This is a genomic window from Corynebacterium auris, assembly GCF_030408575.1.
GTDB lineage: Bacteria > Actinomycetota > Actinomycetes > Mycobacteriales > Mycobacteriaceae > Corynebacterium > Corynebacterium auris.
Genome location: NZ_CP047047.1, coordinates 1,416,079 through 1,645,470, shown reverse-complemented (window position 1 = coordinate 1,645,470; position 229,392 = coordinate 1,416,079). Strand labels below are relative to the sequence as shown.

Sequence of the window (229,392 nt, the reverse complement as noted above, 5' to 3'; positions counted from 1 at the left end):
ATCCGCGTCGCGTCTGCGTGCGCTACCGTCGCGCTCGCATCGCTGTGCGCACCCCTGGCCGCTGGGCTCCCCTCGGGCGGCGCGAGTACCAACACCCCGGGCACATACTCCGAGGTCAACCCTTTCACCGTTGAGGACTGCGGCACCGTCAGCTTCGTCGTCGGTGGCTTTCCGGCGGGCGAAGTTGTCAGTGTCAAGATCGATGACGGGCTCGGCCAAGGTTACGACGACTCCGTGCAGGGCTCGGGTGTTGTCGCCCGCGCCAAAGCGAACTCGACAGGGGAGGCATCGGGAAGCGTCAACCTACCGTGCGGGTTGTCCGCCGGCGGTCACACGTTCCGCTTCCTCGCATCGACGACGGCACCCAGCGGGGATGGAACAATTGGATACTCCAACAAGAGCCCCGAGTTCGTCGTCACCTCTGCGTCTGGCACCACGGCGGACGCGGCGTCGAATACGGCGTCGGGGACGGACACCACATCTACAACCGGGACGACAACGGGCGGTACGACGTCGGGGGCCTCCGGCAGCGGCGCCTCGGGAACCACCAGCGATGAGGAAGGAGTCGTTGTCGTCGCAAGCGGGGGAGCGAGCACCGGTTCCGCGTCAGGATCAGGCTCGACGGCCTCAGGGTCGACGGGTTCAACCGGTTCGACGGCTTCGGGGTCGCGCGCTAGTGGGGCGCCGTCAAGCGGTGGCTCCTCCTCGACGAGCGGGAGCAACAAGCTGGCCGCGGCGGGAAACTCCACGTCGAACAATGCGGCGAGCTTGTCCGATCCCTTCTTCGACCCCGACGAGTACGACGCAGCCTCGGGGCTGGTCGCGGGTCAGGTGCCCTGGCTGGGCATCGCGTTTGCTGCGTCCATCCTCATCGTGGGCCTCTCGGCGGTCGGCGGGTACATCTACATCAACCGCCGCGAGCAGGACGCGCGCCGAGGTGTCGTTTTCCGTGACCCACGAGGCGCTCAGGCCGGTGACCCGTTCGACTTCGGCGATGAAACCACCCAGTTCGCAGCGGTGGGTGCGCATCACCGCGACTTGTCGTAGATGCATACTCGTTCTCGCGCGGCGGGCTTGCTCGCCTGTGTCGTTACTCTTGCTGCCTTGATGTGCGTGTCTCTTATGGTGGGCTCGAACATGATGAGCTTTACCGATACGTGGCGCTACATCATCCGCCCCGATGGCTCCGCCGGTGCCACGGTGATCCAAGGACACCGCATCCCGCGCACCGTCCTCGCTGTTGTGATCGGGTCTGCCCTGGGAGTTGCAGGTGCGCTCATGCAGGCGCTGACGCGCAACCCCTTGGCAGACCCGGGCATCCTCGGCGTCAACGCTGGCTCCTCCCTCGCTGTCGTGGTGGCGGTCGCGGTCGCGGGTGTGGCGTCGATTTGGTTCTACGTCTGGTTCGCGTTCCTCGGGGCAGCCGCAGCATCCGTGGCCGTCTACGTGCTGGGCGGTTTAGCCAGGCGCTCCTCAACGCCCGCGCGTCTTGCCCTCGCCGGGGTGGCCGTGTCGATGGCGGTGACCTCGTTCGTCGAATTCGTCTCCTTGTCCAACCAGAACGTCTTCAACGAATTCCGCTTCTGGGCTGCCGGCAGCCTGGAAAACCGTGGCTACCCCGTCATCGGCGCGGTCGTAGGCTTTATTGCGGTTGGCCTTATTCTTGCGGTCGCATCCGGGCCCGCTCTCAATGCACTTGCGCTTGGCGACGACCACGGTGCCGCCCTCGGCGTCAACATCCGGCGCACCCGCTCCACCGTCATGCTGGCGGTCACCCTGCTGGCAGGCGCGGCCACCGCTGCCGCCGGTCCGATCATGTTCGTGGGCCTGGGCGTGCCATACCTCGCGAGGTGGGTGTGCGGTCCCGATCAGCGCTGGGTGATTCCGTTTTCTGCGCTGGCAGCGCCTGCAATCCTGCTCACGGCTGACATCCTCGCTCGCGTTGTGGTCTACCCGCAGGAGATTCAAACTGGCATTGTTACCGCGCTGGTCGGCGCGCCCCTTTTCGTGGCCATCGTCCGCCGGGGCCAGGTGGAGGCATTGTGACGACCTATATCACCGTGTGCGTGGGCGCCGCGTGCCTCCGCGTCCCCCGTCGCGCACTTGCTGTCAACGTAATCATCGGTCTCGCCTGCGCAGCTGTGGCCATCGTCGCCCTCATGATTGGCGATTACCCATTAAGCGTCGCAGACACGCTGCGCGCGATTGTCGGCACGGGAGATAACGCGCTAGCCAGCTACTTCGTGCGGGAGCTGCGCGCCCCCCGCGTCATCGCGGCACTCCTCGTGGGCGCAGCCCTGGGAATCTCGGGAGCTATCTTCCAAAACGTTACCCGCAACCCCCTGGGCAGCCCCGACATCACAGGGTTTACAACGGGTGCGGCAACGGGCGCCGTCATTGCCATCATGCTTTTCGACGCCACCCCCGTCCTCATCTCCTTCGGCGCCATCGCTGGGGGGTGCGTCACGGGTGCGCTCGTCTTTGCCTTGGCCCGTAGCAGCACGACAAGTACTGGATTGGGTGGCATCACCTTCGTCCTCATTGGTGTTGGTGTGTCGTTCGCGCTGCGTGCCGTTAACCACTTGCTTGTTGTGCGTGCGTCACTCGACAAAGCGCAGCAAAGTGCGATCTGGTTGGCCGGGTCGTTCAACGCCGTCACCTGGCCCCCTGTCGTCGTCCTCGTCATCGCGCTGGCTGTGCTCGTGCCATTGTCGCTTGTTCTCGCGCGTCCTCTGACCGTCATGCTCGCCGGTGACGAGGTGGCCTGCGGCCTGGGCGTGGACGTCCCAAAGCGGCGGCGTGAGCTCATTGCGGTTGGGGTGGCGCTTTCTGCTGTAGCTGTCGCGGCGGCGGGCCCGATTTCTTTCGTGGCGTTAGCTGCACCGCAGCTTGCCCGCCTTATCGCGCGCGCCCCGGGGGTTGGGTTTGGCGGCTCTGCGCTTGTCGGCGCTCTGCTGGTCGCCTCGTCCGATGTGATTGCGCAACGCGCGTTCGCCCCAGTTCAACTGCCGGTGGGAGTGGTCACCGGGGTACTTGGTGGCGTCTATCTGATCTGGCTTCTTGCCCACGAATGGAGAAAAAGCTCATGACGCTAACTACGACTGTGTCCACATCACTGCGCGCCGAGAACCTCACGGTGGCATACCGCGACCGCGTTGTTATTGAGGACCTCTCCGTCGCGATTCCCGACGGCGAATTCACCGCGATTGTTGGGCCCAACGCCTGCGGAAAGTCGACGCTGCTCAAAGCGCTCGCGCGGATGGTGCCGGCCCGTGCCGGAACCGTCTACCTGGGCGACCGGCCGGTCGGGGAGTACAAACCGAAAGAGGTAGCGCGGCAGCTCGGCCTGCTGCCGCAGGCGCCCACTGTGCCCGACGGCATCGTCGTTGCCGACCTTGTAGCCCGGGGGCGCTACCCGTACCAGGGGTTATTGCGACAGTGGTCGCGTGAGGACGAGGAAGCCGTCAGCACCGCGATGCGCCAAGCCGGGGTTGGCGGTCTGGCGGGCCGTCCTGTCGCTGAGTTATCCGGTGGACAGCGCCAACGGGTATGGCTCGCGCTTGTGCTTGCCCAAAGCACACCCATTGTGCTTCTCGACGAGCCAACGACATACCTCGACATCACGCATCAGGTGGAGGTACTTAACCTGGCTCGCGATATGCAGCGCGCGGGACGCACGGTCGTCGCCGTGCTGCACGAGCTGACCTTGGCGTTTCGTTACGCCACACATCTGATTGTGATGCGCAACGGCGCGATCGCGGCTCAGGGGCCGGTGAAACAGGTGGTCACCGAAGAGCTCATTAGCAGTGTCTACGGCTTGGAATGCTCCGTCCTTGCAGACCCGGAGACTGGCCGTCCCATTGTTCTTCCCCGCGACAGTGGGTGAGCCCAACACGATTCACATTTCCTCACTTTTACAGAAAGGACAACCAAGCATGGTTCAACAGCTGGAGACAACATGCGCCCTCGTCACCGGTGCTGCCGGTGGCATCGGGGCGGCGATCGCCGACGCCCTCGAGGCCTCGGGACACTTCGACGAGGTGGTGCGCAGTGACCTGACCGGGGCTCATGGTTGTGACGTGGCGCGGGAGGAGGACATCGACAAGCTTGTGTCCTCCATTGCGCAGCGTGGGCGTCTCACAGCGTGCGTGCACGCGGCGGGGGTGCTGCTGACCAAGCCGCTGCTTGAGACGACCGCCGCTGACCTGGGCCGGGTGATGGAGGTTAACACCACGGGTGCGTTTAATGTGGTGCGCCGGGCCGCGGCGTTGATGGTTGAGCAGTCGACGCCGGGCGCGATCGTGACCGTGGCGTCGAACGCGGCGGGCGTGCCGCGCGTCAACTTCGGTGGGTACGGCGCCTCCAAGGCGGCGGCGTCGTACATTGCCCGCACCCTGGGCCTCGAGGTGGCGCGGCACGGCATTCGGGTCAACGTGCTCTGCCCCGGCTCGACGATGACGCAGATGCAGCGGGACTTTTGGGGGGATGACCCGGAGGCGGGGGAGCGGGACGTCGTGAAAGGAAACCTCGAGACTGCTCGCCTGGGCATTCCCCTCGGCAGGATCGCCGACCCTGCCGACGTGGCCCGCACCGCGCTGTACCTGGCCACCCCGGCGTCGGCGCACGTGACCATGCAGGAGATTTACGTGGATGGTGGGGCGACGCTGCATGCGTAATAGCGATTTCTACTACGACTCGCCGGCCGTGCAGGTCAGCGCCCCCGCCTCGTCGCTGCGCCCGGCAACAACGTGGGTGCCGGGGCGCACCGTCGTCGGCGCGTTGGCTTTTGAGAAGGGCTCGCCTGACCAGTTGTATGTGTGCCGCGAGGGGGTCTGCGTCGCAGAGAAAACCGGCCAGGCGGCGGGGGATTGCGACGCGGCCCGCACCCGCCGCCGGGAGACGAGCGGGGCAAACATCGAGCCGGAGACCTTCGACCGCGATGGTTTTGAGGGGGCGGTTGCCGACGCGATCCGCCGCATCGGGGCGGACGTCGCTTTGCGGAAAGTGGTGCTCGCGCGAGCCGTGAGCACCACCGTCGAGCGTGACCTCGACTGGGACCAGCTCATCGACGAGCTGCGGGGAACGAACCCCGCCGCCCACGTGTTCTCGGTACCGACGGGGCCCGAAAGCGCGATCGTCGGGGCCAGCCCCGAACAGCTTATGCGCAAACGCGGTGTGCACCTCACCAGCCATCCGCTGGCGGGATCCATCGGGCGCAGCCCAGACCCGGCGACAGACCGCGAGCTGGGGGAGGGACTTCTCGCTTCCGCGAAGGACCTGCGCGAGCATCGCTATGTCACCGAGATGATCGCCGACACGCTGGCGCCGTACTGCGTCGACGTGAAGGTGCCGGAGCCCACACTGACCGCCACGGATTCGATGTGGCACCTCGGCACGCACATCAGTGCGACGCTGCGGGATAAATGTATGGACGTGCTCACCATCGCCCGCCTGCTGCATCCCACCCCCGCGGTGGCGGGGACACCTACGCAAAAGGCCGTGGACGCCATCGCGGACATTGAGCCGACACCGCGTGGACTGTACGCGGGCAGCGTCGGTTACTGCGACGCGGCCGGCGACGGCGAGTGGGCCGTCACGCTGCGCTGCGCGCTCTACGAGGCGCGCCACGTCACCGCCTGGGCTGGGGCCGGGATCATCGCCGGCTCCGACCCCAGCGCCGAGTACGTGGAGACGCACAACAAACTATCCACCATCATCCGCGCCGTGCAGCGCGCTGCTGTCTAAAACGCTTTCTAAAAACCGGAAAGGAATCATGGCTACTTCTCTGCCCACGGCAATCGCTTACCCCCTTGACCGCGACATTCCGGCGTCGCACGTCGATTGGCCGCTTGACCCGCAGCGATGCGCGCTGCTTGTCCACGACATGCAGCGGCACTTCATCGCCCCCTACTCGGCCAACGAGGAACCCATGGGTGCGGTTATCCCCGCGATCGCGTTGCTTCTCGACGAGGCCCGCTCCCGCGACGTTCCGGTTTTCTACACCGCCCAGCCCTCGGACCAGCCTGCGGAGAAGCGCGCCCTTGTGAGCGACTTTTGGGGCCCCGGCATGACGGGAAAACCCGAGGCTGCACGCATTATCGACGAGCTCACCCCCGCTGCTGGCGACACGGTGCTGACCAAGTGGCGCTACTCGGCCTTTGCAAAGACTAATCTGCGCGAACGCCTCCGCGCCCTGAGCCGCGACCAGCTGCTGATCACGGGCGTGTACGCCGACATCGGCATCAAAACCACGGCCGTCGTCGCGTTTATGGAGGACATCCAGCCCTTCTTGGTCCACGACGCGGTGGCTGACTTCACCGCTGCCGACCACCAGGCAGCGTCACGCTGGGTGGCCCAGCGGGCAGGGCGCGTCATCAGCACGGACGACGCGTTGCGCTCCCTGCGCTCCGCCTAGTCCAAAAGCTCCGCCACCAACTGGAACGTCTCGGAGGCGACCATTCCCGGGTGGGTGGTCTCCACCTCCACCAGCTCCAGCCCGCCCACAAACGGCTCCCACGACTGGGCCGGCATGTGCTCCGGGTTGCGCGTGGCACGCAGGTGCACGGCAGGCACCGACGTCTGGCTCGTCTCGTGGGAACGCATGAGCGCGGCGTTGCGCTCCATCTCAGTGAAAACGGTGCTGCGGGTCGCCTCGTCTAGCCGCGAGAGCGGCGAGCGGGACTCGGCGATCGCCCGATACACATCCTCGGCGTCCTCGCCATCCGTGTCGACCCCGGCCATTGCCGCGAGCCCGCGCACTAGCTCCGCATGGGTCGGGGCAGGCCGCGAGGCCCACAGCGGGGCGGGGTACGAATCCATCAGCACGAGTCGGCGCACGCGCTCCGGCGCCGCGGCGGCCATGTCCTGCGCAATTACGCCGCCTACGGACCAGCCCACGGCGTCGAACTCGTCCCAGGGCAGCAGGGAGAGGGCGTCGCGAGCAACATCGCTTATCGACGCCCCCGCAACGCCCCCGGTCAGCGCCGGCGCCTGCACCGCAAACAACCCGCGACCGGGCGCGAGGAACTGCGCGAGGCCCGCGTAGCACCAGCCCAACCCGCCGGCGGGGTAGAGGGCGACCACGGGCGGAACCGAGTCGTCCCGGTGCGGTTTGAGCTCCAGCAACCGGTCGTACGCGCTGGCGGGAGAGTCCTCCTCGGCCCCGGCCAGCGCCCGCAGCGTTCCCGCCGCAAAGACGTCGGCGACGGAGACGGTGCGGCCTGTGTCCGACAACCGCGCTGTAAGCTGCACTGCGGTCAGCGACGTCCCGCCCAGTTCGAAGAAGCTGCGGTCCAGATCCAGTGCCGGGTCAACCCCGAGCACCGCTGCTACAGCCTCGGCGATAGCGCGCTCGGCCGCCGTGGCCGGAAGCGCGGCACCAGCGGGAGCAGTGGGTTCCGGCAGCGCGGCGCGGTCGATTTTTCCGTTGCGCGACACCGGTAGCTGGTCCATAAGCAGGACAAAGGCGGGCACCATGTAGGCCGGAAGGGCGCTGCGTAGCTCACGGGTGATCGTCTCGGCAGTGACCCCGGATGAGCCCGTGGCTGCGTAGAGAACCAGCTGCATGTCACCGGCGACGCGGCGCGCCACCGCGATGGCGTCGTCAACGCCCGCGATGCGGCGGGCGGCTACCTCGATGTCTCCGGGCTCAATGCGCTGCCCGTGCAGCTTGATCTGGAAGTCCGTGCGCCCGTCGTAGTAGATCTGCCCGTCGTCACCGACGCGGGCGAGGTCGCCCGTCGAATAGAGGCGCCCGCAGACGGGGTGGATGCGGAAGCGCTCCTGGGTGAGGTCGTCGCGGCCCGCGTAACCGGTGGCTAGCTGGACGCCACCCAGGTGCAGCTCGCCCGTAATACCAGGGGGCACGACGCGTCCCGCGGGGTCGAGAACCCACGCGGTCGTGTTCCACACGGGCCGGCCGATCGGGATCGAGTCCTCGTGGCCGGTGACCACGTACTCGGTGACGTCGATCGCTGCCTCCGCGGGCCCGTACAGGTTGACCACGCGGGCGCGAAGAAGTTCCTGCGCTGCGTGAGCGGTGTCTCCGCCCAGTGCTTCCCCGGAGGTAAAGACCGTGTGCACACGCAAAGCGGAGCTGGGAAGGTTCAGACGGTGGTACGCCAAGAAACTGGCCAGGGCGGAGGGGACAAAGTGGCAGACTTCGACACCGAGTTCGCTGAGCTCGGTGAAGAGTTCCTGCGGGTCGAGGTGTGAGGTCGGCCCGCACACCGCACCGGTCACGCCGTGTGTGAAGGGCAGCAGCATCTCCCAGACAGAGACGTCGAACGTAGAGGGTGTCTTGTGCGCAACGACCGTGCCCGCGCCCAGATGGTAGTTCTTTGCCATCCATTCCAGGCGGTTGAGGAGCGCGCGGTGGGGCACGACAACAGCCTTCGGCGCACCCGTGGAACCAGAGGTGAACAGCACATAGGCTGCGCTGTGCGGCTGCGGCTCGCGAGCCTCACCGGAGCCGTCGCCCTCGCGCGAGACTCGCAGCTGGAAATCGCCGCTTGACTCGACCGCGAACGACGCCCCGCTTGTCCGCAGCATCTCTGCGGCCCGGGCAGTGGGGAGGTCGGGCGCGATCGGGCACCACGTCGCACCGAGTGAGGCGATTGCTGCGACGGCGAGAAGGAGGTCTGGGCTGCGGTCGATGCGCACGGCGACAACGGAACCGGCGCGCACTCCGGCGTCGGCAAGCGTCGCGGCAGCCGCGTCGACGTTATCCCACATCTCGCCCCTCGTCAGCGCGCCCCCGCGCCACATCAGGCCAGGGGAGACAGAGTTCTTTTCGACGCCCCGACGCTGCCGCAGCAGACCCGTCAGCGTGTTCGGTTGCGCGTGCAACGGGTGATCGGTCCTGTTCATGTCGATGACCGGCGCAAGCTCCGCGGTAGCGAAGAATTGGAGTGCAGCGCACGGCAACTCTGCCCCCGACCGCGAGCGGGCGAGGCCAGTGAGCCCGCGTGCCAGGCGCTGCGCGTGGGTAGCGAGCAGTCCCGCCCGCGCCGGGTCGTCGTGCGACATCATGATCACGTCGAGGCCACCCTGTGCACCTGTTTGGACAATGATTTCCACGTCTTCGATTGGCCCGACGGATATCGTCGTAAGCGTTGCGGTCGCGGTACCGAAATCGAAACGCGCGGTAAAAGGCCGCACGTTGAGGCTTGGCCCGGTCAGGGCCACGCCGGGCGATACACCGTGGTCGCGGCGGATTCGTTCCGTCGGGTAGCGGCCGTGCTGGCGGCGCTCGGCGCTGACCTCCGCGAACGCGCGGGCGGCCTCACCGACCGTCTCGCCGCGGCGAATCTCCATCGGGACGGGAGGTGCGGTTACCACCGGGTCGAGCGGGGTGAGCGGGCTGCCCATGCGGCGGTTCATCTGCGGCACGGCCAACACCACGCGTGCGCTGCCGGTGGCGGTCGAGACGTAGTGGGCAGCAATGGCGCCCAGCACGTCCGCTTCGCCCACGCCGACCGCGCGCGCGATGCCCCGCAGAGCGCGGCGCTCGTCGCTCCCAATACTGGCCACGGTGCGCAGCACGCGCGCGTTGGGGCCGGTGACGCGCCCGGGGTTGAGGCGCGCGACGTCGGTGTCGATCTCCACCTGCGACCAGAACTCCTGGTCGTCCTTCTGCACCGCACTGGAACCGGACGCGAGGGCGTCCTCTTGCGAGGTGAACGGCCCGTCCGTGAGGCCGCCCAGCCGGTAGGACTCCGCCACCCAGCGCACGAAGAGGTGCAGCGCAAAGCCGTCGCCAACAATGTGGTGGAACCGGGCCAGCCACACCCACCCCTGGTCCGGCACGTACGCAATGATGTGGCCGGAGGTTTCACGGGGCGTCAGCCGGGTGGCGTCGACAAGCGCGGGCACGTTGATGCGCTCGCGCGCCCACTGCTCCACTCCACCTGCGGGCGCCGCGGTGAGCCGTTCGACGGTGATGTCGGGGCGCTCGGCAGTTTTCTTCGCGACGATCCCCCCGCCCGCCGGCACGAACTCATGCGTGCACGGGACGAGCCGCTCGGTGGCGTCGGCGATGATCCGCCGCAGCTTGTCCGGGTCGATTTCGCCGTCAAAGGCGAGCAGTTCCGCGCACTGCAGCGTGGCCGAGCCCGGTTCGAGGACCTGCGCGAAGTAGAAGGCCGACTGGGCCTCAGTTGCTGGTGTTGCTGTGGTCACCGTGTGGTCCAATCATGGTTGTCAGCTGGGCAAGAAGATCTCCGCGCCACCACGCGTAGTCGTGGCCGCCGTCTTCGATGGTGAGCCGCGTCCTCCACCCGCGGGCGCGCAGGTAGAGCTCCAGCCCCGCGACGTGCGCGACGGTTGCGTTCTCCTGCGCTCCGACGCTCAACGCGATGCGGGTGCGCGGATCGGACGGAAGGGAATCGGCGAGTCGGGGCAGGTAGTCGCGCGTCGTGGAGCCGAGCAGAGCGGGCGAGGGGCGCTGCCCGGGCTGCCACCACATGGAGGGCGATTGCGCGATGACGCCATCGAACGCGCCGGGGTGGCGCAGCGCGGCCGCGATCGCCGTGACCCCGCCCATGCTTTGACCGGCGAAAATCGTGGGCCCAGTGGCACCCGTTTCGCGCCGGGCCCATGGCACGACGCCCTCAACGAGCTCGCTAATGAACGCCGGGTTTTCCCCCAGCGAGGCGAGGCGATCATTCTTATCGACGTTGCCCACGCCCACCACAGCCACCTCCCCGAGGGGGCCGCCCGCGCGCTCGAGGGCGCGGGGGACAAAGACGTCGCCGAGCCACCGCTCCGCGTCCGTGAGCAGCAGCAACGACCGCGCCGGGCGGGGAGGGACGTACAGGTGCACCGGTTTGCCACCGAGGTTGTCCCAGGCGCGTTTGCTGACGCTTCCGGAAAGCTCGGCGTCCGCAGCCTCCCATTCGGGCTGGGCCGGGGCATACGGGCCGGCCAGGATCGAGGTGTGCGCCGTACCGCTGGGGTTGAAGGGGTCAGCCTTCGTCGGCGGGGCGCCGAAGCCCGGGGGCGGAGTGTGGGTGGGAGCGGGGCCGGTGAATGTCGAAAAGCCGTAGCTTGCGCGCAGCGTGGGCGAAATGTTGAGCGTTAGCACCCACACGTCGGTGCCGGGGACGCGGTGCATGACCCCGCGGGGGAAGTTTGCCTTGTCCGTCAGCCGGTTAATGCGCAGGTGAACGCCCACACCGGCGGGCGCGCCGGGGACTCGGTAGATAAAGGTGACGTCGTTGGTCGCCGTGTTCCAGGCGGGCAGGTCCCCGGGGGCAAGTTCGTCGTAAAGCTGGGTGATCTCTTCGGGGCTCGCGCTCGTGAGGCGCTCGGGATTAATCACTGGCGAGGCGCTCGATCCACTGGTCGGCGGTGGGCAAGGTGACGAGGTCGAAGTAGTCCACGTCCTCGCCAGCGCTGCGCCACTTCTCGGCCAGGTTGACGATCCCGAGGGAGTCGAGGCCCTGGTCCTCCAGTGGGGCAGCAGGGTCAACGGCGTTGTCGTCGACGCCGAGGGCGCGCGCGATGTCGGTCAGGATGGCGGAACGGGTTAACGCCATGGGGAATGGTCCTTTCTAGCTGTGGAGTGCAGAGTGCTTGGTCAGTGCCGAGCGCAGTTCGCGGCGGCTGATCTTGCCCACGCCGGTGACGGGGAAAGCGTCGGTGACGATGGTTTCGTCGGGGATCTTGTAGGCGGCCACCCCGCGCTTCTTCAGGTGGATACGCACGTCCGCGTGGGTCAGCTCGCGTGCGGAGATGATGTAGGCGCAGGTCCGCTCGCCGAGGCGCTCGTCGGCGACAGCGACGACGGCGGCATCCATGATGTCCGGGTGCGTCACGAGGTGGTTTTCGACCTCCTCGGCCGAGACCTTCTCACCAGCGCGATTGATCTGATCCTTGGCGCGTCCCTCGACGACGAGGTGTCCCGACGGCAGTTGGCGCACGATGTCACCGGTTTTGTAGAAGCCGTCCTCGGTAAAGCTGGAGGCGTCCACGTTGTTGAGGTACCCGCGGATGGTGTATGGCCCGCGCGTGAACAGGTGCCCGGGGGCGCCGGCGGGGACGGGGCGGTTGGCGTCGTCAAGAATTGCGATCTCATCGGCCGGGCTGATGGGGCGGCCCTGCGTGGTGGCCACGATGTCGGCAGGGTCGTCGTCGCGCGTGTAATTGACCAGGCCCTCGGCCATCCCGAACACTTGCTGTAGGCGGCACCCGAAGACCTCGGGCACACGCCGCGCAGCGGCCTCCGGCAGCTTCGAGCCGCCCGCTTGGATGACTTTCAGACTCGACAGGTCGGCACCGATCGCATCTGCGTGCGCCAGCCACGTCATGAGCAGCGGCGGCACGACGGAGGTCATCGTCGCTTTTTCCTTGGCGACGAGCCCCAGCGCCGTCGAGGGGTCCGGCGTGCGCGAAAGGACGACGCTGCCGCCGGCCATCAACACGCCGAGGACGCCGGGGGAGCTCATGGTGAAGTTGTGGGACACGGGGAGGACCACGAGCATTCGGGTTGTCGTGTCTAGGTTGCAGATCTCCGCGCTGGCCCGCACGGAGTAGAGGTAGTCCGCGTGGGTGCGGGGGATGAGTTTGGGTACGCCCGTGGTGCCCCCGGACACCTGCAGGAACGCGACCGACGTCTCCGGGCGGGTGGGGTGCGGGACTGCAATGTCTGGCGCATCGTCCCAGCTGAATGGGGTGAACTCCGCGGGGTCCTCACCTGCGATGAAGACCTTGAGGTCAGGGTGAGCGACGCGCAGCTCGCGGGCAAGACCGCGGTGGTCGAATCCCATCCACGGACCCGTTGTGATGAAGGCCGACGCATCAGCGGACTGCGCGAAATGCGCGAGCTCCGCGTGGCGGTGGGCGGGAAGCGCGAACACCGGCAGAGCGCCGAGTTCGAAGATGGCAAAGACTGCGACGAGGTAATCGAGGATGTTGGGCAGCTGGATAATCACCCGGTCGCCTTCGCGCACGCCTGCGGCGAATAGGCGCGCGGCCGCGCGGGACGCCCGCTCGTGGAGCTCGCGGTACGTCCACGACTCGTAGCTGCCCGCGGCGGTAAAACCGGTCACGGCGGGAAGGGATGCGAACGAGCGCGCGGCGCGCGGCAGGAAGTCGGCGAACGCGTCGCGTGTCCAGTACCCCGCGCCGCGGTATCGCTGCTCGGCGTCAGCGGGGTAGGAGCGGTGGCCCGGATCGAAGACGTCTGGAGTAGTAAAGGAGGGCTCAAACACGCGAGTAAGCGTACACTAACAAAGGGTACGCTTACTTAGGGTCCCCCAACGTGGAGTGGGGGACGTGCTAGCTAAGGCGCTCGACCTGCGCGTACAGGTGAAGCTTTTCCGGCTTCGAGGCGCTGCGCAGCTCGATGCTAGTTGCGCCAGCCGGAGCTCCCTCGCTATCGCCCAGCGCCCACGCGGATACGCGCGCCGGAACGACGACCGGCTGATGGAACTCCACCGTGTACCGCAGCGGCCCACCCAGAGTGCCCTCCAGCAGGGAAAGCACGGAGGCGGCGGAGAACATCCCGTGCGCAATGACGCCCGGGAAGCCAAACGCCTTCGCGCCGAGCGTCGAGGTGTGAATCGGGTTGGCGTCGCCGGACGCCTTGACGTAGGCGCGGACATTGTCGCGGGTCCATGTCCACTGTGCGTTGGCCGCCACTTCAGGAACCTCTGGCCGGTCGAACGAACGGGCGTCGTCAAGACCGCGTGTGGTCACGCTGACTGGGGCGGACTTGGCAAACTTCGCGCCCTTGGACAGCATGGTCGCGCGCTGGGTCCACACCGGCTCGCTGTCGGATTCGCCCTCGACAAAGACGTCGGTGACGATGTCGACGAGCAGGCCCTTCCGGTGCGGGCGCAGGTTATCGGCGTGGATGCGGAACGTGAAGGTCTCGTCGACCCGTAGCGCGCGCTCCTGCTCGATGACGTTGGCCACGTGGACCGCACCCGTCGGGGCGAAGGGGAAGTCCGCGCGGCTCATCAGTTCCATCGTGACGGGGAAACCGATGACAAAGGGGTAGGTCGGCGGGAGCTCGTTGCCCAGGCGCAGGCCCGTTGCGCGCGTGTAGGAGGCGAGGTCGGCGGCACTGACGGTGACTCCGCGCACCTCGAGGCGCGAGGCCGGGTCCTTCTCCGCGACGTGCGTCGTGCCCACGACGGGGAGCATGCCCGCGATGATCTTGCGGGTCACCGAGCGCAGGTCGGGGATCGCGCCCAGGGTTTCGTACTTGAGGCTGTTTACGGTGCTCACGGCCCTACGCCCCCAGGATGCTCTGGCCGCACACGCGCAGCGTGTTGCCATTGACGGCGGTGGAGGCGCCGGCGGCGAAGAAGGCCACGGCCTCAGCGACGTCGATGGGGCGCCCGCCCTGCTGCATCGAGTTGATCCGGCGGCCGATCTCGCGGGGGCCGGTGGGCATTGCGGCGGTCATGTCGGTCTCGATGAAGCCGGGGGCGACGGCGTTGAGGTTGCCGCCGAGCTCAGCGACGGAGCCGGAGAGTGCGTCGACGAAGCCGATGATGCCGGCCTTCGTCGTGGCGTAGTTGGTTTGGCCGCGGTTGCCGGCGATGCCGGAGGTGGACGAAACACCGATGATGGCGGGCGTCTCGCCGAGCGCGCCGAGCTCGATGAGCTTTTCGGTAATCCGAACCGGGGCGACGAGGTTGATGGACTGCACCATGTTCCAGCGGGATTCGTCCATGTTGGCCAGAAGCTTGTCGCGGGTCACGCCGGCGTTGTGGACCGCCACGTCCACCTTTTGCTTGTAGCGCTCCTCGGCGTGGCGGGCGATCTGCTCGGCGGCGGTGGGGTCGGTGACGTCGAGCGGTAGGGCGGTGCCCTTCACCTTGTTCGCGGTCGCGGCCAGGCCCTCGCCGGCCTGCGGGATGTCGATGCAGATGACCTTGGCGCCGTCGCGGGCCAGAACCTCGGCGATGACGGCGCCGATGCCGCGAGCGGCGCCGGTGACCACTGCGAGGCGCCCGGCCAAAGGCTTCTCCCAGTCAGCGGGCGCCTCGGCCGCAGCCGCGGTGACGCGGATGACCTGGCCGTCGACGTAGGCAGACTTGCCGGACAGGCAGAAGCGCAGCGTGGACTCGACTCCCTGGAAGTTCTCGGAGCTAACGGCGGGGTCGACGTAGACGAGCTGCACGGTGGCGGCCTTGCGCATCTCCTTAGCCAGGGAACGGGTGAAACCCTCTAGCGCGCGGGCGGCGATGCGGGCGTCGGCGTCGTCGAGGAGCTCGGGCGTGGTGCCCACAACAACTAGGCGGGCGTTGTCCGCCACCTTGCGCAGCTGCGGGTGGAAGAACTCGTGGAGCTGGTTGAGCTGCTCGGGGGCCGTGATCCCGGTGGCGTCGAAGACGATGCCGGCGCGGGGGGTGTCGGCTTCAGCCTTGAGCAGCTTGTAGGGCCCCTCCAGGGCGGCGGTCAGCGCCTCGCTCAGGCGGCCTTTTCCGCCGACGACGACCGGGCCGTGCAGGAGGGGTTCGCCCTGCTTGTAGCGGCGCAGCGGGAAGCCCTGCGGCACACCGGCCTTAGCCGCAAGGGGGGAGTTGATGAGCTTTTCCAGGAGGCCCTGTTTGGACACGTGTTTCTCCTTAGCGTGGGGTTGTGAGACAGGTCTTGGACAACGTCTTAACGGACGAGACAAATCCCGTAGAATAGTGTTAACACTACGAATTTGTTTCGTTCGTGATGTAGCTTACGGTACAACGATAACTGTAATGTACGGTACACCGAGTATCCATCACTTCCGGTTATCCTCGGGTCCCCGCAGACCACCCATGACCTGCCCCAACAAGTAAGGAACGCGCACGTGAACCAGCCCCGCAAGGTCGCCGTCCTCGGCGGTAACCGCATCCCCTTCGCCCGCTCCAACAAAGAGTACGCAGACGCCTCCAACCAGGACATGCTCACCGCGGCCCTCGATGGCCTCGTCGCCCGCTACGGCCTGCAGGACGAGCGCCTCGGCTCCGTCGTGGGCGGCGCAGTGCTCAAGCACTCCCGCGACTTCAACCTCGTCCGCGAGTCCGTGCTCGGCTCCGCCCTCGCGCCCACGACGCCCGCGTTCGACCTGCAGCACGCCTGCGGCACGAGCCTGACCTCCGCGATCCAGGTCGCGGACGCAATCGCGCTGGGCCGTATCGAATCCGGCATCGGCTGCGGCTCCGACACCACATCCGACGCCCCTCTGGCGGTCAACGACGATCTGCGCAAGACCCTGATCAAGGCGTCCCAGGCGAAAAAGCCCCTCGACCAGGTGAAGCTGCTCGGCTCGGTGCGCCCCAGCCAGCTCGCCCCCGCCCAGCCGCGCAACGGCGAGCCCCGTACCGGGCTGTCCATGGGTGAGCACGCGGCGATCACCGCCCGCGAGTTCGAGATCTCCCGCGAGGCCCAGGACGAGCTCGCCGCGGCCTCCCACCAGAACCTGGCTAAGGCGTATGAGGAAGGCTTCTTCACCGACCTGATCACCCCGTACCTCGGCGTGCAGCGCGACACCAACCTGCGCCCCGACTCCACCGTCGAGAAGCTGGCGAAGCTCAAGCCCGTCTTCGGCAAGAAAGACGCCATCCAGCACGGCGGCACCGCGACCATGACCGCCGGTAACTCCACCCCGCTGACCGACGGCGCCGCCGCCGTCCTCCTCGGCTCCGAGGACTACGCGCAGGAGCGAGGCCTGGAGCCGCAGGCCTGGATCGTTGACTCTGAAATCGCCGCCGTCGACTTCGTCAACGGCCCCGACGGCCTTCTCATGGCGCCGACCTACGCCGTGCCGCGCCTGCTCGAGCGCAACGGCCTGACCCTGCAGGACTTCGACTTCTACGAGATCCACGAGGCCTTCGCCTCCCAGGTCCTGGCCACCCTCGCCGCGTGGGAGGACGGCGCCTACTGCCGCGACCGCCTCGGCCTGGATAAGCCGCTGGGCCCCATCGACCGCTCCAAGCTCAACGTCAAGGGCTCCTCCCTTGCAGCCGGGCACCCATTCGCCGCGACGGGCGCGCGCATCCTCGCCAGCGCCGCGAAGAACCTCGTGGACAACGGAGGAGGGCGCACCCTCATCTCCGTCTGCGCCGCAGGCGGCCAGGGCGTTGTGGCCATCATCGAGCGCTAAGCCTGTAACACACGCGTCAACCCCCGAAAGGAGACACTATGTCTACCCCCACCAAGGACACCACCGACACCACTTCCGCGGCCGTTACCACCGATGTCACGGACCACGTCGATGGCACTAAGGTCGACCAGAAGAAGGCCCAGGCGAAGCCGGAGAAGAACCAGCCGGCTGCCCTGCCGTCCATCCCGGACCACTCCGCCGTGGCGGACCTCGCGGATATTCTCGACGGCAACTACAAGGCGCGCAAGGAATCCGTCCGCCCGCTGCTGAACAACCCGGACCTGCTGCCCAAGATCGACGGCACGCTGGAGGAAATCCGCGAGAACAACCTGAAAAACGTCCAGGCCATCGCCGCCTCGGGCAACATTCAGGGGTCCTTCTCGCCGCTCAACGGCGGCGACGGCGAGGTCGCGGCGGGTGTGTCCTCCCTCGAGTTGATCGCGCAGATCAACGCCTCCGCCTGCATCAAGTCCGGCGTCCAGTTCGGCCTCTGGGGTGGCGCCGTCGACGCGCTCGGCACCGAGCGCCACATCAAGTTCGCGCAGGGGGCCATGGACCTGTCGATGCTGGGCTGCTTCGCCATGACCGAAATCGGCCACGGCTCCAACGTGCAGCAGATCGAGACCACTGCCACGTACGATCCTGAGACCCAGGAATTCGTGGTTAACTCGCCGACCCCGGGTTCCAAGAAGGCCTACATCGGCAACGCGGCGCGCGACGGCCGCTGGGCCGCTGTCTTCGCCCAGCTCTACACCCCGGACTCCGAGGAATCGAAGGGCGTGCACTGCATCATCGTGCGCATCCGGGAGGACGACGGATCCCCCGTCGAGGGCGTCACGTGCACCGACCACGGCCACAAGGGCGGATTGCTCGGCGTGGACAACGGCATGATCACCTTCGACAACGTCCGCGTCCCGCGCGAGAACCTGCTCAACCGCTTCGCCGACGTTACCGAAGACGGGACCTACACATCCCCGATCAAGTCCAAGAACCGCCGCTTCTTCACCATGCTGGGCACCCTCGTTCGCGGCCGCCTCGGCGTGGGCGCCTCGGCCGCCGGCGCCACCCGCGCCGGGCTGGCTATCGCCGTCAAATACGCCAACGTCCGCCGCCAGTTCGAGGCGGGCGACGAGGGCCAGGAATCCCGCCTGATCGATTACCGCGTGCACCGCCGCCGCCTGCTCATTCCGCTGGCGAAGTCCTACGCGCTGGCCGTGTTCCAGAACAAGCTGCTCGACCGCTACCAGGAGCAGACCAACGCGCAGATCAACGGCGATTGGAACCCCGCGCAGCCGAGCGACGAGCAGGACCGCGCCGACCGCGAGATGGAGTCGCTCGCCGCGATCTTCAAGGCGACGGCCTCCACGCACGCCAACGCCACCCTCCAGGAGTGCCGCGAGACCTGCGGCGGCGCCGGCTTCATGTCGGAGAACCTGCTGACGACGTTCCGTGCCGACGTGGACATCTTCACCACCTTCGAGGGCGACGACATCATCCTGCGCCAGTTCGTGGGCAAGAACCTGCTCACGGCCTACGGCAAGGAAGTCTCCGAGATGTCCCCCTTCGGCATGGCCCGCTTCGTGGCCGCGAACGTCGGCGACATCCTCACCCGCCGTTCCGGCATCGCCGCCAGCGTCCAGTCCCTCCAGGACCGAGTGACCGGCACGGATTCGCTTTTCGACGCCGAAACCCAGCTGCGAGTGGTCCAAACGCGCGAGGAGCAGGTGCTCAACTCCCTGGTCCGCCGCGTCCAGGTGGCCCGCAAGATGGAGCGTGCCGAGGCCGCGAAGGTCATCGACCGCGCCCAGGACCACCTGCTGGCGGCCGCGGTGGCCTACGGTGACCGCATGATGGTGCAGGCCATGATCGAGACGGAGCAGGAGCTGCCCGAAGGCTCCCCGGCACGCGCCGTTTTCGAGCAGGTCCGCCACCTGTTCGTGCTGGACACCATTACCACCTACGCCGACTGGTACCAGGAGCACAACGTTCTGCCGTCCGGCCGCCTCAAGGCGGCGAAGGCCGCGATCAACGACCTGGTGGATTCGCTCGGGCCCTGGTCCGAGGTGCTCGTTGACGCCTTCAAGATCCCGGAGGTCGTCCTCGACCGGCCGATGATGGTCAATGGCGGCACCGACCTGAGCTAGCCGCCCAGCACACACAGAAGCGCCCCGCCGCCGGTAACCGGCAGCGGGGCGCTTCGTTAAGCGGTGGGGGAGAAAACTAGCGCGTCACCACGGGGGTGTCCTGGGAGGGACCATACTTGTTCAGCAGGGTCGAGGCCTCCTGGGCGGTATCGCCCTGAGAGGTCTCCGCCAGGTGCAGCAGGTTCTCCGGCAGCTCGAGGCCGCGGTGCCTCATCGCCTCCACGTAGAGCTTGCCCGCGCGGTAGGAAGAGCGCACGAGCGGGCCCGACATGACCGCGCCGAAGCCCATCTCGTAGGCCGCGTCGCGGTACTCGATGAACTCCTCCGGCTTCACCCAGCGCTCGATCGGGTGGAACTGCGGGCCGGGGCGCAGGTACTGGGTGATGGTGATGATGTCGGTGCCGGCGTCGACGAGGTCCTGGAGCGCCTCGAGGACCTCCTCGCGGGTCTCACCCATACCGAGGATGAGGTTCGACTTGGTGATCAGCCCGAAGTCCCGCGCCTGGCGGATGACGTCCAGCGAGCGGTCGTAGCGGAACGCGGGCCGGATACGGCGGAAAATACGCGGCACCGTCTCGACGTTGTGGGCAAAAACCTCCGGGCGGGCCTCGAAGACCTCCTGGAGCAGGTCCGGCTTACCCGAGAAGTCCGGGGTGAGGTTCTCTACCCCCGTGTGCGGGTTCAGCTCGTGGATCTTGCGCACGACCTCGGCGTAGAGCCAGGCGCCCTCGTCCTCCAGGTCGTCGCGGGTGACGCCCGTGATGGTGGAGTAATTGAGGTTCATCTCGCGCACGGACTCGGCCACGCGCTGCGGCTCGCCGCGGTCGAGCGGCTCCGGCTTGGCGGAGTTGATCTGGCAGAAATCGCAGCGCCGAGAGCAGTTCGCGCCACCGATGAGGAAGGTTGCCTCGCGGGATTCCCAACACTCGTGGATATTGGGGCACCCCGCCTCTTGGCACACGGTGTGAAGGGAGGCTCCCTTCACACGCTTCTTCATGTCCTCGAACTCGGGACCGGTTTTTACCGCGTTGCGGATCCAGCGCGGCTTCTGCTCGATGGGGGTCTGGGCGTTACGCATCTCCACTCGGAGGAGCTTGCGGCCTTCTGGTGCAACAGTCACACTTCCACCGTAGCTGGCGTGTCAAGCAGAGTCGAGCACGCCGGGAAATCCCCCGACATCCCCTCATCCTCTAGACATCACTGCGCCGCAGGCCCTTGGAAGGATCGGGCGCAGACGCAAAGGTGTGGTCGGCAACGGCCAGCTCGCCGGCGAGGGCGCTGTCGAGGTGTTCGATAAGCGGCTTCTTGAGCTCGGAGGTGGGCACGTCGCGGCCGAGCTCCAGGCTCATCGTGGTCACGTCCGCGTCGTCGATCCCGCAGGCGATGATGTGGCCGTAGGCCTCCAAGGTGTTGTTGCAGTTCAGGGCCAGCCCGTGCATGGTGACTCCACGGGTGATGCGGATGCCCAGTGCAGCAATCTTGCGGTCGCGCGACGGGGCGGCCGGGTCGCTAGCCGGGGCAGTGGAGGGGACCCACACGCCCGAGCGGCCGTCGATACGCCCCGCGGCGGTCACTCCCGCCCCGCGCACGGTGGCGATGATGGCCTCCTCGAGGCGGCGGACGTAGTCGACCACGTCCACCGGCTCGGCGAGCCTGATGATGGGGTAGACCACGAGCTGCCCCTCGCCGTGCCACGTGATCCGCCCGCCGCGGTCGACCTGGACCACGGGGGAGCCGTCGTCAGGCATGTCCGAGGGCTGGGTACGCTTGCCGGCGGTGTAGGTGTAGGGGTGCTCGAGGACAAGGACGGTGTCACCGATCTCGTCGCGGCCGCGTTTGGCAGCCAGGTCGGCCTGCACCTGCCACGCCTCTTCATAGTCCACGAGCCCCACATCGCGCACGTCGAGCGGCGCTTGTGAGGCTCGGATGGAAAGGTCGGCGGGGAAGAACGGATCGCGTGGGGCAGTCATACCCCACACTTTAGTCCGTTCTTAGAGGCCGTTCTGCTCGGCGTACTCGGCCGCGGTCAGCAGCGGGCCAACCTCGCTGACCTCGACCTCGAAGAGCCAGCCTTCGCCGTAGGGATCGTTGTTGATGACCTCGAAGTTGCCGTCGATCGCTTCGTTGACGGCGGTCACGGTGCCGGATACCGGCGCGTAGAGGTCGGAGACCGACTTGGTGGACTCGATCTCACCGCAGGTCTCGCCCACGGTGATCTCGTCGCCGACCTGCGGCAGGTCGGCGAAGACGACCTCACCGAGGCGCTCGGCGGCGACGTCGGTGATGCCGATGCGGACGGTCGAGCCCACTGCGGCGTCGGCGGTGGAGTTGATCCACTCGTGGTCCTCGGTGTAGGAGAAGTCCTCGTTCAGTGCCATGGCTTAGGCATCCTTTCGTGTGTAGAAGGGGGTCTCACTGATAGTAAACGGATAGCGGCGTCCGCGGATGTCAATTTCGACGTCAGTTCCCACCTCGGCGCGATCCGGCGCCAGGTGGGCCAGTGCGATGGGGTATCCGAGGGTGGGCGAAGGCTGGCCGGAGGTGACCACGCCGATCTTCTCCTCGCCGAGGTAGACCTCGGCGCCCTCGCGCGCAGCGCGGCGCTCGGAGGAGGTCAGGCCAGCGATGACCACGGAGGCCTCGCGCCCGGTGAGGGCGTCCTTGCCCACGAAGTCGGCCTCCTTCTTGGCGAAGGCGCGCCCCATCCCAGCCTCCACCGGCGTGATGTCGGTGGTCAGCTCCTGGCCGTAGAGCGGCATGGCTGCCTCGAGGCGTAGAGAGTCGCGGGAGGCGAGACCACAGGGCGTGCCGGCGCCCACGACGGCGTCCCACACCGTCGGGGTGTCGGCGAAGCTGGCGTAGAGCTCGAAGCCGTCCTCACCGGTGTAGCCGGTGCGGGCGACGATGACGTCGACGCCGTTGAGCTTCATCTCAGCCGCCGAGTAGTAGGACAGGTCGGCGGGGGAGGCGTCGAGAAGCGGCTCGATGACCTCGAGTGCCCGCGGGCCCTGGACTGCGACCATGCCGATCTCGACGCTGCGGTTGCGCAGCTCGACATCGAAGTTCTCCGCGCGCGCCTGGAAGGCGAGCCACACGGTTTCGGTGTTGGCGGCATTGGGGACGACCAGGAAGCGGTTGTCCTCCAGGCGGTAGGAGATCAGGTCGTCGAGGATGCCGCCTTCCTCGTTGACGATCATGGAGTACTTCGCCTTGCCGACCTTCAGCTTCGAGATCGAGGAGATCAGCGTGTAGTCGAGGAACGCGCCGGCGTCCGGGCCGGTGACCTCGATCTCGCCCATGTGGGACAGATCGAAGATGCCGACGTCGTTGCGCACCGCGCGGTGCTCCTCGAGCTCGGAGCCGTACTTCAGAGGCATGGTCCAGCCACCGAAATCGGTGAAGGAGGCGCCGAGCTTCTCGTGTGCTGCGTGCAGGGGTGTTTCTGGCATGTGGGTTCCTTTACTTCTTGTTTTCTTCGCTGACGGTGACGTCGACTTCCTCGACGGGCTCCGGCTCGATGTCGAAGGCCTCCGGCGGAGGGCAGGAGCAGACCAGGTTGCGGTCGCCGTAAGCCTCGTCGATGCGGCGCACCGGCGGGAAGTACTTGCGGTGGATCAGCCCCTCGACCGGGTAGGCGGCCTGCTCGCGGCTGAACTCGTACGGCCACTCCGAGCGGGAGACGCTCAGCGCGGTGTACGGCGCGTTGTGCACGACGGACTTTTCGTACTCGATCTTTCCGTCGATGATCTCCTGCGCCTCGGCATGGATGGCGCGCATCGCCTCGACGAAGCGCTTGAGTTCCGCCAAGTCCTCGGACTCGGTCGGCTCGACCATGAGGGTGCCGGCCACGGGGAAGGCGAGGGTCGGCGCGTGGAAGCCGTAGTCGACGAGCCGCTTCGCGACGTCCGTCGCCGTCACCCCGGACTCCTTGGCGATGCCGTTGAGGTCGAGAATGCACTCGTGACCAACGAGGCCGTTGTCCCCGGTGTAGAGGACCGGGAAGGAGTCACGCAGCTCGTGGGCGAGGTAGTTCGCGCTGAGCACGGCGTGTTCGGTGGCGCTCTTTTGGCCCTCCGCACCGCTCATCGCGAGGTAGGACCAGGAGATCGGCAGTACACCGGCGGAGCCGTAGGTTGTCGAGGAAATGGGAACGCCCTCGCCCGTCGGGATCTCCGCCCCGGCCTCCTCGCGAGAGACCTGCGGGTCCGCGGGCAGGAAGGGCACGAGGTGCTCGGCGACGCCGATCGGGCCGACGCCCGGGCCACCGCCGCCGTGGGGGATGGTGAACGTCTTGTGCAGGTTCAGGTGGCTGACGTCGCCACCGAAATCACCCGGGCGGGCGATGCCGGCCAGCGCGTTCATGTTTGCGCCGTCGATGTAGACCTGCCCGCCGGCGGCGTGCACCTTGTCCGCAACCGTCTGCACGGTGTCCTCGTACACGCCGTGCGTGGAGGGGTAGGTGAGCATGATCGCCGCGACGTGGTCGCCGTGCTTCTCCAGCTTCGCGTCGAGGTCCTCGATGTCGATGGAGCCGTCGGGCGCGGTCTTGACCACGGCGACGCGGAGGTTGGCCAGCGTCGCGGACGCCGCGTTGGTGCCGTGCGCGGAGGCGGGGATGAGGCAGATGTCGCGCTCGTTGTCGCCGTTGGCGACGTGGTAGCGGCGGATCGCCAGCAGCCCGGCGAGCTCGCCCGTGGCGCCGGAGTTGGGCTGGACGGACACGGCGGCGTAGCCGGTGAGCTCGACGAGCCAGTCGGTGAGCTCGCCGATGAGCTCGAGCCAGCCCTCCGCGTACTCGTCCGGGGTGAACGGGTGCACGTTGGCAAAGCCCGGCCACGTGATGGCCTCGAGGCCCGCGGTGGGGTTGAGCTTCATCGTGCACGACCCCAGCGGGATCATGGTGCGGTCCAGCGCGAGGTCCTTGTCGCCCAGCTCGCGGATGTAGCGCATCATTTGGGTTTCGGAGTGGATGGTGTTGAACACCTCGTGGGTGAGGAACTCCGTCTCGCGGACGAGCGCCTCGGGCAGTCGTGCGGAGGCCTCGGAGGAGACCTCGCCGCCGAAGGCGCGGGCGAGCACCTCGAGGTCCTCGTCCGAGGTGTCCTCGCCGAAGCTCACCACGACCTTGTCGGAGCCGATGGAGCGCACGAGGTATCCCTGCTCAGCGAGGGAGTTCTTGATCTCGGTGGCGCGGTCCGGGACCTCGACGGTGACTGTGTCGAAGAACTTGTCGTGGACGACGGTGCCCTCGGAGACCGCGTCCGCGAAGCGGCTCGCGCGGTCGTGGACGGCGCGGGCGATCTCCTTCAGCCCTTCGGGGCCGTGGTAGACGGCGTACATAGAGGCGGTGACCGCGAGAAGCGCCTGGGCGGTGCAGATGTTGGAGGTCGCGCGCTCGCGGCGGATGTGCTGCTCGCGAGTCTGCAGCGCCAGCCTGTAGGCGGGGTAGCCCTCTGCATCGACGGAGACGCCGACGAGGCGGCCCGGCAGCTGGCGCTTGAGCTTGTCGGCCACCGCCATGTAGGCGGCGTGCGGGCCGCCGTAGAACAGCGGTACGCCGAAGCGCTGGGTGGTGCCCACCGCGATGTCGGCGCCGAGGGCGCCGGGCGCCTCGAGGAGAGTCAGCGCGAGGATGTCGGAGTCGACGGCGACCAGGCCGCCGCGCTCGTGGATGGCCTCGATGACGGGGCGCGGGTCAGTGATGTCGCCCTCGGTGCCCGGGTACGCCAGCACGGCGCCGACGAGGTCCTCGCCGACGACGCCGTCGGCGAGGTTGACCACCTCGACCTCGAGGTCGATGGCGCGGGCGCGCTCCGCCGCGACGGCAATGACCTGGGGGTGGAGTCGGGCGTCGAGAAGCACGCGGCGGCCCTTGCGCACGGCGCGCGACATGAGGCCGACGGCCTCGGCGGTGGCGGAGGCTTCGTCGAGAAGCGAGGCGTTGGCCACGTCAAGCCCCGTCAGGTCCTGGACCATGGTCTGGAAGTTGAGCAGCGCCTCGAGGCGGCCCTGGGAGATCTCGGGCTGGTACGGGGTGTACGCGGTGTACCAGCCGGCGTCCTCGACGACACCGCGGCGGATGACGGGCGGGGTGAGTGTGGAGGAGAAGCCCTGGCCGTAGAAGGCCTTGAGGACGGTGTTCTTGCCCGCCAGCTCACGCAGACGGTTCTGTGCCTCGGCCTCGCTGAGCGGGGCCGGCAGCGAGATCGGCTTCGTGGCCTTGATCCCGGGAGGCATTGCAGCATCGACCAGCGCCTCCAGACTGTCGTATCCCAGAGTCGAGAGCATCTCCTGTTGCTCGTCGGCGTCGGGGCCGATGTGTCGGGAAATGTAATCCAAGACGTACTCCTTGCGTCGCGGGGGTGGATTCACATTCCAGTGTATCGGCCCGCCGGACATCGCGGCGCAAAAAAGGTGACCCGGCAGCGTTTGCTGCCGGGTCACCTCATGAGGCGGGGAAATCGCCTACAGGTCGAGGTCCGATTCGAAGTCGCCTGCCTCGATGCGGTCCTTGATGGTGGACACGAAGCGTCCTGCGTCCGCGCCGTCGACCAGCTGGTGGTCGTAGGTGAACGGCAGGTAGCACATCTGGCGGATCGCGATGGAGTCGATGCCGTCCTCGGTGACGATGACGGGGCGCTTCTCAATCGCGGCCGTGCCAAGGATACCGGCCTGCGGCGGGGTGAGGATCGGGGTGTCCAGCAGAGCGCCCTCGGAGCCGATGTTGGTGACCGTGAAGGTTGCGCCGGCGATGTCGTCCGGGCGCAGCTTCTTGTTGCGTGCGCGGTCGGCCAGGTCCGCGATGGCCTTGGCGATCTCGGCCAGGTTGAGCTCCTGCGCCTTCTTGATCACCGGGACGAGCAGGCCCTGCGGCGTGTCCACGGCAATTCCGATGTTCACGTCGGAGTGGTACGTGATCTCCTTTTCCTCCGCGTTGAAGGAGGCGTTGACGTTCGGGTGGGAAACGAGCGCCTCGGCCGCCGCCTTGACGAAGAAGGCCAGGTAGGTGATGTTGACCTGGTGCTTCTCCTGGAAGCGCGGCTTGACCTTCTTGCGCAGCTCGGCGACCCGGGTGACGTCGACTTCCTGGACGTGCGTCAGCTGCGCGGTGGTGCGCAGCGAGTCGACCATCGTGGAGGCCGTGATCTCGCGGATGCGGGTCACCTTCTTGGTGGTGCCGATCAGATCTTCCTTCGAGGGGTCGACCGACTTGGTGGACCAGTTGGCGCGCGGGCCCTTCTCCTCCGGCTGGGAGGAGGACGCCTCCTGCGTGGAGCCCGACTCAGAGGATCCGCCCTCGGCCGCGGCGAGCACGTCCTGCTTGCGAATGCGACCGCCCACGCCGGTGCCCTCAATCGCGTTGAGGTCCACCCCGTGCTTCTCCGCCAGCTTGCGCACGAGCGGGGTCACATAGGGGACCTTCTCGTCGCTGCCGGACTTCTTTTCGTCCTGCTTGTCCTCCGCGTCCTTCTTCTCCGCAGGCTCCTTCTTCTCAGGTTCCTTGGCCGCGTCCTTGTCGGCCTCGGACTTCTCGGCCTCAGACTCCTCCGGCTCGTCCTGCTTGGGGCTGTCCGATTCCTCGGCCTCCTCGGCATCTCCAACACGGGCGATGACGGCGCCGACCTCGACGGTGTCGTCCTCTTCCGCGAGGATTTCAAGGACCGTACCGGCGACCGGGGAGGGGATCTCGGTGTCGACCTTGTCGGTGGAGACCTCGAGCAGGGGCTCGTCGACCTCGACGAGGTCGCCGACGGACTTCAGCCAGGTAGTGATGGTGCCCTCGGTGACGGACTCGCCGAGCTCGGGCATCTCGACGTCGGTGGAGGCGCCGGCGGACTTCTTCTTCGGCTCCGGCCTGGCTTCCTTGGTCTCCTCGGACTTGTCCTCCGACTCCTTATTTTCCGACTCCTTGTTTTCCGAATCATTGTCGGCGGTCTCCTCGGCCGCCGGCTCCTCGGACGCGTCCGACTCCTCCGCAGCGTCGGCATCTCCAACGCGGGCGATGACGGCGCCGACCTCGACGGTGTCGTCCTCTTCCGCGAGGATTTCAACGAGTGTGCCGGCAACGGGGGAGGGGATCTCGGTGTCGACCTTGTCGGTGGAGACCTCGAGCAGGGGCTCGTCGACCTCGACGGTGTCGCCGACGGACTTCAGCCAGGTGGTGATGGTGCCTTCAGTAACGGATTCGCCGAGCTCGGGCATCTCGACGTCGGTGGCGGAGCCGCTCGATTTCTTCTTCGGCTCGCTCTCGGACTCGTCATCCTTGTCCTCGGCTGCGGATTCTTCGTCGTCCCCGGCAGTATCCTCTGCGGAATCTGCGTCAGAATCGTCGCCGGACGCCTCGGCCTCTTCGCCCTCCTCACCGATGATCGCGATGACCTCGCCGACGTCGACCGTGTCGTCTTCCTCGGCCTTAATCTCCAGGAGAACGCCGGAAACCGGGGAGGGGATCTCGGTGTCGACCTTGTCGGTGGAGACCTCGAGCAGTGGCTCGTCGGCCTCAACGGTATCGCCGACGGACTTCAGCCACGTGGTAATGGTGCCTTCTGTGACCGATTCGCCCAGCTCGGGCATCTCTACGGAGTGAGCCATGTCTTTCTTGTCTCCTCGGTTTGTTTTCACGGGTTCATTTCCAAGCGGAAGCTACAAGGCCTTAGAGTACCCGCTAACCCCGGGTCGTGTTGAGGGCGGGGCGCAGACACCTCGCGGGAAGCGAACCCGCAGGAAGTCAACCGGGTTGTCGGGGCTCCGGGGAAGCGCGTTCCGTATGATGAGCGAGGTGTTCAACCTTTTCGGCAACCGCAAGAACTCCTCCTCGCTGAAACCTCCGCGCGCCCCCGGGGACACGATCCGCAGCGACGATGCCGCTTACCTGAAGCAGTGGGTCGAGGGAAGGGTGTTCGTCGAGGGCTTTGTCGAGCCCGAAACGGTGGTCAACGAGATGTCGGTAGTCCTCGTCGATGAAAACGGCGAGTTCACGAGGCGCCGCATCGGCGGGCCCAAGGGAATCGACGCCGTGGCCAAGCTGCTGGGCATTTCGCTTTACGACGTCGAGGAGACCGGTTACCCCGAGAGAATGCGCAAGCGGATGGAGCGAGACCGTATCCTCCGCAGGCGGGCCGAGCAGAAGAAGCGCCGCGCCCGTTTCGAGCGCGGCGAGAACCCCTACGGCTGACTCAGCGGATTAAGCTAGCGCGACAGCTCCGTCAGCGTCTCCACGATGGTGCGCACCGGGGCGCCGGTAGCCCGCTTCGGGGTGTAACCCCACGCGGAGCCGGAGTTCCAGGCGGGGCCGGCGACGTCGATGTGGGCCCACTGCGTTCCCTCCGCGACGAAGCGGGACAGGTAGAGGCCTGCGAAGAGCATGCCGCCATCCCGGGAGTCGCTGATGTTGCGGATGTCCGCGACGGGCGATTTCAGCTGTTCTTCGTGCTCCTCCAGCAGTGGCATCGCCCATCCTGCTTCGCCGACGCCGCGGCCGATTTCGGCGACGCGGTCACGGAAGCCCTCCGACCCCATGACGCCGGCGGTGCGCGCGCCGAGGGCGACCATTTGGGCACCGGTCAGTGTGGCGGTGTCGATGAGGTAATCGGGGGCGTCCTCGCTGGCGCGGGCGATGGCGTCGGCAAGCACGAGGCGCCCTTCCGCGTCGGTGTTGAGAACCTCCGAGGTAATGCCACCGTAGTGGGTGATGACGTCGCCCGGACGTGTGGCGGTGCCAGACGGCATGTTCTCGGCGAGCGGAAGCCAGGCGTCGATACGCAGCGGAACCTCGAGGCGCGCGGCGGCGCTGATCGCGCCCACGATGGCCGCCGAGCCGCCCATATCAGAGATCATGTCCCACATCTTCGCGGCCGGCTTCAACGAGATTCCGCCGGTGTCGAAGGTGATGCCCTTGCCCACCAAGGCCACGGAGGTCTCCGCCTGCGCCGGGTGCCACGACAGGTGCACGAGGCGCGGTGGGCGCGCAGAGCCCGTGCCCACCGCGAGGAGGCCGCCGAAGCCCTTCTCGGCGAGGTGCCCCTCGTCGAAGACCTCGACGTCGAGCCCGCTCTGGTTCGCAACCTCAGAAATGATTCCGGCGTAGCTCTCCGGGTACAGCACGTTCGACGGGGTGTTGACCAGGTCGCGGGTCAGCAGCGTGGACTCGGCGACCACGACGGCCCGGTCGAACTCCGCGCGCGAGGATTCCTCGCCCACGACGTCGATGTGGGGCGGCTGCGCCTCCGCCTCGGTACGCGTCTTCTGCCCGGTGAAGGTGTAACCGCCCAAAAGCAGGCCCTCCACGATGGGGCGGAGGCCGAACTCTGTGGTGATGGTGGCGCGCTCGACGCCCTTGAGGCCGCGGGCAAGCGAACCCGCCGCGCGACGGACAATGTCCGCCTCGATGTCCTCCGAGTCGCCGAGACCGAAGGCGATGGCGAGGCGCCCCTCGTGGGCGACGCGCGTGACCTCGCCGAGTGCGCCAGTTGCGCCGACTGTTTCGAAAGCCTCCAGCAGCCCGGTGGATCCGAGCGCGGTGACGGGAAGCTCTAGGCCGTCATCGCCCTTGGACACCGGGATCAGCACGGCCCCGGGGTCGGAGGCCGCGGCGGTGACGAACTGGAGGTCGACCGTCTCACCGCGGGCGGGCAAAGACAGGTCGAAGGGGGTGGCACTCACGGATGAACTCACGCCTTTCCTTGTTAGGGGACACATAGTTCCTCCCACGCTACCCTGCGCCGCCGCACGCGGGCACGTTCAAGTTTGGGACCCTTATCCCACGATCCGGGCGAGGAGTATTGTTACCGCCATGACCTCGCCACAGTTTTCTTTGACCCGAACCTCCACCCCGCGCACTCCCGAGCAGCGCGAGGAGATCCTAGCCAACCCGGCCTTCGGCCAGGAGTTCACCGACCACATGGTCTCGATCGACTGGGATGCAGAAAATGGGTGGCACAACGCGCAGGTGAGGCCCTACCAGCCCATTACGCTCGACCCCGCCACCAACGTCTTGCACTACGGGCAGGCCATCTTCGAGGGGCTGAAGGCATACCGCCACGCCGACGGTTCCATTTCGACCTTCCGCCCCGAAAGCAACGCGCGGCGCATGCGCGACTCCGCGCAGCGCCTGGCCATGCCCGAGCTGCCGGAGGAACTCTTCGTCGAGTCGCTGCGCCAGCTGGTGGACGTGGAGCGCGACTGGGTCCCCGCCGCCGGGGGAGAGGCCTCGCTGTACCTGCGGCCCTTCATGATCGGCACGGAAAAGACCCTCGGCGTCAAGCCGTCTAGCACGTACACCTACTACGTCATCGCGTCCCCCGCCGGGGCCTACTTCTCGGGCGGGGTCAGCCCGGTCAGTGTGTGGATCTCCGAGGACTATGTCCGCGCCGCACCTGGCGGCACCGGTGCCGCGAAGTTCGCCGGCAACTACGCAGCTTCCCTTCTTGCTCAGGCGCAGGCGCAGGAGAAGGGCTGCGACCAAGTGGTCTGGCTCGACGCCATCGAGCGCACGTACATCGAGGAGATGGGCGGGATGAACCTCATGTTCATCCAGGGCAGCGGCTCGGACGCCACCGTGATCACCCCTTCGCTCTCCGGCTCCCTGCTGCCGGGGATCACCCGCGACTCGCTTCTGCAGGTCGCACGCGACTTGGGCTACGAAGCTCACGAGCGCCCCATCACCGTCAGCGAGTGGCGCGAGGGCGTCGCCTCCGGCGAGATCACGGAAACGCTTGCCTGCGGGACGGCGGCCGTGGTGACGCCCGTCGGCCGCGTGCTGAGCAGGGACGGGGAGTTCACCGTGAACAACAACGAGCCCGGTGAGGTGACCATGCAGCTTCGCGAGCGCCTGCGCGCGATCCAGCAGGGCGAGGCCGAGGACACCCACGGGTGGAACACAACGCTCGTGGAGGCCTAAGGCCCGGCCAACCCCTTAGGCGCCCAGCGTGGCGACCTCTTCGCCGACCATCTCGGCGGCGGCGTTGACGACGGGCAGTGCGAGAAGCGCCCCGGCCGCCTGCCCGGTGGCCACGTCGAGGGAGAGGATTGGGTTGAGCCCGAGGGCCTTATGGCAGGCGCGGTGGCTCGGTTCGCCGCTGAGCTGCGCCGCTACCAGCCACTCCCGGGTGCCGGGGGCGAGGCGCTCGGCGACGTAGGCCGCCATGGTGACGTAGGGGCCGTCGAGAAGCAGCGGGGTGCGGCGCACCGCCGACTGGGCGATGAGCCCCACCAAGCCCACGAAGTCGGGGGAGGAGATCGCCGTGAGCACGCCCGCGACGTCGTGGCGGAACCGGCGGACGCGGAACATGGCGTCGCGCACCGCGGCGGTTTTGACCTTCCACACTTCGTCGTTGATGCCGCTGCCGCGGCCGACGGCGAGCACCGGCTCCGTTCGGGTGAACACACCGTACAGGGCCGCCGAGACCGTTGTGCTGCCCACGCCGATCTCGCCGGGGAGGATGAGGTCAGCGCCGGAATCGACGGCGTTGTCGGCGAGATCCCGGCCGCGCGCCAGCGCGGCGGCGAAGGCCTCCGGCGTCATGGCGTCTTCGACGTCGATGGATCCGCACGGGCGGGCGAGCCAGTCGTCGACAAGCGTGATGGAGCAGTTCGCGGCGCGCGCCGCGACGTTCGCGGGGCCTGCCCCGGAAGAAATTTCCTCAGCCTGGGCGGCGACTGATTCCGGCGAGTGTGCGGAGACCCCGCGGGCGGCGATGCCGTGATTGGCCGCCACGATGAGGGCGTGGGGGCGGCGGAAGGGGGACGGCGCGTCGGAGCCTTGGCAGGCGGCGACCCACGCGCCGAGCTCTCCGAGCCGACCGAGCGCCCTGCCGCGCACCGTGGTACGCAGCAGGGCGGTGACGCGCGCCGAAACGGCGCCGTTGGGGGAATCAACGGGGGAGAAGAACTCGGTCACCGATTGGCCCTTTCCACGTGACGGTAATAGTTCGGTGCTGCCTGGGGCGCCGCCTTAGATGGCGTCCCCGATGGCAACGCGCGGCTTGGGGGAGCGCCAGTTGCGCGGCTGGGTAGCCCGGGAAAAGGCGTAGAGCCCCAAGCCGAAGCCGGTCTCCGTCGTATTGGGGAAGCGCTCACGCGCCGCCCGGTTCGCCCGCACGCCGATAGTGATGCCTTCGGCGAAGATGGCGATGATGAAGAACATGGTCACCAAAGAAAGTACGGCGGAGGCGCGGGGGAAGACGGTGGACAGAAGCAGGATGAGCAGCATGACCAGGGTGGCTGGCATGACGTAGTTGTTGGCAAAGCGGCGGGCGTCCACCCAGTCGCGCGTAAAGCGGCGGACCTCGCCCTTATCGCGCTCCAAAAGGTAGCGCTCGTCTCCGGCGTCGATACGCGATTGCACCTGCCTGTTGGCCGCTCGAGCCTCCTCGCGGCGCTTGCGCTTGTAGGCCTTCCACTCCTCCTTGGGCAGGCTCTGTTTCAGTTCCTTCTCGCGCTGGCGCCGCTGGGCGGGGGTGAGCGCGTCGGGGTCGCGGCGCACACCGCGCTTGATCTCTTGCTCCTGCCGCGTGGGGGTGGGGCGGCCCTTCGGTGGGGTGTAGCCCTTCGGAAGCACCGGGGCGGGTTCCTCAACCGGTTGCTCGACGGGCGCCGCCTCGGCAGGGCCTGTGGACGCATCAGTTTTCTTCCACGGAAGTTTCACGCCCCCAAGGCTACAAGCTGCCCCGTGCGCGGCGGGAATACGGGTGCGGGCGGGAACGTTGCACCCTACAGCGCGGCGGGCCGTCGACCTCCTCCCGCGGGAGGAGTAGTCTTTACGTATACGGAAAAGCACACGGCCATATCGCCGCTGATACGTTGGCCCTGGTTCCCAGCGGCCCCATTCGTAGGCAAGGAGTTTTTATGACTGCACCGACTTCCGCAACTGGCGTGACGCTCACTGACGCCGCCGCCGCAAAGGCGAAGGCCCTGCTGGACCAGGAGGGCGCGACCGATCTCTCGCTGCGTATCGCAGTGCAGCCCGGTGGCTGCGCCGGTCTGCGCTACCAGCTCTACTTCGACGACCGCGAGCTCGACGGAGACAAGGTCGACGAGTTCGGCGGGGTGCGCCTTGTTGTGGACAAGATGAGCGTGCCCTACCTCATGGGCGCGACGATCGACTTCGCGGACACAATCCAGCAGCAGGGCTTCACCATCGACAACCCGAACGCGGGTGGCTCCTGCGCCTGCGGCGACTCGTTCAACTAAGGTCCGCTGCCGCGTCCTGACGAGAACACCCCCGCCGCGCCACGGAGGCGCAGCGGGGGTGTCGCATGTGTGGGTGCCCCGGCTAGAGCTTGACCGGGTAGTCCCGGCGCTCGATGCGGGGGTCGATGCGCTCTTCCACGAAGATGCCGTGCCACACCATAAACGCGAGCACCGTCCACAGACGCCGTGAGTGATCGCTGGAGCCCTCGCGGTGCTCCTGGAGCATCTTCAGCACCTCTTTCTTGTTGAAGATGTCGCCCGTCTCGGACTCGTTGATCGTGTCCCGGGCCCACCCGTGGAGCTCGTCGCCGGCGAGCCAGTGGCGCATCGGGACGGGGAAGCCGAGCTTCTTCCGGTTCAACACGTGGGCTGGGACGATCTTCTCCATGGCCTTGCGCAGGGCGTACTTGGTGGTGCCGTGGGCGATCTTGAGCTCCGTCGGGATGGTCTGCGCGACCTCGAAGACCTCCTTGTCCAGGAAAGGCACGCGCAGCTCGAGGGAGTTCGCCATGTTCATCTTGTCCGCCTTGACCAGGATGTCGCCGCGCATCCAGGTGAACAGGTCCAGGTTCTGCATTCGGGCCACCGGGTCCATGTGGGTCGAGGCGGCGTAGATCGGCGCGGTGACCTCGCGGTGGTCCCATTCTCGCTTCGCCCACGGCAGGACGCGCTGGAGCTGCTCGAAGTTGAACGAGCGGGCGTTGCCGTAGTAGCGCTCCTCCATCGGGGTGGTGCCGCGCCCGAGCAGGCTCTTGCCCTTCATTCCCTCGGGCAGGACGCGGCTGAGCCTGTTGAGCCCCTTGGCCAGCGGGGCGGGCAGTTTCTCGAAGGGAGCGAGCGAGAGCGGCTCCTTATAAATGGTGTAGCCGCCGAACAGCTCGTCGGCCCCCTCGCCGGAGAGCACGACCTTGACGTGCTTGCGCGCTTCCTGGGCGACGAAGTACAGCGGCACGAGCGAGGGGTCGGCTACGGGGTCGTCGAGGTACCACATGATCTTCGGGATTGCCTCGGCGTACTCCTCCGGGGAGACGATCTTCACGATGTGCTCGACCCCGATCGCCTCCGCCGACTCGGCGGCCACGTCGACCTCCGAATACCCCTCCCGCTCGAAGCCGGTGGTGAAGGTCAAGAGATTGGGGTTGTGGCGCTTGGCGAGCGCAGCGATGGCCGTGGAATCAATCCCGCCCGAAAGGAAGGAGCCCACGGTGACGTCCGCGCGCATGTGCTTTTCGACGGAATCCTCGAGCGCCCCGGCAATCTTCGCGTAGAGCTCCTCCTCCCGGTCCGCGGGGACCGCGGCGGTGCGGAAGTGCGGGGTGAAGTAGCGCTCGGAGGTGACCTCCCCGCCGGGGGAGAGCGTGACCGTGGAGCCGGACTCGACGCGGCGGATCTCAGCGTGCAGGCTCTCCGGCTCGGGGACGTACTGCAGGTCGACGTAGTGCTCGATCGCGCGGTGGTCAAGGTCCAGCCCGAGACCGATGTGGGGCGCCATCTCCAGGATGGACTTCTTCTCGGAGGCAAACACGGTGCCTGCCGTCGTGGTGGCGTAGTAGAGGGGTTTGATGCCGAAGGGGTCGCGCGCGGCAAACATGGTCCGCGTCTCGGTGTCCCAGATGACGAAGCCGAACATGCCGCGCAGGTGGTTGACCACGTCGGCGCCCCAGTGGTGGTAGCCGACGAGGATCGGTTCGCCGTCCCCGCTGGTGGTGAAGGTGTAGCCGGCGCCGGCAAGCTCTTCGCGTAGCTCGACGTAGTTGTAAATCTCTCCGTTGAAGGTCAGCGCGTAGCGCTGCGGGTTATCCTCCGGACCCCAGCGCAGGGGTTGGTGGGAGTGCTCGATGTCGATGATCGCCAGCCGGTTAAACCCAAAGACGGCGTCGTTGTCGTTCCAGGTTCCGGCGGCATCTGGGCCGCGGTGGTACATGCAGGGCAGCGCCTTTTCGACGGCAGCGACGTAGTCGGAGCCGTCACCGGACGCGGCGAGCATCGCGAGAAGACCGCACATTGTTGAAAAACCTCTCCTCTTATAAAGGGCGCGGGTGATTCCTTAAACAATAGGGTTCTCAACACGCTGCCCGCGAACCGGACACCGGCGTTTCCTTTCCACCTTTAGCCGGTCCCCGAAAGGGGGCCAACTTTAGAATGACCAGAGGGTAGCCGCTATGTGATGTGCCTTACGTTGCGCTTGCGGCACCGGCATAAACCGCAGGGAAGTCCCCGCTGAACGCCCCGGGGGCGTCGATACGCCCCCGCGCGTTTCTCGCGCGTCAATGGAGGCGGAGAGGAATTCCGACGTGGCGGGTTGAATGAACTATTCTGACGGAGGAGGAATGTTCCTGCCACGAGTATGGGCATTCGATGGTTTTTAGGTGTGGACAGGAAGGCAGACACACGTGGACAAGGTGAACAACCGCAGCTTTGCCAAAAAGGCCGGCGCCGCGGGCGCACTGTTGCTCGGGGGCCTTACCCTCTCGGGCTGTGAGGTCGCCCCGCCGGACGCCCTGGCGCGCGTGCTGGACATGGGCTGGCCTAACCCGGTGACCCCGGAAGGTACCCAGGTGTACAACTTCTGGGTGTGGGTCTGGCTGGTTGCCTGGATCGTCGGCATCATCATGTGGGTGCTGTTCCTGGTTGCCATCTTCAAGTGGAACGCCAAGGCGCAGGCGAAGAAGACCAACGACGAATTCCCGAAGCAGCTGCAGTACAACGTGCCGCTCGAGTTGGTGCTCACCATCATCCCGATCGTTATCGTCTTCGTCCTCTTTTTCTTCACTGTGCAGGCGCAGACCGCGGTCACAGCCCGCGACAAGGACCCGGAGGTGACTGTCGATGTCACCGCCTTCCAGTGGAACTGGAAGTTCGGCTACGCCGAGGTGGGCCCCAACCTGGCGCCGAATGGCCAGCCCTACGTTGGTACCGACTCCGAGCGCCAGGCTCTGGCGGAGGAGACCAAGTACGACCCGGAGGGCGTGAAGAACGCGAACCCGATCCACGGAGCCTCTGCCGGTGACCTCTCCTACCTGAACTTCAACGAGATCGAGACCCTCGGCTCGACCGACGAGATCCCGGTACTGGTCCTGCCGACCGATACGCCGATCGAGTTCCGACTTGCCTCGAGCGACGTCAGCCACGCCTTCTGGGTGCCGGAGTTCCTGTTCAAGCGCGACGCCTACGCCCACCCGGAAAACAACCAGCAGGAGCGCGCCTTCCAGATCGAGAAGATCGACAGGGAGGGAGCTTTCGTCGGGCGCTGCGCCGAGATGTGCGGCACCTACCACGCGATGATGAACTTCGAGGTCCGGGCGGTCTCCCAGGACGACTTCCGCGACTACATCGAGTTCCGCATCAACAACCCGGAGGCCACTAACGCCGAGGCCCTGCAGTCCATCGGCCAGGAGCCGTACGCGACCTCTACCCGCCCGTTCAACTCCGACCGCACGGGTACCCGCGACGGCGAGAACTACACCGACCCGAACGCCAACGTCTAAGAAAGAGAGAACTGGACAATGGGAACTGGATCTAAAGTCTTCTACGCCATTGGCACCTTCCTCCTCTTGATTGGTGTCTTCTACATCATGTCGACGGCGTGGATCGGCGACGACGCTTACCTCTTCGGCGTCGAGTGGGTCGGCGGTGTCGCGCTCATTCTCGCCACGGCTCTGTCCTTCATGATGGCCGTTTACCTCGACTTCACCGAGCGTCGCATGGACATCGTGCCTGAGGACTGGGAGGAGGCGGAGATCGAGGACGGCGCTGGCGTCCTCGGCTTCTTCTCCCCGCACTCCATCTGGCCCTTCGCCATGTCCGGTGCCGTGTTCTTCCTCGGCCTTGGGCTCGCGTTCTGGCAGCTGTGGCTCGCTGCGATCGGCGCCGTCCTGCTGATCTGGACCGGCACGCAGTTGAACATGCAGTACAGCATCCCGCGCGAGAAGCACTAAGCCCCACGCGCCTTACCCCGCCACCAGCGCCCGGTGGCGGGTTTTTTGCTGCGCCTTAGCGGCGGTGCACCGCCGGTGCTGGGGGGGGAGCCGGCGCTGTGTCCCAGGCGCGGCGTGCCGTGTTCCGGAAGGGCCGCGCCGAAGAAGGGGGTCAACCGAAAGTTGGCAACCAGGGGGAACGGGGCGCATTTATCTGTGACTCTCCTCACAGGAAAACCGTCGGCGTAAAGCAACCTGTGCGCGCTGCGCGGCCAGGGATCGCGGCCGTGAGTAAGCGCCCCGAAAAAGGTTTGCGCGGAGACTGTTGTGACCTGCGGTGATGGACGTCGTAAAGCGCGTGAAAAAAGTTCCCGGCGTTTTGGAAAAATTTTTGTGCGCTATCTGCTAGGGCCAAAAGGGCAGGTTGTTGGCGTGAAGTCAGCGTGGTGACGGGGGTGTTTGAGATGACTTCCAGGTAAAAAAAGGCGATACTGACATGCGTGACGACCGCAATTTCTAACCAAGGTATGGCGACGCCGCAAGGGCGTGTCCCGATGCTGAACCGGCCGAACATGGTCAGCGTGGGCACCATTGCGTTCCTCGCCCAAGAGTTGATGTTCTTCGCCGGGCTGTTCGCGATGTACTTCACGTCGCGCGCCAACGGCATGACCGCTGGGGACTGGGAGCACCAGACCGAGCACCTCAACGTGCTGTTCGGCCTGGTCATCACCATCGTCCTGATTAGCTCCTCCGTGACCTCGCAGTTCGGGGTCTTCGCGGCGGAGCGTGGTGACGTGTTCGGTCTTCGCAAGTGGTTCGGGGTCACCATCGCGCTTGGCGTCGTGTTCCTCGGCCTCGTGGCGTTCGAGTGGGCCGAGATGGTGCTCAATGGCGTGACCCCGCAGGCCAGTGTGTACGGCTCGATGTTCTACATCATCACGGGCTTCCACATGGCGCACGTGACAGCCGGCATCATCGCCTTCTGCGTGATTCTCCTCCGCATCTCCAAGGCGAAGTTCACCCCGGCGCAGGCGACCGCGGCGATGGCCACCTCCTACTACTGGCACTTCGTCGACGTCATTTGGATCGGCGTGTTTGTCACGCTCTACCTCGTCCAGTAACGAGCGAGGTCGCTGGGGCTCATTGAGCCACCGATAGTCGTCGTTTCGCATATTCCTCACGAGTCGCTAAAGGGAAGAAGATGGAAAACACCCCAAAGAAGACGCGGAGCCGCCGCAAAATCCGGCGCACCGTCGCCGGCGCCGCCGCGCTGACGTTCGGCCTGACCGGCGCCGGTTTCCTAGCCACGGCGCTTGCCCCCAACGCGCAGGTGGCTACGGCCCAGCGTGACGAGCAAGCGCTCATCCAGGAGGGCAAGGACCTCTACGAGAGCGCCTGCATTACCTGCCACGGCGCGAACCTGCAGGGCGTGCAGGATCGCGGGCCCTCGCTCATCGGTACCGGTGAAGGTGCGGTCTACTTCCAGGTCAACTCCGGTCGCATGCCGATGATGTCCAACGACGCCCAGGCCGAGCGCAAGCGCCCGCGTTACACGGAGGCCCAGGCGCTCGCCATGGCCGCCTACGTTGCCGCCAACGGTGGCGGCCCGGAGATCGTCTACGACCCGGACGGGTCCGTCGCGATGGAGTCGCTGCGCGGGAAGAACTACGACGGCCAGATCCAGGAGGCTGACGTCGCCCGCGGCGGCGAGCTCTTCCGCCTCAACTGCGCTTCCTGCCACAACTTCACCGGCCGCGGCGGCGCGCTGTCCTCCGGCAAGTACGCGCCGACCTTGGACCCGGCGAACGAGCAGGAGATCTACCAGGCGATGCTGACCGGCCCGCAGAACATGCCCAAGTTCTCGGACCGCCAGCTCACCGCGGATGAGAAGAAGGACATTATCGCCTTCATCAAGTCGTCGAAGGAGACCCCGAGCCCGGCGGGCTACGCGCTCGGCGGCCTCGGACCGGTCTCCGAGGGTATCGCCATGTGGGTCATCGGCATCACCCTTGTCGCCGCCGCTGCTATCTGGATTGGATCGCGCTCATGAGCAACGAAGAGAAGAAGAACTACACCGACGCTGAGTTGGACAAGATGAACAACGCCGAGCTCGCGGCGCTTGGCACGGAGCTCGACGACGTCACCGTCGCGTTCCGCAAGGAGCGCTACCCGGTCGAGGGCGACCCGCGGGAGAAGGCGGCGGCGCGCGGCATCGGTATCTGGCTGACGATCTCGGTGATTTCCGGGATCGCGTTCCTCGCCGTGTACCTGTTCTGGCCGTGGGAGCCGCGCTTCCACGGCGACGAGGGGCTGGCGATCTACAACGCGTACACCCCGCTGCTCGGCCTGACCTCCATGCTGGGGCTCGGTTCGCTGGGTATCGCGACTGTGCAGTACGTGAAGAAGTTCATCCCCGAAGAGATCTCGGTGCAGCGCCGTCACGACGGCCGCTCCAGCGAGCTCGATCGACGCACGACGACGGCATTGCTTAACGACGCCTGGCAGACGTCGACCCTCGGCCGCCGCACCGCGCTGAAGGGGCTGCTGGGCACCTCGGCGATCCTGAGCGGCCTGATGATCGCCGCGCCGCTCGGCGGCCTGATCAAGGACCCGTGGCGCCCGCGCCACGAGCTCGGCTACGAGGGCGACGGCACCCTGTGGACCCACGGCTGGACGCTGGCGGACCAGGGCCAGAAGATCTACCTTGGCCGCGACACCGGCGCGATCGCTGAGCTGCACGAAGGCGCCGGCGGGTCGCACTACACGACGGCGGGCGTGTCCCGCCTGGTGCGCATGCGCCCCGAGGACCTCGCCGCGGCGTCGATGGAGACGGTCTTCCCGCTCTACCCGGAGGACGTCAACGACGGAGTCGAGTACGACGCGGAGCGCGACGTGTACGAAAACCACATGCACTCCATCCACGGCCCTCGCAACGCCGTCATGCTCATCCGCCTCCGCTCGGATGATGCGGCGAAGGTCATCGAGCGCGAAGGCCAGGAGTCCTTCCACTACGGCGACTACTACGCCTACTCCAAGATCTGCACGCACATCGGTTGCCCCACCTCGCTCTATGAGGCGCAGACCAACCGCATCCTGTGCCCGTGCCACCAGTCGCAGTTCGACGCGCTGCACTACGGAAAGCCGGTCTTCGGGCCCGCCGCCCGCGCGCTGCCGCAGCTGCCTGTGACGATTGACGAAGACGGATACCTCGTTGCCAACGGAAACTTCATTGAGCCCGTCGGCCCGGCATTCTGGGAGCGTAAGTCCTAATGAGCACTAAACTTGCACAAGCCGCGGACAACGTTGATTCGCGCTACACGATCTCCGGGGCCCTGCGGCCCCAGTTGAACAAGGTCTTCCCGACCCACTGGTCCTTCATGCTCGGCGAGGTGGCGCTTTACAGCTTCATCGTGCTGCTGCTGACGGGCATCTACCTCGCGCTGTTCTTTGACCCCTCCATCACCAAGGTCATCTACGACGGTGACTACCTCCCGCTCAACGGTGTGGAGATGTCGCGAGCGTACGCGACCACCCTGGACATCTCCTTCGGCGTGCGCGGCGGGCTTTTCGTTCGCCAGATGCACCACTGGGCCGCACTGATGTTCATGATGGCGATGTTCGCCCACATGATGCGCATCTTCTTCACCGGCGCCTTCCGCCGCCCGCGCGAGGCGAACTGGGTCATCGGCGTCACCCTCATCCTGCTCGGCATGGCCGAGGGCTTCCTCGGCTACTCCCTGCCCGACGATCTGCTCTCCGGCGTGGGCCTGCGCATCATGTCCGCCATCATCGTCGGTATCCCGATCGTTGGCACCTGGATGCACTGGGCGATCTTCGGCGGTGACTTCCCGTCCGACCTGATGCTGGACCGCTTCTACATCCTGCACGTGCTGGTCCTGCCGGGCATCATCCTTGCCCTGGTCGCGGCCCACCTGCTGTTGGTGTGGTTCCAGAAGCACACGCAGTTCCCGGGGCCGGGCCGTACCGAGAACAACGTCGTGGGCGTGCGCATTTTGCCGGTGTTCGCCGTCAAGGCCATCGCCTACATGTTCATCGTCTTCGCTGTTCTCGCGGGCATGGCGGGCCTGACCACCATCAACAGCATCTGGACGATCGGGCCGTACAACCCCTCACAGGTGTCTGCTGGTTCGCAGCCGGACGTGTACATGTTGTGGACGGACGGCGCTGCGCGTGTCATGCCCGCGTGGGAGCTGTATCTGGGCAACTACACCATCCCGGGCGCCTTCTGGGTCGCCCTGATGTGTGGCATCATGGTCGTCCTCCTGTTCGCCTACCCCTTCATCGAGCAGAAGGTCACCGGCGACAAAGCCCACCACAACCTGCTTCAGCGACCCCGCGACGTGCCGACGCGCACGGGCCTCGGCGTGATGGGCATCGTCTTCTTCCTGCTGCTGACCATCTCCGGCGGTAACGACCACGTGGCCCACTTCTTCGAGATCTCGCTGAACGCCATGACGTGGTTCGGCCGAATCGGCCTGATCGTGCTGCCCCCGCTGGCCTACTTCATCACCTACCGCATCTGCGTGGGCCTGCAGCGCTCCGACCGTGAGGTGCTGGAGCACGGCATCGAGACTGGTGTGATCAAGAAGCTGCCGAACGGCGCCTTCGTCGAGATTCACCAGCCGCTCGGCCCGGTGGACGAGGAAGGCCACCCCGTGCCGCTGGAGTACGCCGGCGCGCGTGTGCCGAAGCAGCTCAACGAGCTCGGCTACTCCGACGCCGAGACCCTCGGGACCTTCAGCTCCCGCGAGCTGGATGTCACGGAGCGCGTCCGCGACGCGGAGGGTCGCCGGCACCACGAGGAGACCGAAACCGTACGCGCTCTGGAGGAGACCAAGGGTTCCTCCGACCGCAACGCCACCTAAGGCGAGCGCCTTAAGAAAGTGCCCTTCCCCGGTGCCGGGGAGGGGTTTTTTCGTGATCTTTTCGTGATGTGAGGTAAATCACTATACGGCCTGTAGTGGGCGGGCGGCCCGGCACGACCCAACTGTGAGGTGCCCGTGCGAGCGTGCGTATGGCGTGTTCAGGGCGCCTTTTTGGCGTCGGTAAGCGAGCTGGACTCGCGGCGGGAACCGGGCAACTTTCTACGGCGAAATGGCCCTGCGGCAAAATAACGGTGCGATAACGGGTGTCGCGTTGGACAAGAGCCGTATCCGTTTCGTAATCTTACCGAGACATTGCGACGACATAGTCGGACGCGATTCGCACAAGGACATATAGCCGAATCCCGCTCGAAGGGCGGGAGCCGGGGAACCACGACGGCCACGAGGCCACTCCCTGGGGTGAATGGGGCGCAAGGGCGGCGGTAGATCGCCGCGGAGTGCACCAGGGCCGACTCTCAGGCCCAACCCGACAGCTAACCCGGTAGGCGACTGAGATGATATGGAGAAAGTCAGTGGCTAAACACCGCCGCCAGAACAAGACCGTGACCCGCAACCTCGCTACCGCGACCGCCGTCGCCGCGGGTGCGGCCCTGCTGAGCCCTGCCGCGAACGCCGCCGAGGTGCGGATCCCGAACACGAACTACTCGGTCGAGGTCCAGGGGATCGAGAACGTCCCCCACATCGAGAAGATCCCCGGCGTGACCCAGTGGATCCCCTCCCTGGCCGAGCAGGGCACGGCGAACTACAACGCTCCGGCTTCGGCGAACCCCGCGTCCGCTCCCGCCCCGGCGGCGAGCGCAAAAACCCCGGGCGAGCGCATCGTTGAGATTGCGCGCACCAAGATCGGCGCTCCCTACGTCTACGGTGCCTCCGGCCCCGACGCCTTCGACTGCTCCGGCTTCACCTCCTGGGTCTACGCTCAGGCGGGCAAGGCGATCCCCCGCACCTCCCAGGCTCAGGCCTCCGCGGGCACCCCGGTCCCGCTGGACCAGCTGCAGCCGGGTGACATCGTCGCGTACTACGGCGGCGCCTCCCACGTTGCCATCTACGCGGGCAACGGCAAGATCATCGACGCGCTCAACAGCGGCACCCCGGTCGGGGAGCGTCCGCTGCACATGATGCCGGTTCACTCGGCTGTGCGCTTCTAGGCGCTTCTAGGCGCTTCTAGCTCGAGGCGCTCCACCCGCCCCCGGATGTCCGGCTGGGCGGGTTTCGCCATTTTTGGCTGGTCAAAGCGGTTTTTTATGGTCACTTGATTCCCGCCGAGAATGGACTATATTGAGATAACGGTTTTGTAAAGATGGTGCCGTATCAACGCGACGAACCGCGACGGCCCAGGATGTGAAAGAGGACTCAGTGGGCAAGCATTCCCTCCGACCCCGCCACAGCGCCGCACGCGCCACGGTGTCCGCCTTCGCTCTCGGGGCCACCGTCGTCAGCTCCGTGGCCGTGTCAGCCCGGGCCGACGACGTGGACGCTCTGATCGACGAGGTGGAAACCCTCTCGCAGGAGGCCACCGGAAAGAGCGAAGAACTCAAGAGCATTGAGGACGAGATCGCGAGCGCGGAGGGCCGCCTCGGCGAGCTGCGCGACCGGGTGGAGCGGACCCGGACCGAGGCGGAGGAAGCGATCGCCGCCCGCGAGTCCAAGCGGGAGGCCTTTGACACCATCGCAGCGTCTGCGAACCGGACCAGCACGGCGGACACCATCATCACCAGCCTGGGGGCGGACAACCCCCAGGCGTTCATCGACCGCGCGGCATACCTCGGTGCGGTTTCCCGCAACGCGGACCGCACCCTCGACGCCCTGCGGCAGGCGAACGACGAGGCCGCCGAGCGCGCCACGGCGGCGAACATCGCTGTGGCCGAGGCCGAGTTCCAGCGCAACCAGCTTGACTCCAAGCGCGCGAAGCTGGAGCGCGAGCGCGACGAGCTCGACGAGAAGGTGAGCCAGGTCGAAGAGCGGATCAACGCCCTGAACCCGGAGCAGCGCGCCCGCTGGGAAAACAAGAACAACCCGATCGAGGTGCCTGATCTTCTGCCGGGCGCCGGCGAGGGCGTCGTCGGTGCCGCCCTGGCACAGGTGGGCAAGCCCTACGGCTGGGGGGCCGCCGGCCCCTCCGCCTTCGACTGCTCCGGCCTGATGGTGTGGGCCTACAGCCAGAACGGCAAGTCGATTCCGCGGACCTCGCAGGCGCAGCTCGCCGGCGGCACCCCGGTACCGGTGTCCCAGCTGCAGCCGGGGGACATCATCGGCTACTACCCGGGTGTGACGCACGTGGGCATGTACATCGGCAACGGCCAGGTCGTGCACGCCTCCGACTACGGCATCCCCGTCCAGGTCGTGCCGCTGAACTCCATGCCAGTCCAGGGCGCCGTGCGCTACTGATGCGCACGCTGCTGGTTACCAACGACTTCCCGCCCACTGTGGGCGGGATTCAGTCGTATTTGAGGGATTACGCCGCCGCACTGGTCGAGCGGGCCGGACAGGACGGGCTCGTCGTCTTTGCCTCCACGCAGGACGCGGAGGCGGCCCGCCTGTGGGACGCGGCCTGCGGCTACGAGGTGATCCGCTGGCCGCGATCGGTGATGCTCCCCACCCCGGCCGTGCGCCGCGAGATGCAGCGCATCATCCGCGAGCGCGACATCGACACCGTCTGGTTCGGCGCGGCCGCCCCGCTGGCGCTGCTGGGTGCGGCCGCCCGCGAGGCCGGGGCGAGCCGGGTGGTGGCCACGACGCACGGCCATGAGGTCGGCTGGTCCATGCTGCCCGGAGCCCGCCAGGCGCTGCGCCGCATCGGCGATCGCGCGGACGTGGTCACCTACATTTCGCGCTACACGCTCTCGCGCTTCGGTCGCGCGCTCGGGCCGCACCCGCGCTTTGTCGCCGTGCCCTCCGCACTCGATACGGATTTCTTCCGCCCGATACCGCCCGACCGCATCGCGGCGGCCCGAGCTGAGCTCGGGGTGGGCCGGGCGCCGCTCGTCGTGTGCGCCTCCCGCCTCGTCGCTCGCAAGGGGCAGGACCAGCTCATCAGGGCGTTGCCACGCATTCGCTCGCTTGTCGACGGCACACACCTCGCCATTGTCGGGTCCGGCCCGTATGGACGGCGCCTGCACCGCCTCGCGGAGCAGCTCGCCCCGGAGCACCGAGCTGCCGTCACCTTCACCGGCGCTGTGGACAGCGAGCGGCTGCGCGACGTCATTGCGGCCGCGGATGTCTTCGCCATGCCCGCGCGCACCCGGGGCTGGGGCCTCGACACAGAGGGGCTGGGGATCGTGTACCTCGAGGCCCAGGCGTGCGGCGTGCCGGTCGTGGCCGGTGATTCCGGCGGAGCGCCGGAGGCCGTGGGGCCCGACAGCGGGGTCGTGGTTAACGGCCGCGACACCGCCGCACTGGCCGACGCGGTGGCCTCGCTTCTGGGCTACGAGGCCAGGCGCGTGAAGATGGGTGAGGCGGGCCCGGGCTTCGTCGAAAAGCACTTTGGGCGCGGCGAGCTCGGAGACCGCTTGTTCCGGGTTATCAACGGGGAGGAATGAACCGAGGGCTAAACTCGGTGCCTATGTCACGAAACCCCGACCACCCGCGCAACGCGGGGGCGCTGACTGTCGGCTTCGACATCGGAGGGACGAACGTCAGGGCCGGAGCGGTCGACGCGGCGGGTCGCATCGTGGCGCGGCGCGAGGCCCGCACCGCGCACACGGAGGCGGAGCTGGTGCGGACGATCGCCTGCATCGTCGAGGAGCTGCAGGCGGACTACGAGATCGGCGCCGTGGGCGCAGCTGTCGCCGCCTTCCTCGACCCGGAGTGCGAGATCGTGCGCTTCGCCCCCCACCTTCCGTGGCGGGATAACCGCCCCGTGCGTGCGGAGCTCGAGGACGCGATGGGGCTTCCCGTGCGCCTCGAACACGATGCGAACTCCGCGGCGTGGGGCGAGTACCGCTTCGGCGCCGCGCGCGAGGCGCGGACCTGGGTGTTTTTCGCCGTGGGCACGGGCATCGGCGCCACGCTCATGCACGGCGGCGAGATCTACCGCGGCTCCTTCGGCACTGCGCCGGAATTCGGTCACCTCACGGTCGTCCCGGGCGGGAGGGTGTGCTCCTGCGGGAAACAGGGGTGCCTCGAGCGTTACGCCTCGGGCACCGCCCTGGTGGACACGGCGCTGGAGGTTGCGGGCCAGGGCGGCTTCAAGGGCAGCGCTTTGTACCGCAAAGTCGTGGATAAGCGCGCCGACGGCCGCGACGTGATGAGGGCGGCGCGGGCGGGAGACGCGCTTGGGGTGGCCGCTGTCGCCGACTTTTCCCGCTGGCTCGGGAAGGGGCTGTCGATCGTAGCGGACGTGCTCGATCCCGAGCTGATCGTCTTGGGCGGAGGGGTCAGCCGGGACGCCGACCTCTTCCTCGACGACGCGCGCGAGGAGTTTGCCCACGGTATCGTCGGGGCGGGTTATCGCCCCGCGGCGCGCGTTGTGTGCGCGGAGCTCGGCGCCGACGCGGGTATGATCGGGGTCGCTGATTTGGCCCGGGAAAGGGGACTGCAGGGATGACGAACAAGTGGTACGTGTTTTTCAAAGCGACACTTGGCCCGCCGCTTTATCTGTGGAACCGCCCGACAATTCAGGGCAACGAGAACATCCCCCGGACCGGGCCCGCGATTATTGTGTCGAACCACCAGGCTGTTATGGATTCCTTCTACCTGCCCCTCATGGTGTGGCGGCAGCTGACCTTCCCGGCGAAGAAGGAGTACTTCACCTCTCCCGGCGTGGGCGGGGCCATCCAGCGGTTTTTCTTTTCCTCTGTGGGACAGATCCCCATCGACCGCTCCGATTCGGGCGCGGGCGAGGCGCTTGTCACCGCGGCCAAGCGCGTGCTTAGCGAGGGCAAGCTTTTCGGCATCTACCCGGAGGGCACGCGCTCGCCCGACGGGCGCGTCTACAAGGGCAAGACGGGCATGGCGCGCATCGCCATGGAAACCGGCGCACCAGTGGTGCCCGCAGCGATGATCGGGACGCGCAACGCCAACCCGATCGGTACGGTGATTCCCCGGCCGCGCAGGGTCCGCATGAAGATCGGGCAGGCGATTGACCCCCACGCGTGGGCTCGGGAGAACGGTTTTGATCCTGCCTCGCGCGAGGTGATGCGCCCCTTCACCGATTTCGTGATGCAGCAGTTGGCGGATCTGTCCGGCTACGAGTACGTGGATGTCTACGCTGCGGACGTGAAGAAGTCCCTCGAGGAGGGACGGGGCTACCCCGCGGGTGCAGAGCCGAAGCAGCGCTGAATTAGGGCTGAATTAGGATCGGGTTCATGGATCGGGATCTCGTTACGCGTATTGTCTTGGCCGCCGCGTTTATCGTGGCATTCCTCGTCGCTTCTCAGACAGGCTTCTACGTCAACGTGGTGGGGCCAGTGGCGGTGCTCGGCATCGCAGCCGTCATGTTCTGGCCGCGCCACGATGACGAGGACGACGATGCCGACGAGGCGGCCCAAACCGGGGTCCAAACAGGGGGCCAAACAGAGGTCGACGAGCCGGCGCGGAGCAGCTAGGGTGCGCTACTTCTACGACACCGAGTTCATCGAGGACGGGCACACCATAGAGCTCGTCTCTATCGGCATCGTCGCCGAAGATGGGCGCGAATACTACGCGGTGTCGACGGACTTCGACGCCACCCGGGCGAACCAGTGGGTGCGCAAGAACGTCCTGGATAAGCTGCCGAACCCGCACAGCATGGCGTGGAAACCAGCGCGCGCCATCCGCGACGAGGTGCTGGAGTTTCTCACCTCCTCCGGCTCCGCGCCGGAGCTGTGGGCGTGGGTGGGGGCCTACGACCACGTGGTCCTCGCCCAGCTCTGGGGGGACATGGCGGGGCTGCCGCGGCAGCTGCCCCGGTTCACCCGCGAGTTGAAGCAGTACTGGGAGATGGCGGGGCGCCCCCAGCTTCCCCCGGCGCCCGAGGGGGTACACGACGCCCTCGTCGACGCCCGCCACAACAGGGCGAAGTTCGAGGCATGCGCCCGGGCGCTCCCGCTGGACAAGAAGGGCAGAGCCGCCCACCCAACGGGACACTGATTCCGCAATCCGGAAGATTTCGCAGCCCTGCGGTATCCGCCCTGCTCCGGGCGTGATAGAAATATAGGGGTGAGTTGGACTATCGATATCCCGAAGAGTGTTCTGCCGGATCTTCCGCCGCTGCCCGGAGACCTGAACGAGAAGTTCCAGGACGTCATCGCCCGCGACGCCAAGCAGCAACCCACCTGGGACGAGCACGAAGCGAGCGCCGTGCGCAAGATCCTCGAGTCGGTCCCGCCCGTGGTCCTCGCCCCCGAGGTAGAAGCCATGAAGCAGCAGCTTGCCGACGTTGCACTCGGCAAAGCCTTCCTGTTGCAGGGCGGGGACTGCGCCGAAACCTTCGAGTCCAACACCGAACCCCACATCCGCGCCAACGTGCGCACTCTGCTGCAGATGGCGGCAGTGCTCACCTACGGCGCGTCCGTTCCCGTGATCAAGGCGGGGCGCATTGCCGGCCAGTACGCCAAGCCGCGTTCTTCCGATCTCGACGCCAACGGTCTGCCGAACTACCGCGGCGACATCGTCAACGGCGTCGAGCCGACGGCCGAGGCGCGCCGCCACGACCCGGCCCGCATGGTCCGCGCGTACGCCAACTCCTCCGCGGCGATGAACCTCGTGCGGGCTCTGGCCGCCTCCGGCACCGCGGACCTGCACAACATCCATGACTGGAACCGGCAGTTCGTGGCCAACTCTCCGGCTGGGGCGCGCTACGAGGCGCTGGCGAAGGAGATTTCGCGCTCGCTCGCCTTCATGAGCGCCTGCGGCGTCAACGACGACCAGCTGCGCACCGCGGAGATCTACGCCACCCACGAGGCCCTGCTCGTCGACTACGAGCGCGCCATGCTGCGCCTCGCCGAGGATGGTCAGGGCGAGACCAAGCTCTACGACCTGTCGGCCCACCAGCTGTGGATCGGCGAGCGCACCCGCGGGCTGGAGGACTTCCACGTCAACTTCGCCGCCTTGATCAACAACCCGGTCGGAATCAAGCTCGGCCCCTCGGCGACGCCGGAGGAGGCCGTCGCCTACGCGGACAAGCTGGATCCGAACTTCGAGCCGGGGCGGTTGACCATGGTGATCCGCATGGGGCACGAAAACGTGCGCACCAACCTCCCGCCGCTGATCAGCGCCGTCGAAGCATCCGGGCACAAGGTTGTCTGGCAGTCCGACCCGATGCACGGGAACACCTTCACCGCGTCGAACGGGTACAAGACGCGCCACTTTGACAAGATCATCGACGAGGTCCAGGGCTTCTTCGAGGTTCACCGCCGCCTGGGCACCCATCCCGGCGGCATCCACATCGAGCTGACCGGCGAAAACGTCACCGAGTGCCTCGGCGGAGCCCAGGACATTACCGACGTTGACCTGCCGGGCCGCTACGAGTCAGCCTGCGACCCGCGCCTGAACACCGAGCAGGCACTCGAGCTGGCGTTCCTCGTCGCCGAGATGCTGCGCTACTAACGGGCTAACCGGCTACCACGCGTAGCTGGCGATCAGGTTCGGCAGCTGGTCGTAGAGCCCCGAGCCGAACCACCAGGCCCCGACGAGGACGGCTCCGATGGCGGCGGCCGAGATGAGAAGGAACACCGCGAAGACGAACCCGGAGCGGTTGCTGACGGGTTTCGGGGGAGCGAGGCGCGGCGCCGGGGCCTCCGGGGGTGCTGGGCGGTCGGGCACCGCTGGCGCAACCCGCGTGGGCGCCTCGTTCGCGGGGTCGACGGCGCGGAACTCCTGAGCGGGTGCGTCCGGGGTGGGGAAGAGCCGTTGCTCGTAGGTGCGGGTAGGCGGCTCGGCGGGCGAAGCCGTGAGGGATGTCGGGTGTGCCGCGGCCCGGTTGGCGGCGGAGTTCGTTGGGACGGGGACGACGTAGTGCGGCAGGTCGAGCTCGGAGGCGACGTCGTCGAGCGCGGCGAGGAACTCGCCGGCGTCGAGGAAACGTTCGCGGGGGTTGCGGGCGGTGGCGGTGGCGACGAGCTCGTCGAAAAGCATGGGCACCCCCTCAATCCTGGTGGAGGGCGCGGGGACGTCGCCGTGCAGCCGCGCGTAGGCGTGCGCGAGCGGGGTGTCGCCGCTAAACGGGGTGGTGCCGGTGAGCAGCTCGAAAAGGACGACGCCCGCCGAGTAGACGTCGGAAGCCTGTGTAATCGGGCTGCCGTCGACTTGCTCGGGCGAGAGGTAGGAGACGGTGCCGACGATCTGGTCCGTGGAGTGGGTGGAGTCGGCGGCGGCGCGAACGAGGCCGAAATCGGCCAGCTTTACTGCGTGGTCGCTGTTGATGAGGATGTTGTCGGGCTTGATGTCGCGGTGCACCATCCCCTTCGTATGCGCCGCCGCAAGCCCGGTGAGGGTCTCGCGCATGACCGCGGTTGCGGCGTGGGGCGGCATGGGGCCGCGCTCGGCGAGCAGCTCGCGCAGAGTGCCGCCGGTGATGAGCTCCATGACAAGGAACACTTGGCCGGATTCGTCGCCGGAGGAATAGTCGTAGACGGTCACCAGGTTGGGGTGGGTCAGCTGCGCCATGGCCTCGGCCTCGCGGCGGAAGCGGTCGCGGAAGACGTGGTCGTTGACGTAGCGCTCGTCCATCACCTTCGCCGCGACCTCGCGGTTGAGGCGGGTGTCCACGCAGCGGTAAACGGTAGACATCCCGCCGCGGGCGATCGGCCGGTCGATGGCGTAGCGGTCATCCAGAAGGTCTCCGACTCCGAGCGTGGTCATGGCGTCCAGTATGGCCGACACCCAGACCGGCACGCCAACGCGGGTACGATGGTGGCGTGAGTTACGCAGATTCTTCCGCGTCCCCGGCAGGACCCGGGCTCGACGCATTGCTTGCCGACGAACCCCTGCTCACCCTCCCCGAGGTCGCCGAGTATCTCGGCGTCCCGGTGACCCGCATCCACGACCTCGTCGGGGCCCACAAACTGCTCATGTACCGCCGCGACGGCGTGAAATACGTCCCCCGTGTCCTCCTCGGCGAGGAAGGGGAGACCTCCAAGTTCGTTTCGGGCGCCATCACGGTTTTGCACGACGGCGGCTACGACGACGAGGAGATCCTCGCGTACCTCTTCACCGAGGACGACTCCCTGCCGGGCCGCCCGGTAGACGCGCTGCACGGTCACGGTGCCCGCGAGGTGATTCGCCGCGCCCAGGCGATGGCCTTCTAGGAGTGGTCACGTCCGGCGCTTTGGGGTAGACCCACACCGCCGCCGCCCATCCGGCGGCTGCGGCGAGGAGAACGAACCATAGCTCGTAGAGACGGTGGTTTCCCCCGCCCGTAAAAGCGAGGCCGACGAAGACGGAGGCGAAGACGAGAAGCTTTTTGGCCAGCACCGGGGGGTGAAACGTCCCCGCCGTGGACAGCACCGAGGCGTAGTACCACGGCAGGGTCACGGCGTTGGTGACAAAGGCGACGGCGTAGGCGAGGGTCGCGCCCATGATGGCGCGGCGGTTCGTGGCCTTCCCGCGGGGCCGGAACACCACCCATGTGGCCACGAGCCCCGCGAGCATGAGTACTGTCCCCGCCGCTCGCGTCAGCGCGAGTGCCGTGTTGTAGGGGAAGTTTTCGTCGAAAAGCTGGATGAAGGGGGTGGCCAGGTCTGCCGCCAGGGTGGGCCCGGCCAGGGGGTTGACCACCTTCGAGTTCCCGGAGATTTCCGCCACCCAGCCCCACGAGGAACCGGTCACCACTGTGATGAGGTTCACCACGGCGAAGGAGACCGCCACCGACCACGCGCCGACGGCGAGGAAAACGCCCACCCGGGCCCACAGGCCGGCGCTGGACGAGCGGTAGCGGTGGTACATCATCCACACGACGAAGGGCAGCGCAATCGCCGCGGTGGCCTTGAGGGAGACCGCCAGCCCGATGAGGGCGATGCCGGGCGTGAAGAACCGGGCGCCGGCGCAGAGGTAGAGGCCACAGCACACGAGCCCGACCATCACGGACTCGTTGTGCATGCCGCCGAGAAGGTGTAGGAGCATGAGGGGGTTGGTCACACCGAGCCAGACAGCGAGGGTGGGGTTGCCCCCGATCCGCCGCGCGAGGCGTGGCACGGAGTAGGCGATCAGGGCGAAGCCGACGAGGCTGAGTAGCTTGTAGGCCACGATCCCGGCGCTGACGTTGTCACCGACGACGGTGGTGATGAGCTTGCCGATCCCCAGGTGCAGCGGCCCGTACGGGGTCGTCGTGTTGCGCCAGTCGTGGGAGACCTCCAGCAGGTAGGGGCCGGGGTTGACGGCGGCGCCCTCCGTGTACGGGTCGAAGCCGTCGCGAAGCATTGCTCCCTGCATGAGGTAGGAGTACACGTCGCGGGAGAGGATCGGGGCGGACAACAGCAGGGGCGCGGACCAAGCCAGCGTGGCGCGTCGGGTGGTGGCTAAGCCCGCGCGGCCGCGCGTCAGCTCGTGGCCGAGTAGGACCCACGCGGCGATCAGCAGGACGATTCCGCAGGTCAAAGTGATGTCGGACAGGGCCCGGCCGTGGCCGAAGGTGAGGTGGCCGAGGCCGAGCTCACGCATGACACCGCCGCGCGTGCGCGTGGCGCCGGCGCCGTAGGAGCCAAGCGCGACGAGCGCTGTGGCGATCGTCCCCAGAAGAAGCGGGCTACGCACGGCGGGCTGTTGACCTGATTGCCAGCTCACGAAGGGTCTCGGCCACGGGGCCGGTCACCCCCGCTTTTTCGAGGTGGGCAAGGCCCGAGGTGGTCAGCTCCGCAATCTGCTTTTCGACGCCCTCAACGGCGCCACTGACGCGAATGATCGAGCTCAGACGATCGATCTCACTCGGGTCCGTGGCTGAGCCGACGCCGGCGCGCAGCTCGGCGGCGGCGGCGGGGTCGGAGCGATCCAGCGCCTCGAGGGCGAGGGAGAGCAGAACCGTGCGTTTTCCCTCGCGGAGGTCGTCGCCGGCGGGTTTGCCGGTGACGGCGGAATCACCGAAGACGCCGAGGAGGTCGTCGCGAAGCTGGAAGGCGATGCCGATATCGCGGCCGTAGCCGCGGAAGGCTTCGATGGTGGCGGCGGGGGCCCCGGCCACGGCGGCGCCGAGGTGGAGGGGCCGCTCGATGGTGTAGGCGGCCGTCTTAAACCTGTTGACTTTGTTCGCCAGCTCAATGGACTCGTCGCCGGTGGCTTCGAGGGTGATGTCGAGCAGCTGACCCCCGAGCACCTCCGTGCGCATGCCCCGCCACGGGTCCTGCGCACGGGCGAGAGCGTCCGGGCTGACGCCGGATTCGCGCCACATGTCGTCGGCCCACACCAAGGCGAGGTCTCCGGCGAGGATCGCGACATTGCGGCCGAACTCCGCGGCGTTTCCGCCCATGTCGCGGGCTCGGTGCTCCGCCTCGACGGCCCGGTGGACCGTCGGGCGCCCCCGGCGGGTATCGGAAGAGTCGATGATGTCGTCGTGGATGAGGGCGCACGCCTGGATCAGCTCCAGCGCGCTCACCGCTCGGAGAACCCGCTTCGGGTCCTCCGCGCTACGTTCGAGGCCGCCACCGCCGACGAAGCCGGCCCACCCGTACAGCGGACGGATCCGCTTGCCGCCGCTGAGGACGAAGTCGCTGAGGTGAAGCGCGGCCGTAACCACCGGCGCCCCGATGGCGTCGACCTCCGCGAGGCGGCGCTCGAAGAAGGCCCGGAGCTCCCGCTCTACCGCTCCCGGGACGTCCGCGAGGGGGAGGCCGGGATCGAACGGGGTGGGGGAGGGGCTCACCGGGGCTCCTTACATACGGCGGGGTGTGAAGCGGTTGACGCCTAACAGGTTACCCCGGCCCGTCGAGGGGCAGCCTGCGGCCCAGCACGGCGAAGGGGCGGCTATCCCCCGTATAGATGAAGTCGCGCAGAACGTCGCCGAAACCAAGCTTGCGGTAGAGGCCGAAGGCGGCGTTGCGCTCCTGCGCCACCTCGGGGGTCGACAGAAGCGCCCAGCTGGAGGGCACCCCGCGCAAAAGCTCGGCGAGAAGACGGTGCCCGATGCCCTGGCCCTGGCAGGCGGCCTCGACGTGTACCTCGGCGACCTCGAAGTAGTCGTCGAGCATCGTCGCCGCGCTGGCGTTCAGGGCGCCCGCCTGCTTTAGCCCGCGAATGAGCTGCTGGTCCCACCACCGCCCGCGGGTGCCGAAAAACCCGTAGGCCACCCCGACGACGCGCTCCGGCTGTGAGTTCCCGGTGACGCTCTCGTCGACGCACTCTTTGACGGCGATGACCCCGGTGAAACCGGGACAGGTGGTGTCGCCCCTCCACACGTCGATGCGCTGGCGCCGGATCGAAGCGGGGTAGCCCATTGCGGCGATGTAAATGTCCACCAGCGTGGGGGCAAGCAAGGCGAACTCCTGGCCGGAGAGCCGGCGGATCGAGTAGTTCATAGCCCCCATCGAACCACGCCGGGTTCCCCGCCGGGCGTGTTTCCCCCGAATACGACAATAGAACAGGTGTTCGATATGCGAGGGGGGTGGTGTAGAACATGGGTTTTAACGTGAAGTCATCGTTTGGGTCAGGCGGGCACGAACACATGGTGAACACATGGAATGGAGGAAGCGATGAGCAGCATCATTTCGGCAACCACGCGATCTGGAGTGGCCAAGAGCGGCCGGTTCTTCGCTGCGGCGGACGAGCTGCTTGTGCGGGCGCGGGCCGAGGCCTCCCGCGGGGCCGATGATCTCGCCCTCGAGTACGGCTACCGCGCCGCCCTGCGGGTCGCGGGTGCGGTCTGCGCCGATTCTCCAGCCTTGCGCAAGCGCAAGCGCCTGCCCAGCAGTGCGTGGGAAAAGCTCGCGCTTACCGGGGAGTTCGGCCAGGCGTGGGCGCGGCGCCTCTCCGCGTATTCTGCGCTGCGTGCCCGGGTGGCCTCCGGAATCGCGGACGCTCCGGCGCCGTCGCTCGTGCGTCAGTTTCTCGAGGCCGTGGAGGATTTCTACGCGGCGGCGCAACCTGGTGCAATGCTGGTGGCGTAGTGGTTTGTGGGCGGGGAACATTCGGCAGTGTTCGGGCGTTGAAACAAGTAGTCCCGGATAACACCCCCCACGTAGAGCAGGAGAGTAAAGAATGTCTCTTTCGGAGCAGGAACAGCGCGCGTTGCAAGAGATTGAGCGTTCCCTCCTCGCCGAGGATCCCTCGTTTGCCAGCAATATGCCCGATGCTGGCTCGAGCTCCGTCGGCGGTGGCACGGGAAGGCTTACCATGCGCAGCGTCGCCGTCATTGTCCTGGGGCTTGTCCTCCTCATTGGGGGTGTGGCGTTGGCGACAGTTAGCATGTGGCTGATTGCTCTAAGCGTGGTCGGCTTTATCGTCATGCTCGTCGGCGGGATCATGGCGCTGCGTGCCCCGGCGCAGGGGCCGGTCGAGCGGCCGGGAGCTGCGCGGGCAAAGAAATCCTCCCCGCGCGCGACGTCGATGGAGGAGAACTTCCGCCGCCGCTTCGAGTCCTAGGCGTTTTTCGCCGCGTGTGGAGCGCAGCCCCAGTGGGGCTGCGTTTTTTTGTGCCTGAATGCTGAGTTCGTCAGCGCCGCGTACGGGCTCGATGGGTCTCCCACTTTCCCCCACAGTTGCCCGTACTGGAGGGGGAGCGGGTTGTTGTACGTGCCCAGTGCCACGCGTTTCTACCGTTCGCGCAGGTTGGCGGAATTAGTAATTTTGGGCGGGAAAGGTACGTGGCCGGCCACGCGGGGGTGGTGTGCTGGGCTTCCGGGCGTGTCCCCCACCGGTTTTTCGCTATTGACCTGCTTTTTTCGGGCGCGGGCAAGAAAAAATCGGGTCAGATGTGGCGTATGTGGGGGAAAGTGGGTTAGAGTGGGGCACAGCGGCGAAACGTGGTGGCATCCTGACTACGTGTCACGGCGCGTCGGCGCAGAGAAAACTGAACAACCGAAGTCGGTGAGTGGAAGGAAGGTGGGCTCCGGATGTTCCTGGGAACCTACACTCCCAAGCTCGACGACAAGGGGCGCCTGACACTGCCCGCCAAGTTCCGCGAGGAGCTGGCGGACGGGCTGATGGTGACGAAGGGGCAGGACCACTCGCTCGCGGTGTACCCGCGCGAGGAGTTCGCGGCTCGCGCCCGCAAGGCCGCAGCCGTGTCCCGCACGAACCCGCAGGCACGTGCCTTTATCCGCAACCTGGCTGCCAGCGCGGATGAGCAGACGCTTGACGGGTCCGGTCGCATCACGCTGTCGCCGGCGCACCGGGAGTACGCACGCCTGAGCAAGGAGTGCGTGGTCATCGGTTCGGTCGATTTTCTCGAAATCTGGGACGCCGAGTCCTGGAACACATATCAAGAAGAAACGGAGGCCGCCTTCGCGGCCGCTGACGACGACGACATTCTCTCCGGTCTGCTCTAGGGCTGACTACCCGCCGAGCGGACGGCTGACTACTGACGGAGAGCGTGTACGGACTCTGTCCGGGGCGAGAAGCGTTCTGGTGTACTTCCCCGACATCAGAACAGCCGCTCCGGGCAGGGCTCTATGCGCTCCCCCGGCCACGCGCTGGTTGAAGGAATACGCAAATTTGACGGTGACGAACGCTAGGCGGAGGGGGTGGAAGACATGACCAGACCGGACAGCGGCGACGCGCAGCCCGCCGACATGGACTACGGCATAGACGCCAACCGCGGCCACGTTCCCGTCATGCGAGACAGGATGGCGCAGCTGCTCGAGCCGGCGGTTGCCGCCTACGGCCCCCGGGCCGTGATTGTGGACGGCACCCTCGGAGCCGGCGGCCATACCGAACACTTCTTGCGGGTTTTCCCCGAAGCGCACGTGATCGGCGTCGACCGGGACCCCGATGCCCTGCGTGAGGCGGGGGAGAGGCTTGCGGAGTTCGGCGAACGTTTTGTGCCCGTGCGGGCGCGCTTCGACGAGATCGGGAGTGTGGCAGCCGCGGCGGACGGGCACGCCTTCGACACCGTGCGCGAGCACGGCGTCGCCGGGGCACTGTTTGATCTCGGTGTCTCCTCGATGCAGCTCGACCGCGAGGACCGCGGGTTCGCCTACAGCGTTGACGCGCCCTTGGACATGCGCATGGACCCGACGCAGGGACAGACTGCGGCGGACATCTTGAACACGTACAGCCACGGGGACCTCGCGCGGGTGCTCAAAACCTACGGCGACGAACGCTTCGCGGGAAAGATCGCCGCGGCGGTCCTGCGCGAGCGGGAGAAAGAACCCTTTGAGCGCAGCGGCAGGCTTGTGGAGCTGCTGTACGACGCCATCCCTGCCGCGACCCGCCGCACCGGCGGACACCCGGCGAAGCGTACCTTCCAGGCCCTGCGCGTGGAGGTCAACCGGGAGCTCGAGGCGGTGGAAAACGTGATTCCGGCCATCACCGGCCTGCTTGGGGTCGGCGGCAGGGCTGTGTTCATGAGCTACCAGTCGCTCGAGGACAAGATCGTGAAATCCGCGTTCGCGCGGCTGACCACGTCCACGACCCCACAGGGCCTGCCCGTCGACTTGCCGGGCACCGCGCCGCGTTTCCGCTCCATCACAAACGGCGCGGAAAAGGCCTCCGACGCGGAGATTGCCCTGAACCCCAGGGCTGCTTCTGTGCGGGTGCGGGGCGTCGAAAAGCGTGCGGAGGAAGAGCAATGACGTCACGCGGGAACTACCACGAAGAGAAAGGCACGCACATGGGAGCCAGCCGGGATTTTACCGCCGGGGCACGGTCTGGGACGGCCACGCTGACACGTCCCGCGGCGCCACACCGCAGGCCGCGCACCGGCGCGCCGACGCAGCAGCCGGGTGGACGGCGTGTTGCGCCGCACACCCCGCGCGTTGCGCGCGGCGGACGGCTGGGATCGCAGCAGGTCGTCTCAGTGCGTGGCCGCCGCGTCGGGGTCCAGGGGGCCGCGAAAAAGAAGGTGTCCACCCTCTCCGCGGCCGCCGTACTGCTACTCATCGCGGGAGTTGTCTGCGCGATGGCGCTGTCGGGTCTCGCGACCAGCCAGTCCTTCACTATCCAGCAGCTGCAGTCGCGTGAACGCGAACTGCAGGCCGCGGTGGAGTCGTTGAACCGGGACCTCGAGGACGTCAGCTCTGCCGGGGAGATCGCCCAGCGCGCGGCCGAGGCCGGGATGGTGGTGCCCGGCCACCCGGGGATCCTCGCGGTCGACGAGGCCGGTGAGGTCCACGAGGAGCGGGCGGCCGACCCGGAGGCGGCGACGGAGATCATCGATGTCAACGGTGCCCCCACCCGAGCCGACGGGGCGACAAGCGACCGGGACGCGACGCGTCGGCTCGGCGACAACCTGACCTCCGTGCCGGGTGGCAACGTGCTCGGAAGCGGCGGCGCCCCGGAAAACAGCACACCGGAAAACACCGCCCCGGAGGACACCCCGGCTCCCGCCAACACCGCTCCGAGGAACCTGGCGCCGTACGCGCCGAACGTACCGAGCGACCGCTAGGCGGGGGAGTTTTCGCCGCGGCCGTGTGGCGCTCCCGCTGCGGCGCGGGGCGGCGGGCACAATAAGGGCGCGAGCCGGGCGCGAAAACAACGCCCAACTACAGAGACGACAAGGACGACAAAGAAGGTGGGATGCGGGCCGTGAGCAGCACGAGACAACCTCGCGACCCGGGGCACCGGCGCAGCGAGCAGGGCGCCAGCGGTGCCGGGCCAGCGCCGCAGAAGAAGGTGACGCACCGCCGCGCGAGGTTTATCGCGGCGGCCTTCGTTGTTGTTGGCGCCGTCCTGGTCGGGCGCCTCGCCTGGGTTCAGGTGGTGTGGGCGCCGGAGCTGCAGCAACAGGCGGTGGCGCAGAGGGAACGCATTTACGAGGACCGCGCGCGGCGCGGCCCCATCCTGGACCGCTCCGGCAACGAGCTGGCCTACACCATGCAGGCCCGCTCGCTGACGGTCTCCCCGGTCCTGCTGCGCCGCGAGTTGGCCGAGCAGCAGGCGGCCGAGATGAGCAGGGCTGGCGTCTCCCGGGAGGCTATCGACGCCCAGATTGACGCCCGAGTCGAGGACGTCTTGCGCACCATGGCCAACGAGATCCCGGTGATGATCGCGGAGGCGGATCAGGAGAAGCAAAAGGTCTCTGGCTCCACGGCCCGGACGGAACATGACGCCGACGAGGACACGGGAGCGAAGCCGGGCGAAAGCGGTGTCGTGAGCGCGAAGGACATTTTGGACAAACTTCACGCCGAGACGAACTACGAGATCCTCGTGCGCAATGTGGACCCGGACGTGGCCGCGGAGGTGGCGGAGCGTTTCCACGGCGTGGCCGCCGACCTGCAGGAAATCCGCCAGTACCCGAACGGTGCGATCGGGGAGAACATTCTGGGCCGGGTCTCCATGGACGGGCAGGGACAGTTCGGTCTCGAGGCCTCCAGCGACTCGGTGCTCACGGGCATCAACGGGCGTTCCACCGAGGACGTCTCCGTCGACGGGCAATCCATTCCCGGCACGCTGCGCGACGCGGTCCCGGCGGTCGACGGCTCCACGATCCAGCTCACCGTCGACCTGGACCTGCAGACGTTTGTGCAGCAGACCATCCAGCAGGCGAAGGAAAACTCCCTGGCCAAGGGCGGGGAGGCCGTTGTCCTGGACGCGCGGACAGGCGAGATCCTGGCCATGGCGAACACGGACACCATCGACCCCAACAACGACGTGGAAAAGCAGCTCGAGCAGGGGCGCGACTTTGAGAACGGTGCCGTGTCCGCGCCCTACGAGCCGGGCTCGGTGGCGAAGATCATCGCCGCGGCCGCCGCGATCGAGGAAGGGGTGACGGACCCGCACGAGGTCCACCAGGTTCCGGGCTCGATCGATATGGCGGGGGTGACGGTCAACGACGCGTGGGCGCACGACGTCGTGCCCTACACCACCGCCGGGATCTTCGGGAAGTCCTCCAACGTGGGCACGCTCCAGATCGCGCAGCGCCTGGGCGAGGAGAAGTATTGGGAGTACTTGCAGCGCTTCGGCATCGGGCAGACGACGGGAGTGGAGTTGCCCAACGAGTCCCCGGGCCTGCTGCCCGTGCTCGAGCAGTGGTCCGGCGGAACTTTCGCCAACCTTCCTATTGGTCAGGGCATGAGCTGGACCACGCTGCAGATGGCCGGTGTCTACCAGGCGCTCGCCAACGGCGGCGAACGCATCGAGCCGCGCATTATCGCGAAGGTCACCGACGCCGCCGGGAACGACGTGCCCCAGGAGGAGCCCGCGCGCACCCGCGTGGTCAGCGAGGAGACGGCCCGCACGGTTGTCGACATGTTCCGCGCCACCTTCCAGGAAGACCCGACGGGAATAGATTCGGGAACCGCCCAAGGAAGCGACATCGAGGGTTACCAGCTCTCCGGAAAGACGGGGACGGCCCAGAAGGTCAACGAAGAGACGGGGGCGTACTCTCAAAGCGAGTTCTGGATCACCTTCGCGGGCGTCGCCCCGGCCGATGATCCGCGCTTTGTTGTCGCCGTCATGCTCGACGAGCCGCAGCGCGGGCCCCTTCCGGGTGGAGCGGGCGGCCAGACCACGGCGCCGGTGTTCCGCGAGATCGCGGGCTGGCTGATCAACCGGGAGAATCTGCCCCAGAGCCCGCCTGCCGAACCGTACGTGTTGCAGGAACGCTAAGCCTGCGGAAAGAGAGTGGAACGTGAAGTCGACCCCAAGTGCCGTAACCCCCACCCTTGGGCAGCTCGCCGCTGAGGCGGGGGCGGTGGTGAGCGAGGACGCTGCCGACCTGCAGATCAGCTCGGTCAGCCTCGACTCCGGCCAGGCCGCCCCGGGCGGGCTGTTCGCAGCGCTTCCGGGCACCCGCGTCCACGGCGCGACCTACGCGGCGCAGTCCGCGGCCGCGGCCATCCTCACAGACGCGGCGGGGCGGGAGATCCTGGCCAAGGCCGGGGAGAAGCGGCCCGTCCTCGTCGTCGAGGACGTTCGCGCCGTGCTCGGGAGGGTATCGGCGCGCGTCTACGGTCAGCCGTCGAAAAGCCTGACCCTGCTCGGAGTGACGGGCACCTCGGGCAAGACCACCACGACCTACCTCCTCGAGCAGGGGCTGATCGCCGCCGGCTGCGAGGTGGGGCTGATTGGCACGACGGGCACCCGCATCCGCGGGCGCGACGTGCCGACGAGTCTGACCACGCCGGAGGCACCCACCCTGCAGGCGTTGTTCGCGCAGATGCTGAGCGAGGGGGTGACGCACGTGGTGATGGAGGTGTCCTCCCACGCGCTGAGCCTCGGGCGCGTGGACGGCAGTTTCTTCGACGTCGCGGGCTTTACCAACCTCAGCCAGGACCACCTTGACTTCCACCCGACGATGGAGGACTACTTCGAGGCGAAGGCGCGCTTTTTCGACCCGGCCTCGCCCGTCCACGCCGCCCGCAGCGTCGTCTGCGTCGACGATGCGTGGGGCGAGCGGATGCTCGACAGGGCAGGCGAGGGTCTCGCCGTGGGCACGCGCGGCCAAGCGGTGCTCGATTGCTCCGCGACGCTTCTCGACGTCACCCCGGCCGGTGCCCAACACATCAGCCTGACCCTGGCGGGCGCCGCTTACGAGCTGACGCTGCCGCTGCCGGGCGCGTTCAACGTGGCCAACGCCGCGCTCGCCACGGCGATGGCGCACGCCGCCGGCGTGGACGTGGGGCGCTTCGTCTCCGGGCTGGAAAACGCCGCGGTGCCGGGGCGCATGGAGCGCATCGACGCGGGCCAGGACTTCGTCGCGGTGGTTGACTACGCGCACAAGCCGGCGGCGGTCGCGGCTGCGCTTGAGACGCTGCGCGGGCAGGTCGCCGGGCGCGTCGGGGTCGTCATTGGAGCCGGCGGCGACCGCGACGCCTCGAAGCGCCCGCTCATGGGCCGGGAGGCCGCGCAGCGGGCCGACCTGGTCATTGTTACCGACGACAACCCGCGTACCGAGGACCCCGCGGCAATCCGCGCGGCTGTTATCGAAGGCGCTGCCGCGGCGGGGGCGAACGCGGAGATCCGGGAGTCTAAATCGCGCGCCGAGGCGATCGAGGAGCTGATCGCCTGGGCGCGCCCAGGAGACGCGGTGATCGTGGTGGGCAAGGGCCACGAGGTCGGGCAGATCGTGGGCACGACAACGCACCCGTTCGACGACAGGAAAGAAATGCGCCGGGCCCTGTCGCTTTCCGGTTACGGTGAACATAGCGATTCCGGTGGCGCTGATTCCGGCGGGGCGAGCACGAGAGAACACACACACGAGGGCAGCGAAGGAAGGCGACCATGATCCCACTTAAGCTCCGCACCATCGCGGAGATCACCGGCGGCACGCTCAACGAGCACGCGGACCCGGACGCCGTGGTGGGCGGCTTTGTCGAGTTCGACTCCCGCAAGATCGCCGACGGCGGGCTATTTGTGGCGCTCAGCGGTGCGCGCGCGGACGGACACGACTTTGCCCCCGCCGCCGTGGAGCAGGGCGCGGTGGCGGTGCTCGCGGCGCGCGATGTGGCGGCCCCGGCCGTCATCGTGCCGCGGGTGGACAGGCGCGCGGGCGATAATTCCGATTTGGCCGCCAACGACAAGGACGGCTCCGTCGCGGCGGTGGTCGCGGCGATGTCCTCCCTCGCCGCCTACGTCGCCCGCGAGCTGACGCGCAACAGCGGCCTTTCTATTACGGGTGTGACCGGCTCGGCGGGAAAGACGTCGACGAAGGACCTGATCGCCGCGGTGCTGTCCACCGCGGGGGAGACGGTCGCCCCGCCCGGCTCGTTCAACAACGAGATCGGCCACCCCTACACCGTGCTGCGCTGCACTGAGACGACCGACTTCCTCGTCGCGGAGATGTCCGCGCGGGGGATTGGTCACATCGCGCACCTCGCCCAGATTGCCCCGCCGCGTATCGGGGTGGTGCTCAACGTCGGTTCTGCCCACCTCGGCGAGTTCGGTTCGCGCGAGAACATCGCGCAGGCCAAGGGCGAGCTGGTAGAAGCGCTGCCCGAGGCCGAGCGGGGCGGCGTTGCCATCCTCAACGCCGACGACGACCTCGTCGCCGGGATGGCGCGGCGCACCCGCGCCCGCGTGGTCACCTTCTCCACCCAGTCGAAGGACGCGGATTACTATGCCACGGACATCGAGCTTGACGACGTCGCGCGGGCCAGCTTCACCCTGCACTCGCCGGGTCAGGACCCGCAGCGCGTCTGCCTGAATGTCTTTGGCGCGCACCAGGTCTCCAACGCGCTGGCCGCCGCCGCCGTCGGCATTGAATCCGGCGTGCCCGCCGCGACGGTGGCCTCCGCGCTCAGCGGCGCCCACGGTGTCTCCGTCAACCGCATGGACGTCCACACCCGCGCCGACGGGGTAACCGTGATCAACGACGCCTACAACGCCAACCCGGACTCGATGCGCGCCGGTATCGCCGCGCTCGGCTACACCGCGGCTGCGCGCCCCGGGGTGCGCTCGATCGCCGTGCTGGGGGAGATGAACGAGCTCGGCAGCAACGCAGTGGACACGCACCGCGAGCTCGGCGACGAGCTCGCCCGCTACGACGTCACCCACCTCGTCGCGGTGGGGCGGACGGAACCGATGCGCGCGCTTGTCCAGCAGGCCCGCGCCCGGGGCATTGCGACGTCCACCGCCAGCGGGGTCGACGACGCAGCCGCGCGCGTCCGGTCGATCCTGGCGGCCCCGCCCGCCGGGGTAGAGGGCTGGTACGAGCGCAGTGCACGCGACGTTGTGCTGGTCAAAGCGTCAAACGCCGCCGGGCTGTGGGGAGTTGCGGAGCAGCTTCTCGCGGGGCATAACCTTAGGGACGGCAAGAATCAACAGAACTGAGCCGGGCACAACCGCCGAACGCGCCGGGCGGGCCCGCTAGAAAAACACGGTAATTAACGCACATGGTCCAGATCATCATCGCCGCGATAGTGAGCTTTCTCGTCGCTATCTTCCTCACCCCCGTCCTCATCCGGTACTTCAACCACCGCGCCCTCGGCCAGGAGATCCGCGAGGACGGGCCGGCCTCCCACGCCCGGAAGCGCGGCACGCCGACCATGGGCGGCATAGCGATCCTCGCCGGCATCACCCTCGGCTACGTCGCCGCCGGGCTGTGGGCACTAGCTAGCGGGCACGCGGCCTTCACCGCCTCGGGGTGGATCGTGCTGGGGCTGACGCTGGCCCTCGGCGGCGTCGGCTTCGCGGACGACGGCATTAAGCTGTTCATGAAGCGCAACCTCGGGCTGAACAAAACGGCGAAGCTGATCGCGCAGCTGGCTATCGCGCTCATCTTCGGGCTGCTCATCCTGCAGTTCCCCAACGCGGAGGGGCTCACGCCGGGTTCGACGTCGTTAAGCTTCGTGCGCGACATGGACATCGTCGACTTCGCAGCGGTCGGCGGCGTGATTGGCACCATCGTGTTCCTGGTCTTCGTCTACATCCTGCTCGCGGCCTGGTCGAACGCCGTGAACCTCACCGACGGGCTGGATGGGCTGGCCTCCGGCGCCACGGCCTTCGTCATGGCCGGCTACACCGCGATCACGTTCTGGCAGTTCCGCCAGTCCTGCACCGCCGCGCCGGGGCCGGGGTGCTACGACGTGCGCGACCCGCTCGACCTGGCCACTCTGGCCGCCGCCGGGTTCGGCGCCACCATCGGCTTTCTGTGGTGGAACGCCTCCCCGGCCAAGATCTTCATGGGTGACACGGGCTCGCTGGCGCTCGGCGGCCTGGTGGCGGGGCTGTCCGTGACCAGCAAGACGGAGCTGCTCATGGTGATCATCGGCGCGCTGTTCGTGCTGGAGGCCGCCTCCGTGGTTATCCAGGTGCTTTCCTTCCGCGCCACCGGCAAGCGAGTCTTCCGCATGGCCCCTATCCACCACCACTTTGAAAACGGCGGGTGGCCGGAGACAACGGTGGTCATCCGCTTCTGGATCCTCTCCGCTATGGCGGGCGCGCTCGGCGTGGCCGTGTTCTATGGCGAGTGGCTTTCGCTGAGCGGGGCGGCGGGCTGATGGGGGGCCGGATCGCGATGGCGCCGGACAACGTGCCCGCCGAGCTGCGCCGCGGCGTTCTCATCGCCGGCGCGGGGGTCTCCGGCCGCGGGGCGGCCAAGCTGCTCGCGGCGCTCGGCGTTGCCTTCAGCGTGGCCGACGATAACGCGGACAACCTCGCCGCCGTGGCGCAGGAAACGCAGGCCCAGGCGATGAGCACCGCCGAGGCGGAGCGCGCGCTCAGTCAGTTTTCCACTGTGGTCACCTCCCCCGGCTGGCGCCCCGACACGCCACTGCTGCGCGCCGCGGCGGAGGCGGGGCTGGAGGTCTACGGCGACGTGGAACTGTGCTTCCGCCTCGACCGGGCGGGCGTGTTCGGCGCCCCGCGGACGTGGCTGGCGGTGACGGGCACGAACGGGAAAACCACGACGACGGGAATGCTGGCGGCGATCATGGCCGAATCCGCCCGCGACACGGGATTGGACGCGGTGGCCTGCGGCAACATCGGGCTCTCCGTCAGCGACGCGCTCCTGTCGGAAGAGCGCGTGGACGTGCTGGTAGCGGAGCTGTCGAGCTTCCAGCTGCACTGGTCGCGCGAGCTGCGACCGACGGCCGGGGTGCTGCTCAACCTCGCGGCCGACCACATCGATTGGCACGGCTCCTTCGCCGCGTACGCGCACGACAAGGCGCGGCTGCTTCGGGCGGAGACCGCGGTGGCCGGGATAGACGACGCCGAGGTGGCGCGCCTCGTGCGCGAGAGCGGGCGCGGTGACGTCATCGGGTTCACCCTCGCGGAGCCGGGGGAGAACCAGGTCGGGATCAAGGGTGAGGCCATCGTCGCCAGGCGCGGCGGGGAAGAGGTCGAGCTGGCCAGCGCGGCAGGCATCGAGCCCGCCGGCGCGGCCGGTGTCTACGACGCGCTTGCCGCGGCGGCGGCGGCCCACAGCCAGGGCGTGCACCCCGAACGGATCAGGGCAGGGCTGGCGGGTTACCGAGTGGCGGGCCACCGCGGCGCGGTGGTGCACTCCGCGGGGGGCGTCGACTGGGTGGACAACTCCAAGGCGACCAACCCGCACGCGGCCGATTCGGCGCTCGCCGGGGCAGGCACCGTGGTGTGGATCGCCGGCGGGCAGCTCAAAGGCGCCGAGGTCGACGACCTGGTGCGCGCCCACGCCCACCGGTTCCGGGCCGTGGGGCTAATCGGGGCGGACCGGGAGATCCTGCGCGAGGCGCTCCGGCGCCTGGCCCCGAATGTGCCCGTGTGGGTGACGGACGAGGCGGACCCAGCGCGGGCGATGGACGCGGTCGTCGACTTCGCGGCGACCCAGGCGCGCCCGGGGGACACGGTGCTGCTGGCTCCCGCCGCGGCCAGCCTCGACATGTTTTCCGGCATGTCCCAGCGTGGCGACTACTTTGCGGCCGCCGCCATGAGACACTCCTAACGCGAGCCGTGTTGCTCCGCCCGGAGCTACCGCCCCACAGTCTATTGTGGCTAATGTGTCTGAAGTGAGCTCTGGGGCGAACGAGGAGAAAGGGCGGTGGCCATGACCGTGACGCGCGGTGCGCGGGAGTACCAACCCCGCAGAAACGCAGCTCAGCAGCCAGGCCCCGCGCGGGCGCAGGAGGGTGGTTTTGCAGCCGCCCAGCGTCGCCTCAACGACGCAATGGACGCGCGTCCGCTGCTGGATTACACCGTGATCCGCACCGTCGTTCTGGTGCTCGCGGGCCTCGGAATAGTCATGGTCACCAGCTCGTCGATGGCGTCGAGCTTCGCCGCGTCGTCAAGCGTCTGGGCGACCACACTGCGCCAGGGCCTCATGGTCGCCTTCGGGCTGTTTTTGTTCTGGGTGATGCTCAAGGTCTCGCCCGAGGTGATGCGCAGGTTCGCAGACGTCGTTATGGCCGCTGCCGTCGTGCTGCTTATCCTCGTGCTCATCCCCGGCATCGGCATCGGTGGGGACGAGGTGGGCTCCCAGTCCTGGATTGCGCTCGGCCCGCTGCGGCTGCAACCTTCCGAGCTGGCCCGCGTGGCCATCGCCGTGTGGGGGGCGAAGACCCTGGCAAACAAGGACTACCGGCGCCCGTCGAAGCCAAATAACGGCTTCGTCGCCTTCATTGCGGTGGCGGCGCTGTGCCTCGGGCTCATCGCGGCGCAGCGTGACTTCGGCATGGCCGTCTCCTTCGCCATCGTCGCGGGCCTCATCCTCATCTTCGCCGGGATCTCCAAGGCCTTCATCGCGGGCGCAGCTATCGTGGGCACGATCAGCCTGCTGGTGGTTGTCTTCGTCTCCGGCGGGTACCGCTCCGACCGCTTCACCGTCTACTTCGACGCGCTTTTCGGCCATTTCGACGACACGCGCGGCGTCGCCTTCCAATCGCACCAGGGCTTCCTCTCGCTTGCCGACGGCTCCCTGCTCGGCGTCGGCCTGGGCCAGTCCCGCGCCAAGTGGTTCTACCTCCCTGAGGCGCGCAACGACTTCATCTTCGCGGTGATCGGCGAGGAGCTCGGGCTGTGGGGAGGTGCGCTCGTGATCGCCCTGTTCGCCCTGCTCGGCTACTTCGGGCTGCGTACGGCGCGTCGCGCGCAGAACCAGTTCCAGGCGCTCATGGCGGCCTCGCTCGCAGCCGGGGTGGTCTCGCAGGCCTTCATCAACATCGGCTACGTGGTGGGCCTGCTGCCGGTGACCGGCATCCAGCTACCGATGGTCTCCGCCGGAGGTACCTCCGCTGTGATCACGCTCGCCTCCATGGGCGTGTTGGCCTCCATCGCCCGCCACGAACCCGACGCGGTGTCCGCCATGCAGAACTACGGCCGGCCTGCCTTCGATCGCTTCCTCGGTATCGGCGAGCCCACCACCCCGGGGCAGTCCCGCGCAGCGCGCCGCGCCGAAAGCGGGCGGGGGGCGCGCTCTCGCCGCGAGGCGCGCTTTGGCACCCCCGTCACCGCGCGTCCGAGCGAAGCTTCTCGACGCCCCACCGCCGCCGCCGGGCGCCCGGCGACCCGCGCCCGCCCTGCCTCACCGGCCCGCACGGCCCCGCGGCCCCAGCCCGCGCCGCGCGGATCCTGGGACCCGACCGACGCCCGCCGCGCGGGCTAGCTGCACACGAAAAGGAGTACTCCAGACATGGCAGAAGCAGATCCAGCGGACAAAGACGCCGCTGACAAGGTGCACGACGGCTCCGGCCCGCTCAGCGTCGTCCTCGCCGGCGGCGGAACCGCCGGGCATATCGAACCGGCGCTGGCTGTCGGGGAGGTCCTGCGCGACGAGTTCGGGGCCACCGTGACCGCTCTGGGCACCGAGAAGGGCCTGGAAACCACGATCGTGCCGGCCCGCGGCTTCGCCCTCGAGCTGATCGACCCGGTCCCGGTGCCGCGGGGCGCGCCCTGGCGCCTGGCGGGCGTGCCCTTCAAGCTGGCCCGCGCGGTGCGGCAGACGCGCCGGGTGCTGCGCGAATCCGGCGCGCAGGTCGTTTTCGGAACCGGCGGTTATGTCGCGGCCCCCGCGTACATCGCGGCGGCGTCGCTGCGCCTGCCTTTTTTCGTGCTGGAGACCAACGCGCTGGCCGGCATGGCCAACAAGCTTGGAGTGCGCCTCGGCGGGGTTGGCCTCAACGCCGTCGCGGGCTCGGGTATGCCGGGCGAGACCGTCGGTATCCCGGTGCGCCCCGGAGTGGGTGAGGACGCAGATGGGGAGAAGGCGCGGCGCGGCTACCGCACGTGGGGCCTCGACCCGGAGCGCATGACCGTGCTGGTCACGGGCGGTTCCCAGGGCGCGGTGAGCATTAACAGCGCCGTGGCCAGCGCGGTGGAGGCCATCACGGCCGCGGGCGCGCAGGTGCTGCACGCCTATGGGCGCAAGAACGACGCCCCCGCCGCGCACGATCACTACACGGCGGTGCCCTACATCGACGACATGGAGGCTGCCTACGCCGTCGCTGACCTCGTGGTGTGCCGTTCCGGGGCGATGACGGTGGCGGAGAACTCGGCGGCCGGGATCCCGGCGATCTACATCCCGCTGCCGCACGGTAACGGCGAGCAGGGGCTCAACTCGGCCCACCTCGTCGACCTCGGCGCGGCGGTGCGCATCGACGACTCCGAGCTCACCCCGGAGGCGCTGAGCGCAGCGGTGACGAGCATTCTCGGCGAGCCCGGCAAACGCGCGCGCATGCAGGAGGCGCTGGATAGCTCGGGCGCCGGAGACGTCGCCCGCGAGCTTGCCACCCGCGTCGTGCGCGCCGCGCGTGCCCACTAGAATCGCGTGTCGTACGCAACCCGCCCGGCCCTGAGAACAAGCCCTGAGAACAAGCCCTGCGAAGGAGCGCCCGAAAACATGAATCACCCCGGCAGTGACGTCGATCTTGCCCGCGTTCACCTCATCGGCATCGGCGGCTCCGGCATGTCGGGGGTGGCGCACATCCTGCTCGATCGCGGCAGTGTAGTCACGGGCTCCGACGTGAAGGATTCCCTGCCGGTGCGCGCGCTGCGGGCGCGGGGGGCGCAGATCGCGGTGGGCCACGCAGCGGACAACCTCGACTTGGCGGGTGAGCTGCCGACGGCCGTGGTGACCAGCTTCGCCGCGATCCCGCAGGACAACCCCGAGCTGGCGCGCGCCCGCGCGGAGGCCATCCCGGTCCTGCGCCGCTCCGACCTGCTCGCTGAGCTGATGGAGGGCTACACCCAAGTGCTCTTCGCGGGAACGCACGGGAAAACCTCGACGACCTCCATGGCCGTGGTGGCGCTGCAGGCGGCGGGGGAGGAGCCGAGCTTCGCCATCGGTGGCCAGCTCAACCGCGCGGGGACGAACGCGCACCACGGGCAGGGCCGCATCTTCGCGGCGGAGGCGGACGAATCGGACGCCTCGCTGCTGCGTTACGCGCCGGACATCGCCGTGATCACCAACATCGAGCCGGACCACCTGGACTACTTCGGCGACGCGGACTCCTACTTCCGCGTCTTCGACGACTTCGCCGACCGCGTCACGGAATCCGGCACGCTCGTGGTCTGCCTCGACGACGCGCACGCCGTCGAGTGCGGCAGGCGGGCGATTCAGCGCGGGGTGACGGTACTCGGCTACGGCACCGCCGCCGCGGCGGAAGTCTGCCCCGACGTGCCCGCCGGCGCAATCATCGCCGAGGAGGCCCACTGCGGCGGGCCGGCCCAGGTGCGGGTTGACCTGGCCGTGGGTGGGGCCGAGCGGCGGGTCGAGTACTCGATGTCCGTGCCGGGGCACCACATGGTGCTCAACTCGGTGGCGGCGCTTCTGGCCGGGGCGTGCGCGGGGGCCGACCCGCAGCGCCTGGCGGCGGGGCTCAGCGAGTACACCGGCGTGCGGCGCCGCTTCGAGTTCAAGGGCGAGGTGGCCGAGGGCACTTTCGCCGGAGCGCGCGTCTACGATGACTACGCCCACCACCCGACCGAGGTCGCCGCCGTGCTCGGCGCCGCGCGCGAGAAGGCTCGGGCGGAGGGCGGCGGCGCGCGGGTGGTTGTGTGCTTCCAGCCGCACCTGTATTCGCGCACGCGCGAGTTCGCGGCCGAGTTCGCCGCCGCTTTGTCGCGCGCCGACGCCGCCGTTGTCCTGGACATCTTCGGCGCCCGCGAGACCCCGGTGGAGGGGATGGACTCGCGCATCATCACCGACCGCATCGACAGGACCGCGACCGAGGTGCGCTACGAACCGGACTTTTCCGCGGCGCCGGCGACCGTGCGCGAGCTCACGCGCCCCGGCGACATAGTTTTGACGATGGGCGCCGGCACCGTGACCATGCTCGCCGAGGAGATCCTCTCTGCGCTGGCGCAGGAGGGGTGAGGCAATGCCGGCAGAGTCCGCAAACAAGCAGTCCGCAAACAAGCAGTCCGCAAACAGGCAGTCCGCAAACAAGCAGGAGGACGACGGCCGGGCGCCGCGCCGCGGGGGAACCTGGGCGGTCGCGGCCGTCGTTGTGGTTGTCGTAGGGGCGCTCACGGCCGCGGTGGCAGCGCCTTTCACCCCGGCGATGCCCGTGCGCTCGATCGAGGTCGAGGGGGCGCGCCAACTCAGCGAGGAGGAGGTCGCCGCCGCGACGAACATCGAGGAGGGTACGCCGATGGCGCGTGTCGACGCCCACCAGGCCGCCTCCGGGGTGGCGGGGCTGCCGTGGGTGAAAAGCGCGACCGTGGGGCGCGACTGGCCCTCCACCATCACCGTCGCCGTCGACGAGTACGTCGCCGTCGCCTACACGGAGACCGCCGAGGGGACGCAGCTGATCGACACCGAGGGCGAGGCGTTCACCGTGGGCGACCCGCCGCCCGGGGCGGTGCGCCTGGCCGATTCGGCGCTGCAGGACGAGCGCGTGCGCAGGGACGCGGTGTCGATCGTGACGTCGATAAGCGAAGAAATGCGCGGGCAGGTCGCCTCCATCGAGGCGCGCAGCCCCCACACGTTCGTGCTCACTCTTGGCGACGAGCGCACGGTGGTGTGGGGCGCCAGCGAGGACAACGAGAACAAGGCTCGCGCACTGGAGGCGGTGGTGCACAGGGAGGGCAGCGAGTTCAACGTGTCCAACCCCGAGCTGGTGACGGTGCGTTAGCGCGAAAGCCCAGGTCACAACCCTAAAGTGAAGGTTTAGGGTTGCAACACGCCGAGGCAAAAACCGGGCTTTGGGCGTTTCGTGGCCCATGATGGGGAAGCGTTGCATGCTGCGCATGAGCCTGCTTACTGTTCCCGAAAAAGTTCTACGTACCTGAAAGGCGAGAATCTCTCCATGACCTCTCCAGCCAACTACCTCGCCATGATCCGCGTCGTCGGTGTTGGCGGCGGCGGCGTCAACGCCGTCAACCGCATGATCGAAGAAGGGCTCAAGGGCGTTGAGTTCGTCGCGGTCAACACCGACTCGCAGGCACTTTTGTTCACCGACGCCGACACCAAGCTCGACATCGGGCGCGAGGCCACCCGCGGGCTCGGCGCGGGCGCGAACCCGGAGGTCGGGCGCACCTCCGCCGAGGATCACAAGCAGGAGATCGAGGAGTCCCTGAAGGGTTCCGACATGGTCTTCGTCACCGCCGGTGAGGGCGGCGGCACCGGCACGGGCGCGGCCCCGGTCGTCGCCGGGATCGCCAAGAAGATGGGTGCTTTGACCATCGGCGTGGTCACCCGCCCGTTCTCCTTCGAGGGCAAGCGCCGCACGCGCCAGGCGCTGGAGGGCATCGAGAACCTGAAGGAGGTCTGCGACACCGTCATCGTCATCCCGAACGACCGCCTTCTGCAGCTCGGCGACGCGGAGCTGTCGATGATGGAGGCCTTCCGGGCGGCGGACGAGGTGCTCTACAACGGCGTGCAGGGTATTACGAACCTCATCACCATCCCCGGCGTGATCAACGTCGACTTCGCCGACGTGCGTTCCGTGATGGCCGACGCGGGCTCCGCCCTCATGGGCGTGGGCTCGGCGCGCGGGGAAAACCGCGTGATGGTGGCCACCGAGCAGGCGATCAACTCCCCGCTTCTGGAGACGACCATGGAGGGCGCCAAGGGCGTGCTCATCTCCGTCGCGGGCGGATCCGACCTCGGCCTGATGGAGGTCAACAACGCCGCCTCCATCGTGGAGGAGAAGGCCGACGACGACGCCAATATCATCTTCGGCACCATCATCGACGACAACCTCGGCGACGAGGTGCGCGTGACCATCATCGCCACCGGCTTCGACGAGAAGGCCAACGCGCGCCCCGAGTCCGCCTCCGGCCAGCAGGACAACGCCGCCGCGGACAACGGCCAGGCCGCCGAGTCCCCGACCCCGGCGCCCGCCCGCGGCTCGCTTTTCGACGACCGCAGCGCAGCCCCGGCCGAGGAGGAGCGCCACGAGGAGTACCAGCCGCGCCACCGCTATGAGGAGCGCAGCTCCGGCCTGTTCACCCGTTCCGGGCGCGACGGCGCCGACCGCGCGCGGGAGGACGACGACGTCGACGTCCCGGATTTCCTGCGCTGACGCTTGGCGCGGGGAGCGCTCGCTAGGGTGGGGGTCATGACATCCGCACGCGAGCGCACCCCCGTCCAGGACCGCCCCGTCCGCATGGTGTTCACCACCCGTGCGGGCGGGGCGTCTGCGTCCCCGTACGATTCCTTCAACCTCGGCGACCACGTGGGCGACGACCCCGAGGCCGTCGCGGCGAACCGCCGGCGCCTCGCCGCGACGGTGGGCCTTGCCCCGGAGGACTTCGTGTGGATGGAGCAGCTGCACACCAACAACGTCACCTTCGTAGACGGCCCGCAAAAGCGCCCCGTCGCGGCCACCGACGCCGTGGTGACCACCACGCCCGGCCTGGCCCTGTGCGTCTTGGTCGCCGATTGCACCCCGGTGTTGCTCGCGGACCACGGCGCCGGCGTCGTCGCCGCCGCCCACGCGGGCCGCATTGGCGCGCGCAACGGGATTGTCGCGCGCACGGTCGAGGCCATGGTGAGCCGCGGCGCCAGCCCGGGGACGATCACGGCGCTGCTCGGCCCAGCCGCGGCCGGGAGCAGCTACGAGGTCCCCCTGGAGATGGCCCGGGACGTCGAAAAGCACTTGCCCGGCTCGATGACGCGCACGGCGCAGGGGAGCCCGGGCCTCGACGTGCGGGCAGGGATCGTGCGGCAGCTGTTCGAGCTCGGCGTCACGCATGTCGACGCGGACCCGCGCGACACCATCACGGACGGGGACTTTTTCTCCTACCGGCGCGACGGCACGACGGGGCGCCAGGCGGGAGTGATTTGGTTGACGGGCACGACACGAAAGGAAGGGTAGACGAAGATGAGCAGGACGGACGAGATCGCGGCGCGGTTAAAGGCAGTGCGCGAGCGCATTGCGGCGGCGGAAGCGCAGGCGGGGCGCGAGCCGGGCAGTGTCCGGCTGGTGCCGGTGAGCAAGTTCCACCCAGTCGAGGACATCGAGATCCTCGCCGGGCTGGGCATCGACCTGGTGGGAGAAAACCGCGAGCAGGAGGCCCGCGCGAAGGCCGAGCACCTCGCCCAGGGCGGAGTTGACGTGGGCATTGCGATGATTGGGCAGATCCAGTCGAAGAAGGCCAACTCCGTGGCGCGCTGGGCAAGCCAGGTCCACTCCGTGGACTCCGTCAAGCTGGCGCGCGGTTTGGAAAGGGGGATGGCGCTCGCCCTCGAGCGCGGGGATCGCGAAAGCGGCGTCCTGCCCTGCCTCGTGCAGCTGTCCGCCGACGGCGACGAGGCGCGCGGGGGAGTGCCGGCGGGCGGGGTTGACGAGGTGGTCGCGGCTGTGGCTGAGTCTGAGCACCTGCGCTTCGCCGGATTTATGGTGGTGCCGCCCCTCGACGCCGACCCGGTGCCCGTGTTCACCCGGGCCCGCGAGATCACCGACGCCCACGCCGCCTCCCTCGGCCGAGACCTCGTCCTGTCCGCCGGGATGTCGGGCGACTTTGAGAAGGCAATCGCGTGTGGCTCGGATATCGTGCGTGTCGGAACCGGGGTGCTGGGGCCGCGGCCCGTAGGCTAACAGCGATGTGATTCCCCGCGCCGCCGCTTGCTGCGGCGCCACCCCGAAAACGACCCCAGGAGCAGCAAAAACATGTCCATCTTCGGCACCGCGAAGGAATTTTTCGGACTCGGCCCGTACAACTACAACGAGGCCGCCTACAACGAGGACCCCGCCTACTACGACGACGACGACTACACCGACGGCGGCTCCACCGCCTACGAGCGCGCCCCCCAGCGCCCCTACTCCGAGGCCGCCCCGCGCCACGACTACCGCGGGACCTACACGCGCACCCTGGAGCCCGCGATCGTCACCGCCACCCCGCGCAGCTACAACGACGCGAAGGAGATCGGCGAGCCCTTCCGCGACGGCGACGCGGTGATTATGGACCTGAGCGACCTCGACGCCGCCGACGCGAAGCGCCTCGTGGACTTCGCCGCCGGGCTGTGCTTCGCCCTGCGCGGGCGGATGCACAACCTGACCCGCGGGATGGACACCGGGCGCCGGGTCTTCGCCATCACCCCGGAAAACGCCCCGTTTACCTCCTCTGAGCTGCAGCGCGCCGCGCGCCTGCGCTAGGGGTTTTGCTTCAGGGGCGTGTGCGTGACCGGCTTGTGCGTCAGGCGCCGGTCAAAAGGCCAGCAGCTTACGAGCTGCTGGCCTTTTCGCGTGTTGCGGGCTGCCCGGCGGTGGCGCCCGCCCGGCACGCGGTTATCCCAGTCGGTCAGGCGGGCTGTAGGCTGGCCGCGTGGCATTGTTTGGAGCAGCTATCTGCGCACTCATCGGCTTGTACACCACGGTGGTGGTGATCCGGATCATCGTCGAGATGATTCAGTCGTTTTCGAAGCAATTCGCACCGCCCCGGTGGTTCATGGTGGTGGCGGAGGCGATGTTCGTGGTCACCGACCCGCCGGTCATGGCGCTGCGCCGCCTCATCCCGCCGCTTCGCCTCAGCGGGGGAGTGGGCCTGGACGTGAGCGTCATTGTCCTCTTTCTTATCCTGGCCATTGCCCAAGTACTTGCGCAGGTCTTCCTTGTCATGCCCTTCCTGTAAGCAGGAAGCGCCGGGGGCAGGGGAAACGCGTTTTGTGGCGCTGGGCTCACCCTCCGGTCGATATTGAGGGTATAAATACACATAGCGCGGGGTTGTCTCGGCTACACTCTCTGTTCAATAAGGAAAATACAACGAACTGTCTGGGCATTTCCCACACGCTGGGATTCGCTCGCGCACCCGTGGCAACGGGTGGGACAACACGAAGGGATCGCTAATGCCGCTCACACCAGCAGACGTGCACAATGTTGCCTTTAGCAAGCCGCCGATTGGCAAGCGCGGTTACAACGAGGACGAGGTTGACCAGTTCCTCGACCTCGTCGAGGACACGCTTGCGCAGCTGCAGGACGAGAACGACGAGCTGCGCGCTCGCGTCGAGGAGCTGGGCAAGGGCGGCCAGCCCGCCGCCGCAGCGCCGGTCCGCGACAGCGGCGTGGACGAGGCCGCGATCCGCAAGGAGATCGAGCAGGAGCTGCGCTCCACTTACGAGCAGAAGCTGCGCGCGGCCGAAGAGGCGAAGACCCGTGCGGAGAACGAGGCTCGCTCCGCCAAGGAGGACGCCACCCGTGCCCGCAAGGAGGCCAACGAGGCGGCAGACAAGGCCCGCCAGCAGTCCGCACAGCAGACAGACGGGGCCCAGCCCGCCACGCAGCAGTCCGCCGGTGACGCCACCGCGGACACCCACGTCCAGGCCGCTAAGGTCCTCGGCATGGCGCAGGAGATGGCGGACCGCCTCACCTCCGAGGCCCAGGCCGAGGCGCGTTCCATGCTCGACGAGGCACGCGGCGCGGCGCAGCGCCAGATCCAGGACGCCGAGACCCAGTCCCGCACCCAGCTCGAAAACGCCGAGAAGAAGGCCAGGGAGACCACGGAGCAGGCGGAGTCCCGCGCCCAGCAGCTCGTCAGCGACGCAGAGCGCAAGGCCGACGAGACCACCAGCGAGGCCAACTCTCGCGCCGAGGCGCAGATCCGCCAGGCGGAGGAGCAGGCCGCGAAGCTGCGCAGCGACGCGGAGCGCAAGCACACCGAGATCATGAACACGGTCAAGCAGCAGCAGACCGCCCTGGAAAACCGCATCGGCGAGCTGCGCACCTTCGAACGCGAGTACCGCACGCGCCTGAAGACCCTGCTGCAGTCCCAGCTCGAGGAGCTGGAAACCCGCGGCACCTTCGCCCCGGGCGGCAACGAGGACAAGTAGGCGCTTAGCGCCTGGGAGGTGGGCTCCCCCGGCCGTCCGGCCGGGGGAGCCTTTCACGCCCGCGTGCCGGTGGACTACACTAGACACCGCATCTAGCGAGCACGCATCGATCCGGCCATCACCGGGGAGCGTTTCCGGAAGAACAGCAGCCCTAAAACGGGGCGGCCCAGTAGAACCGGACGTTACGGGGAGACGTCACTTCCTTCACCACAAATGAAGCGGGGGTCCGTCCAAGGCCCCAAGCAGGGTGGTACCGCGCGGCCCGGGCCGCGTCCCTGCACCAGCGTGGACACAACCGTGAGTGAAGGAGAAAAGATGTCGGACGTCGGCGGCGTTTACCCCAAGGTGGATATGACGGGCGGCAGCTCGAAGTTCCCCGATATGGAACGCGAGGTGCTCTCGTACTGGCAGAAGGACGGGACCTTTGAGGCGTCGTTAAGCAACCGCGAAGGCGGCGAGGAATACGTCTTCAACGATGGCCCCCCGTTTGCTAACGGGCTGCCCCACTACGGCCACCTTCTGACGGGCTACGTCAAGGACATCGTGCCCCGCTACCGCACGATGTCGGGCTACCACGTTCCGCGCGTGTTCGGCTGGGACTGCCACGGCCTGCCCGCCGAGCTGGAGGCCGAAAAGCAGCTCGGCATCAAGGACAAGGGCGAGATCGAGTCCATGGGCCTGGACAAGTTCAACGAGTACTGCGCAACCTCCGTGCTGCAGTATGCGGGGGAGTGGGAGGACTACGTCACCCGCCAGGCCCGCTGGGTCGACTTCGACAACGGCTACAAGACGATGGACCTCGAGTACATGGAGTCCGTCATGTGGGCGTTCAAGGAGCTCTACGACAAGGGGCTGATCTACCAGGGCTTCCGCGTCCTGCCGTACTCCTGGGCGGAGCACACCCCGCTGTCGAACCAGGAGACGCGCCTCGACGACTCCTACCGCGACCGCCAGGACCCGACCGTGACGGTCACCCTGCCGCTGACGGGCGCGCGCGAGGGATTCCCGGCCCAGGACACGTGGCGCGGGCACCCGGAACTTGACGGCGCCGCCGCGATCGCCTGGACCACCACGCCGTGGACCTTGCCGTCGAACCTCGCGCTCGCCGTCGGCCCGGAGATCGAGTACTCCCTCGTCGAGGTCGGAACCGACGGCGCCGCCGAGTTCGTCGGCGCGAAGCTGCTGCTGGCCACCAACCTGCTCGGCGCCTACGCCAAGGAGCTCGGCGAGAACCCCACCGTTGTCTCCACCTTCCGCGGCGCCGAGCTTGAGGGCCTGGAATACACCCCGGTCTTCGACTACTTCGCGGACCAAGACAACGCCTTCATGGTGCTGGTCGCGGACTACGTCTCCACTGAGGACGGCACCGGCATCGTGCACCAGGCGCCCGCCTTCGGTGAGGACGACATGGCCACCACGCAGGAATACGGCATCGACCTGGTGATCCCGGTCGACGCCGACGGCAAGTTCACCTCGCTCGTGCCCGAGTACGAAGGCAAGCTCGTCTTCGACGCCAACCGCGACATCATCCGTGACCTCAAGGCGAAGAAGCGTGTGCTGCGGGACCAGACCATCGTGCACTCCTACCCGCACTCCTGGCGCTCCGGCGAGCCGCTGATCTACATGGCGCTGCCCGCTTGGTTTGTGAAGGTCACCGACGTGCGCGATCGCATGGTCGAGCTCAACCAGCAGATCGAGTGGATCCCCGGGCACATCCGCGACGGGCAGTTCGGCAAGTGGCTCGAGGGCGCGCGCGACTGGAACATCTCGCGCACCCGCTACTGGGGCTCGCCGGTGCCGGCGTGGGTCTCCGACAACCCGGAGTACCCGCGCGTGGACGTCTACGGCTCACTCGATGAGCTCGAGCGTGACTTCGGCGTGCGCCCCACCTCGCTGCACCGCCCCTACATCGACGAGCTGGTGCGCCCCAACCCGGACGACCCGACGGGCCAGTCCATGATGCGGCGCGTGCCCGACGTCCTCGACTGCTGGTTCGAGTCCGGCTCCATGCCGTTCGCGCAGTATCACTACCCCTTCGACAACGTCGAGGAGCACGACGCGCGCCAGCCGGCGGACTTCATCGTGGAGTACTCCGGCCAGACCCGCGGCTGGTTCTACGTCCAGCACGTGCTGGCCACGGCGCTGTTCGATCGCCCGGCCTTCAAGAAGGTCGTCGCCCACGGCATCGTGCTGGGCAACGACGGGCTGAAGATGTCCAAGTCGAAGGGCAACTACCCGGACGTCAACGAGGTCTTCGACCGCGACGGCTCCGACGCCATGCGCTGGTTCCTCATGTCCTCGCCCATCCTGCGCGGCGGCAACCTCATCGTCACCGAGCAGGGCATCCGCGAGGGGGTGCGCCAGGCGCTGCTGCCGCTGTGGAACGCGTACAGCTTCCTGCAGCTCTACTCCTCGGCCGAGGCCACCTGGTCCACAGGCTCGGACAACGTGCTCGACCGCTACATCCTAGCCAAGACCCACGACCTCGTCGCCGGAGTCGACGCGGCGCTGGCGGGCACGCGCATCGCCGACGCCTGCGACGAAGTGCGCCAGTTCGCCGACACCCTGACCAACTGGTACGTGCGCCGCTCCCGCGACCGCTTCTGGGCGGGCCAGGAGGAGCACCCGGCGGCCTTCGACACCCTCTACACGGTGCTCGAGGTCGTCTCCCGCGTCGTGGCCCCGCTTCTGCCCTACGCCTCCGAGGTGATCTGGCGCGGCCTGACCGGCGGGCGCTCCGTGCACCTGGCCGACTACCCCTCGGCCGCCGACCTCCCGGCCGATGCCGACCTGGTCAGCGCGATGGACGCCACCCGCGCGGTGTGCTCCGCGGCAAGCTCCGTGCGCAAAGCCAACAAGCTGCGCAACCGCCTTCCGCTGCCGAAGCTCACGGTGGCGCTGCCGAACTCCGCCTCACTGGCGGACTTCGCCTCCACCATCCGCGACGAGGTCAACGTCAAGGAGGTCGAGCTCACCGACGACGTCGACTCCGCCGGCAGCTTCGAGGTGGTGGTGAACGCGAAGGTCGCCGGCCCGCAGCTGGGCCGCGACGTGCAGCGCGCGATCAAGAACGTCAAGGCGGGCAATTACGTGCGCGAGGGCGACAACGTCGTCGTCGACGGCGACATCGTGCTCACCCCGGAGCTCTACACCGAGCGCCTGGTTGCGGAAAACCCCGAATCCACCGCCCGCGTGACCGGCGAGGGCGGCACAGACGGCCTGGTCGTGCTGGACACGACGGTGACCCCCGAGCTGGAGGCCGAGGGGTGGGCCGCGGACGTGATCCGCGGCCTGCAGGACGCCCGCAAGAGCGAGGACTTCGCCGTGTCCGACCGGATCAGCGTGGTGCTCAGCGTCCCGGCAGACAAGCAGGACTGGGCTCGCGAGCACGCCGAACACATCGCCGCGGAGACGCTGGCGACGTCCTTCGACGTGGTCACCGGCGAAGCGCTCGAGCACGAGGTCGTCGAGGGCGTTTCCGCCTCCGTGGCGAGAAACTCCTAGGGCAGGCGGGCAGCCGCGATAGCTTTGGTGACCATGACTCGCTGGGTGCTGCACATCGACATGGACGCGTTCTACGCCTCCTGCGAGCAGCTCACGCGGCCCACGCTTCGGGGCAGGCCGGTGCTCGTCGCCGGGGTCTCGGGCCGGGGGGTGGTCGCCGGCGCGAGCTACGAGGCCCGCCGTTACGGGGCGCATTCGGCCATGCCCACCCACCGCGCGGCGCGCCTGGTGGGGCCGAAGGCGGTGCTCGTGGAACCACGCCGCGCCGTCTACTCCACCGCCTCGCGCCGAGTTTTCGAGGTCATCGCCCGCCACGTCGAGGCCGATGCCGTAGAGCAGCTGTCCATCGACGAGGCCTACATGGAGCCGAGCGCGCTCGCCGGGGCAACGCCCGATGAGGTGCGCGACTGGGCCAATTCCTTGCGCGCCGCGATCAAGGAGGAGACGGGGCTGCCGTCGTCGATCGGCGCCGGCTCGGGCAAGCAGTACGCGAAGATCGGCTCTGGCCTGGCCAAACCGGACGGCGTGTTCATTATCCCGCACACACAGCAGCTGGACATCCTCCACCCGCTGCCGGTGGGGGAGCTGTGGGGCGCGGGCCCGGTGACGCAGGCGAAGCTGGCCACCGCCGGGGTGGAGACGATCGGGGATTTGGCACGGCTGTCGGAAAAGGAGGTGGAGATCGCCCTCGGCGGGGTGGTGGGCCGCCACTTGTGGCAGCTTGCCCGCGGAGTCGACGAGCGCCCGGTCGCCCCGCGCGCCGAGGCAAAGCAGATCTCCGCCGAGCACACCTACCCGCGCGATCTGACCACCACCGCCGAGGTCGACGCGGCGCTCGATCGCGCCGCCGCCGAGGCACATCGCCGCCTGCTTCGCGACGGCCGCGGGGCGCGCACCGTCAGCGTCAAGCTGCGCATGGCCGACTTTCGCATCGAGTCCCGCTCCGCGACGCTGCCCTACGCCACCGACGACGCAGACACCCTTCGCGCCACCGCTTTCAACCTGGTGCGTTACCCCGGCGAGGTCGGCCCGATCCGCCTGGTCGGGGTATCCTACTCGGGGCTGGAGGAGTCACTGCAAGACGTCCTCTTCCCCGAACTCGACAGGCAGATCGCCGCCCGCCGCGCCGAGCAGGCCGATTACGAAAGCGGCGTCAGCGACCACGAGGTCGACGCCGAGGTCCACGTCGAGCCCGCCCCGTCGCGCGCCGCGGGGCAGTGGCGGCCCACCCAGGACGTGTATCACCCCGACCACGGCCACGGCTGGGTGCAGGGCGCGGGCCACGGACGGGTGACGGTCCGCTTTGAAACGCGGGCTACGGGTCCGGGCACAACCGTCACCTTGGACGCCGCCGACCCCCTGCTCGCCCCCGGCGACCCGATCGAGTCGCTGGCCTGGCAGGACTGGCTCGGCCAGACGCTAGACGCCGAGCAGTAGCGCGGGCTCCGCGCCGGTCGCCAGCGCCGCGGCCAGGGCGATGCGCGCCTGGCCCGCGCGGAGCCAGCCGCCGGGCAGCGCGCCGCGCTCGCCCAGGCTCGACCCGCCGCCGGCGCCGCCGTAGTCGAAGGTGACCTCCCCGAAGGGGACGGAGGTGGCCACCACGACGGGAATGCCGGCGTCGAGCACGCGCCCGAGAGCCTCGCCCATCCCGGCCGAGACGTTGCCCGAGCCGAGCGCCTCCACCACGATCCCGTCCGGGTGTGCCGCGCGCACGAGGTCGACGAGCTCGCCGTCCGCGCCGGGCCAGGCCCGCAGGATGGGTACGTTCACCCCGGCCAGCGGGGCGGGGGCGAGCGGGGTGGGGCGCGGCAGGGGGAGTGGGGCGGTCAAGGCGAAGGCGCGCTTTTCGGTGGTGTCGCGCTTGAGCAGGCCGCGGGCGGCGAGCGTGTCGCCGCCGAAGGTGACCATGACGCCCTGGCCGCGCGAGAGCGGGTCGGCGGCCAGCGAGATCGCCCGTTTCAGGTTCGTCGGCCCGTCCGCGGACGGGTGGTCGGCGGGCAGCTGGGCGCCTGTGAGCACGATGGGGCGCGGGTCGTCGTGGAACAGGTCGAGCGCGAGCGCGGTTTCCGCCATCGAGTCCGTGCCGTGGGTGATGACGATGCCGCCGATGTGGGCGTCGGCAAGCGCCCGGCGAGCAAGGTCGACGAGCGTGTCTATCTCGCCGAGGCCGATGGACGAGGAATCGAGCTGGGCGGCGTCGTAGACGCGGACCGTTTCCAGCGGGTCTGCAGCGCGGACGAGCTCCTCGCCGGACAGGGTGGGGGTGCGCGCGCCCGTGTCCGGGTCGGTGGTGCAGGCGATGGTGCCGCCGGTGGCGATGACGAGGACGAAGGTTCCAGGTTGCTGGGGAATAGTCATGAATACGCGAATATCGGTTTGTTGGTTGGGGTTTATCTTTCGACATCGGTAACCTTAGCCCGGATGGAAACCGGCCCGCCGGTGCCCCGCAGAGCTCAAGGAGAACAAGGAGAAACCGTGAAATCCGCGAAAGCACAGAAGTTTACTGCTGCGCTCGCCGCGCTCGGAGCCGCAGTGACGCTCGCCGCCTGCTCGAACGACGAAGGCGAAAACGGCGCCGCAGACTCCACCCCCACCACCTCCGGCTCCAGCAGCGCCGCCGAGGCCCCGGCCGCCGAGCTGCCCACTGCGGCGGAGCTCAACGCGGTCCTCGTCCGCGCGACAGACCCGAACCTGCCCATCGAGGAGCGCGTGAACACGGTCCAGGGCGGCGAGACCGCGCCTGAGCTTTTCGACGTCATGGCGCAGTCGCAGCAGGAATCCGGCGCCAACTTCCAGGTCGTGGACCCCGTTTTGCCCGGCTACTCCCCGAACACCGCGCTGGCCACCGTTAACTTCACCGCCCCGGACCAGCAGTCGCAGCTGGCGGAAAACGTCGAGTTCATCTACGAGGACGGCACCTGGAAGCTCTCCCAGTCCTGGGCCTGCACCCTGGTGACCAACACCGTGCCGCCCGAGCAGGTGCCCGAGATGTGCCGCACCCAGGCGCCGGCGGACGAGGAGTCGGCCCCCGCCGAGGGCGCTCCCGCCGGGGAGCAGGCGCCGGCTCCGCAGCTCTAGCGCTCGTCGCGCCAGACCTCGCTGGTCCACAGCGTCGACAGCGTGAGGATCCTGGCGCGCGAGTCCCGGGACTCCACGCGCCGACGCCATTGGCGGCGCAACCACCGGTCGTGGCTGGTGATAATCACGGTGCCGGGGAAGTCCACCAGCGCCTCCTCCAGTTCCTCGGCAAGCGCGAGGGAGAGGTGGTTTGTGGGCTCGTCGAGGAGCAGCAGGTCCGGCGGGGAAGACAGGATGATGCCGAGCGAGACGCGGCGGCGCTGCCCGAAGGACAAAGACTCCAGAGGGCTGGCCGCCTGCTTCTCGTTCAAAAGGCCCATCTCCACGAGGTCGGGCACACCCTCCGGCGTAGTGCGCGCAAAGGCCTCGGCAGCCGTGCGGCTCAGGTCCGCCCAGGTGTCGTCCTGCGCGAGGCGCGCCACCGTCATCTCCTCCGGCATGACCAGTTCGCCCTCGTAATCGCGCAGGCTGCCGTCGAGGATCGCCAAAAGCGTGGACTTGCCGGCCCCGTTCGGCCCCTCCACCAGGAGCTGTTGGCCGGGCTGGACCTTGATGCTCAGCGGCTCGAGGCGCCCGGCGACCGCAAGGTCGCGCGCGACGACGGCGGGGACCCCGAGGCTCGCGGTCGCGCTCGGCGGCAGCCCCTGGAACTCCAGGCGCTTCGGCGGGGCGGGCAGCGCCCGGGCGTCGAGCTCGGCGAGGCGGTTTTCGGCGGAGCGGCGGCGGCTGCCCACGGTCTTCGCGGCGCGGTCGGCGTAGAACTTCGCGGCGCTGCGCGTTTCGGTCTTGTTCTCCTGGGAGTGAAAGACCTCGCTCGCGTCGACGTCCGCGGCCTTTTCCAGCCGGGCGCGTTCGTGCTCCTGGGCGGCGTAGTCCGCCTCCCAGCGGCGCCGCCGGGCCTCGCGGGCGGCGAGGTAGTCCGTGAAGGAGCCGGTAAAGCGCGTGCCCTGCCGGGTATCCTCCCCGTAGCCGCCCTCGGAACCCAGGCCGGGGTCGAGGTCGACGAGCCCGTCGCAGGAGGCGTCGAGGAAGTAGCGGTCGTGGCTGGCAGCCAGAACCGGGCCGGTAAAATCCGCGAGCTCGCCGACGAGGAAGTCCACCGCGGCGTCGTCGAGGTGGTTCGTCGGCTCGTCCAGCACCATCGCGTCGACGGGGCGAAGCAGCAGGGTGGCCAGGGCGAAGCGCCGGCGCTGCCCGCCTGACATCTCCCCGAGCGGGGTGGACAGGGGCACGTTGGCCAGGCCCAGGCCCGCCAAGACGGTGGCGATGCGCGCGTCGAGCTCCCACACCCCGTTGTTCTGGGCGAGCGCCAAGGTGCGGTCGAACTCATCGGCTGCGACCGGGTCCGTGGCCATGCGCTCGGACAGCTCCGTGATCCGCGCCTCGATGTCGCGCAGCTGCGCCACCGCGCTCTCGATGAGCTGCGACGCCGGGGCGGTAAAAGGGAGGTCCGTCTCCTGGGGGATGAAACCGGTCACAGGAGGGGAAATAATCGTGCCGCTATCCGGGGTGAGCGCCCCGGAGACAAGCGAGAGGAGCGTGGACTTGCCCGCGCCGTTTTCGCCGATCAGGCCAGTCACCGAGTCGGAGGGCACGGCGAAGGAGATGTCTGTGAGGACGCGCTGGCCCCCGGGGTAGGAAAAGGAGACGCCGTCGAGGCCGATGTGCAGCGGAGCAACCATGCAGAGAGTCTACGTGCCGTACTCGAGGGTCGTGGTGATGTCCTGGACCACCCGCCGCACCGGGTCGGGCCCCGCGTAGACCACGCGCGTCGTGGTGTCGATCTTCCCGGCCACGGGGATCGGCAGCATGGCCTCCACCTCGATGCGGCCCTGCGCGGTCGTCTCCGCGCTCTCGACTGCCAGCCTCTCGCCGTCGAGCTCGCCGGCGATCTCGTTGTCGATGGAGACGCTCTCGCGCGAGGGGCGCTCGGCGACGTCCACGTCGAGGGTGACGCGGTCGCCCTCGATGGCGGCCACGGTGTAGGTCGTGGTGCGCTGCATCGCGTCCGCTCCGGTCACGCGCGCTTCCACGCTCCACGACCCGCCCACCCCGACCGGTTGCTCGGGGAAGACGACGTTGGTGGCCAGCAGCGTGAGCAGGGCACTTTCCACCTCCTGCCTGGCCTGCTGCGTCGACTGCTCGGGCGCGAGGAGCCTGAGGGTGGAGGCGGCGCCGTTCGCGGCGGCGCGCCAGGACATCTGGAAGCCCTCGGCGCTGCCGATATCCTCGGCGGGGCCCTCCGGGGCGCCCACCGTGAGGTGCACGAGGCGCTGCGCCGGTTCCTCGTCCGCGCCGGGCGCGGGCGCTTCGCCTGCGCTCACGCCGAGCGGCAGTGTCACGGCCTCCGCGCTTGCGTCCGCGGGGGCCTGCGGCTCAACGTCCTCCGCGGCGACGACCTGCTGGGCGAACCCGCGCCCGACCGCGACGCTCGTCTCGGCCTGCTCGAGCTCCCCCACGTCGAAGGTGAGCTCCCGGGGGTCGTCCCCGGCGTCGATCAGGCTGATCGTCGGCTGCTCGACGGCGAAGGCGGGCACCCCTTCCAGCGGGTCGGGCCCCGGCCCGGCGCACGCCGCGAGGGCGAAGAGCGGGAGGACAACGAAGGCGGCGCGGCGGGGCACGGAGGGGATAGTCACACGACGAACTTACCGTGACGGCCCACCAGGAGCCCCACCGTGGGGCCGCCATGGGGCGCAGCGCGGCGGGGAGCGGCTACAGTAAACAGGCGATGGATGAACAGAAGGTGCGCGGCGCGTCGCGCAGTGGGAAGGGCCGGAGGCTGGCGGTCGTCGCGGCGGTAATGCTCGCGATCGCGGCCGTCGACCAGGTGGTCAAGCAGATCGCGGTGACCACGCTCGAGCCCGGCGAGCCCGTCCCCGTCATCGGGGACTGGTTCCGCCTGCTCTTGTTGTTTAACCCCGGCGCGGCCTTTTCCATGGGCCAGGATTCGACCTGGCTATTTACCACCCTCCAGCTGGCCTTCGTCGTCGGCGCCCTCATCGCCGCCCCGCACATCTCCCACCGCCTGGAGCTCGCGGGAATCGCCTTCATCGCGGGCGGGGCGCTGGGCAACCTCACCGATCGGCTGTTCCGCCCGCCCGGGTTCTGGTTCGGCCACGTGGTCGACTACATTTCGGTGGGCGGTTTCGCCGTGTTCAACCTCGCTGACGCCGCGATCACCGTCGGAGTAGTCATCTTCGTCCTCGCTCTCTTCCTCGGGGAGTCCGACCATGACCGGTGAGTTCCGCGCCCTGCCCGTGCCCGAGGGGCTTGACGGCATGCGTGTCGACGCCGCCGTGGCCAAAATCTTCGGCATCTCCCGCGCCCTCGCCGCCGAGATCATCGCCGACGGGGATGTGCTAGTCGACGCCACCGAGGTCCAGAAGTCCGAGCGCGTGCGCGCCGGGGCAATGCTCGAAGCCACGCTGCCCGCCCCGAAAACGCCCCCGCGCCCGCGGGTCGAGCGCGTCGAGGGCATGAGCGTCATCTACTCCGACGCGGACGTGATTGCCGTCGATAAGCCGGTCGGCGTCGCCGCGCACCCCACCCTGGGATGGGAGGGCCCAACCGTGGTCGGCGGGCTCGAGGCGATGGGCTTCGAGCTTCCCGACGCCGGCCCGCCCGAACGAAAGGGCATCGTCCAGCGCCTCGACGTAGGAACCTCCGGGGTGATGGTCGTGGCCGCGAGCGTGCACGGCTACTCCGTGCTCAAGCGCGCGTTTCGCGAGCGCACCGTGGAAAAGACCTACCACGCCGTCGTCCAGGGCCTGCCCGACCCGATCGTGGGCACCATCGACGCCCCGATCGGGCGCCACCCCTCCGCCGGGTGGAAGTTCGCCGTCACCGCCGACGGGCGCAATTCCGTGACCCACTACGAGGTCATCGAGGCCTTCCGCGAGGCCTCCCTGCTCGAGGTGCGCCTGGAAACCGGCCGCACCCACCAGATCCGCGTCCACATGTCCGCCACCGGGCACCCCTGTGCGGGTGACCCGATGTACGGCTCGGACCCGAACCTGGCGAAGCGCCTCGGCCTGACGCGGCAGTGGCTGCACGCCACCAGGCTGGGCTTCACGCACCCGCGCTCGGCGACGTGGATGGAGGTGGAGTCGCCCTACCCGGACGATCTCGCCCGTGCCCTCGAGGTTTTGCGGGCGTGAAACTCGTCATCGGCGCAGCCGCGGCGGTGGTGATCGGCGTCGCGGGGCTGGTGGCGCTCGGCGAGAGCGTGCAGGTCCCGCCCGTGCCCGCCGGGGACCAGCTCGGGAGGGAAACGGGCGAGACGTGGGAGGAGTACGCGCGGCGCGCCGCCGACTCGCTGGACTGGGCCCCCGCCGAGGAGCCGGTTTTCGCCCTGGTCACCCTCGCGCCGGGCGCCGGGCCCGCCGAGGCCGCGGCGGCGCTGGAAGGCGTCGGCCGCGTCAACGCCGCCGTCTTCGAGGGGCAGGCGGCGCGCCCCGTGCCCGAACCTACCGGGGACGAGGGGCGCGCCGAGGTCTTCGCCCGCGCCGCCGCGCGCGCCGGTGTGGACCCGGGCAGCGTGGTGGGCGCGGTCATGTACGCCCCGGGCCGCCAGGCACGCGAGGTGGCGCAGCGCACCGGGGTGGCCGCGGTGGAGGCGCTGCCGCCCGACGCAGTGTGGGGGGCCTTCGCCATCGTTCCCACACCGTCAGGGTAAGCCGGGGGTAAAACACGCCGGGACGGGGTATACTTCCGCCCGTTATGTCCGAGTGCAACGCACGGGCCCGGCAGGGGTCGGCGGCGCACCAGTCTGTGAGGAGAAGCGGTGCACCCTTCCAGTGACGCACTCACCTCCGCGCCCTCGTGTGGCGCAGGAGGCACGAGCCTGAAGCTACGAGTGAAGATGGCCTGCGCCGCGGGGGTGGCGGCCACAGCGCTGTTCGCCGCCGGGTGCGGCGTCGGAGGGGGAGACGTCGCGGACGGCCTGGGCGCCGGCGACTACACCGTGGCCGAGGTGGGCGACGTCACCAACAGCATCGTGGTCAACGGCAACATCGCGCCGATCCGCTCCACCAGCATTACCTCGCCGGTGCAGTCGGAGGTCATCCAGCTCGCCGTCGCCGCCGGCGACCGCGTCGAGCAGGGGCAGTTCCTTGCCGAGATGGACACGGAGGCTCTCGAGCGTCAGCTGGCCGAGCAGCGCCAGCAGGCGGCCGCCGCCCAGGCCGAGGCGGCGCAGGGCTACCAGCAGGCCAGGGACCAGCTCGCGGCGCACACCGCGCAGGTCCAGAACGGGACGCACCCCGCCATCAGCGCGGCCCGCGCCCAGGTGGCCGAGGCCCAGGCCGCCGCGAGCGCGCCCGGCGCCCCGGCGCCGATGATCCTGGCCTCCAACGAGCAGGGCCAAACCGTGGGGATCGCGCCCGCGGAGGGCGGGGAAGAAGCGGCGCAGCAGGCGCAGGCGGTGCAAGCGCAGCAGGCGCAGGCGGTGCTCCAGGCGGCGCAGGCGCAGGCCGAGCAGGAGAGCCAGCAGCTCCAGGCCCAGGCGGAAAGCGCGCTGCAGCAGGCCCAGGCCGCGAACAATATCGGAACCGATAGCACCCTCGAGTACCAGGTGCAGCAGAGCACGATTTACGCCCCCATGGCAGGCGTCGTCGCCACCGTGGATGTCCAAGTGGGTGACGTGCCGCAGGGGCGCATCCTGACCATCGCCGACGACTCTCGCCTGCTTATCCACTCGGAGGTGCGCGAGGCCGACATCGCCAGCGTGAAAACGGGCGACCGTGTGCGCTTTACCTCCACCGCGACCGGCGAGAAGGAGTTCACCGGCAAGGTGCGCCGGATCGCCCCCGTCGGGTCGCAGGGCCCGGCAAACCCCGAGCAGCAACAGCAGGGCGCGAGCGCAGCCCGCACGGGGAGCGTGAGCTTCCCCATCGAGATCGAGGTTGAGGGCGACAGGGAGGGCCTGCTCCTCGGCGGGTCCGTGCGCGCGGAGATCATCACGGACGAGACCCCCGAGGCGCTGATGGTCCCCCGCGACGCGATCTACGACGACGACAAGATCCTCGTTCTGGCCACCGACGACGGCGAGGAAGGCGCGACGCAGGGCACCGTCGAGGAGCGCACCGTGACAACCGGCACCGCCAACGAGGTCGACATCGCGGTGACCGGGGGAGACCTTGAGCCCGGGGACATCGTCATCAACTGGCCCGACAGGTACCGTGACCGGCTGGGCGAAACGGTGCAGATCTCCGACCCGAACTTCGACCCGTCCCAGGTGGACGAGGCAGGCGGCGATAACGCTGGCCAGGGCGAGTAGGGGGCGTCGTGAAGCATTCGCTCACCCCCGATACGCCCGCGGACATGGCCTCGGACATGGCCTCGACCGGCCTGCTGATTGACATGCGCGGCATCGTCAAAACCTACAACCCCGGCGAGCCGAGCGAGGTCCAGGTCCTGCACGGCATCGACTTCCACACCGAGCAGGGCGAGTTCGTTTCCATCGTCGGGCCCTCCGGCTGCGGCAAGTCGACCCTGATGAACCTCATCGGGATGCTCGACCGTCCCACGGAGGGCGCCTACGCGTTCAACGGCGAGCCCGTCTACGCCAAGGAGGACAACGAGTTGGCCTCCTACCGCAGCAACAACATCGGGTTCATCTTCCAAAACTTCAACCTCATCGGGCGTATCGACGCCCTCCAGAACGTAGCCATGCCCATGATGTACGCCGGGGTGGAAAAGAAGGAACGCGAGGCGCGTGCCGCTGATCTGCTCGAGCGCGTCGGCATGGGCGATCGCCTCAACCACAACCCCAACGAGCTCTCCGGCGGCCAGAAGCAGCGCGTGGCCATCGCGCGCAGCCTCGCCAACGACCCCGACCTGCTGCTTGCCGACGAGCCGACCGGCGCCCTGGATTCCGCCACGGGGCGGCTGGTCATGGACCTGTTCCACGAGCTCAACCAGAAGCTGGGTAAGGCCATCGTGTTCATCACCCACAACCCCGACCTCGCCGAAGAAACCGGGCGCGTGGTCGAGATGATGGACGGGCGCATCAGTAACATTCGCACCCCAGAGGGGGCCGCGGCGAAGGCGGCGGCGCGGGCAGGTGAGAGCCAGTGAACCTGCGCGAATCCCTCAGGCTCGCGGCGGCGAGCCTGAACGCCAACAAGATGCGCTCCCTTTTGACCCTGCTGGGCATCATCATCGGCATCATGGCCGTGATCATCATCATGACACTCGGCTCCGGGCTGCAGAAGCAGGTCCTGAACAGCCTGGAGGGTGTCGGGGCGATGAGCCACATCGCCACCGTCCACCCCCGCGCGGACGCGCAGGCGGAGGAGGACCCCTTCGCGGCCTTCGGTGGTTTGGCGACCCCCGAGGAGGAGGACATGGTGAGCATGGACGACCTCCAGGAGCTGCGCGATCACTTCGGCCCGCGCGTGACCGGCGTCGACCTGCCGAACGCGCTGACCTTGGACGCGGCGGCGACCTACGGCCAAGAGGAGGGCAACGCGACGGTCTACCCGGTGCTCGAGGATTCCTTCCGCATGCGCAACCTCAACGTGGAGTTCGGCAGGGCGCTCGGCCCCGAGGACATCCAGGGGCAGCGCCCGCTCACGGTCGTCAGCCCATCTCTTATCGACGAGCTGTTTGGCGGCGACGCCCAGGGCGCGCTCGGGGAGAGGATCGACCTTAACGTCGGCAGCCAGACGGCGGTATTCACGATCGTCGGCGTGCTCGAAGATCGCAACGACTCCGCCCAGTTCGTCGCCGGGGGCCAGCCGCTCGACGCCTACATCCCGCTGCCCGCCGCGGACCGGCTCGGGTCGCCGGTGGAGTACGTCGACTCCTTCGCCGTGCAGTCCAGCGCCGAGGAGGACCCGGCCGCGTTCCAGCAGGACCTGCAGGCCTACCTCGACCGGTGGTACCAGCGCAACGAGAACTTCGAGATCACCGTGCTTGACCTGTCGGCCGGGCTGGAGCAGCTCACCGGCGTCTTTAATATCATCGCGCAGGTGCTCGCCTCCATCGGCGGCATTTCGCTCTTGGTCGGCGGCATCGGCGTGATGAACATCATGCTCATCACCGTCACCGAGCGCACCCGCGAGATCGGCGTGCGCAAGGCGCTCGGCGCGACGAACACGGACATCCGCACGCAGTTCATCGTGGAGGCCATGCTGGTCTGCCTCGTCGGCGGCATCATCGGTGTTGTTCTCGGCGGGGTGATTGGCATGATCGCCACCGCGTCTTTCGACGCCTTCGTCTACCCGCCGCTGGGCGCGGTGCTCTTCTCGCTGGCTTTCTCCCTCATCACGGGCGTGTTCTTCGGCGCCTACCCGGCGTCGAAAGCCGTAAAGATGCAGCCTATCGACGCCCTGCGTTACGAGTAGGCCGGGCCCGCGGCGCGGGTTGACGGGGCGGATAAGATGAGCCGCATGGCCAAAAAATCCTCCTTCGTCCACCTGCACAACCACACGGAGTTCTCCATGCTGGACGGCATGGCCAAGGTGGATCTTCTGGCGGAGGAGGTCGTGCGCCAGGGCATGCCGGCCGTGGGGATGACCGACCACGGCAACATGTTCGGCTCCAACGCGTTCTACCGCAGGATGGTCGACGCGGGCGTCAAGCCGATCATCGGCATCGAGGCCTACATGGCGCCGGGCTCGCGCTTCAACAAGAAGCGCGTCCTGTGGGGCACCCCCGACCAGAAGCCTGACGACGTCTCCGCCTCGGGCGCCTATCTGCACCAGACGATGCTGGCGGAAAACGCCACGGGCCTGCGCAACCTGTTCAAGCTGTCGTCGCTGGCCTCCTACGAGGGCCAGCTGGGTAAGTGGCCGCGCATGGACGCCGAGCTCATCGCCGAGCACGCCGACGGCATCATCGCCACCACCGGCTGCCCCTCGGGCGACGTGCAGACGAGGCTCCGGCTGGGCCAGTACGACGAGGCGCTCGAGGCCGCCGCGATGTGGCAGGACATCTACGGCAAGGACAACTACTTCCTCGAACTGATGGACCACGGCCTGCACATCGAGCGCCGCGTGCGCGACGACTTGCTGCGCATCGGCGAGGCGCTCGGCCTGCCGCCTTTGGTCACCAACGACTGCCACTACGTCCTCGAATCCCAGGCCCCGTCGCACGAGGCGATGTTGTGCGTGCAGACGGGCAAGACGCTGATGGACCCCGACCGCTTCAAGTTCGACGGCACCGGCTACTACATCAAGTCCGCCGAGCAGATGCGCGAGCTGTGGGACACGGTGGTCCCGGACGGCTGCGACAACACGCTGTGGATCGCCGAGCGGGTGGGCGACTACGGCCAGCTGTGGGAGGAGCACCCGCACGACCGCATGCCCATCGCGGACGTGCCCGAGGGGGAGACCCCGACGACGTGGCTGCGCAAGGAGGTGCACAAGGGGCTGCGCGAGCGCTTCGAGGGCAAGGAGGTGCCCGCCGAGTACGCCGAGCGCGCCGACTACGAGATCGACGTCATCGACATGAAGGGCTACCCCTCCTACTTCCTCATCGTCGCCGAGCTGATCAAGCACGCCCGCGAGATCGGGATCCGCGTCGGCCCGGGCCGCGGCTCGGCGGCAGGCTCGCTCGTGGCCTACGCGCTGACCATTACGAACATCGACCCGATGGAGCACGGGCTGCTCTTCGAGAGGTTCCTCAACCCGGAGCGCCCCTCGGCGCCGGATATCGATATCGACTTCGACGACCGCCGCCGCGGCGAGATGATCACCTACGCCGCCGAGCGCTGGGGCGAGGACAAGATCGCCCAGGTGATCACCTTCGGCACCGTGAAGACGAAGCAGGCGATCAAGGACTCCGCCCGCGTTCATTTCGGTCAGCCAGGCTTCCAGATGGCCGACCGGATCAACGGTGCGCTGCCGCCGGCGGTGATGGCCAAGGACATCCCCCTGTCGGGTATCACGAATCCGGAGCACGAGCGCTACGCGGAGGCCGCCGAGGTGCGCTCGCTCATTGAGACGGACCCCGACGTGGCGAAGATCTACGAGACCGCCCGCGGGCTTGAGGGCGTGGTGCGCCAGGCCGGCGTGCACGCCTGCGCGGTGATCATGGCCTCCGTGCCGCTGATGGACCACATCCCGATGTGGAAGCGGCCTGCCGACGGCGCCATCATCACGGGCTGGGACTACCCGGCCTGCGAGGCGATCGGCCTGTTGAAGATGGACTTCCTCGGCCTGCGCAACCTCACGGTGCTTGGCGACGCCTTGGAGAACGTGAAGAAAAACCGCGGCGAAACCCTCGACCTGGAGGGCCTGGACACCGACGACGCCGCCGTCTACCAGCTGCTCTCCCGCGGCGACACACTCGGCGTGTTCCAGCTGGACTCGGGCGGCATGCAGGACCTGCTCAAGCGCATGCGCCCCACGGGCTTCAACGACATCGTCGCCTCGCTGGCGCTCTACCGCCCGGGCCCGATGGGCGTGAACGCGCACTGGGATTACGCCGACCGCAAAAACGGGCGCAAGCCGATCACCCCGATTCACCCGGAGCTCGAGGAGCCGCTGAAGGAGATCCTCGACGAAACCTACGGCCTCATCGTCTACCAGGAGCAGATCATGAGGATCTCGCAGAAGGTGGCGAACTACACTGCCGGCGAGGCAGACGGCTTCCGCAAGGCGATGGGCAAGAAGAAGCCCGAGGTGCTGGCGCAGCAGTACGAGAAGTTCTCCCAGGGCATGTTTTCCAACGGCTACTCCAAGGACGCCGTCGACGCCCTGTGGGGCACAATCGAGCCCTTCGCCTCCTACGCCTTCAACAAGTCCCACGCCGCGGGCTACGCGCTCGTGTCCTACTGGACGGCCTACATGAAGGCGAACTACACCGCCGAGTACATGGCGGCGCTTCTCACCTCAGTGGGCGACAAGAAGGACAAGTCCGCCATCTACCTCGCCGACTGCCGCCACCTGGGCATTTCGGTGCTGCAGCCGGACATCAACGAATCCGAGGAGAACTTCATCGCCGTCGGCGAGGACATCCGCTACGGCCTGGCCGCGGTGCGCAACGTCGGCGCCGAGGTGGTGGAGTCCATCAAGGACACCCGCAAGGCGAAGGGCGCGTTCACCAGCTTTTCCGACTACCTGGACAAGATCGACTTGCTGCCGTGCAACAAGCGCATCACGGAGTCGCTCATCAAGGCCGGCGCCTTCGATTCGCTGGGACACCCGCGCAAGGGCCTCATGCTCATCCAGGAAGACGCCGTGGACTCCGTGCTGACCACGAAAAAGGCGGCCGACAAGGGGCAGTTCGACCTCTTCGCCGGCCTCGGCGGCGGTAAAGGCGAGGCCTCGGCAGCGTTCGCGCTCGAGGTGCCGGAGGACGAATGGGACCGCAAACACAAGCTGGCGCTGGAGCGCGAGATGCTCGGCCTGTACGTCTCGGGCCACCCGCTCGACGGCTTCGGGGAGGCACTCGACGCGCAGACGGACACGCAGCTGACCGACATCCTGTCCGGGGAGATGCGCAACGGCGCGGAGGTGACCATCGGCGGCCTCATTTCGGGCGTCGATAGGCGATTTTCTAAGAAGGACGGCTCGCCGTGGGCCATCGTGACCATCGAGGACCATCACGGTGCGCAGGTGGAGGTTCTGCTGTTTAACAAGGTCTACGCGCTGGTCGCCCCGCAGATTGTGGAGGACAACATCATCCTGGTCAAGGCGCACGTGTCCATCCGCGACGAGCGCATGAGCCTGTTCGGCGACGACGTCAAGGTTCCCGAGCTCGGCCCGGGCAACGGCGCCGGCCTGCCGCTGCGGCTCACGCTGCGCACCGAGCAGTGCACCCTGGACAACGTCCGCAGGCTCAAGGACGTCCTCGTGGCCAACCCCGGGGACTCGGATGTCTACCTCAACCTCGTCCACGGCGACCAGGAGCAGCTCATGGTGCTCGGCGACCACCTGCGCGTTGAGCGCTCAGCGAACCTGATGGGCGACCTCAAGGCGAACCTGGGCGCCGGGATCCTGGGCTAGGCTACTCCCCGTGGAACGAGAAACTGGTGACCTCGCGTTCACGAGGACGGCCGTAGAAGGCATCGACGACGAGCTGTTCACCCGCTACAAGGGAGGCTGGCCGCACGAAATTGGCATCGCGTTGTGGGATGCCGTCTACAGCATGAGCTCCCACTACAGTGGGGTGAAGGCTGGCCTTGCGGGCCTGAGGGATGGGCTGCACGAACGCGGCATGAGCACAGACTCCCTCAGCGTCGTGGCGCACCTGGACGAGCGCGTCGTCATCGAGGCCATGGGCGCCGGCCGCGTCGCGCCCGGCAGACCGAGAAGCACCACCAAGGCGGCCGCGGCGCGGGAGGTCGCCCGGCGCTTCCGCGACGTGAATATTGAGACCGCGGCCGACCTTCGCTCCTTCGCCTACCCCACGGGTTCGCGTCGGCCCGACGAGGATCGGGTCGCAGCGCTCATCCGGGCGTACAGCGGCGTCTACGGGTGCGGGCCGGTCACCGCCGAGTACTTCCTCATGCTCATGGGGGTTCCCGGGCTCAAGGCAGACCGGCGCCTGGTGGGTTTCGTCTCCCGGGCCGTCGGCAGGACGGTCAGCAGCCGGGAGGCCCGCCGCCTCCTCGTCGACGTCTACGAGACGCTCGCCGAGGAGGGCGCGTGCACCGCAACTCTCCTTGAGTTCGACCACGCGATCTGGCTGCACGAGAAGTCTCAACACGAAGGGCCGAGGGCGCAGGGGCTACACTGATTCAGCATGAACGCAGCCGTGCCGACACCGCAGAACGAGCCCCACACGCCGCCGTCGACAGCAGAGGTCCACGCGGCCGATATTCAGGCAGCTCAGGCGAGGATTTCGACGGTGATCGAGCCCACGCCGCTGCAGTACTGCCCGCGGCTGTCGCAGCAGTACGGCCTTGAGGTTTACCTCAAGCGCGAGGATCTGCAGGACGTGCGCTCCTACAAGATCCGCGGGGCCTACTACAACGTCGCATCCTTGACGGAGGAGGAAAAGGCCGCGGGCGTCGTCGCCGCCTCCGCCGGCAACCACGCCCAGGGGGTCGCCTACGCGTGCCGCGCCATGGGGATCAAGGGCAAAATCTTCGTGCCCAAGCCCACCCCGAAGCAAAAGCGCGACCGCATCCGTGTCCACGGCGGGGACAACATCGAGCTCGTCGTCACCGGCAACACCTTCGACGAGGCCGCCGAGGCCGCGCGTGACGACGCCGCCGAGCGCGGAGCCACCGTCATCGAGCCTTTCGACGCCCGCGAAACCGTCATCGGCCAGGGCACCGTCGCCGCCGAGATCCTCGCGCAGCTGACCGGCCTGGGCCGTGAGCTCGACAGCGTCATCGTCCCCGTCGGCGGCGGTGGGCTGGCCGCGGGCATTGTCTCCTACCTCGCCGACATGTCCCCGCGTACCTCCGTCGTGGCCGTCGAACCGGCGGGCGCGGCCTCGATGGCCGCCGCGGTGAAAAACGGCGGCCCGGTCACCCTGAAAGCGATCGACCCCTTCGTCGACGGCGCCGCAGTCAAGCGCGCCGGGGCGTTCCCGTACGAGATCATCGAGCGCAACCTCGGGCGCACCCACCTAATCGCCAGCGAGGAGGGCGCGGTGTGCACCGAGATGCTTGCGCTCTACCAGAACGAGGGCATCATCGCCGAGCCCGCCGGGGCCCTGTCCGTCGCCGGGCTGAGCGGGGTGAAGCTGGAGCCGGGCAGCACCGTCGTGTGCGTTATTTCCGGGGGCAACAACGACGTGCTGCGCTACGCGGAGGTGATGGAGCGCTCCCTGGTGCACCGCGGCCTGAAGCACTACTTCCTGGTGAACTTCCCGCAGGAGCCGGGGCAGCTGCGTAGCTTCCTCACCGACATCCTAGGCAAGGAGGACGACATCGTCCTGTTCGAGTACCTGAAGAAGAACAACCGCGAAACGGGTGTCGCGCTCGTGGGCGTGGAGCTCAGCCGCGCCAGCGACCTCGACCCGCTGCTCGGCCGGATGGAGGATTCGCCCATCGAGTGCCGCAGGCTCATGCCCGGCACCGACGAGTACGAGTTCATCGTGGCCAGCTAGGCAGCCGGCGCGAGGATAGCGAACTCCCACGGCCCGAGCGTCGTGGACTCCGCGCCCACCTGCGGGTCACCGAAGGAATAGACCAGCGTGCCCCCGACGGGTACCCGCACGGTGTCGCCGCTGAAGTTGGCGGCGAGCACAATATCGTCGTAGCCCATCGTCAGCCACTGCGCGCCGTGCTCGACGCGCAGCTCGCGCAGGTCCTCTCGGGCTAGGCCGTACTGCTCGCGGAGCCCGATCAGCGCCTGGTAGGTCTCGAAGATCTCGTCCTGGGTCTCGTCGACGTCCCAGACAAGCCGGGCACTTTCGAAGGTGGCCGCCTCCGCCGGGTCGGGCACGTCCTCCGGGCGCCAGCCGAGGCGGGCGAACTCGTCGAAGCGGCCCTGGCGGGTCAGCCGGTTTAGCTCGTCGTTTGTGTGCGAGACGAAGAAGGGAAAGGGCGTGCGGGCCGCGAACTCCTCTCCCATGAACAACATCGGCGTAAAGGGCGAGAACAGCACCACCGCGGCCTTGAGCGCCAGCTGCGTCGGAGTGAGGTTCTGGGAGGGGCGGTCGCCCTTCGCCCGGTTGCCGGTCTGGTCGTGGGTGGTGGTGTAGGTAATCAGGCGCCAGGCAGGGACGGCGGCCAGATCCAGGGGGCGGCCATGGTGGCGCTTGCGGTACTGCGAGTAGCCGCCCCGGAACCGGTAGCCGTGCGCCAGGGTGTAGGCGAGGATCTCAATGGTGCCGTAGTCGACGTAGTACGCGCCGCGCTCCCCGCTGACGAGGGTGTGAATGCAGTGGTGGATGTCGTCGACCCACTGGGCGCTCAAGCCGTAGCCGCCGACGGATTCGTCGTTGATGATGCGCGGGTCATTCAGATCCGACTCGCCGATGATGATGCGCGGGACCCCGGTCCCCGCGGCGACGTCGTCCGCCACGGCGCGGATCTCCTCCATGATGGAGTACGCCAGCCGGTCGTCGTAGGAGTGGATGGCATCGAGGCGCAGCCCGTCGATGTGGAACTCGTCGAGCCACTGTCGCACCGCGTCGAGGATGTAGGAGCGCACCTCGTCCGAGCCGGGGCCGGACAGGTTGATCACGTCGCCCCAGCCCGTGTTGCCGGCGGTGGTGTAGGGGCCGAACAGGCCGTTGTAGTTGCCGTCGGGGCCGAAGTGGTTGTACACCACGTCGAGGAAGACGGACAGCCCCGCGCGGTGGGCGGCGTCAACGAGCTTTTTCAGCTCGACCGGACCGCCGTAGGAGTGCTGCACCGCGAACCAGTCCACGCCGTCGTAGCCCCAGTTGCGGGTGCCCCCGAAAGGCTGGACCGGCATGATCTCGATGGCGGTGACGCCGAGGGAGGCGAGGTACCCCAGCTTCTCGGCCACCCCGGCAAAGGTTCCGGCGGGGGTGAAGGTACCCACGTGGAGCTCGTAGATCACCTGGCCGCGCAGCTGGCGCCCGCGCCACGCTGCGTCACCCCACTCGAAGTTGGTGGCAACCACCTCGGAAGGCCCGTGCACGCCCTCCGGCTGAGCCCGCGTGCGCGGGTCCGGCAGGGGCTTCGACCAGTCGGTGCCGTCGAAGAGGCGGTAGCAGTAGCGCTGGCCCGCCGCCGGGGTGATCAAGGCCGGGTCCGCGTACCACCAGCCCTCGCGCGCCTCGTCGCGCAGCATCGTGTAGTCGGCGCCGTCCACTGCCAGCTGCGCCCGGTGCGCGTAGGGGGCCCAGATCTCGAATCTTGCGGGGGTAGACATAGCCACCAGATTATGGAAGCCCACGACCGAGCGGCAACCGAGGCAGCGGTAAAGTGTGGTCCACCATGACTGATGTGTGCGCGCCCTACGAGCTGCCCCGCGCGGGGCAGCTCGTCGAGCACGAGATCGAGGTCAAACGCTCACGCTTCATCGCCCGGATCGGCAGGGTTCAGTCCGAAGAACAGGCGCGCGCCTTCATCGCCGCCGCGCGCGAGGACTACCCGGACGCGCGGCACCACTGCAGCGCCTACATCTACCGAGTCGATGGGGCGCAGCCGGTCGAGCGCTCCTCCGACGACGGCGAGCCCGCCGGCACCGCGGGCACGCCCATGCTCGAGACCCTCCGGGGCTCGGGGCTGTGCGACGTCGCAGCGGTGGTCACCAGGTACTTCGGCGGCACCAAGCTCGGCACCGGGGGCCTGGTCAGCGCCTATTCGACGTCGATAAGCGAGGCCCTAGAAAACGTGCCCCGCGTGATGCGCAAGCCGCGCCGAGTCGGGGTAGTGGACCTGCCGCACGCGGACGCGGGGCGGGTTGAGGGCGAGCTGCGCGCCGCCGGAATCGAGGTGCTCGGGGTGGAATACGGCGCGGTGGCGCGCTACACGCTCGCCTTCGACCCGGCGCACCTGCCGCGGGTGCGCGAGAGGATCGCCGCCGCGACCCGCGGGAGCGCCGAGCTCGCCGATCCCGCCGGGCCCACGTATACGTGGGTGGAGGACTAAGCGGCTAAAATTACCCGCATGACTATGCAGCCGCGCCCGAACAACCCCATTGAGAAGCGCAAACAGGACGTCCGCCGCTACTCCCGCAACGCCGCCATCTGGGTCGGCGCCGGTCTCGGGGGCGGGATTGTGCTGGCTATTCTCACGAGCTCGTGGTTTATCCTGCTGCTCGGCCTGATCGCCGCCGTCGCGGGTGGCTGGACCAACTACAACAAGGTCCAGAAGATCGTCAACCACCGCGACCAGTACTAGCCGCCGATGAGTGACGGCGAGGGCAGCGCGGTCCGCATCGACGTGTGGCTGTGGGCGGTCCGCGTGTTTAAGACTAGGTCCCAGTCCGCCGAGGCGGTGCGCGCGGGACACGTCAAGCTCAACGGGCAGGCGCCCAAGCCAGCGGCGCAGGTCGTGCCGGGGGACCATGTCCGGGTGTGGAAGGACCACCGCTACCTCGAGCTGGAGGTTACGGGCACGCCGAAGAAGCGCGTCGGCGCCCCAGTGGCGCGGACCATGTACATCGACACCTCCCCGCCACCCCCGCCGCGGGAGATCCTCGCCTCCCTGCCGCAGCGCGACAGGGGGGCGGGGCGCCCGACCAAGAAGGACAGGCGCGCGATCGACCGCCTGCAGGGGCGGCGCTAGCTGCGCCCAGAGCGCAGCCCCGCCAGCCGCCTGCGCAGCCGGTCGCGCCTCAGCTTCGGCCGGTTGCCCGATCGCGCCGTGCGGGCGATGTGGTCTTCCCCGAAGCGGTTGAGCAGAAGGTCGTCGACGATGCGCACCTGCCCCGGCGCGAAGGCGTATTTCAGCGCAGAGGAGACTGCGTCGACGTCGGCGGCGTTGGTCAGCTCCGCCAGCTGGGCGACGTTGTCGATGTCGTGCGCGCGCAGCAGCTCGATGAGGAAGCGGTAGTCCTCCGGGCGCGAGAGCGGAAAGCGGGTCCCCATCAGCACCGTGAGCACCCCGGGCAGTGTCTCCGGGGTGAGTTCGGCGTCGACCCCGGTATCCACCTTGTGCTCCGGATAGGTCACCGCCGAGATCTGGTCGAACTGCTGGTCCGCCAGCTCGATGAGCCCGGCCGCGAGGGTAAAGGCCCGGTCCACCTGAGGGTCGGGCTCGGTGCCGCCGGCGCGTTTGTAGCGGATGTCGTGCTCGAACTCGGCCCACGCGTGCTGCAAGACGGTGCGCACCTGCAGCTCAAAGACCGCACCCGCGTAGTCCTCTAAACCCTCGGAGCTCGGCCGCACCCGCAGCACGAGGTGGTGCGAGCCGTAGCCGAAGCCGCCGGCGACGCGGGTCTCCTGCGCCTTGTCCACGCTGCGCAGCACCTCGAACTGACCCGCCGCAAGGTCGAGCACGGTGGGGATTTCGGTGGAGTGCAAGACGGTGATCCTAGCGCCGATGAGGTCGCGGATATCGTGCCACGGGTCGGGGTAGGCGGGGGCGCCGTCGCGGACCGTGCGGGCCTTCGCCTTCATCGACGGCCACGACTTGATGCGCACGTCGACCCTGTCGAAGTTGACGCCGGCGTCGGCGAGCAGCTCAGCGAGGGCCTGATGGAAGGCCGTGTCGATCCCCGGGTGTGCGTCCAGCCACGCGAAGTACGTGGACCCGAGCCGCGCGATGACTGCGTCGGGGACGGTTCCGTCGCTCATCCCCGGCCCCCTACAGGGCCTCGGGCCCGGAGAGGCGCTCGGAGACGAGCAGGGCGGTGGGCAGGGAGGCAAAAATGTCAGCGGCGCGCGCTACGCCCTCGTAGGTGCGTCCGCTGAGTCGGTCCGTCCACCGCCCCTCCGGCAACGCCACGGTCGTCTCGCCCCAGCCGCCGCGCGCGGCGAGGCGGAGCGGGTAGCGGGTGGCCAAGGCGATGACGCTGAGCTCCGCGTCCCCGCGCGCCGTGCCCACCAGGTGCGCCTCGGCTTCGCCCTCGGCGAAGACGGGCTGGTACCCGCCGGTAAGAAAGACGCCTGGGTGCTCGCGGCGCAGCGTAAGCGCCTCGCGTACGACGTGCTGCTTCGCGCGGTCGATCTGCTCCGCCAGGCGCGGGTGCGTGCCGTCGGCGGCCGGGCAGTCGAGGCTTGGGGGCAGCTCGAGGGTTTGGGCGCGGTTGGTGAAGTCCACGAAGCGACGGTTGTCGGGGTCGACGAGGGAAAGGTCGAAAAACTCCTGGCCTTGGTACGTGTCGGGGATGCCGGGGCCGACGAGCTGTAGTAGCTTGCGGCCCAGCGACACCTGGATCGCCCCGCGGTGCAACGTGGCGGCGAAGTCGGTGATAAGCCCGGTCGCCGGCCCGTTGAGCAGAGCGTCCACCCAGTCCGTGACGGAAGTTTCGTAGGATGCGTCCTGGTCGAACCAGGTCGTGCTCGTCCCGGCCTCCCGGCTGGCCTTTATGGCGTAGTCGTGCAGCCGCTCGCGCAGCGCGGGGGTGATGGCACCGTCGTGGGGCCACACCCCCAAAAGGTTCTGCAGCAGGAAGTGGCCCACGGCGGCGTCGGGGGCGGGGACGATGGCGCCGACCTGGCGCACGAGCTCCGCGAACTCGTTCGGGAGCTCGGTGATCTCGATGATCCTCGCGCGGGTATCCTCGCTGCGCTTCGTGTCGTGCGTGGTCAGCGTGGTCATCGCCCGCGGCCAGAGCCTGGCGCGCTCCTGCTGCAAAAGGTGGAACTCCGCGGCCGACACGCCGAAGCGGCCGGGGGCGCCGCCGACCTCCTGCAGCGCAACAAGCCGGGAGGCCCGGTAAAACAGGGTGTCCTCGACCCCCTTCGCCATCACGGCGCCGCAGACCTGGGCGAAGCGGGTCGCGGCCTCGCCGTTGGCCAAAAGCGCGGCCGAGATGAGATCGAGAGCATCGCTTCTCGACGGAAAACGCCGCGCCATCTCCGCCATCACCGACGAGGTCACCCGCGACATGGATAGGTAATCCGCGCGGTAGACCGGGATCGCCGCCACCAGTTCGATGACGACCCAGGTGAGTTCGTCATCGGAGACGGTCGAGCCGGCGGTGGAGAAGTTATCCCGGCGGATCGCGCGCGTCAGGCGGCGGATCTCCGCGCCCAGCTCACTGCGCGCTACGTCGCGCTTGAGCTGGTGCTCGGCAGCGTCGATGGCGCGTTCATCCCAGGTCGAGCCCGTCTGCTGCAGGGCCAACATGCTCAGCGCGTCCTCGGCCGCCCGGTCGACGAAGATCCCGTCGAGCTCGCGCAGCGCGTCGTAGCCCGTTGTCCCGTCAACGGACAGGCGCGGGTCGAGGGGCTCGTCGACGCCGAGGATCTTTTCCACCACAAGCCAGCGGTCCTCGCCGACGAGGTCGCGCAGGCGGCTGAGGTAGCCGAAGGGCTCCGCGAGCCCGTCCGGGTGATCGACGCGGATGCCGTCGATGAGCTCCTCGGCGATGAGCTGGCGTACAACTCGGTGGGTGTGCTCGAAGACCAGCGGGTCCTCCTGGCGCACCCCGGCGAGCCCGTTGACGGAGAAAAACCGGCGGTAGGAGATCACCCCGTCGCGCCAGTACATCAGCCGGTAGTGCTGGCGCTCGTAGACGGCAAGCGGGTCGTCGTCCAACCCCTCGTATGACCCAGGGGCGAGCGGGAAGTAATTGTCGTAGTAGGCGAGGACGTCCTCGCCGATCGCGTCGAGGTGCAGCAGCTGGATGCGTTCTTCATCCCCCTCGCTGCCTAGCACCGGCAAACCGAGCTTGCCGGCGGCGCCGTTGTCCTCGTGCCAGTCGATGTCAAAGTACATCTCGTACTCGGAGTCGCGCCCGTGTTTGAGCACGTCCCACCACCACCTGTTCAGGTGGGGGGTGTCCACCCCGAGGTGGTTCGGCACGATATCGACGATGATTCCCAAACCGGCCTCGTGCGCCGCCGCTGCCAGTTCGCGCAGACCCTCGATTCCCCCGAGCTCGGGGTTGACCTGGGTCGGGTCCGTGACGTCGTAGTTGTGGTTTGATTCCTTCACCGCGGCGAAGATCGGGGAGAGGTACAGGTGGGAGACGCCCAGGTCGCGCAGATAGTCGACGACCTGGGTGGCCTCGGCGAAGCCGAAGCGCCGCCCCGCCGGGTCGGCGTGGGGCCCCCGCAGCTGTAGGCGGTAGGTCGAGGTGATTGGGCGACGCATGGCGTGGTCCTCCGTTTCCCTTCGTTAGATCCCGTTCTCGGGTGCTTTACACCTACGCAACCCTAGTTAATCGGGCCTTGCCCGGTTTTTCGGGTGGCGCCGCGCCCGGCGCAATGGCGAGAGGAAAGCCCAGCGAGTAGCGGGCAAAAACCGCCGCGCGGGGAACACCCGGCAGGCCCTGCAGGCGGCCGACGTCGGCGTCGGCGGCGTCGAAAACGAACAGGTCGCGGCAGTCGCGCGAGACGTAGAGCAGGCCGCGGGCCGGGCGCAGCACCTCGGTGAAGTGGGAGTGCAGCGGGGCGAACAACTGCGGGTGCGCGCACCACGGGGCAGCTTCCCCTCGGACCTCAAGGCCGGGCGGGGCAGCGGCGCCGAGGGCCACCCGTGCGTCGCGGACCCAGAACTCCAGCGTGTCCCCGCCCCCGGCGCCGGCGGCCCTGCGCAGGTGAGCCGCGGCCGCGTTCCACGCCTGGTGCACCGTCAGGCCCGCCGCGCCGATCTGCTGGTGGGTGGCGGGGGGCCCGGAGGGATCGTCGGCCGGGGCGAGCACGCAGGCGAGCCCGGGCGAAAGCGTGATGGAGGCGGTGGACTTGGCGAACGTTGGATGCCCGAAGGGCGCGGCGGTTCCCGCCCTGTGTGCAAGGCGCGGGGTGAACTGGGTGATGAGAGGGGCCATACCCTCTTAGACGCACCCGGGTGCACGCCGGTTCCCCGCGTCTATTGGGGACCTATTGGTCGAGGTTGAGGGCGTCGAAAAGCTTCTCCGCCGGCCAGATCTCGATTGTCTGGCCCTTGTCCCGGAGCTCGCGGGCGCGCTTTTCCTTGGAGGTCATCGTCGCCCATTCGCCGGTGACCAAGACGGTGGTTTTCTTGGTCACGTTCTTGCCTACCGTCGCGCCCTGGGCTGCGATGGCCTCCCACAGAGCACCTTTGTCGTAGGGTTCGAACTCCCCGGTCAAGGTCACGTTCTGGCCGTACAGGGGCGAGGTCGGGTCGGCGTTTTCGGCGGGCTCGGGAACGGTGTCCGGCGTGGCCACGGACTGCCAGGGGGCCGGCTGGCGGCGGCCAGAGCTCCCGAAACCCCCAGAACGTTCCGCGTCGCCCGCGCCGGTGCCGGTCTGGTTGCTGCCGCGCGGAATGGCGAGGGCGTCCGCAACGGCGTCAAGTGAGTTGTGCTGGGCCGCCTCGGCCTGGAGGGCGCGCGCGGCGCCGGAGCGGTCCCGCAGCACAGGCGTGACGCGCTCGGCGGTGATAGCGCCGAGGGCGAAACCGGCGTCGTGGACAAAGCTCATCAGGGAACCGGAGTGGTCGGCTGCGCGGGCGAGCTCGACCATGATGCCGGCGCAGGCGACGGCGTCGGCGCAGGCATCGTGGTGGTTATCCAGCGACACCCCGAAATGGCCCGCAAGGGTGGGCAGCTTGTGGTTGACCACGTCGAGGTGCGCGGCGCGGGATTGCGCGAGGGTGCAGCCGAACAGAAGGGAGGGAACCTCGCGTCCCGCGGCGAGGCAGGCCTCGCGCAATGCGGAGGCGTCGAACTGCGCGTTGTGGGCCACAATCGGCAGGTCGCCGATGAAGTCGACGAGCTCGTCGATGCGCTGCGCCACCGGCGGCTCGTCGGCGACGTCGTCAGCGGTAATGCCGTGGATGGACACGTTGAACGGGTCGAACTCGGCGTAAGGCTCCGGCGGGGTGCAAAGCCAGCTGGCGCGCTCCACCTCTTCGCCGTCAACAATTTTGACCGCGCCGATCTGGCAGATGGAACCCCAGCGCTGGTTCGCCGTTTCCACGTCGACGCCGACGAAACTCAGCCCCGGGATCCCGGCGCGGCCGGTGGGGGAGGCGTGCTCGGGGGCGTCGCCGCGACGGGCGGCGTCGAGAAGCGAAAGCAGGCGCGCGGGGCCCTCCCCATCGCCGGGTGAGAAAGCGATACGCAGGGCCCCATCGGGCAGGGTGAGCTCGACGAGGCCGCGGTCCCAGGCGTCGGCCTCGCGCGTCACCTCGGCCACCGAAATGTCAGCGATGGGCACGCTGCGCTGCTCGGTGGTGCCCCGCAGCGCCGCCTCGAGCGGGGTGGGGGCGATGACCAGGGCGGAATTGGTCACCGACAGGGTCGCGCCGTGGGCTGTAATCACGTTGTTTGCTCCTGAGGATTGCACGCTGTGAACGGTTGGGCCGGTTGCCTCGAATGCTACCGGGCGGGGTCGGGCTCCCCGTCGTCCTCCCCGTCGTCCTTCCCGTCGTCGAAGACCGGGCCCTCAATCTGCTTGAGCACCACCGTCGAGCGCGCGGGCACGACCTTCGTGCCGCCGGCGGCAATGTTTTCCTTCTCGGCGGGGTAGCCCAGCGGCTCGGTGGTGTCGATGAGAACCTCCCACCTGGCGCCCAGGGTCTGGTCGGGCAGGGTGAACTCGATGTCCTCGAAGTGCGCGTTGAACATGAGGATGAAGGAATCGTCGCGGATGCGCTGACCGCGCCGGTCCGCCTCCGAGATCGCCTCGCCGTTGAGGTAGGTCATCAACGCCTTGCCGAAGGCGAAGTCCCAGTCTTCCTGGGTCATGAGCTTGCCGGAGGGCACCAGCCAGGCGATCTCGCGCCCGCGCACGTCGGAGCCGAGCGCCCCGCCCTCGAGGAAGCGGCGGCGGCGAAACACCGGGTGCCGCTTGCGGATGGCAATGAGCCTGCGGGTGAAGTCGTGCAGTTCCTCCGCGACGTCCAGGTGGTCCCAGTTCATCCAGGCCAGCTCGTTGTCCTGGCAATAGACGTTGTTGTTGCCGTTTTGCGTGCGGGCGAACTCGTCGCCGTGCGCGATCATCGGCGTGCCCTGGGACAGCAGCAGCGTGGTGAGGAAATTGCGGCGCTGCTGGGCCCGCAGCTGCGCCACCTCCGGATCGTCGGTTGGGCCTTCGACGCCGCAGTTCCACGAGCGGTTGTGGCTCTCGCCGTCGTTGTTGTCTTCCCCGTTGGCCTCGTTGTGCTTTTCGTTGTAGGACACGAGGTCGTTAAGGGTGAACCCGTCGTGGGCGGTGATGAAGTTGATGGAGGCGGTAGGCCGGCGCCCGTTGTGCTGGTACAGGTCGGAGGAGCCGGTCAAGCGCGAGGCGAACTCGCCGAGGGTGGAGGGCTCGCCGCGCCAGAAGTCGCGCACGGTGTCGCGGTACTTGCCGTTCCACTCGCTCCACAGCGCCGGGAAGTTGCCCACCTGGTAGCCGCCCTCGCCGACGTCCCACGGCTCGGCGATGAGTTTGACCTGCGAGACCACCGGGTCCTGCTGGCACAGGTCGAAGAAGGTGGCCAGGCGGTCGACGTCCGAGAACTCGCGCGCAAGGGTCGAGGCGAGGTCGAAGCGGAAGCCGTCGACGTGCATTTCGGTGACCCAGTACCGCAGCGAATCCATGATTAGCTGCAGCGAGTGGGGGTCGCGCACATTCAGGGAGTTCCCGGTCCCCGTGTAGTCCATGTAGTGGTACTTGCTGCCCTCGACGAGGCGGTAGTAGGCCTCGTTGTCGATCCCGCGGAAGGCGATCGTGGGCCCGAGGTGGTTGCCCTCGGCCGTGTGGTTGTACACGACGTCGAGGATGACCTCGATGCCCGCCTCGTGGTAGGCGCGGACCATGCCCTTGAACTCGGAGACGGCGTCGCCGGGGGTGCGTGAGGACGCGTAGTTGTTCTCCGGGGCGAAGAAGCCGAAGGTGTTGTATCCCCAGTAGTTGCGCAGGCCGAGGTCGCGCAGCCGGTCGTCCTGGAGGAACTGGTGGACGGGCAGCAGCTCGACGGAGGTGACGCCGAGGTCGGTGAGGTAGTCGATCATCGCGGGGTGCGCCATGCCCGCGTAGGTCCCCCGCAGCGCCTCCGGGATGTCCGGGTGGGTCTGCGTCATCCCCTTGACGTGGCACTCGTAGATGATCGTTTCCTCGTCGGGGATGTTGGGGTTGCGGTCATCCCCCCAGTCGAAGAAGGGGTTGATGACCACGGAGAGCATCGTGTGGCCGAGGGAATCATCTTCGTTGCGCCCCGCGCCGGGTTCGTCGGCGTGGATGTCGTAGGAAAACAGCGAAGGGTGCTGGTCGAACTCGCCGTCGAAGGCGCGGGCGTAGGGGTCGACGAGGAGCTTGGTGGGGTCGCAGCGCTTCCCGTTGTGGGGGTCCCAGGCGCCGTGGACGCGGTAGCCGTAGCGCTGCCCGGGGGTAACTCCGGGCAGGTAGGCGTGCCAGACGAAGTTGTCTACCTCTTCGAGGGGGACGCGGGTTTCCGCGCCCTCGTCGTCGATGAGGCACAGCTCCACCTTCTCCGCGACGGAGGAGAAGAGAGCAAAGTTGGTCCCCGCGCCGTCGTAGGTGGACCCGAGGGGGTAGGAAGATCCGGGCCAGACGGTGTACGTCGTTTCCGGTGCGGCGTTGAGGTCAGTCATGGGGGTTTATCGTATCGGAAATCCCCCCGGGAGCCGACCTCATGCCCGTCAGGAGCAGCTCGACGGCGCGCTCGACGTCCGCCCCCGGCCCGGGGGTGCCAGCCCGGTCCGCCCCGCCGGTCGCCTCCGCCAGCTGCGCGGCTGACTGGTGCACGTAGGTCGCGCCCAAGGTCAGGTAGACCAAGCCTTCGGCCGCGGCGCGGGCATCGCTTGACGACGCCCCCGCGGCCGCCCCGTCGACAGCATCGCGCATCAGCGCCGACAGCTGCGCGGCCACCGGGGAGCCCGGCTGGGAGACGGCCGTGATGACCACTTCCGCGCCGTCGCGGTGGCGCAGCAGCGCCTCGCGCAGGCGCGCGCAGGCGATGTGGGGTGGGGGAGGAGGGGCGTCGACAAGCGGCGCGACGATGAGCGCGGCGAGGTCGGAGATGAGCTCCTGCTTGTTCTCGATGTGCCAGTAGAGAGCCCCCGGGGCGACGCCGAGGGCGGAGGCGACGCGGCGCATGGAGACGTCGGCAAGCCCGTACTCGTCGAGAATGGAAAGGGCGGCGGCGCCGATCGCGCCCCGGGAAAGCTGCATGGTGTCCGACCTTAACGCAGCCCGCGCCCTCGCTCCTGCACACCCTTTTTCACAGCAAGCGCTCAGTTGATTAGTATTGGTGAATCACGGGCCGGCCAGTTTGTGGTTGTTGACTGTCCTGAGTCATCACTGGGTGTAGTCCCGAAGACCTGCAAAGGAGATCTACCGTGTTGCTTTCTGCCCGCTCTCCCCGCGCCGTCGCTGCGGCGGTATCGGTCGCCGCGCTTGCTTTCGGCGTGGCCGCCTGCGGCTCCGAGGAGGAGGAGTCCGCCTCCGGCGGTCTGTCCACGGCGGCGTCGCCCGCGTCCGACTCCACGGAGGGGTCCGCGGCCGCGGATAACCCCGACGGCGCCGCGGAAGGCGAAGGGGACGGGGGCAACGCCGCCGAGGGCAACGGCGAGCCGAAGCCGGAGGGGCAGCAGGCACCTGCCGCCGGCGGAAACGCCGCCGCCCCGACCCTGTTCAACCCCTTCGAGGACGGCGACGTGACGATCCCGGTGCACGAGCCACTCACCAGCGGCGGGCCTGGCGCCGACGCGGACCGCGACGAGATGCAGCGCACCGTCCACGCGGCGATGAACCCGGCGAGCTATGACAAGTGGACGCGTGTGCTCATGGAGAACTCCTGCGACAAGGTCACAGACCCGATCCAGGCGGAGATTGACCGCATGGGCTTGACCCTGGATGAGGTGGAGCACGCCGCACGCCTGCAACAGCAGGCTGGCCAAGCCATCGACCTGCCTGCGACCGATGTCAAGGTGGACGATGTCCGCGTGGACGGCAACAGGGCTTCCGCCACGGTCACCGCGACGAACGCAAACGGGACCCAGACGCAGACCCAGATCTTCGAGCGCGAGGACGGGCGCTGGAAGCTGTGCAGCTAGCCTTTCGGCCCGCCCGACGTATTGCAACGGGGGCGGGCCTTCTCGTGTTTTCCCTCCTCGCCGGCGGTCTCATCGGAGCGCTGTGGGGTGTGTTTCGCCCCGGTTACGAGGCGGTAGTCCGCCAGGACGCGGTGCTCGTCGACCGGGTCTTGAGCCCGGACAGCGTCGAGTTCTCCTCCGTCGGGTGGTTCGCGATCCTCACCGCGGCCCTCGGCTTGGCGGTGGCGCTGGTGGCCTACGCCCGCTCCGGCGGGGCTGTTTCTTTCGCAGCGATGGCGTGGGTGGTCGTGGCCGCCGCCGCGGGGGCCTTCGCGGTGCACACCTTCGGGTCGTGGACCGCGGGGCTCGTCTCCGACAGCCCCGGCCACGGCGAGCTGGTCGACGGGGCGCGCTTGCGCCTAGTGCCGCCGCTGCAACCGGGCGTGGCCTGGTTGTGCGCGCCCTTCGTCTCCGCGCTGGCCTACTGGGTCCTCGCGCTGGTTACCCCGGCGCCGAAGAACGAGCCGACAGCAGAGGTGGAGCCGGACGCGCAGGGGAGCGCGGCGGTGCGCGCCTAGCTGGTGGGGGCTAGCTGGTGGTCCTAGCCGCGGGATGGCCAGTCCACGGCCGTCGTGCCCTGGCTCTGCCGGCTGATCGCGTCGACCGCCCCGAGGATGGAGACCAGGGAGGTCATCACCCAGGTGTGCAGCTGCTCCGGGGTCAGGCCCGCGATGATGAGGCAGGTCGTCTCCACGTGGACGTGCAGGCTCATCTCGGAGACGTGGAGGTAGGCCCGCAGGCCGGCAGTCTTCTCGTTGATGCTGTTGCACATCAGCCACATGGGCAGAAAGTGGGTGCGGGCGTCCTTGCCGGAATCCCACATCGCCGTGAGCCGGGCGTGGCTGTCGCCGTCGATGCAGGCGCCGAACGGGACGTTGTTGATGCTGGTGGCCAGGATGTCGTCGTCGATGAGGTCGTAGGTGAACCCGAGCGCGTCGAAGGCCTCCTCGATGTGTTCGATACCCACCTCCTGGCAGGTAAAACCGCCGTGCGGGCCGGCGGAGGGGGTGAACTCCTCCGGGGCACCGGTGACGTCGAGCTCCCCGCCGCGCGGCAGGTGCCGGGCCGAAGGGTGCACGCCGACGAGCGCCTCGAGGTCCTGCGCGCGGGCGAGTGTGGGCGGGATCGGGTGGCGGTACTCGGCCGCGAGGAACTCCCGCCTCACCTCCGCCGAGAAGGCGAGCATGTCGTCCCGGGCAGCGCTGATGTCCCGGACCAGTTGCTCGTCGCTCAATCCGTGCCGAATACGGACTCCCGTGCGCAGGTGCGCGGCCAGGTCGCCCGCGTCGGTGAGCCGGTAGGAGGCCGTGGGGCCCAAGCGGTCGTGGTTCCACGCGTTGATGAAGCGCGCCAGGGCCGTGCCGTGCGTGAAGTCGACGGGAATGCGCTCCTGGTAGTCGGCGACGAGCATGAGCGGCTTCGCGTGGTTGATCCAGAGGGTCGCGATGTACGAGCTGGCGGGCACCACGAGTCTGTCGGGCTGCTCGAGAGCCTCGAAGCCGAGGCCCCGCAGCGCGGCGGCGACGCGTTCGAGGGTCACCTCGCTGGGGTGCTCTCCGATACCCTCGGGGCCGTTCGCGGCGCTGTGCCCGGCCATCGCTCGCCTCCTTGAGCCTGTCCTTGTCTTTTGGGGCCACTGTCTTTGGAGCCACTGTCTTCGGTGTCACTGCCCTCGGACTCCTCCCGGGCGTGTTCGGCCCGCGCGGGAAGCGCGCGCCGAACACGCCCGGGGAACCGAAACCCACAAACCTGGCTCGGTTCATGTTCGCGCTCGAGTTTAAGGAAGCCCGCCCCCTCTCGCCATCACAGCGTGCGCGCACCCGGCCCATTCTGGGTGGTCAGGCCCTGATCACCCCCGTGTCGGGGCGGAGACTTAGAATGGCGGCGGGAAAGAAAGCTGCCGGACACCGGTTGCGCGAGAAGCACTGCACACGAGCGGCGAGAACGCCTGACCACCGCGGGAGGACGCGATGCTGAAACTAACGGACTTAAGGGGTCACACCCCCACAACCTCCGAGCTGCGCAGGGCATTGCCCCGCGGGGGCGTCGACGTCGACGCGGTACTGGCGGACGTCCACCCGATCGTCGAGGAGGTCCGCCGCAGCGGCGCCGCTGCGGCGCTCGATTACGGCGAAAAGTTCGACGGGGTGCGCCCCGCGTCGGTCCGCGTTCCCGCGGAGGTCATCGAGCGGGCCGTCGACACCCTGGACCCCGAGGTGCGCGCGGCGCTGGACGAGGCGATTGCACGGATCCGCGCGGTGCACGCAGCGCAGAAGCCCTCCTCGCACACCACCGAGCTGCGCCCCGGCGCCACCGTCACCGAGGTGTTCGTGCCGGTCCAGCGCGTCGGGCTCTACGTGCCGGGCGGCAAGGCGGTCTACCCCTCCAGCGTGCTTATGAACGTCATCCCCGCGCAGGAGGCGGGGGCGGGGTCCATGGTCGTGGCCTCGCCGCCACAGGAGGAGTTTGGGGGCTGGCCCCACCCGACCACGCTCGCCGCGTGCGCCCTTTTGGGCGTCGACGAAGTGTGGGCGATCGGTGGCGCCCAGGCCGTCGCGCTGTTGGCCTACGGCGACGATGCGCACGAACTCGAGCCGGTGGACAAGGTCACCGGGCCGGGCAACATCTTCGTCGCCGCCGCGAAGCGAGTGGTCAACGGGGTTGTCGGCATCGACGCCGAGGCGGGCCCGAGCGAGATCGCGGTGCTCGCCGACGCCACCGCGGACCCCGCCCTCATCGCAGCCGACCTCGTCTCCCAGGCGGAGCACGACGAGCAGGCCGCCTCAGTACTCATCACGGATTCAGCAGAGCTCGCCGACGCCGTGCGCGCCGAGGTGGAGCGCGCCGCGGCGGCGACCCTGAACTCCGGGCGCGCCAGCTCCGCGCTCGGCGGGGAACAGTCGGGCATCGTGCTTGTCGACGACCTCAATACCGCCATCGCCGCAGCCAATGCGTACGCGGCGGAGCACCTGGAGATCCACACCCGCGACCCGCGCGCTGTCGCCGAGCGCATCACCAACGCCGGTGCCATCTTCGTCGGCCCCTACTCGCCAGTGCCTTTGGGCGACTACGCGGCGGGGTCCAACCACGTGCTGCCCACCTCCGGCACGGCGCGCTTCGCGCCCGGGCTGAGCACCCACACCTTCCTCAAGCCCGTCAGCGTGATCGAGTACGACCGCGCCGCCCTGGAGGAGGTCGGCCCCCACATCATCACGCTGTCCGCCGCGGAGCAGCTGCCCGCGCACGGCGAGGCGATCAAGGCGCGCGGCATCGGCACCGCCGACGCTGCCGGGAAGGGGGAGTAGATGGATTTCCAGCCCGGCACCCTTGCCGTCGAGACGCAGCTCAGCGAGCTCCCCCTGCGCGAACAGCTGCGGGGTGCTTCCGCCTATGGGGCCCCGCAGCTGAGCGTCCCCGTGGCGCTCAACACCAACGAAAACCCCTACCCGCCCTCGGCGGAGCTCATCGAGGACCTCCTCGCCGAGGTGGCCGCCCACGCCCCGGGGCTGAACCGCTACCCGGACCGCGACGCGCGAGAGCTGCGCGGCGACCTCGCCGCTTACGTCGCCGAACGCACCGGGGTGGAGGTGACCCGCGACAACCTGTGGGCGGCGAACGGCTCCAACGAGGTGCTGCACCAGCTCCTGCAGGCTTTCGGCGGGCCGGGGCGAAGCGCCATGGGGTTTACCCCGAGTTACTCCATGCACCCGCTGCTTGCGGCCGGCACCCAGACCGAGTTCATCGCGGTGCCGCGGGGTAGTGACTTCCGCATCGACATCGACGTCGCCGTCGCGGAGATCACCAGGCAGCGCCCGGACGTCGTCTTCATCACCACCCCGAACAACCCCACCGGGGATGTCACTGCGCTGGAGGGGATCGCCCGTATCCTCGACGCGGCCCCCGGCATCGTGATCGTGGACGAGGCCTACGGGGAGTTCTCCGCCGCCCCCTCGGCGGTGACCCTGCTGCGCGAGTACCCGGCGAAACTCGTCGTCTCGCGCACCATGTCCAAGGCCTTCGATTTCGCCGGCGGGCGGCTGGGCTACTTCGTCGCCGCCCCCGCCTTTGTCGAGGCGGTTATGCTGGTGCGCCTGCCGTACCACCTCGCCTCGCTGACCCAGGCGGCGGCGCGGGTGGCGCTGCGGCACGCGGGTGAGACTCTCGCCACCGTCGAAAGGCTTTCGCGCGAACGCGTGCGCGTGGAAAAAGCCCTGGTGGAGTTGGGTTACGAGGTGGTTCCGAGCGAGTCGAACTTCCTGTTTTTCGGGCGTTTTGAAAGCTCGCACGCAGCGTGGCAGGCTTTCCTCGATCGCGGGGTGCTCATCCGCGACGTGGGAGTGCCGGGGTGGCTGCGGGTGACCATCGGCCTCGACGAGGAAAACGACGCCTTCCTCGCAGCCGCAGCAGAGGCGAAAACCGTACAGACAAGAACCGGAAAGGAGACGAGGCATGGCTGACAGGATCGGGGCGGCGCGCCGCGCGACCTCCGAGTCGGACGTCGCTGTGGAGATCAACCTGGACGGCTCCGGTTCCTCGGAGATCAGCACCGGGCTGCCCTTCTTCGACCACATGCTCACGGCGTTTGCCACACACGGGGCCTTCGACCTTTCGGTGCGCGCCGAAGGTGACACGCACATCGATGCCCACCACACTATCGAGGACACCGCCATCACGCTCGGCTGGGCGCTGAGCGACGCCCTCGGGGACAAAAAGGGGATCCGCCGCTTCGGCTCCTGCCTTTTGCCGATGGACGAGACGCTGGTTGAGGCCGTGGTGGACATCTCGGGCCGGCCCTACTTCGTCATGAACGGCGAGCCCGAGCACATGCAGTGGCAGGTCATCGGCGGCCACTACGCCACGGTGATCAACCGCCACTTCTTCGAGACCTTCGCGGCGAACTCCCGGGTCACGCTGCACATAAACGTGCGCTACGGCCGGGACCCGCACCACATCAGCGAGGCCGAGTACAAGGGCGTGGCCCGCGCTCTGCGCGCCGCTGTAGGCCGCGACCCGGATATTCAGGGCGTACCCTCAACGAAGGGTGCGCTGTAGGGCGCAGCGCAGCGTCCGAGAAGAAAGGGATCTATACACACAACCGGAGAAAGGGTGGTACATGCGTCAGGGACGCGCCGCGGGTGTGCTCACTCCCGCGGAAGTGGAATCCGTAACTAACCCTTGGCAGGCCAGGGGTTTAATACCGACACTCGTGGCCGTGGCGGCCGCCTTCGGCGCGTGGGCGCTTCTTCTGCCCGTCGTGCCCACGGCGGTCCTTGACTCGGGCGGGTCCGAAACGCTCGCCGGCGCGAGCACCGGGCTGTTCATGCTCTCCACCGTGATCACCCAGGTGTTCATGCCGCGCGTGTTGCGCATCTTCGGCTACCGCGCGGTCATCGTGGCCGCCTCCCTCCTGCTCGGCCTCCCGGCGCTGGGGTTCCTCGCGGGGATGGACGCCGCCATCGTCGTCGTGGTCAGCCTCATCCGGGGTGTCGGCTTCGGCGCGCTCAGCGTGGCGGAGGCCGCCATGATCGCCCAGCTCGTCCCGCTCCGGCTGCTGGGCCGCACCACGGGCATCTTCGGCGTGTGCGTCGGGGGATCGCAGATGGTCGCGCTGCCGCTCGGGCTGGCTCTGGCGGAGCGGATCGGCTACCCCCTCGTCTTCCTCATCGCCACCGGCATCGGCATGGTCGGCCTCGCGGTGTGCATGCTCATCCCGACCATCGAGAACGAACCTGAGGGCGAGGGGGAGCTGACCGGCGTGCACGTGCCCACGTGGCGCCTGGTGGCCGTGCCGATGCTCGCCCTGACCTTCGTCACCACCGCCTACGGTGCGGTGACGAACTTTCTGCCCGTCAGCGTGCGCGAGATCGACCCAGCCGCGGGCGCAACCTTCGCGGGCGCCCTGTTGTCCGTGCTCAACTTGGCGGCGATGGGGGCGCGCTACTACGCCGGCGTAACCTTTGACCGCCGCGGCACCCCCGGCACCGTGATGATCCCCTTCCAGGTCATCGCCGCGGCCGGCATCGCGCTGACGGCGCTGGTCGTCGTCGCCGACCTGTCCGTGTGGTGGCTGGTGCCCGCCATCGTGCTGTACGGCGCCGGCTTCGGGGCGGTGCAGAACGAGTCGTTGACCCAGCTGTTCTACCGGCTGCCCAAATCGAAGACCTCGGAGGCCAGCGCGATGTGGAACATCGCCTACGACTCCGGCACGGGGATTGGCTCCCTCGTCTACGGCGCGATCCTCGGCGGCGTCACCATGGGCGGGATGTACGCCATCGCCAGCGCCGTGATCCTCACCGGCGTTGCCATCACCGGCTCGGACCGCTTCCTGGGCCGCCACCGCGTTGCGGAGGTGGACAACCTCGCCGTGCGGCTGCGCTCGGTGCAGGCCCCGCGCATTTACAGGCGCGGCGGGCGCTAAACTAGCCAGCTATGACGACAGGCTCGCCCACCTCCCGCCCTCGTGTCGCGCTCCTTGACTATGGGGCCGGTAACCTGCGCTCGGCGCAGCGCGCCCTGGAGCACGTCGGCGCGGAGATCGAGGTCACCCGCGAGCCCGCGGTAGCCGTGGAGGCCGACGGGCTGGTCGTGCCCGGCGTTGGCGCCTTCGACGCCTGCATGAAGGGCCTGCGAGCGGTGAACGGACCGCGGATCGTCGGCCAGCGGCTCGCGGGCTCGCGCCCGGTCCTGGGCATCTGCGTGGGGCTGCAGGTGATGTTCGAGCGCGGCGCGGAGCACGGGGTCAACGCTTCCGGGATGGGGCAGTGGCCGGGAAGCGTCGACAAGCTGCGCGCGAACGTGCTACCCCACATGGGGTGGAACACGGTCGATGTCGCGCCGGGCTCCGCGATGTTCGCGGGCATCGACCCGGCGGAGCGGTTCTACTTCGTCCACTCCTACGGTGTGCAGAGCTGGGAGATGCCGGTCGACGAGTTCATCGCGGCGCCGAAGGTATCGTGGTCCGCGCACGGCGAGAGCCGCTTCGTGGCGGCGGTGGAAAACGGGCCGCTGTGGGCGACGCAGTTCCACCCCGAGAAGTCGGGCGAGGCGGGGCTGGGGCTGCTCGAGAACTGGGTCCGCACGCTCCGATAGGGTTGTTGCCATGGACTTCACTCTTCTTCCCGCGGTCGACGTCGTTGAAGGGCAGGCGGTGCGCCTCAGCCAGGGCGAGGCCGGCACCGAAAAAAACTACGGCTCGCCGCTTCAGGCCGCGCTGAACTGGCAGGAACAGGGGGCCGCCTGGATCCACGTCGTCGACCTGGACGCGGCCTTCGGGCGCGGGTCGAACCACGAGCTGCTGGCGGAGATCACGCGGGCTGTGGACATCAACGTCGAGCTCACCGGGGGGATCCGCGACGACGCCTCGCTCGAGCGAGCCTTGGCCACGGGCGCGAAGCGCGTCAATATCGGCACGGCGGCGCTGCGCCACCCAAAGTGGGCCGCCGAGGTGATTCGCCGCCACGGCGAGAAGGTCGCCGTCGACCTCGCGGTGCGCGAAGACAACGGGCAGTGGCGCACGAGGGGCGACGGCTGGACCTCCGACGGCGGGGACCTGTGGGAGGTGCTCGAGTACTTCGACCAGGCGGGCTGCGCGCGGGTCGTCGTTACTGACGTGTCGCGGGACGGCACCCTGAGCGGGCCGAACATCGAGCTGCTGCGCGAGGTTTCCGCGGCGACGGACGCGCTGGTCACGGCCTCGGGGGGTATCTCCTCACTGGAGGATGTCGCCGAGGTTGCGCGCTACGCGGAGGAAGGGATTGATTCCGCGATCATCGGTAAGGCCCTCTACGAGCAGCGTTTTACGCTGGGCGAGGCGCTGCGGCACCTGGAACAGGCCCGGTAGGGCGGAAACACATAAAATGGCCCTATATATCGGGCTGAAGGGGTAAGGTGTCTTTATGGATTCCACGGCCCGCTACCTCGAGATTGCGGAAGACGTCGTGGCGGAAGCGCGCCGGATCTTCATCTCCCACCTCGGGGCGGCCCCCGCGCTGTTCAAGGGCGGCGGTGACTTTGCCACGGAGGCCGACGTGGCAATCGAGACGCTGCTGCGCGACAGGCTCACTGCCGCGACGGGCATCCCCGTCTACGGGGAGGAGCAGGGCGGCGACCTCAACGAGAGCGCCTGCTGGGTGGTCGACCCGATCGACGGCACCTCGAACTACTCCTCGGGCAACCCGAACTGCTCGATCCTCGTCTCGCTGCTGCACCGGGGCCAGCCCATCGTCGCTGTGACCGAGGCGCCGCTTCTGGACATGCACCTGACCGCCGTCGACGGCGGCCCGGTTCACCTCAACGGCACAGCCCTGCCGAAGCTCAGCGAGGACAGCACCGCAGCCGCTCAGGTTGGAGTCGGCTCGGTGCGCTCGCCGGACTCGGAGAACTACCCGGCCGAGGTGCGCCTCGGCGTCATGGCCACGCTGGCGGAGACGAACTTGCGCCCGCGCATTTCGGGCTCGGTGGGCGTGGACTTCGCCTTCGTCGCGCAGGGCATTTACCAGGCGGCGGTGAGTTTCTCTCCGCATCTGTGGGACAACTGCGCCGGGGTGCTCCTCGCGCGCAGTGCCGGTGCGGTGGTGACCGACCCGGGCGGTGGGCCGTGGACGATGGACTCCCCGGGGGCGATCGCCGGGACGAGGAGGGCCCACCGTATCGCCCTGAGTACGATGAAGTCCATCGCTTCAAAGTAACTCTGGGCGCCCCGTGGGCGCCCGGTTGCCCGCACAAGATTCGTGGAAAGGTTCGGTGCCTGACGTGGGAGTTGCCGTGCGCGTGATCGCGTGCCTGGACGTGGACGAGGGGCGCGTGGTCAAGGGCGTTAACTTTGAGAACCTGCGCGACGCGGGCGACCCCGTGGAGCTGGCCAAGCGCTACGGCGCGGAGGGCGCTGACGAGCTGACCTTCCTCGACGTCTCGGCGTCCCGGCAGGGCCGGGGCACGATGCTGGACGTGGTGCGCCGCACCGCCGATCAGGTGTTTATCCCGCTCACGGTGGGAGGCGGGGTGCGCACCGCGGCCGATGTGCGTGAGCTGTTGCTGGCCGGCGCCGACAAGGTCAGCGTGAACACCGCGGCGATCGCCCGCCCTCAGCTCCTGCGCGAGCTGTCGGAGGAGTTCGGGGCGCAGTGCATTGTGCTGTCCATCGACGCCCGCCGCGTCCAGCCCGGTTCGCGGCCCCAGCCCTCCGGTTTTGAGGTGACCACACACGGCGGCACCCGCTCGGCGGGCATCGACGCCATCGAGTGGGCGCGCACCGGGGAGTCCCTGGGTGTGGGGGAGATTCTGCTGAACTCCATGGACGGCGACGGCACGAAGGCGGGCTTCGACATCGAGCTCATTGAGGCTGTCCGCGAGGCGGTGAGCGTGCCCGTGATCGCCTCGGGCGGCGCGGGGGCCGCCGAGCACTTCCCGCCGGCGGCGCGCGCTGGGGCGGACGCGGTCCTAGCGGCCTCTATCTTCCACTTCGGGGAGGTGCCGATCAGCGAGGTCAAAAACGCCCTGCGCGAGGCGGGGGAGGAAGTGCGATGACGATGCAGACACCGCCAACCGGAAGCGGCGCCGAGCGCGGGCACAATCAGGACCACCCCCAGGCCCCGGACAACCCCGCCGACTACGAGCTCGATCCGGCCATCGCGGCCCGGCTCAAGCGCAATAGCGCGGGCCTCGTCCCCGCGATCGTGCAGGAGGAGGGATCGGGCGACGTGCTCATGATGGCGTGGATGGATGATCACGCCTTGGCGTACACCTTGGCCACCCGCCGCGGCACCTACTACTCCCGCTCCCGCGACGAGTACTGGATCAAGGGCCTGACCAGTGGGAACACGCAGCAGGTCAGGGCCGTTCGCCTCGACTGCGACGGGGACACGCTCCTGGTCACGGTCCGCCAGGTCGGCGGGGCCTGCCACACGGGCGATCACTCCTGCTTCGACGCGGACGTCCTGCTCGAAGGGGGCGGCCATGCCTAACACGCGCGCCGATCGGGGCCCCTCGCGCGTCGGCGCGGCCCTCGTCGCTGCAGGCGGGCTCATCGTGGTCATCTTCACGCGCTTGAGTTGGATGACGGCCACCTACTTCGACGACCGGGCAGGCGGCGGCGAGGCCGAGATCAGCGGCGCCCTCTGGTCGACGGAGGCCTCCGCCGTGTCCGTGCTCCTTCTCGTCGCGGCGATCGCTGCGCTTGCTTTACGACGTCTCGGGCGGCGCCTCGTCGGAGTCGTCGCCGCCCTGGCCGCCGCAGCCGCGGCGGTTGCCCCCCTGCGCCTGCTGGTGCAGGGGCCGGATGAAGACCGCGCCCACACGATCCTCACTGCGGGCTACGAGGACCTGCAGTCCCGTTCGGACGCCATCCCGAGCTGGGCGGAGATCACGGGCCTGGACGTCAACGTCGTCAACCCGGCACTGATGCTGCTGGGCTGCGTGCTCGCGCTCGCCGGCGCGGTGCTGATCGTGCTTCGCCCGGGCACCGATTCGGCGAAGCTGAACAAGTACGAACGCGAAACGGTGCGCCGGGAGAAGATCGGGCGCGACCTGTCCGCCAGCCCCGATTCGGGACGGGTGATGTGGGACGCTTTGGAGGCGGACCTTGATCCCACGGATTACACGGACCCCGAGGAACGGCCCGGCACGCGCAGCTAGAAGCCCCCTCGATTTCGCCTCTGCCGCGGCGGCGGATACGCTGGGTGTAACCCATGTGTCCGGACCCCGCTGGGCACGCTCAGGTTTTCGCTGATGGGAGGGGTGCACATGCCGGCCACGGAGGCAGTTGACAGCGTTGTCGACGCTGTCCTTCGCGACGTCGCCCGCCGCGAGGCCAGCGTGTCCTTTCGCGACATCAAGGCGCGCTCCCGCGAGATGGAGCCCACCCGCGACGCGCGAGGGGCCCTGCTGCGCTCCGGGTGCGGGGTGATTGTGGAAATCAAGCGCACCTCCCCGGTACACGGGCCGACCGCGCCTTTCTCCGCGTCGGGGCAGTCGGTGGCGGACGTCGCCTCGGCTATCGAGGAGGGCGGGGCACACCTGATCGCCTGCCAGACGGAGCGGCTGCGCTTCGACGGCTCCCTCGCCGACATGGCCGCCGCCCGCGCGGCCGTGCGCCTGCCCGTGGTGTGCCGTGACGTGATCGTCGACCCGTACCAAATCCACGAGGCCCGCTGCTTCGGCGCGGACATGATCCCCCTGCAGGTCGGGATCCTGGACCAGCACCGCCTCGAGGCGCTCATCGACAGGGCGGAAAGCCTCGGCATGGAGGTCATGGCGGAGGTGCGCACCCCGGAGGACGCGGACCGGGCGCTGCGCGCGGGGGCGACCATCGTGGCGGTTAACTCGTGGACTTTTGACACCAACGCGCTGAACCGGCACGCCTTCGCCGATATCGCGCCCGGCCTGCCCACGGAGGTGCTCAAGATCAGCTTGGGCGGGGTGAGAAACGCCCGAGACCTTATCGACGCGGCGGCCTCGGGCGCCGACGCCGTCCTTGCCGCCGAGGCCGTGATGAGCCAGGAGGATATCTGCGCGGCGACGCGCCGCCTCGCCGCCGCCGGGCAGCACCCCGCGTGCCCCTCGCGGTCCTGATCCGCCCCCATTCGCGACCCCGCTCGCCGAGTGTCGCCGCGGTGAGGCAGACTATGGGGCGTGGAAACGACGATCTTGGCAAACATCCCCTCCCCGCCGCAAGGGGTCTGGTACATCGGTCCATTGCCGATCCGCGCGTACGCCCTGTGCATCATCGCCGGCATCATCGTGGCGCTGTGGATCACCCTGCGCCGCTACAAGGCCCGGGGCGGAAACCCGGACGTGGTCTGGGACGCGGTGATCGTCGTCATCCCGGCCGGTATCGTCGGCGGGCGCCTTTACCACGTGATCACGGACTGGGATAAGTACTTCGGGCCGGGCCGGGACCCGTGGCAGGCCTTCAACGTCACCGCCGGCGGGCTGGGTATCTGGGGCGCCGTCGCGCTGGGGACCCTCGCGGTGTGGCTGCTGTTTCGCTTTAAAAATCTCCCGCTGGGGCCTTTCCTCGATTCGGCCGCGCCCGGCGTCATCCTCGCGCAGGCCATCGGGCGGCTGGGCAACTGGTTCAACCAGGAGCTCTACGGCCGGCCCACGGACGTGCCCTGGGCGCTGGACATCTACTACCGCGTCGGACCGGACGGCTCCTACGCCCCGCTGACGGGGCGCTCCACCGGCGAGGTCATCGCCAGCGTACACCCCACCTTCCTCTACGAGATGGTGTGGAACATCCTGGTGTTCGCGTTGCTGCTCTGGGCGGACCGCCGCTTCCGCTTGGGCCACGGCAGGGTGTTCGCCCTTTACGTGGCGGGCTACGCCCTGGGGCGCTCGTTCGTGGAGCTCATGCGCGCGGACGAGGCGAACATGATCCTCGGCCTGCGCGTGAACACGTGGGTGAGCGCGATCCTTCTCATCGTCGCTCTGATCGTGTTCTTCCGCCTGCGCCGGGGCCGAGAGACCCCGCAGGAGGTGGACCCGAAGTACAACCGCGAGCGCGCCACCGCGGAGCCGGGTAGCTTGGGCGGCGGAACCGTATAACGCCGGAGCTCACTAGGGTGGGAGATCGTGGATAGAAGAACCAAAATCGTTTGTACTCTTGGGCCCGCGGTGGCCAGTGAAGAAGCAATCCTCGGGCTCGTGCGCGAGGGCATGGACGTCGCGCGGCTGAACTTCTCGCACGGTGACCACGCGGACCACGAGCAGAACTACCGCTGGGTGCGCGAGGCAACCGACTCAACCGGTCACGCGGTGGGTATCCTCGCCGACCTGCAGGGGCCGAAGATCCGCCTCGGCCGCTTCGAGGAGGGCTCCACGTACTGGGAAACCGGTGAGCAGGTGCGCATCACCGTCGACGACGTCCAGGGCACCCACGATCGAGTCTCCACCACCTACAAGCAGCTCGCGCAGGACGCCAAGCCTGGCGATCGCCTGCTTGTCGACGACGGCAAGGTCGCCCTCCGCGTCACCGCCGTCGAGGGAAACGACGTGGTGGCCGTGGTCACCGAGGGCGGCCCCGTGTCCAACAACAAGGGCGTTTCCCTGCCCGGGATGAACATCTCCGTGCCCGCCCTGTCCGAGAAGGACAAGGAGGATCTGCGTTTCGCGCTGCGTTTGGGCGTTGACCTGATCGCTCTGTCGTTCGTGCGCTCGCCCTCCGATATCGACCTCGTCCACGAGATCATGGACGAGGTGGGCCGCCGCGTGCCCGTCATCGCGAAGCTGGAGAAGCCCGAGGCGGTCGAGGCGCTCGAATCCATCGTCCTCGCCTTTGACGCCGTCATGGTCGCGCGCGGCGACCTGGGCGTGGAGATCCCGCTGGAACAGGTCCCGCTGGTGCAAAAGCGCGTGATCCAGATCGCTCGCGAGAACGCCAAGCCGGTCATCGTGGCAACGCAGATGCTCGATTCGATGATTGAGAACTCCCGCCCCACCCGCGCCGAGGCCTCCGACGTGGCCAACGCGGTACTCGACGGCGCGGACGCCGTCATGCTCTCGGGCGAGACCTCGGTGGGCGTGGACCCACACAACGTGGTGCGCACCATGGCCCGCATCGTGCGGGTCGCGGAGTCGACGGGTTTCGTTCCGCCTCTCAACCACATCCCGCGCACCAAGCGGGGAGTGATCTCCTACTCCGCCAACGACATCGCCACCCGCCTCAACGCCCGCGCCATCGTCACCTTCACCACCTCAGGCGATACAGCGCGCCGTGTGGCGCGCCTGCACCCGGAGCTGCCGCTTCTGGTGTTCACCCCGGTGCAGCAGGTGCGCTCCCAGCTCGCTCTGACGTGGGGGGCGGAGACCTTCCTCTGCCCGCCCGTCAACGGTACCGACGAGATGGTCAAGGTCGTCGACGACATCCTGCTGTCCATGGAACAGTACGACGAGGGCGACGCGATGGTCATCGTGGCGGGCACCCCGCCCGGGGTGGCGGGCACGACGAACACGATTCACGTGCACCAACTGGGCGACAACACGGCTAACCCGCGCTTCTAAAACCCGCCCACCACCACGCCGCCCACTCTGCGGCGCCGGGCTGGGCGGGCACGGCACGGTTGGTGCCGTCGCCCACGATCGACGTGACGGGGCTGACGCCGTGCAGGGAGTTGAGAAACCACAGCGGCATGCCGGGGTGCAGGCGCCCCTCGCGCACGCTGATTCCTCTCTCGCGGGCGCGGCCGACCACCTGCGCCTGCGTGACCGAGGGAAGCCGCACCCCGCGCGGCACGACGAGGGTAGATCCTTCCCAGCCGACGAGGGCGCCGGTGGTTGTCTCTGCGAAGTCGCCGAGGATGACGTCGTCCGCGCCGGGCGGGGTGTGCCGGGCGCGGAAAGCAGATAAACGGGCCAGGTCGGGGCCCTTGATAAGCGGTGCGGTCCGCGGGTCCGGCGCCGCGGAGAGGGCGAGCACTGTCGTCGCCCGCGCGGGCGGGGCGGGGCGGATGTCCAAGCGGAGCTGGCCCCCGGCGAGAGCGACGCGGGGGAAGAACTCCCCCGGCGTGTCGAGGGCGCGCGCGGTGCTCGCCCAGAAGCCGGGCGGCAGCGGCCCGGCGCAGCGCTCGAAGCGGCGCGCGTGGGCGGAAAAGCCGTGGGCGCGCCCGTCGACATGGCGCCAGGAGTCCGCGCAGGCCACCTCGCCCGCCGCGGGCTCGGCGGGGTGCCACCCGTCGCGCCAGAGGTAGTGGCTCACGAAAGCCCCTTGACGACGGCGCGGGCCTTGAGCAGCATCTCCTCGTGCTCGGCGTGCGCGTCGGAGGCCCAGACGATCGCCCCGCCGGCGCCGACGCGCACGGTGTTGTTGGCGGCGACGGCCGTGCGGATGACCACGCTTAAGTCGGCCGAGCCGTCGAAACCGAGGTAGCCGATAGCGCCCGAGTACACCCCGCGCGCCCCCGCTTCGAGTTCGTTGATGATGGCGCAGGTACGCTCCTTCGGCGCGCCGGTCATCGAGCCCGGCGGAAACGCCGCGCGCACCAGGTCCACCAGCGTCGCCCCAGAACGCAGCCGGCCGCGGACGGTGGAGACGAGCTGGTGCACGGTGGCGTACGTCTCCACGGCCATGAGTGCGGGAACGGCGACAGTGCCGGGGGCGCAGACGCGGGAGAGGTCGTTGCGCAGCAGGTCGACGATCATGAGGTTCTCGGCGCGGGTTTTGGCGTCGTCAAGCAGTGCTTGCGGTGGCTGCTCGCGGGGGATGGTGCCCTTGATTGGTTTGGCCTCCACGGTGGCGCCGCGGACCCAAAGGAAGCGCTCGGGCGAGCTCGAGAGGACCTCTATGCCGCCGAGGGCGAGGTAGGCGGCGTACGGCGCGGGGTTTGCGCGCCGCAGCCGCGAGTAGAGGTCGAGCCCGGTGCCGGTGGCGGCGGCCTCGTAGGTGTCGGTGAGACACACCTCGTAGGAGTCGCCGCGCGCCAGGGCCTCCTTGATGGCCGAGATGCGGCTCAGGTACTCCTCGCTGGTCAGCCGCCACGAGCCCGGGCCGAGGTGCGCGGGTGCGGGCTCGTCGGGCTGGGTGCGAAGAGACGCCCGGAGCGTATCGACGAGCCGCGTGGCCTCCTGCCCCGGGGCACCGCGGTAGAGCGCCATGATGTGCGCGCGGCGGGCCTGGTGGTCGTAGACGAGGAAGGAATGCGGGCGGACGAAGCAGGCGTCGGGGTAGCCGGTGGAGTGCCTGGGGGTGAAGCCGGGCAGCGTGAGCGCGGCGCACTCGTAGCCGAGGTAGCCGACCCAGCCGCCGGTGAACGGCAGATCGGGGGCGGAGCCGGTGTCGATTCCCTCCGCGAGCTCGGCGTCCAGCTCCGCCAGAACGTCCCCGCCGGAGGCGAGGTCGAAGGTGATACTGCGGCTCAGCGATCCCGCCGTCGTGCCCATGATGGTGTGGCCGGCACCGGTGGCGGAGTCGAGCCAAAACGCCTCGGCGCCCTCGCCGGCCCGACGGTTCAGCGCGCGGAAGGTGGCCTCGGTGTCCAGGTCGACATCTACGGCCTCGTGCACCAGGCCCCACGTCGGCGTGCGAAGCCTCAAAAAGTTGCGCATGAGCTGCTCGCCGTGCTCGGTGAGCACGGACTCCGGGTGGAACTGCACGCCCCAGTGGGGCCGCCCCACGACCTCGAGGGCCTGCACCACACCGTCCTCGCTGCGGGCGTGCACACGCACCCCCGGGTGCTCCGCGACGTGCAGCGAGTGGTAGCGCACCACCTGCATGCCCTGCGGCAGCCCCGCGAAGATGCCCTCGCCCGAGTGGCTCAGCGTGCTCACGTGGCCGTGGTGCGGCTCGGTCCGGGCGATCTCGGCGCCCGCCAGGTACGCCAGGCCCTGGTGGCCGAGGCACACACCGAGCAGCGGGACGTCACCGGCGGCCTCGATGACGGCGCGCGAGCCGCCGAAGTCGGCCTCCTCGCTCGGCGTGCCCGGGCCGGGCGAGATGACGATATGGCTGTAGGCCCCGGCGCGCACGCGCTGACAGATGTCGAGGCGCGCGACGTCGTCGGCGCGCACGACCTCGGGCTCTTTACCCGCCGCGGCGGCGATGAGGTGGGCGAGGTTGAGGGTATAGGAGTCCCGGTTGTCGACGAGCAGGATCATGGGCGCCGCCCGGGGGCAGGTGAAGCGGAGTTGGACAATGACACTAGGCGCGCTCGATGGGGGTCGGTTCGATCTTCCACACCTCGGTGGCGTAGTCGCGGATCGTGCGGTCGGAGGAGAAGCGGCCGGATTCGCAGATGTTGATCCAGCACATGCGCGCCCAGTGCAGCGGGTCGGCGTAGTATTCCCGGGCCATGCGGTCGCGGGTCTCGCGGTAGGAGGCGAAGTCGCCCAGCACGTAGTAGACGTCGGGGGTTTCCCAGCCGTGGCCGTCGAGAAGCGAGCCGCGGATGTCGTGGAAGGCGCCGGTCCCGGCGTCGTCAAGCGTGCCGTCGGTGAGCGCGTCGAGCGCGCGCTTGAGCCCCGGGGTCTGCTCGTAGCAGGCCTGCGGGTTGTAGGTGCTTAGCCTCTCACCGAGCTCGTCGACGGTGGCGCCGAAGATGTAGGCGTTGTCCTCGCCGACGGAGTCGACGATCTCGACGTTGGCGCCGTCCATGGTGCCGAGGGTGAGCGCGCCGTTCATCATGAACTTCATGTTGGAGGTGCCGGAGGCCTCCTTGCCCGCGGTGGAGATCTGCTCGGAGATGTCGGTGGCGGGGATGATGTGCTCGGCGGGGGAGACGTTGTAGTTCTCCACGAAGACGACCTGGAGGTACTGCGAGGCCTCCGGGTCGTTGTTGACGAGCTCGCCGATGGCGTTGATGAGCTTGATGATGCCCTTGGCGCGGGCGTAGCCGGGGGCCGCCTTCGCGCCGAAGATGAAGGTGCGCTTGGGCACGTCGCGCTCGCCGTCCCGCGTGATGCGGAAGTAGAGGTCGAGGATGTAGAGCGCGTTCATGAGCTGGCGCTTGTACTCGTGGAGGCGCTTGATCTGGGTGTCAAAGACGGAGTCGGGGTCCACCGTCTCTCCCTGGTGATCGGCGAGCCAGTTGGAAAAGGCCTTCTTGTTGGCCACCTTGATCTCGCGCAGCTCGCGCATGACGCCGTCGTCATCGGCGAAGTGGCGCAGCTCGCGCAGCCGGTCGAGGTCGGTGACCCAAGCGTCGGAGCCGGCGAGGCGGTCCAACAGCGCGGACAGCCGCGGGTTGCACATGCGCAGCCAGCGGCGCGGGGTGACCCCGTTGGTTTTGTTGTTGAACTTCTCCGGGTACAGCCCGTGCCAAAAGCCCAGGGTGTCGCGCTTGATGATGTCGGTGTGCAGCGCCGCAACGCCGTTGATGGAGTAGGAGGCGTAGGCCGCGATCCACGCCATGTGCACCTTGCCGTCGTGGACGGGGGAGTGGCGGTGCGCGGTGTCGGGGTCGACCCCGCGCTCTTCCATGTCCAGGCGGTAGCGGCGGTCAATCTCCACGACGATCTCCCAGACCCGCCAGAACAGCTGCTTGAAGATGGCGGTGTCCCACGTCTCCAGAGCCTCCTGCAGCACCGTGTGGTTGGTGTAGGCGAAGGTGCGGGTGGTCACCTCCCACGCCTTCTCCCAGCCGAGGCCGTGCTCGTCCATGAGCAGGCGCATCAGCTCGGGGATGGCGAGGACGGGGTGGGTGTCGTTGAGCTGGACCGAGTTGAAGGAGTGGAAGTCGCGCACGTTGTCGCCGTGGTGCTCGACGTAGGTGTCCAGCATCTCCTGCAGCGAGGCGGAGACGAAGAAGTACTGCTGGCGCACGCGCAGCACCTTGCCGGCGAAGGAGGAGTCGTTGGGGTAGAGCACACGGGTCAGGTCGTGCACCGCCTCCCGCTCGAGGATGGCGTCGGTGAAGCGCTGGTGGTTGAACGCGTCGTAGTCGAACTCGTGGACCGGCTTGGCGTCCCACAGGCGCAGGGTGCCCACGTTGCGGGTGCCGTAGCCGGTGATTGGCATGTCGTAGGGCACGGCGCGCACGTTCATGTCGTCGAAACGCACGATGCGCTGCTGAGTGCCGCGGCGCACGATGAAGGGGTAGAACGTCTCCTTCCAGGCGTCGGGCTGCTCCTTCTGGAAGCCGTCGACGAACTCCTGGCGGAACAGCCCGTAGCGGTAGAGCAGGCCGTAGCCGGTGACGGGGTAGTCCTGTGTCACCGCGGAATCGAGGAAGCAGGCGGCGAGGCGGCCCAGGCCGCCGTTGCCCAAAGCGGCGTCGTGCTCGGCCTCCAAAACGTCCGCCAGCTCGCGGCCGTATTCGGCGGTGACGCGCTTCGCGTCCTCGACGAGGCCGAGGTTCGTCAGGTTGTTCAGCAGGGCGCGGCCCTGCAGAAACTCGGCCGAGAAGTACGCCTGGCGGCGGGTGGCCGCGTAGGCGGCCCGGGTCGCGTCCCAGTCGTCGGCGAGCTGCTCCATCACCGCGGCGGACAGGCCCGTCCAGAACTTTTTCACGGTGGAATTGGCCGGGGTGGCGCCGGAGAAGCTGCGGATGTGGCCGCCGATGGTCGAGTCAAAAGCCGGCGGGTTAGCTGGTGTGTTCATGATCTACCTCGTGTGTCGCCGTGTGTGCTGTCGTCTTGAGGGTCGTGGAGGTCTCGGGGGCTGTCGAACGGTTCCCGAGCCTACCCGGCTAGATACGTCAGCACCGCCGTGGCCGCCGCCTTGTTGGCCGCGGCGATCGTCGGCTCGTACTCCGGCAGGAAGGTCGCCATGTGGTTGACGGGGACGTCCTCGTTGATCCGGTCGGCGCGCACGGCCGCGTCCCACTGCTCCTGCGGCGTGCAGCCGACGAGCCAGAAGAAGTACGGCGCGCCGAAGGCGGTGGGGATGGTGGGGAAGTCCTCCGAGACGGTCTTGCGCGGCGCCCGCACCGAGTCGGGCCCGAAGACCGCGTCGAAGTTGGGGCGGACCTTGTTGTACACCACGGCGTCGTTGCTCAGAAGCTCCCCGTGGGCGAAGTACTCGATGGTCGGGGCGTCGGTGATGCCGGAGGCGAGGACCTCAGCGTGGACGACGCGTTCGATCGAGGCGTAGACCTTGGCCTTCGTTTTGTCGCTGTAGAAGCGGCAGTTGAGGGTGAGCTCCGCCTCGGCGGGGATGATGTTGTTCGCCGATCCGGCGCGCATGCTGGCGACGGTGACCACCGCGAAGTCGCCGGGGTCGACCTCCCGGCCAACGATGCCCTGCATCCGGGTGATGATCATGGCGGCGGTGAACGTCGGGTCGACCGCGGCGTGCGGCATGGAGCCGTGGGCGCTGCGCCCCGGGATTCTGACCCGGATGGAGTCGCAGGCGGCGAACTGGGGCCCCTCCTTGCTCATCACCTGCGCGGCGCGGCCGGGCATGACGTGCATGCCGAAGCACACGTCGGGCCGGGGGACGCGGCTTGTCAGCCCATCTTCCACCATGGCGTCCGCGCCGGCGGCGATCTCCTCGCCCGGCTGGAACAGGGCGATGAACGTGCCGGACCAGTGCTCGCGGGTGTGGTCCATGAAGTCGCACAGGCCGAGCAGCGCCGTGGTGTGCACGTCGTGGCCGCAGGCGTGCATGGTGCCCACGGGCTTGCCGTCGGCGCCCGGCACGACCTTGTGGGAGGCGTAGGACACGCCCGTCGCTTCGGTGACGGGCAGCCCGTCGAAGTCGGCGCGGTAGAGCACCGTGGGGCCCTCGCCGTTTTTGAAGACCGCGACGATGCCGTACTGGCCGATCGGCGCGATGACCTCGCAGTCGAAGCGGCCGAGCTCGGTGAGGATGCGCCGGTGGGTCTCCTCCTCCTGCATCGACAGCTCGGGGTTGGAGTGCAGGATCTCGTAGAGGCGGCGCTGCCAGACGGCGTCGATGTCGTAGGCGGCGAAGATCTCGGCGAAGGGCACCGCGGCGCCCGGGTCTGTGCTCATGGGGTGTGTCTTACTCCTTGGGGGTCGTCTGGGTGAAGTGCGCACGGTCGGTGACGTGCGGATCCGCCTCCCAACTTACCGAGGGGTTGTAGCGCAGGCAGTTGCGCACCGGCGTGCACTCCTCGGCGACGCGGATGGAGGCGTCGATACGCCCCTGCTCGCGCAGCTCGAAAAGGCGCCGGGTGATCCTGTCCCGGATGTCGTGCGGGGAGATGGTGTTGACGTAAATCTTCGTGCCTCCCTCGAAGCCGGCCAGGGTGGACACCCGCCACTTCAGGTTCACGCGCAGCGGCATGGCGATGTCGAGGTCGATCGGCTTGTGGTGCCACTCCTCGTTGCAGGGGACGAGGGGGCCGGTCGCGGCGTGCGCGGCGTGGAGCAGGTCGGAGAAGCTACGGGCCTCCGGCGCGCTGAGCAGCCACGGCTCCACCGCCGCGGACTTCGAGTAGACCACCATCGTGGGGTAACGGTGCCCCACGCCGGCGGTGAGGATCGCGTGTTCGTTCTCGGCGATGACCAGGTTGTTGTAGAAGGCGTAGTTGACCGCCAGCTCGTTGTACATGTTGGGGTTGTGCCGCAGCTGGGCGATCTGCCTTTCGTTGCTCGCCCCGCGCTCGTCGATGGCCACGAGCTGCTTGTGCAGGTGGTCGAAGGACGCCCCGGCGGGGGCGAGCCAGTTCTGGAACACGGCGACGTAGGGCGCGTAGCGGTTCGTGTCGTAGAGGTCGCGCATGGCGTCGATGGTCAGCGAGATGAAGCCGAAGTGCTCCTCAGGCGTGAGGGTGCCCGAGGAGGCGAGCTGCGAGTCGTCCGTGGCGCCGTCGACGAAGTGGCGCCGCGCGATGATGACGTCGTGGCCGCCGCCGAAGTAGGAGGGCGCGAGATCGAGCAGCTCGCCCTCCGAGGCGCCCTCGGCCGCCGAACCCAGGCGGCGGCGGGCGATGTCGAGCAGGTGCGAACGCCCGGCCGGGCTGGCCAGGTACGTCTCCATCCATTCGCGCTGCGAGCCGGGCATCTCGTAGCCGTAATTCTTCTTCCAGTAGTCATAGGAGACGATCTCGAAGAGGTTGGGCACGCGGCGAAACTCCGCCTGCTCCTCGCCCAGCTGCGCGGGCAGCAGGTGGTGGCGAAGCACCCATTCTTCCCCCGCCCGCACGAGGCGCGCTTTCTCCGGGGGCGTGCTCAGGTGGTTGTCGGAGCAGAAGGCGCAGGAGTTGGTGAAGTCCTCCGCGCTCAGGGGAGAGGCGTTTTTCACCGGGGTGGACAGCGGGCGGTCGCCGCGCCCGGGTACCGTCCACACCTCGGTCCCCGAAAAGGGGTTCATCTGCTTGACGGTGCCGTCGGCCATGGTCACCAGAGGCGCGGCGTGTCCGTGGGGGAAGAAGGTCATGTCCCCCGAGGATATTGTTTAGCCTTGGCCCATGCGTATTAGCCAGCCTGTTAGCCAACCGGTTATCCAGTTCGATGTCCTCGTCCCCGACTCAGCCGCGCCCCAGGTGGCGGCATCCTTCCAGAGCGCCCTCGACGTCCTCGTGCGCCGCGGGATGCTCACTTCGGGCGAGGTCGAGCACGCGCAGCCGCCGCTTCTCGACGCCTCCACGACCGCCCAGCTCCACGAGGTCTACCGCGCGGATCGCGGCGGCGACCCGGAGGCCGAGGGCGCGCGCGTGCACCGCTTCCTCATCACTGCGGGCGGGGTGGACAGCTACAACAAGCTGGCGATGGGCCTGTCGCGGGTACTCACCCCGAAGGCCGTGCTGCCGAAGGACCCGGCGGCGCTCATGCAGCAGGAGCGCTTCGAGGTGGCCTCGATCTACCCCTGGATGGTGGAGGTGCGCAGGTAGCGCACGGCGATCTCGGCGCCCGCGCGGCGCAGCTGCTCGCGGGTGTCGGCCAGGTCCTCGAGCTCTACACCGATGACTCCCTCGGGCAGGTCGTGGCCGATGGTCCCGGCGGCGACGGCGGCGGTTGTTCCCGCCTCCCCGGCCAGGCGCAACACGGTGGACACGACCTTGCCCTCGGGGCTTTGCTCGTCGTAACGGCCCTCGCCGGTGACCACCAGCGAGGCGCGGGCGAGTAGCTCCGCCACCCCGTGCATCTCGGCCACCAGGCGCGCGCCCGGCACCACCCGGACGTGCTCGTCGGTGCCGTGGAGCAGGCGCGACAGCCACGTGATGCCCACGGCGACCGCGCCCGCGGCGCCGTGGCCCGGGGTTGCCGGGTCGACCCCCGTGACCTCGCAGAGGTGGGCGAGGCCCTGGTCGAGCGCCTCCACGTCGTCCGGGCCGGCGCCCTTCTGGGGGCCGAAGACCCGGGCCGCGCCGCGGGGCCCGGTGGCGGGGACGAGGGCGTCGGCAAGCAAAAGCCAGTCAACGGAGCCCGCGGGGATGTTGAGGGTTGCCGTGTCGAAGTCGGCCAGCCGCTTCAGGTCGCCCCCACCGGGGGCGAGGTTGTAGCCCGCGGCGTCGAGGGGCTGCGCGCCGAGCGCGACGAGGATGCCCGTACCGCCGTCGACGGTGGCTGAGCCGCCGAGGCCGAGGACGATGCGCGTGGCGCCGCGCGTCTGCGCGTCGGCGACGAGCACCCCGGTGCCGTAGGTGTCCCCGGTCAGCGGCACGGGGTTGTCCGCGACGGCGGGCAGCCCGGAGGCGGCGGAGATGTCGATGTACGCGGTGGAGCGCGAGGCGTCGAAGGTGTAGCTGGCCTCGGTGAGCCGGCCCGCCGCGTCGGTGGTGGGCAGAGTGATCCGCTCGCCGGAAAAGAGCTCGGAGGTGCCCTCGCCGCCGTCGGCCATGGGCACGAGTGTGATCTCGGCGTCCTTGATGATGCTGCGGATACCTTCGCCGAGCCACTGCGCGGCCTCGTCGGCGCTCGCGGTGCCCTTGAAGGCGTCGGGCGCGATGAGGATGGTGGGGGAGGGATCCGGTTCGTTCGTGATCTGCGTCATAAAAACTTCCGTGTTGTGGGGAGAAACTCAAGCTAGGCTGCATTTTAGCGGGGTGGCGCCTGCGCCCCGTCCGGCGGGCGGGGACAAATATTTCGTGATACCTGTTGCGCGCTCGGTGTGCAGGCGTATTGTTAAGGACGTTGTAAACCTGCCAGTCGTTAGGTATTCGGTTTACAGGGTTGCTGTTTGGCGGCCCCCACGTCACGACACCGCAGTAGAAAGGTGCACCGCATGTCCTCCATCGATCAGGAAGTAGCCGGTTACTACGACAAGCTCCTCAAACGCAACGCAGGCGAGCCCGAGTTCCACCAGGCTGTCGCCGAGGTCCTCGAGTCGTTGAAGATCGTCCTGGAGAAGGATCCCCACTACGCCGATTACGGTCTCATCGAGCGGCTCTGCGAGCCCGAGCGCCAGATCATCTTCCGCGTGCCGTGGATCGACGACAACAACGAGGTCCGCGTCAACCGCGGCTTCCGCGTCCAGTTCAACTCCGCGCTCGGCCCCTACAAGGGCGGCCTGCGCTTCCACCCCTCGGTCAACCTCGGCATCATCAAGTTCCTCGGCTTCGAGCAGATCTTCAAGAACTCCCTGACCGGCCTGCCCATCGGCGGCGGCAAGGGCGGCTCCGACTTCGACCCGAAGGGCAAGTCCAACGCCGAGATCATGCGCTTTTGCCAGTCCTTCATGACGGAGCTGTGGCGTCACATCGGCGAGTACCGCGACGTGCCCGCCGGCGACATCGGCGTCGGTGGCCGCGAGATCGGCTTCCTCTTCGGGCAGTACCGTCGCCTGGCCAACAACCACGAGTCGGGAGTGCTCACCGGCAAGGGGCTGACCTGGGGCGGTTCGCTCGTGCGCACCGAGGCCACCGGCTACGGCTGCGTCTACTTCACCGACGAGATGATGAAGGCGCGCGGAGAGTCCCTCGACGGGGCGAAGGTCATCGTCTCCGGCTCGGGCAACGTGGCCATCTACGCCATCGAGAAGGCGCAGGAGCTCGGGGCCACCGTCGTGGGCTTCTCCGATTCCTCCGGCTGGGTGGAAACCCCCAACGGCGTCGACCTGGAGCTGCTCAAGGACGTCAAGGAGGTGCGCCGCGAGCGCGTGTCCACCTACGTCGACGAGGCGGACGGGGCGACCTTCCACGAGGACGGCTCCATCTGGAGCCTCGAGGCGGATGTTGCCCTGCCATGCGCCACCCAGAACGAACTTTCCGGCGAAAACGCGCGCACGCTCGTGAGCAACGGCGTGAAGTACGTCGCCGAGGGCGCGAACATGCCCTCGACGCCGGAGGCGGTCGAGGCCTTCCGCGAGAACAAGATCAGCTTCGGCCCGGGCAAGGCCGCCAACGCCGGCGGCGTGGCCACTTCCGCCCTGGAAATGCAGCAAAACGCCTCGCGCGATTCGTGGAACTTCGAGTACACGGACCAGCGCCTGCACCAGATCATGTCCAACATCTTCCGCGTCTCCAGCAACACGGCGGAGGAGTACGGCCGCGCCGGGGACTACGTTGTCGGGGCGAACATCGCCGGCTTCAAGAAGGTCGCGGACGCGATGCTGGCGCAGGGCGTGATCTAACCGGCCGCGCCGCCACGATTCGAGGCCGAACCGCACTACGCTGGGACACCATGTACCGCGTTTTTGAAGCCCTCGACGAACTCGTCCGGACGGTGGAGCAGGCCTATGGCGTGCCGATGACCAACAACTGCATGGTCCCGCGCAACGACGTGCTTGCTCTTCTCGACGACATCCGCAACGCCCTTCCCATCGAGGTCGACGACGCCCAAGACGTCCTCGACCAGCAGGACGAGCTTCTGCGTGGCGCGCAGGAGCGAGCGGACTCCCTCGTCGCCGAGGCCGAGGACGAGGCCGAACGCATCATGCGCGACGTGCACAACCAGACGGAGAGCATGCTTTCCGACGCCCAATCGCGCGCCTCCCACCTCGTCTCCACCGCGGAGGAGGACGCCGAGCGCACCGTCACGCGCGCCCGGGAGGAGGCCGACCAGACCATCGCCTCCGCGCGCTCCGAGGCGGACCGCCTGGTGGATAACGGCAACCAGGAGTACGAGCGCGCCGTCGACGCCGGGCTGGCCGAGCAGCAGCGCCTCATCAGCGAGTCGGAGGTCATCCGCCGCGCCGATGAGGAGGCGCGCCGCCTGGTCGACGACGCGCGAGCGGACTCCTCGCGCCTGCGCGCCGAGTGCGACGACTACGTCGATTCCAAGCTCTCCGAGTTCGAGGAATCGCTCAGCGCCGTGCTGCGCACGGTCTCCTCGGACCGCTCCGCGCTGCGCCGCGGCGCGGGTGCCTCGGGCGAGCGCTACGATCGCCCGGAGCGCCGCGAGTATGCGCGGCGCCCGCGTTCGGGCCAGCAGCGCGGCGACAACGACCCGGATTACTAGCAGCGCCCTTTCGTTGTAGGGTAGTGGCTGTTATGGCTACCAATCCCTTTGTGTTCGACGTCGCCGAGGCCCTGGGCGGCGACGGAACGCCGGTTGTTTTTACGCAGGTCGGGCCGTCGCCCTCTCGCATCGGCCCCGAGATGATCGCGATACCGGAGGGCAGCGAGGTCACCGTGGAAGCCGTGGTGGTTCCGCTGGGATCCAGCGTCATGGTCGATGCCTCCGCCACCGGCACGCTCGACGGGGAATGCTCCCGCTGCCTCGCCCCGCTCAACCCGCCATTCACCTCTCGCGTCAGCGTCGTGTTCGCCGCCGAGGGCGACGCCATCACGGGAGACCCGGAGCTGGAGGAGGACAAGGGCTCGGGCGACGAGGTCCCGCTCATGCAGGGCACGACCATCGACCTCGAGCAGGCGTTCGTCGACGAGCTGGGGATGAACCTGCCGTTCAACCCGGCGTGCGAGCCGGAGTGCGCCCCCTCCGACGTGCCGTCCCCCGACGGGGTCTCGGGCGAGGCCAATGATCTCGTCGACCCGCGCTGGGCCGGGCTGGAGAAGTTCCTGTGAGCCGCGGCTCGAAGCGCTCCCGCAAGCAGCGCCTGTCGGGCCCGGAAGCCTGGGACGCGGCGTACGCCGCGGTCGACCACGCCCCGTTGATCGAGCGCCTCGGGGTCGGCCTCGAACCAGATCTTCTGCGCCTCGCCCTGACGCACCGCTCCTTCGCTAACGAGCACGACAACCTGCCGAACAACGAGCGTCTCGAGTTCGTCGGCGACGCCGTCCTCGGCCTCTCCGTGGCCAACGAGCTGTTCGAGCGCTACCCCTCGCGGCCCGAGTCGGACCTGTCGCCCATGCGCTCGCGCGTGGTCTCGCGCTACGCGCTCGCCGATGTCGCCCGCGACGTCGGGCTCGGCCCGCACCTCCTTCTGGGCAAGGGGGAGGAGACCACCGGCGGCCGCGACAAGGACTCGATCCTCGCCGACACCACCGAGGCGCTGCTCGGGGCGATCTATCGCCAGCACGGCTTCGAAACCACCCGCGGGGTGATCCTGCGGCTGTTCGGCCCGAAGCTGGACGAGGCCCAGCGCAGCCACGACTGGAAGACGGTGCTCCAGGAGCGCGTCGCCGAGCTCGGCGGCGGCCAGCCCGAGTACCAGGCGAGCGTGGAGGGCCCGGAGCACGAGCAGGTGTTCACCGCGCACGTGCTCATCGCCGGCGCGCCGCGCGGGCGCGGGCGCGGGCAGAACAAGAAGACCGCCGAGCAAAACGCCGCCCGCGAGGCCGTGTTCTTCCTGCGTGACCACCCCGAGGCCGTCGCCCTGGCCGCCAAGGAGTAGCCGGTGCCGGAACTGCCCGAGGTGGAGGTCGTGCGCCGCGGCCTCGCCGAGCACGCCGTGGGCCGCACGTTCGGCCCCGTCGAGGTCCTCCACCCGCGCGCCGTGCGCGGCAACGAGGTCGACCTCGCCGAGGTCCTGCCCGGGATTGAGGTGACGGGCACGGGGCGGCGCGGCAAGTTCCTCTGGCTGATGCTCTCCGATGACGCCGCGCTCGTCGTCCACCTGCGCATGAGCGGGCAGATGCTCGTTGGTTCGCCGGGCCAGGTGAGGGGGCCGCACGTGCGGATTCGGGCGTCGCTAAGCGAGCTCGAGCTCTCCTTCGTCGACCAACGGACCTTTGGCTCGTGGCAGTACGCCCCGCTTGTCGACGACCCCCGCGCCGCCGGGCACCGCATCCCCGCCACGGTGACCCACGTGGCCCCGGATCCCTTTGAGGAATGCTTCGATGCCGCCGAGGTCGCGCGGCTTATGCGGCGCAGGGCGTCGGCTGTGAAGACGGTGCTGCTGGACCAGTCGGTCGTCAGCGGCATCGGCTCCATCTACGCCGACGAGGCCATGTGGGCGGCCGGGGTCAAGCCGACGCGGCGGGCGAAGTCGCTGCGCCAGCGCGACGCGGTGCGCCTTTTGGAGGAATCGCGCGCCGTCATGGCCCGGGCGCTGGAGCAGGGCGGGACCAGCTTCGACTCGCTCTACGTCAACGTCAACGGCGCCTCGGGCTACTTCTCGCGCTCGCTCAACGCCTACGGCCGGGCCGGCCAGCCCTGCCGCGTGTGCGGCACCGAAATGCGGCGCGTGGTGGTCAATGGGCGCTCGAGCCACTACTGCCCGTCCTGCCAGACCCTGTAGCGTCCCACCGGGGGTAGCCCGGTACGAAATCTCGGCCGCAGTGTGGCGTTTGTGTGATCCACGTCTAATATAAGCGCAATGGACCAGGCTTCAACGTTCGTCGATGAGACTCTGAACGGAATAATTTGGAATATCGTGCCGTGGCTACTGCTCGGCGCCGGCCTCTACTTCGGGCTGCGCACCATCTTCGTGCAGGTGCGGCTGCTGCCGGATATGTTCCGGTCGGTCTCGGAGAAGCCGAAGGTGGTGGACAAGAAGGGCCGCGAGCTCGAAACCGAGCACAAGGGACTCTCGGCCTTCCAGGCCTTCACCATTTCCGCGGCTTCGCGCGTGGGCACCGGCAACATCGCGGGAGTGGCGCTGGCGATTTCCGTCGGCGGGCCGGGCGCTGTGTTCTGGATGTGGATCATCGCGCTGGTTGGTGGCGCTACCGCGTTCGTCGAGTCCACGCTCGCGCAGCTGTGGAAGTCTCGCGACCCGGAGGGCAACTACTACGGCGGCCCGGCGTTTTACATGACGCGCGGGCTGGGCTGGCGGCCGTTCGCGGTGGTCTTCGCTGTGGCCTTGTCGTTTACCTACGGCTTTGTGTACAACGCCATCCAGACCAACTCCATCGTTGAGGCGGTCAGTGGTTCCTTCGATAACGATTCGAACACCCTGAAGCTTATCGTCGCCGTGGTCATCGCCGGGCTGACCGCGACCATCATCTTCGGCGGCGTGACCCGCATCGCCAGCGCCACCCAGGTCATCGTGCCCTTCATGGCCGGTGCCTACATCCTGCTGGGGCTCGTGGTGGTGGTGCTCAACATCGACGAGGTCCCCGGCATGTTCTCTCTCATCGTCGGCCACGCGCTGGGCTTCCAGCAGGTTGCGGGGGCGACGCTCGGCATGGCCTTCATGTGGGGCATGCGCCGCGGCCTGTTCTCCAACGAGGCCGGCCAGGGTTCGGCGCCCAACGCCGCGGCCACCGCGTCGGTGTCCCACCCCGTCAAGCAGGGCCTGGTGCAGACCCTCGGCGTATACTTCGACACCCTCCTTGTGTGCTCCATCACCGCGTTCATCGTTCTGCTCGGCCCCGCCATCACCTACGGGCGTGAGGACATCCAGGGCGCGGCCCTGACGCAGGCGGCGCTGGCGGACTCCGTGGGCTCCTGGGGTGGGCACTTCCTCACCTTCATCCTGTTCTTCCTCGCGTTTTCCTCCGTCATCGGCAACTACTACCTCGCGCAGGCCAACATCGAGTACTTCACCGAGTCCAAGACGGTCATGACGGTCTTCCGCCTCGGCGTCATCGCCTTCGTCTTCTTCGGGGCGTTCGGTTCGGTGCCGCTGGTGTGGGCGCTCGGCGACACGATGGCGGGCACAATGGCCATCATCAACATCATCGCCATCGTGCCGCTCGGCGGCGTGGCCATCAAACTGCTGAAGAACTACAACGAGCAGCGCCGCGAGGGCGTTGACCCCTTTTTCCACCGGGACATGCTCCCCGAGCTGGACAACATCGAGGTCTGGGACGGCTCCGACCCCGCCGCGCGCCGCACCTGGCAGGACCGGCGCTCGCTGCGGGAGTTCTAGCTGTACTTCGCCGTGACGTTGTGAACGCGTTGTGCGGGGGTGAGGCCTCCATTATCCCCGGGGCGATTCATTCTGTGGCATGGCCATGTCGACAAGGAAGGTAATACCACCACCGCGCCGGACAGCCCGATGGACCCGACTTTTCAAACCCGGGGGGCCTGCGAATGGGGCGTGGGTGCACTCTGTGGGACAGGTGGAGCTGCTGGTTGCTATGAAGTCTGCCTTGGACTGGGGTTTGTGAATGGCTTGGCCGGTCTCGGATGCGCGTCGGTCTGCGGACTGATCGCTACACTGGGCTGCGCTGGAGCAACTAACGCCATCTGTAAGTAGGAAACCATGACACAAGAATCCTGGCTAATGATCATCGCGCTCTTTCTGCTGATCTACTCTCTGACGATCACCCTGATGTATCTTCGACTGTCAAGAAAACTGAGGGATCAGACATAGTCACTCCCCCCGGCCCAGGAAAGCCCAGCATTAACCCGGGGCTTGACAGTTTGATGATGCGGCGCTGGGTGCGCACCGGCAGCTGGTGCGGGCACGCGCGGGGACGGTGTGACCGGTCAGTGAGCACTTCGCCACGGCGTGCCCGGCTCACCCACCTGTTGACGGTGGCTGGTCAGACCTGGAAGCGTTCAGCGACTCGGCGCTGCGTCCATCCGTGGGTGATGGCCAGCTCAACCATCCTTGCTCTGCCGGTCGGGGTCAAAGGTGCGTTACGGTGTGTCATGGAAGCCTTCCGGATCGGTGTTCGTGTGGATACCTACACCTCTACCGGAGGCTTCCCCTTTTCGTTCACACCGTTCACAACCTCCCGAGGAAGTACAACTAGGCCAGAAGGCGCGCGAGGGCGCGCGGCGAGGCGTCACCCAGCAATGGCACCCGTTGCTGGGGAAGTTGCAGCGCCGCAAGGCGTCGCAGCTGCTGCTCCTCTTGACGGGCGCGTGAAGCGAGCAGCGGGCCTTGGTCGGAGGGGGAGCAGCGGTTAACGTAGAGCCCGCCGAGCGGGATGCCCGTTGCGCGCAGCGTCTGCGCAAGCTCGAGCGTCTCCGTGACGGGAACCCTTTCGGGTACGGTGACCAGGGCGAAAGCCGTGCTCTCGGGGTCGGTGATTGCCTCTCGAAGGCGGCTAAACAGGTGTTTCCGGCGCTGCAGAACCTGACGGATTTCTTCGTCCCGGCGGCGCTCTGGGGCGCCCCCGAGGCCGCGGACGAGGGAGCCGAATCGCTCTGATTGCTCGCGTCGCCCAAGTAGTCCGTCGATCCATGCCCCCATGAGCTCCGGTAGGGCCAGCAAACGGACTGTGTGGCCGGTAGGGGCCGTGTCCACGACGATATGCTGGTATTGCGATTGGCCTTCCAGAATTACCTCTGCTAGCCGTTCGAGCACCGCGGCCTCGTGGGTGCCCGGGGACGCGGATGCGAGTTGTAGGTGGGTGCGCAGCTGCCCATGGAGTCGCTCGGGGGTGAGTCGACGCATCGTTTCTTCCACTCGGGCGATATGCGTGGCGGTCGTCGCAGAGGGGTCGATCTCGACGGCGCTTACGCCCCGCTCGATGAGGGTGGGGGTGTCGCCGACCTCCGTGCCGAAGATATGACCGATGTTATGGGCGGGGTCGGTGGACACGAGTAGGGCGTCCCCGAGCGAGAGAGCGGTGGCGGCGGCGAGGGTGGTTTTACCCACCCCGCCCTTTCCGCCGAAAAAGATGAGGCGGTGGTTCAGCAGCACTGGATGTGGTCCAAGGGGGATCGGTCGAGGCCCATGCGCACGTGCCAGGCGTGCACGTCCTCGTAGACGATGGGGAGCAGTTCGAGCGTATAGAAGCTGGCAGGGTTGTCGATGCCCAGGGCCTCCGACAGGATTAGCAGCAAGAAGAGGTCGTCTTCCTCGCGTTGCGCCTGCGCGAACGTCGAGCGGTATGGCGCGACGTAGAATTCGTGCAGCGCAGCGTTGAGGCGGGACAAAAACGACATCTACACGCTCGCCGGTTCGAAGGCGGGATCCGGGCCGGCCTCCTTCGCCCGCCTGACTGCGGCGAGCGCCTCGACGGAGACCCACAGCGCGCACGCGAGGATAAGGACGTCGAGTCCGGCCAGAAGCCAATTGCCCGCCTCAACGAACTGGCGCAGCTGGACAACCAGCGCCCACACCGAGAGGATCAGGACGAACAGGAGCGGTAAGACGACGGGGAGAACCGGGCGGCGAAGCCGGACCAGCATCACTGCGATGATGGACATCGACAGGGCGGCCATGAGCTGGTTCGTGGTGCCGAAAAGGGGCCAGATGAGGACTCCGCCCGAGCCGTCGGAGCCTGTGGAAAACGTCAGGGCGAGCCCGACAGTTACAGCGATGATGGTGGCCCAGAAGGCGGAAACCTTTGCCCCGATGATTTCACCGATTTCCTGCACGACGAAGCGCTGGAGGCGGATGCCCGAATCCATGGTTGTCGCCGCGAAGAGGACGGCCATGGTGGCCAGGATGGTGGCCGACAGGGAGACCGGGATGCCGAGGCCGGTGTTGATAATGGAGCCACCGCCTTCCACGAAAGCCTGGACACCGCCGGCGTTGAAGGCGTTGTAGATTTCCTCCCACTGCGCGAGCGACTGGAACCCGGCTGTCGTTGCGATGATGGCGCCGAGCGCCAAAAGGCCCTCGCCGACCGCGCCAAAGTAACCGACGAAGCGCTCGTCGGTTTCCTTGTCGATCTGCTTCGAGCTCGTCCCCGAGGCGACCGTGCCGTGGAACCCGGAGATGGCGCCGCAGGCGATAGTGACAAAAAGAAGGGGGACCAGAGAGGGCGTGCCCTCCGGCGGATTCGTGTTAACCATAGGGGCAACGATGGCGGGCGCGGTGATGATCACTGAAGCGTAGAGGATGATCAGGCCGACGAATAGTTGCAGGCCGTTGATGTAGTCGCGCGGCTGCAGCAGTACCCACACCGGAAGCAGAGACGCCACGGCGCCGTAGGCGAACAGCAAAAGGATCCACACGGCTTCTGGGGCGAGGCCGAATGTCGATTCGGGCAGCGACACCGGGACTCGGTCGCCGAGCACCATGAGCCCGTAGAGCGCGACGACACCGACGAAGGAGACCACCGGGAGGTTCCACTGAAAGCGGTAAATTGCCTGACCGATGAGCAGTGCGACGACCAACGCACCCCAGGTCGGGATGACGGCGGTGGGAGTGGAGACCAGAAGGCCGGCGATAACAACGCCGAAGGCCGCCACGACCATGAGAAGAAGAAGGAAGATCACCACAAGGAAAAGGTTGCGGCCCCGGGCACCGATGTACTTGCCGGACAAAGTACCGATGGACTGTCCCTTGTGACGTGCAGAGGCCCACAACACCCCGAAATCGTGCATGCCCGCGATGAATACGGTGCCGATGGTCACCCACAAAAACGCCGGGAGCCAGCCCCAAATCACGGCCACGGCGGGCCCGACGATGGGGGCCGCACCCGCCACCGATGTGAAGTGGTGACCCCACAATACGTACTTGTTGGTGGGGACGTAATCGACGCCGTCGTTAAGCGCGTGCGCCGGAGTGCGGAAGCCTTCCTCCAGCTTGTAGACCCGCGTGGCGAGGTACTTGGAGTAGAGCAGATACCCCGCAGCGAGCATGCCCACGCCGATGAAGGCGAGCCAGAGGGAATTCATGTGGCCTCCTTAAAATTTTTTGTGAACACTACCACATCGCTGTGTGCGGTCGGGGTGAAAACGTGGAGGCTGCAGCCGGAGGTGGCACCCCCGCTACACTGAGCGCCATGAGTTCCACGCGCATGACAGCATTCGTCCACGGCCACGTCCAGGGGGTGGGCTTCCGCTGGTGGACCCGCTCCCGCGCGCTGGAGCTCGGCCTGGCGGGCTACGCCAAGAACCTCGACGACGGCCGCGTCGAGGTGGTGGCTGAGGGGGAGCGGGGTGGCGTCGAGAAGCTGCTTGAGCTGTTGCGCGAGGAGCCGTCGACGACGAGGCGCCCGGGCCGGGTGGACACCGTGGTGGAGCAGTTCGCGCAGCCGAAGGGGGCGCAGGGCTTCGAGGAACGGTAGCGAAGGCCCGGCCAGAGGGGTCGGGGAAAGGACGTTGATGAACGAGACTCCGTACCTTATCTTCCTGCACGGGGTGGGCAAAGGTGACCCCGAGCAGAAGTGGCACAAGGCGCTTCTCGATGGCCTCGAGGCAGCGGGCTACCCGCGGCTTGCGGGCGTGGAGGTCATTTCCCCCCGATACATTGACGTACTTTCGCGGCTGGGCGACGAGCGCGACATGCCGCCTGTAAGGTCCGTGACCTCGCAAAACGACAGGGCCCGAAAGCGCCGCGAGTTTGAGAGGCGCACCGCGGCGATGGAGGCCCGGCTGGCGCGGCATACCGGGGGCAGCGGCGCGAAATTGGCGGACGCTGCGGTCGGCGCGGCTGCGCGGGCGCGGATCCAAAAGCACCTCAAGCAGGCAAACAACTACCTCACCCGGCCCGCCGTTCGGGCCAGCGTACAACACGAACTTGTCCGGCGGATGCCAGATCGCGGCCGGGCCGTCATCGTGGCGCACAGCCTGGGCACCGTCGTAGCGGCGGACCTGATCCCCCGGCTTTCCCCCGGCCTAGAGATCTCCGGGGTGGTGACTATCGGCAGCCCGCTCGCGAGCACGAGGTTCGCCTCCGAGGAGCTGAAAGAGACGATGGCGGAACCACCCGCGAACGTCGCCTGGTGGGTCAACTACTGGAGCTACAGCGACCCGGTCACGGCCCTGCGGGGTATTGCGTCGGTCTACCCGTGGATACTGGATCTACGCGTGCCCACGCCGACGCTTCCCGTCTCGGCGCACGCGGCTAAGGGCTATCTTTCCCACCCGCTGGTCGCGGAGGCGGTCGGCTACGGGTTATTCGGCTCGAAGTCGAAGGAAATTGTCTTGGCGAAGAATGAGACCCTCGTGCGCCCGGACGGGCCGGAGCAGGTCGCGCTTGAAGGGCTCCGCTTCGCGCACTTCGTTGCGGAGCGGTTGAAGGGTGAAAGGCGCGAGCGCTACTTCGCCGCGCTGCGGCAGGTGCAGGCGCGGACAGTCAGCGACCTGATCCGGCGCGCGGACGCAGAAAACCGGCTGCTCAGCCCGTTCGTGGCAGAGCTCGACCAGGATCCCGGTGGAACTGACGGTGCCCTCGCGGTTCCGCAGCCCGTCGGCTACGCCTCGAAAGAGGAGGCCATCCGGCGTCTGGTCGCCTTGAGTGAGCAGAATGTGCTGGCCCCGTTCGAGATTGACGTCAAGGAGGAGGTGCGGCGGGAAGCATTCCGGGACCTGACGAAGGAAATGGACCTGGGCAGCGAGTTCGGCGCGCGGGTATTCGAGGCCCGCGGGGAGGCCGACAAGGCGCTGTCGGATTCTGCGAAGTCTCAGTTAAAGAAATGGGGCGTGATGGGGGCGGGGACCGCGGCGCTCCTGGTTGGGGCCAGCGGAATATTCCTTGCCCCCGCCGCGGGCTTGGCGGGGGCCGCGGCGCTGACCAGCGGGTTGGCCTCCTTCGGCCCCGGCGGGATGATCGGTGGGCTGATGACCGCGGGTGCTCTCCTCACGAGCGGGGCGGCGGCGTCCACCTACGGCGCCTTCAGCCTCGCGAGCACACCGGAAAACGTCGAGGCCCTTGCGCGGTCCCAGCTGGCAACGCTCATTCTCCGGAAGCAGGAGTCGCTGCCTCCTGATGACAACGTGTGGTTCGTGTGGAAGGAATCCGAGTCGCACCTGATCCGCGAAATCCACCGCGTCGAGCAGTTTTCCGACAAGAAGTCGAGCTACCTCGCTGACCTCGAGAAGAAGCTGAAGACGGTGCAACGGGCGATGGCCTACGCGGTTGACAAAGGCCTGGCGCCGGAGGTCGTACAGGAGGCCGCCGCGGGGACGGGGCCCCGGCAGGCGAAGTTCTGGAACCGCCGGTTCGGGGCTGAGAGGACAGAGAAGGCTGAGAAGGAAGAGAAGTAGTCCCCCGCAGCCCCGCTCCGCCTAAGTGGGGCGCCGTGGCCTAGAATCCGAACGGTGCACCTGAAATCGCTGACGCTCAAGGGCTTCAAGTCCTTCGCCTCGGCGACGACGATGAAGTTTGAGCCCGGCATCTGCGCGGTGGTCGGGCCGAACGGCTCGGGCAAGTCGAACGTGGTTGACGCCCTCGCCTGGGTGATGGGGGAGCAGGGCGCGAAGAACCTGCGCGGCGGGAAGATGGAGGATGTCATCTTCGCCGGCGCCGGCGAGCGTAAGCCGCTTGGCCGCGCTGAGGTGACGCTGACCTTCGACAACACGGACAAGCACCTGCCGATCGAGTACACCGAGGTGGCGATCACCCGGCGCATGTTCCGCGACGGCGCCTCCGAGTACGAGATTAACGGCGCCAAGGCGCGACTGATGGATATCCAGGAGCTGTTGTCGGATTCGGGCATCGGGCGCGAGATGCACATCATCGTCGGGCAGGGCAAGCTCTCGGAGATCCTCGAGTCCCGGCCCGAGGAGCGCCGCGCCTTCATCGAGGAGGCTGCGGGCGTGCTCAAACACCGCCGCCGCAAGGAGAAGGCGCAGCGCAAGCTCGCGGGGATGCAGGGCAACCTCGACCGCCTGCAGGACCTGACCGACGAGCTTGGCAAGCAGCTGAAGCCGCTGGCGCGACAGGCCGAGGCCGCGAAGCGCGCCGCGACGGTGCAGGCGACTCTGCGCGAGGCCCGCCTGAGCCTCGCCGGCCACCAGGTGGTCACGCTTCGCACCGCGCTTTCCGACGCCACACGCAGCGCCAACGCCCTCAGCGAGCAGGTGGAAGAAGTCACGGAGGCGCTGGAGGAGGCCACCGCTGCCCAGGACGCGGTGGAGGAGCAGCAGAACGAGGTCCAGCCGCGGGCGGACGAGGCGCAGCAGGTGTGGTTCGAGCTGTCGACCCTACTCGAGCGCGCCAACGCGACCCTGCGCGTTGCCGCCGAGCGCGCGGGATCCGCCGGCGCCGAAACGGCCTACCGCGGTCAGGACCCGGAGGACCTCCTGGCGCGCGCCGCCCACGCCGACGAGCAGTACGCCGCGGCCCTGGACGGGGCGGAGGAGGCCGCCGAGCGCCTCGAGACCGCGCGCGAGGAAGTGGAGCAGCTGCAGGAGGAATTCGACCAGGCGGAGCGCGAGCACATGGCGCAGGTACGCGCCATAGCGGATCGCCGCGAGGGCGTCGTGCGCCTGCTCGCGCAAGAGGAGTCGCAGCGAGCTGCGGTCACCGCCGCGGAGGAGGAGCTGTCCCGCATTGGCGAGGCGCTCGGGGAGTCCCGTGAGCGTGCACGCGAGGCGCGGCGCGAGGTCGGGGAGGTGGCGGAAAGGCTCGTCGGGCTCGAGGCCGAGCGTTCCCCTCTCGACGAAGCCCACGCCAGGGCGGCGGGGGAGGCGCAGGCCGCGGAAAAGCGCCTTGACCAGTTGCGCGCCGAGCAGCGCGAGCGGGAGAGGGAGGTGTTCTCGCTGGAGGCGCGCATCGCGACGTTGCGCGAGCAGACCCCGCGGGCGGCCGCGGCCGAGGCGCTCGGGGAGGGCTTCGACCCGCTCGCCGAGGCGCTCACAGCTCGCGACGGTACCTCCGTTGCGCTCGCCGCCGCACTCGGCGCGTACGCGGAGGCGCTGGTCGGCCGAGGCGAGATGGGCGACGTGGTGGGCAGGCTCGAGGCCGCGGAGCGCACCGTCGTGGTGGAGCCCGCGGGCGGCGCCGGGTGGCGCCTAGACAGCGACCAGCGGGTCGACTGGCTGCTCGACCACATCGACATCGCCCCCACGGTGCGCGGAGCTGTCACCCGCCTGCTTGTCGACGTCGCCCTCGCTGCCACCCCCGCCGAGGCCCGCCGCATCGTCGCGGCCGACCCGCGTTTGCGGGCCGTCACCCGCGAGGGGGTCCTCGTCGGCGAGGGCTGGGTCGCCGCGGGCTCCGGGCGCGCCAGCACCGTTGAGCTCAGCGCAGAGATCGACCGCGCCGAGGAAGAGCTGCGCGCGGCGCGCGAGCGCGTGCAGGAGCTGGCGGGAACGCTCGAGGGGGCGAAGCTCGCGGCGGAGGAGGCGCGCGTCTTCGCAGCGGGGGCGACCTCGGCCCTGCGGGAGCACGACGCGAACCTCGAGGCATGGCGCCGCGACCATCGGCGGCTGAATGATCAGGTTGAGGCCAACGAGGCCGAACATAAACGCGCCAGCGAGCGGGCGGAGCAGGCGGAGAGCCGCCTTGAGCGGTGCCGCGAGGAGCTGGCCGAGACCCGCGAGAGGCTGGCGCGCGTCGAGGATATGGAGGGGCCGCAGGAGCCTTCCACCGCGGCGCGCGACGCGGCAGCCGGGGCGCTCAACCAGGCGAAAGCCGTCCAGATGGAGGCCACCCTCGGGCTGCGCTCGGCGCAGCAGGGGGCCGACGCTCTCGCCGGGCGCGGCGACGCGCTGCGCCGACAGGCGGAGCACGAGCGCCAGGCCAAGGCCCGCCACGACGCGGCGGTAGCGGCGCGACGGGCCCAGGCGGAGCTGGCGGGGGTCGTCGCTGCCCGCACTCGCGATGTCGTTTCCCGCGTCGGCGCCGCGCTGGAGCAGGCGGCGGTGGAGCGCGACCGGCTCACCGCAGAGCTCGCTTCCCTGCGGGCGCGCGCGCAGCAGGCCCGCAGCCAGGTCGCCGCCACACGCCAGCAGCTGGAGCGGCTGGGAGACAGGGCGCACGCCGCCGAGATCGCCCGCTCCCAGGCCCAGGTGCGCATCGACGAGGCGGAGGCGAAGATCACCGAGTCTCTCGGCATCTCCATTCCCGACCTGCTCGCGGGGTACACGCCGGGCGAGGACTTTGACAAGGATGCCGAGGCGGGGCGCCTCGCCCAGGCCGAGAAGGATCTGCGTTCTCTGGGCAAGGTCAACCCACTCGCCCTCGAGGAGTACAAGGCGCTGGAGGAGCGCTACAGCTTCTTGTCCACGCAGCTTGACGACGTCCTCCGCGCGCGCCGGGACCTTTCCGGCGTGATCGAGGACATCGACGCCCAGATTCTCCAGCTGTTCACCGACGCCTGGCGCGATGTGGAGGCGGAGTTCCCAGCGGTGTTTCACACGCTGTTTCCGGGCGGCGAGGCCCGCCTCGTGCTCACCGAGCCCGGTGACATGCTGGCCACCGGGATCGAGATCGAGGCCCGCCCGCCGGGCAAAAGGGTCAAGCGCCTGTCCCTGCTATCCGGCGGGGAGAAGTCGTTGACCGCGCTGGCCTTTCTCGTGGCCATTTTCCGGGCGCGGCCCAGCCCCTTTTACGTGCTGGACGAGGTCGAGGCCGCGCTCGACGACGTCAACCTGCGCCGCCTCATCGCGCTTTTGGAGGAGCTGCGCCAGGACTCCCAGCTGCTCGTGATCACCCACCAGAAGCCGACGATGGACGTGGCCAACGTGCTCTACGGGGTGACCATGCGCGGCGACGGCGTCACACGCGTCATCTCCCAGCGCATGAGTCCCGCGGGCACCGCCCCCGAGAGTGCGGGTGAGTAGCCGCGGCCCGCGGGCATTGCTGGCACTATGGACGCCATGGATACAACGACCATTGTCTGGATCATTATTGCGGTCGTGGCGATCGTCCTGCTCATCGTGGGTCTGGCCGTCGCGGGTAACCGCCGGAAGAAGACGAAGACCGTCTCCTTTGACAAGACGGACGAGCCCAAGGAGCTGACCCAGCAGGAGAAATCGGGCAACTACCAGGCCAAGGGCGGCTTTAACTTCACGCAAGCCGAGGCCCAGCCGGACCTTGTACGCCGCGACGGCACGCCGGCCGGGGGCTCCACGGTGGCCTCGGCCGCGGCGGCCGCGAACGTGCCCCCGGAACCCCCGGCGCCCGACGACCCGGTCGTCGAGGAGGCCTCCGCCCAGCCCGAACCTGAGATCGAGCCCGAACCCGAGGTGGAGCTGACCGAGGAAACCGCCGACCTCGTGGAGGCCGCGGAGCCGACGCCGGAGGAGCCGGTCGAGACAAAGGAAACCGATCCAGAGGAGACCGAGCCGGAGGCGGGGGACACGCTCGAGGAACTCGTCGATAAGCAGCGCGAGGTCGAGCAGGAAGCCGAGGAGGCGGCGGCTGCCGCGGCGGTCACCGCCGAGGTTGCTGAGGAGGCCCGGCAGGACGGCGCCGTTGCCTCGGAGGACGCTATTGTCAAGGACCACGAGCCGAGCGAGGATCTCGACGAGATCGTGCCCGCCGCGGGGCGCATCGGCAGGCTGCGCGGCCGGCTCTCGCGCTCGCAGAATGCGATCGGCCAGGGGCTGCTGGGCATCCTCACTGCGGGCGACCTCGACGAAGACGCCTGGGAGGAGATCGAAGACACCCTCATCATGGCGGATCTGGGCGCGAATTTGACCATGAAGGTCACCGACAGCCTGCGCTCGAAGATCGCCGAGCGCGGCGTGGCCAGCGAGGCGGGGGCGCGTGCCATGCTGCGCGAAACGCTCATTGAGGCGGCGCGGCCCGAGATGGATCGCTCCCTCAAGGCGATGCCTAACGACGGCAAACCCGCCGTCATCGTCATCGTCGGCGTCAACGGCACGGGCAAGACCACCACGACGGGCAAGCTCGCTCGTGTCCTCGTCTCCCTGGGCCACTCTGTGGTCCTCGGCGCGGCCGATACTTTCCGCGCCGCGGCCGCAGACCAGCTGGAGACGTGGGGCCGCCGCGTGGGCGCGGTGACGGTGCGGGGCAAGGAGGGCGCCGACCCGGCGTCCGTCGCCTACGATGCGGTCGCCACCGGCGTGGACCAGGGCGCCGATGTCGTCCTCGTGGACACAGCCGGCCGCTTGCACACGTCCACCGGCCTGATGGACCAGCTGGGCAAGGTCAAGCGAGTGGTGGAGAAGAAGACCCGTGTGGACGAGGTGCTTCTGGTTCTCGACGCCACGGTGGGCCAGAACGGCATCACCCAGGCTCGCGTCTTCCGCGACGTCGTGGACATCACGGGTGTCGTTTTGACCAAGCTCGACGGCACAGCGAAGGGCGGCATTGTCTTCCAGGTGCAGGAGGAGCTTGGCGTGCCGGTGAAACTCGTTGGCCTCGGCGAGGGCGCGGACGACCTTGCCCCCTTCGAGGTCGAGAGCTTCGTCGACGCGCTGCTCGGGTAGTGCGTCCTACGCCGCGCTTGCTAGGCGGCGAAAGCGAATTCGGGCGGCAGCGGGGCCGTCGGCGGCTCCTTCGGATCGGGGATCGGCGGCTCCTCGACCGGCGCCTCGGGCGGAAGCGACGGGTCGGGGGCCGGAGTGAACGCGAAGGTGAGGCCGTACTCGCGCTCCAGCTTTTTGATTCCGGCGAGGCAGGAATCGAGGTCTCCGTCGACGTCGTAGCGGTCGCACAGTGTGTGGCAGGCCGCATTGAAGCGGGCGTGGTGGGCGCGGGAGCGGCGCCTATCACTGATCGGGGTTGTCCAGCGCGGCGCCGTGGGAGTGATCTGCTCCCGGAAGATTCCTTTGTTTTCACTGGCGATCCATGTTCCGTCCGCGAAGAGCCAGATGGTGTCGCCCGTGCGAGGGTCGGGGACGTAGAAGGCGCGGCGGTCGGTCTTGAGATTGTGGTGCGCTTGGCACAAAGAATAGAGGTTGTCCGGGGTGGTGGCCCCGCCTTGCGCGTAGGGAATGCGGTGATCGAGTTGGCAGGCCTCGGCGGGCTGGTGGCAGTCGGGGAAGACGCAGGTGCCGTCTCGGTGCCGCACATAGTCGGCCATCGCTGGGGTGGGCCGGTAGCCCGCCACGCGCTTTTCCGCGGCGTCAGCGGTGTTGGTTACCCGCGGCGGGGTGGCATCGAAGAGGGCGTAGAGGGTCTCTAGGTCATCCGAGTTGGCCCAGCCAAATCCGGCGATGTGGATGGAGCCGTGTGGGGTGGCGGGGGCGTAGAGGTTCAGGACGGGCTGGACCGAGGTAGTGATGTCTCCCGCGAGCAGTTTCACGAGGGTGTCGGCGAGGCTGAGCTTGTGCTCGCGGGCGACAGCCCTAACGCGGGCGCGGATGCAGGCCATGGTGGCGCCGTTGGTGACCAGCTCGACGCCGTAGCGCTGGCCGTGCTCGTGGGGGATGGGGAAGAAGGAGGCCTCGTTGGCCGGGGTTGGGGCAGTTTCACGCTTCGTGCGGGCAACGGGGTTGAAGTTGACGGTGGCGTCGATCGTGGCGATAGTCCGGCGTAACTTGCGCGTAATGGCCCAGATGCTGGGCAGTAGTTGTCCGGGGCGGGTGAGGGTGAACATGGCGACGAGGGCGGTGTCGAAGATCGCCCAGGCTTCGGCCGTGGTGGTTTCGGGCAGGACAGACAGGGTGCGGTCAATGGCGTCGAGGCGGGCTATGTCGAGGAGCTTTTCTTTGTGCTGGAGGGCGCGCAGCGCGGGAAGGTCGCGCAGGCGGGCGTAGCCGTGGATGCCCCGGTAGATGAAGCTCTTACTGCGCCTGGTCATCGCCATCAGATCCGCGACGACTTCCTCCTCGTCGGCCCCGAGCAGCGGCTCTGCCGGATCGGCGTAGCGGTGGAAGATGAGGAACTCTCCCTCCGTGATCATGCGCGCACCGTGCACCCGTGGATCGTCGTGGGTGTCCATTGCTCCCCCTAGTGTCCCTAGTGTTCCCCGTTTGAGTTACTACTATGGTATCGAACAAAGTAGCGATAGTCAACCGTTTAGCGGCCAAAAAAAAGCAAAAGTTCGTTCACGTGAGCGATTACTTATTCGGTCCGGAACATGTGACTGTCATCTCAATCAATCGGCCGCTATTCCATATGCCATACCTATCGAATTACGATGAGCCGGTCATTCCAATTGAATGACAGGTAGATATTGAAAGAGGTGATGGCTATGACTGCGGAACACATCGCGGCGGCATCGGGAAATGCGAGCTGGATGCTTGTATCTGCGAGCCTGGTCCTGCTCATGACGCCGGCGCTGGCGCTGTTTTACGGCGGGATGTCCTCGCGGCGCAGTGTGCTCAACATGATGATGATGTCCTTCACAGCGCTCGGCGTCGTTGCGGTGGTCTACGTGCTGTGGGGCTGGTCCATGTCGTACGGAACCCGGTCGCTCGGGGGAGTGGTGGCCAACCCCTTCGAGTTCTTCGGGCTGCGCAACTCCACCGTCGACGCGAACGGCAATTACATCGACGGGGCCAACGGCTACGCCAACGTGATCGACGTTTGCTTCCAGCTCACCTTCGCGGCGATCTCGGTGGCGATCATCTCGGGGGCGTTGGCGAGCCGGGTCAAGATCGGTTCGTGGGTGATCTTCGCCGCGGCGTGGGCGACGCTGGTTTACTTCCCGCTGGCCCACATGGTGTGGGGTGGCGGCCTGCTCAGCCACCACGAAAGGTCCGTCGCGGCTTGGATGTTCGGAACCGAAAACGGCGAGGCGCGCGTCGCGCCGATCGACTTCGCCGGGGGCACCGTCGTCCACATCTCGGCAGGCACGGCCGCGCTGGTGCTGGCGCTGATGGTGGGGCGGCGGGAGGGCTTCCCGCAGTCCAACTCTAGGCCGCACAACCTGCCGCTGGTCATGCTCGGAGCGGCGCTGCTGTGGTTCGGTTGGTTCGGGTTCAACGGGGGCTCCGCGTTCGCGGCCGCGGGTCTCGCGGGGCTGGCCTGGCTGAACACCACCGCCGCGGCGGCGGCCGCGATGCTCGGCTGGCTGGGCGTCGAAAAGCTTCGCGACGGCCACGCCACATCCCTTGGGGCGTCCTCGGGCGTCGTCGCCGGGCTGGTTGCCATCACGCCCGCGGCAGGGGCGTTGACTCCGGTGACTTCTCTCCTCCTCGGCCTCGGCGGGGGTGTGCTCGCCTGCTTCGGGGTCGGTCTGAAGTACTGGCTCAACGTCGATGACTCGCTCGATGTCGTCGGGGTCCACCTCGTGGCGGGCGTGTGGGGCACCATCGGCCTTGCCTTCGTGGCCAATGGCACGGGCGTGCTCACCGGCGGCGGAGCGGACGGGTGGCGCCTGCTGGTCGTGCAGACGGTGATTGCCCTCGCGGCTATCGTCTTCGCAGGGGCGATGACGTGGCTGATCACCCTGGCCATCAAGCACACGCTCGGCTGGCGGGTCACCCGGGAGCAGGAGTTCGCTGGTATCGACTACTCCGTCCACCGCGAGACCGGCTACGACATCGGCGGCCCCGGCATGCGCCCAGGCGGGGTGCCGCGCGAGAGCCTCGCGGACGGAAATAAAAGCAGGCCGCGGTCCCCGGAACGGGCATGAGCCGGCCGAGGGGAAAGGATCAAGCAATGAAACTCATCACAGCAGTGGTCAAGCCATTTACGCTAAGCGACGTCCGAGGGGCGCTCGAGGCGGTCGGGGTCCACGGCATCACCGTGACGGAGGCGCAGGGGGCCGGACGCCAAAGCGCCGCCGTGGAGTACTATCGCGGGGCGAAGTACTCCTCCTCTTTCGTGGCCAAGGTGAAGATCGAGGTCCTCGTCACCGAGGCGCAGGAAGCCGACGCGCTCGAGGCCATCGTCGCGGCTGCCCGGACGGGCGAGGTCGGCGACGGCAAGGTGTGGGTCAGTGAGGTGAGCAGGGTCATTCGCGTGCGCACCGGGGAGGCCGACGAGGCCGCCATCTGAGGCAGGGAATGTGCCTGGGGGCCCGCCCACGCGCTAGGCTGTAGCGAGTTCAATTAACGCCCGTTTCTTAGCCTATCGACGCAACAAAGGGGAGTGCCCACCGTGTTCGAGTCTCTGTCCGATCGCCTACAAACAGCCTTGGGGGGCCTGCGTGGCAAGGGCAAGCTCACAGAGGCTGATATTAACGCCACGGCCCGCGAGATTCGTCTCGCCCTGCTCGAGGCGGACGTCTCCCTGCCGGTGGTGCGGGCCTTCATTAAACGCGTCAAGGAGCGAGCACTCGGCGCCGACGTCTCGGCCGCGCTGAACCCGGCGCAGCAGGTGATCAAGATCGTCGACGAGGAGCTCACCAACATCCTCGGCGGCGAGACCAGGCGCCTCAGGCTGGCCAAGAACCCGCCGACGGTCATCATGCTCGCCGGCCTCCAGGGCGCGGGTAAGACCACGCTGGCCGGCAAGCTCTCCAATCACTTGGCGAAGCAGGGGCACACGCCGCTGCTCGTCGCGTGCGACCTGCAGCGCCCGGGCGCGGTGCAGCAGCTCCAGATCGTCGGTGAGCGCGCCAACGTGTCCACCTTTGCCCCGGACCCCGGCACATCCACCGACTCGTACGAGCACGAGATGGGTTCCTCCCACGGCGACCCTGTGGACGTCGCAAAGCGCGGCATCGAATACGCGCGTCAGAACAAGAACGACGTGGTCATTATCGATACCGCGGGCCGTCTCGGCATCGACGAAACCCTGATGAACCAGGCGCGCGACATCCGCGACGCCGTCGACCCGGACGAAGTCCTCTTTGTCATTGACGCGATGATCGGCCAGGACGCCGTGACCACCGCCCAGGCCTTCGCCGACGGGGTGGATTTCACGGGCGTCGTGCTGACCAAGCTCGACGGCGACGCGCGCGGCGGCGCGGCTCTGTCCATCCGCGAGGTCACGGGCAAGCCCATCCTGTTTGCCTCCACCGGCGAGAAACTCGACGACTTCGACGTCTTCCACCCCGAGCGCATGTCCAGCCGGATCCTCGGCATGGGCGACCTGCTCACCCTCATCGAGCAGGCCGAAACCGTCTTTGACCAGCAGGAAGCGGAGAAGGCCGCCCAGCGCCTCGGCTCCGGCGAGCTGACGCTGGAGGACTTCCTCAACCAGCTGCTGATGGTGCGGCGCATGGGGCCGATCGGCAACCTGCTCAAGATGATGCCCGGCGGCAGCGCCATGAGCGAGATGGCCGATATGGTCGACGAGAAGCAGCTCGACCGCATTCAGGCGATCATCCGCGGCATGACCCCCGCCGAGCGCGACGACCCGAAGATCCTCAACGCGTCACGCCGCAAGCGCATCGCGAGGGGCTCCGGCGTTACCGTGGCCGACGTCAACCAGCTGGTCGAGCGCTTCTTCGCAGCGAAGAAGATGATGGGCCAGATGGCCAACCAGTTCGGCCTGCCCGGCATGCCCGGAATGGGCGGGGGGCGCTCGGCGACGAAGAAGAAGCCCAAGGGGCGCAAGACCAAGAGCGGCAAGCGCAAGCCGCCGAAGCGCCGCAGCGGCGGCGCACCCCAGATGCCCGGCGGAATGCCCGGCATGCCCGGCGCTATGCCCGGAATGCCCAGCGCCAAGGACTTGGAGAAGCTGCAGGGCCAGATGCCCCCCGGGATGGAGGGCATTGACCTCAACAACCTGGACTTTAACCAGGCGATGAAGAACCTCGGCAAGAAGCGCAAGTAGCGCCGCTTACTCTGCCGAGGCGCCCTCCTCGGCGTAATCCACGCCGAGCTCCTGGAAGACCGGCTCGATGGCCATCCACAGAAGTGGCGCTAGCGACAGCGCGTAGGCGTTTGAAATGTGGTTCTGGTCCCGGTAGACGGTGACGTTGCCGATGGCAGGCAAGCACGCGTCCTCGGGGCAGTACCAGCGCGAGGTGTCCACGCTCCACTGGTTGTCGCTGCCGTCGAGGTAGGCGGCTGCGGGGTCGACGTCCTCGTAGGCCGCCTCGCGCGGCATGGCGCACTCCTCGTTCGTCCCGCCGCTGGAGAGGCACAGGTTCGGGTCCAGGCGCTCCCCATCGGGCTCGAACAACCAGGGGTTGTCGCGCAGGCCCAGGAAGGGGATGCCTTCTTGGGCGAGGATGTCCCACACCTCGACGTAGCTTTCGGGCACCCCGTCCACGCTCATCTCCGCGCCGCCGGCGCTTCCTTCCGGGCGCGTTGAGGTGGAAATGACCAGGTCCGGGTCGAGATCGACGATCTCCTCCATCACGTTTTGCGACCACTCGGTGCACTCCTCGGAGACCACCGAGTCGTCGTAGGAGACCACAATGGGGCACTCTTGGCGGATGAAGGGGATGAACTTGAACCCGTACTCTTGGCCCAGCACGTCGAGGGGGATGCCCAGGGGTTCGACGTGAGAGCCGCCGGCGAGGACGATCGTCGTCGGTGCGTCCGGGTCGCCGTAGACACAGTCGGGATCCGGCAGCTCCTCGGGGGAATCCCCAATGAAGAACATGCAGCCGTCGTTGGCGATGGGCGGGTAGATACTCGAGACGATGTCCGGGTCGGGCATGGGGGGCAGGTCGGGGGCCTGCGCCCCGAGCAGCACGAGGGCACCCGGGTAACGGAAGGAATCGAGCGGGGCGTCCGCGTCCTCGACCTGGCTCGCCCAGTAGGGCTGGACCAGCAGGACACCCGCGGACAGCGCCGCGACGACGGTGCCGCCGGCTGCCCGTGCCGCGCCCTTGCCGGTGCGCAGCACACCCCACCCGGTGCGGACGCGGTTTTCGTCCGCCTTCGGGCGCTTGGCGTGCTGCCGCAGCGGCTTTTCCACCAGCTGGTGCGTCACGTGCGCAAGACCGAGGGAAAGGACGATCACGGCGAGGCCGATCCACCACGGGGGAGTGTCGAACCCGCCGAAGACGGTCAGGATGATCAGCAGCGGCCAGTGCCACAGGTACAGGGCGTACGCCGTCTCACCCAGCCACCGCGCGGGGCGAGACGACAGGACGGAGGAGACGGGGTTGGCGGCGTCGCTCAGGATCACCAGCGCGGCGCCCGTGAGGGGGAGCAGCGCCAGCGGGCCGGGGAAAGCCAGTGCGTCCGCGATGACGACGCCGGTCAGTGCGATGGCGACGACACCGAGGCCCGCCGTAAGCCCCGACCAGCGGCGCGGCAGGCGCACTGCGGGGGGCAAAAGGGCGAGCAGCCCGCCCAGCGTGAGCTCCCAGGCGCGGGAAAAGGTGGAGTAGTAGTTGTCGCCGGTGCCGAAGAACCCGTGGCGCGAGGCCCAGGCGAAGGAGGCGACGGTGATGACGGCCAACACCGCCACCGCGGCCCACCGCGTCGCGGCCAGGCTGAGGACGCGGCGTGAGCACAGCAGCGCCAGCAGGATGCCGAAGAGGATGGCGGCCAAGTAGAACTGGCCCTGCACGCTCATCGACCACAGGTGCTGCAGCGGAGAGGTGTCCTGGCTGGCAGCGGCGTAGTCCGCCTCCTGCCAGGCGAGCTCCCAGTTTTGGTAGTAGAGCAGCGACGCGGTGAACTGCTTCGCCAGGTCGGCGTCCATGAGCCCGGGGGTCAGGGTGAGCACCATGACCGCGGTCGCGGCCACCACCAAGGCGAGCGCCGGGACGAGGCGGCGAATGGTGCGCCACACCGGCCACCAGGGGTTCAGGTTCGGCTTGGGGCGAAGCGCGTAGCGCAGCTGCGAGCCGAGAAAGAAGTACCCCGACAGCAGAAGGAAGACGTCGACGCCGCCGGAGACTCGACCGACGAAGATATGGAAGATGACGACCAGGGCAATGGCGAAGCCCCGGAGTCCGTCGAGGTCGTAGCGGTACGTGGTGGACCGCTGCTGCGGAGTGGAACCGCCCATGGGGAATCTCAATTCTGTATGTGGTGCATTGCTTAAGGCAGCCGGGCAGACCCCGGCGCGGGGAATCTACCGACCATACCCATGCGGGTAAAACCATAGTTAATCCCGCCGCGCGCAACGCCCGAGCGACACGGCGGCCGCGCGGAGGTGCGACGGGTGGCGATTTGGGCAAAGTAGGTGCGGGCCGGTAGCGTGTATGCGGTTGTCGGGCCGCGCCTCCAGGCGGGCCCAGCAGCACCGACATCATACTGCGTTAGCGCCGGGTCCGTCCTGTACACATCTGGTCGGCCGGCCGGTCACGCGCAGGGTAAAGAAGAAGGGTTGAACCGGCCCGCCGAACCGCGGCGGGTGTCTGAACTGCCCGGTGACGTGTAGTAAGGAACATTCATGGCTGTCAAGATTAAGCTCCAGCGCCTCGGCAAGATCCGCAACGCTCAGTACCGCGTGGTTGTCGCCGACGCCCGCACCCGCCGCGACGGCAGGGTCATCGAGAACATCGGCATCTACCACCCGAAGGAAGAGCCCTCGCTGATCCGCATCGACTCCGAGCGCGCCCAGTACTGGCTCGGCGTGGGCGCCCAGCCCACCGAGCCCGTCCTCGCCCTGCTCAAGGTCACGGGCGACTGGCAGAAGCACAAGGGTCTCGAGGGCGCCGAGGGCACCCTGAAGGTGGCCGAGGAGAAGCCGTCCAAGCTCGAGCTGTTCAACAAGGCGCTCGAGGAGGCCAACAACGGCCCGACCGCCGAGGCGATCACCGAAAAGCGCAAGAAGGCCAAGGAGGAGGCGGAGGCCAAGGCCGCTGCCGAGGCCGCCGCAGCGGCCGAGGCGGAAGCCAAGGAAGCTGAAGACGGCGCCGAGGACGCCGGCGAGGCTGAGGAGTCCAAGGAGGACTAGGCGCCGGCGCTGGTACATACCGCGCTAGTTCACACGGCGTTAGCCCGCCCAGCACCGAAGGGTCCGCGAGGTATCGCGGGCCCTTCCGCGCGTTTCGGGGCCGTGTCCGCGGCGCGGGTAGAGTGAGCTGCCATGGAGGTTCAAGTAGGCCGCGTCATCAAGTCGCACGGGATTCGCGGGGAGGCCGTTGTCGAGTCCACGACGGACGTCCCCGAGGTGCGTTTCGCCGTCGGCGCCACCCTGGCGGGCACGCAGGCAGCCAAGGAGCAGACGCTGACCGTAGAAACGGTGCGCCCGCACAAGGGCCGCCTGCTGATCAAGTTCCGCGAGATCCCGGACCGCACCGCGGCAGAGAGCCTGCGCGGCATGAAGTTCTTCGCCTCACCCCTTGAGCGCGAGGAGGACTCCGAGGACTACTACGACCACGAGCTGATCGGCCTGAAAGTAATTCACGAAGGCGCGCAGGTCGGCCAGGTCACCGGCGTCATGGACGCGCCGAACCGCAAAATCCTCGAGATCGACTACGAGGGCCGAGAGGTCTTGGTGCCTTTCGTCATGGATTTCGTGCCCGACATCGATCTCGAGGAGGGCACCCTGACCATCACCCCGCCCGAGGGGTTGCTGGATGTCTAGCCCGAAGCTGCGCCTGGACATCCTCACCATCTTCCCCGCCTACCTCGAACCGCTGCGCCACGCCCTCGTGGGCAAGGCCATCGAGCAGGGGATCATCGAGGTCGGCGTGCACAATGTGCGCGACTGGGCCGCCGGCGGACACAAATCGGTCGACTCGCCCCCGCTCGGCGGTGGCCCGGGCATGGTGATGAAGCCCGAGGTGTGGGGGCCCGCGCTTGACGACGTCGCAGCCGGGCGCCCCGGCCACACCCTCACCACGGCGGCCCCGCACCGCAACGATCGCCCCCGCCACGACGAGGTGGAAAAGGTCGCGCCGCGCCCGTACGACGCCGCGGGCGAGGATACGGACAAGCCCCTGCTCCTCGTGCCCACCCCGGCGGGGGAGCCGTTTACGCAACGCCACGCGCAGACGTGGTCGCGCGAAGCGCACATCGTTATCGCCTGCGGGCGCTACGAGGGCATTGACCAGCGCGTCTTCGAGGACGCCGAGAGGCGCTACCGGGTGCGTGAGGTCTCCATCGGCGATTACGTCCTCGTCGGCGGCGAGGTCGCCGCCCTCGTCCTCGCCGAGGCGATCACGCGCCTGATCCCTGGCGTGCTGGGCAACACCGAAAGCCACGAGGAGGACAGCTTTTCCGCCGGGCTGGTGGAGGGGCCCTGCTACACCACCCCGCGGACCTGGCGCGGCCTCGATGCCCCGGCGGTGCTCGCCTCGGGCGACCACGCCAGGATCCGGCGGTGGCGCCGCGACCAAGCGCTTGCGCGCACGGCGCGGGTGCGCCCCGAGCTGATCCGGGCCGCTGAGCTCGACGAGGACGATCTCTTTGCCCTCTACGGGCGCGGGGTAGTCACCACGGTGCGCGGCGAGGTGAGGCGCCCGGGGGACGTCGTGAAGCGAATGCGGCGCAGCCTGCGGAAGGCGGGATACCGCGAGCCGGACATTGAGGTGCGCGGCGGGGAGATCACCGTGACGGGGCGCACCGCGCTCGGGCTCGATGAGGCGACGCGCGCGGTGGCGGAGGCGGCCGGGCTGACGGGGCACTGGGAGGGGCGCACGGTCGAGGCTGGCTAGAATCGCACAAATGACATTCATCGCAGACACCATCGCGACGGAACTCGGGGTCAGCCCGGCACAGGTGACGGCGGCACTCGATCTGTTGGCCGCCGGCAACACGGTGCCCTTCGTCTCCCGCTACCGCAAGGAGGCGACCGGCGGGCTCGACGACGCCCAGCTGCGTCACATCGAGGAGCGCAACACGTACCTGACCGAGCTCGCCGAGCGCAAGGAGACCGTCCTGGCCGCGATCGAGGAACAGGGAAAGCTCACCGACGAGCTGCGGCGCCAGATTTCCGAGGCCGACACCAAAGCCCGTGTCGAGGACCTCTACCTGCCGTACAAGAAGCGCCGCAAGACGAAGGCGGACATCGCTCGCGAGGCGGGGCTCGAGGAGCTCACGCAACTGCTTGTCGACGACCCCTCCGCCGACCCGGAGGCAGCCGCCGCCGACTACCTGAGCGAAGGCTTCCCGGACGCCAAGGCCGCCCTCGAGGGTGCGCGCGCCATCCTCGTCGACCGCTTCACCACCGACGCCGACCTCGTTGGCGAGGTGCGCGAGCGCTTCTACGCCACCGGCACGATGAAGGTCGCCGCGGTGGAGGGCAAGGAGCGCGAGGGCGCGAAGTACCGGGACTACTTCGACTTCTCCGAGCCCTTTGACACCCTGCCCAGCCACCGCATCCTGGCGCTACTGCGCGGGGAGGCGGAGGGCTTCCTCGCCCTCGAGCTGGATCCGGGCGAGGACGAGGTCTACGAGGGCATGATCGCCCGCCGTTTCGGCCTGGACGTGCGGGCGAGCGCGTGGCTGGCCAAGGCGGTGCGCTGGGGGTGGCGCACCAAGCTGCAGGTTTCCTCCAACCTGGACACCCGCACCCGGCTGCGGGAGAAGGCGGAGGAGGGCGCGCTCGAGGTGTTCAAGACGAACCTGCGCGACGTGCTGCTCGCCGCCCCGGCCGGGCAGCGCGCCACGCTCGCGCTCGACCCGGGCTACCGCAACGGGGTCAAGTGCGCCGTGGTCGACGGCACCGGCAAGGTCCTGGCCACCACGATCGTCTACCCGCACAAGCCGCAGAACCGGTGGTCTGAGGCGGTGCAGGAACTGGCGTCGCTGGCGGCCGCGAACGGCGTGGAGCTCATCGCGGTGGGAAACGGCACGGCTTCGCGCGAGTCGGAGAAGCTCGCCGGCCAGGTCGCGGACATGATCGCGCAGGCCGGGGGAGCGCGGCCCACCCCCGTGGTGGTCTCCGAATCCGGCGCCTCGGTCTACTCCGCGTCCGAGATCGCGGCGGCGGAGTTCCCCGACATGGACGTCTCGCTGCGCTCAGCGGTCTCCATCGCGCGGCGGTTGCAGGACCCGCTGGCAGAGCTGGTGAAGGTCGACCCGAAGTCCATCGGGGTGGGGCAGTACCAGCACGACGTCAACCAGGTGGCCCTGGCCACGACCCTCGACGCGGTGGTCGAGGACGCCGTCAACTCCGTCGGGGTGGACCTCAACACCGCCTCAGCCCCGCTCCTCGAGCGTGTCTCCGGCGTCACGGCGACCATCGCCAAAAACATCGTGGACTACCGCGATGAAAAAGGGGAGTTCACCACCCGCAAGGAGCTGGGCAAGGTGCCGCGCCTCGGGCCCAAGGCCTTCGAGCAGGCGGCCGGCTTCTTGCGTATCCGCGGCGGGGCGAACCCCCTGGATGCCTCGGCCGTGCACCCGGAGGCCTACCCGCTCGTCGAGCGCATCGCCGGGGCGACGGGGCTGGCCACCGCGGAGCTGATCGGCAATTCCGCCGTGCTTTCCCGGCTCGACCCGCACCAGTTCGCCGACGACACCTTCGGCGTGCCCACGGTCACCGACGTGATCGCCGAGCTGGACAAACCCGGCCGCGACCCGCGCCCCGAGTTCGTCACCGCCACCTTCAAGGAGGGGGTGAACGAAGTGTCCGACCTCACCCCAGGCATGATCCTCGAGGGCACCGTCACCAACGTCGCCGCCTTCGGCGCCTTCGTCGACGTGGGGGTGCACCAGGACGGCCTCGTCCACGTCTCCGCGATGAGCAACCGCTTCGTGAGCGACCCGCACGAGGTGGTGCGCTCCGGGCAGGTTGTCAAGGTCAAGGTCCTCGACGTCGACGTCGAGCGCCAGCGCATCGGCCTGAGCCTGAGGCTTGACGACGACCCGGCGGCGCCTTCCCGGCGTTCTTCCGGCGGCAAGGGATCCGGCGGCAAGGGCAAGCGGGCGCGAAATGGTGGGGCGCCCCGGGGGCGTCGTGAAGCACAGGGCTCGATGGCCGAGGCTCTGAAGCGGGCGGGATTTGGTAAGTGACCGGCGGTTCTGTAACATTGCCCGGGTTGTTGTAAGTGACACGAACCAGCCGAGCGCCCCTCGGGGAAAAGCCGCTAGGGTCCTCTGTCCTGAAACGTAAAGGATTGCTGAGATGAGCAACGGCATCATTGATCTTGTAGACGCAGGCCAGCTGCGCGACGACATCCCCGACTTCCGCCCCGGCGACACCCTGGGCGTCCACGTGAAGGTTATCGAGGGTTCCGTCACCCGTACCCAGCTCTTCGAGGGCTTCGTGCTGCGCCGCCAGGGCGGCGGCATCCGCGAGACCTTCACCGTGCGCAAGGTGTCCTTCGGCATCGGCGTCGAGCGCACCTTCCCGGTGCACTCCCCGAACATCGAGAAGATCGAGGTCCTGCGCCGCGGCGACGTCCGCCGCGCCAAGCTGTACTACATGCGCGAGCGTCGCGGCAAGGCCGCCCGCATCAAGGAGCGCCGCTAGTACTAGTACTGCCGCCGCGTACCCCGCCCGCCGACACACGGAGGGCGGGGTTTTCGCATGTCTGCGGCAGCGCGCCCTAGTGCTAGAGTATTCCGGGTGACCGATCAGAACCGCCCGCCGGAAACCGAGACCCGCGAGGAGAGCGCGTATTCCGTTGCGCCCAGCCGCGAGGGGGAGAAGAAGTCCACCCCGTGGTACATCGAGATCCCCTTGGTCATCGTGCTGACCTTGTTTTTCATCTTCCTCATCCAGACTTTTATCGGGCGCGTCTACGTCATCCCCTCGGCCTCCATGGAGCCGACGCTGCACGGCTACAACGGCTCGGGCGATCGCATCGCGGTGGAAAAGATCAGCTACTACTTCTCCGACCCGGAGCCGGGTGACGCCATCGTTTTCGAGGGCACCGATTCCTGGAACGCGCAGTACCAGTCCAACCGCTCCTCCAACCCGCTCATCGCGGGCCTGCAGCAGCTGGGCACGTGGGCGGGCCTCGTGCCGCCGGACGAGAATGATCTGGTCAAAAGGGTCATCGCCACCGGCGGGCAGACGGTGTCGTGCCAGGAGGGTGATCCGGCGGTGATGGTCGACGGCGAGCCGATCGACCAGTCCTACACCCTGCAGCCGAACTTCTACCCGGTGAACCCCGAGACCGGCTCCGAGGCCTGCGGCGGCGACTACTTCGGCCCCGTCACCGTCCCCGAGGGCACCTACTTCATGATGGGTGACAACCGCACCAATTCCCTCGACTCGCGCTACCACATCGGTGACGAGTACCAGGGGGCAATCCCGGAGGAAAACATCCGCGGCAAGGTCGCTGCGATCGTCTTCCCCCTCGACCGCATCGGCGGGGTCGATGACCCGGACATCCAGGGTGCGGGCGCCGAGAACTAAGTGCGCGCGTTCGAGGCAGCTCTCAACCGGGCGGGGCTCGGCCCCGTCGCGGGGGTCGACGAGGCCGGGCGCGGCGCCTGCTTTGGGCCGGTCACCGTCGCCGCCTGCGTGCTTCCCCCGCGCCCGCTCCCGGAGCTTTCGGGGCTGATGGACTCCAAAAAGCTGAGCGCGCGGCGGCGCGGGGAGCTCTACCAGGCGATCACCGCCACCGCGCTGGCTTTCTCGGTGGTGCACGTCCCGGCTGCCGTCATCGACCACCGGGGGATTCAGGCGGCGAACCTCGATGGCGCCCGGCGGGCCGTCGCCACGCTGTCGCGCGCCCCCGGCTACGTCCTCGTCGACGCCTTCCGCATCCCCGGCCTGCCACTACCGCAGCTGCCCATCATCGGCGGGGACGGCTCGGCGTTGAGCATCGCGGCGGCGAGCGTGCTGGCCAAGGTGAGCCGCGACAGGCTGATCACCCACATGGCCGGCGCCTACCCGGGCTACGGCCTGGAACGGCACAAGGGCTACGGCACTGCCGCCCACATGGACGCGGTGCGCCGCCACGGGGCGAGCGCGGAACACCGATATAGTTATGCCAACGTCCGTGCCGCCCACGAGCTATACGAGAGGTCACTATGAGCGCTGAAGATCTGGACAACTACGAGGCCGAGGTTGAGCTGTCGCTGTACCGCGAGTACCGCGATGTCGTCAGCCAGTTCTCCTACGTTGTCGAGACCGACCGGCGCTTCTACCTCGCCAACGCGGTGGAACTCATCCCGCACACCGAGGGCAAGGACGTCTACTACGAGGTCCGCATGTCCGACTGCTGGGTGTGGGACATGTACCGCGCCGTCCGCTTCGTGCGCTACGTCCGCGTCATTACCTACAAGGACGTCAACATCGAGGAGCTGGACAAGCCCGACCTGACCTTCCCCGAGCGCTAGCTCAAGGCCCCAGGGAACCGAAGCGCCGCGGAGCGCGTCCAATAAAAGGACAGCGCTTTTCACTTTTTTGGGGGGATATTCCATGGCGCAATCGGTTCACGCCGACAACGACTACCTCGCCGTCGCGGGCGAAGGCTTCGCCTGCGGGGTCTACGAGCGGGAGGGCTACGAGCTCATCGACGCCCGGGTGCGCACCGCCGCAGGCGAGCTCGACCTCATCATGCGCGCGCCCGACGGGACCGTCGTGTTCGTGGAGGTGAAAACACGCAGCGGCCGGGCCTTCGGCGCCGCGGAAGCCGTCACGGCCAAAAAACTCCGGACGATGCGCCGGTGCGCCGCGCAGTGGCTGGAGGACAAGCCCTGGGCGCAGGTGCGTTTCGACGTCGCCGAGGTGCTGTTTACGGACGAGGCCGCCAGCATCCAGATCTTCGAGGACGTGGACCGTGGCGCTTGCTAGCACGTACTCCGCCACCCTCGACGGCGTTAGCGCCCACCTCGTGACCGTCGAGGCCAACATCGGCCCCGGCCTTCCCGGCACGTACATGGTCGGCCTCGGTGACACCGCCGTGCGGGAATCGCGCGACCGCATCCGCACCGCGGTGGCCAACTCGCAGCTGCCCTGGCCGCGCACCAAGATCATGGTTTCGCTCTCGCCGGCGAACTTGCCGAAGTCCGGCTCGCACTTCGACCTGCCCGTCGCCCTAGCGGTCATGGCGGCCCTCGACCCACGGGCCGCGCGCCGCCTGGGCAGCGCGCTTATCCTCGGCGAACTCGGGCTCGGTGGCAGGCTGCGCCGCGTCGAGGGTGCGCTGCCCATGCTGAAGGCCGCGCCGGAGACGGCGAAATGGGTGATCGTTCCCGATTCCAACGCCGCCGAGGCGGCCCTCATCGGCGACAGCAGGATCCGCGTCGCCCGCACACTCAGCGAGGTCTGGGAGTGGCTCCTCGGTACCACGGAGCTGCCCCGCCCCGCGCCTTCGCCTATCGACGCCCCACCTCCCGCCCCGGACTTTCGCGACATCGCGGGCCAAACCGCCGAACGCTACGCCCTGGAAGTCGCCGCCGCGGGCGGCCACCACGTGATGATGCTCGGCCCGCCCGGGACCGGAAAGTCGATGCTGGCGGAGCGCCTGCCGTCGATCCTGCCGCCCTTGAGCCCGGAGGAGGTGATCGAAGCGACCGCCATCCACTCCGTTGTGGCCGCCCCGCATCGCGGGGTGATCGCCCGCCGTCCGTTCGTCGCGCCCCACCCCTCGCTCAGCCAGGCAGCCCTCATCGGGGGCGGCTCGGGGATCCCGCGCCCCGGCGCCGTCAGCCAGGCACACTGCGGGGTGCTCTTCCTCGACGAGGCCTCGGAGATCTCGCCCGCCGTGCTCGACGCACTGCGTATCCCGCTGGAAACCGGCCTCGTGCAGCTTAGCCGCGCGCGCCGGGAGGTGACCTACCCGGCGGATTTCCAGCTGATCCTCGCCGCCAACACGTGCAAGTGCGGGGCGCCCGCCCCCGCGCAGTGCATCTGCCGCGCCCACGAGCGAACCTCGCACCTGCGCAACATCTCCGGGCCGCTGCGCGACCGGATCGACATCTCCCTGCGCCTTAGCCCCGACAACGCCGTGCTCAATCCCGCCGGGGCCGAGCCTTCCGCCCCGATCGCCGAGCGGGTGGCCCAGGCGAGGGATAGAGCGCGGCACCGGTGGGCCAAAGCAGGTCAGCCTGCCCACCTCAACGCCCGGATCGACCCGACCCTCGTGCGCCGGCACTACCCGGCGACAGACGACGCGATGGCGCTCGTCGGCGCCTACCTCGCCGAGGGCACTCTCACCCAGCGCGGCGTCGACCGCGTCCTCCGCGTGAGCTGGACGCTCGCCGACCTCGCCGCCGCGGTACGCCCCGACCTTGATCACGTGGCCCGCGCCATCGACCTGCGCCAGACCCGCGCCGAGGGGGTGTTCGTATGAGCAGCCGCGAATCGTGGGCGTACCTCAGCCGCGTCGTCGAAGGCCCGAGCCACGCCCTGCAGGAGCTCTTGCGCGCTGGGCGAGACGCCGACGAAATCGCGGCGGGGGTGCGCGCCCGGGCCAGCTGGCTCGGCCACCTCGCCGCTGAGACGGAGTCGCGGTACAGCTGGGACCGGCCCGCGCTCGACCTCGAGGAGGCGCAGATGAGCGGCTTCCAGCTGCTGACACCCGAGGACACGGGGTGGCCTGCGCCGCAGATCACCGAAGCCTTCCACCACGGCGTGGCAGCGAGCGTGGCCAACCAGGAGCAGTTCCGGGAGCGGGGAGTGGCCCCGCACGCCCTCTGGGTGCGGGGACGGGCTGACCTCAAAGCGCTCTTGGCGCGCTCGCTGTCGCTCGTAGGCACGCGCGCCTCCACCGCCTACGGCCATCACGTGACGGCGGACCTGGTCAAGGGGCTCGCGCCGCACCAGTACGCGGTCGTCTCGGGCGGGGCGATGGGCATTGACACGGTCGCCCACGAGACGGCTCTGGCGCACGGGGCTCCCACCGTGGCGGTCGCGGCCTGCGGGCCGGGCGTGACGTACCCGCGGCGAAACGCCGGACTCTTCGACGAGATCGCCTCGAGCGGCGGCGCGGTGGTCACGGAGTACCCGCCGGGGGTGGCACCGGAGCGCCACCGCTTCCTCACCCGCAACCGGCTTGTCGCGGCGCTGACGCAGGGCACCGTCATCGTCGAGGCGGCGTTTCGCTCCGGGGCCCTGAACACGTTGAGCTGGGCCAATTACTACGGCCGGCGCGCCATGGCGGTGCCCGGCCCCATCCTCGGGCCGGGGTCGCTGGGGACGAATCTGGCCATCCGGGACGGCAAGGCGGCCATGGTGCTGAGCGCCGAGGACGCCCACGAAATGCTGAGCAGGCTCGGCGAGGTCGACGCCGACGGGCAGCGGGAGCTGCAGTTTCCGGCCGGGCCGGTGCAGGCGCTATCGCGCAACGAGCTGCGGGTCTACGACGCACTGCCGGCTTCCCGGACAGCGGCGGTTCAGGCCGAGCACATCGCCCGCGAGGCCGGGCTGACCGTGGCGCTGAGCGTGCACCTTCTCGTGGAACTCAGCCGCCGAGGCTTGGTCGTCAGGGAGGGATCCGCCTGGCGGAGGGCTGGAGGGCGATAGAGGGGGAAGAGTAAGCTACTGGGGCATGAGTGACGCTCGCGCCGGCAACCAACTCGCCGAGGCCGTGGAGGATTTCGCAGAGTACGCCCGCCTCGTGCTCTGCCGCAGTGAAGCGACGGTGCGCGCCTACCGCGGCGACCTGGCCACCCTGTCCGGCCACGTTGACGGCTTCGCCGGGTTCACCTTGCCCGCGCTGCGCGCCTGGCTCGCGGACGCCGTGGAGCGCGGCCTCGCTCGTTCGACGATGGCCCGGCGCACCGCCGCGGTCCGCGCCTTCAGTACCTGGGCGTACAAGCAGGGCCACCTGGAATCCGACGTGGCTGCCCGCCTCGCGGCGCCGAAGATCACCCGTCCTCTGCCCAAGGTGCTCAGCCCCGAGCGGGCCGGAGAGCTCGTCGAGGCGGACCCGGGAGACGACGGACACCCCGCCCACAACCTGCGCGACCGTGCCATCTTGGAGCTGCTTTACGCCACCGGCATCCGCGTCTCCGAACTCACCGGGCTCGACCTCGGCGACGTCGACCACGCCCGCCGCACCGTACGCGTCACGGGAAAGGGCAGTAAGCAGCGCGTTGTGCCCTACGGCGAGCAGGCACATGAATCGCTCGAGGCCTGGCTCGACCGTGGGCGACCCGCTCTCGCCGGCCCGGCGCAGCGAGCGCTCTTCGTCGGCGCGCGCGGCGGACGCATAGACCCCCGCCAGGTGCGGCGGATCGTGGAAGCCGCCGCCGCCCGCGCTGGCGCGACGGACATCACGCCGCACTCGCTGCGCCACACCGCGGCGACCCACATGCTCGAGGGGGGAGCGGACCTGCGCGTGGTGCAGGAGCTGCTCGGCCACTCGAGCCTGACAACGACCCAGATTTACACCCACGTCAGTGCGCAGCGACTCAAGGCCGTCTACGACCGGGCGCACCCGCGGGCCTGAGCCGCGGCAGGAGTCGGGTCAGCGAAAAAACCGCGCCGCTGTGTTCCTCTCCGCCCCGGCGACAGGTTTCAGGCGGATCGTCGGCGCGGCGAGCAGAGTCAGCGGGTTGAGGTAGGTGTCGGGGCCGGTGAGCGCACCCCAGTGGAGCCCCTGGTGCGTGCCCGAGGCGGCGAGGGTGCCGATGGCATCCCCCTCGCCGACGGCGTCGCCGACGCGCACCCGGGCGTGGACGGGCTGGTAGGTGGTGCGGATGCCCTCCGGGTGTTCTATGGAGACCGTGGGGACGCCGACCACGATGCCGACGTAGGCGACGGTTCCGGCTCCGGCGGCCAGCACCGGCTGCCCGGGTTCGAGTGCGAGGTCCACGCCGCGGTGGCCCGGCAGCCAGTTTTTCTCCGGGATCTCCGCGCCGCGCAGCACTCGCGAGGCGGTGGGAGTGCCGCGCGAGGGGTCGACCCACGCGCCGGCGGCGGGCGCGGCGGTAATCAATACGGCGGTGAACAACGCGGCGGAAAACTTGAGGGCACACAGCGAGCGCATGAGACAGGGGTAGCACGGCGGGGCGCTGGGTGGGCGTCGTCAAGCAGTGCCCTGTGAAAAGTGCCGAGGTTTATCCACAATGGTGCAGCTCAATTGGTGTTTTGACGCAAAGGTGGGTAGTGTTGTTGCGGCAGTCTTTTTGGGCTGACTACGCGCGCCGGAAAATGCCAGCTCAGCAACGGTCCCACAGTACGAGGGTGCGGGGCGGGCACGGTGCCAGGGCGCGGGATAAAAACCCGCGCAGTACGCAATCAACCGAACTACTTTTCTCCGAAGGAGACCATTCCCATGGCAGTCGTTACCATGCGCGAACTCCTCGACGCGGGTGTGCACTTTGGCCACCAGACGCGTCGCTGGAACCCGAAGATGCGCCGCTTCATCTTCACGGACCGCAACGGCATCTACATCATTGACCTGCAGCAGACGCTGACCTACATCGACGAGGCCTTCGAGTTCGTGAAGGAGACCGTCGCTCACGGCGGCACCATCCTCTTCGTCGGCACCAAGAAGCAGGCGCAGGAGCCCATCCAGGAAGAGGCGGAGCGCGTCGGCATGCCGTACGTCACGCACCGCTGGCTCGGTGGCATGCTCACCAACTTCCAGACTGTCTCCAAGCGCATCGCACGTATGAAGGAACTCCAGGCGATGGACGCTGCCGAGGACGGCTACGCCGGCCGCGGCAAGAAGGAAGTCCTCATGCTCAACCGCGAGCGCGTCAAGCTGGAGCGTGTTCTCGGCGGCATCTCGGACATGTCCAAGACCCCGTCCGCGCTGTGGATCGTGGACACCAACAAGGAGCACATCGCCGTCTCCGAGGCGCAGAAGCTGCGCATCCCCGTCGTGGCCGTGCTTGACACCAACTGCGACCCGGACGTCGTCGACTTCCCGATCCCCGGCAACGACGACGCCATCCGCGCCGTCAAGCTGCTCACCCGCATCGTCGGCGAGGCCGTCGTGGCCGGCAAGCAGCAGCGCGAGGAGCGCCAACTCGCCGCCGCCCGCGACGCCGCAGGCGACACCGAGGAGAAGATCAGCGCGGACGCCCAGGCCGCGCAGGCGACCGCCGAGGCAGCCGCGGCCAACACCGAGGCCCCGCAGGCCGTCACCTCGGTCGAGCAGCCGCAGGACCAGCCCGCCCAGGGCGAGTAGGCCCTGAGATGGCCCGCCAGGCGCCAGCGCCCTGAACCACCCCGCGCCCTGCCACCGTCCGCCGTCAAGCCGGACGCGGGCAGGGCACGGGGTGACGTCGTCTCCGGCGGCGGCAGGTCGCCGGACATGCCTGGTGCCCAGATGTCGGCTACTCTGTAAAACCGATCATTAGCCTGAGGTCCGCTCCGCGGCTCCCCGCTTCGGCGCGGGGTCCGCGGAGCGGATCCGATAAACGTTTTGAGAAACGAGGAGGATCGCCCCACTATGGCGAACTACACCGCTGCGGACGTCAAGAAGCTCCGCGAGACCACCGGCTCCGGCATGCTCGACTGCAAGAAGGCCCTGGAAGAAACCGACGGTGACTTCGAGAAGGCCGTCGAGGTCCTGCGCATCAAGGGCGCGAAGGACGTGGGCAAGCGCGCCGAGCGCAACGCGCTCGAGGGGCTCGTGGCTGTGTCCGGCAACACGATTGTGGAGATCAACTCCGAGACCGACTTCGTGGCCAAGAACCAGGAGTTCAAGGACATCGCCGACGAGATCGCCACCGCCGCCGCGGCGGCGAAGGCCAACTCCCCGGAGGAGCTCGCCAACGCCGACGTCAACGGCGAGACCGCCCACGACGTCCTCGAGCGCCTCTCCGCCAAGATCGGCGAGAAGCTCGAGCTGCGCCGCGCGGCCACCGTCGAAGGTGAGAACCTGGCCAGCTACTTGCACCAGCGATCCGCCGACCTGCCGCCGGCCGTCGGCGTGCTCGTCGCCTACAGCGGCGATAACGCGGAGGCCGCGCACCAGGTCGCCCTGCAGATCGCCGCGATGAAGGCTCGCTTCCTGAACCAGGCGGACATCCCCGCCGAGGTCATCGAGAAGGAGCGCGCGGTTCAGGAGGAGATCACCCGCAACGAGGGCAAGCCCGAGGCCGCCATCGACAAGATCGTCGAGGGCCGCATGGGTGCCTTCTTCAAGGACGTCGTGCTGCTTGACCAGCCGTCCCTGGCGGACTCCAAGAAGACCGTCAAGCAGTTCGCGGAAGAGAACGGCATCGAGGTCACCGACTTCGTCCGTTTCGAGGTCGGCCAGGCCTAGCGCCCCGCCGCACCTTTTGCCAGCCCCGCCCTCGTGGCGGGGCTTTTGCGCGCCGCAACCGGCCCATCAGGGGGTGGCGTCGGGAGCGCCGACTATGATCGTCGATGGCAGATTTCAGGGCAACCGACCATGTTAAGGAGCCACCCAGGTGACTGAAGCACCCCACGAAGGCAGCGGATACAAGCGAGTGATGCTCAAGCTCGGAGGCGAGATGTTCGGCGCAGGCAAGGTCGGCATCGACCCCGACGTCGTCGAAAGCGTCGCCGCGCAGATCGCCGAGGTGGCCCGGGGCGGCACCGAGGTCGCCGTCGTGATCGGCGGGGGCAACTTCTTCCGCGGGGCCCAGCTGCAGCAGCGCGGTATGGACCGAGCCCGCTCCGACTACATGGGCATGCTCGGCACGGTGATGAACTGCCTGGCCCTGCAGGACTTCCTCCAGCAAGAGGGTGTGGACTGCCGCGTGCAGACGGCCATCAACATGGCCCAAATCGCGGAGCCCTACCTGCCGCTTCGGGCGGCCCGCCACTTGGAGAAGGGGCGCGTGGTCATCTTCGGCGCGGGCATGGGCATGCCGTACTTTTCCACTGACACCACCGCGGCGCAGCGCGCGCTCGAGATCGGCTGCGAGGTCCTGCTCATGGCCAAGGGCGTCGACGGGGTCTACGACGACGATCCGCGCGTGAACCCGGAGGCCAAGCTCTACACCGAGGTCTCCCCGCGCGAGGTGCTGGAAAAGGGGCTGAAGGTCGCGGACGCCACCGCCTTCTCCCTCTGCATGGACAACAAAATGCCGATCCTCGTTTTCAACCTGCTCAAGGAGGGCAACATCGCCCGGGCCGTGGCAGGGGAGCGCATCGGCACCCTCGTGAGCTAAGCCGGCAGCGCGGCTCGGTGCTGCGCTTTTGGTAGATTGTGACCAGTTGTGCGGGGACGCGCCCCGCCGAACGAACAACGAAGGATCATCATGATTGACGACGTACTTCTCGACGCCGAAGAGCGCATGACCAGCTCCGTCGAGCACACCCGCGACGAGCTCGCGATCATCCGCACGGGCCGCGCGAACCCCGCCATGTTCAACGGCGTGACGGCAGAGTTCTACGGTGCGCCGACCCCGATCAACCAGATGGCCACCATTTCGGTCCCGGAGCCGCGCATGCTGCTGGTCAAGCCGTACGACATGTCGACGCTCAAGGAGATCGAGAACGCGATCCGCAACTCGGACCTCGGTGTGAACCCGACCGACGACGGTCAGGTGATCCGCGTGACCATCCCGCAGCTGACCGAGGAGCGCCGCCGCGATCTGGTCAAGCAGGCGAGGCAGAAGGGCGAGGAAGGCAAGATCGCCATCCGCAACATCCGCCGCCAGGGCATGGAGGCGCTGAAGAAGATCCAGAAGGACGGCGACGCCGGCGAGGACGAGGTGGTCACCGCGGAAAAGACCCTGGACAAGACCACGGGCCAGTACGTCGCGCAGATTGACGAGATTGTCTCCCGCAAAGAAGCGGAGCTGATGGAGGTCTAGCGCCTCTGAGAAAGCCAGGTTACGTGTCTGACTCCGGAGAGGTACAACGCCAGCGCAGGTCGCGCCTGGTGTTTCGTGCTCCACGGCCAAAGAATAAGGCGGGGCGCAACCTGCCCGTCGCCATCGCGACGGGCGTCGGCCTCGGCGCCCTCGTCATCCTCGCCGCCTTAATCGGGCCGGTGGCCTGGTATCCCCTGGTTGCCTTGGCGGTGGGCCTTGCCATGTGGGAGGTGCTCTCCCGGCTGCGCGAGGCGGGCTACTACCAGCCCCGCACCTTCCTCATCGTGCTGGGTCAGGCCATGCTGTGGGTCTCGGCCCCGTTCGGCGTCGAGGGCCTCGTCTCCGGGTTCGCGCTCAGCGTCCTGTTTCTCATGTTTTACCGGCTGTTCCACAACGGCCGCCACGAGAAGCCGGAGAACTACCTGCGCGATACCGCCGTGGGCATTTTCGTGCTGGCGTGGATCCCTTTGTTCGGTTCCTTCGCCGCGCTGATTTCGCTCGTCGAAGACGGCGGCCCGTCGGGCACCCTGTTCATTTTTACCTTCATGATCGGCGTGGTGGCCTCCGACGTGGGCGGTTACTGTGCCGGCGTGATGTTCGGCTCCCACTCGATGGCGCCCGCCGTCAGCCCGAACAAGAGCTGGGAGGGCTTTGCCGGGTCGATTGTCTTCGGTGTGACGGCGGGCATCCTCGTCGTCACGCTGCTGCTTGACAACCCCTGGTGGGTGGGAGTGCTGCTCGGTGTCGCGCTGGTGATCTGCGCGACGATGGGCGACCTGGTGGAAAGCCAGTTCAAGCGCGAGCTGGGGATCAAGGACATGTCGCGCGTCCTGCCGGGGCACGGGGGGATCATGGACCGCCTCGACGGCATGCTGCCGGCCGCGGCGGCGACGTGGCTGGTGCTCACGCTCCTGGCCGAGCTGTAGGCGGCGGGGCCGGGATTCGTCAAAACCCCGGCCGCGTGCAAAAATGGGGGGCGTTATGAGCGATTTTCCCAAAATCCAGCTGCTGACCCCGAAGCGCGGCATGCCGCCCAAGCACTTCGCCGACCTGAGCGCCGAGGAGCGCATCGCGGCGCTCGGCGAGCTAGGTCTGCCGAAGTTCCGCGCCAACCAAATCGCGCGCCACTACTACGGCAAGTTCGAGGCCGACCCGCTGACCATGACGGACCTGCCGGAGGCGCAGCGCCAGGCGGTGAAGGACTCGCTCTTTCCCACGCTGCTCAAGCGGGTGCGCGCGGTAGAGACCGATAACGGCGATACCACGAAGACGCTGTGGAAGCTTCACGACGGAATCCTCCTCGAGTCCGTGCTCATGCGCTACCCCGGCCGCGCGACGTTGTGCATCTCCTCGCAGGCAGGCTGCGGCATGGCGTGCCCCTTCTGCGCGACCGGGCAGGGCGGGCTGGACCGCAACCTGTCCACCGCGGAGATCGTGGACCAGGTCCGTGAAGCAGCGGCGACAATGCGCGCCGAGGGCTCGCGCCTCAGCAACGTCGTGTTTATGGGCATGGGCGAGCCGCTGGCGAACTACAGGCGCGTCGTCTCCGCCGTCCGCCAGATCACCAGCCCGGCCCCAGAGGGCTTCGGCATCTCCCAGCGCAACGTCACCGTGTCCACCGTCGGGCTTGCGCCGCAGATTCGCATGCTGGCCGAGGAAGACCTCTCCTGCACCCTCGCCGTCTCTCTGCACACCCCCGACGACGAGCTCCGCGACGAGCTCGTTCCCATGAATAACCGCTTCGCCGTGGAAGACGTCCTCGACGCGGCGCGCTACTACGCGGACCGGACCGGCCGCCGCGTCTCCATCGAATACGCGCTCATCCGCGACATCAATGACCAGGATTTCCGCGCAGACATGCTGGGCAAGAAGCTTCACGACGCCCTCGGGCCCCTCGTCCACGTCAACCTGATCCCCCTGAACCCCACCCCGGGGTCAAAGTGGGACGCCTCCCCGAAGCAGCGCCAGGACGAGTTCGTCCGCCGCGTGATCGCGCAGGGCGTGACCTGCACCGTGCGCGACACCAAGGGGCAGGAAATCGCGGCCGCCTGCGGGCAGCTGGCCGCCGACGAAAAGGCCGTCTGAACGGCCGTGTAGCAGCGTCTAGCTCTCGACCGCGTCCTGGCGGCGCAGGTGGGCGACGCGGGCCGGGTCGATGTTGTGGGCGCGCAGGTCGCGCTCGCCGAGCTCGGCGTAGGCACCGGAGAGCGTGTGCTGGTCGTAGGCCCAGTCGCGCTCGACGTGGCCGAGCGGCTTGTTGTGCGCGGTGACGGTGCGCACCTGGCTCAGCTGCGGGCGCACCGCGAACAGGATGAGGCCGAGGGCGATAAGCACAGTGAAGGCGACCAGCCAGATCGTCTCCACGTGGCCCTGGTGGTTGCCGAAGTTGTAGGCGATGAGGAACACCACGGAGATCCACCCGGCGATCTGGATGGCGGCGGGGGAGAACTCGCTCCAACCGAACTTCGCGGAGGGCACGTCCGCCTCGGAAACTCCGTTGTACACCTGCGGCTCTTTGTCGTGGGAGTGGTCGGCCACTGTTTTCTCCTTGCACGTCGGGGGTGGGTCGGGGGTTGTCGGCGGCGCCCGCGCTCGGCGGGTGGCCTCCGCACCTGCTAGCCATCTTCCCACATCCCCGGCGGCGGTGGTGAGTGGATACCCCCGAATGCCTCACGCTGTGCGTTGAGCGGTGCCGCGTCGGGCGGGCATGCCAGAATGGCGGGGTGAAAAAAGTTCTGCTCCTCGGCTCCACGGGCTCGATCGGCACCCAGGCGATCGAGGTCATTGATGATCACCGCGACGCCTTCGAGGTGGTCGGCATCGCTGCGGGTGGGCGCGACCCCGGGCTCGTCGTCAAGCAAGCTCGCAGCCTCGGGCTCGGGCCGGGCGCCGTCGCCGTGTCCGATCCGGCCGCGGCGCGCGAGGTCTCGGCGGCGCTCGGCGGCCAGGTGCTCGGCAGCCCAGAAGAACTGGTGCGCGCGCAGCCGGCGGAGACGGTGCTCAACGCGCTGGTGGGCTCGCTGGGGCTGGCGTCGACGCTGGCCGCGCTGGAGACGGGGGCGCACCTCGCGCTGGCGAACAAGGAGTCGCTGGTGGCCGGGGGCGATCTGGTCACGGCCGCGGCCGCCGAGGGGCAGATCATCCCCGTGGATTCCGAGCACTCCGCCATGGCGCAGTGCCTGCGCGCCGGAACTGCTAATGAGGTGGCCAGCTACGTGCTCACCGCCTCGGGCGGGCCGTTCCGGGGGCGCACGCGGGAGCAGATGTGGGACGTGACGCCGCAGCAGGCGGCGGCGCACCCCACCTGGTCGATGGGGCAGATGAACACGCTCAATTCCGCGACGCTGGTGAATAAGGGACTCGAGCTGATCGAGGCGACGCTGCTGTTCGGCGTCGATGCCTCCCGCATCGAGGTGACGGTGCACCCGCAGTCCATCGTGCACTCCATGGTCACCTTCATCGACGGGGCGACCATCGCCCAGGCCTCGCCGCCCTCGATGAACCTCCCCATCGCGCACGCCCTGGCGTGGCCGCGCCGCGTGCCGGGCGCGCAACCCGCCCTCGACTTCTCGGGCGCCGCCGAGTGGAGCTTCGAGCCCGTGGATGACGCCGCTTTCCCCGCCGTGCGCCTCGCCCGGGAGGCGGCCGCCGCGGGGGCGGGCGCTCCCGCCGTGTACAACGCCGCCAACGAGGAAGCGGCCGCCGCGTTTTTGGCGGGGCGGATCCGCTTCCCGCAGATCGTCGACGTGATCGCGGAGGTGCTGCAAGGCGCCGACACGTTCGCGGGCACGCCCGCCACGTACGCGGACGTCGTCGCGGTGGAGGACGAGGCACGCGCCCGGGCCCGGGCGCAGATCCGCTCGATCGAGAGCACCTAAAGGGGAGAGACGCGCTATGGCTTTCGCACTCGGCATCCTCGTCTTCGCCCTCGGCATCGCCGCCTCGATCGCCCTGCACGAGGCGGGGCACATGTTCACCGCGCGTGCCTTCGGCATGCGGGTGCGCCGCTACTTCATCGGCTTTGGGCCCCCGCTGTGGCAGACGACAAGAGGGCACACCACCTACGGCGTGGCGGCGCTGCCCTTCGGCGGGTTCTGCGACATCGCGGGGTTGACGTCCCAGGACCTGCTGACCGACGAGGAAAAGCCCCTGGCGATGTACCTGAAGCCGTGGTGGCAGCGCGTGGCCGTGATGAGCGGCGGTATTGCCATGAACGTGCTGCTCGGGCTCGTGATCACCTACCTGGTGGCGGTCTTCGCCGCCATCCCCAACCCCTACGCGGACCGCACCCCCACCGTCGGGGCGGTCAGCTGCACCGCGGACCAGACCGGCCCGGACACCCTCGCGGACTGCACGGGGCCCGGCCCGGCGGGGGAGGCTGGCGTGCGGCCGGGAGACAAGGTGCTCGCCGTCGACGGGGTGCAGATAGCCACCTTTGACGAGCTGCGCTCGCACGTCCTGGTGCGCCCCGCGGAAACCGTGACACTGACGGTTGAGCGCGGCGGCGCGGAACGCGACATCCCGATTGTCGTCGATGAGGTCGTGCGCATGAACGCGCAGACGGGCGAAAGCTTCCGGGCAGGCGCGATTGGCGTGGCGAGCCGGCCCGTGGAGAACCCGACGGCCTCGTTCGGCCCGGTGGAGGCCGTGCCCGCGACCTTCTCCCTGACCGGGCAGATGCTGCAGGGCACGGTCGAGGGGCTGATCGCCTTCCCCAGTAAGATCCCCGGCGTGGTGGCGTCGATCTTCGGCGCGGAGCGCGACGTCGCCGGCCCTGTGAGCGTAATCGGGGCGTCGCGGGCGGGCGGGGAGCTCGTCGAGCGCGACATGTGGGCGGTGTTCTGGATGCTGCTCGCCTCGCTGAACTTCTTCCTCGCCCTGTTCAACATCGTCCCGCTCCCGCCGCTGGACGGCGGGCACATCGCGGTGATCTTTTTCGAGACGTTCCGGGACGCGGTGCGGCGCCTGCGCGGCCTGCCCCCGGGCGGGCCGGTCAACTACGACAGGCTCATGCCGGTGACGTACGCGATAGCAGCGGCGCTGCTTGTCGTCGGCGTTTTCGTCATGGTGGCGGACGTGGTGAACCCGGTCAGAATATTTGGTTAGCGGTGCTAGGGTTGGGGTCTATGAATCAGCCTATTGCTTTGGGTATCCCCGACGGTCCGCCCCCGACTCTCGCGCCGCGCCGCAAGACGCGTCAGCTGATGGTGGGCGGTGTCGGTGTCGGCTCGGAGCACCCGATCACGGTTCAGTCGATGACGACGACGAAGACCCACGACATCAACGCGACCCTGCAGCAGATCGCGCAGCTGACCACCGCGGGCTGCGACATCGTGCGCGTCGCCTGCCCGAAGACGGTCGACGCCGAGGCTCTGCCGGCCATCGCCGCGAAGTCTCCGATCCCCGTGATCGCGGACATCCACTTCCAGCCGAAGTACATCTTTGCCGCGATCGACGCGGGCTGCGCGGCGGTGCGCGTCAACCCCGGCAACATCAAGGAGTTTGACGGGCGCGTCAAGGAGGTGGCCAAGGCCGCCGGGGATGCGGGTATTCCCATCCGCATCGGCGTCAACGGTGGTTCCCTGGACAAGCGCCTTTTGGAGAAGTACGGCAAGGCCACCCCGGAGGCCTTGGTGGAGTCCGCGGTCTACGAGGCGGGCCTGTTCGAGGAGCACGGCTTCGGCGATATTGCCATTTCCGTCAAGCACTCGGACCCGGTGCTCATGGTCGAGGCATACCGCCAGCTGGCGGAGGTCACGGACTACCCGCTGCACCTGGGCGTGACCGAGGCGGGCCCGAAGTTCATGGGCACCATCAAGTCCTCCGTCGCCTTCGGCGCCCTGCTTTCGCAGGGTATCGGCGACACCATTCGGGTGTCCCTGTCGGCGGACCCGGTGGAGGAGATCAAGGTGGGCGATCAGATCCTGCAGTCGCTCAACCTGCGCCCGCGCAAGCTCGAGATCGTCTCCTGCCCGTCGTGCGGGCGCGCCCAGGTGGACGTGTACAAGCTTGCGGAGGAGGTCACCGCAGGCCTGGACGGGATGGAGTTCCCGCTGCGCGTGGCCGTGATGGGCTGCGTGGTGAACGGCCCCGGCGAGGCGCGCGACGCCGATCTCGGCGTGGCCTCGGGAAACGGCAAGGGCCAGATCTTTGTCAAGGGCGAGGTCGTGGAGACGGTCCCGGAGTCGAAGATCGTCGAGACCCTCATCGCCCACGCTCAGCGCATTGCCGAGGAGGAGGGGCTCGAGGAGATCGCCGGGGCCAAGGCAGAAGTCAAGGTCACGCGCTAGACCGCGCGCCCGTAGCGGGGTGGCGGGCCCCACCGAGGGTCGGGCTTTGCTAATTTCGCGGCATGAATAAAACTCTGGTGGCCGCCGGGCTAGCCTGCTCGCTCGTGGTCGCGCTCAGCGCCTGCACGCCGAAGCCGCGGGACGCGGAGCCGGTCGCGGAGGATTTCCTCGCCGCGCTGACCTCGCAGGACTACGAGGCCATCGCATCGCTTGTCGACGACCCCGCCGCCGCGACCGGCACCATTCGCCGGACCTGGGAGGGGCTGCAGGCCGAGGGAGTGAGCGCCGAGGTCGCCGAGGTGCGCCAGCAGGACAACGTGGCCACCGTGCGCTACAGCCTCGACTGGGAGCTGCCGCGCGGGCGCGACTTTGCCTACGACGCCTCCATGACGCTGACCCAGAAGGGCGAGGAGTGGACGGTGCGCTGGCAACCCTCCGTGATGAACCCGAAGCTCGGGGCGAACCAGCACCTCGAGCTGCGCGCCAAGCCCGCGGACAAGGCCAGCGTGGTGTCCTCCGACGGGGTCGAGCTGCTGCGCCCAGGCGTGGCCTACCGCGTGCTCGTGGATACCGAGCTGGTGCGTAATGCAGGCGAGACGGCCCGGCGGGTCGTTGCCGCCCTCGACCGCGCGCGGGAGGTGGACCCTTCCGTTCCGAGCCGGGAGGCGGGCGACGTGGAGGGGCAGATCCGCGGGGCGTCGGGAAGCTACTCGCTCGCGGTCGTGCCCGCCGCTGCGGTGGATGCGTTCCGGCAGGCCTTGGGGGAGCTCGCCGGGGTGCGGCTCAACGAAGAGGCCGCCATGGTCAGCGCCGATCCGGGCTTCGCGCCCGACATCCTGGCCCGCGTCGGCGAACTGGTGCGCGGTGACCTCGAGGGTGCGCCCGGGTGGAGCGTGAGCGTGGTCAACGAGAACGGCGCCGCGCTGGAGAAACTGAGCGGGCAGGCGCCGGAGCCTGCGCCCGCCGTCCGGGTGAGCCTGGACCACGCGGTGCAGCGCGCGGCAGAGCAGGCGCTTGAGCCGGTCGCTGAGCAGCAGGCCATGATCGTGGCCATCCGGCCGTCGACAGGCGAGGTGCTCGCCGTCGCGCAGACCCCGGCGGCGGACCGGGAGGGCAACATCGCGACGATGGGGCAGTACCCGCCGGGCTCGACGTTCAAGATCATCACCGCCGCTGCGGGGGCGCAGCTGCAGGGGCTCACGCCCGAGAGCATTGTGCCGTGCCCCGGGACGATGGACATCTTTGGGCGTGTGGTGACCAACTACGGCGGTTTCAGCCTCGGCGACGTGCCCCTCGAAAGGGCCTTCGCCACCTCGTGCAATACCACGTTTGCCGACGTGTCGACGCGGCTGGAACCGGGGCAGCTGAAGGACGTCGGAAAGCAATTCGGCCTCGGGATTGACCTGGCTGTCCCGGGCCTGGAGACCGTCACCGGCTCGATCCCGGAAGGCGAGGAGCCGCTCGATCGCACCGAGGCGGGCTACGGGCAGGGCCACGACCTGGCCAGCCCCTTCGGCATGGCCCTTGTCGCCGCCACGGCTGCGCGCGGGACGATGCCGGTGCCGTACCTGATCGCTGGGGAGGAAACCACACTGAGCGAACCGGCGCCCGCGCCGGCCCCGCAAGCGGTGGAAGAGCTGCAGCGGATGATGGCAGCGGTCACCGCGCCCGGCGGCACCGCGGCCGGGATGAGCGCCGGCGGCGACATCCGCGGAAAGACCGGCGAGGCCGAGATCAACGACGGCTCCCACTCGTGGTTTACCGGCTACCGGGTTGACGACGACATCGCGTTCGCCACCCTCATCGTCCTCGGCGGCGGGTCCGAGGCGGCCGTGGCCGCGACCGACAGGATGCTGGTGAATCTGGACCAGGCGCGCAACCCGGGCTAAGGCCCGCCCACCAGCGGGGCTAGCATGTCCTGTATGAGCCACAGAGGATTGCTGGAACCAGGAAAGCCCACCCCGATCCGCACGGTGCCCGAGGACATCGAGCGCCCGGAGTACGCGTGGAAGGATGAGGTCCAGGAGAACGTGGGCGAGCCGTTCGTGCAGACGCCTGAGACGATCGAGAAGATGCGCGAGGCCTCGAAGATTGCCGCCAACGCGCTCGCGGCGGCGGGCGCGGCCGTGCGCCCCGGCGTAACCACCGACGAGATCGACCGCGTGGCGCACGAGTACATGCTCGACCACGGCGCCTACCCCTCCACGCTGGGCTACCGGGGCTACCCGAAGTCCTGCTGCGTCTCGCTCAACGAGATCGTCTGCCACGGCATCCCGGACACGACCGTGATTGAGGAGGGTGACATCGTCAACATCGATGTCACCGCCTACAAAAACGGGGTCCACGGCGACACCAACGCGACCTTTCTGGCCGGGGAGGTGGAAAAGCGCCACCGTGAGCTCGTCGAGCGGACCTACGCGGCGACGATGCGCGGCATCAATGCCGCGAAGCCGGGGCGCGAGATCAACGTCATCGGCCGCGTCATCGAGTCATACGCGAAGCGCTTCGGCTACAACGTGGTCACCGACTTCACCGGCCACGGAGTGGGCCCCACCTTCCACAACGGCCTGGTGGTGCTGCACTTCGACTCGGACACCTACCGCGACGTCCTCACCCCCGGCATGACGCTGACCGTCGAGCCGATGATCAACCTCGGCGCCCTGCCGTACCGCATCTGGGACGACGGCTGGACCGTGCAGAACCTCGACGGCGAGTACACCGCCCAGTTCGAGCACACCATCCTCATCACCGAGACCGGCAACGAGATTCTCACCATCCCCGACGCCGAGCTCGCCGAGGGCATGCTCATGCTTGGCGACGCCTAAAAAGCGCTACACCTCGCGGAAATCGAGGTCCAGGCCGAGGATCGCGTTCTCGGTGACCTCCGCGAGCGCCGGGTGGATCCAGTACTGCCTGCGGGGAAAGTCCCGCAGGTCGAGGTCGTAGGCAAGCACGGTGATCATCTGCTGGATCAGGGTGGAGGCCTGCGGTCCCATGTAGTGGGCCCCGAGCAGGCGGCCCGTGGACCGGTCGGCGACGAGCTTGACTATGCCGGTGGTGTCCTCCAGCGCCCACCCGTAGGCCACGTCGCCGTAGCGCTGCAGTTTTACGGTCACGTCGTGGCCGGCGTCGCGGGCCTGGGCCTCGGTCAGTCCCACCGTCGCGATCTGCGGGTGGGTGAACACCGCGTAGGGGACGTTGGAGTGGGGCATGGGCACCATCGCGTCGGGGTCGTCGGCGTGCAGGATGTTGTGGCGCACCGCCCGGGTCTCGGCGTTGGCCACGTGCTTGAGCTGGAAGGGCGAGGAGACGTCGCCGAGGGCCCACACCCCCTCGGCCGTGGTGCGGCCGTAGTCGTCGACGCGGATGCGGGCGTCGTTCAGCATCTCGATGCCCGCGGCCTGCGCGTTGAGCAGGTCGCCGTTGGGGCGGCGGCCCATGGCAACGAGGAGGGCGTCGGAGGTGACCTGCGTTCCGTCGTCGAGGGTGAGGGTGACGGAGCTGTCGTCGCCCTCGGCGGATGCGACCGTGCGCCCGAGGTGCAGCTCGTAGGTGTCCGCGGCGATGTCGTTGAAGTGGCTGGAAAGGTCGTCGTCCAGCTTGCGCAAAAGCGGGGAACGGTTGACCACGCGCACCCTCGTGCCCAGGGACTGGAAGATGTGGGCGAACTCCATCGCGATGAACCCGCCGCCGACGATGGTCAGGGTCTCGGGCTGCTCCTTGAGGCGCATGATGTCGTCGCTGGTGTGGAAGGGCACGGACCGCGCCCAGCCGGGGACGACGGCACGCGCGCCGGCGGCGATGACGATGGTCTCGCCCGAGATGACCTTCTCCTCGCCACCCTGCGCGGTCTTTAGGGTCTTCGGGGCGACGAAGGTGGCGTGGCCGTCGTAGACGGTGACATTGGGGGAGCCATCGCCGCGGCGGAACTCCTCGCCGCCCTGGGCGATGAGGTCGATGCGCTTGTGGAAGACGCGCTCGACGATCCCCGGCCAGTCCGCCCCCTTGTAGTCCACGTCCAGGTTGAGGCGCCCGGCGTGGCTCGCCTCGAAAGCCTGGTCGGCGGCCTTGACGTACATCTTCGTCGGGATGCAGCCGACGTTCATGCAGGTGCCGCCGAAGCGGTTCTCCTCGATGATTGCGATCGAGGCGTCGTCGAAGTCGGGGGTGGGGATGGAGTTGCCGGAGCCGGCGCCGAGGATGATGAGGTCGTAGTGGGCGTCGGCGCGGGCGGGGGAGTGCGGCATGAAAGTTCAGTGCTCCTAACTTATGTAAGGGGTGCGGGTCAGGGCTCGTTGGTCCGGGCTAAGCGGTCAGCTCGCCGAGCCAGCTGTCGACGGCCGCGAACGCGGCCTCGCGGGCGTGGGGCTCGCTGAGGAAGACGTCGTGAAGCGCGCCGTCGATGGGCACAACCTCGGCTGTGTCTGACAAGGTGGGCGCCCACCGCTGGATCTGCTCGACGTCGAGGACCGTGTCTGCCGTGTCCGCGGCGGGAGAGTAGGGCTTACCCAGGTAAGAGTGGGACGAGCACAGCGTCAAGGTGGCAACGCCGGTGTCCACCTCGCCCTTGTGCACCCGGCGCTGGCCCTGCATGACCGCACGTACCCAGCCGAGCCGGACGAGGTGACCGCTCACGGGCTTCTTCTCCGTGTCGAAGTGCCACTGCCCGTGCTCGGTGGCGGAGACGGACGCCCCGTAGGTCCCCGTGCCCGCCTTCGGCAGCCGCAGGCGGGGGAAGCGTTTGCCCAGAAACAGGATGGGCCGGCGCAGGAGCTTCACCAGGGTAGGCGGGAACTGCAGGTCGAGCCACGGGCTGTTGAGGATCAGCCCCTTCAGCGCGGCGTGCGCCTGCGGGTTCTCTCGGCGCAGGGCGTCCATCCACAGCGGCACGATGAGACCGCCGGTCGAGTGCGCCACCGGGATCACCCCGCCGTGCTTTCCGGCGACGTACTCGAGCGCGAGCGAGAGTTCCGGGAAGTACTCCGTGAGGTCGGTGGTGTAGTGCCAGTACTCCCCGGCGTGACGCGAGCGCCCGCAACGGCGCAGGTCAATCGCGTAGAAGGGGTACCCGGCGGCGAGGTAGTGCTCGGCGACGTGCTTCTGAAAGAAGTAGTCGGACATCCCGTGCACCCACAGCAACGCGGGCTTGTCCGTGGGCTCGTCGGGCACAGCGCGCACGAGGGTCGCGCGCTCCGTTTCACCCTCCGGGTCGTCGACGGGCAGTTCGGCGGCTTCGAAACCTTCGCCGAGGATGTCGTCTTCCCACGGGAGGCCATTCAAGTTTGGGGGAGCGGACACAGCGTTATCGTTCATGCCGTCGATGGTAGGCCATAGCCTCTTATCGACGCCCCGCCAGCGCGCCCCGCCAGCGCGCCGGGTTTTCGGGCTGGGCTATCCAGTGCGGTCTGTTGTCGGCTCTCAATGCGAGGGGCGTAGAGTGTAGTGGCAAGTCGATGTGAGTGGGCGCACCCGTGACGCTCGCGAACCGGTCGGCCCCAAGAATATGAGCACCGAGACCGCACTGACACTAAGCGAAAAGGGTTGAACGGATGTCTGAAGAACAAGGCAAGAACTTTAGCGGCGAGGTTGATGTCCTGCTGATCGGCGCAGGCATCATGAGCGCCACGCTGAGCGCGATGCTCAGGGAGCTGGAGCCGGACTGGTCCCAGGCGATCTTCGAGCGCCTGGATAGCGCCGCGGAGGAGTCCAGCTACGCGCTGAACAACGCGGGTACCGGCCACTCCGCGCTGTGCGAGCTGAACTACACGCCGGAGAAGAACGGCCGCGTGGACGTCTCCAAGGCGATGACGATCAACGAGAAGTTCCAGCTTGCCCGCCAGTTCTGGTCCCACCAGGTGGAAAGCGGCCAGCTGACTGACCCGCAGGAGTTCATCAACCCCGTCCCGCACGTCTCCTTCGGCCAGGGCGAGGACCAGATTGACTACCTGCGCCGCCGCTACGAGAAGCTCTCGGCGAACCACATGTTCCCGAACATGAAGTTCACCTCCGACCAGGCCGAGTTCGCCGAGAAGCTGCCCCTCATGGCGGCCGGGCGCGACTTCGACGCGGAGCCCGTCGCCATCTCCTGGACCGACGAGGGCACAGACATCAACTACGGCGCACTGACCAAGAAGTTCATCGGCGCAGCCCAGGACAAGGGCACCGTGGTGCGCTACGGCCACGAGGTGGTCAACATCAAGCGTGACGGTAACGCGTGGAAGGTCACCGTCCGCAACGTCCACACCGGCGACAAGCAGGTCGTCTCTGCCCGCTTCGTCTTCGTCGGCGCGGGCGGTTACGCCCTCGACCTGCTGCGCAAGGCAGGGGTGCCGGAGGTGCGCGGCTACGCCGGCTTCCCGATCTCCGGCCTGTGGCTGCGCACCACCAACCAGGACCTGGTGGCCCAGCACCAGGCGAAGGTGTACGGCAAGGCCAAGGTGGGTGCGCCCCCGATGTCCGTGCCGCACCTGGACCTGCGCGTCATCGACGGCGAGCAGTCCCTCCTGTTCGGCCCCTACGGCGGGTGGAGCCCGAAGTTCCTGAAGAAGGGCTCCTACCTCGACCTGTTCACCTCCATCCGCCCGGACAACATCCCCTCCTACCTCGGTGTCGCCGCGACCAACCTCGACCTGGTGAAGTACCTCGTCTCCGAGGTGTTCAAGGACTTCGAGGGCCGCCTCGACGTGCTGCGCGAGTACTACCCCGAGGCCAACGGCAGGGACTGGGACACCGTCGTGGCTGGCCAGCGCGTTCAGGTGATCAAGCCCGCCGCCGCCCCGACCTTCGGCACCCTCGAGTTCGGCACCGCCCTAGTCAACGACCAGGACGGCACCATCGCCGGCATCCTCGGCGCCTCCCCAGGGGCCTCGATCACCCCGGCCGCGATGCTGGAGCTTCTGGAGCGCTGCTTCGGCGAGCACATGATCGAGTGGTCCGACAAGCTGCACGAGATGTTCCCCACCTACGGCGTTTCCCTCAAGCGCGACGCCGACGCCTTCCAGAAGCAGTGGGAGTGGACCCAGAAGACACTCGGCCTCGAGGCCTAGGAGCCGCGTTGTGGTCTAGGTACCGCAGTAGGTGACGAAGGGGCCTTCGTCACCTTCGGGCTCGGCCATCCACGACGGGCCCGCTTCCGGGTTGAACGGGTCCGTCACGGCTGCGAGGAGCTCGGTGTACGGCCCGTAGTCCCCGTCGCGCTCGGCGGCGGTCAGGGCAGCGTCGAGCATCCGGTTGCGGGGGATGAAGATCGGCCCGCCGCCGTGCTCGCGGTTGAAGGTGGTGATGTCTTCGGCCTCGTCGATGCCCTCCGCCCCGGCGAAGTGCCGCTCCCAGTAGTGGTCCCAGCGCTGCTGCAGCGTGGCCAGGATCGCCTCCGCCTCCGGCTGCTCCATGACGGGCAACAGCGCCTCCGCCAAGCGCGTGAGGTTCCAGGCGATCACGTTCGGCTGGTTGCCGAAGGCGTAGCGCCCGCCGGTGTCCACCGAGGAGAAGGACGCGCCGGCGAGGAAGCGCTCGGTAAACGCGCACGGGCCGTAGTCGATGGTTTCGCCCGATAGGGCGGTGTTGTCGGTGTTCATCACCCCGTGGACGAAGCCGAGGCGCATCCAGCGCACGACCAGCTCGATCTGGCGGTCCACCACCGCCTCGAGCAGCTGTCCGGGTTCATCCGCGCCGGCCGCGGCCACTACCTTGTTCACCAGCGCCGCGGAGTGGGTGGCGGCGTACTGCACCGTGCCCACCCGCAGGTGCGAGCGCGCCACCCGCGCCAGCACCCCGCCGGGCACCGCGCCCTGCTGCCGCAGGACCTTCGCCCCGGTATCCACGACGGCGAGGGAGCGCGTGGTGGGCACGCCGACCGCGTGCATGAACCCGCTGACCAGGAACTCGCGCAGCATCGGCCCGATGGCGCCGAACCCGTCAGAGCCGGGGCGCGAAAAGGGCGTGGGGCCGGAGCCTTTCAGCTGGATCTCCCGGCCGCCGATGTCTCCGAGGAGCAGGGCTCGGCCGTCGCCAAGCACGGGCACGAACTGGCCAAACTGGTGCCCGGCGTACGCGGTGGCGTGGCCGCCCCCGGCCCCGGTGAGCCAGGCCGCGCCCTCCGGGGTGCGCAACCACTCAGGGTCGAGGCCGAGCTCGCGGGCGAGCGGCTCGTTGAGGACGACGAGCCGCGGCTCGGGGAAGTCCGCGCCGCGCGCCTCGCGGACGAGCTCGGGAAGCGCCTCGGCGAAGGCGTGGCTGAGTGTGGGCCGTGCGGAGGTGTTCATGCTGCCACCCTAGACTTGATTCCTATGACTCATGGGAAGGTAACGCTCGTCGGAGGGGGCCCGGGCGACTGGGACCTGCTCACCATTCGGGGGCTGCGCGCGCTCGAGGCCGCCGACGTCATCCTCACCGACCACCTCGGCCCCGCCGCCGAGCTGGGGGAGTTCCTCGACACCTCGGGCACGGTGCTTATCGACGTCTCCAAGCTGCCCTACGGCAAACAGGTCGCCCAGGAGCGGATCAACGAACTCATCGTCGACAACGCCCTGGCCGGCCGGGACGTGGTGCGCCTCAAAGGCGGCGACCCCTACGTCTTCGGCCGCGGCTTCGAGGAGGCGCAGGCCTGCGCCGCCGCCGGTCTGACGTGCGAGGTGGTGCCGGGGGTGACCAGCGCCGTCTCCGTCCCGGCCGCCGCGGGCGTGCCGGTGACCCAGCGCGGGGTGACGCACTCGTTCACCGTCGTGTCCGGGCACCTGCCGCCCGGGCACGCGTCTTCGCTGGTGGACTGGCCCGCCCTGGCACGCGTCGGCGGGACGATCGCGGTGATCATGGGCGTGCGCAACGTCCGCGCCATCACGGACGCGCTTGTCGGCGGGGGGCTATCCGCCTCCACCCCGGCCGCCGTGATCCAGGACGGCCACACCCGGCGCCAGCGTTCCTACCGCTGCACCCTCGGTGAGCTCGCCGACGTCATGCAGCGCGAGTCCGTTTCCTCCCCGGCCGTCTACGTGATCGGGGAGGTGGCCGGCCTTGCGCTCGCTTGATCGCCTCATCCTGGACGTCGCTTCCCCCGACGCGGAGACCGTGCTGGTGTGCGAGGACCCCACGGGGGACCTGGCCGCGGCGGCGGCCGCCTCGGGCAGGCGCGTGGTGCTCCTCGACGGCGACTACACCCGCTGTCGCCGCGCGGCGTCCCTGGGGGTTGAGGTCGCGGGCGACAAGCGCCTGGACTCTTTCCTCTCAGGTTCCTCCGGCTCCGCGGTGGCGGTGGGGGAGATGCCGAAGTCGCTCGCGCGCCTGGACTACCTCGCGCGCTCCATCGCGGGTGCCGGCTTTTCCCCCGTGCGCGTGGTCCTCGGAGCGAACAACAAGCACCTGGCGCGCTCAATGAACGCAGTGCTCGCCGAGTCCTTCGACTCGGTCGCGGCGTCGCGCGGCCGGGGCAAGTTCCGCTGCCTGGTTGCTTCGGGCCCGCGGCCGGTGTCCTACGAACCGGTGGTGGGCGACGGCCTCGTCGCCATCGGCGGCGTCTTCTCCGGCGCAGCCCCCGACCACGGGGGAGAGCTGCTGCGCTCGGCGCTGCCCGCCGACACCGGGCGCCTCCTCGACCTCGGGTGCGGCAACGGCTCCGTCTCCCGGGGGCTCGACGGCGCCGTGGCGACGGATTCCTCGGCGGACGCCGTCCTCTCCGCCCGCGCCATCGGGCTGGAGGCGACGTGGGACGACGCCGGCTCGCGTTTTGCCTCCGGCTCCTTCGACACCATCGCGCTCAACCCCCCGTTCCACGAGGGGACCACCGTCGACGCGACGCTCGCGCTGCCGCTTCTCGACGCCGCCCGGCGCCTCCTCGCCCCCGGCGGCGCGCTCTACATGGTGCACAACTCCCACCTGCGCTACCGCGGCGAGGTGGAGAAGCGCTTCACCGACGTCCGGGAAGTCACCCGCAACCGCCGCTACACAGTGCTGCGCGCTAGCTGACGCGCCGGGGGCCGCGGTGGTTAAGGATGTAGTCGCCCAGGTAGGGCTGGGCAAAAGAAACCGCGCCCCAGCCGGCCGGGGTGATCAAGTCCCGTTCGATGAGTTTGGCGCGGGTGTCGCTCAGGCTAGTGACGGGTCGGCCCAGTGCCTCGGCGAGCGTGGCGCTGGCGACGTCGTGTCCGCCGAGGCGGGCCAGCGCGTCGAGGTATTCGCGTTGGCGGGGAGGGACGTCGCGAAGCGAAGGCTGATGCACCTGCGTGCCGAGGCGGTCGATGGCCTCCGGGCGCACCGCCTCGACCACGTCCGCGGTAATGTTCCCATCCGCGTTTTCCCAGGCCAGGTAGCCGATCAGCTGCACCAGGTAGGGGTAGCCGCGCGTGAAGCGGGCGGCTGCCGCGGCGGCGTCCGCGGTGAAGGCCTTCCCGGATTCGGCTGCGGTGAGGGTGAGGGTGCGGGTGGCGTCGTCAAGCGTGAGCGGGCCAAGCTCGTAATGGCGGGCCCGGCGGAGGAAGGTCGCGCCGGGCAGGTCCAGCAGGCGGTTGACGCCGCGGGTGAGGCCGGCCATGGCCAGGGCGATTTCGGCGTCGTCGCGCACGAGGTCCTGGTAGGCGACGGCGATCTGACCCAGGTCGTCCGGGTCCGCGTCCTGCACTTCGTCGATGGTGATGAGCACCCCGGTCTGGATCCCCCGCAGCAGCTCCCGCAGCCGGGTGATCAGGCGGGGTGCCGGGGCGTCGTCGGTGAGCTCAGCGCGTATCGAACCGAGACCGGCCACCGAAACCCCCGTCACCTTCCGCTCCGGTTGGGGGTCCAGCCGCTCCAGCGTCTCCGGAATGGTCGAGTTCGTGAGAGCCTCCGCCATGCCCTCGCGCCCTGAGGCGCGCAGGACGACCCATCCGCGGGCGGCCGCGATGTCCTCGAGCTCCGTGAGCAGCACCGTTTTGCCGATGCCCCTGGAACCGGAGACGACGATGCTGCGGTGCGGGTCGCCCGGGCCGTTGTCGAGGGCGCGGCCGAACTCCGTCAGGACGGCCTCGCGGCCGGCCCACACGCGGGGGCTGGCGCCGAAGGTGGGGCGGTACGGGTTGCGCATGGTTGCAGTGTAGCGCCGCGGGGCCGCGCGGATTGATAAATTGATAAATCCCTCTCGATGGGGCGCGTGCCGCTAAACCCCGACTTCCACACCCCGACTTATCGCCGTCGCCTCCAGCGGGCACAACGACGTGCGGCGATCAATCGGGGTGTGGAAGTCGGGGTTTAGGCCAAAGTCGGGGTTTGGGGCAGGACCGGAACCGGAACACCGCGGGCACCGTCTAAACCGGTATGGGCATAGACCGGAGGAACCAGGCAGAGGTGGCGCGGGAGCGAGCGCGGCGGCTGGAGCTCTACGGAGGGATCATCGACACCCGGCGGCTCACCTACGGCCACGTTTTTGCAGGTGAGTACGGGGAAGAGCTCACCCCGATATCGCCGCAGCTGTTTTACCCAACGCAATTGTGGCAGGCGCTGCCTGGCCACGAGCGGCGGCTGTTGTTGGCCTGCGCGGCCGGGCGGAATAACACAAAGACGGTGCTGATCGGGCGCTCCGCCGCCCGCGTGGCGGGAATGTGGGTGGTGGCCCTGACCGAGGAGAAGGTGGAAGTGACCATGCCCGGGGCCAAGGTCGGGCCGTCCGTCCGGAAAAACCCCGGGTACAAGGCGTACTACTTCAACCTGCACGAGCGGGAGACATACGACGCGGACGGGTACCGGGCCACCCGGATGATCCGTACCGCGATCGACATCGCCCGGCTCCACGGTTTTGCGGAGGGACTGATCGCGTGCGACTGGCTGCTCCGGGTTGGCGGAGACAAGGCTGACATCGAGCGGGAGATCCGCCGGATGGGCCGGTTCAAGGCAGTGGGGACGGTCCGGCGCTGCCTCCGGCACGCCACGGCGCTGTCGGAGTCCCCGTTCGAATCCCTCGCCCGCGCGTTGCTGATCGAGGCCGGCCTGGACCCGCGTCCGCAGTGGCGGGTCGGGCGCTACCGGGCGGACCTGGCCCTTGACGGCTGGCTACTGATCGAGATCGACGGCGACGGCAAGTACGGCAGCGACACCGCCGAGACGATCAAGAGGGAAAACGACAGGAAGAAGCGGATTGAAAACCAGGGCTACAGGATCATGCGTTACCGCCCGGTGGAGCTGCTCAATAATCCGGCGACCTTCGTCGAGGAAGTAAGGGCGGCCCTGTCCAAGCGCTCTACACCACCAGGGTCAGCTGATCCCCGGCCACTTCCACGGTGAATCCCGCGGAGGAGGCCGCCGCAGCGACCTCAGCTACGGAGGAGCAGGACGGCCCCGAAGCCAGCTCTCGGGCCAGCTCGCCTTTGTACTGCTTGTTGAAGTGGCTGACCACTTTGCGCACCCCGTCCACCTCGGTTTCCACCCGCACGGTCGCCGCGCCGGGGACAGGGCCCAGGGAGAGGTAAGCGCCGGAACGCATGTCCACGATGAACCCGAGCTCGGTCAGGGCGGCGGTGATGGAGGAGCCCCAGCGCGCCTTCATCGTCGGCACCGAACCGTCCCGGGCTGGCAGCTTGGATCCGCCGGATAGGCGGTAGCGGGGGATCAGGTCGGTGGCGCGGACCACGCCGAACAGGGCGGAGCCGATGGCGAGGCGGGACAGGGCGGAGGGGGCGAGTGAGGCGGGGGCGAGGGCGTCGTAAAGCACGCCCGTGTAGCGGTGGATGGCGGGCATGGTCGGGGCCCGGCGCAGCGCGGGGTTTTCGGCGGCCTCGGCGCGCTTGGAGGCGGGGAGTTTCAGGGCGCTCATCATCTCGTCGACGGGGAGGGCGGCAAGGTCGTCCATGATCTCCTCCCGGATGGGGTTGAGGGAGGGGAAGGACAGCGTCATGGGGTCGGCGTCCCCACCGGCGGCCTTGGTCTCGGAAGGGGGAAGGAGGATGAGCATGCCGAATACCCTAGCGCTAAGATAACGCGCATGATCACACGCCTTTCCGAGCTGTTCCTGCGCACGTTGCGCGAAGATCCGGCGGACGCCGAAGTGCCCTCCCACAAGCTTCTCGTGCGTGCCGGCTATGTGCGCCGCGCGGCCCCCGGCGTGTACTCCTGGCTGCCGCTGGGCCTGCGCACCTTGCGCAAGATCGAGGGCGTCGTGCGCGAGGAGATGGACCGGATGGGAGCCCAGGAGCTGCTGTTTCCGGCACTGCTTCCGCGCGAGCCCTACGAGGCGACGAACCGCTGGGCCGAGTACGGCGACGACCTGTTCCGGCTCAAGGACCGCAAGGGCGCGGACATGCTTCTCGGGCCGACGCACGAGGAGATGTTCACCACCGCGGTCAAGGACCTGTACTCCTCGTACAAAGACTTCCCGGTGACGCTGTACCAGATCCAGACGAAGTACCGCGACGAGGCGCGCCCGCGCGCGGGCATCCTGCGCGGGCGCGAGTTTGTGATGAAGGACTCGTACTCCTTCGACATGTCCGACGCCGGCCTCGACGAGTCCTACGCCAAGCACCGCGCCGCCTACCAGCGGATTTTCGACCGCGTGGGAATCCGCTACGAGATCTGCAAGGCCACCTCCGGCGCGATGGGCGGCTCGGCTTCCGAAGAGTTCCTCGCCTACTCCGACAACGGCGAGGACACCTTCGTCATCTCCACTGCCGGTGACTACGCCGCAAACGTCGAGGCCGTGGTCACCGTCGCCCCTCCGGCGCGGCCCATCGAGGGCCAGCCGGAGGCGAAGGAATACGACACGCCGCGCTCCGAGACCATTGAGGCGCTCGTTGAGTGGGCCACGAGCGAGGGCGTGCTTATCGACGGCCAGCCCGCCGCCGCCAAGGACACCCTGAAGTGCATGGTGATTAAGGTCAACGACCCCCGTGAGCAGACGGGCCCGCAGCTCGCCGGTGTGCTCATCCCCGGTGACCGGGAGCTGGATGAAAAGCGCCTCGAGGCCGCGCTGGAGCCGGCCACGTTTGAGCTGGCCAGCGAGGAGGATTTCGCCGCGCACGACTTCCTGGTCAAAGGTTACGTTGGCCCCCGCGCGCTCGCGGCGAACGGTGTGAAGGTCTACGCCGACCCGCGCGTGGTGGCGGGCAGCTCGTGGATCACCGGCGCGGACGCGCCCCAGCGCCACGTCGTCGGCCTCGTCGCGGGGCGCGACTTCGAGGTCGACGCCTACCTCGAGGCAGCGGAGATCCGTGAGGGGGACCCCTCGCCCAGCGGCAACGGCACCGTCAAGCTCGCGCGCGGCATTGAGCTGGGGCACATCTTCCAGCTCGGGCGCAAGTACACCGAGGCCATGGACGTGCAGATCCTCGACGAGAACGGCAAGCGCGCCACCCCGACCATGGGCTCCTACGGGATCGGCGTCTCGCGCATGATGGCTGTCGTCGCGGAGCAGCGCCACGACGAGAAGGGCCTCGTCTGGCCGGCGGCCATCGCGCCCTACCAGGTGCACGTCGCCGTGGCGAACAAGGACGCCGCCGCGCTGGAGGCGGGCGAGCGGCTCGTGGAGGAGCTCAGTGCAGCCGGGCTCGAGGTGCTTTTCGACGACCGGCCCAAGGTTTCCCCGGGCGTGAAGTTCAAGGACGCCGAGCTCCTGGGCATGCCCTACATCGTGATCCTGGGGCGCTCCTTTGCCGAGGGTAAGGTCGAGCTGCGCATCCGGGGCGGGGAGACCCTTGAGGTGGCGGCTGGTCAGGTCGTCGAGAAGCTGCGCGAGCTGCTGGCCGGGTAGCCGGGCCCTAGGCCCGCTGGGCCTGGGCGGCGAGCGAGATCGCGGCGGTGATCCACGGCTCGGAGGCCCCGGCGGCGGCCGTCTCTCGCCACTGGGCGACGAGGGTGGAGTTGAGGCGCTCGACAAGCTGCGCTGCGGAGGCGGCGTCGGTGGGTTCTGCCTCCGGCAGCTCGTAGCCGGGCTCGGAGACGGGGACCTCACCCGTCTCCTTCAGAAGGCGCACGAGGTAGGCGCGCCGGTCCGAGGCGGCGTCGCGCAGCTGTGCAATGCGCTCAGCGGTGGCGTCGTCGCTGAAGGCGAGCGCCACGCCGAGCGCGTAGTCGAAGGCGTGCTCGCGCGCTAGCTGGACACGCGCCGCGTCCACGTCGGCGTCAGTGTCGACCCCGAGAAAAGGCAGATCGACGGGCTCGGCGGCGGTGGCGTCAATCGCCTGCGCGACGACGAGGTCGACGGTTTCCGCCGGTACCGCCTTCGCCGCCCGCGCCCCCGCGGTCGGGGCGGCCGCTGCCAGGGCGGCGGCATCGCTCACGCCGGTGGCCTCGCCGGGGCCGCGTTCGATGGCGCAGGATTCCGGGGCGTCGCCCGCCTCGTCGGTGCCGCACAAGCGGGTCACTTCCGCGTAGAGCTGCTCGGCCTGCTCCGCCCTGAGGCCGGCCGCCGGGTCGGCCCCCAGGGCTGCGGCGTCGGCCTCCGCCTGCCGGGCCAGGGCGGTAACCTCCTCGTTCGGGCGCGGGCCGAGCAGCGAGCAGGAGGCGAGCACCAGGCAGAGGGGCACAAACGCGAGGCGGGAGAACTTCACCCCGGAAACCGTACACGATAGGCTGGTGCGCATGGCATTTCCCGGAATCGAGACCCTCACCGAACTGATCCGGCCCCTCGCCGAGCGCCGGGGGATGGACATCGAGGAGGTGCGCACCGTCAAGGCGGGCAAGAAGTCCCAGGTGGTGGTGGCCCTCGATTCGGATACGCGCCCCACGCTCGACGAGCTCGAGGAGGTATCGAACGAGATCAGCGAGCTTTTCGACGCCCACGAGGCCGCCGGGGAGCTCAATTTCGGCGCCGGGTACACCCTGGAGGTGACGACCCCCGGCGTCGACCTGCCGTTGACGCAGCCGCGCCACTGGCGCCGGAACCGGGGCCGGAAGGTCAAGGTCGGCGAGGCGACCTACCGCGTCGGAGCCCTCGACGAGGAGGAACGCACCGTGGTGCTCATCGCACCTGCTTCCGGCGGGCCGATGGTGGAGCTTCGGGCGGTTTCCGATCTGGCCGGGGCGGTGGTAGAAGTTGAGTTCAGCAATCCGCCGGCCGGGGAGATCGAGCTGGCGGAGCAGTCGTTCGACGAGGCCGCCTCCGCGGCCTCCCGTGGAGAGGGAGAATAAGTGAATATCGACATGCGCGCGCTGCGCACCATCGAGGAGCAGCACGGCATCGGGGTACAGGACCTGCTCACCACCATCGCCGAGGCGCTCCTGCGCGCCTACCGTGTCAACCGCGAGGCGCCGGCGGCGGAGAACGAAAAGGCGCGGATCGACATCGACACCGAGACCGGCGATGTTGCGGTCCTGCTCAGTACCCTCGACGAAGACGGCGTGGTCGTTTCCGAAAAGGACGTCACGCCCGTGAACTTTTCCCGTATCGGAGCGGACGCGGTGCGAGACGCCATCCTGCGCCGCATGAGGCAGGAGGAAGCCGGGCGCGTCTTTTCCGCCTACTCCGGCTTCGAGGGGACGGTCGTCTCCGGGGTTGTCCAGCGTGATGTCACCGCGGAGTCGCGGGGCATCATCGTTGTCCAGCTCGGTACGGAGCAGGACCCGCAGGACGGCATTCTTCTGCCCGCCGAGCAGATCCCGGGCGAGCGCCTGAAGCACGGCGACCGCGTCAAGGCCTACGTGGTCGGTGTGAACAAGGGCGAGCGCAACGTCCAGGTCAACCTCTCGCGCACGCATCCCGAACTGGTGCGCGGCCTGTTCGCCCTCGAGGTCCCCGAGGTCGCCGACGGCGCCGTCGAGATCGTCTCCATCGCCCGGGAGGCGGGGCACCGTTCCAAGATCGCCGTGCGCGGCACCGTCAAGGGCATCAACGCCAAGGGTGCCTGCATCGGCCCGCGGGGGGCGCGCGTGTCCGAGGTGATGCGCGAGCTCGGCGGCGAGAAGATTGACATTATCAACTACTCCGAGGACCCGGCACAGTACGTCGGAAACTCGCTCGCGCCGTCCAAGGTCGTGCGCGTGGAGGTGCTCGACCGCGAGGCGCAGCAGGCGAAGGTAACGGTGCCGGATTACCAGCTTTCGCTCGCCATCGGCAAGGAAGGGCAGAACGCCCGCCTGGCGGCGCGGTTGACGGGGTGGAAGATCGACATCCACTCCGACGCCGCGGACTAGGGGCCGGGTAAGCTCCAGGGCGCCCGGGACGGGCGTCGATAAGCGTGCTGAGCGGGCAAGTACAAAAACACCGAAAAGTGGCGTAGAGTTTACTACGGCTTAAAACACGCTGACCACGTCGGCGTGGGTGATTCGAGCGGGGCGCCGCGAGGCGCTATCCGGGAAAGGACGGGGATGGATCCACGCGCACGGCGACGCGCCACCCCCGTCCGCACCCGGACCTGCATTGCCACCCGCCGCGCGGCGCACGACACGCAGCTTTTGCGTCTCGTCGCCGATCCCGCGGGGTCCGGGCGGGTCTTGGCGGACCCGACGCGCTCGCTGCCTGGCAGGGGCGCATGGATCACTCCGACGTGGGAGGCGTTCGAGCTGGCGGAGAAGCGGCGGGCGTTCGCCCGCGCGCTCCGCATGTCCGCCCCGGTGGACTTAGGTCATGTACGGACGTACCTCGCGGAACACGCGGGAGACCCACAAGAAGTAAGGAAGACCGAACACTGATGAGTACGCAACCATGAAGCAGCATCAGCGATGACAGTCATTGACAACGACTAGGGGTCAGTAGCCTTCACGGGCCGCTGTCACCTAGCAGAAACAACAAGGAGACACGTGCCCGGAAAGCTACGCGTTCACGAACTGGCAAAACAGCTCGGAGTAACAAGTAAGGAACTGCTCGCCACGCTCAAGGAGCAGGGCGAGTTTGTGAAGACGGCATCGTCCACCATCGAACCGCCGGTGGTGAAGAAGATGAGGGAGTTCTACGGAGAAAAGTCCGGACAGAGCTCCGCCGAAGGCAAGGGTCAAAAGCCGGCGCCGAAACCCGGTGCTGCCGCTCCCAAGTCTGGTGCGCCCAAGTCTGGTGCGCCCAAGCCTGGCGCGCCCAAGCCTGGCGCGCCCAAGCCTCGCGCCCCCAAGCCCGGTGCGCCGAAGCCTGGTGAACCCGAAGCCGGTGCACCTAAGCCCGGCACGCCGAAACCCGGCGCTGCTGCGGCCAAGCCTGGTGCGACCAAGCCTGGTGAACCCGAAGCCGGTGCACCTAAGCCCGGCACGCCGAAACCCGGCGCTGCTGCGGCCAAGCCTGGTGCGACCAAGCCTGGTGCGGCCAAGCCCGGCGCTCCGAAACCCGGTGCGCCGAAGCCCGGCGCCAAGACTGGCGCGCCCACCCCGGGTTCTATGCCGCGGCCGGTGCCGAAGCCCGGTGGCCGCCCGCGTGTGGCGAACAACCCGTTTTCCTCCAACACCGGTGGCCCCCGGCCCGCCCCCCGTCCCGGTGGCGCGGGTGGCGGCGGCCGTGGCCGCGGCCAGGGTGGCTCGCAGGGCGGGCCGCGCCCCGGCGGACAGGGGCAGCGTCCGGCCCCGCGCCCGGGGTCTGGTCGGCGACCGACGCCGGCTGATATGGCGCCGAACCCGGCTCAGATGCCTGCCAAGTCGGCGAATGCCGGCCGTGGCCGCGGTGGCCAGGGCGGCGGCCGTGGCCGTGGGCCGGGGGGACCCGGCCATGGCGGTGGTTTCCGGGGTCGCGGCGGCCGCCGCGGTGGGACCGCCGGCGCGTTCGGTCGTCCCGGCGGCGCTCCGGGGCGCGGGCGTAAGTCGAAGCGTCAGAAGCGCCACGAGTACGAGGAGATGCACGCACCGAACGTCGTCGGCGGCGTGCGGCTTCCCGACGGCGGCGGCAAGACCGTCCGGCTGCGCCAGGGCGCGACGCTGAGCGACTTCGCGGAGAAGATCGGCACCGAGGCGTCGAACCTGGTCCAGGCCCTGTTCAACCTCGGCGAGATGGTCACAGCGACGCAGTCCGTGCCGGAGGAGACCCTGCAGATCCTAGGCGCGGAGATCAACTACGAGGTCAAGATCGTCTCCCCGGAGGACGAGGATCGCGAGCTGCTCGAGTCCTTCGACCTTCAGTTCGGCGAGGACGAAGGCGGCGAGGAGGACCTGGAGTACCGCCCGCCGGTGGTCTCCGTCATGGGTCACGTCGACCACGGCAAGACCCGCCTGCTGGACTCGATCCGACGCGCGAACGTCGGTTCGGGCGAGGCCGGTGGTATCACCCAGGGCATCGGTGCGTACCAGACCACCGTCACGCTGGAGGACGAGTCGCGCCGGATCACGTTCCTGGATACCCCGGGCCACGAGGCGTTTACCGCCATGCGCGCCCGCGGTGCCAAGTCGACTGACCTGGCCATCCTGGTCGTGGCGGCGGACGACGGCGTCATGCCGCAGACCGTGGAGGCGATCAACCACGCCAAGGCGGCTGAGCTGCCGATCGTGGTCGCTGTGAACAAGGTAGATAAGCCGGAGGCCCAGCCGGACAAGATCCGCGGGCAGCTCACCGAGTACGGGCTCGTGCCCGAGGAGTACGGCGGCGACACCATGTTCATCGACATCTCGGCGAAGCAGGGCACTGGTATCGACGACCTGCTCGAGGCCGTCCTGCTCACCGCGGATGCGGCTCTGGACCTGCGCGCTAACCCCGACATGGACGCCCAGGGCATTGCTATCGAGTCGAACCTCGACCGTGGCCGCGGCCCAGTGTCCACGGTCATCGTGCAGCGCGGCACCCTGCGTGTCGGCGACTCGATCGTTGTCGGCGGCAACTACGGCCGCGTGCGCCGCATGGTCGACGAGTGGGGCAACGACGTCGAGGAGGCCGGGCCGTCGCGTCCGGTGCAGGTGCAGGGGCTGAACGGCGTGCCGGGCCCCGGCGATAACCTGCTCGTGGTCGAGGACGACCGCGTTGCCCGCCAGATCGCGGCGCAGCGCGATGCCCGCATGCGCTCCGCTCAGCAGGCGCGGACGAAGAAGCGCGTCTCCCTCGAGAACCTGGACCAGGCGCTCAAGGAGACCAGCCAGCTCAACCTCATCCTCAAGGGCGACAACGCCGGTTCGGTGGAAGCCCTCGAGGAGGCGCTGCTCAAGATCGAGGTCGACGACGAGGTCGAGGTCAACATCATCGACCGCGGTGTCGGTGCCGTGACCCAGACCAACGTGGTGCTCGCCGCGGCGTCCGACGCCGTGATCGTCGCCTTCAACGTGCGCGCCGAGGGCAAGGCGACCGAGGAAGCGAACAACGAGGGCGTGGAGATCCGCTACTACTCGGTGATCTACAAGGTCATCGAGGAGGTGGAGAGCGCGCTCAAGGGCATGCTCAAGCCGATCTACGAGGAGCGCGACCTCGGTACCGCGGAGATCCGCCAGATCTTCAAGGCGTCCGCGGTGGGCCTCATCGCCGGCTGCATGGTCACCGACGGCAAGGTGCGTCGCAATGCGAAGTGCCGCCTGGTGCGCGACGGCAACGTCATCACCCCGGACGCGACCATCGATTCGCTGCGCCGGGAGAAGGACGACGTCACCGAAGTGGACAAGGGCTACGAGTGCGGCATGGTGCTGTCCTACCCGGACATCCAGGTCGACGACGAGATCCAGGTCTACGAGACGGTCGAGGTGCCGCGCACCTAGGGGCGTCGAAAAGCGAAAAAGGCTCCGTCTCCTGCCGTGGGGGCGGGGCCTTTCGCCCGTTTCGGGAGGCGATTGGGCGCGCTGTAGGATGACGGGGAACCACATCCGCCCGTGTCATAAGGAGATGAGATGGCTGAGAACCCTCGTGCACAACGCCTGGCCAAGCGCATCCAGGAGATCGTCGCCCGGGCGATCGAGCGCCAGGTGAAGGACCGCCGCCTCGAGCTGGTGACCATCACCGACGTGCGGCTGACGGGCGACCTCCACGACGCCACCGTGTACTACACGGCGCGCGGGCGCGACATCAACGACGAACCCGACTACGCCCAGGCGGCCGAGGCTTTGCACAGGGCGCGCGGTCAGCTGCGCAAGGTCGTGGGCGACGAGCTCGGGGTGCGTTTTACCCCCACCCTCGCCTTCGAGCAGGACACCGTGCCCGAGGCCTCGGCGCGGATGGAGGAGCTGCTCAGCCGCGCCCGCGAGCGAGATGCGGAGCTGGCGAAGCTCCGGGAGAACGCCACCCCGGCCGGCGAGGGCAACCCGTACAAGACGACGGACATCTAGCGTGGCCACGCGAATGGAGGGGCTGCTCTTCCCGGAGCTCGAGGACGAGTTCGCCGACGTTGCGCGGGTGCTGGGCGGGGCGCGTTCGGTAGCCGTCGTGGGCCACATTAGGCCGGACGCGGACGCCGTCGGGTCCGCCTGCGGCCTGGCGGCCGGCCTGCGTTCCCTTGGGGTCCGCGCCGACGTGTTCATCGGGCAGCCCTTCGCGCACCAAAAAAACCTGGACTCCGTGCCCGGGGTAGGCGAGGTCAGCTATACGGACCGGCTGCCGGAGACGGACCTCGTGGTGACGGTGGACTGCGCGTCCGTGGACCGCACCGGGGCCTTCGCCGCGCAGATCCAGGCTGACCCGGCCCGGGTTGTCGTCATCGACCACCACGAGACGAACCGCGGGTTCGGGGGCCGCAACCTGATTGTCATCGGGGAGTCGACCACGATGCTGGTGCGCGAACTTTTCGTTCACCTGGGCGTGGTCGCCGATACCGCGATGGCGCATTGCCTCTACGCCGGGCTGGTCACGGACACCGGCAACTTCCGCTGGGGCACCCAGCGCATGCACCGCATGGCGGCGGAGCTGCTCGGCTACGGCCTGGACACCCGGGAGATTTCCCTGCGCCTCATGGACGCAATGAGCGCGCGGGACATGCTCCTGCTCGGCGGGGTGCTCGCGGGCATGGAGCGCCACGAAGCGCACGGCCGCCGGGTGTGCGTGTTCACGATCGGCGTGGACGCGCTCAAGGCGATGAGCCAGCAGGCCGTCGAGGCCGTGATTGACTACGCCCGCGTGATCGAGCGTTGCGACGTCGGAGTGGTGCTCAAGGAGCAAGCCCCCGGCTACTGGAGCGTGTCGCTGCGCTCGAGCACCGTCGACGTCTCGCGGGTGGCGCAAGCCCTCGGCGGCGGCGGGCACGTCCCGGCCGCCGGCCTGAGCGCCTCCGGCCCCCGCGCTGAGGTGGTGGGGCGGATTCTGAGGAAGATTTGATGAGCGGCGAGGTCAGCGCCCGCCGCATCCTCGCCCTCGCACTCCCAGCGCTGGGCGTGCTCGCCGCCAACCCCCTGTACCTGCTCTTGGACACCGCCGTAGTGGGCCGGCTGGGCACAGGCGAGCTGGCTGCTTTAGCGGCCGGCGCGGCGATCCAATCCACCGTGACCACCCAGCTGACGTTCTTGTCCTACGGCACGACGGCGCGGGCGTCGCGCCTCTACGGATCGGGCGACCGCGCCGGCGCCGTAGCCGAAGGCGTTCAGGCCTCGTGGGTGGCGTGCTTTGTCGGACTAGCGCTGGCGGTGCTGGTGGGCGTGTTCGCTCGCCCGCTCGCCCTGTTTCTCACCGACGACGCCGCCACCGCAGATGAGGCGGTGCCCTGGATGCGCGTGGCGGTAGTGAGCATTCCCCTGACCTTGCTCATCATGGCGGGAAACGGATGGCTGCGCGCGGTGCAGAACACGCGGCTGCCGCTTGTGCTCACGCTGTGCGGAGTCGCCCCCGGTGCGTTGCTCCTGCCGCCGCTTGTGGCCCGGTACGGCCTCGTCGGGTCCGCCGTGGCGAACGTGATCGGGGTGTCAATTACGGCCAGCCTCTTCCTGTGGGTGCTGGTGCGGGAGCACTCGGGGCCGTGGGGTCCGCGCTGGAGCATTATCCGCCGCCAGCTGGTCCTCGGTCGCGACCTCATCCTGCGCTCGCTGTCCTTCCAGGTCTCGCTGCTCGCGGCGGCCGCAGTGGCGGGCCGCTTCGGCGTGGCTGCGCTGGCCGCGCACCAGGTGCTGCTGCAGCTGTGGAACTTTCTCACCCTCGTGCTCGATTCTCTGGCCATTGCGGCCCAGACACTCACCGGCTCGGCGCTGGGGCAGGGCCAGGCCGCGCGGGCGCGGGAGGTAGGAACCCGGTGCGTCATCTTCTCTGTCCTTTTCGCCTGCGCCCTTGCCGGGGTGTTCGCTCTGTTCGGCGGTCCCATCCAGGCCATCTTCACCCAGGACGCCGCGGTGACGGGCGAACTCGGGGTGCCGTGGTGGCTTTTGATCACCATGATCGTGATCGGCGGCGTCGTCTTCGCGCTCGACGGCGTGCTGCTCGGAGCGGGGGACGCGGCTTTCCTGCGTACCCTGACTCTGGCGGCAGTGCTTGTGGGTGCCCTACCGCTCATCGGTGTGTCTTCTCTTGCCGGGTGGGGGCTGACGGGAATCTGGGCGGGCCAGCTGGTCGCGCTGCTCATCCGCTTCGGCGGGGTGGCCCACAGGTTTACGTCCATGAAGTGGGCGCGCGTCGGCGCCGCGTAGCTCCCGCTGTGGTAGGCATATATGGCATGACCACGACGTTGTGGGCCGTGGCGGATCTGCACGCCGCGGTAAAGGCGAACGGCCCCATGATCCGGCAGATCCAGCCGACGGACCCGTCGGACTGGCTGATCGTCGCCGGCGACGTGGCGGAGCGACTGGAGCTCATCGTCGACGTGCTGGCGGATCTGGCCCAGCGCTTCGACACCGTGATCTGGGCCCCGGGCAACCACGAGCTGTTCTCCCGTTCCTCCGACCGCTACCGGGGCCGCGAGAAGTACGCCGCGCTGGTCCAGGCCCTGCGCGAGGTTGGGGTGGTGACGCCGGAGGACCCGTACCCGGTGTTCCACGGGGTGACCATTGCGCCGCTGTTCACGCTCTACGACTACTCCTTCCGCGGCCCGAGCCTGACGGTGCAGGAGGCGGTGACGGCCGCGCGGGAGAAGAACATCATGATGACCGACGAGTTCGCCATCGCCCCCTTCGTGGACATCCGCGCCTGGTGCTGGGACCGGCTCGCCTACACCACCAAGCGCCTTTCGCGCATCGAGGGCCCCACGGTGCTGATCAACCACTGGCCGCTGGTGCAGGAGCCGGTGATGAAGATGCGGTGGTCCGAGATCGCCCTGTGGTGCGGCACCCGGCACACCCGCACCTGGGCCCGGCGCTACAACGCTCGCGCCGTGGTCTACGGCCACCTGCACATGCCCGGCGTCACGGTGATCGACGGGGTCGACCACATCGAGGTGTCCCTCGGCTACCCGCGCGAGTGGCAGAACTCCACACGCGCTACCCCTTGGCCCTACCCGGTCATGGAGGTGCGCCGGTGATGCAGGATCTCGACCTTTTCCCACCCCATGCGCGCTACGTGTACATCCGCACGGGCGACGGTCGGGACCTGACGAACTACCGGGAGCTGCACCCGGAGGAGCAGCGCCTCGTCAGCCAGGCCGTGGACCTGCGTAAAGGGGAGTTCGGGGACGCCCGCTGGTGCGCCCACCAGGCGCTTCGCGAGCTCGGCGTGGACACCGGCGAGGCCATCTTGCGCGGCGAGCGGGGGATGCCGCTGTGGCCGCAGGGCTACATCGGCTCCCTGACCCACACCGAGGGGTTCCGCGCGGCGGTCGCGGCGTCGACACGTCACGTCGTCTCCATCGGACTCGACGCCGAACCCGCGAAGCCGTTGCCGGAGGAAGTGGTGGGGGAGATCGCCAACGCCAGGGAACGGGTGCGCATCGACAGGCTCCGCGATTGCGGAATGGATTGGGCGGACCGCCTGACCTTCTGCGCGAAAGAGGCGACGTACAAGTGCTGGTTCCCCATGACTCGGCGCTGGCTGGGCTTTACCGAGGCGGAAATGGATATCCGCGTCGACGGCACCTTTTTGGCCTATCTTCTGGCGCGTCCCACTCCCGTGCCCTTCTTCGAGGGCAGGTGGGAAAAGCGGGGCGGGTACCTCATCGCCTCCGCGTTTGTCACCCGCTCGCTGCAGGCGAAATTCGCGCGCTAGCCGGGCGCTCGCTCTACAGCGTCGACGGCCGCGCCACGAAGACCGTGGCCAGCCGCGCGCCCTTCTCTTTCACCAGCGCCACCGCCCGGCCGTCGGGTCCGACGGCCGCGTGCACGCCGCTGAGGCCGCGGGGCTCGAGCCACTTTCCCATCGCCAGCGCCTCGTACTCCTCGCTCGTCACAGGCAGGACCGGCCACGAGCGCGACAGAGCCTCGTCGAGGGTGAGGCTCAAGGTGGGATGTTCATCGAGGTGGGGCAGCTTGTGGGCGTCGTCAAGCGAAAAGCTGCCAACTTTCTCGCGGCGCAGCGCCGTGAGGTGGCCGCCGACGCCGAGGTCAGAGCCGAGGTCGCGGGCCAGCGAGCGGATGTAGGTGCCGGACGAGCAGTGCACGCGCACGTCGACGTCGAGGTACGGCGCGGCGCGGCGGATGTCCAGAACCTCGAAGGTAAAGACGGTAACCGGGCGGGCGGGCAGGTCCACCTCGATGCCCTCGCGGGCGAGTTCGTGGGCGCGGCGGCCGCCGACCTTGACTGCCGAGACCCTTGCCGGCACCTGCATGATCTCCCCGGTCAGCCGGTCGACGGCCTCGCGCAGCGCGGAGTGGTCGAGGTCCGCGGCGAATGCCGTGGAGGTGACCTCGCCGTCAGCGTCGTCGGTCGTCGTGGCCGCGCCGAGGCGGATCGTCGCGGCATAGACCTTGTCGTGGGCGACGAGGTGGGCGAGCAGCTTCGTGCCGCGCTCGATCCCGGCGACGAGCACGCCGGTGGCCATCGGATCGAGGGTGCCGGCGTGGCCGACCTTGCGGGTGCCGAAGGCCCGTCGCAGGCGGGCGACGACGTCGTGGCTCGTCATGCCCGCCGGTTTGTCGACGACGACGATGCCGGAGGTGGCGAGCGGATCGGTTAGGGGATCGGTCATGGGCATTCAGTATGCCGTAGTCTGTCCTCCGTGGATATTTTGCGCGGACTGGACGAGGTGCCCGAAGGCTTCGGTCGGCCGGACGGCACGGTGGTCACCATCGGGGTCTTCGACGGCGTGCACAGGGGCCACCAGCTGCTCATTTCCCGCGCGGTGGAGGAGGCCCGCCGCCAGGACGTGCCGTGCGTGGTCATGACCTTCGAGCCGCACCCCGTGTCCATCTTTGCGCCCGATCGCGCTCCCGCCGCCCTGGTGAGCCTGGCCGAGCGCGCCCGGCTGATCGAGTCTCTCGGCGTGGATTACCTCCTCGTGATCGACTTCCGCAAGGAACTCGCCGGCGACAGCCCGCAGGATTACGTCAGCAACACGCTCTTGGGCCGCCTCAACGCCCGCCACGTCGTGGTGGGGGAGAACTTCACCTTCGGCCGCGACGCTGCGGGGAACGCGGAGACCATGGCGCAGCTCGGCCGCGAGCACCTTTTCGACGTCACCATCGTGGGCTTGCTTGACGACGGCGGCGCCCGCATCTGCTCCACCGCCATCCGCCGCGAGCTCGCCGAGGGCAACATCGACGTTGCTCGCGACTACATGGGCCGCCCCTTCGCGGTGACCGCCCCCGTCGAGCGCGGCGCGGGCCGCGGCGGCCGCGAGCTGGGCTACCCGACCGCCAACCAGTACGTCGAGGACATCACGGCGCTGCCCGCCGACGGCGTCTACGCCGGCTGGCTGACCATCCTCGGCGAGGAGCCGATCGACGGCGACATGGAGCCCGGCCTGCGCTACCCGGCGGCGATTTCCGTGGGCACCAACCCCACCTTCGGAGACAATCGCAGAAGCGTCGAGTCCTTTATCCTCGACCGGGAAGCGGACCTGTACGGACGCGTGGCCCGGGTGGAGTTCGTCGGCAAGGTCCGCGACATGCGCAAGTTCGATTCCGTCGAGGAGCTGCTCGACAACATGGCCCGCGACGTGGCCCGCACGCGCGACATTTTGCACATCAACGCCTAGCTGGAAGGAGCCATCAGTGGCCCGCAAAGTAATCCTCGACCTTGACACCGGTATCGACGACGCCCTCGCCCTCGCCTACGCGCTTGGCAGCGAGGAGCTCGATCTCATCGGCGTGACGGGCACCTACGGCAACGTCACCGTCGAGGACGGCGTGCGCAACAGCCTCGCCATCCTCGACCTGTTCGGCCGCACCGACGTGCCGGTCTTCGCCGGGCCCGGCCACGCGCGCGAGCGCGATTCGTTCGAGGTCCTCGAGATTTCTTCCTTTATCCACGGCACCAACGGGGTCGGGGAGGCACAGCTTGCCGACGCCACCCGGGCGCCCGAAACGACATCCGCCGTCGACTTCCTCGTCGAGTCCGTGGAGCGCTACGGCGACGACCTCGTCATCGTGCCCACCGGGCCCTCGACGACGATCGCCGCGGCGATCGAGGCATCGGAGACCTTCGCGCGCGAGGCTCACATCGTCATGATGGGCGGCGCGCTCACTGTGCCGGGCAACGTCTCGCCCTGGGCCGAGGCGAACGTCAACCAGGATCCCGAGGCCACCGACCTGCTCTTCCGCCGTGCCGCCGACGTCACCATGATCGGCCTCGACGTGACCCTGCAGACCCTGCTGACCACGTCCGAGACCGCACAGTGGGCGGCCCTGGGGACCCGCGGCGGCGACTTTTTGGCCGCGGCGACGAACTACTACATCAAGGCGTACGAGACCACGGCCCCCCACCTCGGCGGCTGCGGGCTGCACGACCCGCTGGCGGTGGCCGTGGCCATCGACCCGTCTTTGGTGACACTTCTGGATATCAACATGAAGACCGAGACCGAGGGAGCTACCCGGGGCCGCACCATCGGCGACGAGACCCGCCTGAACGAACCGGTGAAAACGGCGCACGTCGCGGTCGCCGTGGACACCGAGCGCTTCCTCGGCGAGTTCATGCGCCGGCTCACCGCCGTGGCCGCGGCCACCGACTAGCGCGGGGGATTTTGGGCCGCGGCGGGATTTTGTTACTCTGACCTTCTGGCTTCGGGCACGAAGGAAGAAGACTGCGGTTCGCAGCGGTCGCGCCCGGACGCTGATTCATGGCATGCGAACTGAAATAACCAAGGAGTAACTCATGGCGCTGACCACTGAGAAGAAGTCCGAGATCCTGAAGAACTACGGCCTGCACGAGACCGACACCGGCTCCCCGGAGGCCCAGGTCGCCCTGCTCACCGAGCGCATCAACGGCCTCACCGAGCACCTCAAGACCCACAAGCACGACCACCACTCCCGCCGCGGCCTGCTGCTGCTGGTCGGTCGCCGCCGTGGCCTGCTGAAGTACCTGCGCGAGAACAACGTCGAGCGCTACCGCGACCTGATCGCCCGCCTGGGCCTGCGCCGCTAGTTCGCGCCGCCCCGGCCGCCGCCCCTTGTCCACGCGACAAGCGGCGGCTTTTTCTTTGTCGCCGTGTGGCTGGCGTCGGCGCCCTGCTCAGCAATTCGGCGTTCCACCTGCTAGAATCGGGTGCCGTTGTGTGAAGACAGAAGACTATGGCGGCACCGATGATCGCCGGGATACCACAGAGAGGGACCCTTTGAGCACATTTACCCCGAAAAACACCTCCGACGTCTACGTAGACGAGGAGTACGGAACCACCGAGGCCGTCGCCGTCCTGGACAACGGCGACTTCGGCTCCCGCACCATCCGCTTCGAAACCGGGCAGCTCGCCCGCCAGGCAGGCGGCTCCGTGACCACCTACCTCGACGACGACACCATGATGCTGGCCACCACCACGGCCTCGAACAACCCCCGCGAGGGCTTCGACTTCTTCCCGCTCACCGTCGACGTCGAGGAGCGGATGTACGCCGCCGGGCGCATCCCCGGCTCCTTCTTCCGCCGCGAGGGCCGGCCCTCCACCGAGGCCATCTTGGCCTGCCGCCTCATCGACCGCCCGCTGCGCCCCACCTTCGTCAAGGGGCTGCGCAACGAGGTGCAGGTGATTATCACGGTGCTGTCGATGGACCCGCAGGAGTACTACGACGTGGTGGCCATCAACGGCGCCTCCGCCGCCACCCAGCTTTCCGGCCTGCCCGTTTCCGGGCCCGTCGGCGGCGTGCGCATGGCGCTCGTGGCCGACGACAAGCACCCGGCGGGCCAGTGGGTGGCCTTCCCGAACCACGCGCAGCACGAGCGCTGCCTGTTCGAGATGGTCGTCGCCGGTCGCATCGTCGAGCGCAAGGGAAAAAGCGATGTAGCGATCATGATGGTTGAGGCGGGCGCCGGGTCAAACGTCGCCAAGCAGGTTGCTCAGGGGGCCCCCGCGCCGACCGAGGCCACGGTGGCGCAGGGCCTCGAGGCGGCGAAGCCGTACATCCGGACCCTCTGCGAGGCGCAGGCCGGCCTGGCCGCGAAGGCCGCGAAGGAGGTGCAGGAGTTCGAGCTCTTCCCCGCCTACAGCGAGAAGGTGTACGAGGCGGTGGAGAAGAAGGCCGCGAAGAAGCTCGCGAAGCTGCTCACTATCACGGGCAAGCAGGAGCGTGACGACGCCACCAATGCGTACATGGAGGACATCGAGGGGGACTTGCTCGACGCCTTCGACATTGATGACGACGACGAAGACGAGGAGCGCGCGGCCGTGAAGGAGATCCGCGCCGCGTACAACGCCCTGATGAAGTCGATCGTGCGCGAGAAGATCCTCACCGAGGGCTTCCGCATCGACGGCCGTGGTGTCACCGACATTCGCGACCTCGAGGTCGAGGTCGAGCTCATTCCGCGGGCCCACGGCTCGGCGCTGTTCGAGCGCGGCGAGACCCAGATCCTCGGCGTGACCACGCTGGACATGCTGAAGATGGAGCAGACCGTCGACTCGCTGTCGCCGGAGACCTCCAAGCACTACATTCACCACTACAACTTCCCGCCGTATTCCACTGGCGAGACCGGCCGCGTCGGCTCCCCGAAGCGCCGCGAGATCGGTCACGGCGCGCTCGCCGAGCGTGCGCTGGTGCCGGTGATCCCCTCGAAGGAGGAGTTCCCCTACACCATCCGCCAGGTCTCCGAGGCGCTGAGCTCGAACGGGTCGACGTCGATGGGCTCGGTGTGCGCCTCGACGCTGTCGCTCTACAACGCCGGTGTGCCTCTGGCGGCCCCGGTGGCGGGCATCGCGATGGGCCTGGTCTCTGGCGAGGTCGACGGGGAGACCGAGTACGTCACCCTGACCGACATCCTCGGGGCCGAGGATGCCTTCGGCGACATGGACTTCAAGGTGGCGGGCACCCGGGAGTTCATCACCGCGCTGCAGCTTGACACCAAGCTCGACGGGATCCCCTCCGACGTGCTCGCCGCCGCCCTCGAACAGGCTCGTGACGCCCGTGAGGCGATCCTGGACACGATGGCGGAGGTCATCGACGGCCCGGACGAGATGAGTTCGCTGGCCCCGAAGATCACCACCATCAAGGTCCCGGTGGGCAAGATCGGCGAGGTGATCGGGCCGAAGGGCAAGACCATCAACCAGATCACCGACGAGACCGGGGCCGAGGTGTCCATCGAGGACGATGGCACGATCTACGTCTCCGCCGCCTCCGGAGAGGCTGCCGACAACGCGATTGAGCGCATCAACGGCATCGCCAACCCCCAGCTGCCGAAGGTGGGGGAGCGCTACCTCGGCACCGTGGTCAAGACCGTCGCCTTCGGCGCGTTCGTCTCCATCCTGCCGGGCACGGACGGGCTGATCCACATTTCGAAGCTCGGCGGGAACAGGCGCGTCGAGAACGTCGACGACGTGGTCACCGTCGGCGAGCGGATCGAGGTGGAAATCGCCGACATTGACAACCGCGGCAAGATCTCGCTCGTACCCGTCGAGGACCCTGCCGAGGACTAGGCCCGGCGGGGACCACCCCGCGGCCGCCTACCTCTGAATATCCACGACTACGCGCGGCGGATCCGCGAGCGTGTAGGCGTGGAAGGGGCGCTGCTGGTCGAGGCCGATGAAGTACTGCGTGTCGGCCTCGAACACGCCGCCGTGGGTGACGCCCTGAACGGACTCGGCCGCGATGTTCATCGGGCCGACCGAGTTGAGCTCCTCGCGGGGGCTGAGCATACCCATGGGCGTGCCCTGGATCATGACTTCGAGGTAGGCGGTTCCGGCGACCTCGATCGGGTAACCCGACGCCTGCTGCAGCGGCTGGGCGGTGTAGTCCGCGATAAACCCGGGCGCACCCGCTCCGGAGTACTCGAAGACGACGCGGTCGAAGCCGTCGTGCGCGGCAGCCCGCACGTCCGCGATAACGAGCTCGGCCGCCGGGGAGGGAGCCTGCTGGGCGCGGTCCAGGCTGAACTCGCCCGGGGTGTCGGCCTCCTCGGCCGTCGCCGCGAGGTGCGAGGGCGCCTCAGGGGTTGCCGTCGTCGTTTCGGTGGTGGGAGCGGCGGTAGTGGAGGCTGTCGTGGTGGCGGTCGTCACCGTCGTGTCCTGGGCGTCCTCTGCCGCGGGGGCGCACGCCCCGAGGCCGACCGCTGCGGCAAGCGCCGACGCGACGAGGGGAGCACGGGTCCGGTCGTTGTGTTTCATACGTCTTACTGTAACGGGGCGTGTGGCGGGCAGGGCTGAAGTTCCGAGCACCGTAAGGCAATCGTGACCGGGCGCGGGCCAACGCCGTAGAGTGGCCGCAGAGAATGCACGCACACGAGGAAGGGAGCGCCGCTATGGCTATCAAGGTTGGAGTATTGGGAGCGAAGGGCCGTGTCGGTTCGGCCGTCGTGGCCGGCGTGAAGGAGGCCGAGGGCCTGGAGCTCGTCGCCGAGGTCGACCACGGCGACCCCCTCTCCCAGTTGACGGACAACGGCGCGGAGGTCGTCGTGGACTTCACGACGCCGGCGGCCGTCATGGATAACCTGCAGTTCTGCATCAGCCACGGCATCCACTGCGTCGTGGGCACGACGGGCTTCGACGACGGCCGCTACGAGCAGGTGCGGGCCTGGCTGGAGGAGAACCCGAACGTCGGCGTCCTCATCGCCCCCAACTTCGCCATCTCCGCCGTCCTCACGATGGCGTTTGCCCGCCAGGCAGCGCCGTACTTCGAGTCCGCCGAGGTGGTGGAGTACCACCATCCGAACAAGCTCGACGCGCCTTCGGGCACGGCGACGAAGACGGCGCAGGGGATCGCCGAAGCGCGCCGCGAGGCGCGCATGGGCGCTGTCCCGGACGCCACTGAGCAGTCGCTCGATGGGGCACGCGGCGCCGACGTCGACGGGGTGAAGGTGCACGCGGTCCGGATGACCGGCATGGTCGCCCACGAGGAGGTCATCTTCGGCACCCGCGACCAGTCCCTGACCATCCGCCAGGACTCCTACGGGCGGGAGTCCTTCGTGCCCGGGGTGCTCGAGGGGGTGCACAAAGTGGCGGACAACCCGGGTTTGACCGTGGGGCTGGATAAGTACCTGGGGCTGTAGGGCATGGCGGTCGCATCGAACCTGGACGTCCAGCTTGTTGCCGCGACGCGGTTTACGCCCCCGACCGGAGTGGAGTGGGAGCCGGACCCGGCGGCAAGCCCCGCTGAGTCGGTCGTCGAGTTCGCGGGCCGAGCCTGCTACGAGACGTTCGACCGCCCCAACCCGCACACCGCGGCGAACGATTCTTACCTGCACCACGTCATCGAGGTGGGCCACGACGCGCTGCTTGAGCATGCCACGGCCACCCTCTACGTCCGTGGCCTCTCCCGCGCTGCGGGTAACGAGCTGCTACGGCACCGCCACCTGTCGTTTTCTCAGCTGAGCCAGCGCTACGTGCCCGCGGGCCAAAGTGAGGTCGTGGTCCCTGTGGCGATTGCAGAGGACCCAGAGCTGCGCGAGCTCTTCGTGCGCGCGGTGGACGATTCGCGCTTTGTCTACGACGAGCTGCTGCGCGCGCTCGAGGAGGACACGGCGGCGGAACCCAACGCCTTGCTGCGGCGGAAGAAGGCCCGGCAGGCGGCGCGGGCGATCTTGCCGAACGCGACCGAGACGCGCTTCGTGGTCACCGGCAACTACAGGGCGTGGCGCGAGTTCATCGCGGCGCGCGCCTCCGAGCACGCGGACGCCGAAATTCGCGCGCTCGCGCTGGCCTGCCTCGACCTGCTCCGCGGTACGGCGCCTTCGCTTTTCGACGACTTCCTCGTCAGCGAGCTCGCCGACGGCACGAAGATGGCCACGAGCCCGTACATCCAGTAGAGGGCTCCCCATAGAGGAGCTTCGGCACGGCAGTGGCGCGGCTGCCGGAGGGAGCGGGTAACCTAGTCGGCTATGGGCATTTCAACGAAAGCCAGCACCGGTGCTGACATCTTCGGCGTCGTCTCCGTCGCCATGGTCACCCCCTTCGATGCGCAGGGAGAGCTCGACCTCGACACGGGCCGGAAGCTGGCCGCCCACCTCGTCGACAACGGGGTCGACTCCCTTGTCCTCGCCGGGACCACGGGCGAGTCGCCGACGACGTCCCCGGAGGAAAAGATCGCGCTGCTGAAGGCCGTGCGCGAGGAGGTCGGAGACCGCGCCACCTTGATCGCTGGTGCGGGCACCAACGACACCCGCACCTCGGTGCAGCTGGCGGTGGCCTCCAAGGAGGCTGGCGCCGACGCGCTCCTCGTGGTCACGCCGTACTATTCCAAGCCGTCCCAGGCGGGGATCGTTGCCCACTACCGCGAGGTCGCGGGGGCGACGGATCTGCCGATCTGCCTCTACGACATCCCGGGACGCACGGGCCTCGCGCTGGACGAGGCGACTATCCGCGAACTCGCGACGATTCCCACGATCCAGGGGCTGAAGGACGCGAAGGGCAACTTCTTCCAAGCGGCCCCCCTCATTCGTGAGACGGAACTCGCCTGGTATTCTGGCGACGATCCTCTCACTTTGCCGTGGCTTTCCGTCGGCGCGACCGGTGTCATCTCAGTGATCGGACACGCCGCCCCGCGTCATTTGCGAGAAATGATAACAAGCTTCGAGGAAGGCGACCTCGCCCGCGCGCGGGAAATCAACGCCACAACCATCGACGTGCTGGCTCGTCAGCAGGCACTTCTCGGTGGTGCAACTTTTGCAAAGGCTGCTCTGCGCTTGCAGGGCATTGACGTAGGAGACCCCCGCCTGCCGGTCGCGCCCGCGACTAAGCAGCAGGTGGAGGGCCTCCGCACTGACATGGAAAAGGCTGGAGTCCTCTAAGTATGAACGAACCCCGTAACCGGACGCGTAAGGTTACCCGCAAGGCTGGGCCGCCGGAGCCCGCTGATCAGCAGCCGGTGTTCCAGGCGCCGGACAGCCAACCCGCACACGAAACCGCCGACGATAACGGTGGGGACAACGGAAGCGGCTCCGGCAAGGGGAAGTCCGGCTCCAACGGCAACTCGGGGGGTAACGGCAACCGCTCGCGCAACCGTCGCGGCCGGGGCCGCGGCCGTGGCGGCAACGGCGGCGGGCGCCGCAACCCGGTGAAGTCGATGCAGGGGGCGGACTTGACCAAGCGCCTCCCGGCGCCGCCCAAGGCGCCGCAGAACGGGCTGCGTATCTACGCGCTCGGCGGTATCTCTGAAATCGGCCGCAACATGACCGTCTTCGAATACAACGGCAGGCTTCTCATCGTCGATTGCGGCGTGCTCTTCCCGAATTCGAGCGAGCCCGGCGTTGACCTGGTTCTGCCGGATTTCGGGCCGATCGAAAACCGCTTGGACAAGGTCGAGGCCCTGGTGGTCACGCACGGCCACGAAGACCACATCGGCGCGATCCCGTGGCTGCTGAAGCTGCGCCCGGACATCCCGATCTACTCCTCGCGCTTTACCAACGCCCTGATTTCGGCGAAGACGCAGGAGCACCGGCAGAAGCCGAAGCTGCACGAGGTGAACAAGGATTCCGACATCACTGTCGGGCCCTTCCACGTCCGCTTCTGGCACGTCAACCACTCCATCCCGGAGTGCCTTGGCGTTTCCATCAAGACGGGCGCCGGGCACGTCGTCATGACGGGCGACATCAAGCTCGACCAGACGCCTTACGACGGCAAGCCCACCGACCTCCCTGCTTTGTCGCGCTTCGGCGACGAGGGGATCGATCTGTTCATGTGCGACTCCACGAACGCCACCGTGCCGGGCATCTCGGTGTCCGAGGCCGGCATCGAGCAGACCCTGACGCGCCTGGTGGCGGGCGCGAAGCAGCGCGTGATCATCGCCTCGTTCGCGTCGAACGTCTCGCGCGTGCAGATGGCCATCAACGCGGCGGTCGCCAACGGCCGCAAGGTCGCGTTCAACGGCCGCTCGATGATCCGCAACATGGAGATCGCGGAAAAGATGAGCCTGCTGAAGGCGCCGAAGGGCACGATCGTTCCTATCGAGGAGGCGGCGAAGATGGCGCCGCACAAGGTGGCGCTCATCACTACCGGCACCCAGGGCGAGCCGATGGCGGCGCTGTCGCGCATGTCGCGGCGCGAGCACCGTCAGATCACGGTACGCGACGGTGACCTGATCATTTTGTCCTCCTCGCTGATTCCGGGCAACGAGGAAGCAGTGTTCGCGGTGACGAACAACCTGGCCCAGATCGGTGCCGAGGTGGTTACGAGCGCCGAGGCGCACGTGCACGCCTCCGGACACGGCTACGCCGGCGAGCTGCTTTTCCTGTACAACGCGGCGCGCCCGAAAAACGCCATGCCGGTGCACGGCGAGTGGCGCCACATGCGCGCGAACAAGGAACTTGCAATCTCCACCGGCGTCAAGCCGGAGAACACGGCGCTGGCGCAGAACGGCGTGGTCGTCGACCTGGTGAAGGGCAAGATCAACGTCGTCGGCCAGTACCAGGTGGGCCAGCTCTACGTGGACGGCGTGACCATGGGAGACGTCGACCCGGACGTGCTCGCGGACCGCACGAGCCTCGCCTCGGGCGGCGTCGTCTCGATCACCTGCGTGATCGACGACCGCACAGGCCGACTCCTGGAGACCCCGCGCGTGTCCACCACCGGCTTTTCCGAGGACGACCGCGACTTCAACAAGAAGGTCGTCGAGGGCGTGGAGTCCGTCATGGGCGACCTCGCCGCGGAGGGAGAAAACGACCCGTACCGCATGGTGCAGCAGCTGCGCCGCAAGGTCTCCCGTGCGATCGAGCAGAAGTACAAGCGCGAGCCGGTGATCCTGCCGACGGTCGTGCCGATGGCCGCGGACACGGCCCCCGTCGACGACGAGGACGTCGAGGCGACCCGCGAGTCGCTGTAACACGACGCTTCCTGGGCCCCAGCGTATGCTGGGGCCCATGTCTTTCGCCGCCACCGAACGTGACCGCCTCGCGCAGCTGCTTATCGACGTCGGACCCGACGCCCCGACCCTGTGCGAGGGTTGGAACACGCGCGACCTCGCAGCTCACCTCTACATCCGCGAAAACCGATTCCCCGCGGCGTTGGGGATTTTCCTGTCGCCGCTGAGCGGGACCCTGGAGAAGGAGACAGCCCGGCAAAAGGAACGCGATTACGTCGAGCTCGTGCGCGAGTGGGCGGCGGGGCCACCCGCTCTGCTGCGCCCCGTGGACAAGCGGTTCAACACGGCGGAGCACTTTATCCACCATGAGGACGTGCGACGCGGGGACGGCCAGGCGGGTCCGAGGCAGTTCGGTCAGGGCGTCGAAAAGCAATTGCTGGGTGCGGCAGCCGCGATGGGTCGGATGACTCTGCGGGGAGCTGCGGCGCCGGTGATTCTGACGCCTCCGACGCTGCCGCCTGAGACGGTGGGGGGTGCCCGCGGTGTCGCGCGGCGCGGCGACGACGTGGTGCGAGTGTTCGGCGAACCCGGCGAGCTGCTGATGTGGATGAGCGGGCGAGCGCGGGTTGAGGTGCGCGTCGAGGGGCCCGCGAATCTCGTCGACGAGGTCCACGTCAAGCTCGGAGTCTAGACGCGCCGCGCTGGTGTGGCGTGAGTGGATATCGGGGCGGAAGGTACTAGAGTTACAAGCATGTCTGCCAGAAACTCCGCACACCGCACCTCGGGCCGCCCGCCGGCGGGCCCGCACGGCCAGAGCCGCTCGAACCGCCCGGCCGCCACGCGGAACGGCGGTCCCTCCTCGATGACGTACGCGCCGACATCCACCATGGTGGCGGCCGATACCTCCGGGGAGCGGGTGGGCTCGGCCTACCGCGCCGTGGGCAGCACCCTGGGGGCCGCTGCCCGCGGCACCGCGCGCGGGGTGCGCTCGGTGGCGGGGAGGTTCGGCGGGTCCAAGCGGCGCGGTGGCGACGAGGAACCGGGCGATCTCGATGACTTTTTTGAGGAGGACGTGAGCACGCGGCAAAGCAGCAGCGCACGCAACGACGAGGAGGCAGAGCGCGCGGAGGACGCGCCCCCCGGGGGTGAGAAGGCGGACCTGTGGGGGCTTGTCCTCATCGGCCTAGCGGCCGTGATCGGGGCTTCCGTGTGGTTCGACATCGCGGGACCGATTGGCCGCGTCATCTCGGAGGGCGTGCACTGGGTCATTGGCGCGGGCGCGCTCATTTTGCCCGTCGCGCTCGTCGCGGCTGCCGTGGCGCTGATGCTGGACGTCCGGCGCGACGCCGCTGTGCGAACGCGGGTAGGCCTAGGAATCGGCATCATCACGCTCGGCATGCTCGGTCTCGTGCACGTGCTCGCTGGGACCCCTGCCGAGTGGGAGGGGCGAAAAATAGCCGGCGGGGCGCTGGGCACTGTGTTCGGCGGCGGGCTGGCGGCCGGGTTTTCCTCCTACGTCGCGGTGCCGCTTCTGGCGCTGGTGATTATTTTCGGCGCGCTGAAGACAACAGGCATCACGGTGCGCGAGGCCTACGACCACCTCGTGGCGGCGCTACGCTCGACCTTCGGCTCTGGTGAGACCCCAGATCCGGAGGAGGACAGCGACCCGTACGCGGACGTGGACAAGGACCTCGACCGTATCGCCTCGGGGCGCCCGCGGACGCGCCCGCGCCCAGCACCGGGCCTCAGCCCGATGGCTAACTACCCGGCGGGGGAGGGGGAGTCCACTCGGGTTGTACGGACAAAGCGCGACCGCCGCGCCAGCCTGTTCGGTGATACCGACGCTCGCGAGCAGGCCCCCGAGGCGCAGCGTCCGCAGCAGCCGGAGGAGACTAAGGTCGTGGAGCGCCCCGAACCGGCCCCGAGCAACGAACCGGTTTCCCCGGACGGCGCCGATCGCACCGCCACCGTGGGCCGGGACGCGGAGGACGCCGTGAGCCAGTCGCGGGAGGCTATGCGCCAGGCGATTATCGCCCGCAGTGGCATTGACGCCGCCGCGGTGCCCGCCTCGACGCCGAAGTCGGAGCTGGACAAGCCGGCGCAAGCGCCGGCTCAGCGCCAACCCGAGAACCCCTCGGACTACGACATCCCCTCCACGGAACTGCTTGTCGCGGGCGAGGCACCCAAGACGCGCACCGAGGCGAACGACCGGATGATCGAGGCCATCACCGAGGTCTTTGAGGAGTTCAGGGTCGACGCCCAGGTGACCGGCTTCTCCCGCGGCCCGACAGTGACGCGTTACGAGGTCGAACTCGGCCCGGGCGTGAAAGTGTCGAAGATCACGAACCTGCAGTCCAACTTGGCCTACGCCGTGGCCACCGACAACGTCCGCCTGCTCACCCCAATTCCGGGCAAGTCCGCCGTGGGTATCGAGGTGCCCAACATGGATCGCGAGATGGTGCGGCTGCGCGATGTCCTCGACGCCCCCGCAGTCGCCACGGACCACGACCCGATGTTGATCGGCCTGGGCAAGGACATCGAGGGCGAGTTCATCGCCTCAAGCGTGCAAAAGATGCCGCACCTGCTCGTCGCCGGCTCGACCGGCTCGGGTAAGTCCGCCTTCGTCAACTCGCTGCTCATCTCCCTTCTCACGCGGGCGACGCCGGAAGAGGTGCGCCTCATCCTCATCGACCCGAAGATGGTGGAGCTGACCCCCTACGAGGGCATTCCGCACTTGATCACGCCGATCATCACGCAGCCGAAGAAGGCGGCGGCGGCGCTGCAGTGGCTCGTGGAGGAGATGGAGCAGCGCTACATGGACATGAAGTCCGCGCGAGTGCGCCACATCAAGGATTTCAACCGCAAGGTCCGTTCCGGTCAGCTGCAGGCTCCCCCCGGCTCGGAGCGGGAAATGCGCGCGTACCCGTTCATCGTCTGTGTCGTCGACGAGCTCGCCGACCTGATGATGACGGCGCCGAAGGAGATCGAGGACTCGATCGTGCGCATCACGCAGAAGGCGCGCGCAGCAGGCATTCACCTCGTTTTGGCCACCCAGCGTCCGTCGGTGGACGTGGTGACCGGGCTGATCAAGACGAACGTGCCGTCGCGCCTCGCCTTCGCCACGTCCTCGCTGACGGATTCGCGCGTCATCCTCGACCAAGCGGGCGCCGAGAAGCTCATCGGCATGGGCGACGGCCTGTTCATCCCGCAGGGGGCGGGCAAGCCTCAGCGCCTGCAGGGGGCCTTCGTCACCGACGAGGAGATTCAGGCGGTCGTCGAAGCTGCCAAGGCCCAGGAAGAGCCGGAGTACATCGAGGGCGTGACCGAGGAGAAGGCCTCCGAGAGCAAGGTCATCGACGATGACATCGGCAAGGACATGGACGATCTGCTCGAGGCCGTCGAGCTGGTGGTTACCTCGCAGCTCGGGTCCACGTCCATGCTCCAGCGCAAGCTGCGTATCGGCTTTGCCAAAGCCGGCCGGCTCATGGACCTCATGGAAACGCGCGGCGTGGTTGGCCCTTCCGAGGGGTCGAAGGCCCGCGAGGTCCTGGTTAAGCCGGAGGAGCTGGACACGATCATCTGGATGATCAAGTGCGCCGACCCAGCGGAGGCGCCGAAGGAAGCGGACGCGGCCGCACCCTCCGGCGACAGCCCCCGCGTGGTCGACGCCGGCGACAACCCGACGGGCGGCGCTTTCTAGCGGCCACAGTGCTACCGGGTTACCCGAGCGGCACAAAAGGCGTCGTCACGCTGGCCGTTTCGGGTCAGCGGGCGCATTGTCGTGCGTGTGCTGTATGCTTGCACTCGCATTGGAGGGGAGTACCCCGCACACGTCCCGTACCGTCAACACGGCGCCCGCGCAGGCGAGCCCCGGACGGGGCGGCCCCAGGGGGAATCCCGGGGTGGGGGAGACCTCCGGTCACACTGGTGTCTTTCTTCTTTCTGACCGGAGGTTTCTCCCATGGACGTCCCATTGTGGATATGGCTGATCGCGGGCGCGGTCATCCTCGGTTTCTTCGTCTTTGACTTCGCCACCCACGTGCGGCAGGCGCACGAGCCCTCGATGAAGGAGGCGGGGCTGTGGACGCTGTTCTACATGGCCATGTCGTGCGTGTGTGGTGCGATGATCTGGTGGCTGTGGGACGCCGAGCACGGCGTGCAGTACTTCACCGGCTACATCACCGAGCTCGCGCTCTCCGTCGACAACCTGTTCGTCTTCGCCCTGATCATGGGCGCCTTCCGCATCCCGCGTAAGTACCAGCAGAAGGTGCTGCTGCTGGGCATCGTCATCGCCCTCGTGATGCGCCTGGTCTTCATCCTCCTCGGCGCCGCGATCATCGAGGCGTGGTCCGACGTGTTCTACATCTTCGCCGCCTTCCTGCTCTACACCGCGGGTAAGCTGCTGTGGGACGAGGCGACCGACCAGCCGGAGACCGACCCCAACGACATGGCGGTGGTCAAGGCCCTGCGGCGCGTCATCCCGGTGACGAAGTCCTACCACGGCGACAAGCTGCTCTCGCGCACCCAGGCAGGCAAACGTGCCGCGACCCCGCTGTTTGTCGCCCTGCTTGCGATCGGCTTCATCGACCTGATGTTCGCCTTCGACTCCATTCCCGCGATCTACGGCATCACCTCGGAGGCCTTCATCGTCTTCACCGCCAACGCGTTCGCGCTGATGGGCCTGCGCCAGATGTTCTTCCTGCTCTCGGGCCTGCTCGACCGGCTGGTGTTCCTGCCGTACGGTCTGGGCGTCATCCTTGGTTTCATCGGCGTCAAGCTGCTTCTGCACGCGCTGGCGGAGAACAACCTGCCGTTCATCAACGACGGCGAAAACGTCGACGTGCCCGAGATTGGCACCCTCACCTCGCTGCTCGTCATCGTTGGCGTACTTGCGGTCACGGTCGTCGCCTCGGTCATCAAGGTGCGCATCGATATCGCTGCCGGCCGCCGCGACCCCGGTGGGCCCCGCTGGCACATCGACTACGACGACCACGGTAACCGCCGCAAGGTCGACACCCAGGGCAACCACATCGAATGGATCGATGACCCCGCGACCTCGGGCCGCGGAGACCACACGGCCACCGGTTCGCGGGAGACGGACCACCTCGACGTCTCGCGCGGCGGCGCGTAGCGGGTGAGAACCCAGAGCCGTCGGGACGCGGGGGTAGGGTTGAACGCGTGAGTACACCGATCCCCCGCGCCACGCCGTCGAATTGGAACCTGCCGAACGTTCTGACGTCGTTACGCATCCTTTTCGTCCCGGTTTTCGCCTGGTTGGTTCTGGCGCAGCACTGGTGGTGGGCATTCGGTCTCTTCGTGGTGTTGATGGCCACCGACAAGCTCGACGGCGACATCGCTCGCGCTCGCGGGCTAGTCACGGACTTCGGCAAAATCGCCGACCCGATCGCGGACAAGGCGCTGATGATCACCGCGCTTGTCACCCTCAACATCGCCTCGACGCTGCCTGTGTGGGTGACCGTGATCATCGTCGTGCGCGAGCTCGGGATCACTCTGTGGCGCATGTGGATGCTGCGCAACGGCAAGGTCGTCCCCGCCTCGAAAGGGGGCAAGCTCAAGACGGCCCTGCAAAGCCTCGGCGTGGCTCTCTACCTGTGCCCGCTGCCGGAATGGATGGACGTGCCGACCTTCGTGGTGATGTTGCTCGCGGTCGTGGTTACCGTGGTCACTGGCATCCAGTACCTTCTCGACGCAAGGAAAGCCAATGTCTGATCTCGCCGCATCGCTTATCGACGCCCTCCGCCAGCGCAACCAGACGATCTGCTTCTGCGAGTCGTTGACAGCGGGGCTGGGGGCCGCGACCCTCGCGGACGTCCCCGGCGCCTCCGACGTGTTACGCGGAGGGCTTATTACCTACGCCACGGATGTGAAGAAGTCCCTCGCCGGCGTCTCGGAGGAGGTCCTCGCGCAGCACGGCCCGGTCTCGCCCGTCACAGCCCGTGAGATGGCCCGCGGCGCGAGGCGGGTCTGCGGGGCTGATTGGGCCGTGGCGGTCACGGGAGTGGCGGGACCGGACCCGCAGGACGGCCACCAAGTGGGCGAGGTATGGGTTGGCCTGGCAGGCCCGCAGTGGACGGCCTCCTCGGCGGCCGCCGAGCTCGTCGACCCGTCCCTGGGGCGTTACGCGCTGGTCCCGGGTTCTCCGGAGCCGCTGCGGATGCTGGCGGGAGACAGGGCCGAGATCCGCCGCGCGGCGGTTGAGGCCGCCTTGCGGGGGGCGCTGGTGGCGGTTCGGGAACAAAAGCAGAGCGCCGAGAGTTGAACTACGTGATGGCAACGACAACTCTTCTCCTCGATAACCCGGTTGGCAGCCCGGCCGGTGCCCCAGCCGACAAGGTGGCGCGGCCGCTGGCCCCTGAGCGCGAACCCCTTTTGCGGGAGGCGCTCGGGATGTCGCTGCGTGCATACCGCGCCGACAAGGGCATTTCCCTGCGCCAGCTGGCATCCGCGGCCCGGGTATCCTCGGGTTACCTTTCCGAGCTCGAGCGCGGACGAAAGGAAGTGTCCTCGGAGCTGCTTCAGTCGATCTGCTCTGCGCTGGGCACGAGTGTCGCAGAGGTAGTTTTTGACGCCGCCTCGAACCTGTCGCTGCAGTCCCTCAACGACGAGCTGGAGCAGGCTGCGCCCGCCGCCGCGGAGGCTTAAGATTAACTAGAATTGTCAAGCGGTTATTGGCAAAAAACACCACGAAAGGTTGCGCAGTCGACATGGCTAACCCATTTAGCAAGTTCTGGAATTACCTGATGGCCTTCTTTGACAACAAGATCGAAGAAAACGCCGACCCGAAGGTCCAGATTGAACAGGCGATCAACGAGGCGCAGCGCCAGCACCAGGCACTGTCCCAGCAGGCCGCGGCCGTGATCGGCAACCAGCGTCAGCTGGAGATGCAGCTCAACCGCCGCCTGGAGGAGGTGGAGAAGCTCCAGGCGAACACCCGCCAAGCGCTGCAGCTCGCGGACAAGGCGCGCGGGGAGGGTGACGAAACCAAGGCCCAGGAGTACGAGAACGCCGCGGAGGCCTTCGCCGCCCAGCTCGTCACCGCCGAGCAGTCGATCGAAGACACGAAGCAGCTGCACGACCAGTCCCTGCAGCAGGCGGCGCAGGCGAAGCAGGCCGTGGAACGCAACGCCGCTCACTTGCAGCAGCAGGTCGCGGAGCGCTCCAAGCTGCTGTCCCAGCTCGAGCAGGCCAAGATGCAGGAGAAGGTCTCCGAGACCATGCAGTCGATGAACTCGCTGACCTCGGGCACCCCCAACCTTGATCAGGTGCGCGATAAGATCGAGCGCCGCTACGCCAACGCCCTCGGCCAAGCGGAGCTGGCGCAGAACTCCGTCCAGGGCCGTATGGCGGAGGTCGAGCAGGCGGGGATCCAGATGGCTGGCCACGGCCGTTTGGAGCAGATTCGCGCTGAGATGGCCGGGGAGCTCAACTCCGGAGCGAAGCCGGCGATTGAGCAGGGCACCTCGGAGCAGAGCACACCCGTCTCGGACGACGCGGTGGCTCAGCGCATGCGCGAGCTGCGCGGCGAGTAGCAAGATCCCGCTACAGGGGCGCTCCCGGTGAGGGGGACGCCCCTTTTTTGTGCCCGCCTAGTCCGCCGCTCCCCGGGCCATGAGCGCCTCGCCGATGTCGCGGGCCCGCTTGATGGAGCGGATGACCACGGGGGTGCCGAAGGCGGTCAGAGAAAAGCTCGCGCCGCGGGCCTTGCGGGCGTCCAAAACCTCGCCCACGGTTGCGAACATCAGGGGAATCAGGCGGATGGTCAGGGCGATGGCGAGGCTGATCGTTTCCACCGGCACGCCGACTCGTGCCAGGGGGGAGAGGGTTTTTTCCAGAGCCTCGAGCAGCTCCTCCATCCCTGTCGTCAGGGTAAACAGGTTCGCCGCGGCCAAGGTGGCCACCAGCCCGAGGGTCGTGGTGGCCGCCGCAGACGCGCCGTTTTGCCACCAGAGGTAAAGCCCGAGGATGATGAGCAGCGGCAGTACAGGGGCGAATTGCCGGACGGCGATACCCCAGGGCACCCGGGCGATCGCGTATAGCACGAGGACGGCCGCCAGCGTGGCCGCGGTGTGCCATGGGCGGCTGGGAAGCGCCGTCACGGCCACGATGAATGCGACGAGCACCAGGAACTTGGCGGCCGGACTCGCCCGGTGCAGCAGTGTCGTGCCGGGGACGTAGACACCGAGTGGGACTTCGCGGATCACTGGTGCGCCCCGTCCATGAGCTCGAGGTAGTGGGCGATTGCGGAATCCGGCGGGCCGTCGTAGGAGAGCGCGCCGCGGTTAAGACACAGGACCCGGTCGTAGCCGCGAAGCATCTCGAGGTCGTGGGTGACCACGATCACCTGTTGCTCCAAGGCGGCGAGCTCTCGGATGATGCGGCGGCGGTTGCGCAGGTCCAGAAGCGTGGTCGGTTCGTCGGCGATGACGGTGTCGGGCTCGGTCACGAGCACCGCCGCGAGCGCCAGCAGCTGTTTCTCCCCGCCGGACAGGGTGTGGGGCGAGTGCTCTGCGCGCTCGCGCAGCTGGAAACGCTCGAGCATCGCGTCGACGCGCGCGTCCACCTCGGCGCGCGGGAGCTTGAAGCGGCGCAGGGAGAAGGCGATGTCGTCGGCAACCTTCGGCATAACGATCTGCGATTCGGCGTCGGAAAAGACGAACCCGACCCTGCGGCGCACCTGCTTGCCGTCCTTGGCGGGGCTTAGGGCGTCGTAAAGCACTGTGCCCGTGGTCGGCTCGACAAGCCCGTTGATCATCCTGACCAGCGTGGATTTGCCGGAGCCGTTCGAGCCGATGATGCCGATGCGGCGCTCGGTGAGCTCAAGCGTGAGCGGGCGGAGGATCTCGGTCCCCTCGTAGTTCACCCCTGCGCCGTCGAAGCTGATGGCGGGCACGTTAACGAGCTTCCGAGCGCAACAGCTGCGGGAAAGCGGAGTGAACTCCGATGGCGATGGCGACCATGATGATCATCTCGAGGGAATCGGTGGGGATGAAAGGCAGCTGCGCGGCCGCGGCCTCGCCGACGCCGATGTCGGTGCGGACCATGAGACCGATGGCGCCCATGACGTACTGGATTAAAAGGCCCACGAAACCGGCGAGGGCAAAAATCGCCGTGGCGACGGGTTTCGACTTGCGCGCCCCCTGAATGGCGATGAGCCCGGCGACGGGCACCGCGATGAGGTAGCTAAAAACGTAGCCGATGGTCGGGCTGCCGAGGGCGAAGATGGTGGTGCGGCCCCCGGCCAGGACCGGCAGGAACAGGCCGATGAGGAGGAACAGGCCGGTGACGTAGAAGCCGCGTCGCGGCCCGAGGACGAGCGCGGCGAGGATCACGACGGTGTTCTGCAAAAGAATCGGTACTCCGGCAATGCCGACGGGGACGGCGACGAACCCGAGGACGATAACCAGTGCCGTGAAGACGGCCACGTAGGCGAGGTCGGCAGTGGCCGAGGAAGTGCTGACGGTTTTCGAAGACATGCGAGAAGGGTACCTGAACGCTGTTCAACTGCGGTAACCGAGTGGGGTCTGCTTCGGGCGGCGTATATTGGCGGACATGCGTTTGACCGAATTCCAGCAACTCGTGGAGGACGAATTCGGCCCCGCCAAAGCGCGCTGGGTCACCGAGTCGCAGGTGCTGCCGGAGTACAACGCGACGGCGGCCGAGATGATCGAACGGGGGATCGACCCCCGCGAGGCCTGGGCGGGTCTGTGCGAGGCCTTCGACATCCCCGAGGAGCGCAGGCTCGGGGTGGACCGCCCCGGGTGGTAAGCGCCGCCGGCGGAGAGCATTTTCGAACACTTTTGCGTGTCGCGTCGCGTTCGTGTCGGGTGGGGGTATATCTTTGACACCAGTTGAAGGCGGGGAACCGCGCGGGCGGCTTTTTGCGTCTAAGTACGTAGGACCGGGCTGCCCGCGATGCGGAGCGCCCACGAGAACTATGCGATAGAGGAGAACTATGGCAACGAAGAAGAAGGCGGCCGCCGCGGGCGGAGACCGCAAGAACGCGCTGGACGCCGCGCTCGCGATGATTGAAAAGGACTTCGGCAAGGGCGCGATCATGCGCCTGGGCGACGACAACCGCCCGCCGATCCAGTCGATTTCCTCCGGCAACACGGCCATTGACGTAGCGCTCGGGATCGGCGGCTGGCCGCGCGGGCGCGTGGTGGAGATTTATGGCCCCGAATCCTCGGGTAAGACGACCGTCGCCCTCCACGCCATTGCCTCGGCCCAGCGCGGCGGGGGCATCGCCGCGTTCATCGACGCCGAGCACGCGCTCGACCCCGATTACGCGCGCAAGCTCGGCGTGGACACCGATAACCTGCTTGTCGCCCAGCCGGACACGGGGGAGCAGGCGCTCGAGATCGCGGACATGCTCGTGCGCTCGGGGGCCATCGACATCATCGTCATCGACTCCGTCGCCGCGTTGACCCCGAAGGCCGAAATCGAGGGCGAGATGGGAGATTCCCACGTCGGCCTCCAGGCCCGACTGATGTCCCAGGCGCTGCGCAAAATGACGGGAGCCCTGTACCAGTCCGGAACCACCGCCATCTTCATCAACCAGCTGCGCGAGAAGATCGGCGTGATGTTCGGCTCGCCCGAGACCACCACGGGCGGCAAGGCCCTGAAGTTCTACGCGTCCGTGCGCTGCGACGTGCGCCGGATTCAGACGCTGAAGGACGGGCAGGATTCGATCGGCAACCGGACGCGCCTGAAGGTCGTTAAGAACAAGGTGTCGCCGCCCTTCAAGGTCGCCGAGTTTGACATCATGTACGGCGAGGGCATCTCGCGCGAATCCTCCATCATCGACATGGGGGTGGACAACGGCATTGTGAAGAAGTCCGGCTCCTGGATCACCTACGAGGGCGATCAGCTCGGGCAGGGCAAGGAAAAGGCGCGCCAGTTCCTGAAGGAAAACCCCGATGTCTCCAACGAGATCGAGGACAAGATCTTCCGCAAGCTCCAGGTCGGCGCCTACGCCAACGCCGCTTCGGGCGACGAGCTGAGCGACGACCCCGTGGACATGGTGCCCAACATTGATTTCGACGACGAGGATGACGGAGCCGACGAAGACCTGAGCCTGGGCACGGGGAGCGCTGACTAGGCGCGGTGAGTCACCCGGACAGCCCCCCAGACCCGGACAAGCTTGACAGGCTGCGCGCCGCTGTCGCCGCCTACGAACAGGGGCAGGCAGGCGGGCAGATCTTCGACCGCGAAGCCGAACAGGCCCTCGCACCGGTGCGCTCGCGCGCCATGCGCTTGCTTGACCAGCGCGCTCGCTCCCGCGCGGAACTGCGGGGGCGCCTTCTGCGCGCGGAGTTCGCAGAGGAGCTGGTGGAGACGGTGCTCGATGATCTGGAGCGGGTCGGGCTCATCAACGATCAAGCGTTCGCCCGCGAGTGGGTCCGCCAGCGCGCCACCCGGCGGGGCAAATCCGCCCGTGCGCTCGATGTGGAGTTGCGCGGCAAGGGCGTGGCCGAGCCCGATCGGCGCGAGGCGCTCGCGCAGGTCACGGCAGCCGACGAGGAAGCCACCGCCCGCTCCGCTGCGGAAAAGAAGGCCCGCGAGGTGAAGTCGGCCCCGGCAGATCGAGCCGAGTACGACAAGTACCTCCGGCGCATCGTCGGCGTGATGGCGCGGCGCGGCTTCGGGTCCGAGATGAGCCTGCGGATCGGCCGCGAGGTGCTCGATCGCCGCATTGCCGAGGTCACCTAACCCCGCCGGTGACCTACTGGCCGGGGTTTTCGATCTTTGTGTAGCCCGGGGTTTGCGCGTTGACGGCGGCGGTGTCCTTCGTGTCCAGGCCCTGTTGGTGTGGACTCGCCCCCGGCGCCTCGGAGACTTTGGCAAAGGGGTTGCGGCGCCTGCGCCCCGCCCGGAGCTGTGCCTCCACGCGGACGGCGAGGCGGGACAGACCGTAATTGATCAGGACCATGATGAGCGCCACGACGATGAGGGAGGGGACGTAGTTCTGGTTCGCCGCGGCCGCCTGGGCGCCCGAGCGCACGACCTCGACGTAGCCGATCTGGTAGCCCAGCGCAGAGTCCTTCAGCGCGATGATGAGCTGCGCGATAAGAGCGGGAAGCATGGCGGCGACGGACTGCGGCAGCAGGATCCTCCACAGGGTCTGTGAGTGCGTCAGCCCCAGCGCTTGGGCGGCCTCGGTCTGGCCGCGGGGAAGCGAGCGGATTCCGGCCCGGAGAATCTCCGCGATGACGGAGCCGTTGTACAACGTCAGTGCCACAACTACGGCCCAGAACGCGAGGCCGCGCGGCGGGACGATATTGAATACCGCGAAGAACTGGTAGAGGAAGATCATGAGCATAAGCACCGGGATGGCGCGGAAGAACTCGATGACCGCGGAGCACAGCCACCGTACGGGCCGGGTTTCAGCGAGGCGGCCCAGCCCGAAGATCACGCCGTAGACGAGCGCGAACAGGATGCTCACGAAGGCGGCCTGGAGGGTGCCCAAAAGGCCGGGGAGGATGTAGGTCGTCCACGTCTGCGGGTTGGCAAAGGGAGCCCATTTCTCGGCGGCGAGCTGGCCGTTGTCGGCCAAGCGGCTGATTATCCACCAGGCCACGAGGGCGAGCGCGACGAGGGTGATCGCGGAATAGGCGAGATTGCGCCTGCGGGCCTTGGGCCCGGGGGCGTCGTAGAGCACAGTAGCGCGTACGGACATTATCGCTTCACCGCCAGTCGTTCAGAAAGCCAGCCGAGGAAAAGACCCATCGGCAGGGTCAGGATGATAAAGCCCAGGGCGAAGATACCGAAGATGACGAAAAGCTGATTCGCGTGGAACTCGATCGTGGACTTCATGAGCAAGGAGGCCTCGGCGACCCCGATTACGGAGGCCACAGTGGTGTTCTTCGTCAGGGCGATGAGCGTGTTGCCCAGCGGGACGATTGCCGCTCGCACGGCCTGAGGGAAGACGATCTGCGAGAAGATCTGCCCGAAGCTGAGGCCGAGGGAGCGCGCCGCCTCCGCCTGGCCGAAGTGCACGGTGTTGATGCCGCTGCGCAGGGACTCGGCGACGAAACACGAGGTGTACAGGATGAAGCCGAGCACAGCGAGCCGGAAGTTCTGGTCCGCGATGAAGGTATTGGAATCTCGGCTGGCCAGCTCCAGGCCGAGGTTTTGGTAGAGGCCGAAGGAACAGAAGAGGATCACCAGCGTGAGCGGGGTGTTGCGTACAGCCTCGATGTACGCCGTCGACAGTGCGCGAAGGATGCCCACGGGCGAGACGCGCATGGCGGTTAGGATGGTGCCCAGGATCATGGACCCGAGCGCGGAGAAAACGGTCAGCTGGATAGTCGTAGAAAATGCTGGCCACAGGTTGGGTAAGAGGTCGGCCCAGAGGGCGTCCATCGCGGGTACTCCTTGCGGTGAGGTGGCGGGGCGCAGGAAGCGGGGCCGGGCTCAAGAACGCGCCCGGCCCCGCAGGTGGCGCTTAGAGGAAGGACAGATCGCCCGGCGTGTCCTCGGACACGCCGACGCCGCCTTCGATGTTCTTGTCCACGAACTCCTGGAAGGACCCGTCAGAGTACATGGCGTCGAGGGCCTGGTTGATGGCGTCGATCGCTTCGTTGTCGTCCTTGATCACGCCGATGCCGTAGTGCTCGTCCGTAAACGGCTGGCCGTCCTGCTCCAGCTCGACGATGCTGAAGTCGCCGGGCGACTGGGCGG

Annotated in this window: 207 protein-coding genes and 1 riboswitch (1 of these 208 only partly in view); of the genes, 147 read left to right on the top strand and 60 right to left on the bottom strand. The window is 68.2% G+C overall.

Translation table 11 applies throughout. The features are described from left to right. Window positions 1-329: 329 nt before the first annotated feature. Window positions 330-758 (bottom strand): hypothetical protein, encoded by a 429-nt coding sequence (locus CAURIS_RS07835; RefSeq protein ID WP_290341495.1) that lies wholly within the window; start codon window positions 756-758, stop codon window positions 330-332. Window positions 759-768: 10 nt separating this feature from the next. Between CAURIS_RS07835 and CAURIS_RS07830 the strand changes: the two genes are divergently transcribed. From CAURIS_RS07830 to CAURIS_RS07800, 7 genes are read left to right on the top strand one after another with little or no spacing between them, the layout of a single operon-like run. Then, on the top strand, window positions 769-1,047 hold the full coding sequence (locus CAURIS_RS07830; protein WP_290341494.1) for a hypothetical protein: 279 nt from the start codon (window positions 769-771) through the stop codon (window positions 1,045-1,047). A gap of 60 nt (window positions 1,048-1,107) precedes the next feature. Next, window positions 1,108-2,046, top strand: coding sequence for a FecCD family ABC transporter permease (locus CAURIS_RS07825; protein WP_290341492.1), 939 nt, complete (start codon window positions 1,108-1,110; stop codon window positions 2,044-2,046). Then, window positions 2,043-3,089, top strand: coding sequence for a FecCD family ABC transporter permease (locus CAURIS_RS07820; RefSeq protein WP_290341491.1), 1,047 nt, complete (start codon window positions 2,043-2,045; stop codon window positions 3,087-3,089). Before CAURIS_RS07825 ends, CAURIS_RS07820 begins: the two co-directional genes overlap by 4 nt. Then, window positions 3,071-3,886: an ABC transporter ATP-binding protein gene (locus CAURIS_RS07815; protein WP_290341489.1), complete on the top strand. Its 816-nt coding sequence runs from the start codon at window positions 3,071-3,073 to the stop codon at window positions 3,884-3,886. Before CAURIS_RS07820 ends, CAURIS_RS07815 begins: the two co-directional genes overlap by 19 nt. Window positions 3,887-3,935: 49 nt before the next feature. Beyond that, window positions 3,936-4,676: an SDR family oxidoreductase gene (locus CAURIS_RS07810; protein ID WP_290341488.1), complete on the top strand. Its 741-nt coding sequence runs from the start codon at window positions 3,936-3,938 to the stop codon at window positions 4,674-4,676. Beyond that, window positions 4,669-5,745: an isochorismate synthase gene (locus tag CAURIS_RS07805; RefSeq protein ID WP_290341487.1), complete on the top strand. Its 1,077-nt coding sequence runs from the start codon at window positions 4,669-4,671 to the stop codon at window positions 5,743-5,745. Before CAURIS_RS07810 ends, CAURIS_RS07805 begins: the two co-directional genes overlap by 8 nt. A gap of 28 nt (window positions 5,746-5,773) precedes the next feature. Beyond that, a complete protein-coding gene (locus CAURIS_RS07800; protein WP_290341486.1) occupies window positions 5,774-6,415 on the top strand; it encodes an isochorismatase family protein in 642 nt (213 codons plus the stop codon). Here the strand turns inward: CAURIS_RS07800 and CAURIS_RS07795 are convergent. From CAURIS_RS07795 to CAURIS_RS07770, 6 genes are all read right to left on the bottom strand, one after another. Beyond that, on the bottom strand, window positions 6,412-10,179 hold the full coding sequence (locus CAURIS_RS07795; RefSeq protein WP_290341484.1) for a non-ribosomal peptide synthetase: 3,768 nt from the start codon (window positions 10,177-10,179) through the stop codon (window positions 6,412-6,414). The two genes, CAURIS_RS07800 and CAURIS_RS07795, sit on opposite strands and share 4 nt — an antisense overlap. Continuing rightward, window positions 10,154-11,320 (bottom strand): alpha/beta hydrolase-fold protein, encoded by a 1,167-nt coding sequence (locus CAURIS_RS07790; RefSeq protein WP_290341483.1) that lies wholly within the window; start codon window positions 11,318-11,320, stop codon window positions 10,154-10,156. The genes CAURIS_RS07795 and CAURIS_RS07790 overlap by 26 nt, the downstream gene beginning before the upstream one ends. Continuing rightward, window positions 11,313-11,537 (bottom strand): phosphopantetheine-binding protein, encoded by a 225-nt coding sequence (locus CAURIS_RS07785; RefSeq protein ID WP_290341482.1) that lies wholly within the window; start codon window positions 11,535-11,537, stop codon window positions 11,313-11,315. The genes CAURIS_RS07790 and CAURIS_RS07785 overlap by 8 nt, the downstream gene beginning before the upstream one ends. Window positions 11,538-11,552: 15 nt before the next feature. Continuing rightward, window positions 11,553-13,211, bottom strand: coding sequence for a (2,3-dihydroxybenzoyl)adenylate synthase (locus tag CAURIS_RS07780; RefSeq protein ID WP_290341481.1), 1,659 nt, complete (start codon window positions 13,209-13,211; stop codon window positions 11,553-11,555). A 67-nt stretch (window positions 13,212-13,278) separates the two neighbouring features. After that, window positions 13,279-14,232 carry a MaoC family dehydratase gene (locus tag CAURIS_RS07775; RefSeq protein ID WP_290341480.1) on the bottom strand — a complete coding sequence of 318 codons (954 nt, stop codon included), beginning with the start codon at window positions 14,230-14,232 and terminating at the stop codon, window positions 13,279-13,281. Window positions 14,233-14,236: 4 nt separating this feature from the next. Further along, window positions 14,237-15,571, bottom strand: a complete 1,335-nt coding sequence (locus CAURIS_RS07770; protein ID WP_290341479.1) for a 3-oxoacyl-ACP reductase — start codon at window positions 15,569-15,571, stop codon at window positions 14,237-14,239. Between the two features lie 228 nt (window positions 15,572-15,799). On the opposite strand from CAURIS_RS07770, the gene CAURIS_RS07765 reads away from it, so the two are divergent. Then, the gene (locus CAURIS_RS07765) at window positions 15,800-17,095 is read left to right on the top strand and encodes an acetyl-CoA C-acetyltransferase (protein WP_290341478.1); all 1,296 of its coding nucleotides are present in this window, start codon (window positions 15,800-15,802) and stop codon (window positions 17,093-17,095) included. Window positions 17,096-17,133: 38 nt separating this feature from the next. Beyond that, window positions 17,134-19,239, top strand: coding sequence for an acyl-CoA dehydrogenase family protein (locus CAURIS_RS07760; RefSeq protein ID WP_290341477.1), 2,106 nt, complete (start codon window positions 17,134-17,136; stop codon window positions 19,237-19,239). A 76-nt stretch (window positions 19,240-19,315) separates the two neighbouring features. Here CAURIS_RS07760 and lipA read toward each other — a convergent pair whose 3' ends face one another. The 6 genes from lipA to sucB all read right to left on the bottom strand — a co-directional run bounded on the left by lipA (window position 19,316) and on the right by sucB (window position 27,831). Then, on the bottom strand, window positions 19,316-20,359 hold the full coding sequence (lipA, locus tag CAURIS_RS07755; RefSeq protein ID WP_290341476.1) for a lipoyl synthase: 1,044 nt from the start codon (window positions 20,357-20,359) through the stop codon (window positions 19,316-19,318). A gap of 70 nt (window positions 20,360-20,429) precedes the next feature. Next, entirely contained in the window at window positions 20,430-21,209 is a 780-nt protein-coding gene (lipB, locus tag CAURIS_RS07750; protein WP_290341475.1) for a lipoyl(octanoyl) transferase LipB, read from the bottom strand. Between the two features lie 21 nt (window positions 21,210-21,230). Continuing rightward, entirely contained in the window at window positions 21,231-21,617 is a 387-nt protein-coding gene (gene gcvH / locus CAURIS_RS07745) for a glycine cleavage system protein GcvH (RefSeq protein ID WP_290341474.1), read from the bottom strand. Between the two features lie 3 nt (window positions 21,618-21,620). Continuing rightward, window positions 21,621-22,688 (bottom strand): glycine cleavage system aminomethyltransferase GcvT, encoded by a 1,068-nt coding sequence (gene gcvT / locus CAURIS_RS07740; protein WP_290341473.1) that lies wholly within the window; start codon window positions 22,686-22,688, stop codon window positions 21,621-21,623. 10 nt (window positions 22,689-22,698) lie between these two features. Next, on the bottom strand, window positions 22,699-25,578 hold the full coding sequence (gene gcvP, locus CAURIS_RS07735) for an aminomethyl-transferring glycine dehydrogenase (protein ID WP_290341472.1): 2,880 nt from the start codon (window positions 25,576-25,578) through the stop codon (window positions 22,699-22,701). A gap of 126 nt (window positions 25,579-25,704) precedes the next feature. Next, window positions 25,705-27,831, bottom strand: coding sequence for a 2-oxoglutarate dehydrogenase, E2 component, dihydrolipoamide succinyltransferase (sucB, locus tag CAURIS_RS07730; protein ID WP_290341471.1), 2,127 nt, complete (start codon window positions 27,829-27,831; stop codon window positions 25,705-25,707). 187 nt (window positions 27,832-28,018) lie between these two features. Here sucB and CAURIS_RS07725 point away from each other — a divergent pair, with 187 nt between their 5' ends. Continuing rightward, window positions 28,019-28,414 (top strand): oxidoreductase, encoded by a 396-nt coding sequence (locus tag CAURIS_RS07725; RefSeq protein ID WP_290341469.1) that lies wholly within the window; start codon window positions 28,019-28,021, stop codon window positions 28,412-28,414. A 14-nt stretch (window positions 28,415-28,428) separates the two neighbouring features. Here CAURIS_RS07725 and CAURIS_RS07720 read toward each other — a convergent pair whose 3' ends face one another. Beyond that, window positions 28,429-29,937: a leucyl aminopeptidase gene (locus CAURIS_RS07720; protein ID WP_435383995.1), complete on the bottom strand. Its 1,509-nt coding sequence runs from the start codon at window positions 29,935-29,937 to the stop codon at window positions 28,429-28,431. Between the two features lie 94 nt (window positions 29,938-30,031). Between CAURIS_RS07720 and CAURIS_RS07715 the strand changes: the two genes are divergently transcribed. Next, window positions 30,032-31,138, top strand: coding sequence for a branched-chain amino acid aminotransferase (locus CAURIS_RS07715; RefSeq protein ID WP_290341466.1), 1,107 nt, complete (start codon window positions 30,032-30,034; stop codon window positions 31,136-31,138). Window positions 31,139-31,153: 15 nt separating this feature from the next. Here the strand turns inward: CAURIS_RS07715 and CAURIS_RS07710 are convergent, their stop codons facing one another. Further along, the gene (locus CAURIS_RS07710; protein WP_290341465.1) at window positions 31,154-32,137 is read right to left on the bottom strand and encodes a nicotinate-nucleotide--dimethylbenzimidazole phosphoribosyltransferase; all 984 of its coding nucleotides are present in this window, start codon (window positions 32,135-32,137) and stop codon (window positions 31,154-31,156) included. A gap of 54 nt (window positions 32,138-32,191) precedes the next feature. Then, complete coding sequence (locus tag CAURIS_RS07705) at window positions 32,192-32,884, bottom strand: DUF3043 domain-containing protein (RefSeq protein WP_290341464.1); 693 nt, start codon at window positions 32,882-32,884, stop codon at window positions 32,192-32,194. Window positions 32,885-33,084: 200 nt separating this feature from the next. Here CAURIS_RS07705 and CAURIS_RS07700 point away from each other — a divergent pair, with 200 nt between their 5' ends. Then, entirely contained in the window at window positions 33,085-33,429 is a 345-nt protein-coding gene (locus CAURIS_RS07700) for a HesB/IscA family protein (protein WP_290341463.1), read from the top strand. A gap of 82 nt (window positions 33,430-33,511) precedes the next feature. Here CAURIS_RS07700 and asnB read toward each other — a convergent pair whose 3' ends face one another. Next, window positions 33,512-35,434 carry an asparagine synthase (glutamine-hydrolyzing) gene (gene asnB, locus CAURIS_RS07695; protein ID WP_290341462.1) on the bottom strand — a complete coding sequence of 641 codons (1,923 nt, stop codon included), beginning with the start codon at window positions 35,432-35,434 and terminating at the stop codon, window positions 33,512-33,514. A 388-nt stretch (window positions 35,435-35,822) separates the two neighbouring features. Between asnB and ctaC the strand changes: the two genes are divergently transcribed. Together ctaC and ctaF are read left to right on the top strand one after the other, a co-directional pair. After that, window positions 35,823-36,917, top strand: coding sequence for an aa3-type cytochrome oxidase subunit II (gene ctaC / locus CAURIS_RS07690; protein ID WP_290341461.1), 1,095 nt, complete (start codon window positions 35,823-35,825; stop codon window positions 36,915-36,917). Between the two features lie 18 nt (window positions 36,918-36,935). Then, the gene (ctaF, locus tag CAURIS_RS07685) at window positions 36,936-37,367 is read left to right on the top strand and encodes an aa3-type cytochrome oxidase subunit IV (RefSeq protein WP_290341460.1); all 432 of its coding nucleotides are present in this window, start codon (window positions 36,936-36,938) and stop codon (window positions 37,365-37,367) included. A 205-nt stretch (window positions 37,368-37,572) separates the two neighbouring features. Here ctaF and CAURIS_RS07680 read toward each other — a convergent pair whose 3' ends face one another. Then, window positions 37,573-37,938 carry a hypothetical protein gene (locus CAURIS_RS07680; protein ID WP_290343400.1) on the bottom strand — a complete coding sequence of 122 codons (366 nt, stop codon included), beginning with the start codon at window positions 37,936-37,938 and terminating at the stop codon, window positions 37,573-37,575. On the opposite strand from CAURIS_RS07680, the gene ctaE reads away from it, so the two are divergent. The 12 genes from ctaE to CAURIS_RS07620 all read left to right on the top strand — a co-directional run bounded on the left by ctaE (window position 37,847) and on the right by CAURIS_RS07620 (window position 49,777). Beyond that, window positions 37,847-38,467 carry an aa3-type cytochrome oxidase subunit III gene (gene ctaE, locus CAURIS_RS07675; protein WP_290341458.1) on the top strand — a complete coding sequence of 207 codons (621 nt, stop codon included), beginning with the start codon at window positions 37,847-37,849 and terminating at the stop codon, window positions 38,465-38,467. The genes CAURIS_RS07680 and ctaE overlap by 92 nt on opposite strands. Before the next feature lie 80 nt (window positions 38,468-38,547). Then, window positions 38,548-39,396: a cytochrome bc1 complex diheme cytochrome c subunit gene (gene qcrC / locus CAURIS_RS07670; protein ID WP_290341457.1), complete on the top strand. Its 849-nt coding sequence runs from the start codon at window positions 38,548-38,550 to the stop codon at window positions 39,394-39,396. Then, complete coding sequence (gene qcrA / locus CAURIS_RS07665) at window positions 39,393-40,616, top strand: cytochrome bc1 complex Rieske iron-sulfur subunit (RefSeq protein ID WP_290341456.1); 1,224 nt, start codon at window positions 39,393-39,395, stop codon at window positions 40,614-40,616. The genes qcrC and qcrA overlap by 4 nt, the downstream gene beginning before the upstream one ends. Then, window positions 40,616-42,232, top strand: coding sequence for a cytochrome bc1 complex cytochrome b subunit (gene qcrB, locus CAURIS_RS07660; protein WP_290341455.1), 1,617 nt, complete (start codon window positions 40,616-40,618; stop codon window positions 42,230-42,232). Before qcrA ends, qcrB begins: the two co-directional genes overlap by 1 nt. Window positions 42,233-42,575: 343 nt before the next feature. Beyond that, a riboswitch (cyclic di-AMP (ydaO/yuaA leader) is annotated at window positions 42,576-42,753 on the top strand. A gap of 9 nt (window positions 42,754-42,762) precedes the next feature. Then, on the top strand, window positions 42,763-43,398 hold the full coding sequence (locus CAURIS_RS07655) for a C40 family peptidase (protein ID WP_290341454.1): 636 nt from the start codon (window positions 42,763-42,765) through the stop codon (window positions 43,396-43,398). A gap of 208 nt (window positions 43,399-43,606) precedes the next feature. Beyond that, a complete protein-coding gene (locus tag CAURIS_RS07650) occupies window positions 43,607-44,638 on the top strand; it encodes a C40 family peptidase (RefSeq protein ID WP_290341453.1) in 1,032 nt (343 codons plus the stop codon). After that, window positions 44,638-45,789: a glycosyltransferase family 4 protein gene (locus CAURIS_RS07645; RefSeq protein ID WP_290341452.1), complete on the top strand. Its 1,152-nt coding sequence runs from the start codon at window positions 44,638-44,640 to the stop codon at window positions 45,787-45,789. The genes CAURIS_RS07650 and CAURIS_RS07645 overlap by 1 nt, the downstream gene beginning before the upstream one ends. Before the next feature lie 23 nt (window positions 45,790-45,812). After that, window positions 45,813-46,796 carry an ROK family protein gene (locus CAURIS_RS07640; protein WP_290341451.1) on the top strand — a complete coding sequence of 328 codons (984 nt, stop codon included), beginning with the start codon at window positions 45,813-45,815 and terminating at the stop codon, window positions 46,794-46,796. After that, window positions 46,793-47,530, top strand: coding sequence for a lysophospholipid acyltransferase family protein (locus tag CAURIS_RS07635; protein ID WP_290341449.1), 738 nt, complete (start codon window positions 46,793-46,795; stop codon window positions 47,528-47,530). The genes CAURIS_RS07640 and CAURIS_RS07635 overlap by 4 nt, the downstream gene beginning before the upstream one ends. A gap of 26 nt (window positions 47,531-47,556) precedes the next feature. Next, window positions 47,557-47,796 carry a hypothetical protein gene (locus CAURIS_RS07630; protein ID WP_290341447.1) on the top strand — a complete coding sequence of 80 codons (240 nt, stop codon included), beginning with the start codon at window positions 47,557-47,559 and terminating at the stop codon, window positions 47,794-47,796. Window position 47,797: 1 nt separating this feature from the next. Further along, on the top strand, window positions 47,798-48,319 hold the full coding sequence (locus CAURIS_RS07625) for a polyadenylate-specific 3'-exoribonuclease AS (protein ID WP_290341446.1): 522 nt from the start codon (window positions 47,798-47,800) through the stop codon (window positions 48,317-48,319). 69 nt (window positions 48,320-48,388) lie between these two features. Further along, window positions 48,389-49,777 (top strand): class II 3-deoxy-7-phosphoheptulonate synthase, encoded by a 1,389-nt coding sequence (locus CAURIS_RS07620; RefSeq protein WP_290341445.1) that lies wholly within the window; start codon window positions 48,389-48,391, stop codon window positions 49,775-49,777. Window positions 49,778-49,789: 12 nt separating this feature from the next. Here CAURIS_RS07620 and CAURIS_RS07615 read toward each other — a convergent pair whose 3' ends face one another. Continuing rightward, window positions 49,790-51,031, bottom strand: coding sequence for a protein kinase domain-containing protein (locus tag CAURIS_RS07615; RefSeq protein ID WP_290341444.1), 1,242 nt, complete (start codon window positions 51,029-51,031; stop codon window positions 49,790-49,792). Between the two features lie 56 nt (window positions 51,032-51,087). On the opposite strand from CAURIS_RS07615, the gene CAURIS_RS07610 reads away from it, so the two are divergent. Beyond that, entirely contained in the window at window positions 51,088-51,477 is a 390-nt protein-coding gene (locus tag CAURIS_RS07610; RefSeq protein ID WP_290341443.1) for an Rv2175c family DNA-binding protein, read from the top strand. Here CAURIS_RS07610 and CAURIS_RS07605 read toward each other — a convergent pair. Genes CAURIS_RS07605 through CAURIS_RS07595 form a run of 3 tightly spaced genes read right to left on the bottom strand, consistent with a single transcriptional unit; the run spans window position 51,380 to window position 54,675 of the window. Continuing rightward, complete coding sequence (locus CAURIS_RS07605) at window positions 51,380-52,921, bottom strand: alpha-(1->6)-mannopyranosyltransferase A (RefSeq protein ID WP_290341442.1); 1,542 nt, start codon at window positions 52,919-52,921, stop codon at window positions 51,380-51,382. The genes CAURIS_RS07610 and CAURIS_RS07605 overlap by 98 nt on opposite strands. After that, window positions 52,914-54,023: a polyprenyl synthetase family protein gene (locus CAURIS_RS07600; protein ID WP_290341441.1), complete on the bottom strand. Its 1,110-nt coding sequence runs from the start codon at window positions 54,021-54,023 to the stop codon at window positions 52,914-52,916. Before CAURIS_RS07600 ends, CAURIS_RS07605 begins: the two co-directional genes overlap by 8 nt. Window positions 54,024-54,072: 49 nt before the next feature. After that, on the bottom strand, window positions 54,073-54,675 hold the full coding sequence (locus CAURIS_RS07595; RefSeq protein WP_290341440.1) for a GNAT family N-acetyltransferase: 603 nt from the start codon (window positions 54,673-54,675) through the stop codon (window positions 54,073-54,075). A 174-nt stretch (window positions 54,676-54,849) separates the two neighbouring features. Here CAURIS_RS07595 and CAURIS_RS07590 point away from each other — a divergent pair, with 174 nt between their 5' ends. The 22 genes from CAURIS_RS07590 (at window position 54,850) to CAURIS_RS07485 (ending at window position 81,818) form a co-directional block, all read left to right on the top strand. Next, window positions 54,850-55,263 (top strand): SAV_6107 family HEPN domain-containing protein, encoded by a 414-nt coding sequence (locus CAURIS_RS07590; protein WP_290341439.1) that lies wholly within the window; start codon window positions 54,850-54,852, stop codon window positions 55,261-55,263. Window positions 55,264-55,354: 91 nt separating this feature from the next. After that, entirely contained in the window at window positions 55,355-55,738 is a 384-nt protein-coding gene (locus CAURIS_RS07585; protein ID WP_290341438.1) for a DUF3040 domain-containing protein, read from the top strand. Window positions 55,739-56,208: 470 nt separating this feature from the next. Next, window positions 56,209-56,643, top strand: a complete 435-nt coding sequence (gene mraZ / locus CAURIS_RS07580) for a division/cell wall cluster transcriptional repressor MraZ (protein ID WP_290341436.1) — start codon at window positions 56,209-56,211, stop codon at window positions 56,641-56,643. Window positions 56,644-56,886: 243 nt separating this feature from the next. Beyond that, window positions 56,887-57,888, top strand: coding sequence for a 16S rRNA (cytosine(1402)-N(4))-methyltransferase RsmH (rsmH, locus tag CAURIS_RS07575; protein ID WP_290343355.1), 1,002 nt, complete (start codon window positions 56,887-56,889; stop codon window positions 57,886-57,888). After that, the gene (ftsL, locus tag CAURIS_RS07570) at window positions 57,885-58,700 is read left to right on the top strand and encodes a cell division protein FtsL (protein ID WP_290341435.1); all 816 of its coding nucleotides are present in this window, start codon (window positions 57,885-57,887) and stop codon (window positions 58,698-58,700) included. The genes rsmH and ftsL overlap by 4 nt, the downstream gene beginning before the upstream one ends. Before the next feature lie 131 nt (window positions 58,701-58,831). Continuing rightward, entirely contained in the window at window positions 58,832-60,862 is a 2,031-nt protein-coding gene (locus tag CAURIS_RS07565; RefSeq protein ID WP_435383994.1) for a peptidoglycan D,D-transpeptidase FtsI family protein, read from the top strand. A 22-nt stretch (window positions 60,863-60,884) separates the two neighbouring features. Beyond that, the gene (locus CAURIS_RS07560) at window positions 60,885-62,480 is read left to right on the top strand and encodes a UDP-N-acetylmuramoyl-L-alanyl-D-glutamate--2,6-diaminopimelate ligase (RefSeq protein WP_290341434.1); all 1,596 of its coding nucleotides are present in this window, start codon (window positions 60,885-60,887) and stop codon (window positions 62,478-62,480) included. Next, window positions 62,477-64,024 (top strand): UDP-N-acetylmuramoyl-tripeptide--D-alanyl-D-alanine ligase, encoded by a 1,548-nt coding sequence (locus CAURIS_RS07555; protein WP_290341433.1) that lies wholly within the window; start codon window positions 62,477-62,479, stop codon window positions 64,022-64,024. The genes CAURIS_RS07560 and CAURIS_RS07555 overlap by 4 nt, the downstream gene beginning before the upstream one ends. Before the next feature lie 62 nt (window positions 64,025-64,086). After that, entirely contained in the window at window positions 64,087-65,193 is a 1,107-nt protein-coding gene (gene mraY / locus CAURIS_RS07550; protein ID WP_290341432.1) for a phospho-N-acetylmuramoyl-pentapeptide-transferase, read from the top strand. Between the two features lie 17 nt (window positions 65,194-65,210). After that, entirely contained in the window at window positions 65,211-66,614 is a 1,404-nt protein-coding gene (murD, locus tag CAURIS_RS07545; RefSeq protein WP_290343353.1) for a UDP-N-acetylmuramoyl-L-alanine--D-glutamate ligase, read from the top strand. Between the two features lie 102 nt (window positions 66,615-66,716). Continuing rightward, window positions 66,717-68,270 (top strand): FtsW/RodA/SpoVE family cell cycle protein, encoded by a 1,554-nt coding sequence (locus CAURIS_RS07540; RefSeq protein ID WP_435383993.1) that lies wholly within the window; start codon window positions 66,717-66,719, stop codon window positions 68,268-68,270. 27 nt (window positions 68,271-68,297) lie between these two features. Beyond that, the gene (locus tag CAURIS_RS07535) at window positions 68,298-69,425 is read left to right on the top strand and encodes a UDP-N-acetylglucosamine--N-acetylmuramyl-(pentapeptide) pyrophosphoryl-undecaprenol N-acetylglucosamine transferase (RefSeq protein WP_290341431.1); all 1,128 of its coding nucleotides are present in this window, start codon (window positions 68,298-68,300) and stop codon (window positions 69,423-69,425) included. 78 nt (window positions 69,426-69,503) lie between these two features. Beyond that, window positions 69,504-70,979, top strand: coding sequence for a UDP-N-acetylmuramate--L-alanine ligase (murC, locus tag CAURIS_RS07530; protein ID WP_290341430.1), 1,476 nt, complete (start codon window positions 69,504-69,506; stop codon window positions 70,977-70,979). Between the two features lie 4 nt (window positions 70,980-70,983). Next, on the top strand, window positions 70,984-71,739 hold the full coding sequence (locus tag CAURIS_RS07525) for a cell division protein FtsQ/DivIB (RefSeq protein ID WP_290341429.1): 756 nt from the start codon (window positions 70,984-70,986) through the stop codon (window positions 71,737-71,739). Between the two features lie 174 nt (window positions 71,740-71,913). After that, window positions 71,914-73,131 (top strand): cell division protein FtsZ, encoded by a 1,218-nt coding sequence (ftsZ, locus tag CAURIS_RS07520; protein ID WP_290341428.1) that lies wholly within the window; start codon window positions 71,914-71,916, stop codon window positions 73,129-73,131. Window positions 73,132-73,167: 36 nt separating this feature from the next. After that, a complete protein-coding gene (pgeF, locus tag CAURIS_RS07515) occupies window positions 73,168-73,926 on the top strand; it encodes a peptidoglycan editing factor PgeF (RefSeq protein ID WP_290341427.1) in 759 nt (252 codons plus the stop codon). A gap of 6 nt (window positions 73,927-73,932) precedes the next feature. Then, a complete protein-coding gene (locus tag CAURIS_RS07510; RefSeq protein ID WP_290341426.1) occupies window positions 73,933-74,649 on the top strand; it encodes a YggS family pyridoxal phosphate-dependent enzyme in 717 nt (238 codons plus the stop codon). 72 nt (window positions 74,650-74,721) lie between these two features. Then, window positions 74,722-75,207: a cell division protein SepF gene (locus CAURIS_RS07505; RefSeq protein ID WP_290341425.1), complete on the top strand. Its 486-nt coding sequence runs from the start codon at window positions 74,722-74,724 to the stop codon at window positions 75,205-75,207. A gap of 169 nt (window positions 75,208-75,376) precedes the next feature. Further along, window positions 75,377-75,682 (top strand): YggT family protein, encoded by a 306-nt coding sequence (locus CAURIS_RS07500; protein ID WP_290341424.1) that lies wholly within the window; start codon window positions 75,377-75,379, stop codon window positions 75,680-75,682. A 214-nt stretch (window positions 75,683-75,896) separates the two neighbouring features. Then, a complete protein-coding gene (wag31, locus tag CAURIS_RS07495; RefSeq protein ID WP_290341423.1) occupies window positions 75,897-76,877 on the top strand; it encodes a DivIVA-like cell division protein Wag31 in 981 nt (326 codons plus the stop codon). Between the two features lie 315 nt (window positions 76,878-77,192). After that, window positions 77,193-80,381: an isoleucine--tRNA ligase gene (ileS, locus tag CAURIS_RS07490; protein ID WP_290341422.1), complete on the top strand. Its 3,189-nt coding sequence runs from the start codon at window positions 77,193-77,195 to the stop codon at window positions 80,379-80,381. A 33-nt stretch (window positions 80,382-80,414) separates the two neighbouring features. Continuing rightward, window positions 80,415-81,818 (top strand): DNA polymerase IV, encoded by a 1,404-nt coding sequence (locus CAURIS_RS07485; protein ID WP_290341421.1) that lies wholly within the window; start codon window positions 80,415-80,417, stop codon window positions 81,816-81,818. Here CAURIS_RS07485 and CAURIS_RS07480 read toward each other — a convergent pair. Then, entirely contained in the window at window positions 81,801-82,739 is a 939-nt protein-coding gene (locus CAURIS_RS07480; RefSeq protein ID WP_290341420.1) for an asparaginase, read from the bottom strand. The genes CAURIS_RS07485 and CAURIS_RS07480 overlap by 18 nt on opposite strands. 117 nt (window positions 82,740-82,856) lie before the next feature. On the opposite strand from CAURIS_RS07480, the gene CAURIS_RS07475 reads away from it, so the two are divergent. Beyond that, complete coding sequence (locus CAURIS_RS07475) at window positions 82,857-83,459, top strand: WKL family lipoprotein (RefSeq protein ID WP_290341419.1); 603 nt, start codon at window positions 82,857-82,859, stop codon at window positions 83,457-83,459. On the opposite strand, the gene CAURIS_RS07470 is transcribed toward CAURIS_RS07475, so the two are convergent. Together CAURIS_RS07470 and CAURIS_RS07465 are read right to left on the bottom strand one after the other, a co-directional pair. Further along, window positions 83,456-85,141 carry an ATP-binding cassette domain-containing protein gene (locus tag CAURIS_RS07470; RefSeq protein WP_290341418.1) on the bottom strand — a complete coding sequence of 562 codons (1,686 nt, stop codon included), beginning with the start codon at window positions 85,139-85,141 and terminating at the stop codon, window positions 83,456-83,458. The two genes, CAURIS_RS07475 and CAURIS_RS07470, sit on opposite strands and share 4 nt — an antisense overlap. 9 nt (window positions 85,142-85,150) lie before the next feature. Further along, window positions 85,151-86,095, bottom strand: coding sequence for a DUF6263 family protein (locus CAURIS_RS07465; RefSeq protein WP_290341417.1), 945 nt, complete (start codon window positions 86,093-86,095; stop codon window positions 85,151-85,153). A 92-nt stretch (window positions 86,096-86,187) separates the two neighbouring features. Between CAURIS_RS07465 and lspA the strand changes: the two genes are divergently transcribed. From lspA to ilvA, 9 genes are all read left to right on the top strand, one after another. Further along, window positions 86,188-86,700, top strand: a complete 513-nt coding sequence (gene lspA / locus CAURIS_RS07460; protein ID WP_290341416.1) for a signal peptidase II — start codon at window positions 86,188-86,190, stop codon at window positions 86,698-86,700. After that, the gene (locus CAURIS_RS07455) at window positions 86,690-87,616 is read left to right on the top strand and encodes an RluA family pseudouridine synthase (RefSeq protein WP_290341414.1); all 927 of its coding nucleotides are present in this window, start codon (window positions 86,690-86,692) and stop codon (window positions 87,614-87,616) included. Before lspA ends, CAURIS_RS07455 begins: the two co-directional genes overlap by 11 nt. Continuing rightward, window positions 87,613-88,134 carry a hypothetical protein gene (locus CAURIS_RS07450; protein ID WP_290341413.1) on the top strand — a complete coding sequence of 174 codons (522 nt, stop codon included), beginning with the start codon at window positions 87,613-87,615 and terminating at the stop codon, window positions 88,132-88,134. The genes CAURIS_RS07455 and CAURIS_RS07450 overlap by 4 nt, the downstream gene beginning before the upstream one ends. Window positions 88,135-88,242: 108 nt before the next feature. Continuing rightward, window positions 88,243-89,736 (top strand): efflux RND transporter periplasmic adaptor subunit, encoded by a 1,494-nt coding sequence (locus CAURIS_RS07445; RefSeq protein ID WP_290341412.1) that lies wholly within the window; start codon window positions 88,243-88,245, stop codon window positions 89,734-89,736. Between the two features lie 56 nt (window positions 89,737-89,792). Then, on the top strand, window positions 89,793-90,536 hold the full coding sequence (locus CAURIS_RS07440) for an ABC transporter ATP-binding protein (RefSeq protein WP_290343351.1): 744 nt from the start codon (window positions 89,793-89,795) through the stop codon (window positions 90,534-90,536). Next, the gene (locus tag CAURIS_RS07435) at window positions 90,533-91,807 is read left to right on the top strand and encodes an ABC transporter permease (RefSeq protein ID WP_290341411.1); all 1,275 of its coding nucleotides are present in this window, start codon (window positions 90,533-90,535) and stop codon (window positions 91,805-91,807) included. Before CAURIS_RS07440 ends, CAURIS_RS07435 begins: the two co-directional genes overlap by 4 nt. 45 nt (window positions 91,808-91,852) lie before the next feature. Then, on the top strand, window positions 91,853-95,413 hold the full coding sequence (gene dnaE, locus CAURIS_RS07430) for a DNA polymerase III subunit alpha (RefSeq protein WP_290341410.1): 3,561 nt from the start codon (window positions 91,853-91,855) through the stop codon (window positions 95,411-95,413). A 10-nt stretch (window positions 95,414-95,423) separates the two neighbouring features. After that, on the top strand, window positions 95,424-96,146 hold the full coding sequence (locus tag CAURIS_RS07425; protein WP_290341409.1) for a DUF8548 family protein: 723 nt from the start codon (window positions 95,424-95,426) through the stop codon (window positions 96,144-96,146). Between the two features lie 6 nt (window positions 96,147-96,152). Further along, entirely contained in the window at window positions 96,153-97,469 is a 1,317-nt protein-coding gene (gene ilvA, locus CAURIS_RS07420) for a threonine ammonia-lyase IlvA (protein WP_290341408.1), read from the top strand. On the opposite strand, the gene treZ is transcribed toward ilvA, so the two are convergent. Further along, window positions 97,466-99,208, bottom strand: a complete 1,743-nt coding sequence (gene treZ / locus CAURIS_RS07415; RefSeq protein ID WP_290341407.1) for a malto-oligosyltrehalose trehalohydrolase — start codon at window positions 99,206-99,208, stop codon at window positions 97,466-97,468. The two genes, ilvA and treZ, sit on opposite strands and share 4 nt — an antisense overlap. 65 nt (window positions 99,209-99,273) lie before the next feature. Between treZ and CAURIS_RS07410 the strand changes: the two genes are divergently transcribed. From CAURIS_RS07410 to CAURIS_RS07400, 3 genes are read left to right on the top strand one after another with little or no spacing between them, the layout of a single operon-like run. Then, on the top strand, window positions 99,274-99,930 hold the full coding sequence (locus CAURIS_RS07410; protein ID WP_290341405.1) for an IMPACT family protein: 657 nt from the start codon (window positions 99,274-99,276) through the stop codon (window positions 99,928-99,930). Between the two features lie 18 nt (window positions 99,931-99,948). Further along, a complete protein-coding gene (locus tag CAURIS_RS07405) occupies window positions 99,949-100,182 on the top strand; it encodes a hypothetical protein (protein ID WP_290341404.1) in 234 nt (77 codons plus the stop codon). Window positions 100,183-100,188: 6 nt separating this feature from the next. Next, window positions 100,189-100,569: an RNA-binding S4 domain-containing protein gene (locus CAURIS_RS07400; protein WP_290341403.1), complete on the top strand. Its 381-nt coding sequence runs from the start codon at window positions 100,189-100,191 to the stop codon at window positions 100,567-100,569. Here the strand turns inward: CAURIS_RS07400 and CAURIS_RS07395 are convergent. From CAURIS_RS07395 to CAURIS_RS07370, 6 genes are read right to left on the bottom strand one after another with little or no spacing between them, the layout of a single operon-like run. After that, window positions 100,566-101,579, bottom strand: coding sequence for a GTP pyrophosphokinase (locus tag CAURIS_RS07395; protein WP_290341402.1), 1,014 nt, complete (start codon window positions 101,577-101,579; stop codon window positions 100,566-100,568). The genes CAURIS_RS07400 and CAURIS_RS07395 overlap by 4 nt on opposite strands. Before the next feature lie 10 nt (window positions 101,580-101,589). Then, complete coding sequence (gene treY / locus CAURIS_RS07390) at window positions 101,590-104,046, bottom strand: malto-oligosyltrehalose synthase (RefSeq protein WP_290341401.1); 2,457 nt, start codon at window positions 104,044-104,046, stop codon at window positions 101,590-101,592. Between the two features lie 52 nt (window positions 104,047-104,098). After that, complete coding sequence (locus CAURIS_RS07385) at window positions 104,099-104,722, bottom strand: hypothetical protein (protein ID WP_290341399.1); 624 nt, start codon at window positions 104,720-104,722, stop codon at window positions 104,099-104,101. 52 nt (window positions 104,723-104,774) lie between these two features. Next, entirely contained in the window at window positions 104,775-106,181 is a 1,407-nt protein-coding gene (locus CAURIS_RS07380; RefSeq protein ID WP_290341398.1) for a 3'-5' exonuclease, read from the bottom strand. Window positions 106,182-106,237: 56 nt separating this feature from the next. Continuing rightward, the gene (gene glgX / locus CAURIS_RS07375; protein ID WP_290341397.1) at window positions 106,238-108,457 is read right to left on the bottom strand and encodes a glycogen debranching protein GlgX; all 2,220 of its coding nucleotides are present in this window, start codon (window positions 108,455-108,457) and stop codon (window positions 106,238-106,240) included. Further along, entirely contained in the window at window positions 108,450-109,037 is a 588-nt protein-coding gene (locus tag CAURIS_RS07370) for a TetR family transcriptional regulator (RefSeq protein ID WP_290341396.1), read from the bottom strand. Before CAURIS_RS07370 ends, glgX begins: the two co-directional genes overlap by 8 nt. Window positions 109,038-109,204: 167 nt before the next feature. Between CAURIS_RS07370 and CAURIS_RS07365 the strand changes: the two genes are divergently transcribed. Both CAURIS_RS07365 and CAURIS_RS07360 read left to right on the top strand, forming a co-directional pair. Beyond that, window positions 109,205-109,921, top strand: a complete 717-nt coding sequence (locus tag CAURIS_RS07365) for an MTB12 C-terminal domain-containing protein (protein WP_290341395.1) — start codon at window positions 109,205-109,207, stop codon at window positions 109,919-109,921. 44 nt (window positions 109,922-109,965) lie between these two features. Further along, window positions 109,966-110,478 (top strand): hypothetical protein, encoded by a 513-nt coding sequence (locus CAURIS_RS07360; RefSeq protein ID WP_290341394.1) that lies wholly within the window; start codon window positions 109,966-109,968, stop codon window positions 110,476-110,478. A 23-nt stretch (window positions 110,479-110,501) separates the two neighbouring features. Here the strand turns inward: CAURIS_RS07360 and CAURIS_RS07355 are convergent, their stop codons facing one another. Next, window positions 110,502-111,557 carry a YbjN domain-containing protein gene (locus tag CAURIS_RS07355; protein WP_290341393.1) on the bottom strand — a complete coding sequence of 352 codons (1,056 nt, stop codon included), beginning with the start codon at window positions 111,555-111,557 and terminating at the stop codon, window positions 110,502-110,504. Between the two features lie 373 nt (window positions 111,558-111,930). Between CAURIS_RS07355 and hisD the strand changes: the two genes are divergently transcribed. From hisD to pyk, 13 genes are all read left to right on the top strand, one after another. Continuing rightward, the gene (gene hisD, locus CAURIS_RS07350) at window positions 111,931-113,265 is read left to right on the top strand and encodes a histidinol dehydrogenase (RefSeq protein WP_290341392.1); all 1,335 of its coding nucleotides are present in this window, start codon (window positions 111,931-111,933) and stop codon (window positions 113,263-113,265) included. Then, a complete protein-coding gene (locus tag CAURIS_RS07345) occupies window positions 113,266-114,417 on the top strand; it encodes a histidinol-phosphate transaminase (protein ID WP_290341391.1) in 1,152 nt (383 codons plus the stop codon). Further along, window positions 114,410-115,012, top strand: a complete 603-nt coding sequence (gene hisB, locus CAURIS_RS07340) for an imidazoleglycerol-phosphate dehydratase HisB (RefSeq protein WP_290341389.1) — start codon at window positions 114,410-114,412, stop codon at window positions 115,010-115,012. The genes CAURIS_RS07345 and hisB overlap by 8 nt, the downstream gene beginning before the upstream one ends. A 160-nt stretch (window positions 115,013-115,172) precedes the next feature. Beyond that, window positions 115,173-116,378, top strand: coding sequence for an MFS transporter (locus CAURIS_RS07335; protein WP_353959227.1), 1,206 nt, complete (start codon window positions 115,173-115,175; stop codon window positions 116,376-116,378). Between the two features lie 11 nt (window positions 116,379-116,389). Further along, window positions 116,390-117,049, top strand: a complete 660-nt coding sequence (gene hisH, locus CAURIS_RS07330; RefSeq protein ID WP_290341387.1) for an imidazole glycerol phosphate synthase subunit HisH — start codon at window positions 116,390-116,392, stop codon at window positions 117,047-117,049. Between the two features lie 10 nt (window positions 117,050-117,059). Then, window positions 117,060-117,800 (top strand): bifunctional 1-(5-phosphoribosyl)-5-((5-phosphoribosylamino)methylideneamino)imidazole-4-carboxamide isomerase/phosphoribosylanthranilate isomerase PriA, encoded by a 741-nt coding sequence (gene priA, locus CAURIS_RS07325; RefSeq protein ID WP_290341386.1) that lies wholly within the window; start codon window positions 117,060-117,062, stop codon window positions 117,798-117,800. Window positions 117,801-117,855: 55 nt separating this feature from the next. Then, the gene (locus tag CAURIS_RS07320; protein ID WP_290341385.1) at window positions 117,856-118,647 is read left to right on the top strand and encodes an inositol monophosphatase family protein; all 792 of its coding nucleotides are present in this window, start codon (window positions 117,856-117,858) and stop codon (window positions 118,645-118,647) included. 64 nt (window positions 118,648-118,711) lie between these two features. Then, window positions 118,712-119,485: an imidazole glycerol phosphate synthase subunit HisF gene (gene hisF, locus CAURIS_RS07315; RefSeq protein WP_290343350.1), complete on the top strand. Its 774-nt coding sequence runs from the start codon at window positions 118,712-118,714 to the stop codon at window positions 119,483-119,485. A 2-nt stretch (window positions 119,486-119,487) separates the two neighbouring features. After that, complete coding sequence (gene hisI, locus CAURIS_RS07310) at window positions 119,488-119,922, top strand: phosphoribosyl-AMP cyclohydrolase (protein ID WP_435384043.1); 435 nt, start codon at window positions 119,488-119,490, stop codon at window positions 119,920-119,922. Continuing rightward, window positions 119,915-120,592 carry a TIGR02234 family membrane protein gene (locus CAURIS_RS07305; protein ID WP_290341383.1) on the top strand — a complete coding sequence of 226 codons (678 nt, stop codon included), beginning with the start codon at window positions 119,915-119,917 and terminating at the stop codon, window positions 120,590-120,592. Before hisI ends, CAURIS_RS07305 begins: the two co-directional genes overlap by 8 nt. A 108-nt stretch (window positions 120,593-120,700) precedes the next feature. After that, window positions 120,701-121,528 carry an indole-3-glycerol phosphate synthase TrpC gene (locus CAURIS_RS07300; RefSeq protein WP_290341382.1) on the top strand — a complete coding sequence of 276 codons (828 nt, stop codon included), beginning with the start codon at window positions 120,701-120,703 and terminating at the stop codon, window positions 121,526-121,528. Between the two features lie 60 nt (window positions 121,529-121,588). Then, complete coding sequence (lgt, locus tag CAURIS_RS07295; protein WP_290341379.1) at window positions 121,589-122,503, top strand: prolipoprotein diacylglyceryl transferase; 915 nt, start codon at window positions 121,589-121,591, stop codon at window positions 122,501-122,503. 27 nt (window positions 122,504-122,530) lie between these two features. Beyond that, on the top strand, window positions 122,531-123,958 hold the full coding sequence (gene pyk / locus CAURIS_RS07290) for a pyruvate kinase (RefSeq protein WP_290341377.1): 1,428 nt from the start codon (window positions 122,531-122,533) through the stop codon (window positions 123,956-123,958). Here the strand turns inward: pyk and CAURIS_RS07285 are convergent. The 5 genes from CAURIS_RS07285 to CAURIS_RS07265 all read right to left on the bottom strand — a co-directional run bounded on the left by CAURIS_RS07285 (window position 123,942) and on the right by CAURIS_RS07265 (window position 131,732). Then, window positions 123,942-124,652, bottom strand: coding sequence for an aminotransferase class IV (locus CAURIS_RS07285; RefSeq protein WP_290341375.1), 711 nt, complete (start codon window positions 124,650-124,652; stop codon window positions 123,942-123,944). The genes pyk and CAURIS_RS07285 overlap by 17 nt on opposite strands. Continuing rightward, window positions 124,649-126,547 carry an aminodeoxychorismate synthase component I gene (gene pabB, locus CAURIS_RS07280; protein WP_290341373.1) on the bottom strand — a complete coding sequence of 633 codons (1,899 nt, stop codon included), beginning with the start codon at window positions 126,545-126,547 and terminating at the stop codon, window positions 124,649-124,651. The genes CAURIS_RS07285 and pabB overlap by 4 nt, the downstream gene beginning before the upstream one ends. A 43-nt stretch (window positions 126,548-126,590) precedes the next feature. Continuing rightward, the gene (locus tag CAURIS_RS07275) at window positions 126,591-128,987 is read right to left on the bottom strand and encodes a glycogen/starch/alpha-glucan phosphorylase (protein WP_290341370.1); all 2,397 of its coding nucleotides are present in this window, start codon (window positions 128,985-128,987) and stop codon (window positions 126,591-126,593) included. 80 nt (window positions 128,988-129,067) lie between these two features. Further along, window positions 129,068-130,342, bottom strand: a complete 1,275-nt coding sequence (locus CAURIS_RS07270) for an amidohydrolase (RefSeq protein WP_290341367.1) — start codon at window positions 130,340-130,342, stop codon at window positions 129,068-129,070. 10 nt (window positions 130,343-130,352) lie between these two features. Then, complete coding sequence (locus CAURIS_RS07265; protein WP_290341366.1) at window positions 130,353-131,732, bottom strand: DUF4921 family protein; 1,380 nt, start codon at window positions 131,730-131,732, stop codon at window positions 130,353-130,355. Between the two features lie 31 nt (window positions 131,733-131,763). Here CAURIS_RS07265 and CAURIS_RS07260 point away from each other — a divergent pair, with 31 nt between their 5' ends. Beyond that, complete coding sequence (locus CAURIS_RS07260; protein WP_290341364.1) at window positions 131,764-132,186, top strand: hypothetical protein; 423 nt, start codon at window positions 131,764-131,766, stop codon at window positions 132,184-132,186. Here the strand turns inward: CAURIS_RS07260 and CAURIS_RS07255 are convergent. Beyond that, window positions 132,156-133,289, bottom strand: a complete 1,134-nt coding sequence (locus tag CAURIS_RS07255) for a glycerate kinase (protein ID WP_290341362.1) — start codon at window positions 133,287-133,289, stop codon at window positions 132,156-132,158. The genes CAURIS_RS07260 and CAURIS_RS07255 overlap by 31 nt on opposite strands. A 231-nt stretch (window positions 133,290-133,520) precedes the next feature. On the opposite strand from CAURIS_RS07255, the gene gdhA reads away from it, so the two are divergent. From gdhA to CAURIS_RS11610, 7 genes are all read left to right on the top strand, one after another. Then, window positions 133,521-134,867: an NADP-specific glutamate dehydrogenase gene (gene gdhA / locus CAURIS_RS07250; RefSeq protein WP_290341360.1), complete on the top strand. Its 1,347-nt coding sequence runs from the start codon at window positions 133,521-133,523 to the stop codon at window positions 134,865-134,867. Between the two features lie 50 nt (window positions 134,868-134,917). Then, window positions 134,918-135,694 carry a DivIVA domain-containing protein gene (locus tag CAURIS_RS07245; RefSeq protein ID WP_290341358.1) on the top strand — a complete coding sequence of 259 codons (777 nt, stop codon included), beginning with the start codon at window positions 134,918-134,920 and terminating at the stop codon, window positions 135,692-135,694. A gap of 32 nt (window positions 135,695-135,726) precedes the next feature. Further along, window positions 135,727-136,260 (top strand): YceD family protein, encoded by a 534-nt coding sequence (locus tag CAURIS_RS07240; RefSeq protein WP_290341356.1) that lies wholly within the window; start codon window positions 135,727-135,729, stop codon window positions 136,258-136,260. Further along, on the top strand, window positions 136,257-137,030 hold the full coding sequence (gene rnc, locus CAURIS_RS07235) for a ribonuclease III (protein WP_290341354.1): 774 nt from the start codon (window positions 136,257-136,259) through the stop codon (window positions 137,028-137,030). Before CAURIS_RS07240 ends, rnc begins: the two co-directional genes overlap by 4 nt. Window positions 137,031-137,033: 3 nt before the next feature. Next, window positions 137,034-137,876, top strand: a complete 843-nt coding sequence (gene mutM, locus CAURIS_RS07230) for a bifunctional DNA-formamidopyrimidine glycosylase/DNA-(apurinic or apyrimidinic site) lyase (RefSeq protein ID WP_290341352.1) — start codon at window positions 137,034-137,036, stop codon at window positions 137,874-137,876. Between the two features lie 78 nt (window positions 137,877-137,954). Further along, window positions 137,955-139,451, top strand: a complete 1,497-nt coding sequence (locus CAURIS_RS07225; RefSeq protein WP_290341350.1) for an alanine/glycine:cation symporter family protein — start codon at window positions 137,955-137,957, stop codon at window positions 139,449-139,451. Window positions 139,452-139,580: 129 nt separating this feature from the next. Beyond that, the gene (locus CAURIS_RS11610; protein ID WP_353959226.1) at window positions 139,581-139,781 is read left to right on the top strand and encodes a halocin C8-like domain-containing protein; all 201 of its coding nucleotides are present in this window, start codon (window positions 139,581-139,583) and stop codon (window positions 139,779-139,781) included. A 498-nt stretch (window positions 139,782-140,279) separates the two neighbouring features. Here the strand turns inward: CAURIS_RS11610 and CAURIS_RS07220 are convergent, their stop codons facing one another. The 3 genes from CAURIS_RS07220 to CAURIS_RS07210 are packed head-to-tail and all read right to left on the bottom strand — an operon-like array spanning window position 140,280 to window position 143,107. Further along, window positions 140,280-141,179: an ArsA family ATPase gene (locus CAURIS_RS07220; protein WP_290341346.1), complete on the bottom strand. Its 900-nt coding sequence runs from the start codon at window positions 141,177-141,179 to the stop codon at window positions 140,280-140,282. Further along, window positions 141,170-141,424 (bottom strand): cory-CC-star protein, encoded by a 255-nt coding sequence (locus CAURIS_RS07215; RefSeq protein WP_290341344.1) that lies wholly within the window; start codon window positions 141,422-141,424, stop codon window positions 141,170-141,172. The genes CAURIS_RS07220 and CAURIS_RS07215 overlap by 10 nt, the downstream gene beginning before the upstream one ends. Continuing rightward, complete coding sequence (locus tag CAURIS_RS07210; protein WP_290341342.1) at window positions 141,425-143,107, bottom strand: carbon starvation CstA family protein; 1,683 nt, start codon at window positions 143,105-143,107, stop codon at window positions 141,425-141,427. Between the two features lie 107 nt (window positions 143,108-143,214). Between CAURIS_RS07210 and CAURIS_RS07205 the strand changes: the two genes are divergently transcribed. From CAURIS_RS07205 to ftsY, 4 genes are read left to right on the top strand one after another with little or no spacing between them, the layout of a single operon-like run. Beyond that, complete coding sequence (locus tag CAURIS_RS07205; protein WP_290341340.1) at window positions 143,215-143,499, top strand: acylphosphatase; 285 nt, start codon at window positions 143,215-143,217, stop codon at window positions 143,497-143,499. A gap of 37 nt (window positions 143,500-143,536) precedes the next feature. Then, on the top strand, window positions 143,537-145,420 hold the full coding sequence (locus CAURIS_RS07200; protein WP_290341338.1) for a hypothetical protein: 1,884 nt from the start codon (window positions 143,537-143,539) through the stop codon (window positions 145,418-145,420). A 54-nt stretch (window positions 145,421-145,474) separates the two neighbouring features. Then, on the top strand, window positions 145,475-148,942 hold the full coding sequence (gene smc / locus CAURIS_RS07195) for a chromosome segregation protein SMC (protein ID WP_290341335.1): 3,468 nt from the start codon (window positions 145,475-145,477) through the stop codon (window positions 148,940-148,942). 27 nt (window positions 148,943-148,969) lie between these two features. Next, window positions 148,970-150,556, top strand: a complete 1,587-nt coding sequence (gene ftsY / locus CAURIS_RS07190) for a signal recognition particle-docking protein FtsY (RefSeq protein ID WP_290341333.1) — start codon at window positions 148,970-148,972, stop codon at window positions 150,554-150,556. 20 nt (window positions 150,557-150,576) lie between these two features. Here the strand turns inward: ftsY and CAURIS_RS07185 are convergent, their stop codons facing one another. Next, on the bottom strand, window positions 150,577-152,013 hold the full coding sequence (locus tag CAURIS_RS07185) for an HNH endonuclease signature motif containing protein (RefSeq protein WP_290341331.1): 1,437 nt from the start codon (window positions 152,011-152,013) through the stop codon (window positions 150,577-150,579). 252 nt (window positions 152,014-152,265) lie between these two features. Between CAURIS_RS07185 and CAURIS_RS07180 the strand changes: the two genes are divergently transcribed. The 3 genes from CAURIS_RS07180 to ffh all read left to right on the top strand — a co-directional run bounded on the left by CAURIS_RS07180 (window position 152,266) and on the right by ffh (window position 155,741). Next, window positions 152,266-153,651, top strand: coding sequence for an ammonium transporter (locus CAURIS_RS07180; RefSeq protein WP_290341329.1), 1,386 nt, complete (start codon window positions 152,266-152,268; stop codon window positions 153,649-153,651). Between the two features lie 26 nt (window positions 153,652-153,677). After that, on the top strand, window positions 153,678-154,016 hold the full coding sequence (locus CAURIS_RS07175; protein WP_290341327.1) for a P-II family nitrogen regulator: 339 nt from the start codon (window positions 153,678-153,680) through the stop codon (window positions 154,014-154,016). Window positions 154,017-154,118: 102 nt separating this feature from the next. Further along, complete coding sequence (gene ffh, locus CAURIS_RS07170) at window positions 154,119-155,741, top strand: signal recognition particle protein (protein WP_290343349.1); 1,623 nt, start codon at window positions 154,119-154,121, stop codon at window positions 155,739-155,741. A gap of 6 nt (window positions 155,742-155,747) precedes the next feature. Here ffh and CAURIS_RS07165 read toward each other — a convergent pair whose 3' ends face one another. Then, on the bottom strand, window positions 155,748-157,880 hold the full coding sequence (locus tag CAURIS_RS07165; RefSeq protein ID WP_290341325.1) for an acyltransferase family protein: 2,133 nt from the start codon (window positions 157,878-157,880) through the stop codon (window positions 155,748-155,750). Between the two features lie 387 nt (window positions 157,881-158,267). On the opposite strand from CAURIS_RS07165, the gene rpsP reads away from it, so the two are divergent. From rpsP to CAURIS_RS07105, 12 genes are all read left to right on the top strand, one after another. Next, window positions 158,268-158,774: a 30S ribosomal protein S16 gene (rpsP, locus tag CAURIS_RS07160; protein WP_290341323.1), complete on the top strand. Its 507-nt coding sequence runs from the start codon at window positions 158,268-158,270 to the stop codon at window positions 158,772-158,774. A gap of 132 nt (window positions 158,775-158,906) precedes the next feature. Then, window positions 158,907-159,407, top strand: a complete 501-nt coding sequence (gene rimM, locus CAURIS_RS07155; protein ID WP_290341321.1) for a ribosome maturation factor RimM — start codon at window positions 158,907-158,909, stop codon at window positions 159,405-159,407. Then, window positions 159,400-160,479: a tRNA (guanosine(37)-N1)-methyltransferase TrmD gene (gene trmD, locus CAURIS_RS07150; RefSeq protein WP_290341319.1), complete on the top strand. Its 1,080-nt coding sequence runs from the start codon at window positions 159,400-159,402 to the stop codon at window positions 160,477-160,479. Before rimM ends, trmD begins: the two co-directional genes overlap by 8 nt. 10 nt (window positions 160,480-160,489) lie before the next feature. After that, window positions 160,490-162,781: a Tex family protein gene (locus tag CAURIS_RS07145; protein WP_290341317.1), complete on the top strand. Its 2,292-nt coding sequence runs from the start codon at window positions 160,490-160,492 to the stop codon at window positions 162,779-162,781. Between the two features lie 112 nt (window positions 162,782-162,893). Further along, complete coding sequence (rplS, locus tag CAURIS_RS07140; protein WP_290341315.1) at window positions 162,894-163,241, top strand: 50S ribosomal protein L19; 348 nt, start codon at window positions 162,894-162,896, stop codon at window positions 163,239-163,241. A gap of 57 nt (window positions 163,242-163,298) precedes the next feature. Next, the gene (lepB, locus tag CAURIS_RS07135) at window positions 163,299-164,132 is read left to right on the top strand and encodes a signal peptidase I (RefSeq protein ID WP_435383992.1); all 834 of its coding nucleotides are present in this window, start codon (window positions 163,299-163,301) and stop codon (window positions 164,130-164,132) included. Continuing rightward, entirely contained in the window at window positions 164,133-164,756 is a 624-nt protein-coding gene (locus tag CAURIS_RS07130) for a ribonuclease HII (RefSeq protein WP_290341313.1), read from the top strand. Beyond that, window positions 164,753-165,061 carry a DUF2469 domain-containing protein gene (locus CAURIS_RS07125; protein WP_165002563.1) on the top strand — a complete coding sequence of 103 codons (309 nt, stop codon included), beginning with the start codon at window positions 164,753-164,755 and terminating at the stop codon, window positions 165,059-165,061. Before CAURIS_RS07130 ends, CAURIS_RS07125 begins: the two co-directional genes overlap by 4 nt. A gap of 82 nt (window positions 165,062-165,143) precedes the next feature. Next, window positions 165,144-165,518 carry a YraN family protein gene (locus CAURIS_RS07120; protein ID WP_290341309.1) on the top strand — a complete coding sequence of 125 codons (375 nt, stop codon included), beginning with the start codon at window positions 165,144-165,146 and terminating at the stop codon, window positions 165,516-165,518. Next, a complete protein-coding gene (locus CAURIS_RS07115; RefSeq protein WP_290341308.1) occupies window positions 165,505-167,019 on the top strand; it encodes a YifB family Mg chelatase-like AAA ATPase in 1,515 nt (504 codons plus the stop codon). Before CAURIS_RS07120 ends, CAURIS_RS07115 begins: the two co-directional genes overlap by 14 nt. Further along, entirely contained in the window at window positions 167,016-168,191 is a 1,176-nt protein-coding gene (locus tag CAURIS_RS07110) for a DNA-processing protein DprA (RefSeq protein ID WP_290341306.1), read from the top strand. The genes CAURIS_RS07115 and CAURIS_RS07110 overlap by 4 nt, the downstream gene beginning before the upstream one ends. Window positions 168,192-168,216: 25 nt before the next feature. Then, window positions 168,217-169,119 (top strand): tyrosine recombinase XerC, encoded by a 903-nt coding sequence (locus CAURIS_RS07105; RefSeq protein WP_290341303.1) that lies wholly within the window; start codon window positions 168,217-168,219, stop codon window positions 169,117-169,119. An 18-nt stretch (window positions 169,120-169,137) separates the two neighbouring features. Here CAURIS_RS07105 and CAURIS_RS07100 read toward each other — a convergent pair whose 3' ends face one another. Beyond that, on the bottom strand, window positions 169,138-169,659 hold the full coding sequence (locus CAURIS_RS07100) for a M23 family metallopeptidase (RefSeq protein ID WP_290341301.1): 522 nt from the start codon (window positions 169,657-169,659) through the stop codon (window positions 169,138-169,140). A 288-nt stretch (window positions 169,660-169,947) separates the two neighbouring features. Between CAURIS_RS07100 and rpsB the strand changes: the two genes are divergently transcribed. The 6 genes from rpsB to rlmN all read left to right on the top strand — a co-directional run bounded on the left by rpsB (window position 169,948) and on the right by rlmN (window position 175,498). Continuing rightward, entirely contained in the window at window positions 169,948-170,808 is an 861-nt protein-coding gene (gene rpsB / locus CAURIS_RS07095) for a 30S ribosomal protein S2 (RefSeq protein WP_290341299.1), read from the top strand. A 264-nt stretch (window positions 170,809-171,072) separates the two neighbouring features. Further along, window positions 171,073-171,891, top strand: a complete 819-nt coding sequence (gene tsf, locus CAURIS_RS07090) for a translation elongation factor Ts (RefSeq protein WP_290341297.1) — start codon at window positions 171,073-171,075, stop codon at window positions 171,889-171,891. 190 nt (window positions 171,892-172,081) lie between these two features. Beyond that, the gene (pyrH, locus tag CAURIS_RS07085) at window positions 172,082-172,765 is read left to right on the top strand and encodes a UMP kinase (RefSeq protein ID WP_290343347.1); all 684 of its coding nucleotides are present in this window, start codon (window positions 172,082-172,084) and stop codon (window positions 172,763-172,765) included. Window positions 172,766-172,855: 90 nt separating this feature from the next. Next, on the top strand, window positions 172,856-173,413 hold the full coding sequence (gene frr / locus CAURIS_RS07080) for a ribosome recycling factor (RefSeq protein ID WP_290341295.1): 558 nt from the start codon (window positions 172,856-172,858) through the stop codon (window positions 173,411-173,413). A 23-nt stretch (window positions 173,414-173,436) separates the two neighbouring features. Next, the gene (locus CAURIS_RS07075; RefSeq protein ID WP_290341294.1) at window positions 173,437-174,339 is read left to right on the top strand and encodes a phosphatidate cytidylyltransferase; all 903 of its coding nucleotides are present in this window, start codon (window positions 173,437-173,439) and stop codon (window positions 174,337-174,339) included. A gap of 55 nt (window positions 174,340-174,394) precedes the next feature. Next, window positions 174,395-175,498 (top strand): dual-specificity RNA methyltransferase RlmN, encoded by a 1,104-nt coding sequence (gene rlmN / locus CAURIS_RS07070; protein ID WP_290341292.1) that lies wholly within the window; start codon window positions 174,395-174,397, stop codon window positions 175,496-175,498. 18 nt (window positions 175,499-175,516) lie between these two features. Here the strand turns inward: rlmN and CAURIS_RS07065 are convergent, their stop codons facing one another. After that, the gene (locus tag CAURIS_RS07065; RefSeq protein ID WP_290341290.1) at window positions 175,517-175,951 is read right to left on the bottom strand and encodes a DUF2631 domain-containing protein; all 435 of its coding nucleotides are present in this window, start codon (window positions 175,949-175,951) and stop codon (window positions 175,517-175,519) included. Window positions 175,952-176,136: 185 nt separating this feature from the next. Between CAURIS_RS07065 and dxr the strand changes: the two genes are divergently transcribed. The 5 genes from dxr (at window position 176,137) to map (ending at window position 182,528) form a co-directional block, all read left to right on the top strand. Beyond that, window positions 176,137-177,291 carry a 1-deoxy-D-xylulose-5-phosphate reductoisomerase gene (dxr, locus tag CAURIS_RS07060; RefSeq protein WP_290341288.1) on the top strand — a complete coding sequence of 385 codons (1,155 nt, stop codon included), beginning with the start codon at window positions 176,137-176,139 and terminating at the stop codon, window positions 177,289-177,291. A 16-nt stretch (window positions 177,292-177,307) separates the two neighbouring features. Beyond that, complete coding sequence (locus CAURIS_RS07055; protein ID WP_290341286.1) at window positions 177,308-178,519, top strand: M50 family metallopeptidase; 1,212 nt, start codon at window positions 177,308-177,310, stop codon at window positions 178,517-178,519. Between the two features lie 20 nt (window positions 178,520-178,539). Continuing rightward, window positions 178,540-179,703: a flavodoxin-dependent (E)-4-hydroxy-3-methylbut-2-enyl-diphosphate synthase gene (ispG, locus tag CAURIS_RS07050; RefSeq protein ID WP_290341284.1), complete on the top strand. Its 1,164-nt coding sequence runs from the start codon at window positions 178,540-178,542 to the stop codon at window positions 179,701-179,703. A 62-nt stretch (window positions 179,704-179,765) separates the two neighbouring features. Beyond that, complete coding sequence (locus CAURIS_RS07045; protein WP_290341281.1) at window positions 179,766-181,592, top strand: penicillin-binding transpeptidase domain-containing protein; 1,827 nt, start codon at window positions 179,766-179,768, stop codon at window positions 181,590-181,592. Window positions 181,593-181,625: 33 nt separating this feature from the next. Next, window positions 181,626-182,528: a type I methionyl aminopeptidase gene (gene map / locus CAURIS_RS07040; RefSeq protein WP_290341280.1), complete on the top strand. Its 903-nt coding sequence runs from the start codon at window positions 181,626-181,628 to the stop codon at window positions 182,526-182,528. 6 nt (window positions 182,529-182,534) lie between these two features. Here map and mtr read toward each other — a convergent pair whose 3' ends face one another. Beyond that, window positions 182,535-183,950 (bottom strand): mycothione reductase, encoded by a 1,416-nt coding sequence (gene mtr / locus CAURIS_RS07035; protein WP_290341278.1) that lies wholly within the window; start codon window positions 183,948-183,950, stop codon window positions 182,535-182,537. A gap of 58 nt (window positions 183,951-184,008) precedes the next feature. Continuing rightward, window positions 184,009-185,016, bottom strand: a complete 1,008-nt coding sequence (locus CAURIS_RS07030; protein WP_290341276.1) for an alpha/beta hydrolase — start codon at window positions 185,014-185,016, stop codon at window positions 184,009-184,011. A gap of 236 nt (window positions 185,017-185,252) precedes the next feature. Here CAURIS_RS07030 and mqo point away from each other — a divergent pair, with 236 nt between their 5' ends. Continuing rightward, on the top strand, window positions 185,253-186,749 hold the full coding sequence (gene mqo, locus CAURIS_RS07025) for a malate dehydrogenase (quinone) (protein ID WP_290341274.1): 1,497 nt from the start codon (window positions 185,253-185,255) through the stop codon (window positions 186,747-186,749). 15 nt (window positions 186,750-186,764) lie between these two features. On the opposite strand, the gene CAURIS_RS07020 is transcribed toward mqo, so the two are convergent. Further along, on the bottom strand, window positions 186,765-187,967 hold the full coding sequence (locus tag CAURIS_RS07020; RefSeq protein WP_290341273.1) for a protein adenylyltransferase SelO family protein: 1,203 nt from the start codon (window positions 187,965-187,967) through the stop codon (window positions 186,765-186,767). Window positions 187,968-187,991: 24 nt separating this feature from the next. On the opposite strand from CAURIS_RS07020, the gene cobA reads away from it, so the two are divergent. Both cobA and CAURIS_RS07010 read left to right on the top strand, forming a co-directional pair. Next, window positions 187,992-188,729: a uroporphyrinogen-III C-methyltransferase gene (gene cobA / locus CAURIS_RS07015; RefSeq protein ID WP_290341269.1), complete on the top strand. Its 738-nt coding sequence runs from the start codon at window positions 187,992-187,994 to the stop codon at window positions 188,727-188,729. Then, the gene (locus CAURIS_RS07010) at window positions 188,716-189,663 is read left to right on the top strand and encodes a class I SAM-dependent methyltransferase (RefSeq protein ID WP_290341267.1); all 948 of its coding nucleotides are present in this window, start codon (window positions 188,716-188,718) and stop codon (window positions 189,661-189,663) included. Before cobA ends, CAURIS_RS07010 begins: the two co-directional genes overlap by 14 nt. Here the strand turns inward: CAURIS_RS07010 and CAURIS_RS07005 are convergent. Beyond that, complete coding sequence (locus CAURIS_RS07005; RefSeq protein WP_290341264.1) at window positions 189,656-190,756, bottom strand: ATP-binding protein; 1,101 nt, start codon at window positions 190,754-190,756, stop codon at window positions 189,656-189,658. The two genes, CAURIS_RS07010 and CAURIS_RS07005, sit on opposite strands and share 8 nt — an antisense overlap. A gap of 230 nt (window positions 190,757-190,986) precedes the next feature. Between CAURIS_RS07005 and CAURIS_RS07000 the strand changes: the two genes are divergently transcribed. After that, on the top strand, window positions 190,987-191,949 hold the full coding sequence (locus CAURIS_RS07000; RefSeq protein ID WP_290341262.1) for an endonuclease domain-containing protein: 963 nt from the start codon (window positions 190,987-190,989) through the stop codon (window positions 191,947-191,949). Here the strand turns inward: CAURIS_RS07000 and CAURIS_RS06995 are convergent. Then, complete coding sequence (locus CAURIS_RS06995; protein WP_290341260.1) at window positions 191,906-192,616, bottom strand: YaaA family protein; 711 nt, start codon at window positions 192,614-192,616, stop codon at window positions 191,906-191,908. The two genes, CAURIS_RS07000 and CAURIS_RS06995, sit on opposite strands and share 44 nt — an antisense overlap. A gap of 30 nt (window positions 192,617-192,646) precedes the next feature. Between CAURIS_RS06995 and CAURIS_RS06990 the strand changes: the two genes are divergently transcribed. After that, window positions 192,647-194,407, top strand: a complete 1,761-nt coding sequence (locus tag CAURIS_RS06990; protein ID WP_290341258.1) for a proline--tRNA ligase — start codon at window positions 192,647-192,649, stop codon at window positions 194,405-194,407. Window positions 194,408-194,414: 7 nt separating this feature from the next. Here CAURIS_RS06990 and CAURIS_RS06985 read toward each other — a convergent pair whose 3' ends face one another. Next, on the bottom strand, window positions 194,415-195,206 hold the full coding sequence (locus tag CAURIS_RS06985) for a DUF4439 domain-containing protein (RefSeq protein ID WP_290341256.1): 792 nt from the start codon (window positions 195,204-195,206) through the stop codon (window positions 194,415-194,417). 31 nt (window positions 195,207-195,237) lie between these two features. Here CAURIS_RS06985 and rimP point away from each other — a divergent pair, with 31 nt between their 5' ends. From rimP to CAURIS_RS06940, 9 genes are all read left to right on the top strand, one after another. Beyond that, window positions 195,238-195,786 (top strand): ribosome maturation factor RimP, encoded by a 549-nt coding sequence (gene rimP / locus CAURIS_RS06980; protein WP_290341254.1) that lies wholly within the window; start codon window positions 195,238-195,240, stop codon window positions 195,784-195,786. Further along, the gene (gene nusA / locus CAURIS_RS06975; protein WP_290341252.1) at window positions 195,787-196,788 is read left to right on the top strand and encodes a transcription termination factor NusA; all 1,002 of its coding nucleotides are present in this window, start codon (window positions 195,787-195,789) and stop codon (window positions 196,786-196,788) included. Between the two features lie 174 nt (window positions 196,789-196,962). Beyond that, window positions 196,963-197,286 (top strand): YlxR family protein, encoded by a 324-nt coding sequence (locus tag CAURIS_RS06970; RefSeq protein WP_290341249.1) that lies wholly within the window; start codon window positions 196,963-196,965, stop codon window positions 197,284-197,286. Window positions 197,287-197,394: 108 nt separating this feature from the next. Continuing rightward, window positions 197,395-200,244: a translation initiation factor IF-2 gene (gene infB / locus CAURIS_RS06965; protein ID WP_290341247.1), complete on the top strand. Its 2,850-nt coding sequence runs from the start codon at window positions 197,395-197,397 to the stop codon at window positions 200,242-200,244. Between the two features lie 129 nt (window positions 200,245-200,373). Next, the gene (rbfA, locus tag CAURIS_RS06960) at window positions 200,374-200,808 is read left to right on the top strand and encodes a 30S ribosome-binding factor RbfA (protein ID WP_290341245.1); all 435 of its coding nucleotides are present in this window, start codon (window positions 200,374-200,376) and stop codon (window positions 200,806-200,808) included. Between the two features lies 1 nt (window position 200,809). Then, on the top strand, window positions 200,810-201,790 hold the full coding sequence (locus tag CAURIS_RS06955; RefSeq protein ID WP_290341244.1) for a DHH family phosphoesterase: 981 nt from the start codon (window positions 200,810-200,812) through the stop codon (window positions 201,788-201,790). Beyond that, window positions 201,790-203,085 carry an MATE family efflux transporter gene (locus CAURIS_RS06950; protein WP_290341242.1) on the top strand — a complete coding sequence of 432 codons (1,296 nt, stop codon included), beginning with the start codon at window positions 201,790-201,792 and terminating at the stop codon, window positions 203,083-203,085. The genes CAURIS_RS06955 and CAURIS_RS06950 overlap by 1 nt, the downstream gene beginning before the upstream one ends. A gap of 26 nt (window positions 203,086-203,111) precedes the next feature. Next, window positions 203,112-203,912 carry a metallophosphoesterase family protein gene (locus CAURIS_RS06945; RefSeq protein ID WP_290341240.1) on the top strand — a complete coding sequence of 267 codons (801 nt, stop codon included), beginning with the start codon at window positions 203,112-203,114 and terminating at the stop codon, window positions 203,910-203,912. Further along, window positions 203,912-204,592, top strand: a complete 681-nt coding sequence (locus CAURIS_RS06940) for a 4'-phosphopantetheinyl transferase family protein (RefSeq protein ID WP_290341238.1) — start codon at window positions 203,912-203,914, stop codon at window positions 204,590-204,592. The genes CAURIS_RS06945 and CAURIS_RS06940 overlap by 1 nt, the downstream gene beginning before the upstream one ends. A gap of 13 nt (window positions 204,593-204,605) precedes the next feature. Here the strand turns inward: CAURIS_RS06940 and truB are convergent, their stop codons facing one another. After that, window positions 204,606-205,511, bottom strand: a complete 906-nt coding sequence (gene truB / locus CAURIS_RS06935; RefSeq protein WP_290341236.1) for a tRNA pseudouridine(55) synthase TruB — start codon at window positions 205,509-205,511, stop codon at window positions 204,606-204,608. Between the two features lie 30 nt (window positions 205,512-205,541). Between truB and CAURIS_RS06930 the strand changes: the two genes are divergently transcribed. The 4 genes from CAURIS_RS06930 (at window position 205,542) to CAURIS_RS06915 (ending at window position 210,377) form a co-directional block, all read left to right on the top strand. After that, entirely contained in the window at window positions 205,542-206,519 is a 978-nt protein-coding gene (locus tag CAURIS_RS06930; RefSeq protein ID WP_290341234.1) for a bifunctional riboflavin kinase/FAD synthetase, read from the top strand. 16 nt (window positions 206,520-206,535) lie between these two features. Further along, a complete protein-coding gene (locus CAURIS_RS06925; RefSeq protein ID WP_290341231.1) occupies window positions 206,536-207,492 on the top strand; it encodes a nucleoside hydrolase in 957 nt (318 codons plus the stop codon). Between the two features lie 142 nt (window positions 207,493-207,634). Next, a complete protein-coding gene (gene rpsO, locus CAURIS_RS06920) occupies window positions 207,635-207,904 on the top strand; it encodes a 30S ribosomal protein S15 (RefSeq protein ID WP_290341228.1) in 270 nt (89 codons plus the stop codon). Window positions 207,905-208,094: 190 nt separating this feature from the next. Next, window positions 208,095-210,377 carry a polyribonucleotide nucleotidyltransferase gene (locus CAURIS_RS06915; RefSeq protein WP_290343346.1) on the top strand — a complete coding sequence of 761 codons (2,283 nt, stop codon included), beginning with the start codon at window positions 208,095-208,097 and terminating at the stop codon, window positions 210,375-210,377. Window positions 210,378-210,404: 27 nt separating this feature from the next. Here the strand turns inward: CAURIS_RS06915 and CAURIS_RS06910 are convergent, their stop codons facing one another. After that, entirely contained in the window at window positions 210,405-211,064 is a 660-nt protein-coding gene (locus tag CAURIS_RS06910) for an AMIN-like domain-containing (lipo)protein (RefSeq protein ID WP_290341226.1), read from the bottom strand. A gap of 134 nt (window positions 211,065-211,198) precedes the next feature. On the opposite strand from CAURIS_RS06910, the gene dapB reads away from it, so the two are divergent. The 11 genes from dapB (at window position 211,199) to CAURIS_RS06855 (ending at window position 223,241) form a co-directional block, all read left to right on the top strand. Then, window positions 211,199-211,945 (top strand): 4-hydroxy-tetrahydrodipicolinate reductase, encoded by a 747-nt coding sequence (dapB, locus tag CAURIS_RS06905; RefSeq protein WP_290341224.1) that lies wholly within the window; start codon window positions 211,199-211,201, stop codon window positions 211,943-211,945. Between the two features lie 3 nt (window positions 211,946-211,948). Beyond that, the gene (gene thyX / locus CAURIS_RS06900) at window positions 211,949-212,701 is read left to right on the top strand and encodes an FAD-dependent thymidylate synthase (protein WP_290341222.1); all 753 of its coding nucleotides are present in this window, start codon (window positions 211,949-211,951) and stop codon (window positions 212,699-212,701) included. A 72-nt stretch (window positions 212,702-212,773) separates the two neighbouring features. Then, window positions 212,774-213,682, top strand: coding sequence for a 4-hydroxy-tetrahydrodipicolinate synthase (gene dapA, locus CAURIS_RS06895; protein ID WP_290341220.1), 909 nt, complete (start codon window positions 212,774-212,776; stop codon window positions 213,680-213,682). 2 nt (window positions 213,683-213,684) lie between these two features. Then, a complete protein-coding gene (locus CAURIS_RS06890) occupies window positions 213,685-215,712 on the top strand; it encodes a ribonuclease J (RefSeq protein WP_290341218.1) in 2,028 nt (675 codons plus the stop codon). Window positions 215,713-215,749: 37 nt separating this feature from the next. After that, window positions 215,750-216,382, top strand: coding sequence for a TIGR03085 family metal-binding protein (locus tag CAURIS_RS06885; RefSeq protein ID WP_290341216.1), 633 nt, complete (start codon window positions 215,750-215,752; stop codon window positions 216,380-216,382). Between the two features lie 60 nt (window positions 216,383-216,442). Continuing rightward, entirely contained in the window at window positions 216,443-219,391 is a 2,949-nt protein-coding gene (locus tag CAURIS_RS06880) for a DNA translocase FtsK (protein ID WP_290341214.1), read from the top strand. A 261-nt stretch (window positions 219,392-219,652) separates the two neighbouring features. After that, window positions 219,653-220,822: a TerC family protein gene (locus CAURIS_RS06875; RefSeq protein WP_290341212.1), complete on the top strand. Its 1,170-nt coding sequence runs from the start codon at window positions 219,653-219,655 to the stop codon at window positions 220,820-220,822. A gap of 47 nt (window positions 220,823-220,869) precedes the next feature. After that, window positions 220,870-221,421, top strand: coding sequence for a CDP-diacylglycerol--glycerol-3-phosphate 3-phosphatidyltransferase (gene pgsA, locus CAURIS_RS06870; protein ID WP_290341210.1), 552 nt, complete (start codon window positions 220,870-220,872; stop codon window positions 221,419-221,421). Next, window positions 221,414-221,971 carry a CinA family protein gene (locus CAURIS_RS06865; RefSeq protein ID WP_290341209.1) on the top strand — a complete coding sequence of 186 codons (558 nt, stop codon included), beginning with the start codon at window positions 221,414-221,416 and terminating at the stop codon, window positions 221,969-221,971. The genes pgsA and CAURIS_RS06865 overlap by 8 nt, the downstream gene beginning before the upstream one ends. Before the next feature lie 8 nt (window positions 221,972-221,979). Beyond that, entirely contained in the window at window positions 221,980-222,354 is a 375-nt protein-coding gene (locus CAURIS_RS06860) for a helix-turn-helix domain-containing protein (protein ID WP_290341207.1), read from the top strand. A 62-nt stretch (window positions 222,355-222,416) separates the two neighbouring features. Further along, entirely contained in the window at window positions 222,417-223,241 is an 825-nt protein-coding gene (locus tag CAURIS_RS06855; RefSeq protein WP_290341205.1) for a PspA/IM30 family protein, read from the top strand. Between the two features lie 57 nt (window positions 223,242-223,298). On the opposite strand, the gene CAURIS_RS06850 is transcribed toward CAURIS_RS06855, so the two are convergent. The 3 genes from CAURIS_RS06850 to CAURIS_RS06840 are packed head-to-tail and all read right to left on the bottom strand — an operon-like array spanning window position 223,299 to window position 225,185. After that, window positions 223,299-223,913, bottom strand: a complete 615-nt coding sequence (locus CAURIS_RS06850) for an energy-coupling factor transporter transmembrane component T family protein (protein ID WP_290341204.1) — start codon at window positions 223,911-223,913, stop codon at window positions 223,299-223,301. Continuing rightward, complete coding sequence (locus tag CAURIS_RS06845) at window positions 223,910-224,602, bottom strand: energy-coupling factor ABC transporter ATP-binding protein (protein WP_290341203.1); 693 nt, start codon at window positions 224,600-224,602, stop codon at window positions 223,910-223,912. Before CAURIS_RS06845 ends, CAURIS_RS06850 begins: the two co-directional genes overlap by 4 nt. A gap of 1 nt (window position 224,603) precedes the next feature. Beyond that, window positions 224,604-225,185, bottom strand: coding sequence for a biotin transporter BioY (locus CAURIS_RS06840; protein WP_290341202.1), 582 nt, complete (start codon window positions 225,183-225,185; stop codon window positions 224,604-224,606). A gap of 76 nt (window positions 225,186-225,261) precedes the next feature. On the opposite strand from CAURIS_RS06840, the gene CAURIS_RS06835 reads away from it, so the two are divergent. From CAURIS_RS06835 to recX, 3 genes are all read left to right on the top strand, one after another. Further along, window positions 225,262-225,477: a DUF3046 domain-containing protein gene (locus CAURIS_RS06835; protein WP_290341201.1), complete on the top strand. Its 216-nt coding sequence runs from the start codon at window positions 225,262-225,264 to the stop codon at window positions 225,475-225,477. A 187-nt stretch (window positions 225,478-225,664) separates the two neighbouring features. Further along, window positions 225,665-226,810: a recombinase RecA gene (gene recA, locus CAURIS_RS06830; RefSeq protein WP_290341200.1), complete on the top strand. Its 1,146-nt coding sequence runs from the start codon at window positions 225,665-225,667 to the stop codon at window positions 226,808-226,810. A 5-nt stretch (window positions 226,811-226,815) separates the two neighbouring features. Then, window positions 226,816-227,421 (top strand): recombination regulator RecX, encoded by a 606-nt coding sequence (recX, locus tag CAURIS_RS06825; protein ID WP_290341198.1) that lies wholly within the window; start codon window positions 226,816-226,818, stop codon window positions 227,419-227,421. 13 nt (window positions 227,422-227,434) lie between these two features. On the opposite strand, the gene CAURIS_RS06820 is transcribed toward recX, so the two are convergent. The 3 genes from CAURIS_RS06820 to CAURIS_RS06810 form a co-directional block, all read right to left on the bottom strand. After that, window positions 227,435-228,388 carry an amino acid ABC transporter permease gene (locus CAURIS_RS06820; protein ID WP_290341197.1) on the bottom strand — a complete coding sequence of 318 codons (954 nt, stop codon included), beginning with the start codon at window positions 228,386-228,388 and terminating at the stop codon, window positions 227,435-227,437. Beyond that, window positions 228,388-229,074 (bottom strand): glutamate ABC transporter permease GluC, encoded by a 687-nt coding sequence (gene gluC / locus CAURIS_RS06815; protein WP_290341195.1) that lies wholly within the window; start codon window positions 229,072-229,074, stop codon window positions 228,388-228,390. Before gluC ends, CAURIS_RS06820 begins: the two co-directional genes overlap by 1 nt. 82 nt (window positions 229,075-229,156) lie before the next feature. Then, on the bottom strand, window positions 229,157-229,392 hold the end of the coding sequence (locus CAURIS_RS06810) for a glutamate ABC transporter substrate-binding protein (RefSeq protein WP_290341193.1). The gene runs 631 nt beyond the window's last position; only the last 236 of its 867 coding nucleotides appear in the window; the start codon falls outside the window, past its right edge; the stop codon is at window positions 229,157-229,159.

Bases quoted from the DNA above. Each gene is read 5' to 3' on its own strand.
- hisB (WP_290341389.1), top strand. From the start codon at position 114,410: ATGGCTGACAGGATCGGGGCGGCGCGCCGCGCGACCTCCGAGTCGGAC.
- CAURIS_RS07240 (WP_290341356.1), top strand. From the start codon at position 135,727: ATGGCTACCAATCCCTTTGTGTTCGACGTCGCCGAGGCCCTGGGCGGC.
- CAURIS_RS06835 (WP_290341201.1), top strand. From the start codon at position 225,262: ATGCGTTTGACCGAATTCCAGCAACTCGTGGAGGACGAATTCGGCCCC.
- dnaE (WP_290341410.1), top strand. From the start codon at position 91,853: ATGGCCAAAAAATCCTCCTTCGTCCACCTGCACAACCACACGGAGTTC.
- CAURIS_RS07410 (WP_290341405.1), top strand. From the start codon at position 99,274: ATGACTGATGTGTGCGCGCCCTACGAGCTGCCCCGCGCGGGGCAGCTC.
- pyrH (WP_290343347.1), top strand. From the start codon at position 172,082: ATGCTCAAGCTCGGAGGCGAGATGTTCGGCGCAGGCAAGGTCGGCATC.
- CAURIS_RS07700 (WP_290341463.1), top strand. From the start codon at position 33,085: ATGACTGCACCGACTTCCGCAACTGGCGTGACGCTCACTGACGCCGCC.
- CAURIS_RS07585 (WP_290341438.1), top strand. From the start codon at position 55,355: ATGTCTCTTTCGGAGCAGGAACAGCGCGCGTTGCAAGAGATTGAGCGT.
- CAURIS_RS07385 (WP_290341399.1), bottom strand. From the start codon at position 104,722: ATGGCCCCTCTCATCACCCAGTTCACCCCGCGCCTTGCACACAGGGCG.
- recA (WP_290341200.1), top strand. From the start codon at position 225,665: ATGGCAACGAAGAAGAAGGCGGCCGCCGCGGGCGGAGACCGCAAGAAC.
- glgX (WP_290341397.1), bottom strand. From the start codon at position 108,457: ATGACTGACCTCAACGCCGCACCGGAAACGACGTACACCGTCTGGCCC.
- CAURIS_RS07225 (WP_290341350.1), top strand. From the start codon at position 137,955: ATGGACCAGGCTTCAACGTTCGTCGATGAGACTCTGAACGGAATAATT.
- CAURIS_RS07260 (WP_290341364.1), top strand. From the start codon at position 131,764: ATGCGTATTAGCCAGCCTGTTAGCCAACCGGTTATCCAGTTCGATGTC.
- CAURIS_RS06910 (WP_290341226.1), bottom strand. From the start codon at position 211,064: ATGAAACACAACGACCGGACCCGTGCTCCCCTCGTCGCGTCGGCGCTT.
- qcrB (WP_290341455.1), top strand. From the start codon at position 40,616: ATGAGCACTAAACTTGCACAAGCCGCGGACAACGTTGATTCGCGCTAC.
- CAURIS_RS07455 (WP_290341414.1), top strand. From the start codon at position 86,690: ATGACCGGTGAGTTCCGCGCCCTGCCCGTGCCCGAGGGGCTTGACGGC.
- CAURIS_RS11610 (WP_353959226.1), top strand. From the start codon at position 139,581: ATGGACCCGACTTTTCAAACCCGGGGGGCCTGCGAATGGGGCGTGGGT.
- qcrA (WP_290341456.1), top strand. From the start codon at position 39,393: ATGAGCAACGAAGAGAAGAAGAACTACACCGACGCTGAGTTGGACAAG.
- cobA (WP_290341269.1), top strand. From the start codon at position 187,992: ATGACTCATGGGAAGGTAACGCTCGTCGGAGGGGGCCCGGGCGACTGG.
- CAURIS_RS07265 (WP_290341366.1), bottom strand. From the start codon at position 131,732: ATGACCTTCTTCCCCCACGGACACGCCGCGCCTCTGGTGACCATGGCC.
- CAURIS_RS06880 (WP_290341214.1), top strand. From the start codon at position 216,443: ATGTCTGCCAGAAACTCCGCACACCGCACCTCGGGCCGCCCGCCGGCG.
- CAURIS_RS07100 (WP_290341301.1), bottom strand. From the start codon at position 169,659: ATGCGCTCGCTGTGTGCCCTCAAGTTTTCCGCCGCGTTGTTCACCGCC.
- gcvT (WP_290341473.1), bottom strand. From the start codon at position 22,688: ATGCCAGAAACACCCCTGCACGCAGCACACGAGAAGCTCGGCGCCTCC.
- truB (WP_290341236.1), bottom strand. From the start codon at position 205,511: ATGACCGATCCCCTAACCGATCCGCTCGCCACCTCCGGCATCGTCGTC.
- CAURIS_RS07635 (WP_290341449.1), top strand. From the start codon at position 46,793: ATGACGAACAAGTGGTACGTGTTTTTCAAAGCGACACTTGGCCCGCCG.
- CAURIS_RS07715 (WP_290341466.1), top strand. From the start codon at position 30,032: ATGACCTCGCCACAGTTTTCTTTGACCCGAACCTCCACCCCGCGCACT.
- gdhA (WP_290341360.1), top strand. From the start codon at position 133,521: ATGTCCTCCATCGATCAGGAAGTAGCCGGTTACTACGACAAGCTCCTC.
- ilvA (WP_290341408.1), top strand. From the start codon at position 96,153: ATGAACGCAGCCGTGCCGACACCGCAGAACGAGCCCCACACGCCGCCG.
- map (WP_290341280.1), top strand. From the start codon at position 181,626: ATGAGCCACAGAGGATTGCTGGAACCAGGAAAGCCCACCCCGATCCGC.
- rpsP (WP_290341323.1), top strand. From the start codon at position 158,268: ATGGCTGTCAAGATTAAGCTCCAGCGCCTCGGCAAGATCCGCAACGCT.
- CAURIS_RS07400 (WP_290341403.1), top strand. From the start codon at position 100,189: ATGAGTGACGGCGAGGGCAGCGCGGTCCGCATCGACGTGTGGCTGTGG.
- CAURIS_RS07510 (WP_290341426.1), top strand. From the start codon at position 73,933: ATGAGCAGGACGGACGAGATCGCGGCGCGGTTAAAGGCAGTGCGCGAG.
- rpsB (WP_290341299.1), top strand. From the start codon at position 169,948: ATGGCAGTCGTTACCATGCGCGAACTCCTCGACGCGGGTGTGCACTTT.
- CAURIS_RS06860 (WP_290341207.1), top strand. From the start codon at position 221,980: ATGGCAACGACAACTCTTCTCCTCGATAACCCGGTTGGCAGCCCGGCC.
- CAURIS_RS07485 (WP_290341421.1), top strand. From the start codon at position 80,415: ATGACTCGCTGGGTGCTGCACATCGACATGGACGCGTTCTACGCCTCC.
- CAURIS_RS07785 (WP_290341482.1), bottom strand. From the start codon at position 11,537: ATGGCGTTAACCCGTTCCGCCATCCTGACCGACATCGCGCGCGCCCTC.
- CAURIS_RS07615 (WP_290341444.1), bottom strand. From the start codon at position 51,031: ATGACCACGCTCGGAGTCGGAGACCTTCTGGATGACCGCTACGCCATC.
- CAURIS_RS07020 (WP_290341273.1), bottom strand. From the start codon at position 187,967: ATGAACACCTCCGCACGGCCCACACTCAGCCACGCCTTCGCCGAGGCG.
- CAURIS_RS07005 (WP_290341264.1), bottom strand. From the start codon at position 190,756: ATGCGCAACCCGTACCGCCCCACCTTCGGCGCCAGCCCCCGCGTGTGG.
- CAURIS_RS07540 (WP_435383993.1), top strand. From the start codon at position 66,717: ATGACCGTGACGCGCGGTGCGCGGGAGTACCAACCCCGCAGAAACGCA.
- CAURIS_RS07000 (WP_290341262.1), top strand. From the start codon at position 190,987: ATGGGCATAGACCGGAGGAACCAGGCAGAGGTGGCGCGGGAGCGAGCG.
- CAURIS_RS07825 (WP_290341492.1), top strand. From the start codon at position 1,108: ATGTGCGTGTCTCTTATGGTGGGCTCGAACATGATGAGCTTTACCGAT.
- CAURIS_RS07505 (WP_290341425.1), top strand. From the start codon at position 74,722: ATGTCCATCTTCGGCACCGCGAAGGAATTTTTCGGACTCGGCCCGTAC.
- pgeF (WP_290341427.1), top strand. From the start codon at position 73,168: ATGACATCCGCACGCGAGCGCACCCCCGTCCAGGACCGCCCCGTCCGC.
- ftsY (WP_290341333.1), top strand. From the start codon at position 148,970: ATGGACGCCATGGATACAACGACCATTGTCTGGATCATTATTGCGGTC.
- CAURIS_RS07055 (WP_290341286.1), top strand. From the start codon at position 177,308: ATGGCTTTCGCACTCGGCATCCTCGTCTTCGCCCTCGGCATCGCCGCC.
- CAURIS_RS06865 (WP_290341209.1), top strand. From the start codon at position 221,414: ATGTCTGATCTCGCCGCATCGCTTATCGACGCCCTCCGCCAGCGCAAC.
- CAURIS_RS07720 (WP_435383995.1), bottom strand. From the start codon at position 29,937: ATGTGTCCCCTAACAAGGAAAGGCGTGAGTTCATCCGTGAGTGCCACC.
- CAURIS_RS07305 (WP_290341383.1), top strand. From the start codon at position 119,915: ATGCCTAACACGCGCGCCGATCGGGGCCCCTCGCGCGTCGGCGCGGCC.
- CAURIS_RS07120 (WP_290341309.1), top strand. From the start codon at position 165,144: ATGGCGCAATCGGTTCACGCCGACAACGACTACCTCGCCGTCGCGGGC.
- rbfA (WP_290341245.1), top strand. From the start codon at position 200,374: ATGGCTGAGAACCCTCGTGCACAACGCCTGGCCAAGCGCATCCAGGAG.
- gluC (WP_290341195.1), bottom strand. From the start codon at position 229,074: ATGGACGCCCTCTGGGCCGACCTCTTACCCAACCTGTGGCCAGCATTT.
- thyX (WP_290341222.1), top strand. From the start codon at position 211,949: ATGGCGGTCGCATCGAACCTGGACGTCCAGCTTGTTGCCGCGACGCGG.
- CAURIS_RS07815 (WP_290341489.1), top strand. From the start codon at position 3,071: ATGGAGAAAAAGCTCATGACGCTAACTACGACTGTGTCCACATCACTG.
- CAURIS_RS07595 (WP_290341440.1), bottom strand. From the start codon at position 54,675: ATGAACTACTCGATCCGCCGGCTCTCCGGCCAGGAGTTCGCCTTGCTT.
- CAURIS_RS07590 (WP_290341439.1), top strand. From the start codon at position 54,850: ATGAGCAGCATCATTTCGGCAACCACGCGATCTGGAGTGGCCAAGAGC.
- rpsO (WP_290341228.1), top strand. From the start codon at position 207,635: ATGGCGCTGACCACTGAGAAGAAGTCCGAGATCCTGAAGAACTACGGC.
- CAURIS_RS07405 (WP_290341404.1), top strand. From the start codon at position 99,949: ATGACTATGCAGCCGCGCCCGAACAACCCCATTGAGAAGCGCAAACAG.
- CAURIS_RS06990 (WP_290341258.1), top strand. From the start codon at position 192,647: ATGATCACACGCCTTTCCGAGCTGTTCCTGCGCACGTTGCGCGAAGAT.
- CAURIS_RS07255 (WP_290341362.1), bottom strand. From the start codon at position 133,289: ATGACGCAGATCACGAACGAACCGGATCCCTCCCCCACCATCCTCATC.
- CAURIS_RS07275 (WP_290341370.1), bottom strand. From the start codon at position 128,987: ATGAACACACCAGCTAACCCGCCGGCTTTTGACTCGACCATCGGCGGC.
- CAURIS_RS06970 (WP_290341249.1), top strand. From the start codon at position 196,963: ATGGATCCACGCGCACGGCGACGCGCCACCCCCGTCCGCACCCGGACC.
- CAURIS_RS07480 (WP_290341420.1), bottom strand. From the start codon at position 82,739: ATGACTATTCCCCAGCAACCTGGAACCTTCGTCCTCGTCATCGCCACC.
- frr (WP_290341295.1), top strand. From the start codon at position 172,856: ATGATTGACGACGTACTTCTCGACGCCGAAGAGCGCATGACCAGCTCC.
- CAURIS_RS07680 (WP_290343400.1), bottom strand. From the start codon at position 37,938: ATGGTGCCCACGCTGACCATGTTCGGCCGGTTCAGCATCGGGACACGC.
- CAURIS_RS07800 (WP_290341486.1), top strand. From the start codon at position 5,774: ATGGCTACTTCTCTGCCCACGGCAATCGCTTACCCCCTTGACCGCGAC.
- CAURIS_RS07440 (WP_290343351.1), top strand. From the start codon at position 89,793: ATGGCCTCGACCGGCCTGCTGATTGACATGCGCGGCATCGTCAAAACC.
- qcrC (WP_290341457.1), top strand. From the start codon at position 38,548: ATGGAAAACACCCCAAAGAAGACGCGGAGCCGCCGCAAAATCCGGCGC.
- CAURIS_RS07805 (WP_290341487.1), top strand. From the start codon at position 4,669: ATGCGTAATAGCGATTTCTACTACGACTCGCCGGCCGTGCAGGTCAGC.
- CAURIS_RS07165 (WP_290341325.1), bottom strand. From the start codon at position 157,880: ATGGGCGGTTCCACTCCGCAGCAGCGGTCCACCACGTACCGCTACGAC.
- rsmH (WP_290343355.1), top strand. From the start codon at position 56,887: ATGGACTACGGCATAGACGCCAACCGCGGCCACGTTCCCGTCATGCGA.
- CAURIS_RS07145 (WP_290341317.1), top strand. From the start codon at position 160,490: ATGACATTCATCGCAGACACCATCGCGACGGAACTCGGGGTCAGCCCG.
- ftsL (WP_290341435.1), top strand. From the start codon at position 57,885: ATGACGTCACGCGGGAACTACCACGAAGAGAAAGGCACGCACATGGGA.
- hisI (WP_435384043.1), top strand. From the start codon at position 119,488: ATGCAGACACCGCCAACCGGAAGCGGCGCCGAGCGCGGGCACAATCAG.
- treY (WP_290341401.1), bottom strand. From the start codon at position 104,046: ATGCGTCGCCCAATCACCTCGACCTACCGCCTACAGCTGCGGGGGCCC.
- CAURIS_RS07200 (WP_290341338.1), top strand. From the start codon at position 143,537: ATGAACGAGACTCCGTACCTTATCTTCCTGCACGGGGTGGGCAAAGGT.
- CAURIS_RS07105 (WP_290341303.1), top strand. From the start codon at position 168,217: ATGAGTGACGCTCGCGCCGGCAACCAACTCGCCGAGGCCGTGGAGGAT.
- ileS (WP_290341422.1), top strand. From the start codon at position 77,193: ATGTCGGACGTCGGCGGCGTTTACCCCAAGGTGGATATGACGGGCGGC.
- mtr (WP_290341278.1), bottom strand. From the start codon at position 183,950: ATGCCGCACTCCCCCGCCCGCGCCGACGCCCACTACGACCTCATCATC.
- rlmN (WP_290341292.1), top strand. From the start codon at position 174,395: ATGAGCGATTTTCCCAAAATCCAGCTGCTGACCCCGAAGCGCGGCATG.
- CAURIS_RS06885 (WP_290341216.1), top strand. From the start codon at position 215,750: ATGTCTTTCGCCGCCACCGAACGTGACCGCCTCGCGCAGCTGCTTATC.
- CAURIS_RS07810 (WP_290341488.1), top strand. From the start codon at position 3,936: ATGGTTCAACAGCTGGAGACAACATGCGCCCTCGTCACCGGTGCTGCC.
- CAURIS_RS07355 (WP_290341393.1), bottom strand. From the start codon at position 111,557: ATGGCCGGGCACAGCGCCGCGAACGGCCCCGAGGGTATCGGAGAGCAC.
- lipB (WP_290341475.1), bottom strand. From the start codon at position 21,209: ATGACTGCCCCACGCGATCCGTTCTTCCCCGCCGACCTTTCCATCCGA.
- CAURIS_RS07555 (WP_290341433.1), top strand. From the start codon at position 62,477: ATGATCCCACTTAAGCTCCGCACCATCGCGGAGATCACCGGCGGCACG.
- treZ (WP_290341407.1), bottom strand. From the start codon at position 99,208: ATGTCTACCCCCGCAAGATTCGAGATCTGGGCCCCCTACGCGCACCGG.
- sucB (WP_290341471.1), bottom strand. From the start codon at position 27,831: ATGGCTCACTCCGTAGAGATGCCCGAGCTGGGCGAATCGGTCACAGAA.
- CAURIS_RS06820 (WP_290341197.1), bottom strand. From the start codon at position 228,388: ATGTCCGTACGCGCTACTGTGCTCTACGACGCCCCCGGGCCCAAGGCC.
- CAURIS_RS07185 (WP_290341331.1), bottom strand. From the start codon at position 152,013: ATGGACACCCACGACGATCCACGGGTGCACGGTGCGCGCATGATCACG.
- CAURIS_RS07320 (WP_290341385.1), top strand. From the start codon at position 117,856: ATGGATTCCACGGCCCGCTACCTCGAGATTGCGGAAGACGTCGTGGCG.
- CAURIS_RS07345 (WP_290341391.1), top strand. From the start codon at position 113,266: ATGGATTTCCAGCCCGGCACCCTTGCCGTCGAGACGCAGCTCAGCGAG.
- CAURIS_RS07210 (WP_290341342.1), bottom strand. From the start codon at position 143,107: ATGAATTCCCTCTGGCTCGCCTTCATCGGCGTGGGCATGCTCGCTGCG.
- CAURIS_RS07760 (WP_290341477.1), top strand. From the start codon at position 17,134: ATGTCTACCCCCACCAAGGACACCACCGACACCACTTCCGCGGCCGTT.
- murC (WP_290341430.1), top strand. From the start codon at position 69,504: ATGAATCACCCCGGCAGTGACGTCGATCTTGCCCGCGTTCACCTCATC.
- CAURIS_RS07470 (WP_290341418.1), bottom strand. From the start codon at position 85,141: ATGGTTGCTCCGCTGCACATCGGCCTCGACGGCGTCTCCTTTTCCTAC.
- priA (WP_290341386.1), top strand. From the start codon at position 117,060: ATGGACTTCACTCTTCTTCCCGCGGTCGACGTCGTTGAAGGGCAGGCG.
- CAURIS_RS06950 (WP_290341242.1), top strand. From the start codon at position 201,790: ATGAGCGGCGAGGTCAGCGCCCGCCGCATCCTCGCCCTCGCACTCCCA.
- murD (WP_290343353.1), top strand. From the start codon at position 65,211: ATGGCGCCGGACAACGTGCCCGCCGAGCTGCGCCGCGGCGTTCTCATC.
- dapB (WP_290341224.1), top strand. From the start codon at position 211,199: ATGGCTATCAAGGTTGGAGTATTGGGAGCGAAGGGCCGTGTCGGTTCG.
- pabB (WP_290341373.1), bottom strand. From the start codon at position 126,547: ATGATCCTGCTCGTCGACAACCGGGACTCCTATACCCTCAACCTCGCC.
- ispG (WP_290341284.1), top strand. From the start codon at position 178,540: ATGAATCAGCCTATTGCTTTGGGTATCCCCGACGGTCCGCCCCCGACT.
- lepB (WP_435383992.1), top strand. From the start codon at position 163,299: ATGTCTGCGGCAGCGCGCCCTAGTGCTAGAGTATTCCGGGTGACCGAT.
- CAURIS_RS07630 (WP_290341447.1), top strand. From the start codon at position 47,557: ATGGATCGGGATCTCGTTACGCGTATTGTCTTGGCCGCCGCGTTTATC.
- CAURIS_RS07175 (WP_290341327.1), top strand. From the start codon at position 153,678: ATGAAACTCATCACAGCAGTGGTCAAGCCATTTACGCTAAGCGACGTC.
- CAURIS_RS07205 (WP_290341340.1), top strand. From the start codon at position 143,215: ATGAGTTCCACGCGCATGACAGCATTCGTCCACGGCCACGTCCAGGGG.
- tsf (WP_290341297.1), top strand. From the start codon at position 171,073: ATGGCGAACTACACCGCTGCGGACGTCAAGAAGCTCCGCGAGACCACC.
- CAURIS_RS06940 (WP_290341238.1), top strand. From the start codon at position 203,912: ATGCAGGATCTCGACCTTTTCCCACCCCATGCGCGCTACGTGTACATC.
- CAURIS_RS07565 (WP_435383994.1), top strand. From the start codon at position 58,832: ATGCGGGCCGTGAGCAGCACGAGACAACCTCGCGACCCGGGGCACCGG.
- mqo (WP_290341274.1), top strand. From the start codon at position 185,253: ATGTCTGAAGAACAAGGCAAGAACTTTAGCGGCGAGGTTGATGTCCTG.
- CAURIS_RS07270 (WP_290341367.1), bottom strand. From the start codon at position 130,342: ATGAGCACAGACCCGGGCGCCGCGGTGCCCTTCGCCGAGATCTTCGCC.
- mraZ (WP_290341436.1), top strand. From the start codon at position 56,209: ATGTTCCTGGGAACCTACACTCCCAAGCTCGACGACAAGGGGCGCCTG.
- rimP (WP_290341254.1), top strand. From the start codon at position 195,238: ATGGCATTTCCCGGAATCGAGACCCTCACCGAACTGATCCGGCCCCTC.
- CAURIS_RS06840 (WP_290341202.1), bottom strand. From the start codon at position 225,185: ATGTCTTCGAAAACCGTCAGCACTTCCTCGGCCACTGCCGACCTCGCC.
- CAURIS_RS07300 (WP_290341382.1), top strand. From the start codon at position 120,701: ATGCCGGCCACGGAGGCAGTTGACAGCGTTGTCGACGCTGTCCTTCGC.
- CAURIS_RS06875 (WP_290341212.1), top strand. From the start codon at position 219,653: ATGGACGTCCCATTGTGGATATGGCTGATCGCGGGCGCGGTCATCCTC.
- CAURIS_RS06945 (WP_290341240.1), top strand. From the start codon at position 203,112: ATGACCACGACGTTGTGGGCCGTGGCGGATCTGCACGCCGCGGTAAAG.
- CAURIS_RS06855 (WP_290341205.1), top strand. From the start codon at position 222,417: ATGGCTAACCCATTTAGCAAGTTCTGGAATTACCTGATGGCCTTCTTT.
- lspA (WP_290341416.1), top strand. From the start codon at position 86,188: ATGGATGAACAGAAGGTGCGCGGCGCGTCGCGCAGTGGGAAGGGCCGG.
- trmD (WP_290341319.1), top strand. From the start codon at position 159,400: ATGTCTAGCCCGAAGCTGCGCCTGGACATCCTCACCATCTTCCCCGCC.
- ctaF (WP_290341460.1), top strand. From the start codon at position 36,936: ATGGGAACTGGATCTAAAGTCTTCTACGCCATTGGCACCTTCCTCCTC.
- asnB (WP_290341462.1), bottom strand. From the start codon at position 35,434: ATGTGCGGTCTTCTCGCGATGCTCGCCGCGTCCGGTGACGGCTCCGAC.
- dapA (WP_290341220.1), top strand. From the start codon at position 212,774: ATGGGCATTTCAACGAAAGCCAGCACCGGTGCTGACATCTTCGGCGTC.
- CAURIS_RS07525 (WP_290341429.1), top strand. From the start codon at position 70,984: ATGCCGGCAGAGTCCGCAAACAAGCAGTCCGCAAACAAGCAGTCCGCA.
- rplS (WP_290341315.1), top strand. From the start codon at position 162,894: ATGAGCAACGGCATCATTGATCTTGTAGACGCAGGCCAGCTGCGCGAC.
- CAURIS_RS07125 (WP_165002563.1), top strand. From the start codon at position 164,753: ATGAGCGCTGAAGATCTGGACAACTACGAGGCCGAGGTTGAGCTGTCG.
- gcvH (WP_290341474.1), bottom strand. From the start codon at position 21,617: ATGGCACTGAACGAGGACTTCTCCTACACCGAGGACCACGAGTGGATC.
- ftsZ (WP_290341428.1), top strand. From the start codon at position 71,914: ATGACCTCTCCAGCCAACTACCTCGCCATGATCCGCGTCGTCGGTGTT.
- CAURIS_RS06995 (WP_290341260.1), bottom strand. From the start codon at position 192,616: ATGCTCATCCTCCTTCCCCCTTCCGAGACCAAGGCCGCCGGTGGGGAC.
- CAURIS_RS07395 (WP_290341402.1), bottom strand. From the start codon at position 101,579: ATGAGCGACGGAACCGTCCCCGACGCAGTCATCGCGCGGCTCGGGTCC.
- hisH (WP_290341387.1), top strand. From the start codon at position 116,390: ATGACGACAGGCTCGCCCACCTCCCGCCCTCGTGTCGCGCTCCTTGAC.
- mraY (WP_290341432.1), top strand. From the start codon at position 64,087: ATGGTCCAGATCATCATCGCCGCGATAGTGAGCTTTCTCGTCGCTATC.
- CAURIS_RS07215 (WP_290341344.1), bottom strand. From the start codon at position 141,424: ATGTCGTTTTTGTCCCGCCTCAACGCTGCGCTGCACGAATTCTACGTC.
- CAURIS_RS07110 (WP_290341306.1), top strand. From the start codon at position 167,016: ATGAGCAGCCGCGAATCGTGGGCGTACCTCAGCCGCGTCGTCGAAGGC.
- CAURIS_RS07180 (WP_290341329.1), top strand. From the start codon at position 152,266: ATGACTGCGGAACACATCGCGGCGGCATCGGGAAATGCGAGCTGGATG.
- hisD (WP_290341392.1), top strand. From the start codon at position 111,931: ATGCTGAAACTAACGGACTTAAGGGGTCACACCCCCACAACCTCCGAG.
- CAURIS_RS07370 (WP_290341396.1), bottom strand. From the start codon at position 109,037: ATGCAGCTTTCCCGGGGCGCGATCGGCGCCGCCGCCCTTTCCATTCTC.
- wag31 (WP_290341423.1), top strand. From the start codon at position 75,897: ATGCCGCTCACACCAGCAGACGTGCACAATGTTGCCTTTAGCAAGCCG.
- CAURIS_RS06890 (WP_290341218.1), top strand. From the start codon at position 213,685: ATGAACGAACCCCGTAACCGGACGCGTAAGGTTACCCGCAAGGCTGGG.
- CAURIS_RS07645 (WP_290341452.1), top strand. From the start codon at position 44,638: ATGCGCACGCTGCTGGTTACCAACGACTTCCCGCCCACTGTGGGCGGG.
- CAURIS_RS07030 (WP_290341276.1), bottom strand. From the start codon at position 185,016: ATGAACGATAACGCTGTGTCCGCTCCCCCAAACTTGAATGGCCTCCCG.
- CAURIS_RS07045 (WP_290341281.1), top strand. From the start codon at position 179,766: ATGAATAAAACTCTGGTGGCCGCCGGGCTAGCCTGCTCGCTCGTGGTC.
- CAURIS_RS07535 (WP_290341431.1), top strand. From the start codon at position 68,298: ATGGCAGAAGCAGATCCAGCGGACAAAGACGCCGCTGACAAGGTGCAC.
- rimM (WP_290341321.1), top strand. From the start codon at position 158,907: ATGGAGGTTCAAGTAGGCCGCGTCATCAAGTCGCACGGGATTCGCGGG.
- CAURIS_RS07640 (WP_290341451.1), top strand. From the start codon at position 45,813: ATGTCACGAAACCCCGACCACCCGCGCAACGCGGGGGCGCTGACTGTC.
- CAURIS_RS07245 (WP_290341358.1), top strand. From the start codon at position 134,918: ATGTACCGCGTTTTTGAAGCCCTCGACGAACTCGTCCGGACGGTGGAG.